This is a genomic window from Rhizobium sp. Pop5 (assembly GCF_024721175.1).
Lineage (GTDB): Bacteria > Pseudomonadota > Alphaproteobacteria > Rhizobiales > Rhizobiaceae > Rhizobium.
In genome coordinates this window covers 1,866,318-2,089,975 of record NZ_CP099399.1, presented here as the reverse complement: position 1 = coordinate 2,089,975, position 223,658 = coordinate 1,866,318, and the positions used below count along the sequence as shown (strand labels likewise).

Below are 223,658 nucleotides of genomic sequence, written 5' to 3'. Positions count from 1 at the left end.
GATAGATCCTGCGCTCTGAACTCCGCCTTGCGAGAAGTAGCATCCCGTTGCGGCTCAAGGCACCCATCGCGATCTCGGGCATGTGGTCTCCTCGCTGCGCAAATGCGTCACCGCAAGCATGTCACCAGCTTGTGACAGCTGCCGCCATCAAGGCTTTTCCGGTTCGGCCTGCGCCCGCAGCAGGTTGTCGCGCAGCCTCGTCACCGACTGCTGCACGACGGGGAAATCATCGCCGAGGCCGCTGGCGGCAATCAGCGTGCCGTCGGGATCGACCTCGAGGAGGAGATCGCGCCCGGCCGGCGTCAGGCTCACGCGGACCTGCCGTTCATCGGCGGGATCGCGATGGCGGGTGAGATAGCCTGTCGATTCCAGCTTCTTGAGGATCGGCGTCAGCGTATTGGATTCGAGGAACAGCTTTTCTCCCAGCATGCTGACCGTCTGGTTCTCCTCTTCGGAGAGGGCGACCAGCGCGATATATTGCGTGTAGGTCAGGCCAAGCTCGTCCAGGATCGGCTTATAGGCGCGGCCGAAGGCGAGATTGGCGGAATAGACCGCGAAGCAGAGGAAGTTCGAAAGCTTCCTGTCCTCCTTGCCCGCTTGCGGGGAGGCGGGCGCAGGCATGTCGGGTGATTTTGCGCTTTTAGATGCAGGCATGGCTCTATCCGTCCGGCTTGTTGATTGCCGATACATATATATCGCATCCGATTAAATCGCAAGCTTTAAGCAGCTATTTCCGCATGAAGAAAGCGCCGGTGGTCGCTGACTGCAACTTTCGACTGCGGTGGAAAAGATGACACTTTTAAAGCTAAGTTCCGACACCTTTCCGATCAAAGCTCCGCTCTATTGCGAGCTTTGGGAGAGATTATGTCGGGCATTCTTATCGCCACCTTGTTGGCAACGGTTTCAGCAAAGATTCCCGCCGGCTTTTCAACCGGCGACCTGCTTTATTCCGATTGCAGCGGCTCCCGGCGGCTGGTCGTCGGATATGTTGCCGGTTGGCTGGACAAGTGGAACCGGGACGATTATCTCGCCCGGCGCATCTTTACCGAAGCCGTTCCTGCGCCGAAGGAGATGGTCAGCTCGGCCTATTTTGCCAATTCCGTCGGTATAAACCTATGTGTGCCAGTGGGAACGACGGCGGAAACGATCGGCAATACGCTGTGCACATTCCTCGAACAGAATCCCGGCATACGCGACGCCAGCGGCGACGAACTGATGACCACCTTGATTGCCTATAAATATCGTTGCCCCGTGCCGTAAGGAGCCGCAAACTCACGCTGGAGATGGGCGGTTCCGAGATGATGTGATCGGTCAAACCGATTTTCCCGGGTTCAGCTTTCGACCTCTCAACAGTCTCTCAACACGTGAGGAAACAGATCATGATGATGAACAGACGGGCTTTTTCGGCCGCCCTCGTTGCCGGCACTGCCGCCACTCTTCTCTCCACCCGCGTCATGGCCGCGACATCAGCACCCGTTAAGGCGCGCAATATTGTGCTGGCGCACGGGCTGTTTGCCGACGGCTCCTGCTGGACCGAGGTGATCACGCGCCTGCAGGCGGCAGGGCTCAACGCGACTGCCGTGCAGAACCCGCTGACGACGCTGCCGGAGGCCGTTGCTGCCGTCACGCGCGTGCTCGACCGCCAGGACGGACCGACGGTTCTGGTCGGACATTCCTTTTCCGGAATGCTCGTCACCGAGGCCGGCATGCATTCGAATGTTTCGGCGCTCGTCTACGTCGCGGCGCGGGCGCCGGATGCGGGCGAGGATTATACGGCGCTCGCCAAGACTTATCCCACGCCGCCGGCTTCGGCCGGCATCGTCTTCGACGGCGATGAAGGGCGCCTGAGCGAGGCCGCTTTCCTCAGAGATTTCGCCGGCGACCTGCCGGAGGCCAAGGCAAAAGTGCTCTATGCCGTGCAGCAGCCGTTCCAGAAGGCGCTGCTATCAGGCAAGACCACGCAGGCCGCCTGGCGCTCCAAGCCGAGCTGGTACGCGGTTTCGACCGAGGACCGGACGATCGATCCCGATCTCGAACGTTTCATGGCCAAGCGCATGGGCGCAAAGACCATCGAAGTGAAGGCCAGCCACCTCTCGCTGATCTCGCATCCGGATGAAATCACGCAGCTGATCCTGGAGGCGGCGGGGGCTGCGGCCTGACGCACGTCTGGGGTAAGCAGCTGCAAGGCTTGCGCAATCGGGGCTTTCACGCGACAAAACCCGGATGACCATTCCCAAGATACATCCCTTCGCCTTCGACCCCACCTACGGCATGCGGCTCGAAGAGCTTCTCGCGGTCGAACCGCCGGAGGAGCCTGCGGGTTTCGATGCGTTCTGGGAGGCGCGGTATCGGAAGGCGCTTGATGTCGATCCGCAGCCGGCGCTTTCGCTCAGCAAGCTCAGCCATCCCGACTGGCACGTGCTCGACCTCGTCTATCTCTCGACTGGCGGGTTCAAGATCGGCGGCTGGCTTTTGCTGCCGCGTGAGGGGCGGGTGAAGCGAGGTCTCGTCGTCGGGCATGGGTATGGCGGGCGGGATCAGCCTGACTTCAATCTGCCGGTCGAGGAAACGGCGGTGATCTTTCCCTGCTGCCGCGGACTGTCGCTGAGCAGGCATCCGCCGATTTCCGAGAACCCGTCCTGGCATGTGCTTCACGATATCGATAAGCGGGATTCCTATATCATCGGCGGCTGCGTCGAGGATATCTGGCTCGCGGTCTCGACGCTTGCTACGCTCTATCCCTGGCTTTCCGGCCATATCGGCTATAGCGGCATCAGCTTCGGCGGCGGCGTCGGGGCGATGGCGATCGCTTATGACGAGCGCATCGATCGCGGCCATCTGGCGCTGCCGAGCTTCGGCCACCAGCCGCTGCGGCTGAAACTGCCGACCGTCGGCAGCGCGCAGTCGGTGCAGGAATATCAGGCCGACCATGGCAACGTGCTGGAGACGCTGCGCTTCTACGATGCGGCGACCGCGGCGACGCGGATCGATGTGCCGATGCTGACGGCGGTGGCGCTTTTCGACCCTTCGGTCGCGCCGCCCTGCCAGTTCGCTGTCGCAAATGCGATACGGAAATATAATGAAATCTTCATCCTGGACGCCGGTCATTTCGATTACCCTGGAAGTGCTGAGCAAGAGGCGGTTCTCCGCGACAAGATCGGACAGTTCTTCAGGGTGTCATGAACCGCGAATATCTGAGCTGGTATAGCCAGCGGTTGCATCGAGACATGGAGTTGCTGGTGTTCGGCCATGCCGGCGCCAAGGTCCTGGTCTTTCCGACGCGGGAGGGGCGCTTTTTCGAATATGAACAGCTCGGCCTGGTGGCGAGCCTCGCCGACAAGCTCTCGGCCGGCCAGATCCAGCTCTATTGCATCGAGGGCCTGGCCGCCGACAGTTTCTACGGTTTCCACCATCATCCGGCCGAGCGCATCCGCCGGCACGCGGCGCTCGAGGATTATATCCTCAACGAGGTGCTGCCGCTGATGGCGGCGAAGAACCCGCATGACTGCACCATGGTGCATGGGTGCAGCCTCGGCGCCTTCCAGGCGGCGAGCCTCTTCTTTCGCCATCCGCATCTCTTCCGCAAGCTCGTCGCCTTTTCCGGACGCTACGACCTGACGATGAAGGTGGAATCCTTTGGCGACCTGTTCGACGGCTATTACGACGACAGCGTCTATTTCCACACGCCGACGCATTTCCTGCCCGGCCTCGGCTCGGACTGGCGGCTCGACAGGCTGCGCGAGCGCGACATCGTTCTCACCATCGGCGATGCCGATCCCTTCCTCGACAACAACCGCTATCTCAGCCGGCTGCTCGGCGAGAAGAATATTCGCCATCAGCTGCATGTCTGGGACGGTCGCGCCCACCGTGCCGGCGCCTGGCGCAAGATGGCGCCGCTCTACATCTGACGCCTAAAGCATGTCGCGGAAAGGGCCGGCCGCAGCCGGGACTCTAACCCGCTCTGTCGAGTGTTCGGCCTTCTTGCACAAGGCTGATATTTATATTAGCAATGCCTTATCAGAAGACGGAAGCTCGCCGTCATCGAGCCCGACAAACAGACTGCATTCGAGCGCAAGCAACAAAAGATTTTCAGCCCGACGTGGGGGAGAGAATATGCGTCGTAGGGCAGGCGGGCTAGTCAAAGCGGCCTCGCCGCTGCTGTTGGGGTTTGCCATCATGTCCGATTGCGCGAATGCTGCGGAAGGCGGAGCGAGCTTTTACTGGCTCGGCTCTCGCAGCCCGTTGGGCGGGGCTCACACCCCGCCGGGCGTCTACTATCAGAATGATTTCTACCATTATTCGGGACACGCCGGCGCCGGCATCCACCTGGAGCTCGGTGGACAATTCGTCGCCAAAGTCGACGGAAGGCAACTCGGTTTTCCTGACAGTCGCCCTCCCGCTTTCGGCGCCTGGCAAGTGACGTGCTGGGAGGAAACCATGTCTCGTCGGTGCAACATCCAGTCAACCAGGGCGGAGAACCAATGAGCAAAACCGAAACTGCTCAAGCCAATGAAATCAGCGGCATTACCCGCCGCGACGCACTGATGGGCGGCACTGCGCTGGCTGTCACCCAGTTTTCCGCACAGGCTGGTATTCTAGGCGTTTTCGCAGGCGCCGGGGAGGCCCGCGCCCAAGGCGCGGCCCCCAACATTGTCTACATCATTTCGGACGACAGCGGGTGGAAGGACGTCGGCTACCATGGTTCCGACATCAGGACGCCAAACATCGACCGGCTGGCGGCCGAAGGCGCGCGGCTCGAGCAGTTCTACGTTCAGCCCATGTGCACCCCGAGCCGCGCAGCGTTCATGACAGGCCGCTATCCGTTCCGATATGGCCTGCAGACTGCCGTTATTCCGCAATCCGGCACTTACGGATTGGCGCTTGACGAATACCCTTTGCCACAAGTGCTGAAGGACGCTGGATATTACACCGCGATGAGCGGCAAGTGGCACCTGGGGCACTCAAAGACCGCATACTGGCCGCGCCAGCGTGGTTTCGATTCATTCTATGGCGCACTCCTCGGCGAGATCGACCATTTCACGCATAAAGCGGCAAACGGCAACCCGGATTGGTATCGAAACAACAAGGCTCTCAAAGAGGAGGGGTACGACAACATCCTTATCGGCGCAGAAGCTGTGCGCGTGATCAACAAGCACGATCAGCAGAAGCCTTTGTTCCTGTATCTGGCCTTTACGGCGCCGCACACGCCCTATCAGGCGCCCAAGGAATATCTCGACCGCAACAGCCACATCGCCGACGAGAGCCGGCGGAAATATGCAGCGATGATCTCGGTGATGGACGACGAGATCGGCAAGGTGGTCGCGGCGCTCGAAAAGCGCGGCATGCGCGATAATACGTTGATCGTCTTCCACAGTGACAATGGCGGCGTGGTCAACGCGTTTTTTGCGGGAGAAAGCGAGGTCAAGGGCAAGCTTCCCGCCGACAACGGCCCTTATCGGGAGGGGAAGGGAACAACCTATGAAGGCGGCACACGTGTTGCCGGCCTCGTAAACTGGCCGGGAAAAATCAAGCCCGGCACGATCGATGGGCCGATGCACGTCGTTGACATGTATCCGACGCTCGCGGGCCTGGTGGGCGCCACGCTCGGCAAGAACAAGCCACTGGATGGAATGGACATGTGGCCGACGCTCGCCGAAGGAAAGCCTTCACCACGAACCGAAATCGTCTACAATATCGAACCGATGACGGCAGCCGTGCGCCAGGGCGATTGGAAGCTCGTTTGGAAAGCGGTACTGCCGCAGAGCATCGAACTCTTCGACCTCTCCAAGGACGAGCGCGAGGCCACCAATCTGGCCGATCAAAATCCCGAAATGGTGAAGAAGCTGCAGGCGCGGATCACGGAACTTGCGTCTCAGATGGCTCCCCCGCTGATCATGCACGACGCCGTGAAACTGCTGTTGCACTCGCCGACTTTGCTGCCTGACGCATCCGCGATGTTCAATGTTGGAGACTGAGCCACTCGCAGGCGAGCAGTCAACAGCGCGCGGCGCTTCTGGCTTGTGAGCGTCTTCACGTGCACGTTCTTGAAAAGACCGACGCGCATGATGCGATCACTCTTGTTCGTTTGCGAAGCCTTCAGGAAGGCCTTTGAATGGCCATCGGCCAATATAAAGCCGCCGTCGCCACTGGCGCGTCCCAGAGCGAGATCTCCTCGTCGGTCAGCAAGGCGAGGGTAACGGACAATCCCTGCATGTCGAGGGACGTGACGTAGGTTCCGACAAGCGAGCGTTCGATGGGGATGCCGCTCTGCTCGATGAAGCGGCGGGCGCCGTTATAGGCGAGGTAGAGTTCGGCGGGCGGCGTGCCGCCGAGGCCGTTGACGAAGAGCAGCGCTCGCGTGCCCGGCGTCACCGCGATGTCGGCAATGATGGTTTCGCAGAGATGCCCGATGATGGCGTCGGCGGCGGCGAAGGGTTGCCTGGCATGGCCGGGCTCGCCATGAATTCCGACGCCCATTTCCATCTCGTCGGGTCCGAGCGAAAACGTCGTGCGCTCGGTCTGCGGCACCGTCACGCCATTCAGCGCCACCCCCATTGAGCGGATGCGGGTGTTCAGTCCCTCGCCAAGCTGCTTCAATTCGGCGAGGGGCATGCCGCGTTCGGCGGCGGCACCCAGGATCTTTTCGACGATCAGCGTTCCCGCGACGCCGCGCCGGCCGCGGCCTTCGCCTGTTCTCGACGTCTCGATATCGTCGCTGACGACGATCATGTCGAGGCTGTGGCGGTCACCGGCCATCTCGATCGCCATTTCGAAATTCATCAGGTCGCCGTCGTAATTCTTGACCACGAGCAGGCAGCCGGCGCCGGTATCGGCCTCTTCGATGGCGGCAATGATCTGGCTCGGCGTCGGCGAGGTGAAGATATGGCCGACGCAGGCGGCATCCAGCATGCCCTGGCCGACGAAGCCGATATGCATCGGCTCGTGTCCGGCGCCGCCGCCTGATATCAGCGCCACCTTGCCCGATGTCAGTTGGCGGCGGCGGATGCATTTGCGCTCTGCCCCGAACACCACCAAGGCCTCATGGGCGCGCACAAAGCCTTCGACGCTTTCGGCGACCATGGTTTCCGCGGTGTTCATGAACTTCTTCATCAAGCCCCTCCCAAGGCCAAAAACATTACGTTACGTCAGTCCGGTCACTCTTCACTGCTCGCTCGCCCCTGATATCGCGACGATCTTCTGCACCAGATCGGAGATCGCCTCTTCCAGGAGGCGGTTTTTCCTGTCGTCGCCGAAATCCGGCACCATCAGCGACAGGTGCCGCAATTTCTCGGAATGGCCGAGATCCGGCAGCTTGCCGGGATGGGCGGCCTGATAGGCTTCGAGGAAGCGTTCCTCCTCAGCGGCGCTGAAGTGGCAGACGCGCACGATCGTCGCGAGATGGCGCGCTGGCAGCGGCGTCGCATAGGTGGGGCTGGTGATCTGGGTGACAAAGCTGCGGTGCTTGCCGAGCGCCGTCGCCAGGCGCTGGCGCGTGCCGGACGGCCTATTGTCGATGATCTGCGCCAGAATGGACTTGTAGGCGATTATGGCGTCTTCGGTGTCTTCGCGCGCCATCCTACTCTCCGGCTGCCCTTGTGCCATCGGCGTTGAGTCCGACGATCGCCGATCTTATCGCGGGACGCCGGGCCGGCGCCACGGAAAAATGCCGGAGGCCGGCGGCAAGCAGCCCCGGGAGATAGCGGGGATCGCCGGCCATGTCGCCGCAGATGCTGACCGGCTTGCCGGCTACAAGCTTCACCGCCTGCTCGATCAGCCGCAGCACGGCGGGCGCTGCCTTGCTGGCATCGGCCTCGTTGCCGTCACGGGCGGAGGCGGCGAGATATTGCGAGAGGTCGTTGGTTCCGAAGGAGAAGAAGGCCGACGACCCAAAGGTGTCGAGCATCAATGCGGCCGACGGCACCTCCACCATCATGCCGATTGGCGGCATTCTGTGGGGCAGGGCGCGGCGGCCGAGCTTTTCGGCTTCCTCGCGGAACAACTCGCGCATCCTGTCGACTTCGTCGGGAAAGGTCACCATCGGCAGCATCACCGAGAGTTTGCCGAAGACGGCGGCGCGCAGCAGGGCGCGGGCCTGGACGCGGGCGATCTCTGGCCGGGCAAGCAGCAGCCGGATGCCGCGCAGACCCGAGGTGACGGCCGGCAGGTCTTCGAGGCCGGCAAGCGGCTTGTCGCCGCCGATATCCAGCATTCTTATGATCACCGGCCTTTCACCGGCCTGTTCCAGAACGCGACGATAGATCGCCAGCTGCCGTTCCTCATTGGCGGCATCGGCGACAGAGGTGACTGAAAATTCCGAGCGCATCAGCCCGACGCCCGCCGTTGCCGGATCGAGCGCATCGATCTCGGCGGGATCGTTGATGTTGATGGAGAGAAGGATCGGTACGCCGTCCGCCGTCAGCAGTTCGCCGCTTTCAGTCTTGATGTCGCCGGCCGGCGCGAGCGGTGGGATCAGCATGCCGCCCGCCTTGAGGATGACGGCGCCGGTGTCGCCATCGACGCCGACGGGATCGCCGTCCGCTGCCGAAAAACGGCCTGTGCCGACCACCATCGGCACAGATTTCGCCCGGGCGAGCAAAGCGACGTGGCCGGCGGCGCTGCCTGCAAACAACGCGATACCGCCGCCCTTCGACCAGTCATGGGCGAGGAAGCGGCTCGGCTCCATATCCTTGCCAACGAAGACCGAGCCGGGCGGGAAATCGGCGACCGGGGTGCCGGCGAGGGCGCCGAGCACGCGGTTCTTGATGTCGAGAATGTCGATGGCGCGCGCCCGCATCTGTTCCTCGTCGGCCGCTTCGAGTTCGCCGATATAGGCGTCGAGTGTGGCGACCCAGGCGAAGACGACATTCTCGTCGGCTTTCATGCGCGCGCCTGTTGCTTCCGCGATGCTGGGATCGCGCAGCACCTCGATCTGGAAATCGATGATATCGCGGCTTTCGGCATCGGCGCCGTCGGCGAGGCGCTCGAGTTCACCGATGGAGACATCTATCGCCTTCTCGAGCGCGCCGTAGCCGCCGGCGGTTCCGGGCGCGGAAGCAGCCTTCGGCTCCTCTGCGAGAAAGGCCGGGCCGGATGCGATGCCGGGGGATGCGCTCTTTGCTTTCAGCCTAAGCGGTTCTGCCATGTTTCTTTTCCTCATCGAAATTGCGCTCGATGAGTTCCTTGAGCGCGCGGATCGCCTCTTCGGCGAGAATGCCGTCCGCCCGTATTTTGAGGATCGAACCTTTGCGGATTCTCGCACCCATGATCTTGATGATGCTCTTGCCGTTCAGCCAGACGTCGCTGCCGTTCACGGCGACCTCGATCGAGCAGGGGAAGGACTTGGCAAGGCGCGTGAAGGTGACGGAGGGGCGGGCATGCAGCCCGACGCCGTGCTTGACTTCCACCTCCGTCTGGCAATTCAGGTGCAATGGATCGGGCTCCTGTTTTTCACTACGCAATCGGTTCGTCATCAGGGCGACAGTTCCTCTGCCGTGGCGACGACCTTGGCGAGTGACGCGCCCCCCGACGCTTCGGCGGCGGCGATGACGGCGCCTTCGACGAGCGGGGCGTTGCAGATGGACACGAGGGCCGACCGGGGAAGGCCCAGCATTTCGATCGCCATCTCGCTGTTGGTCTCGGCGCCGCCGAGATCGACGAAGACGGCGACGCCGGCATCGGACCAGGCGGCCTCGATCGCCTTCAGGATACCGCCGGCATCGGTGCCGAGCTCGCCATGGACGTTGCCGCCCGACCAGGCGAGCGGCACGCAGTCGCCGACCATCTGCCGCACCATGTCGGCGATGCCCCTTGCCACCAGTGGCGAGTGGGAGACGATTACAATGCCCACGTTTGCGGTCTTTCCATTCATGCCGGTCCTTTCATTCATTGGGGGCGGCGCTCCCCGAGATAGCGGCAGATCGCCGTGGTCAAGAGCGCGCAACTCGACGCGCCGGGATCGACATGGCCGATTGAGCGGTCGCCGAGATAGGCGGCGCGTCCGCGCATCGCCTTCATCGCGGCGGTCCTGTCGGCGGAACGTTCGGCCTTGCGGGCGACATCACCGAGCGGTGACCGCCTCGCCAGCGCCGCATGGACGGGATAGAGAACGTCGAGCAGCGTCTTGTCGCCGGCGTGCGACCGTCCGCGCCTTGCCACGGCGTCGATCGCCTGTTTCAGCACCAGGGAAAAATCGGCCTTCTCCTCGCTTTTGCGAAGCTCGCGGCCGATCTCGATCAGCAGCGTGCCGTAGAGCGGGCCGGCCGCGCCCCCGACATTCATCACCAGCGTCAGGCCGATCTTTTCCACGGCGTCGGGGAAGGGCAGGCTGGACAGGCTCTCGCCCTCGGCGCTCACCGCCTCGCAGCCGCGCCGCATATTGGTTCCGTGATCGCCATCGCCGATGGCGCGATCGAGTGCGCAGAGGTGATCAGCGTTTTCCGCGATCGTCGCGCGGCACACCTCGATCAATCCCGCCACAAGCACCGGTTCCGCCTGCACTGCCTTCCTCCCTGTCGCCCGTCTCCCGCGGGCTTTCGAACTTTACTCGGTCAGGCGAGGCTCGCCGCCACGCCGAACGCGCCGGCAACCGCAACCGCGCCGGGATCGGCGACACCCGCCAGATCCCTTTCGCCGACATAGGAGGCGCGTCCGGCTCGCGCCTTCGTCATCGTCTTCGTCGACTCCGCACCTGATGCCGCTGCTCTTGCCGCGGCAGCGATATCGCCCGACGCGAGCGCCTGCAGGGCAGGCGACAGCGCATCGACCATCGTCCGGTCGCCGACTCCTGCTCCTCCATAGAACGTCATCCTGTCGAGCCCGGCAAGAAGAGCTGCTGATATATCGGCTTTATCGGCCATCGCCTTTGCCGCAGCGGTGAAGAAGATCGACAGCAGCACGCCGCTCGATCCGCCCATGCTGGTGCCGAGGATATCGCCGAGCGAGGCAAGCGTTGCCGCCGGCCTGTCGAGCGGCAGCGTGTCGAGGCGGGCAAGCACGCTGCGGGCGCCTGCGGCCACCGTCGAGCCGGTATCGCCATCTCCGACGCGGCCGTCCAGCCGGTTGAGTTCGCTTTCCTGCGCAATCAAGTGCTCGCAGAGCGAAGTGATCAGGCGTCGGTTGCGGCTGTTCTCGCCTGGTGTGGCCGCGCCGTTCAGGCTGGCCGCCGTCCTCGGCGCAGGGATGACCCTGATCTCGTGGCGTTCGACGGCCGGCATCCACGCGTGCGGCTCGACCGCTGCCGTCAGCGCCGCTTCGCGCGCGCCATCCAGCCGGATCAGCGACAGCGAGAAGCCGTTCATGTTGAGCGCGGTCATCATCGGCGCCGGGCCGACGATCAGCCTGATGTGGCGGCCAAGCGGCGAGGACAGCACTGTCTTGGCGATGACGGTCATTTCGAGCGGCGGCACGGCGCCGAGATTGTTGATGAGGAGGGCGTGCTCTGCTCCGTCGCGCAAGGCCGGGGTCAGGCGCGTCGCCATGGTGGCGACGATATCGGCGACCGGCTGCAGCGCGATACGCTCGGCGCCGGGTTCGCCATGGATGCCGAGGCCGAGTTCGCCTTCATCGGCGCCGAGTCGATCCTCATGCGCCTGTCCGGGCACGCTGCAGGTGGAGAGCGACATGCCGAGCGAGACGATATCGCCGGCAGCAGCCGCGGCATGGGCCGCGACCGTTTTCAGGTCTTCGCCCTTTTCGGCGTGATAGCCCGCGATCTTGTGGACGAACAGCGTGCCGGCGACGCCGCGCGGCTGGTTGATGCCGGGGATGGCGATGTCGTCGGCGACGATGACCATTTCGACGTCGAAGCCCTCGGCGCGCGCCTTTTCGGCGGCGAGGCCGAAATTCAGGCGGTCGCCGGTATAGTTCTTGACGATCAGCAGGGCGCCCTTCAGGCCGGTCACGGCGCGGATCGCCGTCAGCACCGCATCGACGCTCGGCGAGGCGAAGATTTCGCCGGAGACGGCGGCCGTCAGCATTCCCTTACCGACGAAGCCGGCATGGGAGGGTTCATGGCCGGCGCCGCCGCCCGAGATGATCGCCACTCCAGACTTGTCCCAGTCCGCGCGCAGGATCACCTTGATGTCGGGAAAACTGTCGAGACGGGCGAGACGGCCGCTGCTCGTCGTCAGAAGCAGGCCGTCCAGAGCTTCGGTGACGATGGTTTCCCTGCGGTTGAAGAAGTGTTTCATCGATTGAGACCCGTCCGTTTGTTTTTCATGCCATCATCATTTTGTTTGCCGGTCACGACAGGCGCTGTCCAGCCGCATCGAAATAGAGCGGATCGCGCAGCGTCAGGCTGATCCGGTCGCCCGGCGCGATCGCCAGATATGGATCCGCGAGTGTGACGAGTTTGTGATTGCCCGCCCTGATATGCAGATGGTTCTGGTCGCCGAGATGTTCGATCCAGTCGACCTCGGCATTGGCATCCTTGCCGACGACGATATCGAGATGTTCGGTGCGCGCGCCGACTGTTTTGGTGCCGGAGGGCGGACGGCCGCCCGGCAGCAGGTCCGCCGGAAGAAGGTTGATATGCGGCTGCCCGAGACGGGCGGCGACATGCAGGTTGGCCGGATTGCCGTAGATCTCGCGCGGCGTTCCCACCTGCATCAGCCGGCCCTCGGCGACGATGCCGATACGATCGGCCATGGTCATGGCTTCCACCTGGTCGTGGGTGACGTAGAGCAGCGTTGAGCCGAGCTCCTTCTGGATGCGCTTCAGCTCCAGGCGCAGTTCGGCGCGCAGCTTGGCGTCGAGCGAGGACAGCGGTTCGTCCATCAGATAGATCGCCGGACGGCGCACCAGCGCCCGGCCGATGGCGACGCGCTGCATCTCGCCGCCGGAGAGCCTGGTCGAGCGGTTTTCCAGCTTGTGGTCGATGCGGACCATGCGCGCGACCTCGCGCACGCGCCGGTCGATCTCGTCTGCGCCCAGCTTGCGCACCGGCGCCTTCAGCGGAAAGGCGAGGTTCTCGTAAACCGTCATGTGGGGATAGAGCGAATATTGCTGGAAGACGAAGGTGACGTCGCGCCCGGCCGGCGCTTCGGCGGCGACATTGCGGCCGCCGATCTCGATGCGGCCGCTATCAGGTCTTTCGAGCCCGGCGATCAGCCTGAGCGTCGTGGTCTTGCCGGCGCCTGTCGGACCGAGCAGCACGACGAATTCGCCGTCTCGGATAAAAAGATCGAGCTCATCAAGAGCCTGGGTGTCGCCGAAGCGCTTGCTGAGATTTCTGAGGACGACATCAGCCATGCCGGATCTCCTGATAGAGCTGGGATGGCACCGCGCGGCCCGAGACGCAGTCGAAGAGCGCGAGCTTTGCCGGGTTGAATTCGAGACCGACGGTCTCACCGATCCGGAAGCTGCGGTTGGCGGGAACGCGGGCCTTGATCAGGCCGCCAGGGGTTTCCACGGCTACAACCTGGTTGGTGCCGAGATATTCGCTGCCGTAGACGGCGCCGCGAAGGGGCGAGGCGTCGCTGAAGCGGATATGCTCCGGTCTGACGCCAAGCGCCAGTTCACTTTCGGCCATGTCCTGATGGATCTCGGGAACGGCAACATTGACACCGTCGAGCAGGATGGATCTGTCGCCGCTCTTCAGGCCGGCGGTGAAGCGCATGAAGTTCATCGGCGGCGAGCCGATGAAGTCGGCGACATACATGGTGGCCGGCTTGGCATAGATCTCCTGTGGCGTGCCGAACTGCTCGATGACGCCGTGGTTCATGACGGCGATCTTATCGGCCATCGCCATCGCCTCGTGCTGGTCGTGGGTCACGTAGACGGTGGTGGCATGGATGCGATTGTGCAGTTCGCGCAGCTCATGGACCATGATCTCGCGGAATTCGGCGTCGAGCGTGCCGAGCGGCTCGTCCATCAGGAAGCATTTCGGGCGGCGGACGATGGCGCGGCCGAGCGCCACGCGCTGCCGGTCGCCGCCGGCAAGGCCCGAGACCGAGCGGTTGAGAATATGATGGATCTGCAGCAGGCGGGCGGTCTCTTCGACGCGCTGACGGATCTCGGCCTTCGGCATGCCCTGCGACAGCAGCGGGAAGCCGATGTTCTTGCGCACATTCATATGCGGGTAGAGCGCAAAGAGCTGGAAGACGAAGGCGATGTCGCGGGCGCTGGCGCGGTTGAAGGTGACGTCCTCGCCATCGAGATGGATCTTGCCGCTGCTGGGCAGCTCGAGGCCGGCGATCATGCGAAGCGTGGTGGTCTTGCCGCAGCCGGAAGGTCCGAGCAGCGCCAGGAACTCGCCGTCATGGACGGTGAAGCTCGAATCCTGAACGGCGACGAAGTTGCCGAATTCCTTGCGGAGATTTTCGATCCGGATGTCCGCCATGGTTCACTCCGGGAACTTCGAGACGATGATGAACATGACGGTGCCCAAGAGCAGGGTCACCAGCGAATAGGTGTAGAGCACCAGCAGGAAGGGCTGGAACAGCATCAGGAAGCCGAGCCCGATCAGCAGGGTGGCGATATTCTCCATCGGGCCGCGGCGCAGGAAGAATGGCCGTTTCGGGCGGGCAGGGGTGCGGGTGCGTGTTTCGATCAGGTGGCTCATTTGCGGACGGCTCCGAAGGTGATGCCGCGCAGCAGCTGCTTGCGCAATAAAATGGTGAAGACGAGGATCGGGATCAGGAAGATCGTCGTGCCGGCGGCAACAGCCGGCCAGTCCTGTCCGCCTTCGCCGATGATCGTCGGGATGAAGGGCGGCGCGGTCTGGGCCTCGCCCGATGTCAGAAGGGCGGCGAAGGCATATTCGTTCCAGGCGAAGATCAGGCAGAAGATCGCGGTGGCGGCGATGCCGGTGGTCGCCTGCGGCAGCACGACCTTGCGGAAGGCCTGGAGCCTCGTATAGCCGTCGATCATCGCCGCTTCCTCGTATTCGCGCGGGATCTCGTCGATGAAGCCCTTGAGCAGCCAGACGGCAAGCGAGACGTTGACGGCGGTATAGAGCAGGATCATGCCGAGTGCGGTGTCCGACAGGCCGAGCTCGCGATACATCAGGTAGATCGGGATGGCGACGGCGATCGGCGGCATCATGCGCGTCGACAGGATGAAGAACAGCAAATCGTCGGCGAGCGGCACCCGGAAGCGGGAAAAGCCGTAGGCGGCGAGCGTGCCGAGGAAGACCGCGAGGAAAGTGGAGCCGAAGGCGATGACAAGCGAGTTGACGAAGCGCGGCAGGAAGTTGGACGGGCCCGCGATCACCATGTTGCGCTTGCGGGTCACCTCATCACAGGTGCCGACCGGCGCTGGCAGCGAGGCGATATAATCGGGCGTCTGCCGGGTGCGCGTGGTGAAGAGATTGCAATAGCCCTCGAGCGACGGCGTGAAGACGATCTTCGGGGGATAGCTGATCGAATCCGGCGGCGATTTGATGCTGGTCAGGAAGATCCAGACGAGCGGGATGAGGGTGATCAGCGCATAGAGGACGACGATCGTGCCGGCGATGCGCTTGCTGTTGAGGCTCGGCTCGACGACCGAATGGGCAGAGTTGGCGGCGCTCATCTTTGCTTCACCTTGTTCAATGCCTTGACGTAGATGTTGGCGAGGCCGAACACCGCGACGAAGAGGACGATGGCGAAGGCCGAGGCTCGGCCGGTCGCCCAGCTTTCGAAGGCGGCGCGCTTCAGCGTAATCGAGGCGACCTCGGTGACCGAGCCCGGTCCGCCGCCGGTCAGCAGCGTCACCATGTCGAACATCTTGAAATTCTCGATGCCGCGGAAAAGCACCGCAAGCATGATAAAGGGCAGGGCCATCGGCACGGTGATCGACCAGAACTGGCGCCAGGGCGAAGCGCGGTCGACCTCGGCCGCCTCGTAGATATAGTCGGGGATCGAGCGCAGGCCGGCGAGGCAGATCAGCATCACATAGGGCGTCCACATCCAGGTATCGACGATGATGATCGCCCAGGGCGCCAGCGAGACATTGCCGAGCATCTGGACATCGGATGTCGGAATGCCCGATACCAGCGAGACGGCATAGGCGAAGAGGCCGATCTGCGGCTCGTAGAGAAAGCGCCAGAAGTTGCCGACCACGGCGGGCGACAGCATCATCGGGATCAGGATGATCGTCGTCCAGAAGGCATGGCCGCGAAACTTGCGGTCGATCAGGTAGGCGAGCGCAAAACCGATCACCGTCTGCAGCAGGATCGTCCAGAAGACGAAATGCGCGGTGGTCTGCATCGCCTGCCATATGTCAGGATCGTTGAGAACACGCTCGTAATTTCCAAACCCGACGCCCTGGACCGGCGCATTCGGCCGGTTGGCACGGTAATTGGTGAAGGAGAGATAGACCGCCCAGATGAGCGGGAAGATGTTGATCGCCAGGAGCAGAGTGATGGCAGGCGCGATGAACAGCCAGGCGATCGCCCTGTCGGAGAGGCCGCGGACGTGCCGGGCGAGCGAGGCGGGCGTTGCCCTTGCTGTCGCGTCGGCCGCTTTCTCGACGATGGAGGAATGGGAAATGGTCAAGTTTTCACCCGGTCTTTTAGGATATGAAAGATCCGGCGGCCCGGCTCGTCTGCCGATCCGGGCCGCCATCCTGGTAAGGATGGCGCGCAGAGGGATGCCGCCAATCCCCTTAGGCACTAGATTTTGCCGTCGTCCTTGAAGACGTCGCTCCAGTCCTTTACCAGACCGTCGAGCGCTTCCTTGGCGGTGCCGTTGCCGGCGACGACGTAGTTGTGGACGCGCTTCTGCATGGCTTGCAGCAGCGAGGCGTAGCTTGGCTCGGCCCAGAAGTCCTTGACGATCGCCATCGAGTCCAGGAAGGCCTGGGCATAGGGCTGGCTCTTGGTGAAATCAGGCGCGTTGACGACCGAATTCAGGCAGGAGAAACCGCCGAGTTCCCACCACTTGGCCTGCACCTCAGGCTGTGCGAACCACTTGATGTATTGCAGGGCGGCGTCGCGCTTGTCGGAATAGGAGACTACCGAGATGCCCTGACCGCCGAGCTGGGCGAAATGCGCCTTCTCCGCCGGATTGGGGAAGAAGCCGATCTTGTCGCCGCCGACCTTCTCGTCCTTGTAGAGGCCGGGCCAGGTGAAGGCGAAGTTCATCTGCATGGCGACCTGGCCGGATTTGAAGGCGTCGGCAGATTCGACCATGTAGACGTTAGAGCTGCCGGGCGGCGTGCAGCAGTCATAGAGCGACTTGTAGAATTCGAGGCCCTTGACCGCATCTGCGGAGTTGACGAAGCCTTCCATTTCGTAGGGCTTCTTGGGATTGTCGTACTGGAAGCCCCAGTCGTAGAGAACGTTGGTGACGCCCATGGTGATGCCTTCGGAGCCGCGCTCGGTATAGATCGAGGCGCCATAGACGGTCTTGCCGTCGATCTCACGCTTCTGGAAGAACTCGGCGATCTGCTTCAGTTCGTCATAGGTCTTCGGAGCTGCGAGATCGTGGCCGTATTTCGCCTTGAATTCCTTCTGGAGTTCCGGCTTCTCGAACCAGTCCTTGCGGTAAGTCCAGCCGACGACGTCGCCCATGGCGGGCAGCGCCCAATAGTTCGGCGTGTTCTTCGGCCATTCCGAGTAGCCGACAACAGTCGCCGGCACGAAGTCATCCATCTTGATGCCTTCCTTGTCGAAGAAGTCGTTCAGCTTGACGTAGTGGCCGTTCTCGGCCGAGCCGCCGATCCACTGGCTGTCGCCGATGATGAGATCGCAGAGCTTGCCGTGGGAATTCAGTTCGTTGAGGAAGCGGTCGGCATAACTCGTCCAGGGAACGAATTCGAACTTCATCTGCGTGCCAGTCTTGGCGGTGAAGTCCTTCGACAGCTCAACCAGCGCATTGGCGGGATCCCAGGCGGCCCAGCACAGCGTCAGTTCATCGGCTTTGGCGAGATTGGGCAATGCCGACGACATGACGAATGCCGCGGCCAGCCCCAAAAGGGCTTTCGATGTTTTCTGCATAAGTTCCTCCCAGAACCAGGCCGGCTCCCCACCGGCGTCGCATGTTCACCCGTTTCAGAGAATGCTCACATGAACTCCTCAATCATCATGTTTAGCAATATGTTTAGTGATAGACCATTTTATAAACATTGCAAGCGGCAATCGTTGCTGCACTGCACAGGCGCCGCGCTGGCATCGGAACGGGGAGAAGGCCGATTGGTTGGGCGATCTTCCGTACGCTCAGGAAAATTTTTTTCCTGAGCGTACCGATGCGGCGATATCGGCCCTCGCTGCGATGTGGATGGCGCGATATGGACCGTTCGCCGCTCCCGTATTTTCCCCGGAGCGGTACAAACTCGGCCTCGCTCCGGCGGGGCCTTTTTCTTTGCGCTTGCCGCCGTCGGGCGCATCGGAATATTCCCGCATAGTGCAAGATTTAGCCTTTCCGGCCTGATGCAACGGGCGTATGCAGCCTGTGCGCGGTTTCTTCCGCGCGCCTCCCGCGGCGGATCTCCGATCGGCTTCCTTCCGTATCCCCGCCGCGACACACTGAATTCCCATTGGCGGATCGATGACCACGGCAGAGACGAGCGAGCAAGGGCAGGAGGCGGCAAGCGGCCGCCAGGCGAAGATCGTGGCGTTGGTCGTCGCCGTTTCCTTCTTCATGCAGATCCTCGACGGCACGATTGTCGCCACCTCGCTGCCGCAGATGGCGGCAACCTTCGGCGTGCAGCCGGTGTCGATGAGCATCGGCATCACAGTCTACATGCTGACCATGGCGGCCTTCATTCCGCTATCGGGCTGGCTCGGCGACCGTTTTGGCGCGCGCCGCGTCTTTCTGATGTCGATCGCCGTCTTCACCGGCGCCTCGCTGTTCTGCGGTCTGTCAGGCAGCCTCACGGAATTCGTGCTGTGGCGTGCGCTGCAGGGGGCGGGCGGCGCGCTGATGACGCCCGTCGGGCGCATCATCGTGCTGAAGAACGCCCGCAAGTCCGAACTCGTCCAGGCGATCGCGCTGATCACGTGGCCGGCGCTGACGGCGCCGGTCATCGGCCCGGTGCTCGGCAGCTTCATCACCACCTATGCCAGCTGGCATTGGAACTTCCTGATCAACATCCCGATCGGCGTCATCGGCATGGGGCTGGTGCTGCGTTTCGTGCCGGAGCAGCGCGAGTCCGATCCCGGCCGGCTGGATATCCCAGGCTTCATCCTGAGTGCGGCTGGGCTGACCTTCCTGCTTGCCGCCCTGGAATTCTCGGTCAAATGGGACGGCGGGCTTCTGCCTGTCATGGCGATGCTGGCGGCGGGCGTCGTGCTCTCCTTCCTGGCAACGCGGCATTTCCTCGCCGTCGACAATCCGCTGCTCGATCTCTCCGCCTTCCGCGTCCAGACCTTCTCGATGTCGACACTCTCGGCGGGCACGGCCTGCCGGACGGCGATCAATGCGACGCCGTTCCTGCTGCCGCTGCTGTTCCAGCTCGGCTTCGGGCTGAGCTCGATTGCCGCCGGCAGCTATCTGCTCGTCTATTTCCTCGGCAATCTCGGCATGAAGACGGTGACGACGCCGCTGTTGCGCTTTTTCGGCTTTCGCACGGTGCTGGTGCTCAACGGGCTGATCGCAGCGTTTTCGATCGTCGCCTGCGGTTTCCTTGCGCCTGACACGCCGCAGCTTTTCATCCATGCGCTGCTTTTTCTCGCCGGCCTGTCACGGTCGATGGAGTTCACGGCGCTGAACACGCTCGCCTTCGCCGATATCGGCCCGGCGCAACGAAGCTCGGCCTCGACGCTGTCGAGCATGCTGCAGCAGGTGTCGATGCTGCTCGGCGTCGCGGTGGCGGCGGCGGTGCTGAATCTATCAGCCGCACTCCGGGGGGCCGACAATCCCGTTCTCGCCGATTTCCGCTGGGCCTTCGTCGTGGTCGGCGCAATCGGCATTGTCTCGTCGCTGCGCTTCCTGCAATTGCCGAAGGAGGCGGGCGCCGAAGTCTCCGGCCATGGGACGGTCCGCCGGAATTAGCGTCACCGTCTGGATCGGTCGAAGGCCGCGATGAGAGTGCGGGAAGCGCTGTTTACCTCAGGCGGCCAATGCAATACCACATTGCCGTGCGGACGACTCGGACGCTTGCCGGCGGTCGTCGCTCAGAGAGAATGCCGGGAGACGGAATGAGCAATTCTAACGTCGATGCGGACGGTCTGATCCACATCCTCTATATCGACGACGACGAAGGGCTGGCCCTGCTGATGCAGAAGAACCTCGGCCGGCGCGGCTTTTCGGTCGAGTGGGCGCGGAGCGGTGCTGCCGGCCTTGCACGGCTCGGCGAGGGCGGCATCGACGCCGTCGTGCTCGATCATCTCCTAACCGGTGAGACCGGCCTCGACATCCTGCCCTGCATCACGGCGACGCCGGACCATCCGCCTGTTATCTACGCCACCGGTTCGGACGATACCGGCATCGCGGTCGCGGCGCTCAAGGCCGGCGCCGACGACTATATGCTGAAGGGGATCTCGGCCGATTATTTCGACCTGCTCGCCGCCGCCCTCGAACAGGCGCTGGAGCGGGCGCGGTTCCGGCGTGAGACGGCCCAGGCGCAGGAGGTGATCCGCCAGCAGCGCGATCTCGCCGAAATGCTGCTTGCCGAAGTCAACCACCGCATCGCCAACAGCCTCGGCCTCGTCGGCGCGCTGATCCGCATGCAGTCCTCGATGACAAAGGACCAGGTGGCGATCGACGCGCTGCACGAAACGCAGATGCGCATCAACGCCATCGCCAGCGTGCACCGCCGCCTCTACACCAACCGGCAGGTTGGCTCGGTGCAGGTCGACGAATATCTGGACAGCCTGCTGACCGAACTTGAAGCCTCGATGCGCGACGACAAGCGGCCGCACCGCATCGTGCTCACCGCAGAGCCAGTCAATTTGGCGACCGACAAGGTGATCACGCTCGGCCTGATCGTCAGCGAACTCGTTACCAACGCCTTCAAATATGCCTATCCCGAAGCGGTGCCGGGCGAGATCCGCGTCTTTGTCGACCAGACCGACGAGGCCCTGCGCGTCATCGTCGAGGATGACGGCGCCGGTTTTGACGCATCGAGCCCTGTCAGAGGGACGGGCCTCGGCACACGTATCCTGACGGCGATGGCCGCGAGCCTGAAATCGGATTTCTCTTACGATCCCGGGCATGACGGGACGAGGGCGACGCTGGTGTTTTCGTTGCAGGAAGGGAAGTAGGTAGAGGTGGAAGGTCACGATGAAGGGTGTGCTTGCGGCCCCCTCATCCGCCTGCCGGCACCGACCGGGGTCGAGCCACGGGTCTCGACCCGTCCTTCGGACCCCCGAGGGGAGAAGAGATTCGCGGCAACGTCTCGACTCCCTCTTCTCCCCAGCGGGGAGAAGGTGCCCGTAGGGCGGATGAGGGGGCCACACGGTACACATTGTCCTATTTTTACAATATTTTAACGGCATAACATCATCAAACATGACGCTAGGGAATGGAAACATGACGACGATCCGTACGCCTCGTGAAATCTATGATTTCTGGTTCGTCCGATGCGGGCCGGAGCTGTGGTTTCAACCGCCGCCGGAACTCGACGTCGAGATTCGCGAGGGCTTTCGCGATACGCATCTGGCGCTTGCCGCAGGCGTTGGCGATGAGTGGCGGGCCGATCCCGTGTGCCGGCTGGCAGCGGTCATCGTGCTCGACCAGTTTGCCCGCAATATCTATCGCGGCACGGCGCTTGCCGTTGCGACCGATGGGCTCGCGCTTCGGGAAGCCAAGCTGGCGCTTGCGGCGGGCGCCGATCAAGCGGTCGAACACGCATGCCGGACCTTCTTCTACCTGCCGTTCGAACATGCCGAGAACCTCGGCGAGCAGGACCGTTCGGTGGCATTGTTCGCGGCGCTCGGCGACGAGGAATATCTCGATTATGCGGTCCGTCACCGTGACGTGATTGCCGCCTACGGCCGCTTTCCACACCGCAATGCCATGCTCGGACGGGAGTCGACGGCGGCGGAGCGCGACTATCTCTCCAGGCCTGGTGCCGGTTTCTGAGTGCTTCCCATGGATGTCGACCGAGAGAGTGCCGTGGTTTTGGGAGACGTGGAACAAGTGCGATGCGACGCGCTTTCGGGACTTTCCGCCTTTGTGTCGCCTTTCTTTGCTAAGAAAAGCTGGCATTCTAACCCGACGACAACCTTTCCGGAGGCGCTTTTGCGGCTGAGGTCTACCCTGCTTCGCACCATTCTTCTCGTGACGCTGGCGCTTGGCGCCGCGCATTTCGAGAGTGCCTTCGCGCAGGAGCAGCAGACGCAGGCGACAGCGCCGGCGCCGCTCGCCGAAACGCCTTCCGATCAGGCGGCGAAAGAGATCGAGAAGGCGAAGACCCAGCTCGCTTCGCTCCAGGACAGCGTCAGGGGGAATGCAGATAATGACGATGCGCTGGTCGGACTTGCGGCCAAGGCCGACGAACTCAGCCGTGCCGTCATCACCATATCGGTCAATCTGCGGCCGCGTTTCGACCAGATCAAGAACCGGTTGACCGAGATCGGCGAGCCGCCGAAGGAAGGGCAGCCGCCCGAGGCACAGATCGTCACGGACGAGCGCAATGCACTCGCCGCCGAGCGCGCGCAGATCAACGCGGTGACGGGCGATGCCGAAAACCTGTCGATCGCGGTGACGAAGCTCCTCAACGAGATCATCGAGATGCGGCGGCAGCTTTTCGCCGACACGCTTTTCAAGCGCACCGAAATCTCCGTCTCGGTGCTCGACGATGCCGCGAGCGCCTTCGTGCACGAGGCCGGCGAATTCTCGCAGGCTCTGTCGGGCTGGGCCTCTTTCGTCTGGAAGTTCAAGCGGTTCCCACTGTTTGCCGCGATCTTCCTGTCGCTCGCCTCGGCACTCATTTTGCTCTCCGGCAGCTACCGGCTGTTCGGCTCCTATCTGCGCCGGGACGAGGCGATCGAGAACCCGTCCTATATCGGCAGGCTGTCGATCGCCTTCTGGTCGACGCTGATCCGCACGCTGGCGCTTGCCGTCCTGCTCGTCACGTCGTTCTTCTTCCTCAACAGTTTTAATGTGCTGAGGCCTGATATTGCGCCCGTCATCGGTGCGCTGTTCGGGACGATCGGGCTTGTCTATTTCGTCGGCCGCTTCGTCAACGCCATCTTCGCGCCGCACGAACCGCACTGGCGGCTGGTGCGGCTTTCCAATCTCGGCGCACTCTCGATCGGCTATTGCCTGCTGGCGATGGCTATCATCAACGGGCTCGACTATTTCTTCGGCTCCATCGGTGAAGCGATGGGCTCGCCGCTGGTGCTGACGGTGGTCAGAAGCCTGATCGCCGCGCTGATCATCGGCATGATCCTGATCGTGGCCTCCTTCGGCAAGCCGATGCTGGCTAAGAACGGCGATCCCGATGCTCCGGGCCGGCATTGGCCACGCGGCATGGCGATCATCCTGCGCGTCGTCGGCGCCGGCCTGATCGTCACGGCGCTCGCGGGTTACGTCGGGCTGGCGCGCTTCGTCGCCACGCAGCTCATCATCACCGGCGCCGTCGTCGCCACGATGTATGTCGGCCTGCTTTCCGGCAAGGCGATCTCGCGGCAGGAAAGCTTCGGCGATACCTTCTTCGCGCGCTTCCTGACGCGCCGCTTCAATCTCGGGCCGGTGGCGATCGACCAGGCCGGCCTGCTCGTCGGCCTCGCCATCTATGCGGTGGCGCTCGTCGTCGGCGTGCCCCTGATCCTGCTGCTCTGGGGCTTCCATGTGCAGGACCTGCAGCTCATTGCCTACCGGCTGTTCACCGAGGTCAAGCTCGGCGGCATCAGCATCTCGCTGCTTGGCATCTGCACCGGCATCCTGCTGTTTGCCGGCGTCTACCTGCTGACGCGCTGGCTCCAGCGCTGGCTCGACAGCAATGTGATGGCGCGCAGCCATGTCGATCTCGGCGTGCGCAATTCGGTCAAGACGGGCATCGGCTATCTCGGCGTCGGCATCGCGGCGATCATCGGCGTTTCGTCGGCCGGCATCGATCTGTCCAGCCTGGCGCTCGTCGCTTCCGCGCTTTCTGTCGGCATCGGTTTCGGCCTGCAGAACATCGTCTCCAATTTCGTCTCCGGCCTGATCCTGCTCGTCGAGCGGCCGTTCAAGGTTGGCGATCATGTCGTCTCCGGCACGGCCGAAGGCATCGTCAAGCGCATCTCGGTGCGCGCTACCGAGATCGAGACTTTCCGCAAACAGTCGATCATCGTGCCGAATTCGGAGCTGATCAACGGCCTCGTCGGCAACTGGACGCACCGCAACAGGATCGGCCGCTCGGAAATCCCGGTTTCCGTCAGCTATGACGCCGATCCGCAGAAGGTGATGGATATCCTGCTCGAGCTGACCGCCAAGATTCCGCTCGTCATGCGCAATCCCGAGCCGCATGTGGAATTCCTGCGCTTCGGCCCCTATTCGCTGGATTTCGAGCTGCGCTTCTTCCTTGCCGACATGGGCGACGGTATGACGGTGCGCAACAATCTGAGGATCGAGATCCTCCGGCGCTTCAAGGCCGAGGGCATCGAGATCCCGCTGCCGCAGAGCGACCTCACCATCCATCGCGAGGCTCCGCCCGTGCTTGCCGATGCGGGCCGGGACAAGGCGCCCAGCCAGGAAAACGCGAAGGAGAAGCCCGTGGAGGAGGACGAGCGGCCGGTGCGGCAGCTGCGCAGCCGGACTGTGGAGGGCACTCTGAAGAGCTGAACGGGTCATTCAGCCATCATTCACAGGTCTATGTGCATCATTCCTGACAATCGGGATCGCTGCCGAGGGCAGCACCGATCGTTCGAGGGGAGGGCGCGCTAGCGCCGCCGCACATGATGGCAAGATTTGCCGCTGTTCTGTTTGTCCCGCTGCTTGCCGCGCCGGCGGCCAATGCGGCATCCATCACCAACACCGATCCCGCCGCCGTGGTGCTCGTCATCACCGAGAGCGGCCAGCGCGTCGAAGTCGTGGTCGATGCCGGTGCTTCGGAAAGCCTCTGCCCCTCCGGCTGCTTCATGACGACGCCCGACGGCGACCGCATCGGACTGGATGGCGGCGAGAAGATCGACATCGTCAAGGGCTCGGCGGTCGTCAAGTAGCGCCCGAGCGCCGATCAGACGATCCGCTTGCCTTCGGCGTCGAGCACCCTCTCTCCATCTTCCTTGGTGAAGGCGCCCTTGTGCGTCTCCGGCAGGATTTCCAGCACAAGTTCCGATGGCCGCGACAGGCGTGTGCCGAGCGGTGTCACGACGAACGGCCGGTTGATCAGGATCGGGTCTTTCAGCATGGCGTCAAGAAGCTGGTCGTCGGTCAGAGCGGGATTATCGAGACCGAGTTCGCCGTAGGGCGTATCCTTCTGACGAATGGCATCACGCACGTTAAGGCCGGCATCGGCGATCATCTTGATCAGGTCCGCGCGTGACGGCGGGGTCTTCAGATATTCGATGACATCAGGTTCGATGCCGGCATTGCGGATCATCGCCAGCGCGTTGCGCGACGTGCCGCATGCCGGGTTGTGGTAGATGGTGACATTCATGGTTTTGCCTCTGACGACAGGGTTGACGAAGCTCCCGACTGCAACAGCCAGGTAAAGAGGAGAAGGGCTGCGACCGCGCCCGATATTTCGGCGATCCAGAAGCCTGGAAGATCGACCGGGCGAATGCCGGAGAAGGTGTCGGTCAGCGACCGGGCCAAAGCGACGGCCGGATTGGCGAAGGAGGTCGAGGCGGTGAACCAGTAGGCAGCGGTGATATAGAGCCCGACCAGCCACGGCACAGCCTTCTGCTCGAACCTGATGCCGGCGAGAATGATGGCCACCAGGCCGAAGGTCGCAACACCCTCGGAAAACCATTGCGCGCCGCCGGTGCGCGCCTTGCCCGACAATTCGAGGATCGGCAGGGCAAACATCAGATGGGCGACGACGGTTCCGACGATGCCGCCGAAGATCTGCGCGGCGACATAGCCGGCAAGATCGCGTTTCTTCAGGGTGCGCGACATCGCAAAGACCAGCGAGACGGCCGGGTTGAAGTGGGCGCCGGAGATCGGTCCGAGAACGGTGATCAGCACCACCAGAATGGCGCCGGTCGCCAGGGTATTGGCGAGCAGGGCAAGCGCCGTATCCCCGGTCAGCGATGCCGCCATGATGCCGGAGCCGACGACGGTCGCGACCAGCATGGCGGTGCCAAGGGCCTCTGCGGCGAGACGGCGCGGCAGATCGAACGATGCCATCAGCCGGCCGCCGCCGGTTTTGCGGTCGTGCCTTCCATGGCGCCGATCTGGTGGAGGTGCTGTTCCAGCGCCAGTTTGTCGATCGACGACAGCGGCAGGCTGAGGAAGGCCATGATCCTGTTCTTCAGGAAACGGGCGGCCTGCGCGAATGCGCGGCCCCTGTCGACTTCGCTGCCGTCGACGGCGGCCGGATCCTCGACGCCCCAATGGGCGGTCATCGGATGGCCGATCCAGACCGGGCAGGCTTCGCCATGGGCGGTGTCGCAGACGGTGAAGATGAAGTCCATCTCCGGTGCATCAGGCTTGGAGAACTCGTCCCAGCTCTTCGAACGGAAGCCGGTCGCGGGATAACCGAGCGCCGTAAGCTCCTTCAGCGCCAGGGGATTGACCTCGCCTCTCGGCTGGCTGCCGGCCGAATAGGCCTTGAACCGGCCTTTGCCCTCGGTTTCCAGAATGGATTCCGCCAGGATCGAGCGGGAAGAATTGGCGGTGCAGAGAAAGAGCACATTGTAAACGCGGTCTGTAGTCATTGCAGTTCCTCCGTGGTTGCAGGTGTACAGCATGTGGCGACGGCAGCAGCCGGAGCGCAAATCTCAGGGTTTCCGCCGCAGCAATCCTCCATCAGAAAACGGATCAGGCCGCCGAGGGCCTCGTAATTGGCGGTGTAGATGATCGAGCGGGATTCCCGCTGCTGGGCAATCAGGCCGGACCGCTCGAGTTCCTTCAGGTGGAAGGAGACATTGGACGGCGAGACCTCCGCCTTTTCAGCGATGGCGCCGGCGGCCATTCCGTCCGGACCCGACACGACAAGCATGCGGATGATATGCAGGCGCGTTTCCTGCGAAAGCGCGCTGAATGCGGCGAGGGCTTGACGCTGGTCCATATTTCAATAATCCTTTAAACATTGAAATTAGGATTAGCTGATATGAACGTCATCGACAACAGCAAAATTCAAGAGAACGACATCAATCTCGGCCTGCTGCTCAGTGTGCTTGCCGGCGCCAAGGATTCTCCCCTGATTTTCTATTATGACGGCCAGCCGGTGAAGTCGGGCTATCATATCACCGAGGTCAAGGCAGGCCAATTCTCGGCGCTGGATTGCGGTGGCAATCCCGAGGCATGGACGGAGATCTTCATCCAGCTCTGGGATATCGAGGAGGGCGACCGCACGCATATGGCAGCCGGCAGGTTCTATTCCATCATCCGCAAGGTGACGGAGCATGTGCAGCTCGACGGCCCGGCCAAACTGACCTTCGAGGTCAGTGACGGCGTGCGCCCGATGCAATTATATTGTGCGGCAGCGCCGGTTCTGCGTGCCGGCGCAATACATGTTGAGCTATCGCCGAGGCCGGCAAGCTGCAAGCCGCGCGACCGCTGGCTGGCGGAGGAAGACCGGAAGGCCGCGGCTTGTTGCGGGCCGGCAGCGGCAAAGAGCGGCTGCTGCGCGTAAAGTCCATATGAGATTGTGCGGCAGATGGAGCGGTGGTTGGATCTCTCAGACCCCGGCGTCCCACCATTTCAGCACCCGCATCGCCTTGAGCGTGATCCATCGCGATGGCTTGCCCGGCCCGTCGTCGATCTCGAACCACACGCGGCCTTCCGTACTCCAGTCGAGCGGCCAACTGCCGTCTTCCAAGCGCCGGGAGCGGAGGTGGCTGATCGCTTCGCCGAGGCGGGGATCGGGCTCGGCGCCGGTCAGGATGGCGCTTGCGCGAAAATAGTCGAGCGCGCGCAGGATGTCGTAGCGCCAGCGGTTCGGGTGGAGGAAACGCAGGAATTGATGGTCGGCCGGCTCGCCGGTGCCAAGACGGCGGAAGAGGTTGCGCTCCAGCAGGAATTCTTCGCCTGTCTCGCGCGCCTGCCGTGATGCGGGCGTGCCGCCAGTTGCCTTCTCGTATTCCAGCAATCCTTCCAGGACGTTGATGGTGCTCGCGAAGGAGGAGCGGACCGAGCCGTTGATCCGCTCGCAGTTCCAGCCGCCGTCTTCGAGACGCTCGCCGATCAGCCGGTCGACGATCGCGGAGACGTCGATGCCGAAATAGGCGCCGTCGGCAACGGTGCGGCCGTTGATGCATTCCTCGATTTCGCCTTGCCAGTAGGGCTGGTCGCCTTCTTCCCAACGGGCGTTGGCGCCGATCAAGGCGACGCTGCGCCTGGCTCGCTCTGACGACGGGTCGAGCCCGAATTCCCTGAGCTGCGACAGCGAGAAGGTCGTGGCGGTCCAGGGCTGGCCCTGCTTGCGCCACTCCCGAGGGCCGAAGCCGGCGGGCAGAAAGGCGCCGCCCGCCCATTGTCCGTCCTCGTCCTGGCAGGCAAGCAGTTTTGCGCCCCAGCCCTTGGTCTCCACTTTTGCCCGCTCGGCCGTCCATTCCCGTTCCGGGGCATCGAGCAGGTCGCGCATAACCTGCCACCGGATCGCCGGGTCGGAATCGAGCAGCCATTCGATCGCCGGATCGGATTGGGTCATGGGAACCTGTCGGCGGGTCGGGTCGATGGCTCCTTATAATCGCTTCGGAGAAGGACCTCCAGCCGAATGGGGAGATCCACCAAGCTTTTGAAATGCCGGAAAGCCGTTCTCGGCATGGATCGGAGGATGCGGTACGTCGCGCCTGATTTCTTAAGCATGTTCGCAAAGAAACGGGATACGGCCCGCCGCGCCGCTTCTTCGCCTTCTATCCGGGTGCGCTGATTAATAATTATTCAAATCAATTGATGTACCAGTTTGATCCGGGGACAGATTTACATCGAAGGTTTGCTTATGGCGTTTCTAGGTATTTCAGGGATGCAATATTCCGGGGAGATGTTTGCCGGCGCGCGCATTATTGTCGCGGAAGATTCCAACGTATTCACGTCGATGATCAGCAAACGCCTCAAGGAGCTGTTCGACATTGACGTCGAGATCTGCCGCAGCTTCGAAGATCTGCAGCTTTCCTACGACAAGTCTTCCGATCCGATCACGCTGGCCATCTCGAACATCAACCTGCCCGGCGCCGAAAACGGCGAAGCGCTGGAATATCTGGTCGATCTCTCGATCCCGACCATCGTCTTCACCGGAACCTTCCATGAAGGCATGCGCGACAAGCTGATGGCCAAGGATATCGTCGATTATATCCTCAAGGACAATATCTTCGCCGTCGATCTTCTGGCGGAATCGATTTGCCGGTTCCTGACCAATCATCGCCACCACGTGCTGATCGTCGACGACAGCGCGACGGCGCGCGCGCTGCTGTCGAGCCGACTGAAGCGCTATAATTTCCGCGTCAGCACCGCCGAGAACGGCGCCAAGGCGCTGGAGATCCTGAAGGCCAACCGCGATATCGGCCTGATGATCACCGACTACAACATGCCCGATATCGACGGCTTCGAGCTGACGCGGCGCATCCGTTCCAATATCGGCTCACACGAGCTGCGCATCATCGGCGTTTCCTCCTCCTCGAACCGGCTGCTTTCGGCACGGTTCCTGAAGGCAGGCGGCAATGATTTCATGCTGCGCCCCTTCATCGACGAGGAATTCTACTGCCGCGTCAACCAGAACCTCGATACGCTCCTGCAGATCCAATCGATGCGCAAGGAGCGGGCGGTTGCCTGACGGCGGCTCCAGTATCCAGATCAAGAGAGGCCCCGACGTGACGGTCGGGGGCCGACGTCAGATTTCTGCAATTACAAGTATCGACGCCATTTGTCCCCTTCACGCGCGCAAGTGTCTCGGCTATCGTTCGCCCCGCCGGGTAAGGGGCCGATTCGAGCCCCGCTCGCGCATGGGGGAGTAGCGTCGTGGCTTTTCAAGCGGATTTTCATCGGGATGGTATCGGGCTGCGCTCTGGCGGGCTCAAGATACTTCTGGTTGAAGATTCCCGCATGTTTTCCGCTGTGCTCTGTCACCGGTTCCAGACGGAGCTTGGTCTTGCCGTCAAATCCTGTTCCTCGCTGAAGGCTCTGCGCAGGGAACTCGCCGATGATGGTCACGGCTACACCATGGCCGTCGTCGATCTCAACCTGCCGGATTCGCCCTATGGCGAGGCGCTCGACTGTACGATAGAGCACGATATTCCGGCGATCGTCTTCACCGCGACATTCGATCTCAACACGCGCAACAGGATCATGGAGCGCAATGTCATCGATTACGTGCTGAAGGACAATGAATTCGCACTCGACAATCTAGTCGCGACTGTCCGCCGCGCAATCTCCAACCGCAAGACGCGGGTGCTTGTCGTCGACGACGTGGTCTCGGCCCGCCAGGTGCTCGTCGACCTCCTGAAAGCGCAGCAATATCTCGTCGTCGAGGCAAATTCCGGGCTCGAGGCGCTTGCCGCGCTCGAAGCCTATAGCGATATCGAGCTCGTCGTCACCGACCACCATATGCCCGATATGAGCGGCTACGAGCTGACGCGGCGCATCCGTCATCGATTCGGTTCGGACAGGCTGCGCGTCATCGGCGTTTCCTCCTCCAACGACCGCATGCTGTCTGCGAGCTTTCTCAAGGCCGGCGCCAGCGATTTCGTCTATCGGCCTTTCGTCGCCGAGGAGCTGCAATGCCGCATCGCCAACAATGCCGAGACGCTGGCGCAGATGCGACAGCTCAGGGCGGCCGCGGCCTGCGATTACCTCACAGGCCTCTATAACCGCCGCTATTTCTACGACAACGGCCCGAAGCTGGTGAACGAATGCCTGCGGCTGAAGGCGCCGAGTTCGGTGGCAATTCTGGATATCGATCATTTCAAGCGGCTGAACGACACGTATGGCCACGAGATCGGCGACAAGGTGCTGAAGGCTGTCGCAAACAGGCTCTTCACCATCTTCGACGGCAGCGACAATCTTCTGTCGCGCCTCGGCGGCGAGGAGTTCGCCATCCTCTTCCCGCAGATGGATTCGGCTGCCGCCACCAAGCTTTGCGACGAGATCCGCTCGGATATTTCACGGCTGAAGGTAACGGCCGACGACGAGGAACTCGGCGTCACCATCTCGATCGGCATCGCCGAGATCGAGGGCTACGAAACCTTCGAGAACTATCTCAACGCCGCCGACCAGTTTCTCTACATGGCCAAGCACCGCGGCCGCAACCAGGTCTATTCCGACGCCAGGATGACGGAAGAAGCGGCGCAGTAGGGTGGGAATCCATCACTCGGCGTCGATCACCGCGTCTGTACTTCATCCGGCTATGTGCCCGTTCTTCAGTCCAGGTTAACGCGGTCAAGGGGATATGCCGTGAGCTCTCGATTCCCACTTCTCCCCTTGGGGAGAAGGTGCCCGTAGGGCGGATGAGGGAGCTGGCGACGCCGGGCTATCAATAACTCCATGCGGCCTTCACGGGTATCCACCTGCATGGCGGGATGGATGACGGTGGAAAGGGTATTCCATGTGGCCCCCTCATCCGCCTGCCGGCACCTTCTCCCCGAGGGGAGAAGAGAATATGCCGCACTGTCGCCGTTCCTCGACCGGTAACGAATAGCAAGTGCTCTCGCACCCAAGCCGTCTTCATGCTCGGGACAAGCCTGAGCATGAAGACGATGTTGTCTCAAGCCGCAACCGCCTGCCTTGCCGTTGCCATGGTCATCTTGCGCTCGGCGCGCTCCTGCTGCGGCGAGCGATGGTAGAGTTCGCGATAACACTTGGAGAAATGCGAGGCGGAGACGAAGCCACAGGCGACGGCGACTTCGACGACGGGCATGGAAGACTGCACCAGCAGGTGGCGGGCGCGGTCGAGGCGGATTTCCAGATAGTAGCGGGCCGGCGAGCGGCCCATCTCCTGGCGGAACAGACGCTCGATCTGGCGGCGGGAGAGGCCGGCGCCGTCGGCGATCTCGATCAGCGACAGCGGCTCGGCGAGATTGCCTTCCATCAGCTCGATGATCGACAGCACCTTGGCGTTCTGCACGCCGAGGCGGGCGCGCAACGGCAGGCGCTGGCGGTCGTGCGGGTTGCGCACGCGGTCGGTGAGATGCTGTTCGCAGATGCGGTTGACGAGGCTTTCGCCGAAATCCTCGCCGATAAGGTTCAGCATCATGTCGAGCGAGGCGGTGCCGCCGGCGCAGGTGTAGAGATTGCCGTCGACCTCATAGAGATCGGCATAGACCTCTGCCTGCGGGAAGGCTTCGGAAAAGCCCGGAAGGTTTTCCCAGTGGATGGCGCAGCGCTTGCCGTTCAGCAGACCGGCCTGGGCCAGTACATGCGCGCCCGTACAGAGGCTGCCGACGGCGACGCCGCGATTGTAGCATTCGCGCAGCCAGGCATTGACCGACTTGTTGTTGAACTCCTCGATGTCGATGCCGGAACAGACGAGCACCATGCCCGGCCGGTTTTCGCCGCCGAGATGGCGGCGCTCTTCGGCGAGGGAGGAATTCGCCTCGATGCCGATCCCGCAGGAAGAATAGACCTTTTCCCCGTCGACAGAGGCGAGCCGCCAGCTATAGGCCTGGTAGCCGAGCATGCGGTTGGCGATGCGCAAGGTGTCCACGGCCGCCGAAAAGGGCAGCATGGTGAATTGCGGTACCATAAAGAAGACCAGTGAACGCTTCTTGATCTGCATCCTGTTCATAGCGAAATCCATGCTCGAGGGACGATGACATATTCGTCGCGCGGAATGCGTCGCGCGGATATCCTGAAAGCGACACTGGCATGGATAAATGCGGCCGGGAAGAGCAAATATGCGACATTGACCGCGATTTGACTGGTCAAGCCATCGTCAAGCCGGGGGTAGGGCGGAGAACAGGCTTACAGGCAAGCTCAAAAACGGCGTGGAAGCCGACATTCCGGAGACGAAAAAGGCGGCGTGCACGAGGCAGGCGCCGCCCTCATCTCGGGAGGAATGTCGCATTCATTACATGGTCCGGTGTTTGCTGTCGTCCGTGCTCGGCCAGCCGATGTCCTTGCGGATGTCGAAGGGCATGGCTTCGATTTCGCGGGCAGTGCGCCAGCGCGTCCAGGCGAGGACGAGCTTGTGGGCATAATCTGCCAGATCGAAGCGGCCTCTGCCGGAGGTGAAGGTCTTGCCGGCACCCCGATAAGTAAGCGTGGTCATTTTCCGGTTCCTTTCATGGGTCCCAGGACATGGTGTTCGATGGGAGGTTTCGTCCATGTCCATGATGTTAATATGGGCCTGAGGAACTCATCATTCAAACGAATAGAGTTTATGGATAACATCAACAGGATTGAATGATCGCAGCGCGCTGCCCGCCGGCTTTGCAGCCAGGTGGAGTGATTTATGAACGCTGAACGATCGGCGTGGAGGGGTGACCGATGGACCGACTTGATGCGATGCGGGTATTGCTTGCCGTGGTCGACGCGGGCAGCATTTCTGCCGGCAGCCGAAAACTCAACGCGCCATTGCCCAGCGTCAGCCGCAAGGTGGCCGATCTCGAGCGCCATCTCGGCGCCAGCCTTCTCGTGCGAACCAGCAGGAACCTGCAACTGACCGATGCCGGCCGTGACTATGTCGACGCCGCAAGGAAGATCATCGCCGATCTCGATGAGGCCGAGCGGCGGGCCTCCGGAGAATACCAGACGCCCCGCGGTCTGCTGACGATCACCATGCCGCTCGAATACGGGAACCGCTACGTCCTTCCGATTGCGCTGAGCTTCTTGGAGAAGTACCCGGAGGTGTCGCTGAACCTGCTGTCGCTCGATCGGTCCGTCCATCTGGTCAGCGAGCAGGTCGATATCGCGATTCGTCTTGGGGAGCTGTCCGACAGCTCCCTTTATGCGGTGAAGGTCGGCGAATTCCGGCTCCTCACCTGCGCCAGCCCCGCTTATTTCCAACGGCACGGCATGCCGAGACATCCGAGTGATCTTCCGGGCCACGACGGCGTCGTTTTCGACAGAAGCACGTTCTTCTGGACCTTCGACATCGATGGACAACGGGTCGAAGTCCTTCCGAGGACGCGGCTGGAGGTCAACACCGCCGCGAACTGCGTTGCAGCGGCGCTGAGCGGGGCTGGAATCGCCCGGCTGTTCGATTATCAGGTCCAGGAGCACCTGGCGTCCGGGCAACTCGTTCCGGTTCTGGAAGAGTATGAAGGCGCTTCGCGTCCGATCCACATGGTCTATTCCAGGCAGGGGCCGCTCGCCCTGAAAGTGAGATCCTTCATCGATTGGGCATTGCCGCGGCTCCGGGAGAGCGGCGGCAGCGCGTTTCCGATCGGCGACAAGGCCTCGCCTTCATCTCGCTGATGCCAGGACTTCTTCGATGGTTCGTTCCGGATATTGCAGGTGCGGGTAGTGGCCCGCGCCGGCGACGACATCGAGCGTCACGTCCAGGCGCCTGGCAAGTTCGGCGCCCATTTTCTTGTCGATATAGAGGTCCTTCTCGCCCCAGACGACCTTGACCGGCGTCTTGAGCCTGCCGAGGTTGGCCTCGAAGAAATCCTGGTCGCGGGTGAAGCTGGAATAATAGTGGTAGAAGGCGTCGGCCGAGGTCAGTTCGCCGTGAGCCCAGCTCTGGTTCATGTCTTCCTGCACGTCAGCGGGAAGATCGAACTGCTCCTCCTTCGACAGGCCGCGCCTGTAGGTGTTTGCGAGGATTTCGCTGCTGGTCTGGTTCATATAGCTGCGGGTCCTCGATGCCGACGGCTCGCTCTTCAGGGCCTGCAGGCTCTCGTACATATAGTCCGGCCGGTTGAAGGGTGCGAAGTCGCCGACGACGATGTTGCTGGCGATGTCAGGCTCGTCGATGGCCGCAAGCAGTGCCGGAAGAGAGCCGATATCGGTGGCATAGATCGTCAGCTTCGAGCGGTCGATGTTCGCCTCGGCGATATAGGCTTTCAGCACCCTGGCATAGTCTGCCGGCGCATAGCCGAATTTTTCGACCGAGGGGCGCGATGACTGTCCGTAGCCCGGCCAGTCGAAGGCGTGGACGTCATAGTTGGCGGCGAGGCTCCTGGCGATATTTTTCCAGACGAACAGCGTTTCCGGAAAGCCGTGGAGGAAGAGCACGGTTCCCTTCGGGGCCTCAGCGCGAAGGACCATCCTTCTCAGGGTGACGTCCTTGTCGATCGTGACGAATCCGATGTCCCCGTCCTTGTTCTTCTGCGCCGGCGCGGCATGGCCGAGCGTCGCCGATGTGCCGAACACGGCGGTGGCCAGAAGACTTGCGATTGATCCTTTCAGCATGGGATGCTCCTTTGGTCGAGTTCTCGCGACTTGGCGTCGTTGGCTCTGAAGATCGGGCAAAGCGGTGAGGTCCGGTAGCTCGGGAAAGTAAGAGGTAGCCTCTCGGTTTCGCCACGTTTCGATGAAGCCGGCCAGGAGCTAGGTTCTCCATGCTCACGACGAGATCGCGTAACCGGTGAGCTATCTTGCGGAGAGGATGCAATCATGACCAAGCAGCAATCCATGGAAGCAATGCAGTTGTCGCGTCGATCGCTGCTGTTCGGCAGCGCTGGAGTAGCCTTGTCGGCCGTCGCTCTCCCGAATGTCGCCGTGGCGGGGGTTGTCGCATCCCCGGCGGTCGGCGCTGATCTGCGGCCCTTCGAGGCCGAGGTGCCGCAGGCGGCACTTGACGACCTTCACCGCCGCCTCGTCGCGACCCGCTGGCCGGAGGGTGAAACCGTCGCGGACAGATCGCAGGGGGTGCAGCCCGAGAAGCTGCGGGCGCTGGTCGAATACTGGCAGTCCGGCTACGATTGGCGCAAGGCCGAAGCAAAACTCAACGCCTATCCGCAATTCCTGACGGAGATCGACGGCGTCGCCATCCACTTCCTTCACATCAGGTCGAAGAACGAAGGCGCGCTGCCGCTGATCATGACCCACGGCTGGCCTGGGTCTGTCTTCGAACTGCTGAACGTCATCGGGCCGCTCACGGATCCCGTCGCGCACGGCGGCAATGCCGAGGATGCGTTTCACCTTGTCATCCCCTCGATCCCCGGATTCGGCTTCTCGGGAAAACCGAAGGAGAAGGGATGGGATCCGCAGCGCATAGCCGCGGCCTGGGACATGCTGATGAAACGTCTCGGCTATCACAGCTATGTCTCCCAGGGCGGCGATTGGGGAGCGATCATCAGCGATGCGCTGGGGCGTCAGGCGCCCGAGGGTCTGCTTGGAATTCATGTCAACAGGGTCGAACGCGCCACGACCTTTCCGCCCGAGGTGGCCAAGGCGCTGATGAGCGGGGACGCCGCTCCGCAGACGCTTTCCCCTGATGAAAAGGCAATTTTCAACGAGGCCCGCGATTTCTTAAGCAACGGCTTCGGCTATGCCGCCATCATGAGCACGCGGCCCGAGACGGTGGGATACGGTCTTGCGGATTCCCCCGTCGGCCTTGGGGCGTGGCTCTACGACAAGATCGCCGACTGGGTGTTTATGCGCGGCGATCCGGAGAGCGCCCTCGGCAGGGAAGCGATCCTCGACAACATCACGCTCTATTGGCTCACCAATACAGGTCCTTCCAGCGGGAAAATCTATTGGGAGAATGCCGCGGCGATGGCGAAGCTTTCTCCCATCAAGGTGCCTGTCGCAGTCACCATTTTCCCCGGCGAAGTCTACAGGCCTCCGAAGAAATGGCTCTCAACAGCCTATCCTGATCTCGTCTATTACAATCAGGTCGAGAAGGGCGGACACTTTGCGGCCTGGGAGGAACCGGAACTCTTCAGTCAGGAAGTAAGGGCAGCGTTCAGAGGTCTCAGAAGCTGACCGTCTCGCAGCTGCGGCTTTCTTGCGGGATTATTCCGGGCGTGGCGAAAGGCCTTGGAACCAACTTCGCTCCCCGTCGTTGCGGCCTGGTAACTGCCAGTGATGCAAAGGAGGAAACGATGATTTCCGCAGATCAGATTCGCGAACATATGGAAGTCCTGACCGCCGACGGCACCCATGTCGGGACGGTCGATCATCTCGACGGCCCCACCCGTATCAAATTGACGAAGTCCGATGCCGAGGACGGCAAGCATCACCTGATCCCGCTCGACTGGGTCGATCATGTCGACGCTCACGTTCACCTGTCGAAGAACGCGCGGGATGTCCGCAGCCAGTGGGCCACCATAAACTGACGAGCGATCGGCTGCGGCTCAGGCCGCAGCCTCCTCGCCGCAGGGAGGTCCGATGTCCAGGCAATTGAAGCCGGGCGACCATGTGAGCTGGGATACCAGCCAGGGAAAGACCGAGGGCAGGGTGGTCTGGAAGCAGACCAGCGAAACGAAAATCAAGAGGCACAAGGTGAAGGCGTCGGCGGCGGAGCCGCAATATATCGTCGAGAGCGACAAGTCGGGAAAGCGGGCGGCGCACAAGCCACATGAACTTCGGAATCTTTGAGGGCGCGTTGTTTCGATCGGAAGGAGATCGACATGCCAGCCAAGTCCAAAGCCCAGCAGAAGGCGGCAGGGGCCGCACTTTCGGCCAAGCGCGGCGAGACGCCCAAGAGCGAACTCAAGGGCGCTTCGAAGCAGATGGTCGAATCCATGAGCGAAAAGCAGCTCGAGGAATTCGCGTCGACCAAAAGAAAGGGCAAGCCCGAGCACGCCTCGAAATAGGCGCCGTTCGGTTCAGGTGTTCGTCGAATGCATGGAGAAATGTGCGATCCCGCGCGCCTCGGATACGGCGGCCAGGATCGCGCGGGCGGATGCGTCCGGATCTTTCGCCAGCCAGCGCAATTCGAATGCCGCGCCGATGCGGCCATCTTCGGTCGGCCCCACCGAAACCAGCAATGCGCTGCATTCAAGAGGTTCCAGCACATCCGACAGATCGGGAATATCGGAACTCGTTCCGTAGACGACGAGCGTCGCCTTCCGCTCGCAGCGCAGCCATGTATCCAGATTTTTCATCGGCTTCAGGACGATAAAGGCAACCACCGTCGCCACCGTGCCGGTCACGATCTGTCCGCCGCCGAAGCAGAGGCCGACGACCGTCATGAACCAGAGGGTCGCCGCCGTCGTGACGCCGGTCATCATGTCGCCGCGCCTCAGGAGCGCGCCGCCGCCGATGAAGCCGACGCCTGTGAGAACGCCGAGCGGAAAGCGCAGCACGTCCATCTGCGAGAAGAAATTGGGAGTCTTTCCGTACACAGACAAAAGGATGTTTGCCTGGATCATCGCCAGGCAGGCGGCAAGCGCCACCAGGATCGTCGTTCTGAAGCCCGCCGAGTGTCCGCCGCGCTCGCGGTCCAGGCCGATCAGGCCACCGGCAACCACCGTCAGCGCGATCCGTGCGGCGATATCCCACCAGCTCGGCTCCAGCGGCATGGCATCCGTCAGGAACGAGGGCATGTTTGGTGTCCAACTGTGTTGCCGTTCCTTCGCTGCTGGCCGGGCACTCGATCCTCCTGCGCTACGGTGCATCTGGATGGAGTAAACGCCACGTGCGGCAGGACGTTCCCGGCGGCCCTTCTGCCGGTCGTAAACGTCCGCCGATCCCGCAAGATTGGCGGTTCGTTCGCGGCCGGTGTATGTATGGCTTCAAGCGCGGGCAATCGCCCGTCCGGAATAAGCGCGTAGCGCCTGAAATGGAGTTCCAAGATTGGCTGTCGCCTTCACCAAGGAAGAGAGTTTCGAAACCGCTTCGGAAACCTTGCTGCCGGACCGGCCGGTTTCACCGCATCCGAACCTCGTCACGGAAGCCGGGTTGAAGGCCCTGGAGCTGCAGTTCCGCGAGGCGCGCGAGGCCTATGATGCGGCAAACATCATCGAAGACGTGAACGAGCGGCGCCGGCAGGCGGCCGGTCCCTTGCGCGACCTGCGCTACCTCCAGGCAAGGCTGGGCACCGCCCAGCTCATGCCGGAGCCCGCTTCAGCGGATGTCGTTGCCTTCGGCAACACGGTGACCTTCCGCCGCGACGACGGGCGCGTGCAGACCTATCGCATCGTCGGGGAGGACGAAGCCGATCCCAGGGCCGGATCGATTTCCTACGTTTCCCCGGTGGCGCGGCTGCTGATGGGCAAGGCCGTCGGCGACGTGGTGGAGACGGGCGGCCAGGAACTGGAGATTACGGCTATAGCGTAGGAGCCGATAGACGACGCTTGGCCACCGTGACGACTTCGTGTGTCAGGTCGGCCAGGCGGTCGGCGGCGAGGCGGTTTATCTGCCAGTAGAGGGGCACGTCGAGCGGCGTGTCGGGCACCAGTTCGACCAGGCGTCCGGAGGCGAGATGCTCGCGGGTCAGCTGGATCGGGTTCATTCCCCAGCACATGCCCGAAAGGCTCGCCTCGACGAAGCTCTGCGGCGACGGCAGCCAGTGGGTGGGATAATCGAGATCGCGTCCGAAGGTCCGGCGTATCCAGTCGCTCTGCAGCCTGTCCTTCTGATTGAAGGTGAGGGCGGGAGCGTTGCGGATCGCTTCTGCCGTCACGCCTTGCGGAAAATGGCATGCGACGAATTCGCGGGTTGCCGTGGCGTGGTAGCGCAGGGTGCCGAGCGCGAAGCGCCGGCATCCCCGGATCGGCTTTTCCAGGCTGGTGACGGCGGCGATCACCCGCCCGCGCTGGAGCCATTCGGCCGTATGGTCTTGGTCGTCGACGGCGACATTCAGGAGATAGGAAGAACTCCTGGCGAAATTCGCCATGGCCTCCACGAACCATGTCCCGAGGCTGTCGGCGTTGGTTGCGATCTGCAGCGTGACCCTTTGGCGCGGCTCGTCGGGATCGACGAGGGCCGGCAGTTCCCCGAGCAGTTCGGCTTCGAGCATGCCGACATTCTCGATATGGCGGCAGAGCCAGTCTCCCTTTTCGGTTGGTGTGCAGGGGCTGCCTCTGACGATGAGGACGACGCCGAGGCGCTCTTCCAGCTGCTTGACGCGCTGCGAAACGGCGGAAGGTGTCACGTTCAGGACGGTCGCGGCGCGTTCGAAGCTCCCCGTCTGGACAACGGTCGCGACGGCGCGCAGGGCTGGATAGTCGAGCATGATTAGTTTCGCTTAATTCGGGTAAGCTGGATTAATTAGTCTAATTCACGCGGCGGCGATATGGCAATCACTCCAGAAGTGAGAGGGCGTTCGCCGCAACGATGAGTTTTTCGATCTATGCCACCGGCCTGATGATGGGCCTCAGCCTGATTGTCGCGATCGGCGCGCAGAATGCCTTCATTCTTCGCCAGGGCTTGCGCAACGAACACATCTTCGCGGTCTGTCTGGCCTGCGCGCTCTCCGATGCGGCGCTGATCCTGCTCGGCGTGACCAGCCTGCAGCAGATCGCCAAGCTGCTGCCCTGGCTGGATCCGGTCATGCGCTATGGGGGAGCTGCGTTTCTGGCCTGGTATGGAGCCAAGAGCCTCTATTCCGCCTTGCGGTCATCCGCCGCCCTTTCGGTGGCGGAAACCAAAACGGCGAGCTTTCGCCAGACGCTTGCGACCTGCCTCGCGCTCACTTGGCTCAATCCGCATGTCTATCTCGATACGGTGGTCTTGCTCGGCACGATTTCGACGCGCTATCCCGGACAGCAGGCTTCCTTTGCGGCAGGGGCGGTGACAGGTTCCTTCCTGTTCTTCTTTGCCCTCGGTTATGGCGCGAAACGGCTGCGGCCGATCTTCTCGAGACCTTCATCCTGGCGCATGCTGGAAACGCTGGTGGCTTTCACCATGTGGATCATCGCGTTCAAGCTACTGGGCGGGATGTGATCAGGGCGTTTGGTAGTTCGACGAGACTGGCAGCAGGTGCCGTCTCTGCCATTTGGTAACCCGGCGATCTCAGGTGACGGCGGGGCCGCGCCTTACGCGCGGCTCGGCGATTCCACGATCCTCAGAGCCCGCTTCGGCCGAGTGAGCGTGTTCAGAAGCGGCGGTTCCATTTCATGCTGACAATCCGCTATCAGGTGCGACGGGAATCGCTTCAATTCCCGCAGCGCATGTTCATGGTTCGCGTTCCTGCGCCTCCGCGACTTGAATGCGGAAAAGGCCTGTAGGATATTCCAGGTGCTTGGGTGCGTCATATCGAGCCTCCTTTGCTGTTTCCGACTGGGAAACTATGCGGCGTGCTCGATGTTCAATCAAATGAAATGATATTGGGTTATGAATCAGGAAAATTGAATCTTCGAGAGGGAGGAAATGATTCAAGGTATCTATTTGTCATGCCTCTAATCCGGCGGAATGCCGTCCGACCTAAACGACCCGGTGAATGTGCGGCCATCCTCTGTTTTCCCCGAGCATTTTATGCTGACGGGATGGCGGCTTCGGAAATCTTCGTAAGTGCAGTAGCCGTTGGCATGCGACAGGCTTGCTGTATCCGCCCGGGGTTTGAGATTAGAGACCAATATATCGATGTTAGTCAGATACACGCTTCCGAGGGGCGTGGCATGATGAATGCCGGAAAATGCGAAGACTCTTTCATCAGTTGTGTAAAAATAGAAACCACGCCTACCACTGCGATAGGAAGTAATGGATAGGCTTTCTGCGCATGAACTTGTGAAATTCTCATCGCCCACAATCAAGGTGTCGCAACTACCTGTTAGAACAGATGTTTCGATGCCGTTGATCTCAGCAGAAGATGCGTGGGCGCAGAAGACTAAGATGAAAACGCCGACAGACGCGAACAATTTGATAATATTCATCGGAACCGCAGCTATTGGGGCGTGGAGGTAACATTGTCTTCGAGCTGCTACTAAGACAGATAACGAGTAATTAGCAACAGGTTTGCCCGCAGCTACTACCGTGATTTGAAGCCCCGGTTGACGGCTCAATGAGGTTAGTACGGATGATCGAAGCTGTGAGGCGCGTTCATTGACATTCAGCTAAACAAAATGATATCCGTTATAAATCAGAAAAATTGAAAGATGCGACGATGAGCCTTCCCTTTCGCCGTCCCATTCCTTTGCTTGACAACGATGTGCTGCGCACCTTCGTCGCCATCGCCGAGACAGGCAATTTTTCCACCGCCGCCGAAGCGGTCTTCCGCACGCCGTCGGCGGTTTCCATGCAGATCAAGAAGCTCGAGGAGCAGCTCGGCGCGACGCTGTTCTTGCGCGACGCCCGCTCGGTGACGCTGACGCGCCACGGCGAGATGCTGCTCTCCTATGCCCGCAATATCCTGGCGCTGTCGAATGAGGCGGTGTCGCGCTTCATCATGCCCGAACTGACCGGCGTCGTCCGGCTCGGCGCGCCGGAGGATATCGGCGAGCGGCTGCTGCCGAGAATCCTGAAGAGCTTTGCCGAAAGCTATCCCGGCATCATGGTCGACGTGACGATCGACATGAGCGTCGGGTTGAAGAAGCGCATGGAGGAGCAGCGGCTCGACCTGGCGCTGATCAACTGCGCGACGCGGCCGTTCCCGACCGGCGGCGAGGTGGTGTTCCGCGAGCGGCTGGTCTGGGCCGGTGCGCGATGCGGATCGGCACACCGCCGTGACCCGTTGCCGATCTCGATCTGGGAAGACGGCTGCATCTGGCGCCAGGAGGCGCTGTCGCAGCTCGAACGCAACAAGCGGCCTTATCGCGTCGCCTATCTCAGCGGACACACGATGGCGCAGCGCGCCGCCGTGCTTTCCGATCTCGCCATCGCGCCGCTGCCGCTCTCCTATGTCAGCGAGGACATGGCGATCCTCGGCCTGCAGGAAGGGCTGCCGGAGCTCGGCTCCTTCGATATCCGCCTGCTGACCGCCTCGCAGATGTCGGGACCGATCGAGACGGTGGCCGACAGCATTCGAGGCGCCTTTGCCGAGCGGGCAAAGGCGGTCGCTGCCTGAGGATGTATTTGAACCGCTGAACTTTTTGTTCCCTTGTGCGTTATGGACGCGGACGGCATGACTGTCGTTCGGGGTTGATTTCAAACAAGGATATTCGAAATGTCGACAACGGCCAAAATTGCCGCAGCCTTCATGGTTCTTCTTGCTCTTTCTTCCTGCGGCAACACGATCCGCGGCATGGGAAAGGATACGGCGAACGCCGTCAACGCCACCCAGGATGCCGGTCGCACGGTGGGCCACGCCGCTAAGAAGTGAGCGGGTGCCAGGTTTGCCGGGCTGAGCCGAATCTTCCTATCTGATGACGAGGGGGCGGACCACTCTATCGAGTGGCCGGGGGATATGCTTTTTCGAGGCCGCCGGATCGGCTGAGGCCGGTCCGGAAGGCTTGGTATGCGGGATGCTGGCTGGAGCGGGCGGTTTCCATCAGCCGGATCTGCAGCCGGTCCGGCGCCTCGGTCCCGAGCCACATTCCAAGATTTTCAAGTTTCAGCGAGTTCAGGAAGCGCGATTCGACGGCAAGATCGAGGTGGCGGCGCAGGCCGTCGAGCAGATTGTCGTCCTGGGCGACGTTCTCCATGAGCAGCATCAGATAGGACTTGTCGGCATCCGACAGCGCGGCGAGCTTTTCCGCGACGGTATCGCGGTCGGGAAAGGGAATGTTGCCAGTCATCTCGAATCGCCCGGTCGTTGATCGTTCCCGCCGTTATAAGCTCGCCTTCACCTTCTCGGCTACATCGGCCGGCACCCATTTCGTCCACAGGCTCTCGTAATTGCGCAGGAAATGCATCGCGGCATCCGCGTTGCTTTCGCGATTTTCGTCCTGCCAGGCGAGCACCTCGTTGATCGTCGCGTTGTCCCATTTGCGGGTTCTGAGATAGGTGGTGACAGGGTCGTCGCGGCTGGCAAAGGACCTGGTCATCAGCGTGAAGGCGCGCGAGACCGGGTAAGAGTTGACCTCCGGCCTGAGGCAGCCGGCAACGGCGGTGCAGCGGTCCCATTCGGCCTTGTCGTGGGCGACGCCGAAGCTCAGCCGCGTCATGTCGTATTTGCCGAGGATGGCAGTCGGCGCCCAGTAATAGCCGAGCCAGCCGACCTTGTTTTCGAAGGCGCGGGCGATCGACGCATCGAGCCCTTTCGGGCTGCCGGTATCGACCAGCTCGAAGCCGTTCCTTTCGCCTCCAAGCGCCTTGAACAGATTGGCAGTGGAAATCTGGCAGCTCCAATCGGCCGGGCAATTGTAGACAGCGCCCTTCGATGGGTCGTCTTCGGCGGGGAAGAGTTCGGGATGCTTCAGCGCATGTTCGACGGAGCGGATGTCGGGATTGGCGTCAGCGATGAATTTCGGAATCCACCATCCTTCGATGGCGCCGTCGGCAAGGATCTCGGCGCCCTGCTCCAGCCGGCCGGTTTTGACAGCCTGATCGAGCAGCGCCCTGACGGAATTGATCCAGTATTCCGAGGCAATGTCGGGGGTGCCTTTCTCGTTCATCGAGGCGAAGGTCGGAAGCGTGTCTCCGTCGACGATGGTGACCGAGCAGCCATAGCCCTTTTCCAGGATGATCTTGTCGAAGTTCGCGGCAATGCCGGCCGAGGCCCATTTCATCTCGGCGATCGAAACCTCGCCGCAGTCGTCGGCCTCGGCCGGCGCGGCTGCAGTCCAAAGAGCCGCGGCAAAGACGGCCGAAATCAGAAGCGTCTTCATCGTCATCCCCAAATTTTTCTTCTTAGGTCGGACGTGCAGCCGGGTCTCGAAATTCGTTATTCCATGCGGTTCCGGCAGTCCGTCGCAGGCCATGTTCAGCAATGGCGCATTTTCCGGAGAGCCTACCCGTTCGCCCGGAGAAATCAACCATCTTCTGCTCTTGGTTGCGTCTCTAAATTATTGAATTCGAATAATTTATGTCAGTGTGACCGATGACGCAGCCACCGGCGGAGATGCACGTTGCTCGCGATATCAGGCGGGCCTTCGGCAGAAATTTCGCGGGATATATCAAAAAATGCCGAAATTAACATTTGCGCAAGGCTTCACTAACGATCCGGTAAGAATGTGCCGTTATCAGTGGGGTCGCAGCGGGAACGACCGTTGCTTCTCCGGTTCAGGTAGTGCGTACCGGAGAAAGCGAGCTTCGCCGTGTTGAGGGCGAAGACGCCTGAGTTTTCGGCAAACCGCGCAGAGCCAAGGCCATGCGCGGTTTTCGCGTTTCCAACAGGAACTTGACCCGGTATTGACGCCCATTGTAGGCCTCGGGCCAGCGCATCGATCCGAAAATCGGAACTGATTTTCGGAAGCACGATGCTCCAGGGAAAGGCGGCCGCTCATGGCAAAAGCGATCATGCTGCAGGGAACCGGCTCGGATGTCGGCAAGACGGTGCTGGTGGCGGGCCTCTGCCGGCTGGCGGCCAATCGCGGGCTCAAGGTGCGACCGTTCAAGCCGCAGAACATGTCGAACAATGCCGCGGTCGCCGACGACGGCGGCGAGATCGGCCGGGCACAGTGGCTGCAGTCGCTGGCGGCGCGCGCGCCATCCTCGGTGCACATGAACCCGGTGCTGCTCAAGCCACAGTCGGAAAACGGCAGTCAGATCGTCGTGCAGGGCAGGGTGTTCGGCCAGGCCAAGGGGCGGGATTATCAGCGGCTGAAACCCGAATTGATCGGCGCGGTGCTCGAAAGCTTCGAAAAAGTGGCCGACGGCGCCGATCTCGTTATCGTCGAGGGCGCCGGATCGCCGGCCGAAATCAATCTGAGAGCCGGCGATATCGCCAATATGGGCTTTGCGACGCGTGCCGGCGTGCCGGTCGTGCTCGTCGGCGATATCGACCGCGGCGGCGTTATCGCTTCGCTGGTCGGCACGCATGCGATCCTCGGCGAGGAGGATCGGGCGATGATTTCGGGCTATATCATCAACAAGTTCCGCGGCGATGTTTCGCTGTTTGACGACGGCATCCGCGCCGTCGAAGGCTTCACCGGCTGGCCGTGCTTCGGGGTCGTGCCCTGGCTATCGGGTGCCGCGCGGCTGCCGGCCGAGGATTCGGTCGTGCTCGAACGGCTGGCCAGGGGCGGGGCCGGCGCGCTGAAGATCGCCGTGCCGGTGCTGCCGCGCATCGCCAATTTCGACGATCTCGATCCGTTGCGGGCCGAGCCGGATGTCGAGCTGGTCTTCGTGCGATCGGGCGAGCGGCTGCCCGCCGATGCGGGCCTCGTCGTCCTTCCCGGCTCGAAATCGACGATATCGGATCTCGCCGACTTCAGGGCGGAGGGCTGGGACCGCGATCTTCATATGCATGTCAGGCGCGGCGGCCGGGTGATCGGCATCTGCGGTGGCTACCAGATGCTCGGCCGTATGGTCCATGACCCGCTCGGCATAGAGGGCGGCACCTTGGAGACGCCGGGGCTTGGGCTTCTCGACGTCGAAACCGAGATGGCGCCTGAGAAGACCGTGCGCAACAGCCAAGCACGCTCGACTGAATACGACGCGCCGCTTATCGGCTACCAGATCCATCTCGGCATCACCCGCGGCCTTGATTGCGTCAGGCCTTCGGCGATCGTTGACGGCGCGCCCGACGGGGCGGTGTCGGCGGACGGCCGGATCATGGGCACCTACCTGCACGGTCTCTTCGGCAGCGACGCCTATCGCGCCCGGTTGCTGCAAAGCTTCGGGCTGTCGGGCGAGCAGAGGAATTACCGCGAGAGCGTCGAACAGGCGCTCGACGAGATCGCTCGGGAATTGGAACGGCACCTCGATGCGCGCTGGCTTGCGGGGTTGCTGGAGTAGGGATGGAATGCGCCGGGGGATTGCCGCCCCGTCTTGCGCCGGCTGGAAGGCTGTCCCCTACGGTATATACGGTTGATCAGAGGCGCCTAACCTTTCCTCCTCATTCCTGTGCTCGTCACAGGAATCCAGTGCGCCCAGGTCCTTGGGCGCGAGAGACACCTTGCTTGGGAAAGAATCATTCACGGCGCGGACGCGCCGTGGCTGGCAACTGTATTGTCAGGTCGTCTGAAACATCGTCTTGTCCCTGAGCAAAGCGTTTGCTGTGACGAGGATTTTGCGGGCGATGGCGATGAAGATGACCTTGAGGGGTTTACCCTTTGCCATCATCGTTTGGGCCGTCCTGGCGAAAGGCGACTTCATCCTGTAGGCGACGAGCGCGGCCATGTAGAGCGCGTCGCGCACGCGCTTTCGCCCGCCACGGATATGACGCTGGCCACGCAAGGTGCCGCTGTCGGCATTGAAGGGCGCAAGGCCGGCAAGTGCGGCCATGGCTTTCGGCGAGCGGCCACCGAGTTCCGGCATATGGGCAAGCAGTGTGAAGGCCGTCACCGGTCCGATGCCTGGTATGGAGCGAAGCCTTTTATTCCGCTCGCTCATGTCCTGATCTGCCCGCACGTGTTCATGGCAGGCTTTCTCGATGCGGGCGATCTCGTCGTCGAGCCAGGCGATATGGCTTTCGATGCTGGCATGCTGGCTTTGATCGGCATTGTGAATGCGGACGCGTTCCTGCTGGCGCATGGCCACCAGCTGATCGCGCCGGCCATGCAGGTCGGCCAGATGCCGGTGCAACGGATCGGGCGGCACGTTGACCGGCGGAGAGAGCGTTTGCCCCATATGCGCCAGCAGCCGTGCATCGATCGCATCGGTCTTGGCCAGAAGGCCGAGCGCCTTGGCAAAGTCGCGGGCTCTGGCCGGATTGACCCGGCAATAGGGCCGCTGGGCTTCTTCCAGCGCGACGCACAGCAGTCTGTCGTAACGTCCGGTCGCCTCCAGAACGACAGTGACATCGCGTCCCTCCAGGGTTGCAAGCCAGCCAGCAATGGAAACAGGCGTGTTGTCGATGCGGATATGCTTCTGCGTCTGAGCGTCGAAAAGATCCAGATGCGCCTTGGAGACGTCGCATCCGATGAAAACAGGGTGTACCATGGCAAGCCTCATCCTGTGCTACGAGGTCCGCGGCAACGGCCTCTATCAACTGTTCAGGTTGGGATATCGAAAGCGGGCGGAGGACCAAGAGCCAGCAAACGGTCTCTCACGACCAGGATTCCGACGGCTTTCCGCCCGCAACCCTTCTACCACAGTTCCAATACACAGGATTCCTGTGACAAGCACAGGAATGAAGGAGTGGGTCTTTTGAAAGAAGTGATGCTCGAAGCAGGGAACTGGTGTTTACCGACTGCGGTTGCGCACTTGTCAAATTAGTTGACTGAGTCCATTAATTGTCGAGTCAGACCCGGTTGAGAGCGATGACCATGAGCATATTGGACAGATTTTCCCTAGCGGATCAGGTGGCGCTGGTGACCGGCGGCGGTCGTGGTCTGGGCTTCGAGATGGCACGCGCCCTGGCAGAAGCCGGCGCGCATGTCGTCGTGAGCGGACGCACGGCCGCAACGCTGGAGGATGCCGTAAGGACCATTCGCGCCGCAGGCGGTACGGCCGAGGCTGCGGTGTTCGACGTCGCCGATCGCGAGGCCCAGCGTGCTGTCATGGCCGATATCGAAAGGCGTCATGGTCGCCTGGATATTTTGATCAACAATGTCGGCGTCCGCGACAGGCGGCCGCTGGCCGAATTCGACGACGATGCCATCATCGAGTTGCTGCGCACCGATCTCGCCGCCGCGATGACGCTTTCGCGCGACGCGGCCGTGCTGATGAAGCGGCGCAATTACGGCCGTCTGATTGCGGTGACCTCAATCAGCGGCCAAGTCGCAATGCCCGGTGACTGCGTCTATCCGGCGGCCAAGCAGGGGCTGACCGGCCTGATGCGGGGCATGGCGGTCGAATTCGGCCCGCATGGCATCACCAGCAACGCGATTGCGCCCGGCTGGTTCGCCACCGAGACGAACGCTGCGATGGCTGAGAACGAGGAACTGATGCCCTTCGTGCGCCAGCGCATTCCGGTTCAGCGCTGGGGACGCCCTGACGAGATCGCCGGCGCGGCGCTGTTTCTCGCAAGCCGTGCGGCCTCTTTCGTCAACGGCCACGTGCTGACCGTCGACGGCGGAATGACGGTCAGGATGTGAGCGACTGGAGGTTACGGGCGCCTGACGGGTGGGCTCAGGTCGCGGACCAACTGCTGCAGGCTGCGCTGGTCCTCTGCTCCCGTCTTGTCGTAGATGGCGGCGAGCTGGGATTTCACGGTGCCGTCGGCGACACCCTGCGCATTTGCAATCTCGGATCGCGTCATGCCTTCGGAGACATAGCCGACGACGCGCCGTTCGGCAGGCGTCAGGGCAAACAGCGCGGCGATGGCTTCGACGGCTGATTGGATCACCGTTCCAGCCGCGGCGAGGAAGATCGCCGCGGCTGCCCGGCTTTCGAAGCGTCCTTTTTCGGCGCGCCGCTGCAGAGGCAGAACGTGGGCGACGGCCGGCCGCTCGGCTGAAGCAAGGGGAACGTCGATGCCAGCGGCCGCGAGGCTGATTTCGTCGCGCGCGCCAAGCGCCACGGCGTTGGAAAGGGCGGCGCCCGCATAGGCATAGCGAGTGGCGAGCCTACCGGAAAGCGCGTGGACCACCTCCTGCTCGCGCAGCCGTGCTTCGGCGGCATCGTTGGCGAAGAGGATCGTCATGTCTTCGGCGACGATGAAGACCGCATGCTCGAGAGCGTCGATGACTTCCCGGAGGACCGCGGCTTCTGCACGCTCCATTTCGAACATGTCGTGGATCGTCACGGCACGGCGGATATGCGGGCCGAGCAGCCCGACGATGTCGAAAACGCGCCGTTCGCTCGGTTCGTATTGCACCGAAATATTGATGGTTCCGACGCGGGTGGGGCGCTTCAGCACGGCCATGTCGATCGAATTCAATACCCCGTATCTGGCATGAAAGTTCTGGTATAGCGCGCCGCTCTTCCAGACGGTTTCGCCATCGGCCCCGTAGAGGGAAAACATCCGCTCCAGCGTATCCGGCTGATCGATCTCCATTCGGTGGAGGAGGTGGAAGAACGGGACGTCCTTCGCATGCGCGACGAGAGCGCGGACCGCTTCCGCGTCGTCGCAGGCGATCTGAGCCAGCCGCGCGGAACGGGTCGTGGTGTCGAAGACGGCAAGCGTCGTGAGAAAACCGTTCACCTGCCTGTTGATCAGACGCAGAGCATTCGGCCAGGCATCCTCCCGGGCCACGCAATCATAAATAGATCCGATGATTTCCGACAGTTGCTGTTCCATGGCGGCGATCCTGCATCAGCCTGGCCGGCGCGGTCAACCGTCGCGGGCATAGGCGCCGTCATTCCCGGCATTTGTGTCAGATTTCATCCCCCATGCGGGAGATGTTTCATCGTGCGGATTTTCTACAACGCATTGCCGGCCGGATTGCATCGGTCTGGACAACCAGAAATTGGAGGACAATCTTCATGAAAGCGACAAAAGCGCCGATCGCGGCGCTTCTCATGATGGCAGCTTTTCCGGCGGTGGCGCTCGGCGGCGGCACCGGTTTGCCGGAACAGGTCCGGGAGGCCAATGCACGCTTCCGGGACGTCAACCAGGCCGCCAGGGAAGGCTATTCGCCGATCCCGTGCACCAGCGGCATAGACGGAGGCGCGATGGGCATCCACTACGTCAACGCCGACCTCATCAAGGACGAGGCCATTGATCTCTCCAAGCCGGAGGCCGTGATGTACGAGCCTGACGAACACGGCAAGATGAAGCTCGTTGCCGTCGAATACATCACGACGAAAGGTCCCGCCAATCTCGGCGGTCAGCTGTTCAGTTTCACGAACGCACCGAACCGCTACGGGCTTCCGGCCTTCTACGAGCTGCATGTCTGGGCATGGAAGGACAATCCGAAAGGACCCTTTGCCGACATGAATCCCGACGTCAGCTGCCGGCATGCGCACGGCTGACCGAGCCACTCCAGCATCAGAGAAGGATGAAACAATGCCGCAATTCGTCGTCGAACGAAATATTCCGGGTCTCGGGGACATGGACAAGGAAACCCTGCGGGAAATCTCGGCGAAATCCAACGCCGTGGTGGCCGCCCTCGGCGAACCCTATAGCTGGATCACCAGCTATGTGACCGGGGACAAGATGTACTGCATCCACGAGGCCGAAAGCGCAGAAGCGGTCTATCGGCACGCGGAAAAGGGTGGCTTTCCCGCGGACCGCGTCACCGAGGTCACGACCCTCATCGGCCCTCACTCGGCAGATCGCTAAGGAGGCGCGCAAAGGCATGCGGCGTTTTGCGATCGCGACGTGTGTCAGCGGCGGGAACCAGCCGGCGAACGGGGCGCCGGCTGGTTCCCTTCTGGCTTCGCGCGGTCAGTCGCGCCTTTTCTTGGAGGATATGATGAACGGGAATTTCCCATCCGGCGTGCTGAATCTTCGAATATGCAAAGCATTACTGCTGCCGATTTCCGTCCTGCGAGTGCTCATGATCTGGAGGCATCGCCGGTCGGCGGAAAATAGGCTTGGCGCCTTGTCGGATCACATGCTGAAGGACATTGCGGTGTCGAGAGGCCAGATCCCTTTCATTGCCTCCCAAGAGGCAGATTGGAGCCGTTTTCGCTGACGGCGCGGAAGCGGAAGCATTCTGCCATCCGTAATTTCGGCCTCGATTTCCGCATCCCCTCATTCGCCTGGGAGTAGTATCGTGACGCGAAGCAGGCTAATGAATGGCATGCGCGACATGGCTTTTTCAGCGCCTGTCCTGCGGTTCCCGGTGCCGAGCCTCGATCGTGAAAACGGCTTCTCCGGCTCTCGGCCCGATGCGGAGGTTTCAAAAATTAACGATCATATTCAGTGGATTATAGAGCAGGGAATCACCAGCGAGCATATCGGCGATCTCATTACCGGTCTGTGCGAGCGGCTGATTGCCGACGGATTTCCGATCTGGCGGGCGAGCATCAGAATGCCGTCCATCCATCCGATGTATCGCGGCGTTTCGGCCAATTTCGCGCGGGGCGCTGCAACAATTCTCGAAGCCGCCGAGCACGGGAGCGAAACGGAGCGCAGCTTCGAGAAGACACCGACATTCTATCTTTTGAGCCGCGACGAAAAAGCGGGGCGATGGAACCTCGCGAATGACGAGGGCCTCAACTATACCGAGCTCAACGAATTCGCGCAGGCCGGCGGCACCGACCACGTTATCCGCATTTTCGAATTTCCGAAGGAGGTGGCGCTGCGCGGGCTCGCTGTTTCCCTGACCAGCGACGCGCCGGGCGGATTTTCCGACGAGCAGCTTGCGGTCATCGAACAGCTTTTGCCGGCGCTGGGGCTTGCGGCTTACCGGGTGGCGGCGTCGAAGACCGCCACCGATATCCTCGCCGTCTATACCGGCGCGAAGACCAGCGCGCGCATCCTCGCCGGCGAAACCCGCAGGGGAATGGGCGGTTCCATCAATGCCGCAATCCTGCTTGCCGATCTCCGGAATTTCACCGCCTTGACCGAGGTCTATCAGCCGGAGGAGATCGTCGGCTTTCTCAACGAACATTTCGATCTGATCGACCGGCATGTCGGGGAAAATTCCGGCGAGATCCTGAAGTTCATGGGCGACAGCGTGCTGGCGATCTTCCCAACGGATGCGGACGATCCGCAACAGGCCTGCCTGGCGGCCCTCGCTTCGGCAAGGAACCTGCTGGAGGCAAACGAGGCGCTCAATCGCGAGCGGGCGGGCAATGGCGGCCCCGATATCGGCGTCGACGTCGTGCTGCATCTCGGCGAGGTTTTCTACGGCAATGTCGGCGCCCAGGGCAGGCTCGATTTCACGGTGATCGGCAGGGCGGTCAACGAGGCCTCGCGGCTTGAAAAGCTTTGCGGCACGCTCGAGCAGCCGCTCCTGATGTCGGAGAGCTTCGCGACGACCTGCGCCGTGCCCTGCCAATATCTCGGTTCGTTCGAACTGCGCGGGGTTTCGAAGCGGGCTGATGTCTTCAGGCCCGTCGACACAGCATCGTAGCGGCCGCTCAGATCTCGCCGGATACTTCGCGGCGGCGGCGGTCCAGTTCTTCGCTGTAGCGGCGCAACGTATGGCTTTCGCTGAGCTGACCGACCACCTTGCGTTCGATCAGGTTGTTGACGACGGCCAGCGCTTCGCTTTCGCTCTTATCGAAGATCGCCGCCGCCTGCCTGGCGTTCATCTGCGGCTGCAGGAAATCGTTGCGGTATCGGATGAAATCGGCAAGCACCTTGCCTTCGTCCTGGGCGTCCGTCGGGTTGGCGTAGATCTCAGGCACCAGCACGAGGCCGGCATATTTGTCGCTCTCCTCGACGAGGATGACGCGCTGGGTCGAGCCTATCGGGAAGGCCTGTTTGAACTCCTCCAGAGAGATGCCCGATCTTGCGGTCTTGACGTCTGATCGCATCAGCTTGTCCACCGTCAGATTGCGGATCCAGCCGACATCGTGGGCGCTACGGATGCTTTCGCCGCGCAGGTGGAAGCGCCAAGTGGCGAAGGAATAGCCGAAGGTCGAGCGCACAACGAGCGAAGAGGTGATGACGGCGGCGAGCACCAGCGCGGTGATCGGGAAGTCGCCGGTGATTTCGAGCGCGAGAAAGGTCATGGTCAGCGGCCCGCCGATGACGGCGACCGCAAGCGAGCTCATGCCGACCACGGCATAGATGGCGGGCGTCAGGGTCGTCGCGGCGAAATAGGGGCCGCAATAGGCAAAGAGCTTGCCGAGCAGGGCGCCCATGAACAGCGAGGCGAAGAACAGGCCGCCTCTGAAGCCCGAGCCGATCGAAATCGCTGAGGCGAGGGACTTCAAGAGAAAGAGGCCGATCAGCGCCGGGATCGCGACGTCGCGCGACAGATTGAGATGCAGCGCGCCGTGGCCGGCCGAAAGCACCTGCGGCGAGATCATCGCCAGAAGGCCGACGATAATGCCGCCGAGAGCAGGGCGGAAGGGCGGCGCGATCGAACTCTTGCGCGCCACCTCCTCGATGAAGGCGACGCCCTGCATGATAAGAATGCCGACGCCGGCGCAGAAGACGCCGAGCAGCAGCGCCGGGATATAATCGGCAGGCACGACCGAGCCGAAGCTGCCGATATCGATGGTGAAATCGCCATCGGCAAGCAGCCTTGCGACGAGTGTGGAAACGAGGGCGGAGGTGACGACCGGCGTCAGCGACACGATCGTATAGGTGCCGATGATGAGCTCGAAGGCATAGAAGGCGCCGGTCAGCGGCGCATTGAAGGCGGCGGCGATGGCGCCGGCTGCGCCGCAGCCGACAAGGATGCGCAGGTCCGAGCGGCGAAGCTGCAGCTTCAGTCCGAATTTCGAGGCGAGGCCGGCGGCAAGTTGGGTATAGCCGGCTTCCAGGCCGACGGAGGCGCCGAAACCGTTGGAGAGCAGGTTCTGCACGGCAACGATGATGCTGTCGGTCAGGGAAAGACGGCCGCCATGCAGGGCATTGGCCTCGATCGGATCGACCATCGGCTTCTTGCGCCGTTTCGCCAGCACCAGGAGCAGCAGCCCGAGCAGGACGCCGCCCATGACGGGCGCGGTCAGCAACAGCAGCTTGTCGTCGATGTCAGATGAACTCAACCTCTCGCTGTCTGCTATGCCGAATATCAGCTGGTGCAATTCGTTCGAAACGAAACTCATGCCGGTGACGGCAAGTCCCGAAGCGATGCCGACGACGGCGCCGGCCAACGACAGGCCGATTTCGCTGCGTCGCGTCAGAACGCGCAAACGGCCGGGATCGAGGAAAACACGCAGCGCGCGGAGACGGCGCCGATCCAATTTCATGAGCATGGCTAGACAACTAGGCAGGGAGAGGCCGGGTCAAGGGTGAAGGCCGGGTCCGCTTGCGATGCAATTGCGGCAAAAAGCCGGCGTGCCAGACAAATTTTTATGACATAAGCCTCTGATAAATGACGATATTTTAGGTAGAGTAAGTCGTGTCGGCGTTTGCCTGCCGGCTCGCTGGCCATTCCGGCGTGCCAAGGCCGGTTGACTTCACCCCGGAGCTTGCCTAACCATCCTTGATATAAAGGGTGGTCGCCTGACCATCCCACGATGATGGTCATCTGACCATCATCGGATATAACGGATGGTTCCGGATCGGCGTTACGCTTTCCGGATGAAAAGGGAATGTGACGAGGCGGACCCAAGCCGGGCGCTTTCATCACAGCCGACCCCGCGACTGTAGAGCGGTCAGGGTCTTGCATCCGGCATCGAGCCTTTTTCGTCGGCAGCCCGCAATGGTGCGGGCGGGCGGAGCGGAGGAGATGCCGGAAAAGCCACTGGAAATGCATGGTGATCAACCGGGGTCGGACGCCTCTATTTCTACGAATCGTCCACCTTTTCACGAGATGCAGCCGGGAAGGCGAGGCAGATCCGCTGGCACGATCAGGGGCGACCGGAAACGGTCGTCCCGGTCGCGGCCGATACCCGCGAGCCAGGAGACCTGCCATCCCGTGCCGGGCGAAAAGCCCAACCCTGGGCAAGAGGCCCGCTGCCAGCACGGAGGTTGTTTTGGCTGAACGATTGAATTCGGCGCTGCCTTTGGTGGCAGATGTGGGGCTTTCGGCCTTGTGCGTCGAGTATGCGGTACCCCCCTCTGTCCTGCCGGACATCTCCCCCACAAGGAGGGAGATGGAATCGCGGCGACGATCTCCCCAAACAACTGACGTAAGGCGATGGTCTCGCCTCTTGCCGATCTCCCCCCTTGTGGGGGAGATGTCCGGCAGGACAGAGGGGGGTGCAACACCCTCCGCTGCAGAAGGCGTCCGAGCATGAGCACCACCTTCATCCTCGGCGGCGCCCGCTCCGGTAAATCGCGTTTTGCCGAAAACATCGTCACGGCGACCGGCCTCGAGCGTCATTACATCGCCACCGGCCGGGCGTGGGACGATGAAATGCAGGCGCGCATCGACCAGCATAAGGCGGATCGCGGCCCATCCTGGACCACGCATGAGGAACCGCTGGAGCTTGCCGAGCGGCTTACGGCCATCGATGGCGAAGGCAGGGCGATTCTTGTCGACTGCCTCACACTCTGGCTCACCAATCTGATGATGGAGGGGCGCGATATCATCGCCCAGTCCGTTGCGCTCGCCGCCTGGTTGCCCCAAGCGAAGGCACGGCTCGTCATCGTTTCCAACGAAGTCGGCCTCGGCATCGTGCCCGAGAACCGCATGGCGCGGCAATTTCGCGACCATGCCGGCCGGCTGCACCAAATGATCGCGGCCAATGCCGACGACGTCTATTTTATCGCGGCAGGACTGCCGCTGAAAATGAAGGGTTAGTTCCATGCAGCAGAAAATTCCCGCAACCGTCATCACCGGCTTCCTCGGCGCCGGCAAGACGACGATGATCCGCAACCTGCTTACCAATGCCGGCGGCAAGAAGATCGCACTCATCATCAACGAATTCGGCGATCTCGGCGTCGATGGCGATGTGCTGAAGGGCTGCGGGGCGGAGAACTGCACCGAGGACGATATTATCGAGCTCACCAATGGCTGCATCTGCTGCACGGTGGCCGACGATTTCATCCCGACCATGACCAAGCTTCTGGAGCGCGACCAGCGCCCCGATCACATCGTCATCGAAACCTCGGGACTTGCGCTGCCGCAGCCGCTGGTGGCCGCCTTCAACTGGCCTGATATCCGCAGCGAAGTTACCGTCGACGGCGTTATCACCGTCGTCGACAGCGCGGCTGTTGCCGCCGGCCGTTTTGCCGACGACCACGATGCCGTCGATGCGCGCCGCGCCGAGGATGAATCGCTCGATCATGAAAGCCCGATCGAAGAACTTTTCGAGGATCAGCTGACCTGCGCCGACCTGATCGTGCTGAACAAGACCGATCTCATCGACGCCGACGGGCTCGGCCGCGTGAAGAGCGAGGTCGCCTCGCGCATTGTCCGCAAGCCCGTGATGATCGAGGCCCGGAATGGCGAGGTGCCGGCAAGCGTGCTGCTCGGCCTCGGTGTCGGCACCGAAGACGATATCGTCAACCGCAAGTCCCATCACGAGCTGGAGCATGAGGATGGCGAGCCGCATGATCACGACGAATTCGACAGTTTCGTCGTCGAACTTGGCGCGGTCGCCGATACGGTAGCATTCGTCGAGAAGCTGAAGGGCATCATCGCCGAGCATGATGTGCTGCGCCTCAAGGGCTTCATCGATGTCTCCGACAAGCCCATGCGCCTGCAGCTGCAGGCCGTGGGTGCCCGCATCGACCAGTATTTCGACCGCGCCTGGGCGCCGGGTGAAGCCCGCAGCACCCGCCTCGTCGTCATCGGCCTGCACGAGATGGATCAGGACGCGGTGCGCAAGGCGATCGAAGCGCTCGTCTGAGGATATTAAATGCATCTGCTTCTGGCCCAGCAGGGAACGATCAGTGACGGGGACGAGGCGATCGACCTCGGCCAGTCGCCGGGCGATATCCTGTTCCTGTCGGCCGCCGACACCGAGCTTGCGGCGATTGCCGCGGCTCATGCCGGTGGGATGGCGGGGTATTCGCTGAGGCTTGCGAGCCTGATGAGCCTGAAGCATCCGATGTCGGTCGATACTTACGTCGAGCGGACCGCGCGGCATGCGAAACTGATCATCGTGCGGGCGCTGGGTGGGGCAAGCTATTTCCACTATGCGCTGGAGGCGCTGCATGCGGTGGCGGCGCGCAGCGGGGCACTGATTGCGGTGCTGCCTGGGGATTCCAAGCCGGATGCCGGGCTGACGCCGTTTTCGAATGTGGCGTTGGAGGATCTGAATGCGTTGTGGGCTTACCTGATCGAGGGCGGGGATGCCAATGCGCGGGGCTTTCTGGCCTATGCGGCGGCAATGCTGTCTGGTGAGGAGAAGCCGGCGCCGGCTGCGCCGTTGATGAAGGCGGGGATCTGGTGGCCGGAGCGGGGGTTGATTGGGGTTGAAGAGTGGGAGAGGCTTGTCTCGGGCGTGCCGACGGCAGAGGTGAGATTCGAACTTACGGAACGCCCCACCGTCGCCATCGCCTTCTACCGCGCCCTCGTCCAAAGCGGCGAAACAAAACCCGTCGAAGCCCTGGTCGAAGCCCTGCAGGCGGAAGGCCTCCGCCCGCTGCCGGTCTTTGCCTACAGCCTCAAGGATCCCGTTTCCAAGGGCATCCTCGAATCCATCTTCGCCGACCTTAAACCCGATGTTGTCATCAATACGACGGGCTTTGCCGTCTCCGCACCGGGCGCCGATCGCGAGCCGACGGTGCTGGAGGCGAATGACGCGGTCGTGCTGCAGACGATCTTTTCGGCCTCGTCGCGGGAGGCATGGGCGGCCTCGTCGCAGGGGCTCTCGGCCCGCGATCTCGGCATGAATGTCGCGCTGCCGGAGGTGGATGGCCGCGTTTTGTCGCGTGCCGTCTCCTTCAAATCGGCCGCCCGTTACGATGCCGCGGTCGAGGCCAATATCGTATCCAGCGAGCCGGATGCCGGGCGCATGGCCTATGTCGCTGATCTTGCCGCCAACTGGGCGCGGCTACGGCAGCGGCCGCCGGCGGAACGGCGTGTTGCGCTTGTCTTGGCGAATTATCCGAACCGGGACGGGCGGCTCGGCAATGGCGTCGGCCTGGATACGCCGGCCGGCACGATCGAGGTGATGCGGGCGATGACGGAGGCCGGTTATCCCATTGCCGATATTCCCGCCGATGGCGATGCGCTCATGCGGCATCTGATGGCGGGGCCGACCAATTCCGGCTTCGATGGCAAGGTGGTGCGCGAGCGGCTTTCCCTGAGTCGATACAGGAGCTTCTTTGCGTCTCTTCCCAGTCAGATTCAGGATGAGGTGACGGCGCGCTGGGGCGATCCCGAGGCTGATCCCTATATGCGGGATGGCGCTTTCGCGCTGCCCTTTGCCCGCTTTGGTGGCCTGCTCGTCGGCATCCAGCCGGCGCGTGGCTATAATATCGATCCGAAGGAGAGCTATCACTCGCCGGATCTCGTGCCGCCGCACGGTTACTTCGCCTTCTATGCCTTTTTGCGCGAAGAGTTCGGCGCCGATGCCGTCATTCACATGGGCAAGCACGGCAATCTGGAATGGCTGCCGGGCAAGGCGCTGGCGCTGTCGGAAGCCTGTTATCCCGAGGCTATTCTTGGGCCGCTGCCGCATCTTTATCCTTTCATCGTCAATGATCCCGGCGAGGGTACGCAGGCCAAGCGCCGCACGGCCGCCGTCATCATCGATCATCTGACGCCGCCTTTGACGCGGGCCGAAAGCTACGGGCCGCTTAAGGACCTGGAGGCGCTGGTCGATGAATATTACGAAGCCTCGGGCGGTGATCCCAGGCGTATCCGGTTGCTGTCCCGGCAAATCCTCGAGCTTGTTACCGATATCGGGCTGGACCGTGACGCGGGGATTGCGAAAGGCGAGAGTGAAGGCGAGGCGCTGAAGAAGCTCGATGCCTATCTTTGCGATCTCAAGGAGATGCAGATCCGGGATGGGCTGCATGTGTTCGGGGTGTCGCCCGAGGGGCGGCTGCTGACGGATCTCACCGTGGCCCTGGCGCGGGTGCCGCGCGGGCTGGGTGAGGGTGGAGATGCGAGTTTGCAGCGGTCGATTGCGGGGGATGTGTTGGCTTTCCCCCTTCTCCCCAGCGGGGAGAAGATGTCCGTCAGGACAGATGAGGAGGCGAGCGACGTCAGGAGCGAGCGGCTGAGCGCAGGCGAAGCCGAGTCTGTGGCCCCCTCATCCGACCCTTCGGGCCACCTTCTCCCCGCTGGGGAGAAGGGGAGTCGCGCACTTCAGTGTCCCTTCGATCCTCTCGACTGCGACATGGCCGCCCCTTGGGCTGGCCCAAGGCCGCCAATCCTTATCGACCTCCTCGACGCCCCCTGGCGCACGAACGGCGACACCGTCGAGCGCATCGAGCTGCTCGCCGCCAAGCTCGTTTCCGGGGAATTGGAATGCCCAACCCTCTGGTCCCAAACCAAAGCCGTGTTGGATGAAATCGAGGCCCGCTTGAAACCCTCCATCCTTGCCAGCGGCCCGGCGGAGATTACCAGTCTGCTGCGCGGTCTCGATGGCCGTTTCGTGCCGCCTGGCCCCTCCGGCGCGCCGACGCGCGGGCGGCCGGACGTCTTGCCGACGGGGCGGAATTTCTATTCGGTGGACAGCCGGGCAGTGCCGACACCGGCGGCTTATGAGCTTGGGAAAAAATCCGCGGAATTGCTGATCCGCCGCTACGTGCAGGATCACGGGGAGTGGCCCGTCTCCTTCGGGTTGACGGCCTGGGGCACCTCCAACATGCGTACCGGCGGCGACGATATTGCCCAGGCTTTGGCGCTGATCGGGGTCAAGCCGGTGTGGGACATGGCTTCGCGGCGCGTCACCGGCTACGAGATCATTCCGCCCGCCATGCTGCGGCGGCCGCGGGTGGATGTGACGCTGCGCATATCCGGCTTCTTCCGCGATGCCTTCCCGGAGCAGATCGCGCTGTTCGACAAGGCGATCCGTGCCGTCGGAGCTTTGGACGAGGATGCGGCTGACAATCCGATTGCCGGGCGCATGCGCGGCGAGGCGGCGCGGCTGGCCGCAGCCGGGCTCGACGAGAAGGCCGCGGCAAAGCGGGCGGGGTATCGTATCTTCGGGTCGAAGCCCGGTGCCTATGGCGCTGGCCTGCAGGCGCTGATCGACGAGAAGGACTGGGAGCGGCGGGCCGATCTTGCCGAAGCCTATCTCGTCTGGGGCAGTTATGCCTATGGCGCGGGTGAAGAGGGGCGGGCCGAGCGCGGGGTCTTCGAGGAGCGGCTGCGCTCCATTCAGGCCGTCGTGCAGAACCAGGACAATCGCGAGCACGACCTGCTCGACAGCGATGATTACTACCAGTTCGAAGGCGGCATGGCGGCGGCGGCCGAAGAGCTTGGCGGGGTGCGGCCGGCGATCTACCACAATGATCATTCCAGGCCGGAGAAGCCTGTTATCCGCTCTCTGGAGGAAGAGATCGGGCGCGTGGTGCGCGGGCGCGTCGTCAATCCGAAATGGATCGAGGGCGTCATGCGCCATGGTTATAAGGGCGCTTTCGAGATTGCAGCGACGGTCGATTACCTCTTCGCTTTTGCTGCGACCACCGGTGCTGTCGGCAATCATCATTTCGAGGCGGTTTATCAGGCCTTCGTCGGCGATCCCAAAGTGCGCGATTTCATGGCCGAGAAGAACCCGGCGGCGCTTTCCGAGATGAAGGAGCGGCTGATGGAGGCAATCGAGCGGGGGCTCTGGACGCCGCTCAGCAACTCCGCGCAATTCGATCTCACTGATATCAACGAAAGCAAGAAAAGAGCAGGTAGCCAACCATGACCGAAGAGCCAGTCGTACCAGCCGAGAAGGACGATGCCCGTCACGCCGAGAAGATGGCGAAGAAGAAGGCCGCGCGTGACAAGATCATGGCGACCAAGACGGATGAGAAGGGCCTGATCATCGTCCATACCGGCAAGGGCAAGGGCAAGTCGTCGGCTGCTTTCGGGATGATTTTCCGCCACATCGCCCATGGCAAGCCTTCGGCTGTCGTGCAGTTCATCAAGGGCGCGATGTGGACGGGCGAGCGCGACCTGATCGAGAAGCATTTCTCCAATGTCTGCCAGTTCCACACGATGGGCGAGGGCTTTACCTGGGAGACGCAGGACCGGGCGCGGGACGTGGCGGCTGCGGGTGTCGCCTGGGAAAAGGCCAAGGAGCTGATCCGCGACGAGCGCAATTCGATGGTGCTGCTCGATGAGATCAACATTGCGCTTCGCTACGACTATCTCGATATCAACGAGGTGGTGGAATTCCTGAAGACCGAGAAGCCCTATATGACGCATGTCGTGTTGACAGGGCGCAACGCCAAGGATGAGCTGATCGAGATTGCCGATCTGGTGACCGAGATGGAACTGATCAAGCATCCCTTCCGCTCCGGAATCAAGGGGCAGCCGGGCGTGGAGTTCTAGGCCTCCAGTCCGAACCTCTCCGCCTATGTCGCCCGCGGCGAAGCGCGGCCGGCGTTCAAGCGTGCTTTCGACGCTCAGCTGGCGGTTTTCACCGCCGCATCGGCCGGCTGATTGAGATCCGTCCGAGGCTTGCGAGTGTCAGTTGAGGGCGAGGCTGCGCAGGATGGCGGCCGTTTCCGGATCGGCCGGAAAGAAGGATTCGACGGCGAGTTCCGACAGGGTGATATCCACAGGCGTGCCGAAGACGGTCGTTGTCGAGATGAGGGAGAGCAGGCCGGCTTTCGTCGACAGCGTTAGTGGAACGACGATGCCGGCATGGTCGGCATGGGTCTCGCCAGTGGATTCGGGCGCGGGGTAGGAGAGCAGCTCCTTCAACAGCTTTTCCAGCACCGGGTCGCCGGAGACCGATATCTGCTGGCGCAGCCGGTCGAGAAGATGGGCGCGCCATTCCGGGAGATTGGCGATCTGAGGGGCAAGGCCCTGCGGATGCAGGCTGAGGCGCAGCACGTTGAGGGGTGGCTCCAGCAGCGATCGATCGACAACCGCTTCGAGCAGCGGCGTGATGGCGGCGTTGGCGGCAATAAGGGTCCAGTGACGGTCGATGGCGATGGCCGGGAAGGGTTCGTGGCCTTTCAGCACCATGTCGATGGCGCGACGCGCCGGCTCAAGGGCCGGATCGTCCAGCTTGCGTTCGGCAAAGACCGGGGCGAAACCCGCCGCCAGCAGCAGCGGGTTCCGGTCGCGGAGCGGTACGTCCAGACGCTCGGCCAGATGCAGCAGCATTTCGCGGCTCGGGGTCGCGCGCCCGCTCTCGATGAAGCTCAGGTGCCGTTGGGAAATATCGGCTTCGAGCGCGAGATCCAGCTGGCTCATACGGCGGCGCTGGCGCCATTCGCGCAGGTGATCTCCGAGAGAGCGGGCGGCCGGGTTCATCAGGCGGCTTCCGGCAGCTGGTCGATGAAGCCGCGGACGGATTTCAGTCTGCCGTCTTCGAGCTCGGCGAAATCCGTGCCCTTGATCAGCGCTTCGCCGTTCTCAGGGCCGAGGCCCCAGGAGAAGCGCAGGTTGTCGCCGTAGCCATCGGCCGTGCCGATCAGATCGAAGCGGAAGCCGGGGAAGCGGCTCTGGACGGCCTCGACCAGCGAATTGATCTGCTCATGGCCTTCCCCGCGCATCAGCGGATCGACATAGGTTGCCGCTTCGGCCCAGCTCTCGGCGATGAGAGCGCGGCGGCGCGTTGCATCCGTCTCGTTCCAGATGGCGAGGTAGCGCTCGGCGGTGGTCTTTGCGTCGTTCATCGGGTCATCTCCTTTTGATCGCCCGTCAATTCCAGGCAGGGCGATCATGGGCGAAGGCGGTGCACCCTATCAATTACGCCAGAGGTAATGAAAGGCGATTGGTTAGAGTCCGATCCAGACACGCAGCGGATTTGCGGGATCGGCGAGAAGCTTTATCGCAAGGGCGACGCAGACGATGACGAGCAGCGGCTTGATGAGCTTTGCGCCGATGCGCATGGCAAGCCGTGAGCCGAGCTGGGCGCCGAGAAACTGGCAGACACCCATCAGCAGGCCGATCTTCCAGAGGATCGCGCCGAAGCTTGCAAAGACGATCAGCGCGCCGAGGTTCGAACCGAAATTCAGAAGCTTGGTATGGGCAGTGGCCTTCAGCACGCCGAATCCGGCGAGTGTGACGAAGCCCAGCATAAAGAAGGAGCCTGTGCCGGGGCCGAAAACGCCGTCGTAGAAGCCGATGGCCGGCACCAGCGTCAGGCCGAAGGCGAAGGGCGTAATGAGACGGTGTTTGTCGAGGTCGTTGAGGTTCGGCTTGACGGCAAAGAAGATCGCGATCGCGAGCAGCAGCACCGGCATGATCGCCCGCAGCACCTGTCCTGGCACGATGGTTGCGAGGGCAGCGCCGATCGCTCCGCCCATGACGGCCATCAGCGCCATCGGCAGCTGTTCTTGAAGCTGCACATGGCCCTTGCGGGCATAGGCCAGGGTTGCCGAGGCGGCGCCGAAGATCGATTGCACCTTGTTGGTGCCGAGCGTCTGCAGCGGCGGTATGCCGGCGATCAGCATGGCGGGAACGGTGATCAGGCCGCCGCCGCCGGCAATGGCATCGACGAAACCGGCAAAGAAGGCAGCCGCGCAAAGCAGCAGAAGCAGATGGAGGGCAATGTCAGGCAAGATGCTATTCCAGACAGGCTTTCAACGGTCTTGTTGCATTTCCCGCTCCAAGCTGCAATGGCTGCAAGGACACAGCGAGGGCGCATTCGACGGCTTCCATGAACGACATTTCCTTCGATAGGGCGAGATGCCATGTGCTCGGGCTAGGCTGCGAGCGCGGGACGCCGGCCGCCGAGGTGCTGGCGCTTGCGATCGAGGCGCTCGATGCGGCCGGCATCGCCGGGGCCGAGCTTGCCGCCGTTGCTTCGATCGAGAGCCGCAGGGAGGAGGCGGCAATCCTTGCCGTTGCGGCACATTTTTCCGTGCCTGCCGTCTTCTTCGATGCGCCGAGGCTGGAAGAGGAAACGCCGCGGCTCAAAAATCCCTCGGAGATCGTCTTTATCAGCGTCGGCTGCCATGGAGTGGCCGAATCGGCGGCCCTTGCCGCACTTGGCGCGGATGCGGAGCTGGTGCTCGGCAAGATCAAATCCGCGCATGCGACGGCGGCGATTGCCGGGATCGGGTTGCAGAAAACCTGACGGGCGTTATGGTGGCGGGACGTTGCGGCGCCATCCGGCATGCCGGCGATTCACATCTTGTTTAACGCGATTCCGGGCGCAAAACCGCTCACGCACTTTTGCTGGAATTGCTCTGCAGAGGATATCAATGCACAAGGTCATTTATGACACGGACCCGGGCGTCGACGATGCCATGGCGCTTCTTTTCCTGCACCGCCATCCCGAGATCGATCTGATCGGCATCACGACGGTCTTCGGTAATGCCTCGGTCGAGACGACGACGCGAAATGCGCTCTTCCTCAAGCGCGAATGGAACATTGCCGCACCTGTCGCCAAGGGCGCCAGCGTCACCATCGATCCCACGCGCGCAGAGCGGGAATGGCCGGCCGTGGTGCATGGCGACAATGGCCTCGGCAACATCGAAGTGCCCGAGACGATCGACCTGCCGCTCGATCCGCGCACGGCGCATCGCTTCATCATCGATACGGTGCGCGCCAATCCCGGCCAAGTGCGGCTCGTGGCAGTGGGGCGGATGACCAATCTGGCGCTGGCGCTGAAGGAAGACCCTGAGATCGCGACGCTGGTGAAGGACGTCGTCATCATGGGCGGCAATTTCTATGTGCCGGGCAATGTCTCGCCGGTTGCCGAAGCCAATATCCATGGCGATCCCGAGGCCGCCGACATCGTGATGACCGCGCCGTGGAAGGTCGTCGTGATCGGTCTCGACGTCACCTCGATCACGACGATGAGCCGCGGCTATCTCGGCGAGATGGCCGTCAGGGGCGACAAGGCGGTCAAGCAGCTCGATGCGCTGTCGCAGCACTACATCGATTTCTACAAGCACGCGGTCGAGGACGGCATGATGGTGCATGACAGCTGCGCCTCGGTCTATGTCGTGGCGCCCGAACTGTTCGAGACGATCACGGGCGCGGTGCGCGTCGTCTGCGGCGGCATTGCCGACGGCCAGACAGTCGTCAAGGCGGATGGCCGCCGCTTCCCGCCGGGCGACTGGGATGGGCTGCCGAGCCAGGTCGTCGCTACCGGGATCGAGTCCGAAAAAGTAGTCGAGCTGATCCGCGACACGCTGCTTCGCGGCTGAACGTGCGGCTACGGCAGGCGTGAGCTTGTTGACCGGTCTCGTTTTTTCTCAGCGTCATCCTCGGCCTTGTGCCGAGGATCTGCTCCGTATCAACCCATTGCAGATGCTCGGGACAAGCCCGAGCATGACGAAGGAGGGCTAGGCGGCTTTTTTAGCAGTCGGTGTCGTGTATGGTCATTTTGGATATATTATAATATATTCATATTGTTGCGCCGCTTTCTTGCGAGATCGAATCCACCTGTTTGCAAAGTGAGTCATCTTAATTTCAGCAACTTCAAGTGAGCCGGCGCAGGCGGCGTTGACCTTGGCGACTGCTGGGCCTAGATCAACAAAATGTTGAATAGCGCATTCTCCCATCTGCCGGCGCTGGAGCCGGGCAGCGTCTGGCTTGTTGGAGCCGGTCCGGGCGATCCGGGCCTGCTGACGCTGCTTGCCGCAAAGGGTCTCGTCGAGGCCGATGTGATCGTCCACGACGCGCTTGTTAACGAAGACTGTCTGAAGCTCGCGCACCCCGGCGCGGAAATCGAATATGCCGGAAAACGCGGCGGCAAGCCCTCGGCCAAGCAGCGCGATATTTCGCTCCGGCTGGTAGAACTGGCGCGCGCCGGCAAAAAGGTGCTGCGGCTGAAGGGCGGTGATCCCTTCGTCTTCGGCCGCGGCGGCGAAGAGGCTCTGATGCTGGTCGAGCACAATATCCCTTTCCGCATCGTGCCGGGCATCACCGCCGGCATCGGGGGGCTCGCCTATGCGGGCATTCCGGTGACGCATCGCGACATCAACCACGCCGTCACCTTCCTCACCGGCCATGATTCCTCCGGCATCGTGCCCGACAGGATCGACTGGGACGCGATCGGCCGCGGCTCGCCCGTCATCGTCATGTATATGGCGATGAAGCATATCGGCGAGATCAGCGCCAATCTCATCGCCGCCGGCCGGTCGCCATCCGAACCCGTCGCCTTCGTCTGCAATGCCGCCACCGGCCGGCAGCAGGTGCTGGAGACAACGCTCGGCGATGCCCCGGAGGCCATCGCCGCCGCCGGGATCGAGCCGCCGGCGGTGGTCGTCGTCGGCGAGGTGGTGCGGCTTAGAGCCTCGCTCGACTGGCTCGGCGCCTTGGCGGGCAGGCGCCTGCAACCCGATCCGTTCAGCCGGCCCGGCAAGGTGCTGATATGAGCGGCCTCCTGATCGCAGCTCCTTCCTCCGGTGCCGGCAAGACGACGGTGACGCTCGGGCTCTTGAGAGCGCTTCGGCGTCGCGGCGTCGCGGTCGCGCCCGGCAAGGCCGGCCCCGATTATATCGATCCGGCCTTTCATGCGGCGGCAAGCGGCACGCCCTGCCTGAATTTCGACCCCTGGGCGATGCGTCCGGAGCTGATCTCGGCGAATGGCACGCTCCACCGTTCCGGCGACCGCATTCTCGTCGTCGAGGCGATGATGGGGCTCTTCGACGGAGCGGCCGACGGCAAGGGAACGGCGGCCGATCTTGCCGCCCAGCTCGGCCTTTCCGTTGTGCTCGTGGTCGACGCGTCGCGCATGTCGCAGTCGGTCGCACCTTTGGTTGCCGGCTTTGCCGGTTTCCGCGCCGATGTGCGCGTCGCCGGCGTCATCCTCAACAAGGTCGGCAGCGACCGGCACGAGGCGATGCTGCGTCAGGCGCTGGAGGCGATCCGCATGCCCATCGTCGCTGTCATCGGCAGCGACAAAGCGCTTTCGCTGCCGGAGCGCCATCTCGGTCTCGTCCAGGCTGGCGAACATGCCACCCTTGAGAATTTCATCGATCATGCGGCGGACGCCGTCTCCGAAGAGTGCAATTTCGAATTCCTGCTACGTATCGCAAGGCAGGGGCTCAACCGGCCGTCGGCCGCCAATATCGACCGGCTGATGCCGCTCGGCGCCCGCGTCGCGGTGGCGCGCGACATCGCCTTTGCCTTTTCCTACGAACATATGCTGCTTGGCTGGCGGCGGCGCGGTGCCGCGATCTCCTTCTTCTCGCCGCTGGCCGACGAGGCGCCTGATGCCGATGCCGATGCGATCTATCTGCCAGGCGGTTATCCCGAGCTGCATGCCGGGAGGCTGGCCGAAGCCAAGACCTTCCGCGCTGGCCTTCTTGATGCAGCGGCGCGGGGTATCCGCATCTATGGGGAGTGCGGCGGCTATATGGTGCTGGGCGAGGGGCTGATCGATGCGGGGGGAAAGCGCCACGAAATGCTCGGCCTGCTGCCTGTTGTCACCAGCTATGCAGAGCGCAAGCGCCATCTCGGCTATCGCCGGGTGACGCCGCTCGACGGTGCCTTTTTCGCCCGGACGATGACGGCGCATGAATTCCACTATTCCACCGTCGTCTCAGAGGGTGAGGGGAAGCGGCTGTTTGCGACGCAAGATGCGCTCGGAACCGATCTCGGTGCCGCCGGTCTCAGGCGCGATCAGGTGGCGGGGTCCTACATGCATCTGATCGATCTTGCCGGAGTTGCCGCATGAGCGCACCGATCGCGCACGGCGGCGGCGTCACCATGGCCGCAGCTGCGTTCGGTGGCAGGCCGGAAGACTGGCTCGACCTTTCCACCGGCATCAATCCGTGCCCCGTCGCCCTGCCGGAAATCCCCGCGAGGGTCTGGCACCGGCTGCCGGACAGACATCTCATCGAGGCGGCGAGTCGGGCGGCGCGCGATTACTATGGCTGCGGCACAATTCTGCCATTGCCGGTGCCCGGCACGCAGTCCGTGATCCAGCTGCTGCCGCGTTTGATCGCGCCGGCCGGGCATGTTGCCGCGAGGGACCACGGGGTCGCCGTGACGGACAATAGAATTGCCGTGGTGTTTCCGACCTATGGGGAATATGCGCGGGCTTTCGCCTCGGCCGGTTTTGCCGTCGATGCGGTCGGCGATATCGCTACTATCGGTGAGCGGCACAGGCTTGCCGTCGTGGTCAATCCCAACAATCCGGACGGGCGGACCTGGCCGGTCGAGATGCTGATTGCCTTGCACGACAGGATGAAATCGCAAAATGGCCTGCTCGTCGTCGACGAGGCTTTCTGTGATGCCGATCCGGCGCTGAGCCTTGCTGCTCGCGCAGACGAGCTTTCGAACCTGGTGATCTTCCGCTCCTTCGGCAAGTTCTTCGGGCTTGCCGGTCTGCGGCTCGGTTTTGCGATTGCCCGAGGCGATATTCTCGAGCGTTTCGAGGAGTGGCTCGGTCCCTGGGCGGTTTCCGGCCCGGCGCTGTCGCTGGCCGATTCGCTGCTAAACCAGGACATGACCGCGATCCGCCACCGTATCAGCGAACGCAGCGCCGCCCTGCATGGAGTGCTGAGTGACGCCGATTTGCGGATATCAGGCGGAACGGCGCTCTTCACCCTTGTCGCCGATGGACGAGCCGGCGACATTTACACGCATCTCTGCCGGCATCATATTCTCGTCCGCAAGTTCGACTATGCGCCGGATTGGCTGCGTTTCGGTCTTGCTCCCGATGCAGCGGCGGACAGGCGGCTTCGCGAAGCCCTTCAGAGATTTGAGCGATGACGATCGACGAAAACCTTCTCGTGCTGCTTCTGGCGCTAACGCTCGACAGGATCGTCGGCGATCCGCAATGGCTGTGGTCGCGGCTGCCCCACCCCGTCGCCATGTTCGGCGCGGCGATCTCCTATGCCGACCAGCAGCTCAACCCGGCAAGCCTCACGCGCTCCCAGCGCAGGATGAACGGCGTCGCCGCCATCCTGATGCTGCTGCTTCTGGCGGCGGTCGCAGGCTTCGTGTTCAACCGGTTCTTCGCTCTGTTCGGTCTTGTCGGAATCCTCCTGGAAGCCGGGCTGGTGGCGATTTTCCTGGCGCAGAAAAGCCTTGCCGACCACGTTGCGGCCGTCGCCGTCGCCCTGCGCGACGAGGGGCTTGCCGGCGGCCGGGCCGCCGTTTCCCGTATCGTCGGGCGTGATCCCGAGACGCTGGACGAACCGGCCGTTTGCCGCGCGGCGATCGAAAGCCTTGCGGAGAATTTTTCCGACGGCGTCGTAGCACCAGCACTTTGGTATGCCGTCTTCGGCCTGCCGGGACTGTTCGTCTACAAGATGCTGAATACCGCCGATTCCATGATCGGCCACAGATCGGAGAAATATATCGATTTCGGCTGGGCGGCGGCCCGGCTCGACGATATCGCCAACTGGCCGGCTGCGCGGCTCTCGATCCTGCTGATCGCGGCCGGCGCCTGGATCCGGCGCGGCGCCAGCGCCTGCCGCGAGGCGATCCGCGTGGCGATGCGCGATGGCGGCCTGCATCGCTCGCCGAATTCCGGCCGGCCGGAGGCGGCAATGGCTGGTGCACTGAACGTCCAGCTCGCCGGGCCGCGCGTCTATGGCGGTGTGATCGTGGCCGAGCCGATGATCAACAATCCCGGCCGGGAGGTGGCGACCTCAGGTGACATCGAGGATGGTGTCGCGGTGTTTTATGCAAGCTGCATGGTGCTGACGGGAATGACGTTTGGGTTGTTCCTGTGCCTTCTTTAGGGTTATGCCGTGTGGCACCCCCCTCTGTCCTGCCGGACATCTCCCCCACAAGGAGGGAGATTGGCTGGGCGCGATGGTTTCCCCAACAACTACCGTATAGCTGCTGCGCTACGCAGCGAGGGAACGATGGTCCAACCTCTTGCCAATCTCCACCCTTGTGGGGGAGATGTCCGGCAGGACAGAGGGGGGTGGCCACACGGTATAAACGCCCCGGTGGACACATCACCTGCAAAGGTTTATGCGAAGCGCCTCATATCTCAGAGCAGAAAGAGAGCCATGTCAGTTCAGGTTGAATTACCGTGCCCGAAGTGCAAGAGCACCAAGATGAGGTTCGAGCGGGAAGAGATCCGGGAGACCGATATCATCACCTGTGCAGCCTGCGGGCATAATCTCGGCACGATGGCCGCGATCCGCGAGAAGATGAACAAGGCCTATCAGCGGCTCAAGCAGCCTTCGGCGGCGCGCAAGCTCCAGTAAGCCAGCCCCGCTGCGTGCGGCTTGCTTCCCGCTTTGCCTGTTAGAATTGTGATTACCATTCGGGTTAAAGCTATATAATAAGTATTGCCGTAGTCTCTCTATCGTGAGGGCGCAGTTAAAACTGTGCGCGTGCGAAGAGGGGTTATCATGAAGACGATTTTGGCGGCCGCGGCCGCAAGTTTATTGCTGCAATTTTCTCCCGCTGCCGCCGAGGCAGCAACCCTGGTTGCCAATATCAGCATCGGCAAGCAGACGATGACCGTCACCGAGAACGGTTGGGTGAAGTATCGCTGGAAGGTTTCGACCGCGCGCAACGGCTATGTCACGCCGACCGGTTCGTGGAGTGCCAAGTGGCTGTCGCGCGATCACCGCTCGCGCAAATACGACAATGCGCCGATGCCCTACGCCGTGTTCTTCAACGGCGGTTACGCCGTTCACGCCACCTACGACCTGAAGCGCCTGGGCACGCCGGCATCGCATGGTTGCGTCCGCCTGCATCCGGACAATGCTGCGGAGTTCTTCTCGCTGGCGCGGCAGGCCGGTCTTGCCAATACCCGCGTGGTCATCACGCGCTAACCCAACGGGTTATGCGCCGCGCTAGCCCCGGTATCACCGTGTGGCCGGTCATCACGCGCTAATTCTCTCCAGCTCATCCATATCGGGGATGACGATGTGCCTGGAGTTTTCGATCACGATGACGCCCCGCTTGCGCAATCTGGTCATCTGACGGCTGACGGTTTCGATCGTCAGCCCGAGGAAATCGGCGATCTCGGCGCGCGATAGCGGCAGGTCGAAGGCGGCGCTCGTTGCCGTCTGCGGCTCGGCGTGAGTGGCGATGAGATGGAGCAGGCTTGCGACCCTCTCTTCCGCCGTGCGCCGGCCGAGCGTCAGCATCCATTCGCGTGCGGCATCCAATTCCTTCAGCGCCTGGTCGTGCAGGCTGCGCTGGAGTGCCGGCGTTTCGGAGATCATGCGGTCGAGCAGGTTGCGGGGGAAGACGCAGATTTCGGCATCGGTCGCAGCCTCGGCCGACAGTGTGCTTTCACGCACGAAGGGTCTGCCGACGAAATCGGGAGCAAATTGCAGGCCGACGATCTGCTGGCGTCCGTCCGGCATCACCTTGCAGAGCTTCACCACCCCGCGCATGATGTTCGAATAAAAGGAGCTTTCCGCGCCCTGAGCGATGATTTCGGAACCGGCCTCGACCTTGCGGCGCAGCGAATGGCGGTTGAGTTCCTTCAGCTGGCTGTTCGACAAGGCGCCGCAGACGACGCCGTGCCGCGCCTGGCAGGAGCGGCAGGCGAGGGGAATGACTGCCTCGAAAACCTCACTGCTTGCGACATCCATGTCCTGGTCCCCTCAACATCCCCGGGACGTGCCCGACCGATTGCGCGACGATCGTGGATTCCGGCGCGGCTTGATGATTATCAAATAGCCGGGAGGACGATTTGATTCAGGTCAAAGTCCCGATGCCAATGTTCCTGGCACTCCGCCCTGCGGCAGCTTTCGACCGCTTGATTCGGAAGGCTCTTCTTTCTGGCGGCGGAACGCTCCTTCGGTGCCTGTGGCCGTGCCGGGCTTCCCAGAGCCCGGTTTCCATTGCTGTTTAGGCAACACCCGATCGGCAAATTGCCGCAACGCCGGGATGAAAGCATTGGCTTTTGAAATGGATTTGCCTATGAGGGGGTTTAAATCGTCATTTCATGAGGTACAGCGCGTGACCGCTACATTCGATAAAGTTGCCGACATTATTGCAGAAACCAGCGAGATCGATCGCGCCACGATCACGCCGGAGAGCCATACGATCGACGACCTCGGTATCGACAGCCTCGATTTCCTCGACATCGTCTTTGCGATCGACAAGGAATTCGGCATCAAGATCCCGCTCGAAAAGTGGACGCAGGAAGTCAACGAGGGCAAGGTTTCCACCGAAGAATATTTCGTGCTGAAGAACCTCTGCGCCAAGATCGACGAGCTCAAAGCCGCCAAGGCCTGAGCGACATATCAGTCTTTTTCGAACGCCCTGCCGCCGTGACTATGGCGGCCGGGCGGTTTCGTTCCTAACTAGTGCACGCCGCCCAAAAGTGTGCAGCGGTTTTGGGGCAACGGCAGGCACAAAAACAAAGACCTGAAGTGCGACGCGCTTCGGGCGACACCGGCGGGCGGATCTGGCCAGCCGGGCCGGAGGATCCGAATGCTGCTGGAATATTTCCAGATGATTGACCGCGTCGAAGCGGTAGACCTGAAGAAGGGCGTGCTGACGGCGCGATCCGTCGTGCCGGCCAAGAGCCCCGTTTTCGAGGGGCATTTTCCCGGCATGCCCCTCGTTCCCGGCGTGCTTCTGATCGAGACCATGGCGCAGGCCTCCGGCATGCTGGTGCTTGCCGCCACCGATTTTGCCGCCATGCCCTTCCTGATGTCGGTCGACGGCGCCAAGATGCGCACCTTCGTCGAGCCGGAAGCCGTGCTCGACATTGAGGCGGTGCTGGAGCATGACGGTTCGGGTTTCGCGGTCACCAAGGCCAAGATCACCAGCGGCGGCAAGAAGGTTTGCGATGCGCAGCTGAAACTGCGCACCATGCCCTTCAGCGAGGTTCCGCTTGGCGATATCGTGAAAAAACGCGCCGGCGAGGTCGGTCTTCTCGAAGCGATCGCGGCGCAGGGAGTGGTTGGATGAGCAAGGCTGCAAACGACGTCGTCATTTCAGGCGTGGGCATCGTCACCTGTCAGGGCGTCGGCAAGGACGCGCATATCGCGCTGCTTTCGGCCGAAAGCGCGCCGAAGGCGATCGTCGAGACCGAGAAATTCAAACCCTATCCGGTGCATCCGCTGCCTGAGATCGACTGGTCGCAGCAGATCGCCAAGCGCGGCGACCAGCGCCAGATGGAAAACTGGCAGCGCATCGGCGTCTTCGCCGCGGGTCTCGCGCTCGACGATGCCGGCTTCAAGGACAATGTCGAGGCCTGCGGCACGATGGACATGATCGTGGCGGCCGGCGGCGGCGAGCGCGACATCAATGTCGATACGCTGATCGTCGACGAAGGCCTGAAGCGCAACGACCGCGAACTGCTCTTGAACGAGAAGCTGACCACCGAGCTGAGGCCGACGCTGTTTCTGGCGCAGCTCTCCAATCTGCTGGCCGGCAACATCTCCATCGTTCACAAGGTCACCGGTTCCTCGCGCACCTTCATGGGCGAGGAAGCGTCTGGCGTTTCCGCTGTCGAGACGGCGTTCTGGCGCATCCGCTCCGGCGAATCCACGCATGCGCTTGTCGGCGGCGCCTTCGCTGCCGAACGGCCCGACATGATCCTGCTTACCGAAGCGATCGGCGCGCATACGCGCGGCGAATGGGCGCCGCTCTGGTCGCGCTCCAGCCTCGAGGGCGGCGGCATGATCACCGGTTCCGCAGGCGCCTTCCTGGTGCTGGAATCGCGCAAGCATGCGGAAGAGCGCGGCGCGCATATCTATGCGACGATCAGCGCCGTCGAAGGTGATCGCGGCAATCGCGCCGCCGGCAATTTCGAAGTGCGCATGGAGCGGCTGCTGAAACCCGCCGCCGACCTGCCGGCCGAGAGCACGGCGATCTTTTCCGGCTCGACCGGCATGCACGAGATCGCGGCCCGCGAAAAGGCGGTGCTGGAACATCAGCTTCCGGGTGCTGCCATCCGCGGCTTCGGCGGTGTTTCCGGTCACACGATCGAGGCGCAGTTCCCGCTGGGGCTGGCACTCGCAGCCCTTGCCATCGACGCCGAGGCCAAGGTTCCGCCCTTTGACGCCGCCCATGAAGCGCCGATGAAGGCAGGCACGAAAGCGGCAGTCGTAACAACCGTCGGACACCAGCGCGGCGAGGGCGTCGCCGTTCTTTCCGCAGAGGCGTGAGGAGAGAGATATGACAGCTTCCGCTTACAGAGATCATCTCGGCCGTCCGATCGTCGCCGTGACCGGCATGGGCATCATCACTTCGCTCGGCCAGGGCCTGAAGGACAACTGGGCCGCCCTTTCCTCCGGCACCTCGGGCATCCACGCGATCAACCGCTTTCCGACAGAAGGCCTGTCGACACGGATCGCCGGCACCGTCGATTTCATCGAGATTCCGGTGCCGAACGCCGTCGAGCGTTCTTATGCCTTTGCGCGCGAGACGACCATCGAGGCGCTCGCCGATGCCGGCATATCAGGTGATTTCAACGGGCCGCTGTTCCTTGCCGCGCCGCCGATCGAGCCGGAATGGAGCGCGCGCTTCGAGCTTGCCGACCGTTCGCCGGCCTCCGATCATCCGGGCGATGCCTATGAGCGTTTCCTGACCGCGCTGCGCCAGCGGCCGGATCCCGCTTTCCATGAAGCGGCCCTGTTCGGCGCGATTTCCGAGCGCCTTGCCGACCGGTTCGGCACGCGCGGTCTTCCCGTGACGCTGTCGACGGCCTGCGCCTCCGGCGCCACGGCGATCCAGCTCGGCATCGAGGCGATCCGCCAGGGCCGTACCGATCGCGCATTGACGGTTGCGACCGACGGGTCTCTCAGCGCTGAAGCGCTGATCCGCTTCTCGCTGCTCTCGGCTCTTTCCACCCAGAACGATCCGCCGACCAAGGCCTCCAAGCCGTTCAGCAAGGATCGCGACGGCTTCGTTATCGCCGAGGGTGCGGCGACGCTGGTGCTGGAATCGCTGGAATCGGCGATCGCCCGCGGCGCCAAGGTGCTCGGCATCATGAAGGGTGCGGGCGACAAGGCCGACAGCTTCCACCGTACCCGCTCATCGCCCGATGGCGGCCCGGCGATTGCCACGATCCGCGCGGCCCTTGCCGATGCCGGCATGAGCGAGGACGATATCGGCTATATCAATGCCCACGGCACGTCGACGCCTGAAAACGACAAGATGGAATATGGCTCCATGTCCGCCGTCTTCGGCGAGAAGCTGGCTCGCATTCCTGTCTCGTCCAACAAGTCGATGATCGGCCATACGTTGACGGCGGCCGGTGCAGTCGAAGCGGTGTTCTCGCTACAGACGATGCTGACCGGCACGCTGCCGCCGACGATCAACTACAACAATCCCGATCCGTCGATCGTTCTCGATGTCGTGCCGAACACGAAGCGGGAAGCCCAGGTTTCGGCCGTGCTTTCCAACTCTTTCGGCTTTGGCGGGCAGAATGCCAGCCTTGTCATGGCGCTCGAACCGGCTTAAGCGGTTCCCGACACATTCAGGATAAGAAGACCGCCTACAGCATCGGCCTGAAAATCGGCCGATTTTCGGAAAGCCTGATGCGTAGGTTTATAGAGTTAGAGCGTCCTTTGGGCGTCCGAACGGACGCACGGCGCTCTAAAGGCGAGGGATTTTGCCATGCGCGCTTTGCAACTGATCGACGACCGCAAGCTTGAGATCACCGACCTCCCGGAACCCGACGCTCCCGCCGCCGGCGAGGTGACGCTGCGCGTCAAGGCCGTGGCGCTCAACCATATCGACGTCTGGGGCTGGCGCGGCATGGCTTTCGCCAAGCGCAAGATGCCGCTCGTGATCGGCGCGGAAGCCTCCGGCGTCGTCGAGGCGATCGGGCCGGGTGTCGCCAACGTCCTGCCGGGCCAGCTGGTCTCGATCTACGGCGCGCGGACCTGCGGCCTCTGCCGCCCGTGCCGCGAAGGCCGCGACAATCTCTGCGAACATGTCTCCGGCGTACACGGCTTCCATCTGGATGGCTTTGCGCAGGAGAAGGTGAACCTGCCGGCGCGCCTGCTCGTTCCGGCCCCTCCCGGAGTGGATGCGATCGGCGCGGCACTCGCGCCCGTCACCTTCGGCACGGTCGAGCACATGCTCTTCGACAACGCCAAGCTCGAACCGGGTGAAACCATCCTCGTCCATGCCGGCGGCTCCGGCATCGGCACGGCGGCGATCCAGCTCGCCAAGAAGATCGGCTGTACCGTCATCACCACGGTCGGTTCCGACGACAAGATCGAGAAGGCCAAGGCGCTCGGTGCCGATCACGTCATCAACTACCGCACCGACCGTTTCGAGGGCGTGGTGCGCAAGCTCACCAAGAAGAAGGGCGTCGATGTCGTCTTCGAACATGTGGGCAAGGACACCTGGGCGGGCTCGATGCTCTGCATGAAGCGCGGTGGGCGTCTCGTCACCTGCGGCTCGACCTCGGGCGTTTCCACCGAGATGAACCTGATGATGCTCTTCCAGCAGCAATTGAAGCTGCTCGGCTCCTTCGGCTGCCGCATGGAGAACATGGCGGATGCGATGCAGAAGATGGGCCGCGGGCTCGTTCATCCCGTCATCGACACCGAAGTCGGCTTCGACGATATCGACCGGGCGCTGGAGCGGATGGAATCGCGCCAGATCTTCGGCAAGATCATCCTCAAGATGGATTGACCCGACGTGAAGCTCTTCATCACCCGGATCGTTCTGGCGCTCAGGAATTTCCAGCAATGGCTGGTGGCGCAGGTGATGTTCGGCTTCCTGAATTTCCTGAAGCTGTTTCCGGCCGACGGCGCGATCCGCTTCGCTGATGGGATGATGCGCCGCATCGGCCGGCGGACCCGCCGCCACCGGCTGATGCTGACCAATCTGCGCAACGCCTTTCCCGAGAAGAGCGAGGCCGAGATCGAGGCGATCGCGATCGGCAGCTGGGGAAACATGGGCCGGCTCGCCGCCGAGTACGTCTTCCTCGACCAGCTGTTTGATTTCGATCCCGAGCAAACCGAGCCGGGAAGGGTGGAGGTCTCGGGCATTCCGACCTTCATCGACCTGCGGGACAATCCGCGCCCCTTCATCGTCTTCACCGGCCATACCGCCAATTTCGAGCTTCTGCCGGTGGCGGCGGCTGCGTTCGGGATGACCGTGACCGTGCTCTTCCGGCCGCCGAACAATCCCTATATCGCCAAGAAGGTGTTCGACTTCAGAAGTGCGCGCATGGGTAAGCTGGTGCCTTCGCATGCCGGCTCCTCCTTTGCGCTCGCCCGGCAGCTGGAAGCGGGGCAGGGCGTGGGCGTTCTCGTCGATCAGAAGTTCCGCAAGGGGCTGAAGGGCACCTTCTTCGGACTTGATGTGAAGACCAATCCGCTCCTGCCGAAGCTGGTGCGTCAGTTCGATTGCGAGGTCTATCCAGCGCGCTGCATCCGCCTGCCGGGAAACCGCTACAGGCTGGAAATCGAGCCGCGGCTGGACATGCCGCGCGACGCCAAGGGCAATCTCGATCTGCCGGCCGCGGCCCAATTGCTCAACGACAAGGTGGAAAGCTGGGTTCGGGAATATCCGGAGCAGTGGCTCTGGTATCACGACCGCTGGCACATCAAGAAGACGCTTGGCTAAAGCGTGCCGCAGATCGCTGCTTGCGCTTCAGGTCCTTGTTTTTACTCATGTTATTTTCGCAGAACCGCTGCATATCTGCGCGACATGCTCTCTTACAAAAGCCAACCCTTATTTATGAGCGGTGAAAAGCGGCAGGTGCGTTCGGATTGAAACGGTGTACGCTTCATGTTACCCGTCACCACCAAGACGCGAATAAAGTCTACCGCAGGGCGCACTTTTCGAATGTGCAACGTTTCCGGTCGCAGACTCGCCTCTTGGGAAATGGGAGTTGGGAGCGTCTTGCTGGAGCTTTTTCGAGCCTTTTCCTTGCGTTGCACGCAAATAGAGGAAGCCATACGGCTGGGTGACGACCAGCGTGTCACGGCGCTCGACCGCCATGTCGAGCCGCTGGTCGAGGCTATCCTTGCCTGCCGGGCGGACAATCTGCTCGAAGTCTACATGCAACTTCAGTTTGTAAGTCATCTCATTGCCAGGGACGCCGACGACAGCGCCAGCGTGAGCGAGTATGCGGCGGTGCTTTCCTACCTGCTCGAGGGCTATTTCGGCACGCACGCGCCGGACTGGCGGCCTTCCCCGCAGGACGTGCGCATCGAGCCGCCGGCTGCCTATGTGCCGGATACCGACAACGGACAGTTTCTCAACGCGGTCATTCTCGAAAGCCTGCCGGATCGCGTGGCGGTGCTGACCAGGGATTATCGCTATCTCTATTCCAATTCGGCCAACAGCGCCCATCTCAACATGAAGCCGATCGAACTGATCGGCCGTCACGTGTCCGAATTCATCGGCGAAGAGCGGTTTACGCAGTGCGCCAAGCACAGGCTCGACGCCTGTTTTGCCGGCGAGCAGATCGACTACGTCTATGAACGGCAGACCGACGATGCCGGATCGCGGCAGGTGCGCTGCCGCATGTCGCCGCTGCGTGATGCAAGCGGCACGGTGATCGGCGCGCTGCTCATCATGGAAGACATCAGTCGCTAGCCGAAGGCCGACCTCCGCCGTCTGTAGAGCATTTTCGTTTTTCTTCGAATCACGAAGATGCTCTACCTCATTGTTTTCACGCAATCCCGAACGCAAAACCGCGGCACACTTTTGCTGGAATTGCTCTAGGCGCTCGCCCAGACCGCAAGCTCGTAACCGTCACGATCGAGGAAATGGAACCGCCGGCCGCCTGGAAAATCGGTGATCGGCCGGCAGATCGTGCCGCCGGCCTTCTCGACCGAGGTCAGCACCTCTTCCAGATCCCTGGCATAGACGACAACCAGCGGGCCGCCCGGCCGCACGGGGCCGAAATCGGTGAAGCCGCCCTTCAACCGGCCGTCGTCGAATTCGCAGTAGTTCGGGCCGTAATCGGTGAAACGCCAGCCGAAAGCCGAACCGTAAAAGGCTTTGGCGGCGGCGATGTCGGCGACGTTGAATTCGACATAATCGATGCGGCGATCGTTGTGTTCCTGTTTTTCTGATTTTTCGGCCATCTATCTCTCCATCAGGGCTTTCAGCATCGCGAGGTCTTTCTCGATATGGGCGGCGTCGGCGGAAAACTGCGCGTCGGTCATGCCGGGCAGGCGCAGCAGCGTGAACATGACCTCGCAGCCATCGCCGTTCGGCACGATGCGCAGAGCATTATAAACCCGGAGGCCGGATTCGATCGTCACCGTATGGTCGATCACGCCGAATTCATTGGTGGGCACGAAGCTCACCTTGACGGTGCCGAGCGCGCCATGGGCGATCCAGTCGGCGCCGTCGGGTTCCAAGCCGGTCGCCAGGCCGGAGGCCCACAGCGGCATGTTCTCCGGCTTGCCGGCGAAGTCGTAGACGTCGCGCCAATCGCGCTCGATGGACCGGTGGATGATTTTCGCAGGCATTGTCGGCATGGCGCGCAGGTCCTTCGTGTCTGGTTTTCCCGGAATAGCAGACCGGCCGGCGGCGTCTTGAACAAAACGGTCAGCCGGACGTTTTCCGCATGCCGAGTTGATCGAGAATGACGGCGGGTGTCAGCGTCGAGAGCTCGCCGACCTCGCGCGTCATATGGGCCTGGTCGGCAAAGCCCGCTTCGAGCGCCAGATGGGCAAGCGGCATCCTGCCCGGACTGCGGCATAGGTCGAGGAAACGCTGGAACCGGCGAATGCGTTCCAGCGTCTTGGCGCCGTAGCCGAAATGGTGGTGGCAGCGGCGGCGCAGCTGCCTTTCGCTGATACCGAGCAGGCCGGAGGCCTGCCGGCCGCTGTCAGCGGCGGCAAAGATCAGGGCTGCGTCCCGGGTGGGCGCTTCTTCATCGCCAGCGGCTTCTTCGAGCAGACGGCCGAACTGCATCGCGGCGACGGCCGGATCGGGGCAATCCTGGAGCCGCGCCTCGAATGCGGCCGTGTCTTTCCTGCCGATGTCGGCGAGGGGCACGGAAAGGCCGACCAGCGCCGAGAGCGGCGTCTTCAGCCAGGATGCCGCAGCGCCCGGCGCAAAGCGCGCGCCGATGACTGTCGTGCCCGGCCGGATGACAGGGAAGGCCGCCGTCCTGTCGGGGCCGGCGACGACCAGCCGGCCGCCGATCCAGAGGAGGTCGCAATAGCCGTCCGGGACGATCGCCACCTTTGCCGGCGGCCGGTCACGGACCGTATGCGACCAGAGGCGGCTGAAATGGCGCCGCAGCGCCTGCGGCGGAGAAAATTCGCGGTAGCAGCCGGCGCTGGCCGCGAGCATGGCCGTTTCTTTTTGTTTTCCCGATGCCAATGCGAGATCTCCCGAGGCGCAGATGATAACATGAGATAGGGCGCTGCGGGCACATTGCCTGCAAAAAATTGCCGCCGGCCGATCACGCGGCGTCCGGCAGTTGTCGGACAAGCCGCGGTCATCAAAGCTGCATTTCATCGGCTTTTGCGAACCGATTAGACCCTGGCCAGACTTGCCGTTTGACCAAGACAGTGCCACAACACCGGTCCAAATGACACATCGGAGGTTTGTCGTGGAAAAGGCAGAAATCGGACTGATCGGCCTTGCGGTCATGGGCTCCAACCTGGCGCTCAACATCGCGGAGAAAGGCAATAAAATCGCGGTCTTCAACCGCACGCCGGAGAAAACCGACGAATTCTACGAGAGTGCCGGCGATCTGAAGAAGCAGATCATTCCCTGCAAGACCATCGAGGAATTCGTCGATGCGATCCGGCCGCCGCGTCCGATCATCATCATGATCAAGGCCGGTGACGCCGTCGACCAGCAGATGGAGGCGCTGCGCCCACATCTGTCCAAGGGCGACATCATGATCGATGCCGGCAACGCCAATTTCCGCGACACCGTCGCCCGCTTCGACCGCCTGAAAAATACCGATCTGACCTTCATCGGCATGGGCGTATCGGGCGGCGAGGAAGGTGCGCGCCACGGCCCGTCGATCATGGTCGGCGGCACAGAGGAATCCTGGAAACGCGTCGAGAAGGTGCTGACCTCGATTGCGGCCCGCTACAATGACGAGCCCTGCGTCGCCTGGCTCGGCAATGACGGCGCCGGCCATTTCGTCAAGACCATCCACAACGGCATCGAATATGCCGACATGCAGATGATCGCCGAAATCTACGGCATCCTGCGCGACGGTCTCGGCAAGAGCGCCTCCGAAATCTCCGGCATCTTCGGCGAGTGGAACAAGGGTCGCCTGAACTCCTATCTGATCGAGATTTCCGAGAAGGTGCTCGCGGCCAGCGATCCGGTCTCCGGCGGGCCGATGGTCGACATGATCCTCGACAAGGCAGGCCAGAAGGGCACCGGCAAGTGGTCGGCGATCGAGGCGCAGAACATGGGCATTCCGGCAACGGCGATCGAAGCCGCGGTCGCTGCCCGCAGCCTTTCGTCGATGAAGTCGCAGCGCGAAGCCGCCGAAAAGATTTTCGGTACCCAGGCTGCATCCTTCCCGATTGCTTACGGCCCCGAACTCAACAAGGATCTGGAACTGGCGCTTTTCGCCGCCAAGATCGGCGCCTATGCGCAGGGCTTTGCGGTGATGGCGGAAGCCTCGCGCGAGTTCAACTGGTCGCTGCCGATGCCGACGATCGCCCGGATCTGGCGCGCCGGCTGCATCATCCGCTCGCAGTTCCTCGACGAGATCACCTCGGCCTTCACCAAGGCGCCTGATGCCGCCAACCTGATCGTCACGCCTGCCTTCTCCGAGATGGTCAAGGAATCGATCCCGGCACTTCGCCGCGTCGTCGCTGCCGCGATTTCCGCCGGCCTGCCGGTGCCGGCGCTGACCTCGGCGCTCACCTATTTCGACGCCTACCGCCAGGGCAGGGGAACGGCCAACCTCATCCAGGCCCAGCGCGACTTCTTCGGCGCCCATGGCTTCGACCGCCTCGACGGCAAGGATTTCCACCACGGCCCCTGGGGCAGCGGTGCGGCGACCTTCTAGGGATAGCTGGAAAGAAAGGCTCGGCCATCACGCCGGGCCTTTCGATATTAGGAACCTTTGATCGCTTCGATCGGGTTCTGGCGGAAGAGCTCCGCGACCAGCCAGCTGTCGAGATAGGCGCGCACTTCCACGATGCGGCCGGCGGAGAACCGGCAAAGCCAGCAATAGTGGTTGTCGAAGCGCATGCCGTTGTGCGCGCTCGCCATCGAACGGAGCTCGACGATCGCCCAATCGCCATCGGCAAGGATATTCTGGACAGTCAGCTGCGTGCCATCCGGCAGCACCTTGTGAAGCTTCTCGAAAGTGGCGGCCAGGAAATCTTCTTTCGAGCGGTAGCGACCGGCGAGCGGATGCGTGCCCATGACCGTCCAATCGACATCGTCGGCGACATGCGCGAAGAACTTCGCGCCGTCGCCCCTCTCAAGATGCGCAAACAGCGCCGCCACGTCCCGCTTGTCCATCGTTTTCTCCCCCTCGTTGCGACGTCCTTGCCGGACCGGCTCGTCTGCAACGGTTTCAGTATCGCATGTTTCGTGCGGCGCGTCGTGGAGCAGGGCCGTTCGCGCTTTGCATGACAAAATGCTATCGGTCCCGGCATCGCGTCTGCAGCCCATCGCGCTGAGGAGTTGATAGGAATGCATATCCGATATGAGACGCCTGATGATATCGACGCTATCGAGGATCTGACTTCGGCTGCCTTCAAGCCGATGCCGTACAGCGAGGGTACGGAAGCGGAGATCATCCGGAAGCTTCGCGCGAGCGATGATCTGACGATATCGCTGGTTGCCGAAGAGGCGGGCGAGATATTGGGGCATATCGCGTTTTCGCCGGTGACGATCGATGGCGCACATGGCGGCTGGTTCGGGCTAGGCCCGATATCGGTGAAGCCGGAGAGGCAGAGACAGGGGATCGGCAGGGCGCTGATCGCCAGGGGGCTTGAATTGCTGAAGGGGATGGGGGCGAGCGGCTGTGCGCTGATCGGCAATCCCGACGTCTATCGCAGCGCTGGCTTCAGCAGCGACGGGCAATTAACATATCACGATCTCGATACGCGGCTGGTGCAGCGGATCGCTCTTCGAGGGGCGGTGCCGAGCGGGATACTTCGGTTCGCGCCGGCGTTCGAAAACCAGTAGAAAGGCGATGACATGTTGGAAGCGGGCGAGATTGCCATCCGGACCGAGCGTCTGACGCTTCGCATGCCCGATATCGGCGACTTCGAGGCTTACGGTCGGCTGATGGCCTCGCCACGCTCTGCCGGAATGGGCGGCCCGTTCGTTCTGCGGGCGGCGTGGGGGATGTTCTGCCACGACGTGGCCCTGTGGCGGCTTTTCGGACATGGGGCGCTGATGATCGACCTAACCGAAACCGGCGAATGCGTCGGCCAGGTGGGGATCAATCACGGGCCGCTTTTTCCGGAAAAGGAGCTGGGGTGGTTCGTTTACGAGGGATATGAGGGCTGGGACTATGCGACCGAAGCGGCCTCCGCCTTGCGCGGCTGGGCCTTCGCGACACTCAAGCTGCCGTCGCTCGTCAGCTATATCGCGCCGGGCAACCCTGCCTCGATCGCCGTTGCGGAACGGCTGGGGGCGCGTCTCGATCCCGTAGCGCCTCGAACCGATCCTGCCGATATCGTCTATCGTCACCACCCTTCCTGAGACCAAGCTCGCGGCCGCAAGGCGGTTGGTGACGAACGTCTCAATCCTTACATGTTGATCGGTGAGGATAAGACGCCGCCAGAGATTGGGATGCCGGATGATGGTTACGAAGCGCGAACATTGGGACGAGGTCTACCGCACGAAAGCCGCCGACAGCGTCAGTTGGTATCAGCCGACGCCGGAGCCTTCTCTACGAGCGCTTGACGAGCTGCAACTGCCGGCGACAGCAGCGCTGGTCGATGTCGGTGGCGGGGCGTCGAGCCTTGTCGACTGCCTCATCGAACGCGGCTGGTCCGACCTCACCGTTCTCGATATTGCCGCGCCGGCATTGGATGCCGCCAAGGCGCGGCTGCGGGATGACGCGGCTCGGGTCGCATGGGTGGTAGCCGATGTCACTGTATGGAGACCGGAGCGCCATTACGATGTATGGCACGACCGCGCCGTGTTTCACTTCCTCACCGAGGCCGAACAGCGGATCGCCTATCGCCACGCCCTTGAAGCCGCCACGGCGCCGAGCAGCGTGGTGATCCTCGCCACCTTTGCACCGGACGGGCCAGAGCGGTGCAGCGGCTTGCCGGTCCGGCGTTACGACGCGGCCGCGCTCGCGGCGGAATTTGGCTCCGCCTTCGCGCTCGAACGCGAATGGCGGGAGGAGCACACGACGCCCGGCGGCGGCCGGCAGTCGTTTCAATGGTGCGTCTTTAGAAGGCGCTGAACGCTTCGTTGCTCAGGCCGCCCGGCCGGCGCGCGCCATGCCGTGCTCGACCAGCCGGTCGATGACCTCGGAATAGCTGACGCCGCTTGCCGCCATCGCCTTGGAGTACATGCTGATATCGGTGAAGCCGGGAATGGTGTTGAGCTCATTGATGACGAAGCGCATGTCCGACGTCAGGAAAAAATCGACGCGCGCCATGCCGTCGCAGCCGACGGCCCGGAAGGCTTTGGCGGCCGCCTCGCGCATGGCGGCCTCGACCTCGGCCGGCAGATCGGCCGGCACTTTCAGCGCCGCGCCGTTTTCATCGACATATTTGGCGTCGTAATTGTAGAAGCCGTGGCTTTCCGCCGGCACGATCTCGCCCGGTCGGGAAACGAAAAGCCCTCCGGCGGCATCCTCGAGCACGCTGAATTCGATCTCGCGGCCGGCGATGAACTCCTCGGCGAGCAGCGTGCGGTCGTGGCGGAAGCCCCCGGCGAGGGCTGCCGCAAATTCCTGGCTGGCATGGACCTTGGCGACGCCGACGGACGAACCCTGCCGTGCCGGCTTGATGAAGAGCGGCAGGCCGAGTTCGTCTTCGAGCGCGGCGAGCGGAGGAGCAGCCCCCTCATGGATCGTCACAGCGCGCGCCACCGGCAGGCCCGCAGCTTTCAGCAGGCGCTTGGCGATATCCTTGTCGAGGGCCGCGGCCGATCCGAGGATGCCGCAGCCGGCGAGCGGCACGCGCGCCACCTCGGCCACGCCCTGCACCGATCCGTCTTCGCCATGCGGACCGTGCAGCACTGGGAACAGGATATCGATCCTTTGAAGCTCGTGCGGCGCGCCGCGAGCTGACAACGCCAGCATTCGGCCGCGGCCGCCCGGCACGAGGCAGACTTCCGTGCCTGACGAAGGTGTCGCCAGCAGGCCGTCCTCCAAGCTGCTCAGCAGCCATTGCCCCTCGCGGGTGATGAAGATGGGAACGGCGTCATATTTTTCGGGATCGAGTGCGCTCATGACATTGGTTGCCGAAAGGATCGAAACCTCGTGCTCGGCCGAGCGGCCACCGAAGAGCACTGCGACGCGCAGCCTCCTGGGAGAAGGGATCATGCAAGCCTCCTGATGACTAGCCGTCGAATGGATCAGGCCTCGATCGAGATGCCGCGGCCCGCAAAGAAACGATCGAAGATGACAAGCGGCAGTGTCACATCAGCCTGGCTCGCCTCGTCATGGCCGGAAGGGTTGTGGAAGCGGACCGTTTCCGGTGAGGCTGATGTCACCAGCACCAGATGCCCGCCTTTCGAGGGCGGCTCGCGCTCCGGCCAGCGAATGCCCGAATTCACCGAAGCGATGAAGAAGCGGCGTTTCGATAGAAGCCCGGGAATGGCCGATGTATCGACGCCGGTCATCGTCTCGGCGCCGAGACCGAAGCGCTCGCTCACGAAGCGGACGAAGGGAGCATAGATCAGCCCCTTGATAGAGGCGTCGATGTCGTTGACGACGTAACCGCCATAGGCTGTGCAGGCGCGGGCAAGCTCTATCGTCGGGTGGATTTCGCCGCGCGCGGCAAGGATCATTTTCAGGCAGGCCATGCCGCAGACATTGACGGCCCAACGCGCATATTCCTCGATCGTCGCGGCCCCCGACCGGCGCCAGAGCGGATCGGCGAGCAGCGCCTGCGCTCCTTCGGCAAGCACCGGCAACGTCATGCCGGGCGTTTCCCATTGGCTGAAATAAGGCACGTCGCTCTCATGCATTCTGTCGATGTCCCCGGTTGTTCTCTTCATGAGATGTGGGGCAATCTTGGCTTTTTCGAGCCGATGCCGCTCGCGACATCGACGCCAACGGTGGCGTTGTTTCGTCAGTTGCCGTCCTGCTTATGATCGCGCTACCTGCCGCCGCCCTCCGGCCAGACCGGCTGGCTGATGCTCTGCAGGAGTTCCGGTTCGATGCCGTCGATGCGGGCGATGACGGCTTTGGCCATTTCGCGGCCGGCCTGGCGCACGTCTTCCTGGGCGGTGATGATCTCCGGGCGGATCCAGTTGAGGATCGGGACGGATTGCTTGGAGACCATGTCGAGATCGCGGCCGACCGCCTTGCCGGCGGCCTCGATGCCGGCATTGACGGCGATGGCCGCGCTGCCGGCCGAACAGACGATGCCGTCGGGAGCGTTCGGTGAACGCATCATCACCTCGACGACGTCGCGGATGTCGGCAAGCGGCGCGTCGGTGTTGACGCGCAGCGGCACTTCCTCGGCGCCGTAATCGTGCAGGCCGGTCTGGAAGCCGATGCGGATATGGGCGTAGTAGGTGAGCTTGCTCGGCGGCTGCAGCAGGGCGATGCGCTTGCGGCCGCGCTGGACGAGCTTTTGCACCGCCTGATGGGCGAAGGCCTCGTTGTCGAAATCGTGGAAGGGGTGCGTGAGGCCCGCATCGGTGCGCCCGTGCGTGGCAAAGGGCATGCCGCGCTCGGCCAGGAGCCGGACGCGCGGATCATCCGGCTCGATGCGCGAGATGATGACGCCGTCAGCCGAGCCGGTGTCGAGAATATACCGCACCGGCAGCATCGGGTCCTTGCTGTGGGAATGCGGGGTCACGACGATATGATAGGGGGTGCCGGACAGGACCTCCGAGATGCCGAAGACCATCTGGCTCGAGAAGCCCATGATCTCCTCGTCGATGCTGAGGACGAGGGCGATGACATTGGTCTTGCCGGTGCGCAGGCGCACGCCCGCCCTGTTCGGCTGGTAGCCAAGCTGGCGGGCGACCATGCGCACCCGCTCCTTGGTTTCCGCTCCGATGTCAGGCGCATCCTTCAGCGCGCGCGATACCGTCGTCACGCCAAGGCCGGTCATGAAGGCGATCGTCTTCAGTGTCGGGCGCTCGCGCGCCACCGCCGTCGATGTCGCCTGGCCGAAATTTCCCTTGTTTTCCATCCCTGTAGGCCGCCCTGCGCGAATTGGTCTCGCTTATAGAGGCTTTTTCAGGCGCCGTAAGCCCGCCGCCTGCCAAAATCGCGCCTCCCTGAGGAAGTCAATCTGTAACGATACAGTAGAAATGTCGAGCGTTTTTTCTTGTGTGCGTCGCAACATTGTTCGCATAGGTTGAATCGCGCCTTTTCACGCTCTTTTTCCGCAATTGCGAAATGGATAATGTAAGAGAAGAGATTTGATGTGACATTTTATCATTTAGTTTCAATTTATTGCATCGATATCGCATATGCGATAACGCGCTCGTGACGGCTGGCTCGGCGGGTGTGATCGTTCGACGGGGAACAGTTATAAGTAGCAATGTCGATCTTTAAGGAAAATTTTACCGGCGGGCAGTTGCGTGGTGAAATCGATTGATCTAAGTTTTTCCGGCAACGTTTCAGTGAGGGAGGAGAACTCATGAAAATCCGTATGATGGCGGCCATGCTTGCCGCTTCGGCAGCACTTCCGCTTGGTGCCGCCAACGCAACCGATCTCGAAGTCACGCATTGGTGGACCTCAGGCGGCGAAGCCGCAGCCGTCGCCGAGCTGGCAAAGGCATTCGACGCCACCGGCAACCACTGGGTCGACGGCGCTATCGCCGGCTCCGGCGGCACTGCCCGTCCGATCATGATCAGCCGCATCACAGGCGGCGACCCGATGGGCGCCACCCAGTTCAACCACGGCCGCCAGGCCGAGGAGCTCGTTCAGGCCGGCCTGATGCGTGACCTCACCGATGTCGCCACAGCCGAGCACTGGAAGGACATCATCCGTCCGTCGAGCCTGCTCGATTCCTGCACGATCGACGGCAAGATCTACTGCGCTCCCGTCAACATTCACTCCTGGCAGTGGCTGTGGCTTTCGAACGCCGCCTTCAAGAAGGCCGGCGTCGAGGTTCCGAAGAACTGGGACGAGTTCGTCGCAGCCGCTCCGGCCCTTGAAAAGGCAGGCATCATTCCGCTCGCCGTCGGCGGCCAGCCGTGGCAGGCGACAGGCGCCTTCGACGTGCTGATGGTTGCTGTTGCCGGCAAGGACGTCTTCAACAAGGTATTCAAGGACAAGGACGCCACGGTGGCAGCCGGCCCCGAGATCGCCAAGGTCTTCAAGGCCGCCGACGACGCCCGCAAGATGTCCAAGGGCAGCAACGTCCAGGACTGGAACCAGGCGACCAACCTCGTCATCACGGGCAAGGCCGGCGGCCAGATCATGGGTGACTGGGCGCAAGGCGAATTCCAGGTCGCCAAGCAGGTTGCCGGCAAGGATTATACCTGCCTGCCGGGCCTCGGTGTGAACGAGATCATCTCGACCGGTGGTGACGCCTTCTACTTCCCGCTGCTGAAGGATGAAGAAAAGTCCAAGGCGCAGGCCGTGCTCGCCAAAACCTTGCTCGATCCCAAGACCCAGGTTGCCTTCAACCTGAAGAAGGGCTCGCTGCCGGTTCGCGCAGACGTCGATCTCGCCGCCGCCAACGACTGCATGAAGAAGGGTCTCGACATCCTGGCGAAGGGCAACGTGATCCAGGGCACCGACCAGCTGCTTTCGGCCGACAGCCAGAAGCAGAAGGAAGACCTCTTCTCCGAATTCTTCGCCAATCCGTCGATGACGCCGGAAGACGCGCAGAAGCGTTTTGCCAAGATCATCGCTTCGGCTGACTGATCGGCAGGTTCGCCGCTCTTGCGATCCGGCTCCCCCGGAGCCGGATCCTCCCAGGCGATTTTCGACGGTTTTCCGGCACTGCCGGCTAATCCGGACGGGGATGGAAGGGAGCTATCAAGGGTCGCCGCTGCGATGTGAGGAGAAGTGTTCATGACGGGTCAAGCGCAAGCAGGCCGGCCAAACAAGTTACTGCGCAATCTGAATGCAAAGATTGCGTCCATTCCGATGATCCTGACAGCGCTGGTGATCTTTGTCGGCGGCACGTTCTGGACGGTCTTTTATTCCTTCACCAATTCCAAGCTGCTCCCGCGGCTGAGCTTTGTCGGCATCGAACAGTATGAACGCCTCTGGGCGGCACCGCGATGGGTGACGGCGATCGAGAACCTTGCCCTCTACGGCATCCTCTCGCTGATCTTCAGCCTGGTCATCGGTTTCGTGCTCGCCGCGCTAATGGACCAGAAGATCCGCTTCGAAAATACTTTCCGCACCATCTTCCTTTATCCCTTCGCGCTGTCCTTCATCGTGACGGGCCTTGTCTGGCAGTGGGTGCTGAACCCGGATTTCGGCGTACAGTCGGTGGTGCGCTCGCTCGGCTGGACGAGCTTCACCTTCAATCCGCTCTACACGCCTGAGATCGTCATCTACGGCATTCTGATCGCGGCGCTCTGGCAGGGAACGGGGCTCGTCATGTGCCTGATGCTCGCCGGCCTGCGCGGCATCGACGAGGATATCTGGAAGGCCGCGCGCGTCGACGGCATTCCGATGTGGAAGACCTATCTCCTCATCGTCATACCCATGATGCGGCCGGTCTTCATCACGACGATCGTCATCATCGCCTCCGGCATCGTCAAGGTCTACGACCTCGTGGTGGCGCAGACGTCGGGCGGTCCCGGTATCTCCTCGGAAGTGCCGGCAAAATACGTCTACGACTATATGTTCCAGGCGCAGAACCTGGGCCAGGGCTTCGCCGCATCGACCATGATGCTGGTCACGGTCGCGATCATCATCGTTCCGTGGGCCTATCTTGAATTCGGAGGAGGTCGCAAGCGTGGCTAATATCGGAACCCTCAACACCACGGCAGCCGGCATCGACGCGGTCGCGCCGAAACTCGGCGAAGGCCCGAGCGGCCCGAAGCCGCGCCCGGCGCTGTCGCCGCGCAATATCATGCTCTACGGCACGCTCGGTGTGGCGGCGCTCTATTACCTGCTGCCGCTCTACGTGATGGTCGTGACCTCGCTGAAGGGCATGCCGGAAATCCGTCTCGGCAACATCTTCTCGCCGCCGATGGAGATCACCTTCGAACCCTGGGTGAAGGCCTGGGCGGAGGCCTGCACCGGGCTCAACTGCGATGGCCTGTCGCGCGGCTTCTGGAATTCGGTACGCATTACGGTGCCGTCGGTCATCATCTCGATCGCCATCGCCTCGGTGAACGGCTATGCGCTGGCAAACTGGCGCTTCAAGGGATCCGAGCTCTTCTTCTCGATCCTCATCATCGGCGCGTTCATTCCCTATCAGGTGATGATCTATCCGATCGTCATCATCCTGCGCGAAATTGGCATTTACGGCACGCTGTCCGGCCTTGTCATCGTGCATTCGATCTTCGGCATGCCGATCCTGACGCTGCTCTTCCGCAACTACTTCGTGTCGCTGCCGGAAGAACTGTTCAAGGCGGCGCGTGTCGACGGAGCGGGATTCTGGCAGATCTTCCTGAAGATCATGATGCCGATGTCGCTGCCGATCTTCGTGGTGGCGATGATTCTGCAGGTGACCGGCATCTGGAACGACTTCCTGTTCGGCGTGGTTTTCACGCGGCCGGATACCTATCCGATGACCGTGCAGCTCAACAACATCGTCAATTCCGTTCAGGGCGTGAAGGAATACAACGTCAACATGGCAGCAACGATCCTCACCGGCCTGGTGCCGCTGATCGTCTATTTCGTCTCCGGACGGCTTTTTGTTCGCGGCATCGCCGCCGGCGCAGTGAAGGGGTGATCACATGAACATGAATTCCACTGTCTCCAATGCGAGCGTCTCGATCAAGGATCTGTCGCTGAACTTCGGTGCGGTCAGCGTGCTGAAGGATCTCAATCTCGACATCAATGACGGCGAGTTCCTGGTGCTCCTCGGATCGTCCGGCTGCGGCAAGTCGACCTTGCTCAACTGCATCGCCGGCCTGCTCGACGCGTCGGAAGGGCAGATCTTCATCAAGGGCAAGAACGTCACCTGGGAAGAGCCGAAGGACCGCGGCATCGGCATGGTCTTCCAGTCCTATGCGCTCTATCCGCAGATGACGGTCGAGAAGAACCTCTCCTTCGGCCTTCGCGTCGCCAAGGTGCCGCAGGCCGAGATCGACAAGCGCGTGGCGCGCGCGGCCGAGATCCTGCAGATCCAGCCACTCCTGAAGCGCAAGCCGGCCGAACTTTCCGGCGGCCAGCGCCAGCGCGTGGCGATCGGCCGGGCGCTGGTGCGTGACGTCGACGTCTTTCTGTTCGACGAGCCGCTGTCCAACCTCGACGCCAAGCTGCGTTCGGAACTGCGCGTCGAAATCAAGCGCCTGCACCAGTCGCTAGAGAACACGATGATCTACGTCACCCACGACCAGATCGAGGCGCTGACGCTCGCCGACCGCATTGCTATCATGAAGAGCGGCATCATCCAGCAGCTCGACGACCCGACGACGATCTACAACCGCCCGCGCAACCTCTTCGTTGCCGGCTTCATCGGTTCGCCGTCGATGAATTTCCTGCGGGGCGAACTGGTCAAATCGGGCGACGGCATCGCCTTTACCGCCAACGGCGTCAACTTCTCGCTTGCCGGCTATGACGCCACCGAGACCCTGCAGCCCGGCCGCAAGGTGGTGCTCGGCGTTCGTCCCGAACACATCAAGGTCAACGAGAATACCGGCGGCGAAGAACATGACGCCACCGTCGATATCGAGGAGCCGATGGGTGCGGACAATCTTCTGTGGCTGAAACATGCCGGCCACACGATGTCGGTGCGCGTCAACGGCGCGCGCCGCTTCAATGTCGGGGCGAAGGTGAAGCTCAGCTTCGACATGACCGTTGCCTCGGTGTTCGATGCCGAGAGCGAGCTGCGGCTCTAGAAAGTTCTGCGGGTGGGGCCGGAGATGGCGCCACCTGCTGCTGCAAGGCTATAGGTATGAATTCGGCAGAAGCTCTGCATTCCCTCATTCCTGTGCTTGTCACAGGAATCCAGCGACGGCGCGTCCGCGCCGTGAATGACTCTTTACCACAGAGGGGTCTCCCGCGCCCAGGGACCTGGGCGCACTGGATTCCTGTGACAAGCACAGGAATGAGGGAGGAGAGCTGGGGCGCCCCTGGTGAAGGGTGAGGGGAAGGAAACCTCCCTCACAAGCGACAGGGTGAGGGCAAATAGCGATCCTTCGCCCTTCCCAAGACCATAATGCTTTCAAAATCGGAAATGACATCGTGACGCAACAATCGACCCCATCCAGCATCGACCTTTCCGGTTCGTGGCAGCTTACCTCCGTCGACGGCGAAGTTCGCACAGCGATTGCGTTGCCCGGCGACGTGCATACCGCACTCCACCGCGCAGGACTGATCCCCGATCCCTATTTCGGCCGCAACGAGGAGAAGGTGCAGTGGGTCGCCGAGCGTGAATGGGCGGTCGAGCGCAGCTTCACGCTGCAGGAGATCGAGGGCGACTGGTATCTGGAGCTCGACTATCTCGACACGGTCGCCAGCGTCTACGTCAACGGCTTTCTGGCTCTCGAAGCCGATAACAGCTTCCGCCGTTACCGGCCGGATGTCTCGAGCATGCTGAAATCGGGCGATAACTCCATCCGCATCGTCTTTGCCTCGAACGTTGCCGTCGCTGCGGCGCGGCAGAAGCAGCAACCCTTCTATATCCCTTACAGCACCGGCAATTGCCCGATCCCCGACGGCAACATGCTGCGCAAGCCTCAATGCCATTTCGGCTGGGACTGGAATATCGCCATCGCGCCGTTCGGTCTCTACGGCACGATCGCGCTGAAGAAGCTCGAGACGGCGCGTATCGAACATGTCGTTACCCGCCAGGTCCATAACAATGACGGTTCGGTCGACCTGACGGTGACGGCGAGCCTGTTTTCCAAGCATGCGGGTGTCGCCCAGGTCTATTTCGATCTCGACGGGGAGCGTGTGCGCCTCGATGTCGGGGTCAAGGGCGAGACTGACGTCAACTATCTCTTCCATATCGACGAGCCGCGCCTGTGGTGGCCTTCCGGCAGCGGCGAACAGGCGCTCTATACACTTTCCGTCGAAGTGGCCGACGATGAGGTGACCAGGCAGATCGGCCTTCGCACCATCGAACTGATCACCACGCCGGATTCATCCGGCGCCCGCTTCGCCTTCAAGGTCAATGGGCGCGAGATCTTCTGCCGTGGCGCCAATTGGATCCCCGCCGACGCGCTCTATTCGCTCTCTTCGCCTGACAAGACCGAAGATCTGCTGCAATCGGCGAAAGCCGCGAACATGAACATGATCCGTGTCTGGGGCGGCGGCTTCTACGAGCAGGATTACTTCTACGATCTCTGCGACCGGCTGGGCCTGCTGGTCTGGCAGGATTTCATGTTCGCCTGCAACCTCTATCCCTCGACGGAGGATTTCCTCGACAATGTGGCGATCGAGGTCGACTACCAGGTGCGGCGGCTCTCCTCGCATCCCTCGATCGCGCTCTGGTGCGGCGACAACGAGCTTGTGGGCGCGCTGACCTGGTTCGAGGAATCGAGGAGGAACCGCGACCGCTACCTCGTCTCCTACGATCGCCTCAACCGGACGATCGAGCAGGCGGTGAAGAAGGCGCTGCCCGGCGCGCTCTGGTGGCCGTCGAGCCCGGCTTCCGGCTATCTCGATTTCGGCGATGCCTGGCATGCCGATGGCTCCGGCGACATGCACTACTGGTCGGTCTGGCACGAGAACAAGTCGTTCGACAATTACCGCTCGGTGCGCCCGCGCTTCTGCTCGGAATTCGGCTTCCAGTCCTATACCTCGCTGCCTGTCATCAGGACCTATGCCGAGGAGAAGGATATGAATATCGCTTCTCCCGTTATGGAGCTGCACCAGAAGAATGCCGGCGGCAACGAGCGCATTGCCGGCACGATGTTCCGCTATTTCCGCTTCCCCAAGGATTTCCCGAACTTCGTTTATCTCAGCCAGATCCAGCAGGGGCTCGCCATCAAGACCGCGGTCGAATACTGGCGGTCGCTCAAGCCCCACTGCATGGGCACGATCTACTGGCAGCTCAACGACACCTGGCCGGTCGCCTCCTGGTCGAGCCTCGACTACGGCGGACGCTGGAAGGCGATGCATTATCTCGTCAAGCGTTTCTTCCAGCCGGTGGCGATCGCCGCCATTCCCGCCGAAGACGGCAAGACGATCCGCTTCTCGCTTGTTAACGACACGCTTTCAGATGTCAGCATCGATCTTTCGATCTCGCTTCTGACGATGAAGGGCGAGCGGAAGCACCTGAAAGACGTGCAGGCGGTCTGCTCGCCGGATGCCGCGGTAACGGCAGCGACGATCGATGTGTCCGACATTGCCGAGGGAACGCTGCTCGCCTGGCATTTCACCGCGTCGAACGGCATGGGCGGCGAAGGACACTATGTCAACGGCACCTATAAGGCGCTGGAGCTGGAGCCGTCGGGCCTGACCGTTACCCATGAATATGTCGAGGCGAGCGGCGCCGTCGACATCAACATCACCGCTAAGGGACTTGCGCTCTTCGTGATGATCGAAAGCGAGACGGACGGAAAATATTCCGACAACGCCTTCGATCTGGCGGCCGGCGAGAGCCGCCGCATCACCTTCACTCCGGCACATCAGCTCGAACGCGGCAGGCTGCCGGAATTCCGCTTCTACGACCTGCATTCCTGCCAATCGGCGGATTGATCCTTCCAAGAAATGGGCACGAGGCCCAAGGAGAACATGATGACGAAACTCAGCTACCAGCTCTACAGCGCGCGCAATTTCCCGCCTTTGTCGGCGATCTTTGAGAAGCTCGGCAAGGCCGGTTACGGCGAAGTCGAAGGTTTCGGCGGCATCTATGCCGAACTGGATGAGGCCGGCCTGAAGAGCCTGCGCGCCGATCTCGACAAGAACGGCCTTGTCATGGCGACCGGGCATTTCAGCCCCGATTTCCTCGATGGCAGCGTCGAGAAGTCGCTGCAGATCGCCAAAGTCCTCGGCATGGATTCCATTTATGCGCCGCATCTGATGCCCGACCAGCGCCCGACGGATGCTGCCGGCTGGCTCGCCTTCGGCAAGCGCCTGCAGGAAATGAGCAAGCCCTACAAGGATGCGGGCTATGAATTCGGCTGGCACAATCACGACTTCGAATTCGTGAAGCTCGCCGACGGTTCGCTGCCGATCGAGCGCATCTTCGAAGGCGCGCCCGACATTACCTGGGAAGCGGATATCGCTTGGGTCGTTCGCGGCGGTGCCGACCCCTATGCCTGGGTCGAGAAGCTTGGGGACCGCATCAGCGCCGTGCACGTCAAGGACATTGCGCCGGCAGGCGAAGCCACGGATGAAGGCGGCTGGGCGGATGTCGGCCATGGCACGATCGGCTGGGCCAAGCTGCTTCCGGTCGTCAAGGCGAAGACCAAGGCCAAGCATTTCGTCGTCGAGCACGACAATCCGAACGATATCGACCGCAACATCACGCGCTCGATCGCTTCCATCAAGACCTACTGAGGCACATCATGACCAGGGAACTTGGCGTCGGCATCATCGGATGCGGCAACATCTCCACCACTTATTTCTCGCTCGCACCGCTCTTCAAGGGGCTGAAGGTGCTCGCCTGCGCCGATATCAACGTGCAGGCCGCAGAGGCCCGCGCCAAGGAATATGGCGTCAAGGCACAGACGATCGAGGAGCTTCTCGCCAATGACGAGATCGACGTCGTCGTCAACCTGACGATCCCGGATGCGCATTTTCCGGTATCGAAGGCGATCCTCGAGGCTGGCAAGCACGTCTATTCGGAAAAGCCGCTGGTGCTTACGCTGGAGCAGGGCGAGGAGCTTCGCCGCATCGCCAAGGCGAAGAATCTTGCCGTCGGCTGCGCGCCGGACACCTTCCTCGGCGGCGCCCACCAGCTCGCCCGCAAGTTCATCGATGACGGCGGTATCGGCCGGGTGACCTCGGGCGCCTGCTATGTGATGAGCCCCGGCATGGAAATGTGGCATCCGAACCCGGACTTCTTCTTCCTGCCGGGCGGCGGCCCGATCCTCGATCTTGGCCCCTACTACATCGCCAACCTGATCAACCTGATCGGGCCCGTGAAGCGTGTCGGCGCCATGACCTCGATGGCATCGGCGACCCGCACGATCACCAGCCAGCCGCGCCACGGCGAGATCATCCCTGTGAAGACACCGACGACGATCCAGGCGCTGCTGGAATTCGTCAGCGGCGCCACGGTGACGCTGTCGGCGAGCTGGGACGTGTGGTCGCATCGCCATGCCAACATGGAACTCTATGGCACCGACGGCTCGCTCTACGTGCCGGACCCCAACTTCTTCGGCGGTGTGGTCGAGGCGAGCGGCCGCGACAAGGACATCAAGCCGCTGGAAAACTGGGAGCATCCCTTTGGCAAGATCAACCAGGAAAACCCGAACGGTTCGCGCGCCAACTACCGCACGGCCGGCCTTGCCGACATGGTGATGTCGCTGATCGAAGGCCGCGACGCGCGCTGCTCACTCGACCGCACGCTGCACGGCGTCGACGTCATGACATCGATCCTGAAGTCGGGCGAGGAGGGGCGGTTCATCGACCTTTCGACGACCTGCACCCAGCCGGCCGCACTCGGCATCGAAGAGGCGCAGGCGCTGTTGCGGTAGAGATGAGGCGCGCCGTGGGCTTGTCGTAACGGCGCGCTTGCTCCATTGGTACCGTCATCCCAGGGGGTGACGGTACCAATGGGTATTTTATCAAGGAGAGTTTTATGAGCTGGCAACCGGCCGCAGACCGCTATTCGAAAATGAAATACAACCGCACGGGCCGGTCCGGCCTGAAGCTGCCGGCCGTCTCCCTGGGCCTTTGGCACAATTTCGGCGGTGACACGCCGCATGACCGCAAGATCGACATGTGCCGCACGGCTTTCGATCTCGGCATCACACATTTCGACCTCGCCAACAACTACGGCCCGCCTCCCGGCAGCGCCGAGACAGCCTTCGGCGAGATCCTGCGGACGGAATTTTCCGGCCTTCGCGACGAGCTGATCATCTCTTCGAAAGCCGGCTACGATATGTGGCCAGGTCCTTACGGCGAATGGGGCAGCCGCAAATATCTGATTGCCTCCTGCGACCAGAGCCTGAAGCGCATGGGCCTCGATTATGTCGACATCTTCTATTCGCACCGCTTCGATCCGGAGACGCCGCTCGAGGAAACCTGCAGCGCGCTCGACCATATCGTCCGCTCCGGCCGGGCGCTCTATGTCGGCATCTCCTCCTATAATTCGCAGCGCACCCGCGAAGCAGCCGCCATCCTTAGGGAACTCGGCACGCCCTGCTTGATCCACCAGCCGAGCTATTCGATGCTCAACCGCTGGGTCGAGGACGACAAGCTGCTCGATACGCTCGATGAAGTCGGCATGGGTTCGATCGTGTTCTCGCCGCTCGCCCAGGGCATGCTGACGACGAAATATCTCGCCGGTATTCCCGAGGACAGCCGCGCAGCGCAAAACCACTTCCTGAAGCGCGATTTCATCCGCCCCTCGATCATCGACAATATCAGGAAGCTCAATGAGATCGCCGAAAGGCGCGGCCAGACGCTGGCGCAGATGGCGATCGCCTGGGTGCTGCGCGGCGGGCGCGTGACCTCGGCGCTGATCGGCGCCAGCCGCTCCTCGCAGATTGTCGATTGCGTCAAGGCGCTGGACAATCTCGAATTCAGCCTCGAGGAACTTGCCGAAATCGACGTTTATGCGCGCGAAGCCGATATCAACCTTTGGGCCAAGTCGGCGGAGCGGGAATAGGATATTCTAGGCTCCGTCATTCCTGTGTGCTCGTGCCGGCACGACGGAAGTTACGGGAAGCCAGCCGCTGCGCGGCGAGAAGAGTCTTCCCGGCCCAGGGATCTGGGCCGGTTGGAGCGATGAGGGATGGGAAGTCTGCCATAAACTGACGTACGTACCGCAAATTCACCCTTGGAGGAGCCGCCATGATCCGCAATCCCATCCTGCCCGGGTTCAATCCCGATCCGTCGATCTGCCGCGTGGGCGACGATTGTTATGTCGCCACCTCCACCTTCGAATGGTATCCAGGCGTGCAGATCCATCATTCGCGCGATCTGGTGAACTGGACGCTGGTGCGCCGGCCGCTGGAGCGCGCCTCGCAGCTCGACATGCGCGGCAATCCCGATAGCTGCGGCATCTGGGCGCCCTGCCTTTCTCATGCCGACGGGCAGTTCTGGCTTGTTTATACCGACGTCAAACGTTTCGACGGTAATTTCAAGGATGCGCATAATTACATCGTGACTTCGCCTTCGATCGAGGGCGAATGGTCAGAGCCGGTCTATGTGAATTCCTCCGGCTTCGATCCGTCGCTGTTCCATGACGACGACGGCCGCAAATGGTTCGTCAACATGCAGTGGAACCACCGGACGGAAAGCTTCGGCGGCTCGCCGAAATCGCCGGCCTTTGATGGCATCCTGCTGCAGGAATGGGACCCGACGACAAAGGCGCTGAAAGGCCCGATCAAGAACATTTTCGCCGGCAGCCCGCTCGGCCTCGTCGAGGGACCGCATCTCTTCAAGCGCACTGGCTGGTATTATCTGACCACCGCCGAGGGTGGCACCGGCTACGACCACGCCGTCACCATGGCGCGTTCGCGCAGCATCGACGGGCCTTACGAGATGCATCCGAACATGCATCTCATCACGTCCAAGGATCATCCGGGCGCGGTGCTGCAGCGTGCAGGGCATGGGCAATATGTCGAGACGTCTGATGGTCAGTTCTATCATACCCATCTCTGCGGTCGGCCGCTGCCGCCGAAGCGGCGCTGCACGCTGGGGCGCGAGACGAGCCTGCAGAAATGCGTCTGGCGTGACGACGATTGGCTCTATCTGGAAAACGGCACCTCGGTGCCCGATGTCGAGGTGCCTGGCCTCTTTGACGCTACGCCTCTGGAAAAGCCGATGCGCACCGAATACAGCTTCGATGGGAGCAAGCTGCCGGCCGATTTCCAATGGCTGCGCACGCCCGAGCCCCAGCGTATCTTCAGCCTGACGGACCGTCCCGGCCATTTGCGGCTGATCGGGCGCGAAAGCATCGGCTCATGGTTCGAGCAGTCGCTGGTCGCGCGGCGACAGGAGCATCACAGCTTCCGCGCCGAGACCGTGGTCGAATTTTTGCCCGACACCTATCAGCAGGTCGCGGGACTGACGCATTACTGCAACCGCCACAAGTTCCACGCGGTTGCCGTGACGCTGCACGAAACGCTCGGCCGCTGCGTCACCATCCTGTCCTGCAACGGCGATTATCCCAACGGACGCTTGAGCTTCCCGGCCGAAAGCGGTGTCGCGATCCCTGCCGATGGTCGTGTCCAGCTCGCCATGGAAATCCGCGACAACGACCTGCAATTCTTCTGGCAGACGGAAGGCAAAGGGGCCTGGCAACCGATTGGCCCAGTTCTCGACGCAGGCGTGATTTCCGATGAGGGTGGGCGCGGCGAACATGGCTCCTTCACCGGCGCTTTTGCGGGCGTGTTTGCGTTCGACACATCGGGCCGGGGGAAGACGGCGGATTTCGACTGGTTCAATTATGATGAATTGTGAGGGCGGCCATCTGCCATGGATGGCGCCGTACTTCACGGCGACACAAAAAAGAAAGCCGGCGCAGGGCCGGCTAAGGCGAACGCGGCTCGACAGGGGTACTGGCCGGTTCCAAGCACTTGATGACTGACAATTACTTTCACTACATGCCGAGGCAGCGAAAATGCGGTGCAACGAGAGCACCTGAGGACGGCTCCGCAAAGGGATGGGCGGCGGGGCGGATGCCGGTGCTTGCCTCGGCTCTCTTATCGGGCATGAATATCACCGGATGATGACATCCGAACCGGCTGCCGCCTTCTTTTCACCTCGGAATGGTCGTCGCAGCGATAACAGAAGCCGGCTATCTGTCTTTATCACCAGTAAGTGACCATCTACAGGCGACGGTGTTGGCGCAGCGTGAATGCAGTGTTCACGTTCCCGAAGGATGTCAAAGTGTCTCAGACGAACTATATAGCGGGCCGTAATACTTTCAAGAATCTGCAAGAGTCAGGCATGGCCCCCATCATTTCCGTTCAGAACCTCACCAAGACCTACGCCAATGGGTTCGAGGCCCTGAAAGGCATCAACCTCACCGTCGAAAAGGGAGAGATCCTGGCGCTGCTCGGGCCGAATGGTGCGGGTAAGACGACGTTGATCTCGATTATCTGCGGCATCGCCAATCCAAGCGGCGGCCAGGTGCTGGTCGCCGGCCACGATGTCGTGAGGGATTTCCGCGCCACCCGCTCGATGATCGGGCTGGTGCCGCAGGAGCTGACCACCGACCAGTTCGAGACGGTGTTTAATACGGTGAGCTTTTCCCGCGGACTGCATGGCAAGAAGGCCAATCCCGCCCATATCGAGAAGGTGCTGCGGGCGCTCTCGCTGTGGGACAAGAAGGACAATATGCTGCGTCAGCTCTCCGGCGGCATGAAGCGGCGCGTGCTGATTGCCAAGGCTCTCTCTCACGAGCCTGACATTCTTTTCCTCGATGAGCCCACCGCCGGCGTCGACGTGACGCTGCGCAAGGACATGTGGCATGTGGTCGAGGAGCTCCGGGCCTCCGGCGTCACCATCATCCTCACAACCCATTATATCGAAGAGGCGGAGGAGATCGCCGACCGTGTCGGCGTCATCAACGGTGGCGAATTGCTGCTCGTCGAGGACAAAAAGGCGCTGATGGCCAAACTCGGCCGCAAGCAGCTCATTCTCGATCTTAACGAACCGCTCGGCCGACTGCCCGATTGTTTTGCCGGTAACGGACTGACGCTGGAAGCCGGCGGCAACCGGCTGACTTACGATTTTGACGCCGACAACGAGCAGGAAAGCATCGCGACGCTGCTGACCCGGCTCGGCGAGAACAATATTCACTTCAAGGATCTCTCGACGCGGCAGAGCTCGCTCGAAGATATCTTCGTGGCGCTGGTAGGAGCGGGCAGATGAACTTCGAAGCGGTCAAGTCGATCTATTTCTTCGAGATGGCGCGCACGCGCCGCACGCTACTGCAGAGCGTCATATCGCCCGTCATCTCGACTTCTCTCTATTTCATCGTCTTCGGCGCGGCCGTCGGCTCGCGCATCCAGGAAGTGGAGGGTGTCTCCTACGGCGCCTTCATCACGCCAGGCCTTATCATGCTGACACTGCTCGGCCAGTGTATCAGCAACGGCTCTTTCGGCATCTATTTCCCGAAATTCACCGGCACGATCTACGAGGTGCTTTCCGCGCCGGTGGCAATGACCGAAATTCTGCTCGGTTATGTCGGGGCGGCGGCGAGCAAGGGCATCATCATCGGCTTTATCATTCTGCTGACGGCCAATCTCTTCGTCGATGTCAGGATCGAGCATCCCTTCATGATGATCCTGTTCTTCCTGCTGACGGCGATCACTTTCAGCCTGTTCGGCTTCATGATCGGCATCTGGGCCGGCAATTTCGAGCAGCTGAACCTCATTCCCATGCTGGTGGTGCCACCGCTGACCTTTCTCGGCGGCAGCTTCTATTCCGTCAGCATGCTGCCGCCCTTCTGGCAGGCGGTCAGCCATTTCAACCCGGTGCTCTATCTCGTCAGCGGCTTCCGCTGGAGTTTTTACGGGATCGCCGATGTCAATCCGGCGATCAGCCTGGCGATGATCTCGCTTTTCCTGGCGATCTGCTTGGGAACGCTCGGCTGGATCTTCAAGACCGGCTACCGCCTGCGCAACTGATGCGCTTGAACGGCATCATCGGAAAGTCCGATGATGCTATCGATTTCTTCCGTTTTTCTTTCGCTTGAGCCTGCGGCATCTGCTCCCTCATTCCAATGGAGATGCAGGATGACAGCGATCAGGATCGAAAATGCGAAGGTGGTGATCGTCGGCGGCAGTTCCGGCATGGGGCTGGCGCTTGCCAGGCGTCTGCTGGAGGAGGGTGCGTCGGTAATCATCGTGGGACGAAGCAAAGACAGGCTCGCGGCGGCCTGCGGCGATCTCGCCCATCATCCCAAACTTGAGACGCGCGCTGTCGACATATCGCGGGAGGAAGACGTTGCGGCGCTGTTTCAAGACGTCGGGCCGATAGATCATATCGTCAGCACGGCTGCCGATATCGAAGGAGCCTATCAGCTTCTGCCTTCGATCGAGCTTGCGGCAGCGCAACGGGTGGTCGAGAGCAAATTGTACGGGCCGCTGCTGCTGGCAAAGCACGGCGCGGCCCATCTGCCGCCATCAGGATCGATCACCTATACCTCGGGTATCGCAGCCTACCGGCCGGCAGCACGGGGATCGGTTGTCGCGGCGGTCAATGCCGCGCTCGAAGGCCTGGTCAGAGCGCTTGCGGTCGAACTGGCGCCGATCCGTGTCAATGCCGTATCGCCGGGATGGGTGGATACGCCGATCTGGAACTTCGTCGCCGGCGACGCCAAACAGGCAACGCTCGATGCGATGGCCGAGCGCCTGCCTGCCGGCCGGGTCGGGCAGGCTGAGGACATTGCCGATGCGATCCGCTTCCTGATCGGCAACGGCTTTACCACCGGCACTATCCTGCACGTCGAAGGCGGGCATCGTCTGGTCTGATCAGCGACAGGTGTTCGGTTGCCGATTGCAGCAGGCGAGCCAGCGCCGGCGGCTGCACCCGCCGGCGCCGCCACATCATCACCAGCGAGGCTGTCGGCGGCTCGCCGGGCCACGTCAGTTCGACGATATTGCCCCGAGCCGGGGACGACTGGACCGCAAGGCGCGGAACGAGGCCGTAGCCGGCGCCCGAGGCAACGAGACGAATGATCGTTGCAATGCTGTCGGCTTCCGTCACGATGGGCGGCGCAACCAAGCCCGCTTCCGCAAAGGCGGTATCGAAAAGGTGGCGATAGACGCAGCCGGTTTCCGTTGCCACGAAAGGTATGGTGCCGAGCGCCGCGAGGCTTTCGGCCGGCCGGGCCTGCGAATCGCGGCCGGCGATCAGTACCAGCGGCTCACCGGAGATGCCGCGCATGGCGAAACGCTCGTCCTGCTGGCCGCGATCGAAGGTGAAGGCGGCATGGATCGAGCCGTTTTGCAGTTGCGCAAGCAATTCGCCGCTGCTGCCGATCTTGAGCTTCAGACCGATGTCGGGGTTGTCCCTACGAAAGAGCGAAAGCCAGGGCGCGAGCCTTTCGGAAGCGATGGTTTCGAGCGTGCCCAACGTGATAGACCGTTCGGTGCCGCCGGCGGCCGCGCGGACGGCTGCCTTGGCCTCCTCGTTCAGCGCCAGGATCTCTTCCGCATAGGCCTTCAGCGCCACACCTGCTGTTGTCAGCGCAACGCCCTGCCGGGAGCGCAGGAAGAGTTCCGCGCCAAGCTCTTCTTCCAGCGTCTGTATCTGGTCGCTGAGGCTTGACTGGGCGAGATTGACCTCGGCGGCTGCGCGCGTGAGATTTCCGTATCTGATAACCGCGAGGAATGTCTTCAATTGTCGTGGATTCATGCTGGGCTTCCGCTATGCCGGGGCGTGGCCCGACGGATAATATCAACAAAGCCGATCGGCGGGCAACGTAGAGCATCGACGGCGCTATCTTCTCATGCGTCACACGAAATGCTTCGATGAAATCCATGAGCTGTTTTCATGGAGTTCGCTATGTCGTCCGGCGAGGTTGACCTCAATCTCCTGCGCGTCATCGATGTTCTGATGCAGGAAATGAGGGTTACGCGTGCTGCGGATCATCTGGGGCGGACCCAATCCGCCGTCAGCCGCTCGCTTGCCATATTGCGCATCTTTTTCAAGGACGAATTTGGTCACGCACTGCTGACCAGGAGAGCGCCCGACAGGATGAGGAGGGTGCCGGCGGCGAGCTTGACCATGTTGAGCTCGGAAGCTTCGCCGAGGAAGAGGGCGGCGATTGCCAGCGTCACCAGCACGTTGCAGCTCCAGATCGGGGCGAGTTTTGCGACCGGCACGCCGTAGGCGAAAAGCGCGAAGCTGATGAGACCGGTGCCGACGGCAAAACAGGCGCCTGATATGGCGGCAAAGCCAAGGCCCTCGGCGGTCCAGGGAGCCGGGCGCCAGATCAGTGCGGCGATCAGGCCGGCAGCCACGCACGCGGCGCCGAAGGCGATCAGATAGACCGCCGAGCCGGTGGCCGATGTGGCGCTCTGCTTCTGGAAGATGGCGGTGACGCCCCAGAAAATGGCAGGCAGAATGCCGCCGATGACGATCGGCCAGAGTGAATTCATCGCGAAACTCCTGTCGCACCCATGGGTCAAGGCCTCCACCTTTGGCGAAAGCCGGTCGAGCATGCGGGGTGCCACCAGACTAGGAGTTTCTTTTTGCTCTTTGTGGTCTTGTTGTTGCACTGGAAGGTGCCAGATCCGAGCGCGGCCGTAAAGGCATGGGAGCGCAAACGGCAACGCGCATTGACGCGATGTGGATTCCTGTTCTAGTTGTGGTTGTCATGAAGATCGCAATGGTTCTTGTCGTGGTGATAAGGCGCATGGGCAGGATGGTGTAACCATCCGGCGATCAGCCCCATGCGCGGAAAATCGAGCTCCTGACGGGGCTTTTTTTATGCCCTGAAATTGGGCTTGGCCTCGTCGGATTTCCCACAAAATCTCGCTGAAAAGACGGGCAAGACCATGACTCGCGACAATTCCATTGAGACATCCGGCGACCGTGCGACCGAGGAAACGGCCACGGCTTCAGCCGCCGCGCCCCGGCGCGCGGTCCTCCTGCTGCTGACGGCGCTCTCCGTGTTGCCAGTCAATATCTATTTGCCTGCGCTGCCGAATATCGCAGCCGCGTTCCAGGCCGATTTTGCGCTCGTCAATCTCTCGATTGCGGGCTATGCCATCGTCAATGCCCTGACTGAGATTGTCGCGGGCGCGATGTCTGACCGATATGGGCGCCGACCGGTCGCACTCGTCGCCGTCTCGGTTTTCATCGTCGCGTCCGTCGGTTGCGCGCTGGCTCCCAATATCGGCATTTTCCTCATGTTTCGGGTGATGCAAGCCTCTATCGCGGCCTGCTTCTGCGTCGCTCTCGTTGTCATCAAGGAGACAGCGGGCGAACGCCAGGCCGCCAACAGGATCGGTTACGCCGCCATGGGATGGGCCATCGCGCCGATGCTTGGCCCGACCTTCGGCGGCGTATTGGACGAATTGTTCGGTTGGCGGGCGATCTTCGTCACTCTCGCGCTGCTTGGCGCAGCCATCCTCGCCATATCGATGCGCGAGTTGAAGGAAACGTCAGGACACGGCTCGAGACTGCGAGGCAACTATTTCGTTTCCTATGGGCAGTTGCTGAGTTCGACGCGCTTCTGGGCATATACGCTCTGCATGGCCTGCTCCATGGGCACCCTATATATCTTTCTCGGAGGGGCATCATTGGCCGTGGGCGCGTCGCTCGGCGGATCAAGCGCGAAGCTGGGTTTCTTCATGGGGATGGTCCCCGCAGGGTTCATTTTGGGCAGTTATCTCGCTGCCCGGTTCGCCGGGAGGTCGCTGAGTAAGACCCTTGTCATCGCGCGACTATCGACGTGCATGGGTTTGTTGTTGGGTCTGGTTCTCTCGATCTCGGGCGTCACGCATGTGCTGGCGTTTTTCGGGCCCTGCATGTTCATCGGCATCGGCAACGGCTTGACTTTTCCAGCCGCCAATCTGGGCGTGATGTCCGTTCGCGCCCATCTCGCGGGCACCGCCGCCGGTCTTGCTGCTGCAATGTCGATTGCCGGCGGGGCTCTCATCGCGTCGGTCACCGGGCTGTTTATCGAGAGGCCCGGTGCAGTTCTCACGTTGTTCAGCCTGCTGCTGAAATCGGCATCGCTCGCTCTGGGGGCAGCGTTGTTCGCAACGTTTGTCGATCGACGAACGGCAAGCCGGAGTCCGCAGGGAGAACCTGCGGAAAGCGGGCAGTCGGCATGAAGGTCCGACTGTTGGACAGGGTTGGATCAAGAGCCCTGCTTGCGGCAGGCGCTCTCAGTCCCGCAGGCGCAATTCGTCCGTCTGCATCTGCAGGGAGCCGAGCGTTTCCAGGAAGCTCATGCCGAGCAGGCTCTGGTCGAGCCGGCCGTCTTCGGCGACGCTGGCTGCGACATTGTTGCGGACGATCGGGCCGATCGCCACCTGGTCGAGCGTGACGGGCGCGGCGCGGCCGCGGCCATTCGCGGTCATCACCGTCATGGAATAGGTGAGGCGGGAGAGATCAATACCGATCCGCCTGGCGTCGGCTTGCGAGAGCGCCACCATGCTGGAGCCGGTATCGACGAGCATTTCGATTGTCCGGCCGTTGACGCTGACATCGGCTTCGAAATGGCCATTCAGCAGCTTGTGCAGGATGATTTCCTGGCCGCCATCGCTTGTCGTGACGACCGCGGCGCGGCCGGGAACGAGGCCGGCGAGCAGCCGGTTGCCGACGGCGAGCGCATCCTGGCGATAGAGATAGACCGTCACGAGCGCCAGGATGATGACGAACCAGATCATCAACTGGCGCATCGTTTTACCGATGTTGCGGCTTCCCCAGATGCCGGCCGACAGCATCAGCGCGATCGGCAGCAGATAGATGAATCGGCCGAATTCGTTACTCTCCAGGCCGAGAATGCGGCCGCTGTCATTGTTGATGAGCAGTGTGGCCAGACCGACGCCGATCACGACGAGGAAGACGACGAGGCGCATCATAAAGGCAGCTCCGGCCCGCCGGCAAAATTTGTCTTCGTATCGCGTGACACGGTACCTGAAAGCCTGGCGGGCAGCAGCGCCATGATCCGGCGCCGCTCGGAATCGGAATAATCCATCCAGCCGCCGATTTCCTGAATAGTCCGGCCGCATCCGGCGCAAAATCCGGAGGCTGGATCCATGGAGCAGACGTGGATGCAGGGTGTTTGCATGATGGGATATATCGGGGCTTCAAAGAGCAGTGGCAAGGGCGCAGAGGGCGGCGATCTCGCAAATCTGCTGGGTCGCGCCGAGCGTGTCGCCGGTATGGCCGGCCAGCTTGCGGCGGATGAAGACGGTGAAGGCAAGCCCAGCAATGCCGGTGGCAAGCAGGCTTGCGACGAGCGGCTGCAGGCCGAATGCCGGCCAGATCAGGAGCGCTGCAAGGAAGCAGGCCGCAACAAGCGCAAACTGCATCGCCGCCTCGTCCGGCTGGCTGACGGAAGCAGCTATACCATCGGCCTTTGCCGGCGCCAGGCGCTGCCAGTGCCAGGCGATGGCGCCGCGGCTAAGGGCTGCGACCGCCGGGACGGCAAGTGCCGCGGCAAGCGCCGAGGAATGGCGAGCGATGGCGGAAAGTGCTGCTGCGCGGATCGCGAAGGAGAGGATCAGCGCTATCGCGCCATAGGTGCCGATCCGACTGTCCTTCATGATGAGGAGGCTCTGCTCACGGCTCCTGCCGCCACCGACGCCATCAGCCGTATCGGCAAGGCCATCCTCGTGCAGGGCGCCGGTGGCGAGGACCTGGACGGAAAGCGCGATCAGCGCCGCCATGAGGGGATCGGCATGCAGGCCCAAAAGAAGGAGGAAAGCGAGGCCTGGGAAGAGGCCTATGACGATACCGGCGAAGGGAAAGGCGCGCACCAACCGGCCAACCCTGCCGTCATAGCCTTTGAACAACGATTGCGGCATGGGGATGCGGCTCAAGAAGGCGACGGCGCGGGCGGTATCGACCGCATGGTCCTTGATCTTCATTCTGCTTCGTTCCGCCGGACGCTTCGGCTTATGGTCGCGGCGGCGCTTTTGGTGTTGTTCGCCTCGTCCGGCCGCTTTAAGAGAGTTGCCACCGCAAAGAAGCTGATTTGCTCGACGCAAACAAGTGGTTTGCGTGAAAACAAGAATACCTGGATTCATAGGAAAACCGCACAGATGAGCGTTTCAGGCCTGCCGTTCGACGATTTCCGTACCCTGCTCCGCGAATTGCCGGGGCCGGATGCCCGCGCGCTGGTGGCCGCGCGCGAACGCGACGCGCAACTGACCAAGCCGCCGGGCGCGCTCGGACGGCTTGAGGAAATCGCCTTCTGGCTCGCAGCCTGGACGGGCCGCGCACCTGCGGTCAACCGGCCGCTGGTGGCGATCTTCGCCGGCAATCACGGCGTCACCAGGCAGGGCATCACGCCCTTTCCGCCCGCGGTCACGCAGCAGATGGTCGAAAATTTCGCAGCCGGCGGTGCCGCGATCAACCAGATCTGCGTTGCTTATGATCTCGGGCTGAAGGTCTTCGATCTCGCGCTCGATTATCCCACCGGCGACATCACCGAAGAGGCCGCGCTTTCCGAGCGCGATTGCGCCGCGACCATGGCCTTCGGCATGGAGGCGATCGCCGGCGGCACCGACCTGCTTTGCATCGGCGAGATGGGCATCGGCAACACGACCATCGCGGCGGCGATCAACTATGCGCTCTACGGCGGTTCGGCGCGTGACTGGGTGGGACCGGGCACCGGCTCGGAAGGCGAGATGCTGGAGCGCAAGATCGCGGCGGTGGAGAAAGCGGTGGAGCTGCACAGCGACCATCTCGACGATCCGCTCGAAATCATGCGCCGGCTCGGCGGCCGCGAGATCGCGGCAATGGCCGGCGCCATCCTTGCCGCGCGCATGGAGCGCATACCGGTATTGATCGACGGTTATGTCGCGACGGCGGCGGCGGCGATCCTCAAAGCCGCCAATCCGGCCGCACTCGACCATTGCCTGATCGGCCACGTTTCTGCGGAACCCGGCCATCTGCGCGCGATCGAGATGCTCGGCAAGACGCCGCTTCTGGCGCTCGGCATGCGGCTCGGCGAAGGCACCGGGGCGGCGCTGGCCGCGGGCATCGTCAAGGCGGCCGCCGCCTGTCATTCCGGCATGGCGACGTTTGCCCAGGCTGGAGTGGCCAACAAGCATTAGGTCAGGCGCCGCCGGTTGGGTCGCAAACCCTTCCGGTTTGTTGCCATGGGAAGAGGAGAGGGCATCTTGACGAAGCCCGCGGTGACTAGGGAAACCGGATTTCGCCATTTCATCGCCGCTGCCAGCTATTCCTGGGCGGGCTTCCTGCGTGTGCTGAAAGAGGCAGCCTTTCGGCAAGAGCTCGGTTTCTTCATCCTGTCCTTCGCGGCCCTTGTCCTGGTGGGGGCCAGTGCCGGCGAGATCGTCGGCGCGGTGCTGCTGTTTCTCGGACTGTTTTCGATGGAGGCGATGAATACCGCCGTCGAAGAGGTGATCGACCGGATATCGCCGGAGATTTCGATCGTCGGCAAACATGCCAAGGATCTCGGCTCTTTCGCGGTGACCTGCATGATCGCCGCCTGCTGCCTTTATCTCGGCTTCGTCCTCGGCAAGCATCTGTTCTTTGGAGCCGCATGATGTTGTCCGAAAACCGCTCACACTTTTCGGCATCATGCTGTCGCTCACTCAGGCAAAGCTCCTGCGCTTGCGGGTGACCGCCTGGGCTTCTTCCACGGCCGGAAGGCTCTGAAGCACGCGCCTCGCCGGCAGGATGGCAATGACCTCGGTGCCCTCGCGCAGCTTCGATTTCAGCAGAAATTGTCCGTCGTGTTTGGCAAGGATCGCCTGGACGATCGGCAGGCCGAGGCCGGTGCCCTGCTCGGCGCTCTTGATCGCGATCGAGCCCTGACCGAAGGCCGAGAGCACAACGGGAATCTCGTCCTCCGGAATGCCCGGGCCGTTGTCCTTGATGGAAATATATTGTCCGCCGCCGGCCGTCCAGCCGACCTTGACATGGATCTCCCCGCCCTGCGGTGTGAACTTGACGGCGTTGGAGAGGAGATTGAGCACCACCTGGCGCATCGACTTCTCGTCAGCCCAGATGGCCGGCAACTGCCGCTCGAATTGATCCGATATGGCAATATTCTTGGCGCGGGCGCGCAGCTGCACCATGCCGATGCAATCCTCGGTGATATCGAGAAGCGAGATCGCCTCCTCGCTCAGCTCGTATTTTCCAGCTTCGATGCGCGAGAGATCGAGGATCTCGTTGATGAGATCAAGCAAATGCTGGCCGGAGCGATGAATGTCGCCGGCATATTCCTTATAGGTCGGATTGGCGAGCGGCCCCAGCACTTCGGCCGACATGACTTCGGAGAAGCCGAGGATGGCGTTGAGCGGGGTCCTGAGCTCATGCGACATGGAGGCGAGGAATCGGGATTTGGCGAGGTTTGCCTCTTCGGCGCGGCGGCGGGCCTCGTCCGACATGGATTTCGCCACTTCCAGCTCGGCGATCAGATCGTCCTTTTCCGACTGGTAGGACAGGATCATGAGGTTCGACCTGAAGAGCCGGTCGCTGATATAGCTGAAGAAGACAACGGTGGTGGTGAAGACGGCCGTCAGGCTGATTTCGAGAAGGTCGCGCGACAGGCCGCTCTTGGCGCCGAGCGCCAGAACTGCAGGCGAGAAGGCGACGAGCACGGACGGCGTCAGCATGAAGTTCGACATCGCCGTGACGGAAAGCGCGATCAGCAGGGTCGCGCCCTTATAAAGAATGAAGCTCGACGGCTCGCAGGTGTCGCAGCCCTGCAGCGCAAAGATTGCCCAGCAGCAGCCAAGCAGGAACTGGCCGGCGAGCAGCAGGCGGCGCCATCTGCGGGCGCTTTCGGCGGTGATTTCCTGCCGGCGCGCTCGCCGGGCAAGCAGGATATTGCCGGCGTGGCAGGTAAGCGTCAGCAGCGCCCAGAAGAGCAATTGCGTGTTCTGGGTGAAGTAAACGCCGAGCGCGGTGATAATGACGACGAAGAGCGGCATGATCGTCGCGCCCTGCAGCACCGACGCCACATACATCTTAAGGACATCGCGGTCGAAGGAGGAATTGGACGTATGACCAGACTGAAGACGTTCGCGTGTCTGCCGCACAGCCTTGGAAACGGCCTTGTTGCGGTGGCTACGCGACTTGTCGACGATAATCTTGTCGGTCGATGTGCTTACGCCGGTACTCATGTGCACGTTGAAACTTCATCCCAGGGTGGATAAGAGCTTAACCGGCAATTCTTAAGAAGATGTTTGCCATCTTTGCCAAGGATTTGTTTTTTAAGGAGGCAAAAGCGTGACACGGAGCCTGCGCCTTATTCGCGACGGCGTGACCGCGTTTGTCTTCCTGGCGTTCGCCGCGCTGATTGCCGCCAAGCTCAATGATGCTGATAAAATCGAGCATGCCGGCACCTTCCACGCGGCCGATGGCGACAGCCTGACATCGGGAGGCGAACGTTTGCGTCTCGAAGGTATCGATGCGCCGGAGCTTAACCAGAGCTGCAAACGGGAAGGGAAGGCATGGGCCTGCGGGCGGGTGGCGCGCGAGGCGTTGCAAGGCATGGTGCTGGCATCGGGAACATTATGTCAGGGCAGCCGGCGCGACCGCTACGACAGGTTGCTCGTCGTCTGCCGAAGCGGGACAGGCGGCGACATCAACGCCGCCATGGTGCGCCTGGGGATGGCTATTTCCTATGGCGGATATGGCAAGGAGGAGGCCGAAGCGAGGGCTGCCAAGGCAGGCCTTTGGGCCGGGACTTTCGAACGGCCGCGTGATGTGCGTGACCATAAGCGCGAGAGTTCCGGTTTCGGGAGCGCCCTTGGCCTGCTCGGGCGGATTGTCGGATGGGAGTAGAGACGTGATCGACGAAGCCATGCTGGAGGCGCTGCGGCGGGAGATCGCCTTGTGCCGCATCTGTCGTGACGCACCGGTACGGGGCCTTGAGAACCGGTTGCCGCACGAGCCGCGGCCGGTCGCGGTGATCTCGTCGAGCGCGCGCATCCTGATCGCCGGGCAGGCGCCGGGACTTCGCGTGCATGAGAGCGGTCTCCCGTTCGACGACGCTTCCGGCGACCGGCTGCGGTCATGGCTCGGCGTTGACAGGGCGAGCTTCTACGATCGCGACCGATTCGCCATCGTGCCGATGGGCTTCTGCTTCCCCGGCTACGACGACAAGGGAGCGGATCTGCCGCCGCGTCGCGAATGCGCGCCATTCTGGCGGCAAAGGGTGATTTCGGCCATGCCGCAGATCGAACTGGTGCTGGTCATCGGCCAATATGCGCAGGCCTGGCATATGGCTCCGGAGCGGCGGGGCAACATGACGGAGACGGTGCGGGCATGGCGCGACAGTCTTCTTTCCGACCGGGTGCCGACCGTGCTGCCATTGCCGCATCCGAGCTGGCGCAATAGCGGCTGGCTGAAGCGCAATCCGTGGTTTGAGGAAGAATTGCTGCCGGTCTTGCAGGAACGGACGAAAATGCTGCTTTCCTGAAACAAAATTCTTTTCGTCGTGCGGAATCGAGTTATACAGAGAAAATAATTCGAAAGGACTGTTGTGCGCATGGACCGCCTCGACCGAAAAATACTGCGTTTGCTGCAAGAAGATCGACCCTCGCCGTGGCCGATCTCGCCAAGAAAGTCGGGCTTTCGACGACGCCTTGCTGGCGGCGTATCCAGAAGATGGAGGAAGACGGCGTCATCAAGCGTCGCGTCGCGATCCTCGATCCGGAGAAGGTCAATACCAAGGTCACCGTTTTTGTGTCGATTCGGACGGCGACGCATTCGATCGAATGGTTGCGGCGCTTTTCCGAGGTGGTCGCCGAATTCCCGGAAGTGGTCGAATTCTACCGGATGAGCGGCGATGTCGACTATCTGTTGCGAGTCGTCGTGCCTGACATCGCCGCCTACGACGCCTTCTACAAGCGGATGATCGCCAAGATCGAGATTCTGCGACGTTTCTTCCGCCTTTGCGATGGAGCAAATCAAGTATTCGACTCAGTTGCCGCTCGACTACATGATCCTTGAGAACGCCAAGTCCAACGAAGACTGAGTCTATATGTGCGGCGTCTGACCGCGCGAAAAGTGCCTTGCGATAAGTGAGCTTCGACGTGCGGTCTGCTTGCCAACGTGGAAAGAGATGGCGTCATTTGCGGCATTCCCGTGACAAGCGGGTGCCGCAAGCTGGCCACACTGAGGCCGAAACACGCAGGCTAGAGTGCAGAAAAGCCCTCAAAATTGCGAAAAAACGCTCCAATCGCGACGAAATCTGGAAAAAATATATAGCCTGATAACGGTTGTGGGCGTATGTTTGATAGTACCAGTGCGCGTTGTGTCATCATTTTGTCGCATTGGTATCGAAATCAGAACACGATGTCCTACACCGCCACCTTGAATGTGTTCATTAGCCGGCGGTAGACTTTAGGCACTTCACCAATGTGTTCGACGGGGATCGAACGGTGAAGAATTTGACAATTGGGGCGTAGGGTTTGCGGCTTGCGATGGAGGATTTCCGTCGCGGGGCCGCTTGGTGTGTCTCAAGTCACTAAATATCTGATATTGTTGTATAAAAATCACGTCGTCGGGTAAAGTTGCCCGGGGAAGCCCATCTCGCGTATATCCAGAATTGCTTGAGAGTGCCTTGTATGTGATGACAGTTTGGCGGTTCGATCGATCCGCACGCCGAGATGGCTGTTCAAACTGGGCCGGCTTCAAATCGACTACCCGATGGGAAATCAGCCCCGATCGACAAAGGAATGGATTGGTAAATGAACATCAGAATGGTTTTGCTAGCATCAGCAGCAGCATTTGCTGCATCGACGCCGGTTCTTGCAGCTGACGCTATTGTTGCTGCTGAGCCGGAACCGGTTGAATATGTTCGCGTCTGCGACGCTTACGGCACCGGCTACTTCTACATCCCGGGCACCGAAACCTGCCTCAAGATCGAAGGCTACATCCGTTTCCAGGTTAACGTTGGCGAAGACGTCGGCGGCGATTCTGACTGGGATGCAGTTACCCGCGGTCAGGTTCAGTTCACGGCCAAGAGCGATACCGAGTACGGTCCGCTGACCGGCGTCATCGTCATGCAGTTCAATGCTGACAATGCCTCCAGCCAGGAAGCCAAGCTCGACTCCGCTTATCTCGACATCGCGGGCTTCCGCGCTGGTCTGTTCTACAGCTGGTGGGACGACGGCCTCTCCGGCGAAACCGACGACATCGGTTCGGTCGAAACACTGCACAACTCCATCCGTTATCAGTACGAAACCGGCGACTTCTATGCCGGCCTCAGCGTCGACGAACTGGAAGACGGCGTTTACAAGGCTGGTGAAGGTCCGAACAACGTTGGCGTTGCCTTCGGAGTCGGTGGCAAGGCTGGCGCCTTCAGCTACCAGGTCACCGGCGGCTGGGACTTCGACAACGAAGACGGCGCAATCCGCGCTATGGGTACGGTTGACATCGGTCCCGGCACGCTCGGCCTCGCCGGCGTATACTCTTCCGGCCCGAACTCCTACTACTCTGCGGCTGAATGGGCTGTTGCTGCTGAATACGCCATCAAGGCGACTGACAAGCTGAAGATCACCCCGGCCGTTCAGTACTACGGCAACTACTTTGGTGGCGGCAAGGCTGTTCCGGATGACTTCGACGGTCTCGGCGATGCCTGGAAGGTGGGTCTGACGGTTGATTACCAGATCGTCGACAACTTCTACGCCAAGGCTTCGGTTCAGTACCTCGATCCGGATGATGGCGATGACTCCACGACGGGCTACTTCCGTCTGCAGCGTTCGTTCTAATCGACTTAATGATGCTCCCGGTCTTCGGACCGGGGGCACTTCAATCAGTTTCTGATCTGAGTGACCTCCGATCAGCTACGGGGACGTGTCCGGTCTTCCCTGCCGGACCGTCCTTGCGGCGTTTTGGCGTATAGTCTTCAACGCTCTCTGTTTGGGTAACCTCTTCACCTGAGCCGAGCTGGCACGTTGCGTATCGCACGTCGGCATCATTTCTACCTCTCAAGGCAAAGCCGTCTTTTATTTGTCAACCGGATCGGGTGAACGAAGACTCGTGCGGACGGGGCTTTCAGTCCATGTTCTGTCCGCCGTCGGCCGGCTTTCCGGCAACAGGTCGTGAAAAGAAAATACAATGCCGACAATGTGATCACAGCTCTTTTGGAGTCGGAGATACAACCCTGGTGGGGGACTGGCATTCATTTCTACTCTCGGATAGCTTGTTTTCATGGACGATCTCAACGACTACTATTATTTCGCCGCTGTCGTCTCCAGCGGCGGTTTTGCTTCCGCAAGTCGTGACCTCAAGATACCGCGTTCGAAGCTGAGCAGGCGGGTCAGCCGGCTCGAAGAAGGGCTTGGCGCAAGGCTCATAGAACGCTCGACTCGCCATTTCCGGGTCACTGAGATCGGTCAGGCTTTCTACGAGAGGTGCCAGACCATCCTTCAAGAGGCCGATCGCGCCAAGTCGATCGTCAGCGAAGCTCAATCCGACCCGCAGGGTGTCGTACGAATGGGCTGCCCGCTCGGCCTTGTCGACATCTCCGTCGGAGGGATACTCCCCGAATTCCTGGAGCGTTATCCGAAGATCAAGCTGCAGATCATCGGCTCCGACCGGCGTGCCGACCTCATCAATGAACGCATTGACCTCGAAGTGAGGGCAACCAACGAGCCGGAGACGCAGACGAGCCTGACGATGCGCAAGCTCGACCGGGCGCGGCGTATTCTTGTCGCCAGTCCGTCCCTCGTCGAGCGTGTCGGAGGCGTGAGCTGTGCGGACGATCTTGCCGATCTGCCGACGCTGGCGATGACTTCGTGGGTGTCGTTTCACACTTGGGAATTGATCGGCCCGAATGGCGCCAGACAGGTGATCCGGCATCAGCCGCGGCTCACTTGCCGAAGCATGACCGCCATTCTCGATGCGGCTCGCGCCGGCCTCGGATTCGGACTTTTGCTCGAAAGCGCCTGCGAGGCCGATCTTCAGGCCGGCAAGCTGGTGAGGGTGCTGCCGGAGTGGCAGTCGGAAGAAAGTCAGTTCTATATCGTCTTCACGACGGCCAAGGGCATGCCGCCGGCCGTGCGGGTTCTGATCGATTTCCTGGTCGAAAAATCCAGACATCATTGACGGCGGGCAAGAGGCTTCGCCCCTCATGCCTGATTGCCCGGTTTCCGGCGCCGCGGTTTATCGGGAATGCGGCAAAGCGTGATCTTCTCTAGTTCAGCCGCGCCAACAGCTTTTCGCCTGAGAGTTCCCTGACGGCATCCTTGCCGATCCAGCGGGCGGTTTTATCGGAGCTTTCCGCCAAGCGCGTCGCAAGTGTCAACGCCGGCGCATGGCAGGCTCGGCTGCGCTTGCCGATGCTGCGCAGCGCCCAGTTGACCGCCTTGCGCACGAAGTTGCGGGAATCGCGGGCGTGAGCTTCGATCAAGGGCAACCAGGCGAGGAGTTCGGTGTCCGGATCATCTTTCCTATGAACGGCGGCGCCTGATATCATGGCGAAGGCGGTGCGGCGGACGAATTCGCGTTCGTTAGCCGCGAATTCCCGTATGAGCTCATCCAGTCGGGCCTCGACGAAGAGATCGGCGGCGCAATCGACGATCTCCCAAGAGTTGAAATCATTGGCCCAATGGCGGGCTTCTTCCATCATCAGCCGCTTCGGCTCGGCGGTGTAGAGGGCGAGCAGGCGAGCTTCGCGGACATCGCTTTGCCAGAGTTCCATCGCCCTGAGGTGATCTTTCCTAACCTTCTTCGCCACCGCCCTGACATCGGGATTGGAAATACCGAGAGCGGTGTCAGTGACGATACCGAAACGCGCCATGGCGGCGACGTTCTCCTCCGAGCGCAGCGTTTGCAGATACGCGATCAGTGCGGCTGCGTCGGAGGAGGGGCCGATCATTTTTCGAGGCGGGCAAGCAGCGAGGACGTATCCCAGCGATTGCCGCCCATCGCCTGGACGTCGCCGTAGAACTGGTCGACGAGGGCGGTGACCGGCAGCTTGGCGCCATTGCGGCGGGCTTCGGTGAGCACGATGCCGAGATCCTTGCGCATCCAGTCGACCGCGAAGCCGAAATCATATTTGCCCGCATTCATGGTCTTGTGGCGGTTTTCCATCTGCCAGGAGCCAGCTGCCCCCTTGGAGATGACTTCGACGACCTTTTCGATATCGAGGCCGGCGCTTTTGCCGAAATGCAGGCCTTCGGCAAGTCCCTGGACGAGGCCGGCAATGCAGATCTGGTTGATCATTTTGGTGAGCTGACCGGAACCGGCAGGCCCCATCAGGCCGACCATGCGGGCATATGCGTCGATAACCGGCCGTGCGCGTTCGAAGACGGCTGCGTCTCCTCCGCACATGACCGTGAGAACGCCGTTTTCGGCGCCTGCCTGGCCCCCGGAAACGGGAGCGTCGATGAAATCGATACCTTTTTCTTTGGCCGCCGCATAAAGCTCACGGGCGACCTCGGCGCTGGCAGTGGTGTTGTCGATCAGCACCGAACCCGGCTTCATGCCGTGCAGGGCGCCGTTCTCACCCGATGTCACCGAGCGGAGATCCTCGTCGTTGCCGACGCAGACGAAGACGAAATCGGCGCCGGCGGCGGCTTCGGCCGGGGTGGGGGCGGATTTGCCGGAAAATTTCTCCGCCCAGGCGGCGGCCTTTTCGGCCGTTCTGTTGTAGACGGTAACATCGTGGCCGCCCTTCGTCTTCAGATGACCCGCCATGGGAAAGCCCATGACGCCGAGACCGATGAACGCGACTTTTGCCATATGTCCTATCCTTTTCTGAGTGAGATGCCTGAGGATTAACCGAAACGGCGGGGTCGGAAAAGCCGTGAAGGCAGAGTTCCTTCCGATTGCGGCATATCAGGCTGGCCGCCGCCTGGCCGAGCCCTAGATTGGCGAAAAGGCACAATGTGTCCGGGAGGTGTCATGAGCGAGATTCCCACGATCAAGCCACGGCGCAAAGGCCGCAGCGGCATGCAGGCGATGCTTATTCCGTCGCGAGGGATGGTCGCAGAGCAAATTCGGTCGGCGCCGGAAGGTGTCGTCACCGAAGCAGCCGTCATCCGCCGCCGTCTTGCTGCCCAGTATGGTGCGGATGCCTGCTGCCCGGTGACCGTGCAGCGGCATTTGCGTGTGATCGCCGAATTGTCCTTCGGGGCGCTGGAGAAGGGGGAGGCGCTCTCAGCGGTCACGCCCTATTGGCGCATGGTCGATCCGGCGAGCCTGCTTGCAAAACGTCTTGCCGGTGGTCCTGCCTTCATTCGCGAGCGGTTGGCGGCCGAAGCCGAGGGGGAAAGCGGAGCAGGGCGCCGAACGGGGAAAATTATTCCCCGAAGCGGCTTGTAATGGCAAATTGATATTGTCGATATAATCTGTAGGCTATGTCAGTATTGCTGCGATCGAGGGCCGTCGGGAAGCAGCGGCCGATCGACAGGATATTTCAGATGCTCAGGTGCAGACAGATGTCAGGCTTTCCTACCGCCGCCACCGCGATCCTCCCAAGCATTCGCGCGGCGGCGGTGTGGCGGGCGCCCTGTGTCTCGTCGCTTGCCGAGAGCCAGTTCAGCCTCGAGCGTTGATTTTCGAATTCGCAGCAAAGGACCATTTCCATGACAGCCACATCCGATCCTATCAATTTCCTCTGGTTCATTCCGACATCGGGCGACGGAACCTATCTTGGTTCCTCGGATCTCAATCGCGCGCCAGAGATCGGCTATCTCACGCAGATTGCCCAGGCCGTCGACCGGCTCGGCTATTCCGGCGTGCTGCTGCCGACAGGGGTCGCCTGCGAAGAATCCTTCGTGACGGCGGCGGCACTCGCGGCCAAGACCGAGAAGCTGCAGTTCCTCGTGGCGATCCGTCCGGGCACGGCATCGCCTGCCTATTACGCGCGTCTCGCAACGACACTCGACCGGATTTCCAACGGTCGCCTGCTGCTCAATATCGTCGTCGGCGGCAGTCCGGCGGAGCTTGCCGGCGACGGCATCCATCTCGAGCATGACGAGCGTTATGCCCATGCCAAGGAATTCTTCACCGTCTTCGAGGAACTGCTGGACAAGGGCACGGCCAGCCTCGACGGCAAATATATCAAGGCGACCAATGCGCGTCTCGGCTTTCCCTCAGTGCAGAACCCGCGCCCGCCGCTCTATTTCGGCGGTTCCTCGGATGCCGGGATCGATTTCTCGGTCGGCCGCGTCGACAAATACCTGACCTGGGGCGAGCCGCCGGCTGATGTGGCCGAGAAGATCACCAAGGTGCGCAAGGCCGCGGCAGAGCGCGGCCGCGAAGTGACGTTCGGTATCAGGCTGCACTTCATCGTGCGTGAAACCGACGAGGAGGCCTGGGAGGCGGCCGAGCGCCTGATCCGTCATCTCGATGACGAGACGATCCGCGAGGCGCAGGAGCGCTTCGTCCACGAATCCGACTCAGTCGGCCAGAAACGCATGGCTGCGCTTCACGGCGGCCGTCGCGACAAGCTCGAAGTCTCGCCGAACCTCTGGGCCGGCGTCGGCCTGGTGCGCGCCGGCGCGGGTACCGCGCTTGTGGGTTCACCGAAGACGGTGGCCGCGCGGCTGCGCGAGTATCAGGAGATCGGCATCGATACGGTGATCGGGTCCGGCTATCCGCATCTCGAAGAGGCCTATCGCGTGGCCGAGCTGCTTTTCCCCGAACTCGACATTACCCGCGAGCAGCAGCGACTTGCCTTCAACAACGAGTTCGGCCGCAAGCAGGTCTTCGCCGGCGGCAGCCATGGCGGCAATCTGAAAGTTGTCTCCGGTTCCTGAGTTCGAGCAAAAACGCAGAGTATGATATCGCCGGAAGCCGTCTGTGGCTTCCGGCGATTTTTTTGGGGTTGCCATTCAGACTGGCGATTGGCGACAACACATAGCCAATGAGGTATTCTTTATGCCCGTTTTCTTCTCGATTGTCATATCATATGGTTCGGCGCTTGACATACGTATATCTCGATGGCTATAGGTTTATTCATAGCCGCATAGGTATGGATATCAAATGTCAAACGCTCAAGACATGCTCTTCAGGACGCTTGCCGATCCGACTCGGCGGGCTCTTTTCGAGCGGCTGTGCCGCGAAGGGGAGAAGACGGTCGGGGCGTTGACGGAGCGCGCCGGGGTTTCGCAGCCTGTTGTTTCGAAGCATCTTGGGCTTCTGAAGCAGGCTGGGCTGGTGCGTGATCGTCATGAAGGGCGCCAGACCCATTACAGCGCTCAGCTCGGCGCGCTTGCGCCGCTCGTCGACTGGACAAGTGAGATGGCCGGATTCTGGCAACGCCGTTTCGACGCTCTCGAAGATTTGCTGAAGAGGATGGATCAATGAACGATACCTCGACTGAAATACGTTCCGTTGTCATCGAAAGGGAGATGCCCTTTCCCGCGGAGAAGATCTGGCGGGCGCTGACCCAGCCGCACCTGATCCAGGAGTGGCTGATGAAGAGCGATTTCAAACCTGTTGTCGACCATCGCTTCAACTTCAATGCAGATTGGGGCTCGGTCGATTGCCGGGTTCTCGAAGTGGAGCCAAACAAGACGCTTGCTTACAGCTGGGGCGCCTATGGCCTCGAAACCGTCGTCACCTGGACGCTTACGCCGACAGGCGCGGGCACGCATCTGCGCATGGAGCAGGCGGGTTTCCGGGCGGACCAGCGGCAGGCTTATGGCGGAGCCAGGAGCGGGTGGCCGCAGTTCTTCGACAAGCTGGAACAGGTGCTGGCGCGGACGGAGTGAGGGGCTCGGTCGAGCTGACAGCCCACCGCCCGGGTGCGTTTTGAGGAGGAATTCCCATTGAACTGGAACAACTGGTTTCGGCAGATCCACCGTTGGGTGTCCATCGCCTTTACCGTGGCCGTCATAGTCAATATCATCGCCATGGTGCAGGAGAAATCGACCGTATGGGTGGGGCTCTTGGCGCTGCTGCCGCTCTGCCTGCTTCTCGTGACAGGTCTCTATATGTTCGTGCTGCCCTATGTAGAGAAGCGGCGCGACGTGGAACGCGCCGGCGGATAGGAGTAAACGCTATGGCGGGCAGAACGTCGAAAGCCGCGGAGAAGGTGACGAAGAAGACTGCCTCCAGGCCGATGGCCGCGGGGCCAACCCTTCTTTCGGGAGGCAACCCGCAGATAGCCAAAGGCTACGGCGACGCTTCCGTCCAGGCCTATATTGCCGCCATGCCGGGCTGGAAGAGCGATATCGGACGCCGCCTCGATGCGCTGATCACCGGCACCGTGCCCGGCGTCTCCAAGGCGGTCAAATGGAACTCGCCCTTCTATGGCATGGAAGGGCAGGGCTGGTTCCTCGGCATCCATTGCTTCACGCATTACGTCAAGGTGGCTTTCTTCAAGGGAGCCTCGCTTAATCCTCTTCCGCCGGGCGCGTCCAAGCAGAAAGAGGTGCGCTATCTCGATATCCGCGAGGGCGACCCGATCGACGAGGCGCAGATCGCCTCCTGGGTGGAGCAGGCGAGCCGGCTGCCTGGTGAACGGATGTGAGAGAGTCGGGCCGAGTGACGGGAGAGAGATGATCATGAAGAAAGCGACGGCGAGCATGAAGAAGATCGATTCCGGCGAGGAAAAAGAGGGAGCCTCACCTTCTCAGTTGATCGATGCGCGGATCGGGGAACTCGGTGATTGGCGCGGCGAAATGCTTGCGCGGGTTCGAGCGCTCATCAAGCAGGCCGAACCCGATGTTGTCGAGGAGTGGAAATGGCGGGGGGTTCCGGTGTGGGAGCGCGCCGGCATCATCTGCACCGGCGAGACCTATAAGAGCGTGGTGAAGCTGACCTTTGCCAAGGGAGCATCGCTGGAGGATCCTTCGGGACTGTTCAATTCCAGCCTTGAAGGCAATACCCGGCGTGCCATCGACTTCCACGAGGGCGACAAGATCGACGAAGAGGCGTTGAAGGCGCTCGTTCGCGCCGCTTCGGCGCTGAACACGTCGGCGCGGGGGAAGAAATCAAGCGGCGCCTGAGACTTGCCTCGGCTCGCCTAATGGAGCGGACTCATCTCGCGCTCGAGAAACAGTTCGAGATTGTCGAGGCCGATCTTGGTGCCTTGAAGGCGGGCGCCGTTGTCGGGGTAACCGTCGAGGAAGACCACCTGCTCGGTGAAGATCATCTTGGTGCCGCCGGGGGCGGCCTTGAAGGTGACGGTGGCGAGCGAGGCGGAGATACGGGTTTGTCCGAGTTTCATCTCGTAGGCATAGACGATACGGGTATCGGGCACGATATCGATGTAATGGGCGTCATAGGCGTGCAGCAGCCCATCGGTGTCGGCGACATAGTTTCTCTCCGTGCCTCCGGGGCGGAAATCGAGCGCATATTCCAGCGGCGCCCAATCGCCATGGCAGGCGAACCATTGGCGCTTGGACTCCGGCATCGACCAGGCGCGGAAGACCCGGGCGACCGGCGCCTTCAGGCGGCGCTCGATGACGAAGGTGGTATGTTCGGCGGTTCGGGTCGTCATTCGGGAAGTGTCTCCGTTTCATCGGCGAGAAGTTGGTCCAACCTGTCGAAGGCGGCGGTCCAGCGGGCCTTTCGCTGCTCCACCCAGCGCTCGACGGCGGCAAGAGCATCCTGCTGCAGGCGATAGGTCCGCACCCGGCCGGACTTTTCCGAAAGCACGAGGCCGCTTTCCTCCAGCACCTGCAGATGTTTCATCACCGTCGGCAGGGCGACGGCGAGCGGCGCGGCCAGTTCGGTCACTGTGGCCGGGCCGCGGCCGAGCCGGTCGATCATGCCGCGACGGCTGCGGTCGGATAGCGCGTGGAACATCCGGTCGAGATCCGCCTGGCTTTCGATCATTCGGCTGCATCCCGGAAGCGGGCCGGCAGCTTCTCATGATAGGGATAGAACTTGAAATAGGGGCGGGCCTCTTCCAGAGCCCTTGCGAAGGAGGGACGCGCCACCAGCCTGTCGTAATAGGCGCGAAGCTTCGGCTGATCCGGTGAAAACGGAACCAGCGTCTCGGCATAGAAGAGGGCCGGGGCGGCGGCGCAATCAGCCATGGTGAAGGCGTCGCCCGTTATGTAAGGGCTTTCGCCCAGCTGCTTTTCGATCATGGCATAGGCGGTTGCGAGCGTCGTTCTGGAGGCTGCCGTCTCGATTTCGTCCGCCTTGCCCTCGGGGCGCAGACGATTGATGACGAGCCTCTGCACCGGCACCTGGACATAATGGTCGAAGAATCGGTCCCAGAGGCGGACCTGCAGCGCCCGGTCGATTTCCAGCGGCAGCAGGCGCGCGGGACCGGGATAATAGTGATCGAGATATTCGATAATGATCGACGTCTCGGGAATGGTACTGTCGCGCGCCTCGTCCCTGAGCAGCGGTATCTTGCCGACTGGCCAGAAGCGGAAGAGATCGGCGCGCGATGTCTCGTCGGAAAGGTCGACGAGACGGTTTTCGAAGGGGGTGCCGTTCTCGTAAAACGCGATCAGCACCTTGTGGCAGAAGGAGGCGAGCGGATGTCCATAGAGCACGAGTGACATGCGGCGACCTTTCTATCGTTACGATAAACTTTACCGATCGACTAAGTATCAGGTCGGGTGAGATCGCGCAACAAATACTTCACCGAATGGGCAAGTATCGCCATCAGCCGATATGGCGGGCGATCACCAGTTGGCCAGGGGTCGGCTGGCCCTCTTCCATGCGCACGTTGATATCCGACATCTCAACGAGTTCGAAACCGGTGGCTGTCAGGCGCTCCCTCACATAGGCGTCGGCATGGGCGAAACGCTGGTGCGGACCGACCATATAGGCGCGGCCGGCGAAACTATCCTCGGGCAGCGTTTCGGAGGAAAAGACGAACAAGCCACCCGTCGTCAGGTTCTCGGCGGCGCCAAAGAACAGCGGTTCGAGCGCGCCGAGATAGGGCAGCACGTCGGTGGCGGTGATGAGATCGAAGGCTTCCTCATCGTTGTCCTCAAGGAAATCCTCGACTTCGGCGACGAAGAGCGTCTCGTAGAGGTCTTTTTCATGGGCGATCTCGACCATCTTCTCGGAGATGTCGATGCCGGTCATATCAGCGCAGAGATCACGCAGTGCGCCGCCGGTCAGACCGGTGCCGCAGCCGAGGTCGAGCAGACGCTTGAACGGCCCGAGCTTCAACGCCTGCAGGCGCTGGCGCACCAGCATCGGCACATGATAGCCGAGTTGCTCGACGAGGACGTCCTCGAAGACCTCGGCGTGCTGGTCGAACAAAGTCTCGACATAGGCGTCGGGCGCCTTGGCCGGCGTTTCGCCCCGCCCCATCGCGGCGATGCGCACGGCAGCGCCACCGTGATCGTCGGGATCGAGCGCGAGGACCTCCTCATAGGCTGCCACCGCCGCGTCGATATCGCCTGATTTCTCCAGCGCCAGCGCGCGGTTATAGGCTTCGCCAAGGGCTTCTTCGTCGATCTTCTTTGCCATTGCCGTCTATCGTCCTTCTGTTTGAGGCATGGCTCTACGGCGGCTTTCGATATTTTGCAATGGCGTGGCGACTGGCGCAGAATGGCCGAAAAGAAGACGAAGCGAGGAACAGCTATGGACATGGAACAAGACAAGGTGTCATCGGCCCGGGAAAGCCACGGCGCGCAGGAGCTGCTGCCCGGCACACCGGCCGAGGTCACCAACACGCTCATTCATTACTACCGGGGTGAACTTGGCCGAATGACCAGCTGGCGCGATCGCATCGACCGAACGTCGAACTGGGCGATCACCGTGGTCGCAGCACTGCTGTCGGTGTCGCTGTCGACGCCGACCTCGCATCACGGCGTGCTGTTGTTCGGGATGATGCTGGTGACGCTGCTTCTGATGATCGAGGCGCGGCGCTATCGCTTCTTCGATATCTACCGCGCCCGGATCCGCCAGATCGAGCGGTGCTATTTCGCACAGATCCTGGCGCCCGACGCCAAGGCCGGCAGCGAATGGGCCGCGGTGATCGCCAACAGTCTGCGACACCCGCGCTTCCTGCTCAGCTATTCGGAAGCGATGCACCGACGGCTCAAACGCAATTACGGCTGGATGTATTTCATCCTGTTTCTTGCCTGGTGCCTGAAGATCTCGACGCCGAAACTGCAGACGGAGGGCGTGGCGGCGCTGCAGGCGCACTCATGGAGCTATGTCATCGACAACGCCGTGCTCGGGCCGCTTCCCGGGCTTGCGGTCATCGCAATCGTCGTCACCTTCTACCTCGGCATCGTTTGTTTCGCCCTGCGTCCCGATCGCGACGAAGGCGAATTCGGCCATGGCGAGGCGCATGTGTGATCAGAGCATGATGGCGAAAACTCTCACGGTTTTTCGGACGATATCAATCATCCTGCTCTAATGCAGGATGAATTCGCCCTTCAGCGCCCGCCATTCGGTTGCCGAGATCAGCTTGCGGTGGACGTAGCGCACCGAATGCAGCGGCCCGTCGAGCTTTTCCTGCCAGAACTTGAGGAAACCGCGCATCTCGGGAAAATCTGGAGCCAAGTCATAGTCCTGCCAGACGTAGCTCTGCAGGATCGCCGGGTGATCCGGCAGATGGTAGAGAATCTGGGCGGTCGTCAGGCCATAGCCCTGCAGCTGCTTTTCCATATCCTTGTGCATCGTGTTCTTCTTTTCGTTCCCACTCGCGCTTTTATTAGCGCTACGTGAAATGAAAACACATGGGTGGTTAACGCAAGTTTAACAGATGCGACACGCAGGAGATATTGTTTTTGTTTTCAATGACTTAGCAGCATGGTACGGCGAGTGCTGCTAAGCCGGCTTTCGTTTGATGCATGCCGTTATCCAAAACAGATGTACAGCTTTGGAGCGTCATGCGTCAGCGTTTCAGATGGCGGGTCAGGCGGCGCTCGATCCAGGCCCAGAGATGGCGCAGCGCCTCGACGATCGAGAGGTAGAAGATCGCCGCCCAGAGATAGGTCTGGTAGTCGAAGGTGCGGGAGAAGGCGTAGCGGGTCTCGCCCATCAGGTCGAGCACGGTGATGATGGCGACGACGGCCGAGCCCTTGATCAGAAGGATGATCTCGTTGCCGTAGGGGCGAAGGGCGACGATCAGAGCCTGCGGCAGGATGATCTTGCGGAAGGCGATCACCTGGTGGATGCCGAGGGCCGCGGCTGCCTCGCGCTGGCCATGCGGTACGCTTTCGATCGCGCCACGCAGGATTTCCGCCTGATAGGCCGCGGTATTGATCGTCATGGCGAAGATGCCGCAATACCAGGCGTCGCGGAAGAACCACCAGATGCCGACCGCCTCCAACTGCGGTCGGAACACGCCGAGGCCGTAATAGACCAGGAAGAGCTGGGCTAGCAGCGGCGTGCCGCGGAAGAAATAGATGTAGCCATAGGCGAGCCAGTTCAGCACCTTGTTTTTCGACAGGCGCGCCGTGGCAAGCGGCAGCGACAGGACGGCGCCGCAGACAACCGAAATGGCCACGAGGCTAAGCGTTATCCCCAGGCCGTGCAGGTAGCGCGGCCCGTAACGGGTGAACTTATCAGGATCCCAGCCATTGATGACGGTGAAGACCAGCAGCGCGGCGAACAATGCCCAAAATGCGACGAAGATATAGCCGGCGAGGCGGGCCGCCGTCATCGGCTTTGCCACCTCGCGTGGTGCGGGCTGCGGCGGGATCAGTGTTTCGGCGTAGCTCATCGGCGGACCTCCGAACGCTTGGCCCAGCGGTCGATATAGACGAGCAGGAAGGAGGAGAGGATGGCGAGCACCAGATAGAGACCGCAGGCGATGCCATAGAAGAAGAAGGGTTCCTTGGTGACTCGCACCGCCACACTCGTCTGACGCAGGATATCAGCGAGGCTGATGATCGAGACGTAGGAGGTGTCTTTCAGCAGCACCATCCAGAGATTCGTCAGGCCGGGCAGCGCGATGCGCACGAGCTGCGGGAGGACGACGAGGCGCAGCGTACGGCCGCGATGGAAGCCGAGCGCATCTCCCGCTTCATATTGACCCTTGGGAATGGCGCGGAACGCCGACAGCAGCACTTCCGAGCAATAGGCGGAGAAGACCACCGACAGCGCGATGACGCCGGCGAGAAAGGCATTGATCTCGATCGGCGGCCCGACATAGCCGGCAAGTTCCAGAAGAGACTGGATAAGCATCTGCATGCCATAATAGATGATGAAGAGCGTCAGAAGCTCCGGCAGCCCGCGAAAAATCGTGGTGTAGATGCCTGCTGCCAACCGCAGCGATTTCTCTTCCGACTGCTGGCCGAGCGCCACCAGGAAACCGATGACGAGGCCGATCGGCAGGGTGACGATAGCGACCGATACGGTGACCTGAAGGCCGAGTGCGATCTCGTCGCCAAAGCCGGTGTCGCCACAGGCCAGAATCGTCGACTGACCCAACCAGGTGAAGATGCCGACAGGTCCGCATAGCGGATCGAAGATGTGCACAAGTGAGCTCCAGAAGGAGCCAAGCGCGGAAAATAATCCGCCCATGCGAGAATTCCCCTCACGGCTTTTGCCGTTTTAATCTTGCCACCTTTGTCAAACAAAAATGGCGGAAGAGCAAGCCTCCCGCCATTAGCTTCATCGGCCAGATACCGAATTTCTCATTCGCCGTAAACGTCGAAGTCGAAGTACTTGTCCTGGATTTTCTTATACTCGCCGCTGGCGCGGATCGCAGCGATCGCCGTGTTGAGCTTTTCCTTCAGCGCGTCACCCTTGCGGATGGCGATACCGGCGCCGTTGCCGTTGATTTCCTTGTCGACCGGCAGGGTCGTCAGGATCTTGCAGCAGGCACCGGCGTCGGACTTGACCCATTCGGAGAGAACGACGACGTCGTCGATGACGGCATCGACACGACCGCTTGAAACGTCGAGCTTGTATTCGTCAGCCGTGGGATAGAGCTTCAGTTCCGTGTCGGCGAGGTGCTTCTCGGCGTAGTTGGCATGCGTCGTGGAGGTCTGCGCGCCGATCACCTTGCCCTTGAGGCCGGCAACGTCGGTGATCTTGGAGTCCTTCGGCACGGCGATGGCCGGAGGGGTGTTGTAGTACTTGTTGGAGAAGTCGACGAGCTTGAGACGCTCAGGGGTGATCGACATGGACGAGACGATCATGTCGAATTTCTTGGCGTTGAGCGCCGGGATGATGCCGTCCCAGTCGGTGCTGACGAAGGTGCACTCGGCCTTCATTTGGGCACAGAGCGCCTTGGTGATATCGATATCGAAGCCCTGGATCGTGCCGCTGGCGTCAACGAATTCGAAGGGCGGGTAGGTCGAATCAGTCCCGATCACATATTTCTCGCCGTCGGCCATGGCCGAGCCGGCAAAGAGAGACATCGCCGCAATCGAGGCTGCCGCGAAAATACGGGTGGAAATACGCATGAGGATCCTCTCTGTTGGTAGCCATCGCGCTTTTTTCTCTTGGGCTGACGGCTGCTGCTCAACGGTGACGGGCACCGCCTTGTGCCGATAATCAGACTTTTTCTCATAGAATTGCAATAGAAATTCCCGCGCAATTTGCGGCGCAAACAGCAGGCGAGATGAACCTCGGCAGACTGCAACATTCACGCGAGGTTAATCCCCGACTTCCTAGAACCGGAACAAATCGGCGGTTTGGCACTTAGTCATTTCGCCGTTTCGCCTCAATGCATAGCTAGGGGCGGAAGCGGGGCCTATCGGCCTTCAGGAAGCTCAAACAGGATCGAGGATACCCGATGGGCATGAAATCAAGATTGTTCGCAAGTGCGGCTTTTCCGCTGCTTTCCCTTTCGTTGGCTCTGCAGCCTGCATCGGCGATGGCGGCTGTGCGCGGCGTTGAGACGCAGGCAGCCGCCGTGCGGCAAGTCGAGCAGGGGAGCTTCGAGGTTGCCCAGGATGCGCCTCAGGACGCGCCTTCCGAAGAAGAGCTGCTGAAGAAGAAAAAGCACAAGGAGAAGCAGGAGGCCCCGGCCGAACAGGCCCCAGCCGCCGAGAAGCCGAAGGAAGCGCCTGCGGAAAAGCCGAAGGCCGAAGCACCGAAGGAGGCTCCTGCGCCTGAACCCAAGGCCGCGCCGGAGCCCAAGGCAGCACCCGAACCCAAGGCAGCACCAGAGCCACCGAAGGCCGAAGCGCCGAAAGAGGCGCCGGCGGAACAGCCCGAAAGCAAGCCCGCGCGGAAAGCCAAGCAGGAGGCCCAGCCCGAGGCAAAGCCGGAGGCCGCGCCGCAGCAGGAACAGCAGCCGTTAACGCAGGAAAAGCCGAAGAAATCCAAGAAGCCCGAAGCTCAGCAGGCCGAGCCCGAGGCGCAGCCCGCGCCCGAACAGCAGCCGGCCGCAAAGGAAGCCCAGCCGCAAACGGAGCAGGCCGCACCTGAGGCCAAGCCGGAAGGCAAGCAGCGCCCGCGCGATAAAGGCAAGGGCAAGGCCGAAACCGCCGCTCCCGAGGCGGTGACGCCGACCGAAGAGCAGGTCAAGCCCGAAGCCAAACCCGAAGTCAAACCGGAGGCAAAACCCACAGCCGAAGCGCCGGCCGAAAAGAAGCCCGCAGCCGGCGAGACCGTTGCGCCCGCAGATAAGGCGACCCAGGAGAAGGCGACCCAGGAGAAGGCGACCCAGGACAAGGCTGCTGCCCCGGAAGCCGCGCCGGTCGAAAAACCGAAGGAAGGTACAGCGGCAAAGCCTGCCGGCGAGCAGCCCGCCGGCGCACAGCCGGCCGCACCTGCCACCGATACCGCCCAGCCGCTGCCGAATGCCAGCGGCGGCCAGCAGGTGGAGCAGGCCATTCCTGCACCCGAGAAGGTTTCGCCCGAGGAGCTGCAGCGCCGCAAGAAGATCGCGGAAGATCCGGCCAAGAGCAGCGAGACCGTCGTGCTGCCGGTCCAGAACGGTGCCGCCGTGCTCGACAGCGACAAGGATGCCGATCGCAGCAAGGGCCGCGAAGGCCGCCGTGACCGCGACAAACAGCGCGCCGACAGCAAGGACTTCAAGGTGCCCACCTCCGATGCCGAGGCGCAGGCCGCCACGGCGGGCGTAGCGGCGCCCTCAGTCAAGATCGAGGCTGTGACCAGCGAGAAGGGCACGAGGCTCGACGAACGACCGCAATTCGCCCGTCCGAACGAGGTGCGCATCGACAACCGCACCGAGGACAACCGCACGATCATCCAGTACAACAATCAAATAATCGTTCGCAGCGACGACGACAGGCGGTTCCTGCGCGATGGCGAACGGCCGACCTATGAAGAGCTTTCGGGCGACCGCTACCGCGAGACGATCACGCGACCGGAGGGCTATCGCATCGTCACGATCCGCAACCGTTACGGCGACATCATCCAGCGGTCGCGCGTCGATGCCCGTGGGCGCGAGGACGTGCTCTATTATTCGCCGGAACTCTACGACGATCCGGACCGCGATTATTTCGAGGATCCGGGCGCTAACCTGCCACCGATGCGCCTGCGCGTACCGCTCGACGACTACATCATCGACACCCGCAGCGACCCGAACCGGGACTATTACGAGTTCCTGAGTGAGCCGCCCGTCGAGCCGGTGGAGCGTGTCTATTCGCTTGATGAGGTGAAGTATTCGGCCCGTATCCGCGACAAGGTGCGCCGCATCGACCTAGACACGATCACCTTTGCGACCGGCAGTGCCGATATCCCGATGACCCAGGCGCGCACGCTGCGCAAGGTCGCCGACGCGATCAGCCAGGTGCTGAAGAAAGATCCGAGCGAGACCTTCCTGATCGAGGGGCATACGGATGCGGTCGGCTCCGACCAGAGCAACCTGGTCCTTTCCGACCAACGGGCGGAATCGGTCGCCAACGTGCTCACCGACGTCTACGGGATCGCGCCGGAAAACCTGGCGACGCAGGGCTACGGCGAGCGTTACCTGAAGGTCAATACGTCAGGTCCCGAACAGGAAAACCGGCGTGTCACCATCCGCCGTGTCACCGCGCTGGTTCGGCCGGTAGCTGCCAACCGGTAATGATATGGCGCCCCTCTCCATTCGTGGGGAGGGGCAGCTGGTTTTGCTCTTCCGGGCTGAAAAGCACGGCTTGCTCTCTCTCCTCCTCAGCGGGGAGAAGAGACTCGGAGTTCTACTCGCCGACCTTCTTGGCCGCCTTTTCGATGATGTCGGCGACCTTTTCCGGTTGGGAGGCGAAGACGGCGTGGCTGGCCTTGATTTCGGTCACGTCGCTGCCGGCGCGTTTTGCCATGTCGCGCTCAAGATCCGGGTTGATGGCGCGGTCTTGGGTGGCGACGATCGACCAGCTGGGTTTGGTCCGCCATGCCGGTTCCGTGATCTTGGCGGAGAAGGCCTGCTTTGAGGCGAAGACCTGCGACCTTGCCAGGAAGTCTGCTTCGGCTTTCGGCAGATCGGCTGCGAAATCTGCCGCGAAGGCGCCGGGGTCCAGGTAGAGATATTTGCCGTCCTTCGTTTCCTTTATGTCCATGCTGCCGGTGGGCTTCGAGCTCGCGAGGCTCAACACGCTTTCGCCCTTGTCGGGCTGGAAGGCCGCGACATAGACGAGGCCCGCGACGGCGGGATCGTTGCCGGCCTGGGTGATGACCATACCGCCATAGCTGTGCCCGACGAGCAGGCTCGGCCCTTCCTGCAGGTCGAGAACGCGCTTCGTCGCGGCGACATCGTCGTCGAGAGAGGTGATGGGCTCCTGAACGATCGTGACCTCAAAGCCGCGCTTCTGAAGGATCTCTGTCACCTCACGCCATCCCGAACCGTCGGCGAGCGCGCCGTGGACGATGACGATGTTCTTGACCGGGGCAGCCTCGGCGGCAAATGCGATGGCGCTGGCGGCAAGGGCGCAGGCTGCGGTGAAAATGGGACGTCTATTCATGGTGTCACTCCTTTAGTTGCGGTTGGGGATTGGATGGATGCGTTTCGGGTTCAGCCGAACGTGAAGGCGTAGGCCTGGACGCCGGGATCGAGGAAGCGGATTTCGAAGTTGCGGGCGGTGACGGCGCCGGACTGGCGCACCAGCTGGTAGAGCCTTGTCGCGGTCACCGTGCCGTTGCCGTCGGCATCGATGTCTGAGCCGTGGTCGGCGCCCGGCGCCTTGCCGTCGACCTTCACCTGGAACCGGATCTGTTTGCCGTTGTCGCCGGGTCCGAGAACGAGATGCAGGTCGCGGGCGCTGAAGCGATAGGTGATGCCGCCGCCCGGCTGATCGAGTGTCGCCTGATCCCGGCCGACAGTCCAGCTTCCCGAGAGGCCCCATCCGTTGAGGTCCGGTTCACCGATCGAATAGTTTTGCGGGGCATCGGCCCGCAGCCCCTCTGGAGAGGCGAAATTCGCGGCCTGTTCGTAGCCGAGATAAGTCTCCCCGGAGCGGATGTTGTGCAGATCGGGACTGGCTTCCGCACCCTTGGCGTCGGGGACGACCGGCGCACTTGCCTTCATTTGGCTGCCGGCCTCGCGCAGCAGGTCCTGAATGGCCTTTTCCGTGCTGCCATAATTGCCTTCACCGAAATGATGGTAGCGGACCTGGCCCTTGGCATCGATCAGGTAGGCGGCAGGCCAGTAGCTGTTTTCGAAGGCGCGCCAGATTTTGTAATTATTGTCGATCGCAACGGGGTAGCCGATCTGGAAGTCGCCGACTGCCTTTTTGACGTTGTCGATCTTCTTCTCGAAGGCAAATTCCGGGGCGTGGACGCCGATCACGACGAGACCTTGATCCGCATATTTTTCCGCCCAGGCTTTGACATAGGGGATCGTGCGAATGCAGTTGATGCAGGAGTAGGTCCAGAAATCGACGAGGACGACCTTGCCGCGCAATTGCTCTGCGGTCAGCGGCTTCGAGTTCAGCCATTCGACAGCGCCGTCGAGCGAAGGCGCATAGCCCTCGACCGGCAGGTCGCTGCGGAACGGCTTCTTCGCATCGGCTGCGACGATCGCGGCATCGTTGCTCGCCACTTCGGAAGTGCTGCCGAGAGGCTTTGCATGCAGCCGGTCGAGCACTGCCTGCTCCACGGACGCGGTGCTGGCATAGGAGAGGCGGGAGAGCAGGCTGGTGTCGAGGCCGAGTGCAATGACGGCAACGCCCGCCAGCACGGCCGCACCGAGCACCTGGCGAATCCGGTTGCCGAGGCCGAGAGAACGCTTCATGGCGGCGAAAATCTTTCCGCCGACAAGCAGGGCGACGGCAAGAGAGGTTGCGGCGCCGGCGGCATACGCGATCAACAGAAAGGTCGTTTGCAGGTTGGCACCCTGCAGCGCAGCGCCTGTGAGAACAAGGCCGAGGATCGGCCCGGCGCAGGGCGCCCAGAGCAGGCCGGTGGCGACGCCGAGGATGAGCGCGCTTTTCACCGTCGGCGCGGTGCGCCCGCCGCCGCCGGCGTTGACCAGATTGTTTCCGAGGTCGACGATCGGCCGGGCAAGCGTGCTTGCGAAGCGCGGTGAAAGCAGGCTCACGCCGAAGAGCGCGAGCAGGACGATCGCGGCAAGCCGGCCATATTCATTGGCGCGGATGGCCCAGCTGCCGCCGACTGCGGCGAGCGTGGCGACGAGCGCGAAAGTGGCGGCCATGCCCGTCAGCATCGGCAGCGTGCTCTTGACGAAGGGCTGTCCGGCGCGGGCGAAGACGAACGGGAGGATGGGGAGGATGCACGGGCTGAGGATGGTCAGTGCGCCTCCGAGATAGGCAATGATCAGAAGTGTCATCATCGTTTCCTTTGAACCGATTGATCGGGCTCTGGACGGCGATGGGCCTGAACCAGCAACGGCGGCGATGTAGCCTGGCAGGCGTATCCCCGATGTGTCCGGTTTTGCGGGAAAGTGTACCGAAATGTTGTGACGGGAGGCGGCCGATACAAAGCGATACAAACTGCCATTCTGACGCTGGCGGCGACGAAAACGGCTGCGATCGGCGTGATGCTTTTTCGGGACGGTGTGATTGTATCAGAATGTATCCGGGCCGCCGAAAGCTACATCCGCATTCAAAAACCGACCGCGTGCGACATACGGGCGACACAAGTGGAACGTCTTTTGAGCGTCGTGATCAATTCGACTGGAGAGACCGATGTCAGAGCAAATCAACCATCACCGCCGCCGTTTCTTTGGCATGACCGCAATTGCGCTTGCGGCAGTCGAATTCGGCGTTGCCGGCACGGCCGCCGCCAACTCGGCGCCTGCCGCATCCCTGCCTGACGTGAAGGCTGGTACCAATACGTCGTTTGAAGCGCTGAAGCAGATCAAGACTGAGATGCTCGATATCGGTTATGCCGAGGCGGGGAAGGCGGATGGCCCGGTCGTGTTGCTGCTGCACGGCTGGCCCTATGACATCTATAGCTTCGTCGACGTCGCGCCGCTGCTCGCTTCGGCCGGATACAGGGTGATCGTGCCCTATCTGCGCGGCTACGGCACGACCCGGTTCCTGGATGACAAGACGCCGCGCAACGGCCAGCCTTCGGCGCTCGCTGCCGATATGATCGCCCTGCTCGACGCGCTTGATATCGAGAAGGCCGTGATTGCCGGCTACGACTGGGGCGGGCGGACAGCCAACATCATGGCGGCACTGTGGCCGGAGCGCTGTAAGGCGATGGTATCGGTCAGCGGCTACCTGATCGGCAGCCAGGAGGCCAACAAGAAGCCGCTTCCGCCGAAGGCCGAACTTGCCTGGTGGTATCAGTTCTATTTTGCCACCGAACGCGGTCGCCTGGGCTATGCGAGCAACACGCACGATTTTGCAAAGCTCATCTGGCAGACGGCCTCGCCGAAGTGGAATTTCGACGACGCGACATTCGACAGATCCGCGGCCGCCTTCGACAATCCCGATCACGTCGAGATCGTCATCCATAATTACCGCTGGCGTCTTGGCCTGGTCGACGGCGAGGCGAAGTACGACGCCTATGAGACGCAGCTTGCCGCCCTGCCGATGATTTCCGTGCCGACGATCACGATGGAAGGCGACGCGAACGGCGCGCCGCATCCCGAACCCTCCGCTTATGCCGGAAAGTTCTCCGGCAAATACGAGCATCGCACGATCGGCGGCGGCATCGGCCACAACCTGCCGCAGGAGGCGCCGCAGGCTTTCGCGCAGGCAGTCATCGACGTCGATCGCTTCTGATCGCGGGACAGGCTGTCGAGCCTCGTTGCTCGGGCCGACAGAATATGCGTAGGTCGCGTCTGACGCTTCGTCTGATGAACGAGACGAGGGCGCGGCCAGATCGTTGGGGAATAGGCAAATATGGATCATGTCGATCACATCCTGATCGTCGACGACGATCGTGAAATCCGCGAACTGGTCTCGGGCTATCTGCAGAAGAATGGCCTCAGGACCAGCGTTGCGGCAGACGGGCGCCAGATGCGCAGCTTTCTCGACGCCAATGCCGTCGACCTGATCGTGCTCGACGTGATGATGCCGGGCGACGACGGGCTGGTGCTCTGCCGCGAACTGCGCTCCGGCCGGCACAAGGCGATCCCTATCCTTATGCTGACGGCCCGCACCGACGAGATGGACAGGATCCTCGGGCTGGAGATGGGCGCCGATGACTATCTTGCCAAGCCCTTTGCCGCGCGCGAGCTTCTCGCCCGCATCAAGGCGGTGCTGCGGCGCACGCGCATGCTGCCGCCCAACCTGCAGATCAGCGAGGCGGGGCAATTGCTGACCTTCGGCGACTGGCGCCTCGATACGGTCGCCCGTCACCTCCTCGATAAAGACGGGACCGCGATTGCACTGAGCGGGGCCGAATACCGCCTGCTTCGTGTCTTCATCGACCACCCGCAGCGGGTGCTCAACCGCGACCAGCTCCTGAGCCTGACGCAAGGGCGTGACGCCGAGCTTTTCGATCGCTCGATCGATCTCCTCGTCAGTCGCCTGCGGCAGCGGCTGGGCGACGATGCGCGCGAACCGACCTACATCAAGACGGTGCGTAGCGAAGGCTATGTGTTTTCGGTTCCGGTTGAAATTTCGGAGCCGCGCCAATGAGGGCTGATATTCCTATCTTGTCGGGTCTGACGTGGCCGAGCACGCTGCGATCTCGGATTTTTCTCATTCTGCTGGTCGGCCTGGCTTTCGCCTACGGGCTCTCCTTCAGCGTGCTCTACATGGAGCGCACCATGTCGGCCAAGGCGGTGATGCTCGGGACGCTGGAGGACGATGTCGCGACCTCGATCGCTGTTCTTGATCGGCTCGCGCCGAGCCAGCGTGTTGATCTGGTGGATCGGCTGGGCCGGGGCAATTACCGCTTCGTGCTCGGGCCTGGAATGTCCGGCGTCCCCGACACATCAAGCAAGGGTGCCGAGATCCTCGGAAAGATCGAGGAGGCTGTCGGCCATCGCTTTCCAATCCGCATCGAACGGATACCCGGCGAGGTAAGCCGGTTGCAGGCGCATCTGACGTTGAGCGACGGAAGTCCGCTGACGATCGATGTCACGCCGAAAGGGGTGATGCCGATCGCCACATGGCTGCCCTATGTCTTCGCCGTGCAGATGGCCTTGCTCGTCCTCTGCACCTGGTTTGCAGTTCGCCAGGCGATCCGCCCCCTCGGCGAACTTGCCGCAGCCGCGGATGCGCTCGATCCCGACAAGGACAGTCCAGCCCTGAGCGAAGCGGGTCCCAGCGAAGTGGCGCATGCGGCGAGGGCATTCAACGCGATGCGGGAGCGGATCGCCCATTACCTTGAAGAGCGCGTTCAGATCCTGGCGGCGATCTCACACGATCTGCAGACGCCGATCACCCGCATGCGGCTGCGCGCCGATATGGCCGAGGATTCACCTGAGAGAGACAAGCTGGTGCACGATCTGGCCGAGATCCAGCGCCTCGTTCAGGACGGCATAGCCTATGCGCGCAGCGCTCACGGCAGCGGCGAAAAGGACGCCCGCATCGATCTCGCCTCGTTCATCGACAGCATAGCCTATGACTACCAGGACACCGGAAAGGCCGTCACGGTCGTCGGCCTCGTCGAAGGTGCTGCCCATACCAAGCCGCATGCACTTCGCCGCATCCTGTCGAATTTCATCGACAATGCATTGAAATTTGCCGGAGCCGCCGAGATCAGCGTCCTGCGCGGCGCGGAAGGCGATACCGTCATCACGGTCATGGATCGCGGGCCGGGAATTCCGGACGATATGCTCGAGGCTGCCATGCAGCCTTTCTTCCGGCTTGAGCAATCCCGCAACCGTGAGACCGGCGGCACAGGGCTGGGCCTTGCGATCGCCCAGCAGTTGACGGCAAAGATCGGCGGATCGCTGCGGCTCTACAATCGCGCCGGCGGCGGACTGGCGGCGGAAGTCACCCTTCGGTGATGATGTAGCCGCCGGAAGTTTCACGAACGTTTTGTACGGGAAGATGTCGCGGATGCCGGATGCTACATTCTGTGACATTTCGGCCGAATCCGGAAACATGCCCGAAATATCAGCCGGTCAAACCACACTCCGTAACCCGGCCGCGCCGCGGCCAGTCGCGGATAGCGACACAACACAAGGAGTGTTCCATGACAAAGATCGACAAGGTCCTCTACACCGGCAAGACCCATACAACAGGCGGCCGTGAAGGCGCTTCACACAGCGACGACGGGGAACTGAACATCAAGCTGTCGCCTCCCGGCAGCAGCCGCGCCGGCACCAATCCCGAACAGCTTTTCGCCGCCGGCTGGTCCGCCTGCTTTATCGGCGCGATCGGCTTTGCTGCCGCCAACCAGAAGGTCAAGCTGCCGGCTGATCTTGCCGTCGACGCCGAGGTCGATCTCGGATCGGGCAATGGCGGCTACTTCCTGCAGGCCAGGCTGAAGGTGAGCATGCCTGGGATCGCAGCGGATGTCGCGAAGGCGATTATCGAGGAGGCTTATCAGACTTGCCCATACTCGAAGGCGACGCGCGGCAATATCGATGTCGACCTGATCGTCGCCTGATTGGTCTGGCGGCTTGCAGAAGCCTGCAGGCAATTAGGATTGAAACGGCGAGGGCGAGGCCAACCGGCCTCGCCGATTGGAGGATTTGATGAGATTGATGATCATCTGCATTCTGGGGGCAGCGGTTTTTGCCGCGCCGTGCATCTATGACGTAAGCTCGAAGGAGCCTTCGCCGCTTGCGGGCCTGATGACCGCAGCCGCGGCTTCTTCTCCGGGAGAGCAGGCGCTCTTCCGATGGCAGCAGGGAGAAAGACAGTGAAGCTTTATCAGAACGAAATTTCCTCGGCGACATCGAGAGTTCGGATCGCGCTCGCCCTGAAGGGACTGACGGCGGAAGCGCTGCCGGTCACTATTCTCGGCGAAGAGGCCGAGAGCCGGCAGGCCGGATATCGCAGCGTCAACCCGCAAGGGCTGGTGCCGGCCTTGCTGACGGATAGCGGCGTGCTGATCACCCAATCGCTGGCGATCGTGGAATATCTTGATGAGGTTCAGCCGCAGCCGCCGCTGCTGCCCGATACGGCCGAAGACAGGGCGCATGCCCGCTCGATCGCGCTGGCGATTGCGGCCGAGATCCATGCGCTGCTGCCGCCGCGGATCGGCCTGCATCTCAAGACGGCCTTCCAGGCCGATGCCGATGCGATTGCCGCCTGGAGCCGTCACTGGATCGGCGAGGGCATGGCCGCCGTCGAGACGATGATCGCCGGCCGCAGGCGAGGGGCTTTTGCCATCGGTGACCGGCCCGGCATTGCCGAGATCTTCCTCTTCCCGCAGGCAATCAGCGCCCGGCGGCTGGGCTTCGATCTCGCCCGGTGGCCTAATATCGGGGAGATTGTCGGCAGGCTGGAAACCATACCGGCATTCCAGGAGAATGCGCCGGCGCCGAGGAAATGACTTGACCGTTGAAGAAGCGACCGCTGGTGACGGCGGCCGCTTCCCTTCTCAACGGTTGACCCGTGCCTGCAGATGCGCGGGGTAACGATCGCCTTCCACCTTGATCGTGGTGAGCGCGCTTTCGATGCTGGCGAGGTCGTCAGCCGTCAGTTCGACTTCGGCGGCTCGGATGTTCTCCTCAAGGCGATGCAGTTTGGTGGTGCCGGGGATCGGTACGATCCAGGGCTTCTGCGCCAGCAGCCATGCCAGCGCCACCTGAGCGGAGGTCGCCTGCTTGCGCTTGGCGATCTCAGCCAGGAGATCGACGAGCGCCTGATTGGCCTTTCGCGCCTCCTGCGAGAAGCGCGGCACGATGTTGCGGAAGTCCTTGCTGTCGAAGGTGGTCGTCTCGTTGATCGCGCCGGTGAGGAAGCCTTTGCCCAGCGGGCTGAAAGGAACGAAACCGATGCCGAGTTCTTCGAGCACCGGCAGGATGTCCTGCTCCGGCTCGCGCCACCACAGCGAATATTCGCTCTGCAGCGCTGTCACCGGCTGGACGGCATGGGCGCGGCGGATCGTCTGGACACCTGCTTCGGAGAGGCCGAAATGCCGGACCTTGCCTTCGGCGATGAGGGCTTTGACCGTGCCGGCGACATCCTCGATCGGAACGTCCGGATCGACACGGTGCTGGTAGAACAGATCGATGACATCGGTCTTCAAGCGTTTCAGCGCCTGATCGGCAACCGCGCGGATCTGTTCCGGCCGGCTGTTCATGCCGCTCTGGCCGCCATTGGCATCGAGGTCGAAGCCGAATTTGGTGGCGATCACCACTTCGTGGCGGAAGGGCGCGAGGGCCTCGCCCAGAAGCTCTTCGTTTTTGTACGGCCCATAGGCCTCGGCCGTGTCGAAGAAGGTCACGCCGCGTTCGAAGGCCTGCCGGATCAGTGCGACCGCTTCCTGAATGCCGGTCGCCGGTCCATAACCGTAGCTCAGTCCCATGCACCCGAGGCCGATGGCCGAAACCTGAAGTCCGCTCTTTCCGAGTTCACGTCTCTGCATTGCCGTTTCCTTTCCTAACCCTGGTATTCGGTGTCGGTGACATGCTCCATCCAGTCGACGACCTTGCCGTCGACGTGTTCCTGGATGGCGATATGGGTCATCGCGGTTGTCGGTGCAGCGCCGTGCCAGTGGCGTTCGCCCGGCGCGAACCGGACGACGTCGCCGGCGCGGATTTCCTCGACGGGCCCGCCTTCGTGCTGGACGCGGCCGCAACCCGACGTGACGATCAGCGTCTGACCAAGGGGATGGGTGTGCCAGGCGGTGCGGGCGCCGGGCTCGAAGGTAACGCTGGCGCCAGCCGCGCGAGCCGGATCGGTAACCTGAAAGAGAGGATCGATGCGCACGGCGCCGGTGAACCAGTCTGCCGGCCCTTTGCCGGAAGGCTGCGAGCCGCTTCGCTTGATTTCCATGGGTTTTCCTTTCCGATCTGCGGCTGGTCCGCCGCGATGGAGAGTATTTAGCCGATGCGGCCGGTGCCGATTAGATGGTATAAACGGCAAGAACCTATGAGAAGGATTCATGAATGCCGCGATCCTCCGTCAACGACCTTATCGCCTTCCTCGCCGTTGCGCGTGAGCAGAGCTTCACCAAAGCGGCGGCCAAGCTCGGCGTGTCGCAATCGGCGCTCAGCCATACGATCCGCGGGCTGGAGGAGCGGCTCGGGCTGCGGCTCCTGACGCGCACGACACGCAGCGTTTCGCCGACGGAGGCCGGTGAACGCCTGCTCGTCACCATCGGTCCGCGGATCGATGAGATCGACACCGAACTGGCCGCGCTCAGCGCATTCCGGGAAAAGCCGGCCGGCACCATCCGCATCAATGCCGGTGAGCATGCGGCGGATGCGGTTCTCTGGCCCGCTTTGGAAAACCTTCTGCCCGATTATCCCGATATTCATGTCGAGATCATCGTCGATTACGGCCTGACCGACATCGTCGCGGAGCGCTACGATGCGGGCGTGCGGCTGGGGGAGCAGGTGGCGAAAGACATGATTGCGGTGCGCATCGGCCCCGAAATGCGCATGGCGGTGGTCGCCGCGCCCGCCTATTTCGAAAGGCGGCCAAAGCCAATGTCGCCGCAGGATCTGACAGACCACAACTGCATCAACCTGCGCCTGCCGACCTATGGCGGCGTTTACGCCTGGGAGTTCGAGAAGGACGGGCGCGAGCTGAAGGTGCGCGTCGAAGGGCAGCTGACATTCAACAATATCGCGCTGCGGCTGAACGCGGCGCTGGCCGGAGCGGGGCTGGCATATATGCCGGAGGATGCCGTGCGGGCGCATCTAACCGACGGACGGCTGGTGCGTGTGCTGGAGGACTGGTGCGCGCCGTTTCCCGGCTATCACCTCTACTATCCGAGCCGCCGGCATGCCTCTCCGGCATTCGCCCTCGTCGTCGATGCGTTGCGCTATCGGGGATAGAGCCGGGATTCTCATAGGCCCGCCTGCGAGCGGGTCTCCACGCGGCCCTCTATTCCAGCGTCCCGGCAGGCTCTTTGCCGGGGGCGAGAGCATGCTGCGCAGGCGATTTGACATTCCATTACGCGCCGCTAATTCACCGTTGAAGCTGAAGGAAACGATGAATGAATACTGCGACGCCTGCCACGAAAGCTCGGACCGGTGTGTCCGGCTTGGACACAGTTCTGGCAGGAGGCCTTTCCACCGGCCATGTTTTTCTCCTGGAAGGAAATCCGGGAGCGGGCAAGACGACGATCGCGCTGCAGTTCCTGATCGAGGGCATGCGGCTCGGTGAGCGTGGGCTCTATATCACGCTGTCTGAAACCGAAGAGGAGCTCCGGGCCGGCGCCGCATCGCATGGTATGGTCCTCGACGACAATATCGAGGTGTTCGAGGTCTTGCCGCCGGAAAGCCTGCTCGACGCCGACCAGCAGCAGAGCCTGCTTTATTCGTCCGACCTTGAACTCGGTGAAACGACAAGGGAAATCTTCGCCGCTTTCGAGCGGGTCAAGCCGAGCCGGGTGGTTCTCGACAGCCTGTCGGAGATTAGGCTGCTCGCCCAAAGCTCGCTGCGCTACCGCCGGCAGATCCTGGCGCTCAAACATTATTTTGCCCGGCAAGGGGCGACAGTGCTCCTCCTCGATGACATGACCTCCGATATGCTCGACAAGACGGTGCACAGCGTCGTCCACGGGGTCATCCATCTTGACGAACTGGCGCCGAACTACGGCTCCGAACGACGACGCTTGAAGGTCGTGAAATACCGCGGACAGGCTTTCCGTGGCGGCTATCACGATTTCACCATCCGGACTGGCGGCGTTGTCGTGTTTCCGCGTCTCGTCGCTGCCGAACATAGGTCGAGTTACGTTCGCGATCAGCTTCCCAGCAATATTGCCGAGCTGGATCTGCTGCTGGGAGGCGGGCTCGAACGGGGATCCAGCACGCTGATCCTCGGCCCCGCGGGCACTGGCAAGAGTACCTTCTCTTTTCAATTCCTGATGGCGGCGATCGCGCGTGGCGAAAAGGCCGCCGCCTTCATTTTCGACGAGGAGCTCGGCTTGCTGCTCACGCGCCTGAAAGGGCTGGGCATGGATCTCGAAGCCCTGCGGGACCAAGGCCTGGTGCATATCGAGCAGCTCGATGCCGCGGAACTGTCACCCGGCGAATTCGCACACCGCGTCCGTGCTTGTGTCGATAACTCAGGCGCAAAGTCCGTGCTCATCGACAGCATCAACGGCTACCAGGCTGCCATGCCGGATGAGAGTTCGCTGACATTGCATATGCACGAACTGCTGCAATATTTGAACAGGCAAGGCGCAAACACCTTTCTCACCGTCGCCCAACATGGGCTGGTCGGCGACATGAAGGCGCCTGTGGACGTTACCTACCTCGCCGATACCGTCATCCTGCTGCGTTACTTCGAGGCCGTGGGGCGCGTGCGGCGGGCAGTCTCCGTCATCAAGAAGAGGACCGGTTATCATGAGGACACCATTCGGGAGTATCGGATCGCTGGCAACGGTCTAACGCTCGGAGCTCCCATCGTCGGTTTTCAGGGGGTGCTTCGCGGCGTGCCGGAATTCGTCGCAACGACCGCACCGCTTTTGCCAACCGACAGCGAGGACGGCGGCAATTCCTAATTCCAACAACACGAAGGCCCTGATCTATGCACCGGCCGGCCGCGACGCCCAGGTCGCGGCATCGCTGATCGACGAGGCTGGACTATCATCGACGGCGGTTGGCGATTTGAAGCTCTTCGCGTCCTCGCTCGGTGACGAAATCGCGGTCGGCGTCCTGACGGAAGAGGCTGTCCGCGGGGGTGACCTGAAACCGATTGCTGCTTGGGTTTCCGCCCAGCCAAGCTGGTCCGATCTGCCATTCATCGTGCTTACCCAGCGCGGCGGAGGCCCTGAGCGAAATCCCGCCGCGGCTAGGCTCTCCGAGGTTCTTGCCAACGTTACTTTCCTGGAGAGGCCGTTCCACGCCACCTCCTTCATCAGTATTGCCCGAACGGCATTGAACGGACGGTTGCGCCAATATGAAGCGCGGGCCCGGCTCGAGGCATTGAGCGAAGGAGAGCGCCGGTTGCAGACGGCACTCGCTGCCGGTCGTCTCGGAGCCTGGGAGCTGGAACTATCCTCGATGCTCCTGTCTACCTCGGCGACATGCAAGGCAATCTTCGGCCGAGGCGTGGATGACGATGTGACGCGCGACGAGTTGATTGCAAGCATTCACCCTGACGACCGAGACCTCGTGCTGGCGAGCCTGCGCCGGACGATCGATACCGGACGCGACTATTCGATGGAGCATAGGACGGTCTGGCCGGATGGATCACTGCATTGGACCGAGGTGCATGCGCAGCTTTACGCCGACCGATATGGTTCTGGCAGGAAACTTGTCGGGGTCTGCTCCGATACCACCGCCCGCAAGGCCGTCGAGGAAAATCTGAGGCGGCTCAATGAGAACCTCGAAGAGCGGGTGAGGGAACGGACCGGGGAGGTCAACGCCGCCCACCAGACGCTGATCGAGGAAGTCGCCCAGCGCGAGAGAGCCGAGGAGCAGCTTCGCCAATCACAGAAAATGGAAGCGATCGGCCAACTCACGGGCGGCGTCGCCCATGATTTCAACAATCTGCTGATGGTCGTTCTCGGTAATCTGGAGCTGCTCGGCAAGTATCTCGCCGGAGACGCCAAGGCAACGCGCCTGGTCGACGGCGCGGTTCAGGGTGCGCGGCGAGGGGCGGCGCTGACACAGCGGTTGCTGGCTTTCGCCAGACAGCAGGATCTGCAGGTCAAGCCGGTCGATCTGGCCGAACTGGTCTCCGGCATGAACGACCTGCTTCGGCGCTCGGTCGGATCCTCGGTCAGTATCGAGGCCATCCTGCCGGCGACGCTGCCGCCGGCTCTGGTCGATGCGAACCAGCTCGAATTGGCGCTGCTCAACCTGGTGGTCAACGCTCGCGATGCGATGCCGGACGGCGGGACGCTGTCCATATCGCTGCGCGAGGAAAAGGTTGTCGGCGACAAAGGCGATCTCGGCGAGGGAGCCTATCTCGTATTGGCCGTAACCGACAGCGGCACCGGAATGGACGCGGAGACGCTGAAAAAAGCGGTCGATCCATTTTTCTCGACCAAGGAACTTGGAAAGGGCACGGGCCTCGGCTTGTCCATGATCCACGGGCTTGCCGTTCAGCTCAATGGCGCACTTCTTCTGACAAGCGAGCCTGGAGTGGGAACCACCGCCGAATTGTGGCTTCCGGCGACCGAACAGCGCCCCGAGCACCCGGCCGAGACAGGGCTGCCCGTCCCACAGGCAGCATCCAGACTGAAGATCCTTCTGGTCGACGACGATGCCTTGATTGCCATGAGTTCGGTCGACATGCTCGAAGATCTCGGCCACCAGGTCGCGGAGGCAAATTCCGGTTTGCAGGCGCTGGAGCTGATCAGGAGCGGCCAGCATTTCGACATGATGATCACGGATTATTCGATGCCCGGCATGACCGGCGCACAGCTTGCCCAGGCTGTGCGGGCCATTCATCCGGCGCTGCCGATCGTGCTGGCGACAGGTTATGCCGATCTTCCCGCCGGCGCCGATATCGATCTTCCAAGATTGGGAAAACCCTATAATCAGGCTCAGCTTGCCAAGGAAATCACCAAGGTGATGGCGGGTGAAAGGGCTCCGATTCCCAGATCCGGCAGCGGCGCGAGCGCTTCACGGTCTCGCCTGTCCAAGTCCGACGATCGCTGCGATGAAATCGGCGATGGCGCCTGTGTCGTCTAGGTCGAAGACCGGCAGGGCCGTATCCGCCACGGCGTGATCGGCGGCGATGGCGCAGATATGGGGATCGCTCGGCGCCAGCGGTTCACGATTGGCAGCCTCCAGGCGGCGGGCCTCAATTTTCGGGATCGGCTCGCGCTTATAACCCTCGATCAGCACGAGATCACAGGGGGCGAGGCGTGCGAGGATTTCCTCGAACTCGGGTTCGGGAGCGCCGCGCAGCTCGTGCATGATGGCATAGCGGGTGCCGGAGACGATGGTGACTTCATGCGCGCCGGCCTGGCGGTGGCGGTAACTGTCAGCGCCGACCTTGTCGATGTCGAAATCATGATGGGCGTGCTTGATCGTCGAGATCCTGTAGCCGCGATTGGTGAACTCGGTCACCAACCGGACGGCGAGCCCCGTTTTGCCGGAATTCTTCCAGCCGGCGATGCCGAAGACTTTTGGTGCCGTCATGTGCGAAGGGCCTCCAGCCAGCGTTCCGCCTCGACGAGATCGTCGGGCGTGTTGATGTTGAAGAAGGGGTCGAGCAGGCTGGCGCGCGTTGGATGCAGCGGAAACGCCACTTCCGTAACGTCTTGCCGTGACAGGAAGTCACGCACCCGGCGCTTTTCGTCGGTGGCGATCCAGGCTTCGAGATCGGCGGCTAGCGTCACCGGCCAGAGACCGAAGACGGGATGGCTGCGGCCCTCGGAAGCCGCGATGGCGATCTGCGACGGGCGCTCGACCGCGGCCGCCAGCCGGACGACGAGATCGGCCGGGAAGAACGGGCAATCGACCGAGACCGTGACGACATGGGTGATCGAGGGAAGGCCGGCGGCATAGATCATTGCTGCGTGGATGCCGGCCATCGGTCCGGCCTTGCCTGTAATATGGTCAGGAACGACGGGCACGTTCTCGCTGGAGGTGTCGGCATTGACGGCAACGGACATAACCTGCGGCGAGAGCCGGTCGAGCACATGGTGGAGCAGGTTTTCGCCTCCGAGCATCACGCCGGCCTTGTCGCGGCCCATGCGTTGCGAGCGGCCGCCGGCGAGTACGACGCCTGCTATATCGGATCTGTCGAGCGAAAATTCAGCCATTGTCCTGCCTCGGCGCTTTCGTCAGACCGGCGCGCGCGGCGCCGATTCCTGCGCGATCGGCGACACGCGGCGCTTGGCCTCACGATAGAACGTATAGAGGCCGGAGGCGATGACGATTGCAGCGCCCAGAAGTGTCCAGCCGTCCGGGACTTCGGCGAAGAAGAAAAAGCCGAGCAGTGAGGAAAAAATCAGGCTCGTATAGCGGAACGGAGCGACGAAGGAGATTTCCCCGGTGCGCATGGCGAGGATGACCGACTGGTAGCCGACGAGCACCAGCACCGAGGCGAGGAGGAGATGCCCGAGCGAGGTGGCGCTGACCGGCTGCCATCCGCCGAGCAGGGGAATGAGCAGCGCGCCGAAGAAGGAGATGGAGGTCGCGGTGATGACCGTGATCATCAGCGAGGGAATTTCCGGGTCGATCGACCGGGTGGCGAGATCGCGGCCGGCCGTCGTCAGCACCGCGGCGACGCAGAGAAGGGCGGCGGCGGTGAAGCCTTCCGGGCCGGGGCGGATGATGATCATCACGCCGATGAGTCCGACGAGGATCGCCGACCAGCGCCGCCAGCCCACAGGCTCGCGGAAGAACAGCGCGGCGCCGAAGGTGACGACCAGCGGCAGCGACTGCAGGATCGCCGAGGCATTCGCGATCGGCATCATGCCGAGCGCTGTAATGTAAGTGACGGCCGACAGCATCTCGCAGATGATTCTGAGGAGAATGATCGGCTTCAGCACGATGCTCCAGGAGCGCAGCGCACCCATCTGCCGGGCGATCAGATAGACGAGCAGGCTGGTGAAGAGGCCGCGGAGAAACATGATCTCGCCGGCGTTCATGTGGGCGACCACCGATTTGGAAAGAGCGTCGCTCGCGGAAAAGCCGGCCATCGCCATGCTCATATAGATGGCGCCCTCGGTATTGCGTGACCGCTGCATGAAGAGATTCCCATTATGTGCGCCCCTTCTTAGTCGGGAAGATACATGAAGGGAATCGAATGAATGTCACACCCGGGATAAATCGATGATGCGGCGCACAATGGCGCTGACGCCACCTCAGATTGGCAAGCCGAGATCGCGGCAAATCACCGTTTTCCAAAACGAAATCCGATATTTCCGACGCGGCGGCGAAGACTTCAGACCCTCCTTCAGCCGCGGGCGGTATTGCCATCGGACATCATCGTCGACGGGTGGATCATCGTTTGCCGCGCGGGAATCGGGTGGCTGCATCGCTTGATGTCTGAGATCTGAGATGCCTCGACAACCGAGGAGAAACGAACATGACACTTCTGAACAACAAGATCGCCATCGTCACCGGCGCAAGTTCCGGCATCGGCCGCGCGGCGGCCAAGGTTTTTGCACAGCAGGGTGCAAAACTCGTGATCAACGGCCGGCGGCGGGAGGCGCTCGACGCCGTCGTCGCCGAGATCGAGGCGGAGGGCGGGCAGGCCGTCGCCATATCGGGTGATGTCCGGGACGAGGCCCTGCAGGCACAGCTGGTCGAGACGGCGGTCTCACGCTTCGGCCGGCTCGACATCGCCTTCAACAATGCCGGCGGCCTCGGCGAGATGGGGCCGGTTTCCGGCTTGTCGCTGGAGGGCTGGCGCGAGACGATCGAGACCAATCTGACGGGCGCTTTCCTTGGCGCCAAGCACCAGTCGGCGGCGATGGGAGAGGGCGGCGGATCGCTGATCTTCACCTCCACCTTCGTTGGCCATACCGCCGGCATGCCGGGTATGGGCGCCTATGCCGCCAGCAAGGCGGGATTGATCGGTCTCGTCCAGGTGCTCGCCGCCGAACTCGCTTCCCGCAACATCCGCGTCAACGCACTGCTGCCCGGCGGCACCGACACGCCTGCCAGCATCACCAACGCGCCGGATGCTACGCGGGAGCTGCTTGCCTTCGTGGAAGGGCTGCATGCGCTGAAGCGCATGGCGCAACCGGAGGAGATCGCCAATGCGGCGCTGTTCCTGGCTTCCGACTTGTCGAGCTTCGTGACGGGTACGGCGATGCTGGCGGATGGCGGGGTTTCGATCAGCAGGACGTAGGACGGACGGTTGTGTCTGTGTTGGGGGGCCGGGGTTGCGGGTCTGAGCGATTCGATCACCCCGGCTCTTCCTTCGAGGCTTCCGGCTTTGGCTTCCGCCTCGGAATAATGTTCTCTTGGAGCTGGTGTTTTGGGAGTTTGCCGCAGCGTATCCCGGTCTTTCGCTTGGGCTCAGGGCGTTCGGCGCTGCGATCGATTCACTGGATCGATCGCTCCCCGCTTCGCGGGGACCGCGCCTCACCCACCCGTAACACTCATATGCCGGGCCACGGCCGGACGATTGTGCGTGCGGTCGATGATGAAGTCGTGGCCCTTGGGTTTGCGAGTGATGGCTTCGTCGATCGCGGCGTGGAGGAGGGCGTCGTCTTCGGTGGCGCGGAGTGCTGCGCGCAGATCGGCGGCGTCGTTCTGGCCGAGGCACATGTAGAGCGTGCCGGTGCAGGTGAGGCGGACGCGGTTGCAGCTTTCGCAGAAGTTATGGGTCAGTGGCGTGATGAAGCCGAGGCGACCGCCGGTTTCCTCGACCTTGACGTAGCGCGCCGGGCCGCCGGTCTGGTAGTCGATTTCAGCAAGGGTGAACTGACGTTCGAGATCGGCACGCAGTTCGGAGAGCGGCAGGTACTGGTCGGTGCGGTCCTCATCGATCTCGCCCATCGGCATCGTTTCGATGACGGTCAGATCCATGCCGCGGCCATGGGCGAAGCGCAGGATCTCCGGCATTTCAACATCGTTGAAACCCTTGAGCGCCACAGCATTGAGCTTGATCCTGATGCCGGCCTTCTGGGCGGCGTCGATGCCTTCCATGACCTTGCCGAAATCGCCCCAGCGGGTGACCTTGCGGAATTTGTCGGGATCGAGCGTATCGAGCGAGACGTTGATGCGGCGCACACCGCAATCAAAGAGTTCCTGGGCATGGCGGGAAAGCTGCGAGCCGTTGGTCGTCAGCGTCAGCTCGTCGAGACCGGAGCCGATCCTTTCGCCGAGCCGGCGCACGAGATACATGATGTTCTTGCGCACCAAGGGTTCGCCGCCGGTCAGTCTGATTTTGCTGACGCCCTTGGCAATGAAGGCGGAACAGAGACGATCGAGCTCTTCGAGCGTCAAAAGATCCTTCTTCGGCAGGAAGGTCATATTCTCCGCCATGCAATAGGTGCAGCGGAAATCGCAGCGGTCGGTGACGGAGACGCGGAGATAGGTGACGGCCCGCCCGAAAGGGTCGACCATAGGATGCGCATCCGCAACCAGCGGCGTCGCATTGCCTAGCGTTCCAACTCTGGTGTTCACCTGTATCTCCGTACTCCAGTCTATGTGGGCATATGCTATTGTCGCGTCAAGGGAAACAGCCCGCGTGCATGCCGATTTCAGCTTGCGCTGAAAAAGATCAACGCCTACTCCTCGCATCAGAAGAGGACAAAATGATGAGCGATATCTGGCCGAGCGAACTTCGCGTTTCGAAAGACCGGCAGCGGCTGGTAGTGACCTTCAATGACGGCCGGAGCTTCGACCTGTCGGCCGAATTGCTGCGGGTCCTGTCGCCTTCGGCGGAGGTGCAGGGCCACGGGCCGGGGCAGAAGGTGACGGTACCGGGCAAACGCAACGTCGCTATCATCTCGATCACACCGACCGGCAATTATGCGGTCCGGATCGGCTTCGACGACATGCATGATACCGGCATCTACACATGGACCTATCTGCGCGAACTCGGCGAACGCGGCGCAGAGCTGTTTTCGGCCTATGAGAACGAACTGAGCGAAAAAGGCATGAACCGCGACACCGCGGAAAGGCCGCGCTGAATTCCAATTTACAGCCGTCGGGGGACATATGGCGAAAGCGAATAGAAAGAACTGGCTGCGCGGCAAGGGCAACGCCGCCGGCAGCAAGGTGACCTTCCTCGAATTATTCTTCGACCTTGTCTTCGTCTTTTCGATCTCGCAGCTCTCGCATGCGCTCGCGGCCCATTACACCCCGCTGGGGGCGGCCGAAGCGGGTTTGATGACCTTCGCCGTCTGGTGGGTGTGGATCTTTACCGCCTGGGTGACGAACTGGCTCGACCCCGACAAGATGCCGGTGCGCGGCATGCTGGTGGTGCTGATGATGCTGGGGCTGGTGCTGTCTGCTTCCATCCCCGAGGCCTTCGGCGACAAGGGGCTGCTCTTTGCCGGCGCCTATGTGGCGATGCAGGTCGGGCGCTCGCTGTTTACGACCTATGCGATGACGCGCGTCGACCGCGCCAACACGCTGAATTTCATCCGCATCACGATCTGGCTGATCGTGGCGGCCGCCTTCTGGATCGCCGGCGGGCTCCTCGAGCATGAAGCCCGTCTGATCGCCTGGGTGATCGCGCTGGTGATCGAATACATAGGACCGGCCGCGGGCTTTGCCGTGCCGGGGCTCGGCCGCTCGACGCCGAGCGACTGGGACGTTTCCGGGGCGCATATGGCCGAGCGTTGCGCGCTCTTCGTCATCATCTGCCTCGGCGAGGCGATTCTCGTTTCCGGACGCACCTTTTCCGAACTGCCGATCTCGGGCCTGACCAGCCTCGTCTTCGTCACCGGCTTTATCGGGACGGTCGCCATGTGGTGGCTCTATTTCCGCTTCGGCCACGGGCGCGCCGCCCATCGCATCGAGCATGAGGAAACACCTGGGGCCTTGGCGCGGCAGGCCTTCACCTATGGGCACATTCCGATCCTGGCCGGCATCATCGTGCATGCGGTGGCGGTGGAATTCATGTTCTCGCATCCGCATGAGACAGGCGACTTCGCCATCGCCTTGGCGGTGCTCGGCGGCTCCGGCTTGTTCCTCGCCGGCAATCTCTGGTTCAAGGGCGCGACCAGCGGGCGTATGCCGCTGTCGCATCTTGCAGGCCTCGTGCTTCTGATCCTGCTTGCCTTCGTGGCCCCCTTCATCGAGGTCTATCTGCTCGGCATTCTCGCGACGCTGGTGCTGATCATCGTCGCTGCCTGGGAATATCGCTCGCTGAGCGGTACATCGGCGGCGCCGTCGTTGCATTGATCATCAAGCGCCTCGCATCGAACCTGGTTCATGCAAGGCGCTTGAACTCCTTGTTTTATGCATGTCGTCTTCCCAAAACCGCTGCACACTTTTGGGCGACATGCATCAATCGTCGTCGCGCAGATCTTTCAGCAGCACGGTGATGATGCGCTCCATCGAGGTGGCGGTCGCCATGCATTGCTCGATCGGCTCGTCGGAGAGGGTGCGCTCGATGAGATCGGTCTGGATCACCATCGCCGACTCCGTCAGCCTGCGCCCCTCCTCGGTGAGATGGAGGCGCAGCACGCGCTTGTCGCGCTCGTCGCCGCGCCGCTCGATCAGCCCGCGTTTTTCCATCTGCGGCAGCAGCATGCTCATGTTGGAGCGGCCGACGAGAAGCTTGCGCGCCAGCTCCTGCTGCGAGATGCCCTGGAAACGGTAGAGATTGACCAGGATATCGAGATGAGGGGGCTTGATGTCGAGATCGGCAAGCGAGCGGGCCAATGATTGCTGCATGAGCTGGCAGGCGCGAGCCACCGCGATCCAGCTGCGAAAACGCGGATGATCCCAGGGCAGGGATTGATTTTTGTTCATCGTTGTACTTTATTGTTCAGTGTTGAACAGATTTCTGGATTCCCACTATGGCAAATTTCGCGCTCAAGGTCATCCGCCTCGGGTTCTCGGGCCTGCAGGCGGTTTCGCCTGATCTGGCGGGCAGGGCGGCGTTCCTGCTGTTCTGCCGCACGCCATCGCCGCGGCCGAAGGGCGAGAAGGCGAAGGGTGCGCATGCAGCGGGCGCGGCGCGGCTTGCCGACGCCGAGCGCTTCATTCTTAGGCTTGCGGGCGGGGCCAGGGCGCATGCCTACCGGCTGAACGGCGGGGCGATCGGCCGGCGAAAGCGCTACCTCGTGACCCATGGCTGGGGTTCCAGCGCCGTATACATGGCCGATCTCGTTTCAATGCTGGTGGCAACGGGTGCCGAGGTGGTGGCGCTCGATTTTCCCGGCCATGGGCGCGCGGGCGGGCGCTTCCTGCATATGGGACTTGCGGTCGAGGCGATCGCAGCGGCGGAGGAGCGGTTCGGCGCTTTCGATGCGGCGATCGGCCATTCCTTCGGCGGTGCGGCGCTGATGGTCTCAGCGGCAGGACTGCTGCCTGACGTGGCGCCCGCCACGGCTGGGCGATTGGTGCTGATCGGCGCGCCGAGCGAGATGGCCTGGCTATTTGCCGATTTCGGCCGGATGGTCGGCCTTCGCTCCACTGCCCAGGCAGCACTGGAGAATGAAGTGCAACGGGTCACCGGGCGGAGACTCAGGGATTTCGACGTCGGAGCGGCGGCGAGCGGCATCAATCGGCCTGTGCTCATCATCCATGCCGAGGACGACAAGGAGGTGTCGCCGGCTCATGCCAGGCGTTACGGCGCGGCGGGCCAGCGCGTGCGGCTGCTCTGGGCGAACGGTTTTGGGCACCGGCGCATCGTCGGTGCGGCTCCGGTGCTTGCCGCGATCGCAGGCTTTCTCGAAGGCGATCGGTGCGAGCCGGATGTCCCGGGCGAAAGCATCAAAAAAGATGCGGAGATCATTCCATTTTTTGAGCTTCCGGCGAGGCGCGCGGCATTGTAGCGTCCGGGGCGAAGATCAAGCCGCGGCGGGACGCCTCATGAAAATCATCAGCAGTATCGAAGAGCTCAATACGATCTATGGCGCCGGACTGTCGCAGGCCTCGATCGACAAGGTGACCAAGCGGTTGACGCCGCTCTATCGCGAGATGATCGAGATCTCGCCTTTCGCGGCGCTTGCGACCGTCGGGCCGGAGGGGCTCGACTGTTCGCCGCGCGGCGATCTCGGCGGCGTGGTGCGCGTCGTCGACGACGAGACGGTGCATCTGCCGGACTGGCGCGGCAACAATCGCGTCGATTCGCTCTCCAATATCGTGCGCGATCCGAGGCTTGCCCTGATGTTTCTCATCCCGGGCTCGAATACGACGATGCGCATCAACGGCCGCGGCGTCGTCTCCGATGACGAGGCGCTGCTTTCGAGCTTCGAGATGGACGGCAAACATCCCCGCACCGTCGTCGTCATCTCGATCGACGAGGTCTACTTCCAATGCGCCCGCGCCGTCATGCGGGCCGAACTTTGGAACGCCGAGCATTTCGCCGATCCGGCAAGCCTGCCGACGCCGGGTCAGCTGTTGAAGGCCGCGGTCAGTGATTTCGATCAGGAAACCTACGATCGGGAATGGCCTGGGCGGGCAGCGAAGACGATGTGGTGACCGCCGCTATCAAATTGTGACGGCTCAGTTTTTTGACAAGCTTCGCCCTACTCGACGTCATCCTCGGCCTTGTGCCGAGGATCTGCTGCACTGGTGCAGATGCTCGGGACAAGCCCGAGCATGACGAAAGAGGGGTTGTCGCCTTGTGGTGACAGCGTGCGCGCGGCGCGAGACTGCGATCAGGCCTTATAAATCAGCCAGCTCTTGGTGAAATCCTTCTGCATGCCGTCCTGGTAGAGGATGGTGCAGTTGCGCCCAGCGTTCTTGGCGCCGTAAAGCGCGATGTCGGTCTTGCTATAGAGTTCGCCGGCATCCTCGGCACTGGAGGCCATGCAGACGCCGATAGAGACGGTGACCGGGCCGTAATTCACCCGCGTTCGGGAATTCTTGAACGGGGTGGTTTCCAGCGTGCGGCGGATGCGCTCGGCGATCGCCATCACTTCCTCCGGCGTATTGCCCTCGATGATGAGCGCGAATTCCTCGCCGCCGGCGCGGGCAACGAAGACGTCCCGCCGGACATTGCTGCGGATGACGGAGGCGACAGTGGCAAGAATCTTGTCGCCGACCGGATGGCCGTAGGTGTCGTTGATCTTCTTGAAATTGTCGATGTCGGCGAGCAGCAGCGCCGTCACCGGCCGCATGCCGGGGCTGTTGAAGACGGCGGCAAGGCGATCGTCGAAGGCGCGGCGGTTGGAAAGGCGCGTCAGCGAGTCGGTATTGGCGATGCGCTTGTATTCGTCGAGTTCCTTGCGGACCTGATCCATCTCCTGCGAGCGCTGGACGACGTCTTCGACGGTGCGTTCGCCATGCGCCATGGTGTCGCCGGTCGCCTGGCTCAGGAGCTCGATGGCGTTTTCGATCAGCTCGACGCTGGCATTGCTCTTGGAGGTGATGCGCTTGTGGGTCTCGCCGAGCAGCCTCGTATAGCTTTCGAGCGAGCTTTGTTCCTGCTTCAGGATGCGTAACAGGCCGTCGAGTTCGCCCGATATGCGCGAATGGGCGTCGTCGAAAACGCGGGTGGGGCTGCTGGTGAAATATTGCGCGCCGAGCGCGTCGAGTTCGGCCTGGCTCGCCTGGCTGCCAAGAGCCGCAAGCTCGCGGGTCAGCGCAGGATTGGAGCCGATATAGGCTTCGTAGAAGAGTTCGTAATTGCGAGGTATCGGCGCAACGCCCATCGAGCGCATGGCATAGGTGATTTGACCCGCTACGTCGGGAACCTGCACCTTGGGCGCGACAGCCGTATTCATCCGGCGAACTCCTCATATATTCGAAGGCAATAATTTACTTGTTAGCTTAAATTTCTTGGGAAAAGATTAAAGCGACATATACCAAAGATTACATACGACAACTTCCTGCGGGGCCAATACTTCAATCAGGCCTATGATTTTGCACAAGAAAATGCATCTTCGGCGGAACAGTGCATGCCCGTTGAACGGGAACGGTGTTAGAAAAACTTACAGTTCTTCTCGTGATTTTATGAAAACATCTCATCATATTTCTTACGCTATCCTAGCAGTCACCCTGGTTGCCGGCAGCACCTTACTGTCTGAGCGCGCCGGCCTCTTTAACGGAGCTTTCCGCACGGAGATCCTTGCGAGGGTGGATGGCGGGGATGTTGTTTGCGCTGCGGATGTTGCGGTCCTGGCGCAGGATGCCGGCCGGTCCGATCGGGCATCGGCGCGGTAAAAGCGGGCAGAGAGAGCAGATGATGGAGGCAGCGCGTCCTCACCGCCCTTCGTCTACGCTCGCCCGTCGCACCGGCTGCCGCCACCTCACTCTAGAGAAGAATGATGTGACGGCGTCCCTTTACTGTAGCGTCGGTAATTGGAACCCTGCGAAAATACTTCGCGCCCGCCGCAATTATCCCAAATTCAATTCCTGGAAGAAATCATTGCCCTTGTCGTCGATGACGATGAAGGCGGGGAAGTCCTCGACCTCGATCTTCCAGACCGCTTCCATGCCGAGCTCGGGATATTCGAATACCTCGACCTTGCGGATGCAGTCCTGCGCGAGGCGGGCGGCAGGGCCGCCGATCGATCCGAGATAAAAGCCGCCATGCTTCTTGCACGCCTCGCGCACGGCGCGCGAGCGGTTGCCCTTCGCAAGCATCACCATGGAGCCGCCGAAGGACTGGAACTGATCGACATAACTATCCATGCGGCCGGCTGTCGTGGGGCCAAAGGAGCCGGATGCGTAACCAACCGGCGTCTTTGCCGGGCCGGCATAGTAGACCGGGTGGTTCTTCAGGTAGTCGGGCATGCCTCCGCCCTTTTCCAGCCGTTCGCGGATCTTGGCATGGGCGAGATCGCGAGCAACGATAATGGTGCCGGTCAACGACAGGCGCGTCTTGACGGGATGCCTGGAAAGTTCGGCAAGCACCTCGGCCATCGGTCGGTTGAGGTCGATATGAACGGTCGATTCCGACAGTTTCGCCTCGTCGATGTCAGGCATGTATTTGGACGGATCGGTCTCGAGCTGTTCGATGAAGATGCCGTCGCGGGTGATCTTGCCCTTGGCCTGGCGGTCGGCGGAACAGGAGACACCGAGGCCGATCGGCAACGAGGCGCCGTGGCGGGGTAGGCGGATGACGCGCACGTCATGACAGAAATACTTGCCGCCGAACTGGGCGCCGACGCCCATCTGCTGCGTCAGCTTGTGAATTTCCTTCTCCATCTCGACGTCGCGGAAGGCATGGCCGCTCTCCGAGCCCTCGGTTGGCAGCTCGTCGAGATAGCGGGTGGAGGCGAGCTTGACGGTTTTCAGGTTCATCTCGGCCGAAGTGCCGCCGATGACGATCGCCAGATGGTAAGGAGGACAGGCTGCCGTCCCCAACGTCAGGATCTTCTCCTTGAGGAAGTCGATCATACGGTCATGCGTCAAAAGCGAAGGCGTGCCCTGATAGAGAAAGGTCTTGTTGGCCGAACCGCCACCCTTGGCGACGAAGAGGAATTCGTAGGCGTCGGTGCCTTCCTCATAGATATCGATCTGGGCCGGCAGGTTGTTCCTGGTGTTCTTCTCTTCGAACATCTTGATGGGCGCGAGCTGCGAATAACGCAGGTTCTTCTTTTCATAGGCGTCCATGACGCCGCGGGCGAGCGCTGCCGTATCCCCGCCCTCGGTCCAGACCCTGCGGCCCTTCTTGCCCATGATGATCGCCGTGCCGGTATCCTGGCACATGGGCAGCACGCCGCCGGCGGCGATGTTGGCATTCTTCAGGAGATCATAAGCGACGAAGCGGTCGTTGTCCGTCGCCTCGGGGTCATCGAGGATCGATGCGAGCTGTTTCAGATGGCCGGGGCGCAGCAGGTGGTTGATGTCGGCAAAGGCGGTCTCGGCGAGCAGGCGGATGCCTTCCGGCTCGACGGTCAGGATCTCCTGGCCTTTGAACGTATCGACAGAGACGTGATCGCTGCTGATCTTGCGGTAGGGGGTGGCATCCTTGCCGAGGGGAAAGAGATCGTCAGCCATCGAATGACCTTTCTGGGTGGCGTGCGTCGCTAGATTGGAACCGATCTAAATCCGCTGCAGTGCAAAAGCAATCGGGATGCGGCGGAGTCTGGCGTGGGGGCCATGTCGTGCGGCGTTTTGCAGCCGGCGCGTCACACGCGGCAGGAGAGTGAGGAAAACAACGTAGCCGACATCCGTCGCGAAACAGACGACTTCAGGTTGCCTTCCGTTCGAGTCCGGGCCATATTCCCCGCAACGTTAACGTGCCGGGGCTTCCAATGACAAATGCAAAGCCAACTGCTGTCGACGACCTTCTCGTTTTTTTCGAACATGATTGGATCCGCGGGGATCTGCTGCGCCTCGCCAGCGATCCCGAGGGAGCGGACATGTATGCTCGCTTCGTCAATGGCGTGCGTATCGACGCCAAGCATGGGCCTGACCATGAAACGATCATAAGGGGCGAGTATGGAACCTTCAAAGTGAAGCCTGACGGTCACTTCTCGTACGAGCTCGACTACACGCTCGACGTAGTGAAGAATCTAGCGAAGCACGACCAGCTCGTCGAGAAGCTGAGCTACAAGATGTCCGATGGCTCAGGCGGCACGGATCTCGGCGTGCTGACCCTTGCGATCGACGGTGTCAACGAAGACGAAAAATACCACGAAGTCCTGGATTTCGACGATATGGGCGTCTTGTCGAGGGCGGATAATTTCTCGTTGCCCAATTACCGTGGCTTTGCGCTCGCCGTGAACGGCAGCCATGACGTGACCCTTCTGAACGGCATCGTCTACGATACCATCCCCGGCGTCGACGCCATCACCGAGGATGGTTTCAGCGATACCGTTCTAGCCCCGGGTTCGGCGCCCGTGACCTTGAAATTACTCGATGGCGGCGAATTCACCTTTCAGAGCGTTTCGATCGCCGAATTGTCGGCATCGCCGTTTCACCTGACGCTGACCGCCTTGAACGACGGGCAGATCGTCTATCAGCAGGAGCTCGAAGTCACCGGACCCAATCTCGAGGTCAATCTCGAAGACATCGAAGAAATCCGTTTCGACTTCATGGGCAATTCGGTGGTGATGGACAATTTTTCGCTATTGGTTTGAGATTTGCCGGGTGTGTTGCGGAGCTGGCGAGGCGCCTGCTCACTCTCCCTCATTCGCTTCCTCGGGTTTTACCCGCGGGATGGCACAGGAATCCAGTGCGCCCAAGTCCTTTGGCGCGAAGGACTCTTTTCTTTGAAGTATTGATTCATTCACGGCGCGGATGCGCCGTGGCTGGATTTCTGTGACAGGCACATGGGGACGAGAGGTAAGCGCCCTAGCGCCCTACCTCTAGTGCTTACTTCGGGCCGATCATCGTCTCAGGCCGCACGATCGCGTCATATTCTTCCGACGTCACCAAACCGCTGGCGAGCGCCTCCTCCTTCAGCGTCGTGCCGTTCTTATGCGCCGTTTTGGCGATCTTGGCGGCTGCGTCGTAGCCGATCTTCGGGGCGAGGGCGGTTACCAGCATCAGCGAGCGTTCGAGGCCGGCCTTGATGTTGTCCTCGCGCGCCTCGATGCCGACGACGCAATTGTCGGTGAAGGAGACAGCGGCGTCGGCGAGCAATTGCACCGACTGCAGGAAGTTGTAGGCCATCATCGGATTGTAGACGTTGAGCTCGAAATGGCCCTGGCTGTCGGCGAAGGTCAGCGCGGCGTGGTTGCCGAAGATGTGGATGCAGACCTGCGTCAGGGCTTCGCACTGGGTCGGATTGACCTTGCCGGGCATGATCGAGGAGCCGGGCTCGTTTTCCGGGAGCGCCAGCTCGCCAAGGCCCGAACGCGGGCCGGAGCCGAGCAGGCGGATGTCGTTGGCGATCTTGAAGAGCGCGGCGGCGGCCGCATTGATGGCGCCGTGGGAAAAGACCATACTGTCATGCGAGGCGAGCGCCTCGAACTTGTTCGGCGCGGTCACGAAGGGCAAGTCAGTGATGGCGGCGATCTCTTCGGCGACCTTTTCGGCGAAACCGACCGGCGCGTTAAGGCCGGTGCCGACAGCGGTGCCGCCCTGGGCGAGTTCGCAGAGGCCGGGCAGGGTCATCTCGATGCGTTTGATTGCCGAGCCGACCTGGGCGGCATAACCCGAAAATTCCTGGCCGAGGGTCAGCGGCGTTGCGTCCTGGGTATGCGTGCGGCCGATCTTGATGATATGGCTGAACTCGGTGACCTTCATGTCGAGGGCGGCATGCAGGTGCTTCAGCGAGGGCAGCAGGTGATGGGCGATCCGTTCGGCACAGGCGATGTGCATGGCCGTGGGATAGGTGTCGTTCGACGACTGGCTCATATTGACGTGGTCGTTCGGGTGAACCGGCTTCTTGGAACCCATGACGCCGCCGAGCATTTCTATTGCACGATTGGAGATTACTTCGTTGGCGTTCATGTTCGATTGCGTGCCGGAGCCGGTCTGCCAGACAACAAGCGGAAAGTGGTCGTCGAGCTTGCCGTCGATCACTTCCTGGGCGGCGTCGACGATGGCTTTGCCGAGCGCCGGATCGAGCTGGCCGAGAGACATGTTGGCTCTGGCGGCCGCCTGCTTGACGATCCCGAGCGCACGCACGATCGACAGCGGCTGCTTTTCCCAGCCGATCTTGAAATTGCCGAGCGAACGCTCGGCCTGGGCGCCCCAATATCGGTCGGCGGCGACATCGATGGGGCCGAAAGTATCGGTTTCGGTGCGGGTTGCGGTCATGAGCTTTGCCTTCCCTTTATATGCTGCTTTCCGACTTCTTCGAAGGATGAGGTCTTATAGGTCGGAAACCCCGACAAGAAAACCATATGGCGCGCTAAATATTGAGAGGTTTGGTCATGTTTTTGAGGGCCTGGCGGCGTGCTTTTTCGGCCACTTTCGAAATTTTATGCGCGGGCACGTTTTTGCCGCACTGGTCCGCCAGCGAAAATTCGGTAAAAAATTAACTAATAATTTCATAATTTTGTGTGAACTGTTGCGCGGCTCCGCGCAGGCTTTTTCCTCACATGAAATTGAGTCCGCGGACGCTAGCGGCGAAGGCCGGTTTCTGATGAATGGGCCGGACGCTCTTGAGCTTCGCGGATTTGAATTTGAGCCTTGCGCTCGTGACAAGAACAGCATGACACCGGGACTGGAAGATATATGACGTTCGTTTTGAAAAGCGCGGTATCCGCATTGGCAATTTCCTGCGGCCTGGCAGTGTTGAGTGCCGCGCCTGCGCATGCCTATACGCTGATGGATATGCTGCGCGGCGACAGGCAGCGGAGCCAGAGCACCATCTTCATGGACCAGGCGCCCGGCCGGCCGGTGCCGCGCGGCGCTGTCGGCCCAGGCGGCTCGCTCGGCGGACTCGATCCGGAAGCGGCGCTGCCGAAGGTGAGCGGACCGCGTTATTACACCTACAAGACCGAGACGCTGCAGTTCGTCGACACCAGCAAGTTTGCCGATCCCGCTGTTACCGGCGCGGTCGCCGATGTTTCGTCGAGCGGCGATGCCGGGGTGGAACCCGCGGTACAGCGCCGCTTCCTGGCGCAGGCCAAGGTTCGTGCCAATGCCGACGTCGCCAAAGCGCTCGAAGCCTATTATGGCGACAGCCGCAATCCGCTCGTCTGGATCGACGGCAGCCAGGTCAGCGAGGGCGCCAAATCGGCAATGGCAGCACTTGCCGATGCGGCCTCTGTCGGTCTTGATCCGGCCGACTACGCCCTGCAGGCGCCCAATATCGATCCGGCCAATCCAGATCCTGCCGCCCGCGACCGGGCGCTGATGCAGTTCGAACTCGATCTTTCGGCAAAGGTGCTCGCCTTCGTGCAGGACACGGTGCGTGGCCGCATCGACCCGAACAAGATTTCCGGCTATCACGACTTCCAGCGCAAGGCGGTCAATCTTGCGCCGGTGCTGAAGCTTGCCCGAATGAGCCCGGATGTCGGCGCCTACATCGCCAACCGCTCTCCCGACAGCCCGCAGTTCCTGGCGCTGAAGGCCGAACTTGCGAAGCTTCGCGCCGCCGATAGCGGCACCGAAGAGCGAATCGTCATTTCGCTCGACCGGTCGCTGAAGCCCGGTGACAGCTCGCCGGAGGTCGCCAATATCGTCAAGGCGCTCCAGAAGCACGGTTCCGAAAAGCTGAAGACCGATCATGCCGCGACGCTTGCCGCCTATGCTGGCAGCAGCGATTATTCGCCCGATATCGTCTCGCTGGTCGAGGATTTCCAGAAGGAGCGCGGCCTGAAGTCCGATGGCGTAATCGGCCAGGCGACGGTGCGCGCCATGATCGGCGGCGATAGCAATGCTTCCAAGATCGACAAGCTCGTCGTTGCCATGGAGCAGGCGCGTTGGCTGCCGGAAGATCTTGGCTCCCGCTATGTCATGATCAACCAGCCGGCCTTCATGGCCTACTACCACAATGACGGCAAGGAACAGCTGTCGATGCGCGTCGTGGTGGGCGGCAAGAACAACCAGACCTATTTCTTCGACGACGAGATCGAAACGGTGGAATTCAACCCGTTCTGGGGCGTGCCGCAGTCGATCATCATCAACGAGATGCTGCCGAAGTTGCGCTCGGACCCGAACTATCTCGATCAGCTCGGCTACGAAGTCGAGGTCAACGGCCACGCCGTCGCCTCATCCAGCGTCGATTGGTACGGCTCGACCGACAACGTCTCGGTGCGCCAGCCGCCGAGCAGCGACAATGCGCTCGGGGAATTGAAGATCCTGTTCCCGAACAGCCACGCGATCTATATGCATGACACGCCGTCGAAGAGCTTCTTCAAGCGTGACATGCGTGCGCTCAGCCACGGCTGCGTGCGCCTTTCCGAACCGCGCGCCATGGCGGCCGCCGTGCTGGGTACGACTGTCGACGATGTCGCCAAACAGATCGCCACCGGCCAGAACCATGCTGTGAAGGTGCCGCAGAAGATCCCGGTTTACGTCTCTTACTTCACCGCCTGGCCGAACAAGGACGGCGTGGTGGAATATTTCGACGACGTCTATGGCCGCGACGCCTATGTCGACAAGGCATTCGATGCGACGACCAAGGCGCGTGGGGCGCAGATCTGATATCCGGATTGATGGTTATACGAGCGGGCGGTCCTTGGGGCCGCCCGTTTTGTTTTTGGGGTGTCTGCGTGCTGCAATATGAGGATGGGACGTGCCGTGCGGCCGCGTCATCCGACCCTTCGGGAGAAGGTGCCGGCAGGCGGATGAGGGGGCCCAACTGCAGGGCATCGGAGAAGTTTCCAACCCTCAAACAGCAACCTTCGCCGCATATTCCCGCAACAACTTTTCCACCAGTTCCGGCGTCAGCTCATCGAAATGGGTGATGACGACATCCGGATCGAGGCTGGAGACCGCCACGTCGGAATAGCCGAAAGGTACGGCGATCGACGGCACGGCGGCATTCCTGGCGACGGCTATGTCGTTGATGCTGTCGCCGATCATCACGGTTCGGAGAATATCGCTGCCGGCACGGGCGACGGTGCCGGTGAGATGGCGGGCGTCGGGTTTGCGGTATTCGAAGGTGTCGCCGCCTGTTATGGCGTCGAAATAGTGGGTGAGGCCGAGCTTGTCGAGCAGACCGAGCGCCAGGCTCTCCATCTTGTTGGTGCAGACGGCAAGGCGGTAGCCTGCTGATTTCAGCCGGTCCATCGCGGCGATCAGGCCGGGATAGGGTTCAGTGTGGCCGGGCATGCCGGCGGCATAGTGAGCGACGAAGCGCTCGACCAGGGCCGGCATGGCCTCGCCTTCCAGCGGATGGCCGCGCAGCCGGCAGGCGCGCTCGATCATCACTCGCGCGCCATGGCCGACGAGATGGGTGAGGTCGTCATAACTGACCGGTTCGAGGCCGAGGACTGCGATCGTATGGTTCAGGCTCACGACCAGGTCCGCATGGGTGTCGAGAAGGGTGCCGTCGAGATCGAAGACGACGAGCGGAGCGGGGGCAGGGGTCAAGGGTTTGCCTCTTTGTGCGATGGGGAACGACTGCCTCGCCTGTGCGAACGATGGCCGTCCATGGAACGATGTCGGCGGTAGCGACTGTCGTCACCGGGAACGATGGTATCGCTTCTGAGGTAGGCGATCGCGCGGCGGAAAGCAACGGCCTTGGGATTACCGGGAAGGCCGCAGGCTTTTGTTTCGGCTTTTCATTTTCCGTGATGATTTTGACTTTCGTTTGCCTGGCGAGCCGTGTAAACAGCACATCCAACGCAATATCAGGAGCTGGCGGCGCATGGATGCCCGCGAAATGAAGATCAAGGCCGCCGAGGCCGCACTCGCCCATGTCGAAAGCGGCATGCGTCTCGGGATCGGCACCGGCAGCACGGCGGAAGAATTCGTTCGGCTGCTGGCGGAGAAAGTGGCGGGCGGCTTGAAGGTCGAGGGCGTTCCGACGTCCGAAAGGACCGCGCGGCTCTGCGTCGAGCTCGGCGTGCCGCTGAAATCGCTCGACGAACTGCCGGCGCTCGATCTGACGATCGATGGCGCCGACGAGGTGGATGCGGCGCTGCGGCTGATCAAGGGCGGCGGCGGTGCGTTGCTGCGCGAGAAGATCGTCGCGGCAGCTTCCGAGCGGATGATCGTCATTGCCGACGAGAGCAAGCTGGTCGACACGCTCGGCGCCTTCGCGCTGCCGATCGAGGTGAACCCGTTCGGTCTCGTCTCGACGCGGATCGCGATCGAAAAGGTCGCCGCACGGCTCGGCCTTTCCGGCGAACTTCATCTGCGCCAGTCCGGTGACGGAGACTTTACCACGGATGGCGGCCATCACATCATCGATGCATCTTTTGGCCGCATTCCTGATGCAGAGGCGCTTTCGAGCGAGCTGAATTCCATACCCGGCGTCGTCGAACACGGGCTCTTTATCAATATGGCGGCACTTGCGATCATTGCCGGTCCTGCGGGTGCGCGCACGCTGCAGGCAAACAGATAACAGGAGCATACACTCATGATGAACATTGCAGGTCTTGGCCGTTTCGCCGCTGCGACCATCGTTCTTTCCGGGCTTGCCTTCGGCTCCGCCGTCAAGGCGCAGGAAGTTTCCGAGGAGCAGTTGAAGGCATCTCGCGCGGCGATCGACGCGATCGGCGCCACGGCCCAGTTCGACAATATCCTGCCCGGCCTCGCCGAGCGCCTGAAGGCCGGCCTGATCCAGGATTCGCCGAACTACCAGGACATCATCTCCTCAACGGTCGACGCGCAGGCGCTGGCACTCGCACCGCGCCGCGGCGATCTGGAGAAGGAAGCAGCCCTCACCTATGCCAAGACCTTCACGGTCGACGAGCTGAAGGCAATTGCCGCCTTCTACAGTTCCGATATCGGCAAGAAGCTGCTGCGTGACGGCCCGGTTGCCTCGCGCGAGACGGCGAAGGCCGCCGACATCTGGGCGCAGGGCATTTCCCGCGACCTGGAAAAGCAGAGCAACGCTATCCTTTCCAAGGTCATCAAGGCGCCGCCGGCGGCAACCGACAGCCCTGTCGCGCCGGCTCCGGCCCCGACCGCTCAGCAGTAAGGCCTCACCATCTAAATTCACGAAAGCCCGGCATTGTCCGGGCTTTTTTGTTATGATGCCGCAAAGGTCGGCGACGGGATTCCGGATGAGGCAGAGATGTCCGATCGTTACGAGGCTGTGCAGGTGCGAATTACAGGCCAGGTCCAGGGTGTCGGTTTTCGCGTCTGGACGCGCAACGAGGCGATGCGGCTCGGGTTGAAGGGCTGGGTCCGCAACGAAGAGGACGGGTCTGTCGCCGCTTTGATCGCCGGACCCGATGGCGCGATTGCGGCAATGATCGAGCGGCTGAGGCGCGGACCGACGGGCGCCTTGGTTTCAGACGTCGAGACGGAAGCGGTCCGGCTTGAGAGGATGCCTGCGGATTTCGGCATCACCGGCTGACGGCGGCAATCCGCCCAGGATGCCATTGCGGATGCGCCGGGCGCTCAGCCCCAGTCCTTCGAGCTTTTTGCCAGTTGCCACACGCCCGTCTCATCCGGCTCCACGCGCTTGTTGCCGCGATAGAAGATCGGCAGTCCTGTTTTCTTGTCCATCGCAAAGCGGCTCGGCGTAAATTTCTCGTCCTCGTGGCCCTGGATGGCGAGATTGAGCGCTTCCTTGAACTTGCCGGCCCGGCACAGGTTGGCGAAGAGAGTTTGATCCATCTTTGGCTCCGGCATTTTTATCCCACGGATTGCCTGCCAGTCTCAATCGGCTGGGTCAACCGCAAAGGACGACCGGATAGACCTTCAATGAAGATTCGGCAAAAGAGAGCGGCGTGATGCATGAGCGGGGCTTTTGTTTTCACGACGATCGCCCCTATATCAGGGGCGTCCGTCCTTCGATTCCCTTCCGGAGCTCATCATGTCTTCCTATGATTATGACCTCTTCGTCATCGGTGGCGGTTCCGGAGGCGTGCGCGGGGCGCGCGTCGCCGCCTCGCTCGGCAAGAAGGTGGCTATCGCCGAGGAATATCGCTACGGCGGCACCTGCGTCATCCGCGGCTGCGTGCCGAAGAAGCTCTTCGTCTACGCTTCGCAGTTCCATGAGCATTTCGAGGATGCGGCGGGCTTCGGCTGGACGGTCGGCGAAAGCAGCTTCGACTGGAGGAAGCTGGTGGCGGCCAAGGATATCGAGATCGCCCGGCTGGAAGGCCTCTACAAGAAGGGGCTCGCCGGCGCCAATGCCGAGATCCTGGAAACGCGCGCGGAGCTCGTCGACGCCCATACGGTGCGGCTCGTCAAGACCGGACAGACGGTGACGGCAAAGACGATCGTGATCGCCACCGGCGGACGGCCGAACCCGCACGTCGCTCTTCCCGGTCACGAACTTTGCATTTCCTCCAACGAAGCCTTTCATCTCGAAGAGCTGCCGAGATCGATCGTCATTGCAGGCGGCGGCTATATCGCCGTCGAATTCGCCAATATCTTCCACGGCCTCGGCGTGGAGACGACGCTGATCTACCGTGGCGCCGAGATCCTGTCTCGCTTCGACGAGGACCTCAGGCGCGGGCTGCACGAGGCGATGGTCGCCAAGGGCATCCGAATCCTCTGCCATGACACGCTTCAGCATGTTTCGAAGGGAGAGGATGGGCTCATTCTGGAGACGCTGAACAACGGCACGCTGCATGCCGATGTGGTCATGCTGGCGCTCGGCCGCGATCCGAATACCGAAGGCCTTGGGCTCGATGCGGCCGGCGTCGCCGTCGACGAGCGCGGCGCGATCATCGTCGACGATTACTCCCGCACCAATGTGGAAAACATCTATGCGCTTGGCGATGTCACCAACCGGGTACAATTGACGCCGGTGGCGATCCACGAGGCGATGTGCTTCATCGAGACCGAGTACAAGAACAATCCGACCCGGCCGGACTACGAACTGATTCCGACCGCCGTCTTCTCGCAACCGGAGATCGGCACCGTCGGCCTCTCTGAAGAGGAGGCGGGCAAGCGCTACGGCGAACTCGAAGTCTACCGCGCCCAGTTCCGGCCGCTGAAAGCGACGCTTTCCGGCCGGGCCGAGCGGATGATCATGAAGCTGATCGTCGATGCGGCGAGCCGCAAGGTGGTGGGCGCCCATATCCTCGGCCATGATGCCGGCGAGATGGCGCAGCTGCTTGGCATCACGCTGAAGGCCGGCTGCACAAAGGACGATTTCGACCGGACGATGGCGCTGCACCCGACGGCAGCCGAAGAGCTCGTCACCATGTATGCGCCGAGCTACCGCGTCCGCGACGGCAAGCGCGTCTGAGTGACATTCTTCAGCTGGTGATGCGCGGCGAGCGGATGACCTTGAGGAAAAGCGCCTTCATCGCATCGGCGATACCGTCGGTCGGCGTCACCTCGAAATAGAGGCCTGGCGAGGCGCAAGCCTGCATCTTCGTCGGGATCTCGCCCTGGAAGGGCTTGATCCAGGTATTGTACCAGTTGTTCTTCGGCAGCGGCAGATAGGTGGTGTAGAGCACCGCGACCCTGATGCCCTTGTCCTTCAGCGGCTGGCAGAAAGAGGTATCGATCGGTTCCTGGCAGCGGTTGCCGGTGAGCTTCTTGGTGCAGCCCTTCGGCTTCTCGCTGTCGCCGACGCCGTCCGAGACGAAGAACAGGATCTTCTGCGGGGTCGTGGACGTGCTTCCGTCGCCGGGGGTGGTAATGATGGTTTTCATCTGCGTCAGCGCGCTGTCGAAGCTCGTCTGCTGGTCGTTGTTGTAGCCCTGATACGGAATGGTCATCAGGTCGACCGCGTCGGTATAGCTGCGTACCTTGTCGAGGTCAGTGGTCGGGTCGGAGATGGTCGTCAGCTTGGCATCCTCGGCCTTGGTGCCGAAGGTGTAGACACCCATGCGGAACTGGTTGTCGGAGACGCGCGCGGTCTTGGCTGTCTGCGTCAGCTCTTTCGTCGCCTGGCGCACGACGTCGATGCGCATGCTGACCCCAAGCTTCTTGGCGAGATTGTAGTAATTGTTGTTGTTCTGCGTTTCATGGCAGGCAAAGGCACAGCTGTCGCTGGTGTTTTTTTCCATCGTCGAGACGTCTGTCGCAGTGGCGCCGACGCCCATCGAGGGCGTGTTGTCGAGCAGGATGTAGAAGTCCATGAAGGAGGCAGTCAGGTATTCGGCTGTCGCCGTGCCCGAGATCGAGATCGAATCCTTGCCGAGAACGCGCATGAAGGTGGTGGGCACCGTGGCAGTGAAGGAAACCTGCGAGTTCAGCTTGTTTGCGACCTTGGTAACGTCGATGCCGAGATCGACGTGGACATCGGACAGCTCTCCCGAGACCTGAGACATGAAGATGCTGCGGGCATCGGCCTTGCCGAGTGAAATCGTGCCATCGCCGGTCATGCTCATCGCAGCGGCGACCGCGCCGGATTTTTCGGCGATCGAGCCGACGGCGGCAGCGTCAGCGGCAGCGTAAAGCTGCGTCCTCAGGCTCAGCGCATGGGCGAAATCCACCGCCATGCCTGCCGCGCCAAGGAGCGGCACCAAAAGCAGTGCCGTCATGATGCCGAAATTGCCCGAGCGGTCCGATATGAATCCCGGCGGAAGGCTCGCCATGGCATGTCCCCGATGTTGAAACTCTTTCCGCTTCTACATTCAAAGTCTAAAGTATGGGGAAATCGAAATGGTATATGCCGGTTTAACGACAGTGCGGCGGGTGGCGGCGCCCCGAGCGGAAGCTTCGGGCGATTGGCCTTTGCAAGCCTGATCTAAGAGTCTATAAGCCGCCGGATATCGAGATAGGGCATCCCGGTGAACGGATGTGATTGAGGTGAGTGAGATGGCAGAGAACTGGACCCCTAGCAGCTGGCGGCAAAAACCGATCCTGCAGGTTCCCGATTATCCCGATGCAGCCGCTTTGGCGGCAACGGAGGCCACGCTCGCCAGCTATCCGCCGCTCGTTTTTGCAGGTGAGGCGCGCCGCCTGAAGAAGCATCTCGCCAATGTCGCCGAAGGCAACGGCTTCCTGCTGCAGGGCGGCGACTGCGCCGAGAGCTTTGCCGAACACGGCGCCGACAATATCCGCGACTTCTTCCGCGCCTTTCTGCAGATGGCCGTCGTTCTGACTTTTGGCGCGCAATTGCCGGTCGTCAAGGTTGGCCGTATCGCCGGTCAGTTCGCCAAGCCGCGTTCGTCGAATGTCGAGAAGCAGGGCGACGTGACGCTGCCGGCCTATCGCGGCGACATCATCAACGGCATCGAGTTCACCGAGGAGTCGCGTATTCCGAACCCGGAACGCCAGGCGATGGCCTACCGCCAGTCGGCGGCGACGCTGAACCTTCTGCGCGCCTTTGCGATGGGTGGCTACGCCAACCTTGAAAACGTGCATCAGTGGATGCTCGGCTTCGTCAAGGACAGCCCGCAGGGCGAGCGCTACCGCAAGCTTGCCGACCGCATCAGCGAAACCATGGATTTCATGAAGGCGATCGGAATCACCTCGGAAAACCATCCGAGCCTGCGCGAAACCGATTTCTTCACCAGCCATGAGGCGCTGCTGCTTGGCTATGAGGAGGCGCTGACCCGCGTCGATTCCACCTCGGGCGACTGGTATGCCACATCTGGCCACATGATCTGGATCGGCGACCGCACGCGCCAGGCAGACCATGCGCATGTCGAATATTGCCGCGGCATCAAGAACCCGATCGGCCTGAAATGCGGTCCGTCGCTGCAGGCCGACGATCTGCTGCAGCTGATCGACATCCTGAATCCGGCTAACGAAGCGGGCCGCCTGACGCTGATCTGCCGCTTCGGCCACGAGAAGGTCGCCGAAAACCTGCCGCGCCTCATTCGCGCCGTCGAGCGCGAAGGCCGCAAGGTCGTCTGGTCCTGCGACCCGATGCACGGCAACACGATCACGCTCAACAACTACAAGACCCGGCCCTTCGAGCGGATCCTGTCGGAAGTCGAGAGCTTCTTCCAGATCCACCGCGCCGAGGGCACGCATCCCGGCGGCATCCATGTCGAGATGACCGGCAAGGACGTGACGGAATGTACCGGCGGCGCTCGTGCCGTCACCGCCGACGATCTGCAGGACCGCTACCACACCCATTGCGATCCGCGTCTCAACTCCGACCAGGCCCTCGAGCTCGCCTTCCTTCTTGCGGAACGCATGAAGGGTGGCCGCGACGAGAAGCGCATGGTCGCCAACGGCTGAGAGTGAACACTTAAAGCGCGTCGCGTTGAATCGGATTCATGCGACGCGCTTAAGCCCTTGTTTATGCATGTCGTTAACCGCTGCATGCTTTTGGGCAACAGGGTAGGGCTCCCTATATCGGTGATCGGATGGACGATCGCCCGGACTACCGCCCGCTTCTTGATCCTTTCGGCAAAAGTACCTACGTCCCGGGCCTCGTATCCATGAGGAAACGGAAACGCTTGTCGTCGTGCGTGTTTGGCACGGCAGAGAACACCGCGCCTAGTGGGTGATTCTGCAGTACGGCGCTCGAAATAGATGAGCAGGTGATAATGAACTACCGCCCCGATCTTGATGGACTCCGCGCCGTAGCCGTGTTGGGCGTTCTTCTGTTCCACTTTTCTATCGGACCATTCCCCGGCGGATTCACGGGCGTCGATATCTTCTTTGTCATTAGCGGTTATCTGATTACCAAGCTGATCGTCGAGGACGTGGAACGGGGGAGGTTTTCGTTCAAGCGGTTCTATGTGAGACGCATGCGCCGGCTGTTCCCGGCATTGCTCTTCACGCTGCTGTGCTCTCTCGTCGCTGCGGCGCTGATCTTCCCGCCGGAGCAGATGACACGCTTCGGCGCATCATTGGCGGCATCGGTGTTCTCTGTCTCGAACATCATGTTCTGGTCGGAGCATGGCTATTTCGATGTCAGTTCGCACCTGAAGCCTCTGCTGCATACGTGGTCCCTTGGTGTCGAGGAGCAATTCTATCTGGTCTGGCCGTTGGCGCTGGTGTGGCTTTTGCGGTTCGGACGGAAGGCTGCAATGGCTGCATTGGCTCTGGCCTTTGCCGCAAGCCTCGGCGCGAACCTGGTGCTGGAGCCGTATCAGTCGACGCTATTCTATCTGTCGCCGTTCCGGTTCTTCGAATTCGCAATAGGAGCAGGATTGGTGTTCGTGCCTGCCGCACGATCGAACGCCGCAATGGAGGGAGCGTTGCTGGCCGGCTTGGCGATGATCGCCTACGCCTATCGGTATTTCACGGAAGCCACTCTGTTTCCTTCCTATCCGGCACTGGTGCCTGCAGTCGGAGCGGCCCTGACTATCTGGGGCGGACAGGCACGGTGGTCTGGGCTGTTTCTGCGCAACAGGGCAGCGGTCTCGGTCGGATTGATCAGCTATTCGCTATACCTGGCGCATTGGCCGTTGCTGGTGTTCTGGCAATATGGACGTGGGGAGCCACTGGTTCCCAGCGAGGGCATAGCTCTTCTGATCCTGACATTTGCAATCGCCTGGGCCATGTACGTCTTCGTCGAACGGCCTTTCCGTGAAAGAAACGCCGCAGGCTATTTGATCTTGCCGCGGGTCTACATGCGCGGTGCTGTGGTCGCCGCCCTTGCTGTATCGGCGATCGGTCTCCAGGTCTTGGCATCCCACGGTTGGCTATGGCGCCTCGGCGAGCGTGGAGAGTTTATCGGAGAGTTCGTTGCCGGAGGAGATCGGAGAGTGGACGCACAATATGGGGGCAGCGGTTGCCGCACACCGTGCAGCACTTCGACAGAGAGCCGCAAGCCCGACGTCATATTCATCGGCGACTCACATTCCCGCCAGTATTATCGTGGCGCAAAGCAAGCGTTGGCCGGGCTCAAAGTGGACTTCTACGCGTTCCCCAGTTGCCAGTTCTTTTCCCTGGAATACACTCGAGACTATACCGGATATGACGATCCGGTGCTCTATGACAGCAGTTGCCGGGAAGCGCGGAAACAGGCATTCGAGGGTATTCGCAATGCCCCCGACGCCTTGATCGTGCTGGGCGAGTATTGGTATCCCGTGCAGATGCTATCGGAGGCCGGCAGGGCTCCCCGGACAGTCACGACGCCGGAAGCCTACTATCAGTTTGTGGGTGCAGAGGTATCGCGGCTTCAGAAGTCCTTCGGGAATCGTCAGATGGTTGTTCTCGGAAGCGTTCCTACATCTGGCGGCATCGGGTCTCCGCTCGGTTGCTTCGGCGATCTTTACCGGGTTGACCCGGGATGCCTGGAGCAACCAATTTCCAACCCGGCAATTTCGGAAAGAGCTGAGATCAATGACCTGCTGGCGGAAAATTTGTCGCCTGCGGTGACATTCCTAGACCCATTTGATGCGCTCTGCGCCCAAGAAGAGTGCGAGGTCATGAGCGACGGACCTCTGTATTCCGACGACACTCATTTGTCGGGGCTCGGTGCGAAAAGGGTAATGGCTGAAGTCGCCACGACGATCAAACAAAAGCTTGCTGTTCACGGGGCGAAAGCAAGCGGGCGAGTGATTCAATAGGCCTGAATGATACGCTCTCACTGGGGAGGCGCCGATTGCTTCGCGGTCTTTTGACCATCCGAGTGAATGATCGCAGCCAGACCGCACGACAGTCCGAGCCCGGCGTGATCGCCGGGCTTTTTGTTGCCGCGCACGCGCACTAGACGCTCAGATGCTCGCCTGGACGCTGTGCAGGTTGGCGTAGACGCCGCCTTGCGCCATCAGGTCGTCATGCGTGCCCTGTTCGACGATGCCGTCGCCCGTCAGGACCAGGATGCGGTCGGTATGGCGGACGGTCGACAGGCGGTGGGCGATGACCAGGGTGGTCCTGCCGCTGGCGAGGCTCAGCAGCGCCTGCTGCACTGCCCGTTCGCTTTCGTTGTCGAGCGCGCTCGTCGCCTCGTCGAAGATCAGGATCTGCGGATCTTTCAGGAAGGCGCGGGCGATGGTGATGCGCTGGCGTTGGCCGCCCGAGAGCTTGACGCCGCGCTGGCCGATATCGGTGTCATAGCCATTGGGAAGAGCCAAGATGAAGTCATGCGCATTGGCGGCGCGGGCGGCCGCTTCCAGCTCGGCATTGGTAGCGTCCGGCCTGCCGTAGCGCAGGTTTTGCGCCACGGTGCCGGCAAAGAGATAGACATCCTGCTGGACCACGCCGACATGATGCCGAAGCGAGGCGAGCGTGACGTCTCTTACATCAGTGCCGTCGATGCTGATCGACCCGGCATCGATATCGTAGAAGCGCGGGATGAGTGCGCAGAGCGTGCTCTTGCCGACCCCGGAGGGGCCGACCAACGCGACGAACTCTCCGGGAGCAATGGTGAGGGAAAGCCGCTCCAGCACCCGCGGACCGTCGGCCTCATAAGCGAAGGCGACATCGGAAAAGCGGATTTCGCCCCTTGGTGCCGGCATCGGAAGGGCCGCCGGGCCGTCGATGATATCAGGTGCGATTTCCAGGATTTCCATGGCCCTGACAAAGCCGGTGTAACCCTCCTGCCAGAGCCGCACGAAATTGGCGAGCCGCTGCACCGGGTCGACCAGCACGCCGACGCAGAGCAGGAAGGTTAGCATATCGGGAACGGTCAGGTCCGCCGTCAGGATGCGCAATGCCCCGACGATAATCACCAATATGGTGACGAGCTGGGCGAAGGTTTCGGTGCCAACCGAAAACCAGGCCTCGTTGCGGTAGCCTTCGGCGCGGCTTTGCAGGAAGCGGTGGTTCTGCTCGGCGAAACGGCCGGTTTCCAGCGCCTCGTTGGCGAAGGACTGGACGACGCGGATGCCCGCAAGGGCATCCTCCACGCGCTCGTTGACAGCGGCGATCTGCTGCTTGCTGGCTTCAAGCGCGCGGTTCATGCGCCGGTTGAAATAGAGGGCATAGGCCACGGCCACCGGGGTGAGCAGCAGGATGAGGCCGGCGAGCGGCGGGTCGATGAAGAACAGCACCAGCATGGCGCCGCCATATTTCAGCACGGCGATGGAAAGATCCTCGGGGCCGTGGTGAAAGAGTTCGCCGAGCCACAGGCTGTCATTGGTGATGCGGCTCATCAGCTGCCCGGTGCGTTGGCGGTCGTAGAAGCTGAAGGACAGCTTCTGGCAGTGCTCGAAGAGTTCCTGTCGTACCGTCGCCTCGATGCGGGCGCCCATGACGTGGCCCCGATAGTCGACGAAGAAGATCGCGCCGATCTGAATCGCCAGAACGGCCAGCATGACGCCGCCCATCACAAGGATCTGTGCGAAGGCCTGTGGTGTGTCCGATAGAGCCAGAAGGCGGCTCGTGACGATATTGGCGCAGAGCGGCAGGGCGACCGCCGTGCCGGCGACGAGGATCGCACAAAGCAGGTCGGCCAGCAGCAAAGGCAGATGCGGGCGGTAGTAGGAGAGGAACTTGCGCATCCGCGACCGGCGCCGGCCGCGGTCGGCGGCACTCGAATGGTTGCGGAAGAAGTTCAGGAAAGGGTTATGGCGTCGCGAGCTTTTCCTCGCGCGGGAGAACGGAATGTTCATGAAGCTGAATGTCCTTGTGGGCGATGTTTCCTTTCTGTTTGAACAGGGTCGCTCTCATGTCAGTCTCCCGAGGATCGGATGGATTGAGCCGTCAGTATCGCCGAGAACCGCGTTCAATTCAACGCGGTGATGGGAGGAGGGCGGCTGGTGTTGTTGTCGGGCAACAGGTTCCATGCGCAGCTAGGCCTCCCGGCACGGATGGCGCCCGGCCTATTGCACCAACACCGATTGCTGGCAGCGCACGTCGGTGACGCGGATGTCCGCCTCGCCGATCTTGATCCCAAGCAGGGTCAGGAGGTTGAAGAGCAGTTCGTCGAGCGGCTTTGCCAGACCCGTAAGCGTATCGGCGACGGCACCCTGTACCTGGGTTTTCGACAGGCCGATGCCGAGGCCGAGAACGCTGACCTGAATGTCGGTCTCCTTCATCAGCGACGCGACGGCCGAGGTCAGCGTATCCTTGGTGGAGACGTTCTTGACGGTCTTTGCCGCGATGTCGGCCGGCTGGAAGGTCAGCTTGCTCTTGCTGAGATTGGTGAGATTGACATGCGCCATGCCGGAGACGCTGAGCAGCGGCGCTTCGATCAGTGTGGCGCGGGTGACGCGCGGCGGACTGTCGAAATTGGCGAAGGCTTTGGTATCGACGTCGCCGAGAGACAGTTCCGCCACGCCGGGAACGACTTCGACACCGACGCTGGCATTCCGGACGCCGCCGCCGAGACAGGAGATGCTCGCAAGCCTGGCCTCGGCATGGGCAACCTCGAGATAGAGAGGCACGTGCAGCTTCAGCCCGGCAATGGAGTTGGCGCCGAGCAGCGATATGTCGAGCGCCAGCCGCACCTGCGCGGTGCGGACGGTCGCGCCGGTGGGGCCGATCCCGTTCGAAGCGGCACCCTTGGGCATCTCGCCGATCGCGAGCGTCAGCTTGACCGTGGCAAGGCCCGGCACCGAGCCGCCGAGATTGGCGGCGACCTGCTTCTCCTGGTTTGCCGCCAGCGCCGCAGCAGAGACGATATCCATCACGCTCGCCTCGGCTGCGAGATGGGAGCCGCTGCCGATGACGCGCTCGCCGGTCGTGCCGAGGTCGAAGAGATCCTCGAGCCTGATCTTGACCTGCGTCGTACCGAGCGCCTTCTCGATCGCTTCCAGCGCCCTGGCGGCGGCGGGTGTGAGGCCCTCCGACTTGCCGAGCGTCTTCAGGAGTTTGGGATAGGAGATGTCGGTCGCCAGCAGATCGTCGTAGGTGCCGGCGGTGAGATTGAGATCGGTCGCAAGCATGTCGAGGAAGGGGAGCAGCTTGATATCGGCGGAGACGAGCGCTTCGTAATCGACGGCTTTCAGCGAGATGTCGGTGCCGAGCAGGCTGCCGAGCAGCGCGTTCAGGACGCCGCCATTGAGGCTCGCAAGCCGCGAACCGATCGAGAAGGCGGCAAGCTTGGAAGCCGAGGCGGTGCCGACGGCTTTGAGATCGGGGGCGGTGGTGAAAGTCGCGGCGAAGGCGAGTTCGGCTTTCTGGGTGATGCCGACCTTGACGGCATCATAGGGCTGCATGCCGGCGGCAAACCGGCTGCCCAGCGGCACGGAGGAATCGGCGACATAGGTGCCCGGGGTAAAATCGGCGACAGCGTCGAACTGCTGGAGATCTGAGGTCAGCGGCAGGAAGCCTTTCTTCGTCGCATAACCTGTGCCGTTGCGAACGGCGATGTTCAGTCCGTTCTCATCGAAGTTGGTGACCAGATTTTCAGCGGCATGGTTGATATCGGCGGCGGCGACGATGGCGCCGATATCGCTCAACTGCTGCAGGCGGCGCTGCTGCAGCGTCATCATGCCGTAATCGACGCCGAGACCGAGCGAATAGAGGATGAGGGGAGCGCAGAGCGCAGCCATGATGGCGATATTGCCCGATGTATCGGCGGCCATGCGCGCCAGGCGGGTTTTGAGTGTGCGCATCTCACAGCCCTCCCATCCGGATGGTCGCGAAGCGCCGGATCATGTGGTCGGGCAGAGGGAATGTGTAGAGGTTCCAGATCGGCAGGTTGTTGGCGTCGTATTCCGCCGTCACGGTGAACTGGTTGGCATTGTCCGGGTCGGTATTGACGGTGACGTGCAGCTTGTTCCTCTCAAGCAGCGGATGGTCGATGGTCGACCGGACGACGAAATCGTCGACCAATTGCGCGCGCTCCTGGCTATTTATCCCGGCAACGGCGGTGCGCGCCGCATCGGCGGTCAGCTGCTGTACCGCATGGGCGGCGCTGAGATAGATGCCGTAGGCGATCATCGTCAGGACTGCCAAAAGGAAGAGTGGTGCGATGATGGCGAATTCTATCGCTGATGTACCGTGCCGATCTGAAAGCAAGCCCCGGAATCTATTCATTTTCCCTCGCAGACTGATGGCGCTGGAGATCGATCACTGGTTGCATCGTAAATCGTAAAGTCTTAATTTTGGATTATCTAATAAACGTATTGGGTGTGGTTGCGATCAGTGAATAAATGAGATTTACTTGATATTTTCCGCGCTATGCCAGAATTATGCAAGCTAATACAACTACTGGTAATTTTTGCCTTGATGAGGAACGTACACGTTATGAGAAAGGAGCGTTCTAATTTTCAGCCTGCCGCGGGCGTAAGGTCGGCGCTTCAAGTTTCCTGATGTTTTCATTCAGGGAATTGGATTTGACCGCGGCGGCGATCGGCGGCAACGTTCTATCTGAACGAGGAGAGTGCGGTCATGACAGAACGGCATACGGGCGGCTGCCTTTGCGGCGCGGTACGATATTCGATTTCGGCAAAGCCTGGACCTGTCGTCGGCTGCCACTGCTCGCAATGCCGCCGGCAGACGGGGTTTTACTACGCCGCCGTCAATGTGCCGCGCGCATCTCTTTCCATCGGGGGAGCCGAGGCCATCCGCTGGTATCGGTCGAGCGAAGAGGCGCAGCGCGGCTTTTGTTCCAATTGCGGTTCCGCACTGTTCTGGCAGGGCGACCAGTCTGCGGAGGTTTCGGTCATGGCGGGAACCTTCGACGAACCGAGCGGCCTTGCCTTCAGCCATCATATCTACTGCGCCGACAAAGGCGATTTCTACGAGATATCAGATGGCCTGCCGCAATATGACAGGTATCCCCCATCGTCATCCCAGCCAGGCCCATGATTGACAAGCGTCGATCGTCGAGGCTAGGTTTGTGATGCTGCGTAGGGCGCTTCGTCTCATGTCGAAAGGGCAATGCCCGCCTACACTGTATCAACAGTTGCGCCCATGCTGAATCTTGAAAACCTCAAAAAGCAGGCCAAGCAGTATTTGCGATGGCACCGCGAAGGATACTACCCTGTTGCAGCCGAGATCAGAGCTCATTTGCCGCGCTTCCGTCATCTGGATGACAGGCAGGTGCTGGCGGCGGGCTTCAAGCTCAGCGATGCGCAGGATCTGATCGCACGGCAATTGGGGTTCGAGGGATGGCAGGCGCTCAAGGCGGGAGCCGCAGCCATGACAGATCCGAAAAAACAGGCCGCATCACAGCCAGTCCTGAGTTCGATATCGGCGCAGTTGTTTGTCACCGATATCAAGGCGTCGTGCGAATTCTTCACCGGCAAGCTCGGTTTCATCGTCGATTTCGTTTATGGCGACCCGCCGTTTTACGGGCAGATCGTCCGCGACAATGCGCAACTCGCGCTAGGGCTTGTATGCGAGCCGGTATTCGTCGGCGATATCAGGCAGCGGGAACACCTGCTTTCTGCCTCCATCACCGTTAATACATCAGACGAAATCAAGCGCCTCTTCCTGGATTTCCAGGCTGCAGGGGTGCCGTTCCATCAGGCCCTCAAAAAGGAGCCGTGGGGCGCCAGAAACTTCATCGTGCTGGATCCCGATGGAAATCTCATCCTGTTTGCCGGCCCGGGCGGCTGATCGCAGGGCTACAGGCAGCCTCAGCTTTTGGCGGCAAGCGCAGTTGTGAGACGCGCAACTTCCTCTCGCAGCGCCGTCAATTCGGTCAGCACGTGCATGTCGATCTTCTGATGCAGGGAGAGCACCTCGAGCTCGGCCTTGAGATTGACCTCGTAATCCTTGGCGGCCTCGAAGCGGTCGCGCTCGGCCTGGCGGTTCTGCGACATCATGATGATCGGCGCCTGGATGGCGGCGAGCATCGACAGGATCAGGTTCAGGAAGACGAAGGGGTAAGGGTCGAAAGCGCCGGTCGCGAGAATGATGGTGTTGATCAACGTCCAGACGACGAGGAAGGCCAGGAAGGCGATGATGAAGGACCAGGAGCCGCCGACGCGGGCGATGCCGTCGGCGACGCGCTCGCCGAAGGAGGCTTCGGCGGAGAAGGCGGCGTTAACATCGGTGGAGATGATCTTGCGTTCGTGCGTTTTCGCCAGCACGCGCTTTTCGATATCGCCGAGTTCATCGGCCGGCTTGTCGAAATGGTGGTGCACGTAGTTCGAAAGAGTATTCATGGCCCTGTTTCCGCTGCTGTCGCTTTGGGCGCAGTATTCCGCTCCTTTGGCAAATTGCAATGCGTATCGAGCTCCGCGGCGCTCTGGCGCACCGTTCATAAAAATTTCGTCAGCGGCAGGTGCTGCTTTCGGAGCGAACGTGTTGCCGTAGCGGAAGCTGCGGGATAAATGAATGACATGACACAGGAAAACGCTCTCTCTGATATCTTCCGCATTGCCGTCGGGCAGCTCAATCCGACGGTTGGCGATGTCGCCGGCAACCTGGCCAAAGCACGCGAGGCGCGTGCCGATGCGGCCCGCGAGGGCGCGCATCTGCTTGTCCTGACCGAGCTTTTCATCTCCGGCTATCCGCCGGAAGACCTGGTGCTAAAGCCCGCCTTCATCCGCGCCTGCTGGAAGGCAGTGGAGAGCCTTGCGGCCGACACCGCCGATGGCGGGACGGGTCTCATCATTGGCTTTCCCCGGCAGGATGAGAACGGGCGCTATAATTCGGTCGCCGTGCTCGACGGCGGCAAGGTGATTGCGGTGCGCGACAAGGTCGATCTGCCGAATTACGGAGAGTTCGACGAGAAGCGGGTCTTCGACCAGGGCGCCATGCCGGGGCCGGTGAATTTCCGTGGCGTGCGGCTCGGCATTCCGATCTGCGAGGATATCTGGGGTGATCTCGGCGTCTGCGAGACGCTGGCCGAAAGCGGCGCGGAAATCCTGCTCTCGCCGAACGGTTCGCCCTATTATCGCGGCAAGGTCGATATCCGCCATCAGGTCGTGCTGAAGCAGGTGATCGAGACCGGCCTGCCGCTGATCTACGCCGCCCAGCTCGGCGGCCAGGACGAGCTGGTCTTCGACGGCGCGAGCTTCGCCTTCAATTCCGACAAGTCGCTCGCCTTCCAGATGAGCCAGTTCGAGACCGCGCTTGCTGTAACGACATGGAAGCGCGGTGACGCCGGCTGGCACTGCGCCGAGGGGCCAATGGCGCATATCCCTGAGGGCGAAGAGGCCGATTACCGCGCCTGCCTGCTCGGCTTTCGCGACTACGTTAACAAGAACGGCTTCAAATCGGTCGTGCTCGGCCTTTCCGGCGGCATCGACTCGGCGATCTCAGCGGCGATATCGGTCGATGCGCTGGGCGAGGAGCGGGTGCGCACCGTCATGCTGCCATACCGCTATACCTCGGAGGATTCGTTTAAGGATGCGGCCGATTGCGCCAAGGCGCTCGGCTGCCGGTATGACATCGTGCCGATCGAAGAGCCGGTGACGGGCTTCAGCAGTGCGCTTGCCGGTCTCTTCGAGGGTACGGACAGCGGCATCACCGAAGAGAACCTGCAGAGCCGGGCGCGCGGCGTCATCCTGATGGCGATCTCCAACAAATTCGGTTCGATGGTGGTGACGACGGGCAACAAGTCGGAAATGTCGGTCGGCTACGCCACGCTCTATGGCGACATGAATGGCGGCTTCAACCCGATCAAGGACCTCTACAAGATGCAGGTCTATGCGCTTTCCCGCTGGCGCAACGAAAACGTGCCGCCGGGTGCGCTCGGGCCATCCGGCGAGGTGATCCCGCAGAATATCATCGACAAGGCGCCCTCAGCCGAGTTGCGTCCGGACCAGAAGGACCAGGATTCGCTGCCGCCTTATCCCGTTCTCGACGATATCCTCGAATGTCTCGTCGAGAAGGAAATGGCGGTCGAGGAGATCGTCGCGCACGGCCATGATGTGGCGACCGTTCACCGCGTCGAGCATCTGCTATATCTTGCCGAATACAAGCGCCGGCAATCGGCGCCGGGTGTGAAGATCACCAAGAAGAACTTTGGGCGCGACCGGCGTTATCCCATCACCAACCGGTTCAGGGATCGCTGACGCGGGGATCCGTGACGCGATCGGGATCTCTGGCGCGATCGGGATCTCTGGCGCGATCGGGATCTCTGGCGCGATCGGGATCACTGACACCATCGAATTTTCGGGAGGAGGAAACATGCGCAGCTCCGTCGAGATCTACAACATTAGGACGGGCAGGGCCCGCGAAGTCTGGCAAACGGACAAGCTGGTGGAAGCGCCGAATTTCTCGCCCGACGGTTCGTACCTGCTGATGAACGGCGACGGACTGCTCTTTCGGCTGCCGCTTGATGGCGGCGAGGTGGTCCATGTCGATACCGGCTTTGCCGTCAACTGCAACAACGATCACGGCATTTCGCCTGATGGCACCAGGATCGTCATCTCCGACAAGACCGAATTCGGCAAGTCGGCGATCTATACCCTGCCGATCGAAGGCGGTACGCCGCGGCTCATCACTGAGAATCTGCCGTCCTATTGGCACGGCTGGTCGCCTGATGGCCGGCAGCTTGCCTATTGCGGTATCCGCGACGACGTCTTCGACATCTACACCATCTCCGTCGACGGCGGCGAGGAGACGCGGCTGACGCATGGCGAGGGCCGCAATGACGGGCCGGACTGGTCTACCGACGGCCAGTGGATCTATTTCAACTCCAGCCGCACCGGACTGATGCAGATCTGGCGCATCCATCCCGACGGCACGGGTCTCCAGCAGGTGACATCGGACGATCAGGGCAACTGGTTCGCCCATCCGTCGCCCAACAACGACAAGGTGCTGATCCTCTCCTACGACCCCTCTGTCTTTGACCATCCGCGCGACCTCGACGTGCGCCTGCGACTGATGGATATGGACGGCGCCAACCTGAAGACGCTGTTCGAGCTTTTCGGCGGGCAGGGCACGATCAACGTGCCCTGCTGGTCACCAGACGGTGACGAGTTTGCCTATGTGCGCTATTTCCCGATGAGTTCTTGAGAGCGACGGACCGCCATTTTTTGATGAGGTGGTGGCGCCCTCATGCCTGACGCAACCACTCTGGAATAGGCATCAGACGGATCATGGGAGAGTCCTGAAGATGCCTTCTGGTCTGGTCAAACCGGAACCATGGGGCGGCTTCTGGACCTATGAGGGCCTGCATCTTTTGGACGAGGATTGACCTGTGAATGGGCGGCGGGATATCTGCCCGCCGCGCTTGATAGTGCCGCTCAGGCCGCGACGGTGGCCGTGCGACGATCGCGGACGGCCTGGGCCAGATTCTCGAGCACGTCGACCGACATGTCCCAGCCGATGCAGCCGTCGGTGATCGACTGGCCGTAGACCAGCGGTTTCCCGGGAACGAGGTCCTGGCGCCCGGCGACGAGATTGCTCTCGATCATTATGCCCTTGATGTGGTCGTTGCCGGCATGGATCTGGCCGGCGACGTCGCGGACGACCTTCGGCTGGTTCATCGGATCCTTGCCGCTGTTGGCGTGGCTGGCATCGATCAGCATGCGCGGGTTGACACCGAGCTTGGTCGCTTCGGCCATCACGGCTTGGACGTCGGCCGCCTCGTAGTTCGGCCGCTTGCCGCCGCGGAGAATGATGTGGCAGTCCTCGTTGCCTGTCGTGGAGGCGATGGCCGCTTGGCCGTCCTTGGTCACGGCGGGGAAGTGATGCGGCTGCGAGGCGGCAAGGATCGCGTCGAGCGCCACGCGGACGCCGCCATCGGTGCCGTTCTTGAAACCGATCGGGCAGGAAAGGCCGGAGGCGAGTTGGCGATGGATCTGGCTTTCGGTCGTGCGTGCGCCGATCGCGCCCCAGCTCACGAGGTCGGCAATGTATTGCGGCGTGATCGTGTCGAGGAATTCGACGCCGGCGGGTAGGCCCATCGCATTGATGTCGAGCAGCAGGCCCCTCGCGATGCGCAAGCCTTCCTCGATGCGGTAGCTGCCGTCGAGATGCGGGTCGTTCATCAGGCCCTTCCAGCCGACCGTGGTGCGGGGCTTTTCGAAATAGACGCGCATGACGATCTCGAGATCGCCCGCGAGGCGTCGTCGCTGCTCCGCAAGCCGTGCGGCATAGTCCCGGGCGGCAACGGGATCGTGGATGGAGCAGGGGCCGATGACGACGATCAGCCGATCGTCCTCGCCCCGAAGAATTTGATGGATCGCATCGCGGTTGCTGGTCACGGTCTGACTGACGCCAGCGTTGCGGGGAATTTCGGCAATGATATCGGCAGGCTTGGTAAGCGGGGTGATCTCGAGGATACGCAGATCATCAATGGTATCGGACACGGGGTATGCTCCTGTTTGGTCATACCCGCGCGGAACAAAAAAGCCGCCAGGTAGACTAGCGGCTGTTCGGGTTGTCGTCGCGTCGAATTCAGTTACGCATGGACCCGCGTCCGCTGTGAGAAGCGGTACCAATAAAATCGCGAGGCGTAGACGGACATGATCGACATCAGGCGTATGTAGCGTCACGATCGGGTTTTGTCACGCGGAATTTGCAGCCTGGAAGCAACGGGTGGCACCGGCGGAGCCCAAAGGAGGTAGGGGCACGGATTGCGGGACTTTGCCGTCCTTCGGCGCCGTGCAATAAAGTTCAGCAAGTCAAAAAGCAGGATCATGAGATGGATCAGAGCAACGGGCCGAACGACGAGACTGGCAAGGTCCGCCTTTCGGGACAATTAATTTGTGCATCCTTGGACGAGATCGATATCGTCCAGAAATATCTTCCTGAACACATTCGCCTGACCAGGGCAGAGCCGGGTTGCCTTTCATTTGAGGTTACACAGACCGAAGATCCCATGATCTGGCGCGTTGAAAACGTTTTATTGATAGGCTTGCGTTTGAAGCACATCAAATCCGTACGAAGGCTTCGGCATGGGGAGCCGCAACCAGGGCGATCTGCCGCGCATACGAAATCTCGGCAGACTAATAGAGCTAACTGAGGTCCGCTTCGGGATGGCGATCAAAGGGACGTCAAACGTTAGAGGCGTCGGATTTGGTCCGGGCGTCGATCTCCACCGCGCCCTTTCTTGGCCGACAAAGTCTAGGAGCTGTTCTCCGCCATCGCTTCTTCGGCCTCGGCCTGGCGGCGCTTGGCTGGTTTGCGGCGACGGACGCCAGGTCGCGCGCGGCGCTCAGGACGCTGGCAGCGGCATTCAGGGAGCATCGTGCATCCGCCAACTGAAGACGGCTCGAAGACAACATCGGCCGGCTTGCCGACGCACCTGATTCCTGAAATAGATGCGCCGTCAGGTGCCCGCTGCCTCAGCGGGAGAATCGGGAATCCGGTGCAAGGCCGGAACGTGCCCAACGCTGTAAGGCCGACGCCTGCCGCTCATTATGCCACTGGCTTTTCGCCGGGAAGGCCGCGGCAGACGGATGACGCCAAGTCAGAAGACCGGCCTGGCGAGATAGACCCAACCCGCGCGGACGGCGGGCGGTTGCGTTGTTGGGGATTTGACGATGCGACCCTTAGATAAGGATGCCCTTTCGGCGGCATCCGGTTTTTCCTTGGCCGAACGCGAGGCCGTCTATCACGCGATCATGACGCGGCGTGACGTGCGCAGCCAGTTTCTGCCCGATCCTTTGCCCGACGACGTCGTGGAGCGGCTGCTGAACGCCGCGCATCACGCGCCGTCCGTCGGCTTCATGCAGCCGTGGAATTTCATTCTGGTCAGAAGCGCCGAGGTGAGGGCACGGGTGCGCGATGCCTTCGTAAAGGCGAATGAGGAGGCGACGCTGATGTTCGAGGGTGAGCGGCGGCAGACATATCGCTCGCTCAAGCTCGAGGGCATCGTCGAGGCGCCGCTCGGGATCTGCGTGACCTCAGATCCCACGCGCAGCGGCAGCGTTGTGCTGGGGCGCACGCACAATCCCCGGATGGATAGCTATTCCACGGTCTGCGCCATCCAGAATCTCTGGCTCGCGGCGCGGGCGGAAGGGATCGGGATCGGCTGGGTCAGCATTTTCCGCGAAGGCGACCTAAAGACCATTCTCGGCATACCCGAACATATCGAGGTGGTCGCCTGGCTTTGCGCCGGTTTCGTCGACCGGCTTTACGAGGAGCCGGAACTTGCGGTCAAAGGCTGGCGGCAACGGGTGCCGCTTGAAGAACTGGTGTTTTACGACGGGTGGGGACGGAGCGAGCGCTGAAGCCGTCGCAATCACTGCTGTTGCGGCTGCGGGCCGGGTGTCGCCGGATTGGCAAGATCGATCGAGCCCTGGTCGCCGGCGAGGAATTGCGGGCCGACCTGGCGGACCTTGTTCTGCGTGGGATCGTAGGGACGCTCCGGAGCGGATGGCTGCGGCGCGGCTGCTGCTGGAGCATTTTTGGCCGGCGGATCGGTGTGGATCGTGGTGATCGAACCCTGCTGCGGCGGTTCGCTCAGGGCCTGCTTGCTGCGCATCTCGTTGTAATAGGCGGTGAGATTGCAGGCACAGCTGTTCTTTTCGCCAGGCGCACGGTTCTTGTAGACGAAGGCGTTCTTCATCGCGCTGTAGGGCGTGCCCGTCGCGACCGAGATCATGTTCGAGGCTTCCGTGCTCGTCACGTCGCGATAAAAGAGCTGCGTCTCGATGCCGGGGCACATCTTGGCGCAGGTCTGGGCATCACGGCCGAAATCGACCGAGGTGGCGTTCGAACTGATCGGAAAGAAGCCGCCATCGCAGCTGCGCACGCAGATGGTGCTGACGGGCGAGAGCATCTCGGCCCGCGGCAGGCCGTAGTAACTTGGGTCAACCTGTTCACCTCCGCCGAGCGGAATGAAGGTATCGGTGCGCATCGCCTGTTCCTCGACACTCGGGGCGGGGTCGTTGGCGCTGCGCTCGGTCGGCGCATAGAAATTGTCGCTGTTGCAGCCATTTCGCTCGAGAGCGGCGGTCAGTTCGCGGCGCGCGTCGTCAGTTCCGTCGCCCTGGTTGCGCAGCTCGTCGCGGCGATCTTGGAGATAACGGATATTGTCCGTCATCCGGCCTTCGGCCTGAGCAAGTTCGGCGCAATAATCTGCATTCTCGCCGCCGATCACGACCATGCTGCCGGAGGTGCAGCCGAAATTGCGCAGATCGTTGCGGACCTTGCGCAGCTCGAGGTTCTGCTCGGCCATGGCGCTAGCATATTGGCGCGCTTCCGGCCCGCTATTGGTGGCGATCGTTCGCGGCAGGTCGGCCAGGCGGCCGCGCAGGTCGTCGCAGATGGCGCTGGACTGTGCGGCAGTGGCAGGTGCTGCCAATGCAAGAAGAAGCGCAAGAGACAGGTTTCGGCGTTTCACGGCGTCGTCCGGGAATGAGAAAGTGTCCATAGGTCAAAGGCGGCGTTCATCCGCCGTGCCTTGTCTCTTAACGTGTTTCTCTTAATAAGCGTCGATCAATTCCTACCGCATTTTCGAGATTTTATCCAGAAGATGTGGGGAGGCCTTACGTTAGGGAAGTCGAGGTAGCATTGCGCCTGAAGCAGCGACTGCAATCCGCCAATGGCAGTTCCCTTCTTCATCCGAATTGTTATTCTTGTCGCTCCCCCCTGCGGGAATTGGCTTCACTGAGGATAAAACGCGATGCGCTACATGCTCATGCTGCATGCCGACGAAGCCGCCGGGAAGGCCGTTGCACCCGAGGAGATGGCGCGCTTCATGGGCCAGATGTATGCCTATCAACAAGCGCTGGAGAAAGCAGCAGCATTCGTCTCCAGCAATGCGCTGGTCAGTTCATCCGAGGGAAGTCTCGTTCGCGTTCAAGGAAACGAGGTTAGTGTTCTGGACGGCCCCTATGCCGATGTTCGCGAACAGTTCGGCGGGTACTTTATCATCGACGTCGCCGATATGGACGAAGCCAACAAATGGGCGGCACGCTGCCCTGCCGCGACCTGGGGAACGGTTGAGGTTCGCCGCATCAGGGATTCATCGGAATATGCCGGATGACGCTTTCGGGTTCCTCCGCTGCCCGAGGTGCAGCAGAGCGGGTGGCGCGCGAGAGCTATGGCCGTCTTGTCGCTTATCTTGGCGGACGGCTGGGTGATATCGCGTCCGCCGAAGATGCGCTCGCGACGGCTTTCCTCACGGCTCTCGAGAAATGGCCTGTCGATGGCGTGCCTGACAACCCCGACGCCTGGCTGTTGACCATCGCGCGCAGACGCAAGTTCGACGACTGGCGCAAGGACAAAGTGAAGGCGAAGAGCGCCGATCATCTCGCCCTCATCACCGAGGAACTCTCGGCAGCGGCTGACATGGACGAGGACATTGCGGACAGGCGGCTTGCGCTCATGTTCGCCTGCGCACATCCTGAGATCGATGTCTCGGCGCGAACGCCGCTGATCCTCCAGACGGTGCTGGGCCTGACCGCGGCAGATATCGCCGCGCGGTTTCTCGTCTCTCCAAAGGCCATGGGGCAGAGGCTTGTAAGAGCCAAGGCGAGGATCAGGGATGAGAAAATTCCGTTCCTCGTGCCGGAAAAAGAGGAACTGTCGCACCGCTTGCCGCCGGTGCTCGCCTCCATCTATGCCGCCTATACGAGCGGGTGGATGGACATCGACGGGGTGGAGGCGCTTGGACAAGAGGCAATCTGGCTTGCCAGCGTGGTTGTCTCCCTGCTTCCGCAAGAGCCCGAGCCGAAAGGTCTTCTCGCACTGATGCTTTATACGGAGGCGAGGCGATCATCCCGCAGGGGGCCTGACGGTGCATTCGTACCGCTGGACGGCCAGGATGTCGGACTTTGGGATCACGCGCAATTGCGCCTCGCCGAAGGACTCCTCCGAGAAGCAAATGCAAACGGTCCGACTGGCCGCTACCAGATCGAGGCCGCCATCCAATCTGCCCATGTCGCGCGCCGTTTGAGCGGTATCTCAAACTGGCAGGCCGTGGTTTCCCTCTACGACATGCTGGGCAGGATTGCTCCGTCGCCCGTCGTGACGCTCAATCGGTCCGTGGCTCTCATGCGGATAGGCCAGGCAGACGCGGCTCTTGGCGATATACATGCGCTTGCCAGCGACCCGCGGATGGCCGACTACCTGCCGTACTGGACGGCCCGCGCGCAGATTTGCGCCGAGCTGGGCAGACATGTCGAGGCGGCGGAAGCTTTCACGGTCGCCATCGGATTGTGTTGGTCGGAGGCAGAACGGCGCCACCTCGAAGAACAGCGCTTAAAAGTTTTGTGTTGACCGCGAAGTTTTTTCGCGGCGCCTGTCGAAATCGAGAACTCCTGCACGACATCCGTTTGTCGAACCAAGGAGAACGACATGACCACCACTTCAATAGCAGTACAGAGCATCTTCGCTTGCGCCACCGTTTCCAACTTTGACGAGGCGCTCGTCTGGTATGAGAAGCTCATGGGACGCCCCGCAGATAGCAAACCGATACCGGGCATGGCTCAGTGGCGTAACATGGGCGGGGCCGGACTGCAGGTCTGGAAGGATGACAAACGCGCTGGCAACGGGATCATAACGATCGTGGTCCCCGTGCTCGAGGCGGAGCTCGAAAGGCTTTCGCGTCAGGGCTTGAAACTGGCCAACAAAATCGAAGGCGACTTTGGGGTCGTGGCTCAGCTGTTCGATGATGAGGGCAACCGGATCAACCTGGCTGAGCCTCCCAAGCGATTTGCGAACAACTGACTTCGCTGCCGCCGTCGCTAGACGATTAAGCCTCTGGCCCAGAGCAAAGGTTGCTTTGGGCCGAAGCAGAGATCGGTAATGACGCCAGACCACTAAGCCTGCTTGGAGTGCGCCATTTCGGCGCGCATCCAGCTTGAGTCTCCCCATGTCGAGAGCCAGATCATCAGGTCGGTGAGCGCGGCGACGACCGGCAGCAGCACGGCGTGGCCGATGCCGCGTTTAGTCTGGTTCCTCTCAGCCTCCCTGAGATGCGCTAATTCCTCTTTCTGAATCGAGGCGATAAGGCCATGAAGCTTTGGATCTCTGGTCTCGAGGAAAGCCAGTTGATCTTCCAGATGACGGTGAACCGTGCATTCAACCGCCTCGGTACAGATCCAGACCATGTTGCGCCCGCCGAGGGCCGTCAGGAATCCGAGCAGATAACCGCCGAGGCTCCAGAATGCCATGATGCGACAGGGCTTGGCGTTCCTGGATGGCATTGCTTCCCGAAACAGGCGGCAATGCTTGATCTCGTCGTCCCGCATTTCACGAAGCGCCGGTACGATCTCAGGAAACAGCCGGTGGGCCATCCAGATCTGGGCACCGTAGATGCGAATTGCGCCGAATTCGCCGGCGTGATTGACCTTGAGAATACGGCGAACGGTTACGCCATGATCGCGCTTGCCGGCATTGCTCAACGGATTGTCCATGACGCTGCCCCCTCACGGTTTCCCATCGGCAATAGGCGCTGTCGGCACTACCGTCGTCAAGAGTTGACACAAGGGAAGGGACAATTCCAATGTCCGCTTCGGACGGCCGTCGCAAATCGCACTGGTCTGGGCGGCGGGCGCAGCGAAGGCGAAAATGGCAGGTATTTCCAACGAGCTAGGCTCCCCCGCAACGACAGCCGGAATACCGGAAGCCCAACACGGTCTCCATGTCTTCGTGGACGGTTGTTATGACCCCGGTTCCGGGCACGGAGGCTGGGCCTTTGTTGCCTATCGCGATGCTGCGGAAATTGCGTCCAGCTTCGGCGGCGTGTGTGATTCCGCCAATAATTCGATGGAATTGACCGCCGTCTTGAGGGCCGTCATGTGGATCAACAGCGAAGCAACGGGCGAAGCCGCGACCATCTGGTCGGATTCCATCTATGCCGTCAAAGGCTGCAACGACAGGCGGCATATTTGGAAGAACAACGGCTGGAAGAAAAGCAGTCCGAATGGGAACGCCCGAAGCCGGACGATCGCCAATGCGGAACTCTGGAAAGCGGTCGATCTTCAACTATCCCGGAACGACCTCGTGACCATCGCCTGGTGCAAGGGCCATTCCGGCATTGCCGGCAACGAACGCGCGGACGAACTTGCGGATGGAGGACGGCTGTCGGTACGGGGTGTGTGATATCCCCGGCATATCAGCCAGTTGCAGATGCTCGGGACGAGCCCGAGCATGACGAAAAAAGCGTAGGCCTGCTTTGTCAAGCAGCCTGCAGCTCTCACGCCGGCTGCGATGCCTCGACGACGGCGAGCGCCGCCATGTTGACCACGCCGCGGGAGGTGACCGAGGGCGCGAGAATGTGGGCGGGCATGGCGGCGCCGAGCAGGATCGGGCCGACATGCAGGCCATCGGTCATCGACTTGACCACGCCGAGCGTGATGTTTGCGGCGTCGAGATTCGGGAAGACCAAGAGGTTCGCCTCGTCGTGCAGCGTCGTGTGCGGCATGACGCGCTTGCGCAGCGCTTCGGTGATGGCGCTTTCGCCGTGCATTTCGCCGTCGACTTCGAGGTCGGGGGCGGTCTCGCGCACGAGCTGCAGGGCGTTGCGCATCTTCGTGGCGCTCTCGGATCTGCGCGAACCGAAGTTTGAATGCGAAACCAGCGCGGCGCGCGGCGTGATGCCGAAGCGGCGGATTTCCTCGGCCGCAAGCACCGTCGACTCGGCGATTTCTTCGGCGGTCGGATTGAAGGTGACGTAGGTGTCGGTGAAGAAAGTGGCGCCGCGCTGCGAGATCATCAGGCTGAGCGCGGAGAAATCGCGGACGTCCTTGCGCTTGCCGATGATCTGACGGACATCGCGCAAGTGCTTCTCGTAGCGGCCTTCGAGGCCGCAGATCAGCGCGTCAGCTTCGCCGCGCCTGAGTGCCAGCGCGCCGATGACCGTCGTGTTGGTGCGCACGATGGTGCGGGCGGCTTCCGGGATGACGCCGCGCCGGCCGACGAGCGAGAAATAGAGATCGACATATTCGCGGAAGCGCGGATCGTCTTCCGGATTGATCACCTCGAAATCCTGCAGCGGGCGGATGCGCAGGCCGTAGCGCTTGAGACGCGTTTCGATGACCTGAGGACGGCCGATGATGATCGGCTCGGCGATGCCTTCCTCGATCAAAACCTGGGCGGCGCGGAGCACGCGCTCGTCTTCGCCTTCCGAGAAGATGACGCGCTTGCGCTCTGCCGTCTTTGCCGCCGTGAAGATCGGCTTCATGATGAAGCCGGAGCGGAAGACGAAGCGGTTCAGCTGGTCGAGATAGGCGTCGAAATCCTGGATCGGGCGGCGCGCCACGCCGCTCTGTTCGGCGGCCTTGGCGACAGCAGGCGCGATGCGCAGGATGAGGCGCGGATCGAAGGGCGAGGGGATCAGGTAATCGGGGCCGAAGACCGGGGTCTCGCCGGAATAGGCCCGGGCGGCTACATCGGACGGCTCCTCGCGGGCGAGCGCCGCGATGGCGCGCACGGCCGCCATCTTCATTTCCTCGTTGATCGTCTCGGCGCCGCAATCGAGCGCGCCGCGGAAAATATAGGGGAAGCAGAGGACGTTGTTGACCTGGTTGGCGAAATCCGAGCGGCCGGTGCAGATCATCGCATCGGGGCGGGCGGCGCGGGCGAGATCCGGCATGATCTCGGGCGTCGGATTGGCGAGCGCCATGATCAGCGGCTTGTCGGCCATCTGCGCCAAGAGCTCCGGCTTCAGCACGCCGGCGGCCGAGAGGCCGAGGAAGACATCGGCGCCGCCGATGTTTTCGGCGAGCGTGCGGGTGTCGCTCTTCTGGGCGTAGACGGACTTCCACTCGTCCATCAGCTCGGTGCGGCCCTCATAGACGAGGCCTTCGAGATCGTGGACCCAGATGTTTTCGCGCTTCGCCCCGAGGGTAACAAGCAGGTTGAGGCAGGCAAGGGCGGCGGCACCGGCGCCGGAGGCGACGATCTTGACGTTCTCGATCTTCTTCCCAGCGAGTTCCAGCCCGTTCAGGATCGCGGCGGCGACGATGATCGCGGTGCCGTGCTGGTCGTCGTGGAAGACCGGGATCTTCATCTTCTCGCGCAGGCGACGCTCGACCTCGAAACATTCCGGCGCCTTGATGTCTTCCAGATTGATGCCGCCGAAGGTCGGCTCCAGCGAGGAAACGGTGGAGACCATCTGGTCGACGCTCGCCGCATCGATCTCGATGTCGAAGACGTCGATGCCGGCGAATTTCTTGAAGAGCACGGCCTTGCCCTCCATGACCGGCTTGGAAGCGAGCGGTCCGATATTGCCGAGGCCGAGGACGGCGGTGCCGTTGGAAATGACGGCGACGAGATTGGCGCGCGAGGTATATTCGGCCGCCATTTCAGGGTTGTCCCTGATGGCAAGGCAGGGGGCGGCGACACCCGGCGAATAGGCGAGCGCCAGATCGCGCTGGTTGCCGAGCGGCTTGGTCGCCTGGATCTCGAGTTTGCCGGGGCGGGGGTAGCGGTGGAAAAAGAGCGCCTGCTCGTCGAGATCGCCGCTTGGCAGGTTCTTGTCCGTCTTGGATTTATCCTGGTGATCCATTGCCGCCTCCGTGCACGTCTTTTTCTGGAGTTCTCTCCATACATCAATCGGATACGGGCGACAGTATGGAAATGAGGGGTGGGAGAAGTTTTCGGTCGAACAGCAAAAACATCCCGGCCTCGCGGACGGGATGTTCATCCTATCTATCGGCGGCAAGCCTTCAGGCGGCGATGTTGACCCAGGCGGGGGCGATGGCGGTTCCGCGGCCGAGGCCGTAGCCGAGCCGGATGTTGAGCATGCCGAGCGGTTCCAGAAGTGTCGCAGCGTCAAGGCCGCCGGACTTTTCGACGGCAAATCCGGAATCGACGACCAGACGGGAAACCTTTTCCACCGCGTCTTCATCATTTCCGGCGACGAATACCGGCACTTTCGCCGTGGCGTCACGGGGCGCGTTGAAGAGTTCGGCGAAGATGGTGTTGAAGGCCTTGACGACCTTGGCGCCGGCGGCAGCCTTCTGGATTTTTTCGGCGGCGGAAGTCTCGTTGCTGAAGAGCAGGCCGGAGAAATCAGGTTTCAATGGATTGCTGATATCGACGACGATCTTGCCTGCGAGTGACGGCAAAGCGGCAATTTCAAGGGCGCTCGCATAGGGAACGGCAAGGACGACGACCTCGGCGGCGGCGATCGCCTCGGCAATGGGGGCGCTCTCGACGCCGAGGCTTTCGGCAAGGCTGCGCGCGGCCGTATCGTTGCGGCCGGCGATAACGAGATCAGTCTTGCCGGCAAGACGTGCGGCCAGACCCTTGCCCATGTTTCCGATGCCGATGATTGCTGTTTTCATTGCGTTTTCTCCTTTGATCCGAGGGGGTAACAAAGAGATACATCCGAATAATCCATTCGTTAATTGCATTGATTGCGATAATAGAACTGCATAAAAGTATCGAATGACTGATCTTTTGAACCTGCAGACCCTCATTGCCGCCGCGACATCGGGAAGCTTTGCCGGAGCGGCGAAGCGGCTTGGCATTTCGCCTGCGATGGTTGGCCGACGCATCCAGGCGCTGGAGCAGGAGTACGGAGTCAAGCTGATCGAACGCACCACGCGCACGCAGCGGCTGACCGAGATCGGGTCTCGTTTCCTCGTCAAAGCAAACAGGATCATCGACGAGCTGGAGGAGCTCAACGATATTTCCCGCCCTGATGCCGAGGCATTGTCTGGACGCCTGCGTGTCAGCGCTCCGACGACACTGGGGATCAAGCGGCTCGCGCCTGTTATGGCTGTGCTCGCGGAGCGGCATCCGGCACTTTCCGTCGAGCTGAACCTCAGTGACCGTAACGTCGATCTCGTGGCCGAGGGTTACGATCTGGCGATCAGGATCGGGGAATTGAAGCCATCTTCCCTGATTGCGCGCCGGGTCGGCAGCTATCACTTCGTCTGCTGCGCCTCTCCGGCCTATCTTCAACGATTTGCTGCGCCAGAGCGGCCTGATGATCTTCGCCTCGGCCGCTGTATCCTCAATCTCAATCTCGTTCCGCGCGACGAATGGCCATTCGAGACGGAGGACGGGGAGAGTTTCACGGTCGCGGTCCACGGCAACATGGAGATCGATAACGGTGAGGCACTTAGGACGGCAGCGCTCGCCGGCGCAGGCATCATCTACATCCCCGTCGATCTCGTTGCAGAAGACATAGCCGATGGAAGACTTGTCGAGGTTCTCTCCAACTGGCGGAAACTGGTGCTGCCGATCCACGCCGTTCATCCATCGCGTCGGTTCGTTCCGGGGCGGATCGGCGCGGTCATCGATGCTGTCGCGCGCGGACTGCGGGGTTAGATATCAGCAGGCTCTCAGCAAGGAGCCGTCCGCGAACGCCAATTTCGGACGTCAAGTCAATGGAATGACGTTCCCGTCGTTGCGGCCGCAGAGAGCTAATCCTTTTCGAAACTTGTTTGATGGCCGCAGCAAGCGCAAAATGCCGCCGCGACGGTGCGGGGCGCCGGTCGCATGGAGGAAATCATGGACAATTTGAACCTCACGACCCTGCAACGGGGTCAGACGATGGTCAATGACGCGGCCATGGATGCGTTTGCCGCCGGATTTCGTGGCAGTCTCCTGACCAACAAAGATATGGACTACGATGAGGCACGGGCGATCTGGAATGCGATGATCGATCGCCGGCCGGGCCTGATTGCGCGCTGCGCAGGGGCGGCCGATGTCGTGCGCGCGGTTCGTTTTGCGCGCGACAACAATCTGCTCGTTTCGGTGCGCGGCGGCGGGCACGGCATTGCCGGCAACGCCGTCTGCGAGGGCGGCGTCGTCATCGATCTGTCGTCGATGAAATCGGTGCGGGTGGATCTCGATACGCGCCGCGCCAGGATCGAGCCGGGCGCTACACTCGGTGACGTCGACAAAGAAACGCTGGCTTTCGGCCTGGTGCTGCCGACTGGCATCAATTCCACGACCGGCATTGCCGGCCTGACGCTCGGTGGTGGTTTCGGCTGGCTGACCCGCAAATTCGGGCTGACGCTCGACAATCTGATTTCGGTGGATGTGGTGACGGCGGACGGCGAGCTGGTCAAGGCGAGCGAGACGGAGAAACCGGACCTCTTTTGGGCGCTGCGCGGCGGCGGCGGCAACTTCGGCGTTGTCACTTCTTTCGAATTTCAGCTCAACCCGCTCCATCCCGAGGTTTTCGCCGGCCTGGTCGTGCATCCTTTCGCCGATGCGGAAAAGGTGCTCAGGGAATATCGGCAGGCGCTGGAGACCGCACCCGACGAGCTGACCTGCTGGGTGGTGATGCGCCAGGCGCCACCCCTGCCGTTCCTGCCGGCCGAATGGCACGGCAAGGAAATCGTCGTGCTCGCCATGTGCTACTGCGGAGACATGGCAGCAGGAGAAAAGGCGGCGGCGAGATTGCGTGGGATCGGAAAGCCGATCGCCGACATCGTCGGTCCGATGCCGTTTGCCGGCTGGCAGCAGGCATTTGACCCGCTTCTGACGCCGGGGGCGCGCAATTACTGGAAGAGCCAGGATTTCGCCTCACTTTCCGATGCGGCGATCGAGCTTCTGCTTTCGGCCGTTCGCAAACTGCCGGGACCCGAATGCGAGATATTCGTCGGCCATGTCGGCGGGGCCGCCGGCCGTATTCCCACAGAAGCCACCGCATTTCCGCAGCGTAGCTCGCATTTCGTCATGAACGTGCATGCGCGCTGGCGGGAGACCGGGATGGACGCAAACTGCATCGGCTGGGCGCGCGAACTCTTCGAGGCAACCAAGCCGCATGCTGTGGGAACCGCCTATATCAACTTCATGCCTGAGGACGAAACCGATCGCGTGGAAATGGCTTACGGCGCCAATTACGCCCATCTTGCCGAAATCAAGCTGCGTTACGATCCGAACAACCTGTTCCGGATGAACCAGAACGTGAAACCGACGGCGGCCGTGCGGGCTGCGTGAGGGATAGAATGGAACCCCTCCTCACAAGAGCCCCTTGTGGGGTAGGGGTCTACCCGCCGGCCTTTGGCGTGATCGTCACATCGGCGCCATAGGCATCGCGCAACTGGCCTTCCTGTCCCGGCTGCCGGTCGCCAGCTTGATGCAGCAGGATCGACGTATAGCCTTGCGAGCGCGTGCCCTCGATCAGCGTGACGTCGGCATTTCCGGGATTGTCGGAGCGCTCGAACCAATCGACGGAATGGTGCAGGAAGTTCATTTCGAGCGCCCGGTTGGTGACGCCGTGGCCGACGATCGCGACGTTGTGGTCGTTGTGTTCGGGATCGTGCATGACCGTCTGGAGGAACAGGCGCACCCGCTGCGCCACATCGGCGCGGCTTTCGCCATCCGGCGGCCGGGCGTAGAATTTCCCGCTGTTATTGCGCAGCCTCGCCCATTTTTCGAATTCCTCGGGGAATTTCTGTTTCTGCTCGGCGTGGTCGTAAATTTCGGTGAAGAGACCGAAATCCTGCTCGCGCAGCAGATAATCCTCCCTGATATCGCCGACGACGTTTTCAGGCAGGGCTTCGAGCAATGCATCCTTGCTCTGGCGCGTGCGCAGAAACGGCGAGTACCAGATGTGCAGCTTCCGAAAGCCTGAATTCGGCAATGCCCGCAAGTATGAGGCGATCACGTTGCCGGCTTCGGCCGCCTGGCGATAGCCCCATTGTGTCAGGGGCACGTTGTGGTCGCCGAATTGGCGATAGGCCCGTTCGTTGAGGTTGCCGAGGGATTCGCCGTGGCGCACGAGAAAGAGACGCATCAGCCGTCCCGCCTTGTTGGATCTGGAATCGCCGTCATCATGGACGCGCTCAATCCACAGGGCAACATTCCGGTCAGGATGGAGGCGAAGCGCCTGCTTTCCGCTTGCCCCAATCCCTTCCGCTATCAGCGACCCTGAAAGATCTTGATGAGCTTTGGCGTAAACCGGTGCGCCTTGATGTCGAGCAGATCCTGATACGTGGCGCGACCGGAGAGCGCGGCCGCAAGATATCGCTGGCAGGCGATCCTCGGAGCGTCCTTGTCCGAGACGTTTATCACGATCCCGGCGTTACGGCGCTCATTCGCATCGAAACCCTTCGAACAGTCGTTGACGAACTGATTTCTCGCTCTTGCACTGCCCTGCAGCAGCGTGACGATCGCATCATAGTCCTGCTGCGTCGGAGCACAGCCGGCAAGCAGTGCAACAGAAATCATTATCGTCGCGGTGCGGGCGCGCATCATCAAATCCCCCAGGTTATGCCTCGATCGGCAGCTGCTGTTAATTTGATTCTCGGTATGCGGGAAAGATCTTGAGTCTCGCGGCGCGAAAATAAGATAACTGGGATTCCCGGTTCTGGTATTGCGAGCTTCTCGACCGACGGGATCGGCATTTGCCATCCGGACGGAATGAGCGGGTTTGCAGGGCTTTTCCCCACCTTGTCATCTTCCTGAAACACGAGTCTGGTTTTGGAAGGCTAGATGAAAGATGGGACATGAGCAGCTGCTCGTGACAGACATGATGGAACCCAGACATTTCCGCACGCTCTTCATTTCCGATGTCCATCTCGGCTCGAAGGCCGCGAAGGCCGACTTCCTGCTGGATTTCCTGCGCTACCATGACGCCGATACGATCGTGCTTGTGGGCGATATCGTCGACGGCTGGCGCCTGAAGCGCAGCTGGTATTGGCCGCAGGTCTGCAACGACGTCGTCCAGAAGCTGCTGCGCAAGGCGCGCAAGGGCACGCGCGTCGTCTACATCCCCGGCAATCACGATGAATTCCTGCGCGATTTCCCCGGCATGCATTTCGGCGGCATCGAGGTCGTCGAGCGCATGATGCATGATGGCGCCGACGGCAAGAAATATCTGATCCTGCATGGCGACGAATTCGACGTCGTCGTCCGTAACGCCCGGCTGCTCGCCTATCTCGGCGACTGGGCCTATGACACGGCGATCCGCATCAACCTTCTGCTCGCGGCCGTCCGCCGCCGTCTCGGCATGCCCTACTGGTCGTTCTCGGCCTGGGCCAAGCTGCAGGTCAAGCATGCCGTCAATTTCATCGGCGAGTTCGAGCGCGTGGTCGCCGAAGAGGCCCGCAAGAGCGGCGCCGACGGCGTGATCTGCGGCCATATCCACCATGCCGTCATCCAGGACATGGAAGGCATCCGCTACATCAACACAGGCGACTGGGTGGAAAGCTGCACGGCTGTGGCCGAGCATGAGGACGGCACGTTCGAACTGATCACCTGGCGCGCGCTTGCCAGCGCCGTGCCGGCGCTTGCCGCCATCGAAATGCATGACGAGGGCGAACTGGCCCCTCAGGCTGCTTGATTTCGGCGCCGGCGCATCCGCGGCGGCACTCCAGGAATTTAGCCGTTACCGTGAGGTGACAGGCCCTATTTATTTTCTAAAACGTTTCAGGACGGCTATTTCTAGCAATAGTCGCTCCTCAGGTGGTGTGTTAGGACAACGCCAAGTTTCCTTCAGGTTCACCTATGATTCCCGCTCAACATACCCCGGGTGAGGGAGCGCCGCCGCGCTTCCGGCTGCTCAGCGCGCTTTCCTATTGCGCGCCGCTGCTGGTCAACGGCGTCGTCCTGCCGTTTTTCCCCGTCTGGCTCGAAACCCATAGCTTCAGTGATCATGAGATCGGCATCATCCTTGCCATACCCATGGTGGTGCGCGTGCTGGTGGCGCCCGTGGTCGCCATGATTGCCGACCGCCTCAAGGAGCGCGCGGACGTATTGCTCTGGTCGGGAGGCGTGTCTCTGCTGACGGCGATCGCGCTCTACTGGACGACCAGCTTCTGGCCCGTGACGATCGTCTTCGCGCTGCAGGGCGCCGCCTTCGCGCCTTATGTGCCCGTCGTCGAATCGATCGTCATTTCGGGCGTGCGCCGCTGGGGGCTCGATTACGGATCGATGCGCGTGTGGGGCTCGATCGCCTTCATCGTCTCGACGCTCGCCGGCGGCCAGCTGATCAGCCGGTGGGGCGGCGGGATGGTACTTGCCGTCATGGTGTTCGGCTTCAGCATGACTGTCGTCATGGCGATCTTCTGTCCGCGCATCGGGCCGACGCGGCGGCGCGGCCAACCGATCGATCTTCCCGCCGCCACCGGCAGCGGTCTGCGAGAGCCGCACTTGCTGCTGCTTTTGATCGGCGTCGCCATCCAGCAATCGAGCCATGCCGTGCTTAATGCCTTTTCCTCGATCTATTGGCACCAGCTCGGCTTTTCCGGCACTGAGGTCGGCCTCCTCTGGAGCGCAGGCGTCGCTTCGGAGGTGACGGTATTCTTCCTGTCGAAGCGGCTCAACCGGCGCTTCGACGCCTGGACGCTGATTCGCTTCGGCTGCGCCGTGAGCGTCTGCCGCTGGATCCTGTTTCCGATGAATACGGGCTTTGCCGGATTCTTCCTGCTGCAATGCTTCCACGGCTTCACCTATGCCTTCGTGCATACGGGCGTGCAGCGGCGGATCGTGGCGACGGTGCAGGAGACGAAGGAATCCTCGGCGCAAGGCGCCTATTTCTTCTATGTCGGCATGGCAATGGGCCTGATGACCATCGCGTCGGGCTATCTCTACGCCTGGCTCGGCGTTGTCAGCTATTACGTCATGGCGCTGGTTGCGCTTTCCGGTCTCGGTCTCGTCATTTCAGCTTATTACCTTCAGCCCCAGAGGATGCTTTCAGGCGGAAAAACCAGGGAAGCGGCGTAGCGCAGTCCGGGTTCGCGATCGCGGGCAAGCAGCAGCGGACCATCGAGATCGACGAAATCGGCATTCTGGGCGAGCAGGACGGCCGGCGCCATGGCGAGCGAAGTGCCGACCATGCAGCCGATCATGATGGAAAAACCGAGGCGCTCGGCCTCTGTCTTCATCGCCAGGGCCTCGGACAGGCCACCCGTCTTGTCGAGCTTGATGTTGATCGCGTCGTAGCGGTCGGCAAGGCTTGCGAGATCGCCGGCGTGATGGACGCTTTCGTCGGCGCAGACGAGGAGAGGCCGCCGGATTTCAGCAAGCAGCCCATCGCGGCCTGCCGGCAGCGGCTGCTCGACAAGGGCGACGCCCGCCTGCGCCGCGATGTCAAGGTGACGCTCCAGCACCGCCTCCGGCCAGCCCTCATTGGCGTCGAGGATGATGGCGGCATCGGGTGCGGCCGCGCGGACGGCGCGGATGCGGCTTTCATCGTCGCCGGTTCCGACCTTGACCTTGAGCAACGCACGACCGGCATGTTCGCGGGCCTGCGCGGCCATCACTTCCGGCTCGCCGAGCGAGATGGTGTAAGCGGTGGTCAGCGGCTTCAGAGCGCCGAGGCCGAGGCGGGCGGCGACGCTCCGGCCCGTCCGTTTCGCTTCGAGATCCCAGAGGGCGCAATCGACGGCGTTGCGGGCGGCACCCGGCGGCATCGCCGACAATAGGTCATCGCGCGAGATGCCGGCTTCAACAAGCGGGCGCGCGGCCTCGATCTGGGCGAAGACGCTCTCCATCGTCTCGCCGTAACGGCGGTAGGGCACGCATTCGCCACGTCCATGCGCCCCTTCCTCAGTGAGTGTGCAGGTGATGACCTCAGCTTCGGTCTTTGCCCCGCGCGAGATGGTGAAGGTCCCGGCAATGGGAAAGGAATTCATCTGGATATCGAGAATGCGCGGCATTATTGCTATCCTGCGAGCATGGAAATTGGACGTTGCTTCTGTATATTGACGCGCCGGACGATGAACGATCGTTTTCGCGATTCGGCATGTCACTGTAAGCCCTGAGAGACATAAGTATCTTGAACGCCGAGAATCGCAACGCCGCCTCGCTTGAAGTGGACGACCATGCCGATGGTTCGGGGCAGCGCGTGCGTCTTAGCGGCAACTGGCGCAGCGCTTATGTGCATTTCGTGCTGCGCGATCTCGAAAAGCTTGTGCACGAGAAGGCCGGCGATTTGACGGTCGATCTCTCTAATCTATCAGACATCGACACTGCCGGAATCTGGCTTCTGTGCCGTTTGAAGAAGGAACAGGAGGCGGCCGGGCGCACGATCCGCTTCGAAGGCACCAATCCGCATATCGACGAAATGCTCGAGATGTTTTCCGAAGAGCCGGCCAAAGCGGAGCCGGAGCAGAAGGAAAAAGTCTCGCTCGTCGCGCGCATTTTCGCGCCGATCGGCAAGATGACCTACGACGTCTGGGATAATCTTGCCGCCTCCATGTATATCCTCGGCTCGGCGGTGCGCGGCGCGCAGATGAAGCTCGGCCGCGGCAGCGGTGTTTCGCCGGCTTCGATCGTCAACCAGATCGACCGCATGGGTGTTCGCGCCGTTCCGATCATTCTGTTGATGTCGTTTCTGATCGGGGCGATCATCGCCCAGCAGGGCGCCTTCCAGCTGCGGTATTTCGGTGCGGAGGTCTTCGTCGTCGATCTCGTCGGCATCCTGCAATTGCGCGAAATCGGCGTGCTTCTGACCTCGATCATGATTGCTGGCCGTTCCGGCAGCGCGATTACCGCCGAAATCGGCTCGATGAAGATGCGCGAGGAAATTGATGCGCTGAAAGTGATGGGGCTGAACCCGATCGGCGTGCTGATCTTCCCGCGCCTGGTGGCGCTGACGATTGCACTGCCGCTTCTGACGGTGCTGGCGAATTTTGCCTCGCTTGCCGGTGCCGCTGCCGTCGCCTGGGGTTATTCCGGTATCACTTTCGCCAACTTCCTGTCGCGCCTGCACGAGGCGGTAACCTTATCGACGGTCCTGTCAGGCATGATCAAGGCGCCGTTCATGGCGCTCGTCATCGGCATCGTCGCTGCCGTGGAAGGGTTGAAGGTCGGCGGCAGCGCGGAATCGCTCGGCCAGCATGTGACGGCCTCAGTGGTGAAGGCGATTTTCGTCGTCATCCTGATGGACGGGCTTTTTGCGATGTTCTATGCAGCGATCGACTTCTAGCATGGCGGGCGGCGTGGACGAGCAACCGATCGAAAGCGAAGGACAGGGCAGGGATGTCGTGCTTTCGGCGCGCGACGTCACGGTCGCTTTCGGGTCGAAGGTTGTGCTCGACAATCTGAACCTCGACATCTATCGCGGTGAGATCCTGGGATTCGTCGGCGCTTCGGGCACCGGCAAATCGGTGCTGATGCGCACGGTACTGCGGCTTTTGCCGCGCCGCTCCGGCACGATCAAGATCCTCGGCCAGGATTTCGACGAGCTTGACGAACCGCAGCGCAACGCGCTCGACATGCGGCTCGGCGTGCTGTTCCAGCAGGGTGCGCTGTTCTCGTCGCTAACGGTGAAGGAAAACATCCAGGTGCCGATGCGCGAATATCTCGACCTGCCGCGCTCGCTGATGGACGAATTGGCGCATCTCAAGATCCGCATGGTGGGGTTGGCGGCAGACGCCGCCGACAAATACCCGTCCGAACTGTCCGGCGGCATGATCAAGCGCGCAGCCCTTGCCCGCGCGCTGGCGCTCGATCCGGAACTGGTTTTTCTCGACGAGCCGACCTCCGGTCTCGACCCCATAGGTGCGGCAGAATTCGATGAACTGATCGCCAACCTGCGCGATAGTCTGGGACTGACCGTGTATATGGTGACGCACGACCTCGACAGCCTGTTTTCGGTCTGCGACCGTATTGCCGTGCTCGGAAAGAAGCGGGTAATGGTGGAAGGTACGATCGACGATATGCTCGCCTATGACGATCCGTGGGTGCAGGCTTACTTCAAGGGCAAGCGGGCGCGGTCCATCGTGCCGCAGTACGATGGCGCACAGCACGGCGTGAGCGGGAAGTGACCGGATAAGATGGAAACCAAAGCCAATTATACAATTGTCGGTTTTTTCACACTGCTGGTGATCGCGGCCGCTTTCGGCTTCGTCTACTGGATGGCCGAATATGGCCGCGGCGGCCCCATGACGGAGCTGATCGTGCGCATTCCGGGCTCTGCCAACGGCCTCAGCGTCGGCTCGCCGGTGCGTTTCAACGGCATCCAGGTAGGCTCGGTACAGACGCTGTCGATCGACGCCGACGATCCGCAATATTCGCTGGCCTTTACCCAGGTGCGCACCGATGCGCCGATCTACCCCTCGACCAAGGCCGCCCTTGAAATCCAGGGCTTGACGGGGGCCGCCTATATCGAACTGTCCGGCGGCCGCAAGGGCGAGGAAAGCATCCTCCAACATGCTATCGACAACGGCAAACGCGCCGTCATCGTCGCCGACCAATCGAGCGTCACCAATCTTCTGGCGACCGCCGACAAGATCCTCGACCGCGCCAACGACGCGGTCGGCGATCTCCAGGGCTTCATTCAGGATCTCGCGCGGGCCGCTGACCGAGACCTTCAAGAATGCCGAGACCTTCTCGGATGCGCTTGCGAAGAATTCCGACAATATCGACTCCTTCCTGCAGAGCGTCGGCGAACTTTCCAATACGGTGAAGGCGGTCTCCGGCCGTGTTGATTCGACACTTCAGGCCGTGGAATCACTAGTGAAGGCGGTCGATGCTCAGAAGATCGACCATATCGTCTCCAATGCCGAGAAGATCACCGCCAACATCGCCGATGCCTCCGGCGATCTCAAGGGCGCTATACAGAAGTTCGACGAGACGGCCACCACCTTCAACGATTTCGGCAAGCAGGCGCAGGCGACGCTCGACCGCGTCGATACCCTCGTCGCCCAGATCGATCCGGCCAAGATCAAGGGTTCGGTCGACGATATCTCGCAAGCGACCAAGGATGCGCGCGTCGCCGTCGCTTCGATCCGCGACGTCGCCAACACGGTGTCGTCGCGCCAGAAAGATATCGACCAGACGATCCAGGACGTGTCGCAGCTCGCCAACAAGCTGAATTCGGCCTCGACGCGTATCGACGGCATTCTCATCAAGGTCGACGCGCTGCTCGGCACCGACAATACGCAATCGCTGTTTACCGAGGCGCGCGAGACGCTCGAATCGTTTAAGAAGGTCGCTGACAACCTGAATTCGCGCATCGGGCCGATCGCCGACAATCTGCAGAAGTTCTCGAACGGCGGCCTGCGCGACGTACAAACGCTCGTTAACGACATGCGCGGAACCGTGAGCAATCTGAACGATACGATCACCAACTTCGACCGCAACCCGCAACGCCTGATCTTCGGCGGGGACACGGTGAAGCAATATGACGGCCGGACGCGGCGCTAACAGGGGAAGTCAGAGGTAGCCTAATGGTCGCATCGCATCTGTTGTCGCGCCGTTCATGGATCAGGGGAACGGCGATCGCGCTGCCGCTGACGGCGCTAATCCTTTCCGGGTGCGGCACGTCGGCCAAGAACGATACCTACGACCTGTCCGCCGCCGTTGACGGTGATGGACCCGCGGCCAAATCCCGCCAGATCCTGATCGCTGGGCCGACGGCGCTGAGGGCGCTCGACAGCGAGCAGATCGTCATCCGCGTGTCCTCCTCGGAAATACAGTACCTCTCGCGGGCGCAATGGGGCGACAAGCTGCCCCGCATAGTGCAGTCCAAGCTCGTGGAAGCCTTCGAGAACTCCGGCAAGCTTGGCGGCGTAGGCATGCCGGGGCAGGGACTGGCGATCGACTATCAGGTCGTCACCGATATCCGCTCCTTCGAGATCGACGCTTCCAACGGTAACCAGGCGGTGGTCGAAATTTCTGCCAAGATCCTCAATGACCGGAACGGCTCGGTGCGCGCCCAGAAGGTGTTCCGCGCCATGGCGCCGGCCGGCGGCAGCAATGACGGCTTCGTCAAGGGTCTCGACCGCGCTTTCTCCACGGTCGTCTCCGAGATCGTCAGCTGGACGCTGCGTTCAATCTGAACTTGAATTCTGCGGCAGCCCTGTTGACATCGGGAGTTGTCGGGCCTGAAAAATGTTTGACCCGATGACATCGGGGACGCCATCGTATTCAATTTCTTCACGAATTTGTGGAACGCATCATGTTATCGCTGTCAGGAGGCATGCTGCATGGTGGTCGCACGCGTATTCGGAAAGTCGTCATCGGAAGCGATCCAGCGCGAAAATGATCGGCTGGCCGCGCTGCAGCAGCTCGACCTTCTCGACACCCCGAGAGATGAGGGCTTCGAACGGATCGTACGTCTGATAAAGCAGATCTTTTCCATCGATATCGGCATCGTGTCGCTGATCGATGCGCACCGGCAATGGTACAAGGCCTGCTCCGGCCTAGCGGCTGACGAGGTATCTCTCGAAGACACGTTCTGCCGCTGCGTTGTGGATTGCGACGAGCCTGTCATCGTGCAGGATGCAAGCAAGGATCCTCGCTTTTCAAAGCATCCTTCAGTGACGGGCGATGACCATATTCGATTTTACGCCGGCGTGCCGCTCAGAACGAAGGCCGGCCACATGATCGGAACGGTATGCGCGATCGACCGCAGGCCAAGGTCGTTCAGCAGCAAAGATCTCGCCATTCTCGAGGAGTTGGCGGGGGCTGCGATGGACCGCATCGATCTCATGCAGTCTGCCGCCACCGACGGCCTGACGGAGGCGATGACCCGCCGCGCGTTCAAACAGGAAGCTGATCAGCTGATTTCGCTTGCCCTGCGGCACCAGCATGACCTTTCCTGCATCGTTTTCGATATCGACCACTTCAAACAGGTTAACGACACGCATGGGCATGCCGCCGGCGACGAGGTTCTCAAGGCGGTCGTATCGGTCTGCAAGACGGTCCTTCGCGTCGGCGATCTGTTCGGCCGTATCGGCGGCGAGGAGTTCGCAATCGTCCTTCCGCATGTCGACCGGGAAGGTGCGACCGCGGTCGCCGAAAAACTGCGAGCCGCCATCGCCTCCCAGCCGATTTTTGGCGAACATGGCGCTCTAAAGGTTACGGCCAGCCTTGGAACGTCGGCCCTTTCGATTGTCAGCAAGGACATCGAGACTCTGCTCGCCCAGGCGGATGCTGCAATGTATCAGGCTAAGCATGGTGGACGGAATCGCTGTGTATCCTGGAGTTCCATCCACGCCGATCATGCCATCGGCGCTCGACGGCGGGTGCTCAAGGCGGGTTCGATCATGTTCAACGACCGGCGCTCGACCATCGACTGCACCGTCAAATCCATCGGTTCGGGGAGCGCGGGCCTTTCAGTCTCGAATACGACGGGCATTCCCGCGGAGTTCATTCTCGCCATCAAAGGAGAAGGATTCGAGACGAATTGCAGGGTGATCTCCCAGGATCGGCAGCATCTCGAAGTGGCTTTTTGATAGACCGGCAGCGACTACTTCGTCGGCTGCGTATCGGTCATCGTCGCTCCCGGCTGGCTGGCGGCCGTGGCGGTGGTGGCCGATGGCGACGCCAGGTAGCTGTCCAGTAAGGCTGCCATCTTGTCGTCGCGGATGCTCGCCGTCTTTTCGCCCATGACGACACCGACCACGCGGCGGCCGTCCTTGAGCGCAGACGTCACGACATTGTAACCCGATGCATCGGTATAGCCGGTCTTGATGCCGTCGACGCCGTCATAGCGATACATCAGATTGTTGTGGCCGCGCAGCTTCATGCCGCGGAACTGGAAACCGCGCATGGAGAAGAGTTTGAATTCCTCGGGATAGTCCCGCATCAGCGAAACGCCGAGGGTGGCCATATCGCGCGCCGTCGTGACCTGCTCCGGATCCGGAAGGCCCGAAGGATTCTTGAAGACCGTATCCTTCATCCCCAGCTGGTGCGCCTTGTCGGTCATCGCTTTGGCAAAAACCTCTTCGGAGCCGCCGAGTTGTTCTGCGATCGCGACAGCCGCATCATTGGCGGAGAGCACGACGATTGCTTCGACGGCCTCACGCAGCGTCACCTTGCGGCCGGCGCCGACGGCAAGCTTGAAGGGCTCCTTGCTCTCGGCATTTTCCGACATGGTGAGCTTCTGATCCCAGGTCAGGTGTCCCTCGTGCAGGGCCTGGAAGGCAAGATAGAGCGTCATCATCTTGGTCAGCGAGGCCGGATAGTTCAGCTCGTCCTGATTGGAAGCTTCGAGCACCTGGCCGGACTGCACGTCCATGACGAAGCTTGCCTGACCGGCCTGAGCCAAACTGGAAGCGCCGAGCATGAGGACGGAGGAGAGAACGCTGGCAAGGAGCTGAGAAGTCTTCCTGATCGTCAATTTTACTGCCTTTGTCTTGGATGGTCGAATCCGCCATTCGCTTGAATTTAGCGCTTCGAAAAGGTTTGTGACGAAATGAAGGACAAGGAGCAACAAAAAAGGCTCGTCCACAGGCGATTCCCTTTGTCGCACCGTGCTCGGTTTTGACAATGATGTGCACTGCACGTAGAGAATGCACCATGAGCATGAAAAGCGCGCCTTTCTTCCGTCGTGACCGCACCTGCCTGCAGGCTGCGATCGTGCGCGCTTTTGGCGGACGAGGTCTCTGCGTCCTGCCGTGATGTACGGGCGCGATCGACGTCCGGCGCGCTGCTGGACGTAAAGCCCCCTTCACCACGCCAATCAAGGTTGCCAAGGAGACAGGCACCGTGCTCAATCTTTATCATGTCAATTCGCTCGTCCATTGGGAGGAGCGCGAAATCCGGCTGCGCGATCATATGATTGCCTTCTTCTCGGAAGAGGTCCGCGGCTTTCTCAGATCCGTCAATCCGGCCTGGGATGTCAGAAGGGTCGAGGCGCCGGCGCTGATGCCACGGACGTTGGTTTCAAGCGCCTATTCCAACGCCGACATTTGGGTCCAGGAGCAGCTTTCCGCCGGCGATGCCGCACTGGTGCTGAGGCCGGAAACCACGCCGTCCACTTATGCCTATATGCAGCATATTCTCGGGAATCATTCGAGGACGCGGCTGCCGCTCTGTGTCTGGCAGGCGGGCAGATCCTACCGCCGCGAACAGGAGCAGCCGACGAAGCACATGCGTCTGAAGGAGTTCTGGCAGCTCGAATTCCAATGCGCCTTCACGGCCGACAGCGGCAACGACTATCACGCCGCCTGCCTCGAGCCGGTACGCCGAATGATCGCGTCGCTGATCCATCTGCCGACCCGGGTCGTGCCGTCGGATCGGCTGCCTGCCTACTCCGAGATGACGATGGATATCGAGGTGGACAATGGCGACAAGTGGATGGAGGTCTGCTCGATCTCGCGGCGCACCGACTTTCCGCAGCGTTACCGGTCGCAGCCCAAGAAGGGAGCGGCCGTCGATCACGATGTCCTCGTGCTCGAAATCGCCATCGGTCTGGACCGCTGCGTTTACAATTGGGGCATAGCGGCCGATCGATAGGGCGCGAGGAAACCGGGGGCGCTGGGCGGCCCCGGTTTTCTCGACGAGTCTTTTCCCTCGTCGGCGCTTATCCTACAAGGGAACGGATCGTTGAGGCGTTGGCGGAAATTCACAAATGGAGGGATGGGCCATGCTGATTATCTTCGGCGGCTTGCCGGGTAGTGGAAAAACGACCGTTGCTCGCGCGCTCGCGGGGCGGCTGGGAGGCGTACATGTCAGGGTCGACACTATCGAGCAGGCGATCAGGGCCTCAGGCGACCCATCAAGGGACGTTGGCCCCGCAGGTTATGTCGTTGCATATGGGGTTGCGGAAGACAATCTTACCCTCGGGAGACTGGTGATTGCGGATTCGGTCAATCCCTTGGAGATAACCCGCGATGCTTGGCTGGCGGTTGCGGCACGCTCAAAGGTGCGTGCGGTCGAGGTAGAGGTGATCTGTTCCGACAAGATCGAACATCGCCGCCGCGTCGAGACGCGGAAAACCGATGTCGAGGGACTCGTCAAACCAACGTGGCAGGAGGTCGCCGACCGGGTGTATGACGATTGGCGGCAGAGGCCGATCATCGTCGATACGGCTGCGAGGGATGTGCAGGAAATCGTCGATACGCTGATTGTCGAGCTGAGGATCGATCGGCCGCTTCCGGTTTGAGTTGGTTCCTTTATGAAAAAGCAATATCGGCGGCGCGACGGACAGCCACGGTTGCTTTGCCAGCGTCGAAACCGTCGAGCGTTTCATTGTGGTGGGCGATGATTTCGGAGAAGGTCAGGCTCGCGGTATCGCCTGTCATGTGGCCATCGGCAATCAGCGTCACATCATAGCCGAGCGAAACGGCGCGCCTGACCGTCGTATCGACGCAGAACTGCGACATGCAGCCGCCGATGACGAGGTGATCGACCGAGCGTTCGACGAGCCGTTCGCCAAGGTCGGTCTCGAAGAAGGAGTCGGCGCTCTTCTTGCGTACCACGACCACGACCGGCACGCCGGCCTGTCTTGCGATTTCCTGCAGTGAGGCAAGCCGAGTGAGGGTCTCGTCGAGTGCGGAATCGATACGCGGCGGGCGCTCCGGAGTGCCCTTCCCGGAGAGAATGCATTCTGCACGTCGATGATGAGAAGAGCCTTGGTCATTTCCGGTGCCGTATTGAGGTGGTTCTCGGTTCCGCCTGCTCGGCGAACGAAAGCCGCTCGCCTTGTGAGGGAGCGGCTTTCAATTCGTTAGTCCAACTCGTCGACTAGTCCGATGGTTGCAAGTAGCTCAGCTGAGCCTGCCTGCTGCGTGGGCGAGCATGGTGTAGACCTTGCCGGTGTCCGAGGTGAGGTAGGACTGCGTCACCGTCCGGTTCGGATCAGTGCGGGCGACGTCGGCGAGGAGCTTTTCGAAATCGCCGATGTAGCGATCGACGGCGGTGCGGAATTCCGGTTCGCGGTCGTATTTGCGCTTGATCTCGTCGAAGGTCTGCTGGCCCTTCAGCGTGTAGAGCCGGCGGGTGAAGACGTCGCGCTCGCCGCGCTGGTAACGCCGCCAGAGATCGACCGATGCATCGTGATCGATGGCGCGGGCGATATCGACCGAGAGCGAGTTCAGCGATTCCACGACGTGGCGCGGATTGCGGGCGTCGCTGCTGCGTGCGGCAGGCGCCGTCTCGGCTGGGCGGGCCGGGGCGCGGGCGGGCGCCTCCTCGGCGGCTTCCTCACGCGATGCGCCGCGCAGGAGATCGCTGATCCAGCCGCCGCTTTCCGGCTGGGCCGGTTCTTGGCGAGTGGGCGCAGGCTGCGGAGCGGCACGCTGGGGAGCGGCAGCCGGTGCTGACGGAGCGATGGTTCCGCGCAGGCCCGTCGCTTCGATTGGCGGGCGTGCGGGCTGCTGCTGCTGGGCTGCGGCCGGCTGGGCGGGACGCGGGCCCGGCTGGGCCTGGGCGAGCGCCCGGGCGGCCGGTTCGGAGATCTCGAGCTGCTGGCTGGTGCGGCCGACGAGCTGGGAGATATCCTGCAGCGCCTTGATCTGCTCTGCGACGGCCCGGCGCATGGCCGAGGCGCTTTCCTTGGCTTCCTCGGGAAGGTCGAAGGCGCCGCGTTTCAGTTCGGCGCGGGTGGCGTCGAGTTCGTTGCGGATATCGGCGGCGGAGCGGCGGATGTCCTCGGTGGCGCCGGAGAAACGGCCGACGGCGTCATCAATCGCTTCGCGCAGCGCTTCCCGCATGTTCTGGGCGGCGCCGTCTGAGGCGCGGCCGGCTTCGCCGAGCATGCGCTCGACTTCCGACAGCGAGGCGGTAAGACCGCCGCGAATGCGATTGGAAAGATCGCCGGAACGGCGTTCGACATTGGCGAAGGTGCCGTCGATCGTCGTATTGGCCTCGTCGCCGGCGCGGGTGATCGCCTCGCGCATCGTCTCTGCCGCTTCCTGTGCACGCTTCTCGGTTTCGGTGAGAATGCGGCCGATATCGGCGAAGGAGGATTGCACGCCCTGGCGCAGATTGCCGGTGACCTGGTTGGAGCGTTGCTCTGCCCGCTCGAACACGGTCTCGATCATGGCGCCGAGGCCCTGCATGGTCCTTTCGATCTCGGCAGAGCGCTGGACGAGGCCGACCGAAAGGGTCTGCAGCGCGCTCTCGCGCTCTTCGAGCGTCGAGGCGAGATTGGACTGGGCGGCTCCGAGCAGCTGCGAGGCCTGGGTCAGGACCTTGGAGTGCTCGTCGAAGCGGCCGATGATACCGCCGACCTGGGACAGCGTCTGGCCGGAAATGTCGGAAAGGCGATCGACCTTGCCTTCGAGAAGCCTTGTTGAGGCCGAGACCATTTCGGCGGCCTTGGTGGCGGAGTCGGCAAAGCGCGTGGTGGTCTCGCCGAGACGGCCGTCGACGCTTGTCAGCTGCTCGGCGGCGCGGTTCATCATCATCGCCATCGCCGCACTGCTTTCCGACATGCGCTCGACCAGGCCGTTGACGTTGGCGACCAGGCTGTTTTCGATGGCGCTGACGGCATTGGCGACATTTTCGGTACGGGCGGCAACGGCGCTGGCGAGTGCTTCGTTTTCAGCACGCAAACGATCTGCACTGAGGTTAGCGGCCGCTGTGATGCGGGCGGCGGCCTGCTCGCCGGCATCTGTGTAGCGGTCGATGAGCGGGCGGGCGGTCTCGTCGAGGATGCGCGTCAGTTCGACCGAGCGGCCTGATAGCATCGAGTTGAGGTCGCGGGTGCGCTCCTCAAGCGTCGAGCGGATCGAATTGCCGCGCGCTTCAAGCGCCCGGTCGATGTCGGAGAAGGTCGTATCGATCTCGCGGGCACGCTCTTCGAGATTGGCGCGGATGGCGTTGCTGCGGGCTTCGAGCGCCCTGTCGACATCGGCCATGGTGGCGGAAATTTCGCTGCCGGCGCCCGAGAGCGTCGTGCGGATGGCATTGCCGCGGGCTTCCAGCGACTGGCCGGCATCCGACAGCGCCTTGGAGATGGCATTGACCTGGGTGCCGACGATGGTTTCGGCCTCGGCGACCTTGTTAACGATGGCGTTGCCGGCTTCCGAGAAGGTCTGCGCGACGGCAGCGGCCTGGCTTGCCAGCCTGTTCTGGGCTTCCGCAACCCGGGTGACGATCTGCGAGGAGCGCTCATCCATGGTGCGGGTGAATTCGTCGCTCTTGGCGTTCAGGTCCTCGGCGAATTGCTGGCCGGTCTTGCCGAGCAGTTCGGTGGTCCTCGTCGCTTCGCCTTCCATTCCCTGGGCCGCTTCGGCAACGGCGCTGCGCAGCGTCGAGGCGAGACCGGCGGCCTTGCCTTCGATGGTGCGATTGACCGCATCGAGACCGACGGTCAAGGCGCGATCCATGGTGGAGAGGCGTTCTTCGATGCGTGCATTGCCGCGGTCGAGGGTTTCGCCGAGGTTTGCCGTGCGGCCTTCTATGGCGCCCGTCAGGTTCGTGGTGCGGCTGTCCAGCGTTTCGGCCAGATTTGCGGTACGGCTGTCGATCGCCTGGGTGAGGGTCGCGGCACTGCCTTCGAGCGTGGCCGACAGGCGCCGACTGGCGTCGTCGCTCAGCGCGCCGAGACGGGAGATGCCGTCGGAAAGCACGCCGGAGAGCTGACCGCTTGCCGCTTCGACCTTTTCGGCAACGCCGCCGACGCCGTCACGGATGCGGTTCTCGATCGCCGCGAGGCCGGATTCCACCCGCGATCCAGTTTCTTCGAAACGGCCGGTCAGGCTTTCAACCGATTGGTCGAGATGAGCGGAGAAGCTCTGGGTGGAAGCCGAGATCGCGTTTGCCGCCTCCTGGAAGCGGCCGGCGATCTGGCCGGCGCCCGCATGCATGCGGTCTTCCAACGTTTGCGCGCTGGCATCGATGGCCTGGCGGATCGCAGCCTCGCGTTCCTCAAGCGACATCTCGAGCATGCTGACGCTGGTCGCTACCGATGTGCCGATGCTGGTCGCCTGCTCGGAGAGCGTATCGCTGATCAGCGCATGGGCCTGGTTGAGCGTCAGGTCGATAGCGTTGGTGCGCTCGTCGAGCGTCGTGCGGATGCGTTCATGGGCGGAGGCAAGCCCACCCTCGATGCGTGCCGCGGCCTCGTCGGCAAGGCCTCCGAGACGCGCGTGGGCATCGGTCAGGCGGCCTTCGATGCGGCCGGTCAGGCCGCCGATGATATCCTCGAAACGTGCGCTGCCGGCGTCGAGTGCACCGGCGAGAGACGCGCTATGCTCGGAGAGTGCGTTTTCCAGCCGCTGCTGGTTGTCGGTATAGGCGTTGCGGATCGCGTCGGTCTTGTCGGCGAAGGCGCCGGCGACGCGTGTCTCAGCGTTGGCGACGGCTTCCATCATGGAATTGCTGCGGGCTTCCAGAGCGCTGTCGAAGCGGCTCTGGTTGTCGTCGAGCGAAATGGCGAGCGCCATGGTCTTTTCGTCGAGCGCATCGGTGAGGCGGTCGTGGCTTGCGGCAACGGTGCTGACGATCGCGGCGGTGCGGTGCCCCAGCGATTCCTCGAGGCGGGCCTGACCTTCGTTCAGCGAAGCGGCAAGCGCATTGGCCTTCTGGTCGAGCACGCCGTTCAGGCGTTCATGCGTGCCGGAGACGGCATTGGTGATCGCATCGGCGCCTGTCGTCAGCGTCTCCTCGAGACGGCTCTGGCTTTCGTTCAGCGAAATGGCAAGCGCCATCGCGCGATCGTCGAGCGTTTCGGACAGGCGGTCGTGAGTGGCCGAGACCGCGTTGAGGAAGGACTCCGAACGGGTCTCCAGCGTGTCCTGCAGGCGGCTGTGGCCCTCGTTCAGTGAGGCGGCGATCTCCGATGCCTTCGTGTCCAGAGTTTCCGCGAGACGGTCATGCGTGCCGGAGACGGCCTTGAGGAAGGATTCGGAGCCGGATTCGAGCGTATCTTCGATGCGCGACTGGCTCTCATTGAGCGAGATAGCAAGCGCCATCGCCTTCTCATCCAGCGTCTCGGACAGGCGCTCATGCGTGCCGGAGACAGCGTTCAGCAGAGCAGACGAACGGGTTTCCAGCGTATCCTCGATACGTGCCTGGCTCTCGCTCAGGGAAATGGCGAGGGCCATTGCTTTCTCGTCGAGCGTTTCGGCAAGGCGGTCGCGTGTGCCGGAAATGGTGTTCAGCAGCGCTTCGGCGCGGGTTCCGAGCGCATCTTCGATACGCGCATGGCGTTCGTCGAGCGACGTCGTGAGGGCAGATGCCTTGCTGTCGAGCGTTTCCGACAGGCGGTCGTGGGTGCCGGAGACGGCGTTGAGGAAGGCCGCGGAGCGGGTCTCGAGCGTATCCTCGATACGGCTCTGATTTTCATTCAAGGAGATGGCGAGCGCCATCGCCTTCTCGTCCAGCGTCTCGGAGAGACGGTCATGCGTGCCGGAGACGGCGCTGAGCAGCGCCTCGGAGCGGGATTGCAGCGTATCCTCGATGCGGGCCTGGCTCTCGTTGAGCGAAATGGCAAGCGCCATCGCCTTTTCATCAAGCGTTTCGGCAAGGCGGTCATGGGTGCCGGACACGGCGTTGATGATGGCGTCGGAGCGGGTCGTCAGCGCTTCTTCGAAGCGGCCGTGATGGGTGGTCAGCGCATCGACGAGCGCGCCGCCGCGCTCTGCCATTACGCTGTCGATGCGGCTGTGCGCCGTGCTGACCGCCTCGGTAATTTCGGCTGCGCGTGCCGCAAGGACGCTGCTCAACTCCTCGGCGCGGCCGCCGAATGCAGACGTTACCTGTTCGGTGCCGGCGGCAACGGCGCTCGTCAGATCGGTCGTGGTGGTGCGCAGCGTATCGCGGAATTCGGCCGAGCGGGCCTGAAGATTGCTCTGCAGCTCGGAGCTGCCCGCCGTAAGCGCCTGCGCGATATCCGAGGTGGCGTTTTCCAGCGCCGTGGTCAGTTCGCCGGTGCGGCTGGTGAGGGCGGTGGTGATTTCTTCCGCCCGGGCGCCGAGCGTGCTTTCCAGCACTTCATGGCTGGTGGCAAGCGCGGTCGCAAGCGTCAGCGAATGATCGGTCATCGACGAGCCGAGACGGTCGATGCCGGAGCTCAGGATGCCGTCGATCGAATCCGAGCCGCCAGTCAGCGTTTCGTTGATGCGTGCCAGGCTTTCCATCAGCTTGGTGTCGAGCGAGCCGGTGCGCTTGTCGAAGGCGCTGGTGAATTCGGCGACGCGTTCGTCGAAGGCGGTAGACAGCTGTGCGACTGTCGTCTGCAGCCGCTCTTCGAAGAAGCCGGAACGCACGTCGAGATCCATGACGGCGTCGTCGGCGGTAGACTGCAAGCTCTGGCGGAAGCTTGCGCCCTTTTCGTCAAGCGCGCTGTTGAGCTTCGACAGCACGTCGTCGAGAGTGCCGCCGATGGTGCGTTCGCCAGATGTCAGGCTCTCGTTTATCTCGCGGGTGCGGGAGATCAGGATCTCGTTGAGCTGGTGCGTGCGCTCGTTCAGCGCCGCATTCAGCTTTTCGGTGCTGCTGTCCATCGTCGAGGCGCGTGTCTCGAACTGGCTGAGCAGCCTTTCGCCATGTTCGTTGAGATTGACCGAGAGCGCTTCGAGGCGGTTGTCAAATTCGGTGGCAAGCGCAAAGCCGGATGCGTTCAGCGTCTGGAGCAGGCTGTCGGTCTTGGCGGCGAGCAGGCTGCCCATTGACTGCAGGGCGTTGTCGGACTTTTCCAGGATCGTCGCTGCGCGCGTATCGATGAGCGAGGCAAAGGCTTCGCCTGACGTGGCGAGCCGCACCGCGATTTCTTCGGTCGCGAGCGACAGCTCTTCCTTCAACTGATCGTGGACACTGCCGATCGAGGTGCGGATGCGGTCGGCATGGTTGACGATCGCTTCGCGCTCGGAGCCGAGTTCGTGGACGAGGCCGCGCACGCGCAGCTCGTTATCGGCATAGGAGCGTTCGAGCGCGTTGACCTCGGAATGGACGAGCGTTTCCAGCTCGGAGGCGCGCGCGATGGTGCGCTCGATGCCTTCGTTCATGGCCGAAACTTCGCGGCGCACGGCCTGGCCGACGGTCATGATGCGCTCGGAGGCGATGGTCTCAGGCTCGGCAAGGCGCAGTGCCACCTCCGCCATGGAGCGGGCGGCGTTGCGCATATCCTGGGCGCGAGAGATCATGATGGCGAAGGCGTAGAACATCATCACGGGAATGATGATGCCGACGAGGCCGGCGATGACGCCGGGCAGGGCGACGAGATCTGCGACCGAACGGATCTGCCAGATATGCGGCGAATAAAGCAGCGACATCAGGCCGAGGCCGGCCATGACCCAAAGTACGGAGAACAGGGTGGCGGTGCGCACCGCCGAGCGGCTGGAGGCGCCGTCGAAGGATTTCAGGATCGAAGCTGGTGTATTGCGGCTGGCATCGTTGGCCGGTGCGAAGGCCGGAGCTCTGGAGGCTTGCTCGCCCGTGGCGCTGCGGCGGTTGCGGCGCTGCGCTTCTTCCTGGGCCTGCTGGTTACGCGCATTCGATGGGTCAGACACATTAGCCTCCGGGGCCTCAGGCGCGCTGCCGCGGCGAGACGGCACGGTTTCCTTGCCGAAGTCGATCTGGAGCGCTTCGTCCAATGCCTTGAACGCTTTGTCCTCGATTGACTCATTATATTTGTTGTTCGCCATTCGTATGCCTCGTTACTGTCAGCCAGTCGGCGACGCATCCCGGACTTCCGCCTCACCCGGGAACAACTTTGCCGTTCCAGCCCTCCATCCCAACGAGGACGGATAAGCATGTCATTTCAGAGTAGATAGCCGCTTTTTCAAACGGAAGGTATCAAAACACTACCATTATCCACTCGCTCGGCAAAGGCGCGTACCATAAACCCGCCCCACCAGTATCGTAGTGACACATCTGGGCTCTTCGCACAATTAATGAAGGCTTGAGATTCATCGCGCGTTAACCTGTTGTTAACATCTTTGAATCCAGGGAGGTGCTTAAAAACCAATAATTTAGGGATGTTTAACCGATATTAACCATATAGTGAGATTTCCGCCCGCGGTGTGCCGGAATTTAACGGGATGGCCACCCTGTCGTCGCAGAACTGTTGCAAGTGCGGGTGATGAGCGACGGAGATTGGGACATGGCAGCATTGAGTATCGTATTCGAGGCGCCGGACAATGGAAAGGGACCCTGTCCCTCCAAGGCCCGGCCGATCGATCTGGTCCATCTCGCAAAACAGACGATGGGCGACAAGACTTTGGAAATCGAAGTCCTTCAGATGTTTGCGCGCCAGGCGCGCGCATGCCTTCAGGACATTGCCAGCGGAGAAACCAGCCGCGCCGGCGCGGCCGCACATCGGCTGAAGGGGGCCGCAAGCTCAGTTGGCGCGTTCCGCGTGTCGGAGACGGCGGAAGCCATCGAGGAGAACGGCACCGATGCCGGCACGATGGCAGCGCTTGGCGCCGCCGTCATCGACGCCGAGAATTTCATCCTGAAGCTCTGCCGCGGCTGAGCTGCTTCCATGTACCGTTTCACGAGGCCCGTTGTTTCATTGCGAAACCACGGGTCTTTTTGCGACGTTCGATATGACGCTTTGAAGACGGCGGGCAAAGGCCCGATCTGCGAGGCTATGACCGATTTCCCGATGTTGACTGACGCGTCGAATTATCGGAAGAAAATCCGCCGACCCACTTGAAGACCGGAATAATCCTGATGCCCAAACTTACCATCGTCGCCTTCGACGGCACGCGCTTCGACCTCGACGTCGACCAAGGCTCCACCGTGATGGAAAACGCCGTGCGCAATTCGGTGCCCGGCATCGAAGCCGAATGCGGCGGCGCCTGCGCCTGCGCGACCTGTCACGTCTATGTCGACGAGGAATGGACGGAGAAGGTCGGCCAGCCGGAAGCGATGGAAGAGGACATGCTCGACTTCGCGTTCGACGTGCGCCCGACCTCGCGGCTATCCTGCCAGATCCGCATGAAGGCCGTTTATGACGGGCTCGTGGTGCACGTGCCTGAACGACAGGCCTGACGCGCGCCGCGCTCGACGGCGATCGCCGACCAAAACCCCAATGGCACAAAAAAGACGCCTCGCGCGCTGGTGCGAGCGAGGCGAGGCGGGCGCATTACCAACGGATGAGGGAGGAACATCCGCGGCTTCGGAACGCGCCAGGAGAACCCAGCGATGAAAGTGCAGATGCCGTACCTGAACTTTCGAATGTGTTCATATTAACGCGTTCCGGTTGAGTCTGCCAGAATGAAAAATGACCATTAATTCGCTGGGGAGCACACAAGTTTCGCACAGGTTTCATTGTGCAGCTAAGCTTCTCTGCTCGCAGTCCGCTTGAAAAAGCCTTACTTTGCGCCGGTCCGACCGTTGATTCGATTTTTCAGCAACCTCAGCATACGCCTCTGAAAATTGACGGCCTCGACCCGGTCGAACTGCGCCTGCAACTGGTCGTGCTCGTCTATACCGCGAGCTGATTCGTTGGAAACGAGCTCCTGCATCGCTTCACAGCTGCGCTGCGGCGGCAGGGCGCGGATGGCGCGCTCCATGGCACGGGCCTGATTGCGGGCGATCTCGGCATGGTGCTCCTCATGGCGCTTGATATCGCTCGACAGTGCATCCCAGATCAACGACAGCTCCTTGCTCGCGCCCTTGCGGCTGCTCCAGCGCGGCAGGATGATCTGAGTGTGGACGGTAACCTTGACGTTGCCGACGCGGCAGCGCCCGGCATCCTGGATATAGGTGGCTTCGCCGCCGAAGCGGATCTTGGTCGCGCCGGGATGGCGGGCCGAGGAGCCGCTGGAGGTCGGACCACGCCGGCTGAGTTCGCGGTCCAGCTCATCCGCGGTGTTGCCGCGAATGTCGAAATAGGAATAGCTTTTCGATGCGATCACTTCGGCCGCGGCCGGGCCGCAGACGGAAAGACCAATGGAAAAGACCATGGGAAGGACCATATTACGCACTGCAAGTGGCATTCTGAACGCAACCCGTGTTGAAATCGACGGGAGCTTGGGGCATAGCCACCGCAAGCGCAATATCGGATGACGGTTTTTTCGTCATCAATGGGATAAGTCTGGTGACAGGGCTCGAAGGCATTTTATGGCGCGTCGCCCATGGCCGTGAGATCGAACTCGGCCGTCGTTCGACGATCATGGCGATCATCAATGTGACGCCGGACTCCTTTTCGGACGGCGGACGCTTCGAAACCGTCGATGCGGTCGTCGAGCATGCGCTGCGGGCGGCGAGCGAGGGTGCCGCGATTATCGACATTGGCGGCGAATCGACCCGGCCGGGCGCTGCATCGGTCAGCCCTTCCGAGGAACAGGCGCGCGTGCTGCCCGTCATCGAGGCGCTGCGTGGGCGCACCGAGGCGCTGATCTCCATCGATACCTATCGCGCAGAGACCGCGCGGCTTGCGGTCAGCGCCGGCGCCCATATCGTCAACGATGTGTTCGGGCTTCAGAAGGAGCCCGATATCGCCAATATCGCTGCGGCGACCGGGGCCGGGCTCTGCATCATGCATACCGGCCGTAACAGGGCGAAACTTCCCGATGTGATCGCCGACCAGGTGCATTTTCTCAGACAATCGCTTGCAATCGCCGCCGCCTCAGGTGTCAACAGCGACCGCATCGTACTCGATCCGGGCTTCGGCTTCGCCAAGGAGACGGCGGAGGAGAACCTGGAGCTGATGGCGCGGTTTTCGGAACTTTCCCGCTTCGGCCTGCCGCTGCTGGCCGGCACGTCGCGCAAGCGCTTCCTCGGCACGGTGACGGGGCGCGAGGCGCCGGACCGGGACGCGGCGACGGCTGCATCGAGCGCGCTGCTCAGGCTTCAGGGAGCTGCGGTTTTCCGCGTGCACAATGTCGCAATCAACAGGGATGCGCTTGATATCGCCGATGCTATGCTGAATGCGCGCCAGGAATTCGAGAGGAAGCGGCCGACATGACCACCTACACGATCACGCTGCAAAACTGCGCCTTCTTCGCGCGCCATGGCGTGCATGACGAGGAGGAATTTCTCGGCCAGCGCTTCTTTGTCGATGCCGAACTCGATGTGGTCGCGGGCGAGGCGCTGGAAAGCGATTCGATCAACGATACCGTCAATTACGGCATCGCCTTTACCGTGATCGAGGAAATCGTCACGGGCAAGCGGCGCTATCTGATCGAGGCCTTGGCGCTCGATATCGCCAAGGGCCTCTGCCAGACGTTCCCGCAGGTCCGCAGAGCCAAGATCACGGTGCGCAAGCCGAATGCGCCAGTGCCCGGCGTGCTTGATTTCGTGCAGGTGAGCGTTGAGCACTTTGCCTGAGGCCGCTTTTCAATCGGCAACCCTCGGCCTCGGCGGCAATATCGGCGATCCCGTGCAAGCGATGGCGGCTGCGCTGCAAAGGCTGGACGCGCGGAATGACTGCCGCGTCTCGGCCGTCTCGCGGCTCTATCGCACGCCGCCCTGGGGCAAGACCGATCAGTCGTTCTTCTTCAACGCCTGTGCCGCCGTCGAAACCCGGCTCGATCCGGAGGCATTGCTCGATGTCTGCCTGTCGATCGAGCGCGAGATGAAACGTGAGCGCATCGAGCGCTGGGGGCCCCGCACGCTCGATATCGACGTGCTGACCTATGGCGACGTCGTTCAGGATGCGCCGCGGCTGGAATTGCCGCATCCCCGCATGACCGATCGCGGTTTCGTGCTGATGCCGCTTGCCGATATCGCCGCCGGTCTCGTCGTCAGGGGCAGGACGGTCGGCGACTGGCTTGATGATGCCGACGTGACGGGCATCGAAATTGCGGACGAGAGTTGCGATTGGTGGCTCAGGGGTTGAAACGGAAAACGGCGGGAGACCCGCCGCTTCAGGAAAATCCAGGGGAGTCAGCGACTACTCTATGGAGCCGACGGCCATTTCGTCGACCTGGCGGGTCAATGTCAGGCCGATAACGGGAATCATCTGGCTTTCGACCTTGACCGAGACCGTGACGTTCATCGTCTTGTCGTCGCGTATGCGGGCGATCATTGCGCCATTCAGCTTGGCGCGATTGATGCCGACGACGACGGTATCCTCGGTGACGGCGCCGGAGACCACGTCGAGGCCCTTGCCGGCGGCGCCATCAAGGAACTTGCCCTTGTAGGTGGATCCGGACTGCGAGATGACCGCGGTCATCGGCTGCTTGAAGACTCCGACGCGGCAGGTGCCGTCGAGCTTGATGCCGGCGGTATCGTCGCCTGTAGGCTCACCGATCAGGTTGCAGGTGAACTTCGTACCCTTGTATTTGCCGGCGACGATTTCGCCCGGGCCTTTCCAGGAGCCGGTGACGGATTCGAAGAAGGCCTTGTCACGGGTCGCAGCGGTGGCTGCCGGAGCGACATCTGCGACGGGAGACAATGCCGCGGCGGCCAAGCCGCATACGAAGAGAAACTTGCGCGAATACATGGATTTTCCTTGGCAAACACCACTCACGAATTGGACGTAAGTTTTGCCGAATAATGGTTAATCCTTCCTTTCGATCCTGCCCGAATACGAGGCGATACGAAGCTTTCAAGCGGCGTGTATTTTAATAATGTGCCACTACAGCTTTGAATCTGCTGGAATTTCTCCTGCCTCCCGCTAGGGAAGGCGAAAACTCCGTCGTTTAAGGATTGTTGCCGCGCGGTGACATAGAGGGCGTGAGATCGCCGATGAAATCACCGATTCCCGGTCGTTTCAGGGCACGGAAGGTGAGCGGACGGCAGAGATCCATCGCCGCGATTCCGATGCGGGCGGTCATCAGGCCGTTGATGACGCCTTCGCCGAGTCGGGCCGAGAGCTTGGAGGCGAGCCCGTGGCCGAGCACCTGCTGGACGAGGCTATCGCCGACGGCGATCGAGCCGGTGACGGCAAGATGGGCCAGCACGTCGCGCAGCAGGCGGAACATGCCGAGCGTGCCGGGACGGCCGCCGTAGAGCTCGGCCATGGCGCGGATGAGGCGCACGGCCTCGTAGAGGACATAGAGCAGATCGACGACGGCGCGCGGGCTGACGGCGGTGACGATCGAGACGCGCTTGGAGGCATTGACGATAAGCGCGCGCGCCTTGCGGTCAAGGGGAGCGAGCAGTTCCCGTTCGGCAAGGGCGATCAGATGCGGGGCGTCGATGACCTCGCCCTCGGTCGCCTTCAGCGTCGCGCGGCCCTTCGACGTTTCGGCATTGGCCGACAGCAAAGCGGTGAGGCGCGAAACGACCGCACGCGCCTTTGCCGGGCGGGTTTCGAGGATCGCAGCCTCCGCTTCGGCCTTGATCGTCTGCACGGCTGCTAGCCGCATCATGCCCGCGGTCTCGCGGATGACGAGGGCAATCACGGCGAGGATGCCGACAGCGAGCACGGCGAGGGCCGCGTAGCCCAGCCAGTCGGCGCGGGTGAAGAGATCTCGGATCAGGCTGTCGGTCCAGAGACCGACGCCGAGCGACAGAAGGATGCCGAAGGCCCCGGCTGCGATCTTGCCGAAGGAGGTTTTCCGCCTGCGCGGCGTTGCGACCGGCGCGGCACTCAGATCCTTGTCGGGATTGAGGAAGGGATCGTCCTCGTCAGGGGTGATGACGATATGCTCGGAGAAGCTTTCCGGCCTGCGTCGCTGTTCTGTCTGCCGGCCGTTATCGCGCGGCTCCGTGGCCTCGTCCTCATAGGTGAAGGCGGCGGGCGGACGGCGCGGCGGACCGGATGGGGGCTTGCTCATGCGAGACGGTCTCCGAACAGGAACTGCATGGCGCGGTCGAGGCGGATATGCGGCACGGAAAGCTTGATCCCGCCGCCGGTTTCCTCGAGATGCGGCGGGCGGAACCTGACGACATTGACGTCGGGCAAGGGCTCGCCGGCCTCACCCGAGGCGATGCGGGCAAACAGGCTTTCCGGATCTTCCGGCAGGTCGCCGGGGAAGATCGCCGTTTTTCTCTGACCGTCGAAACGCTCGGTCCCGATGGTCTCACCTTCCATCGGCGTACCGACGATGACGGGCAGCTCATGACCATTGCGCTTGACGGATGCCTCGCGAGTGGCGCGCACCGAGGCGAGCGCCATTACGTCGATGCCGGCGCCGGCCATACCGATGCGGGCGATGGCGCGATCGACGAGGCGGCGGGTCAGCGCGTCGAGCCGGTCGTGGCTTTCATGGTGGAGATGATCGGCTTTTGTGGCGGCGACCAGCACGCGGTCGATTCGGCGCCCGAGCAGTGAGGAAAGCAGCGAATTGGTGCCGGGACGGAAGCAGGCGAGCACATCGGTCAGCGCGCGCTCCAGATCCTGCACGGCTTCGGGACCGCGATTCATCGCCTGCAGCGCGTCGACCAGCACGATCTGGCGATCGAGCCGGGCGAAGTGTTCGCGGAAGAAGGGTCTGACGACGATCGATTTATAAGCCTCGTAACGGCGCTCCATCATCGCCCAGAGCGAGCCGCGGCCGGCATGCCCTTCCGGCGGCAGGGCGAGCGGCGCGAAGGTCAGCGCCGGCGAACCTTCGAGATCGCCGGGCAGAAGCAGGCGGCCGGGTGGCAGGGTGGAAAGCGAGCGTTCGTCGGCCTTGCAGGCCTTTAGGTAATCGGCGAAGGCGTTGGCGAGGTCGCGGGCGACCATCTCGTCGGCGTCGGCATGGATATTGGCGGCACGCGTAAGCGCCAGCCAGCCGTGCGACAGCTCGGAGCGGATGCCGGTTTCGGCGAGCGCGATCGTCTCCTCGCTGAATGTGCGGTAGTCCTTGCCGAGGAGCGGCAGGTCGAGCAACCATTCGCCGGGATAATCGACGATATCGATCGACAGCCTGCCAGGGGAAAACAGGCGGTTCCAGCCGCTGGCGCTCTGATAATCCAGCGTGATTCGCAGCTCGGAGATGGCGCGGGTCGAATCCGGCCATATCCGATCCTTCACCAGCGACCGGATATGATCCTCGTACTGGAAGCGCGGCACGGCATCGTCCGGCTGCGGCTCCAGGCGCACGGCCGAGACGCGGCCCGACTGCACCGGCTCGAACAGCGGCAGGCGGCCGCCATGCAGCAGATTATGAACCAGCGAAGAAATGAAGACGGTCTTGCCGGAGCGGGAGAGGCCGGTGACGCCGAGCCGGATGGTCGGATTGACGAGGCCGCTCGCCCGGTCGGCGAGATTATCCAACGCGATGCGGGCGTCGTCGGCAAGGGATGTCAGGCGTGGCGGCAAGGCGCGATTCCGGTTGGTGACTGCCGGCAATATAGGAAGGACGCGACGCCCGAAAAAGAAGCGGCGCGCTTTTGCTTGAAGTGCCAGATTCAGACGACCACGAAATCGGTGAGACGCCAGGCGGAGGCGGAAGCGTCGAAATCGATGACGGCGAGGCCTGATGTCGGAAAGCCGCCGGGCAGGGCGCTGACCATGGCCTCGTGGCCGATCAGCGCTTCCAGCACCTGCTCCATAGTCGGATTGTGGCCGACCAGCATGACGGCGGCCTCATCCTGTGCATCGACGATTTCGATATAATTGTCGACCGTGGCGTTGTAGAGCGTATCGACATAACGCACGTCGAGGGTCAGGCCCATCGCCCGGTGGACCGCATCGGCGGTGTCGCGACAGCGCAGCGCCGTGGAACTGATCAGGAGATCGGGGCGGTAGCCCTTGTCGGCGGCCTTATCGGCGATGACCTCGGCATCGCCAAAGCCCTTTTCGCTGAGCGGCCGATCGAAATCGCGCTGTCCGGGTTCGGCCAAGGCGGCCTGGGCGTGACGCAGGAGATAGATGCGGTTGGGCGGAGGCAAGGGTACGGTCATGGTCAAAATCCAGGATCGAGCGGGTCTTTTCAGTATCGGTTGCAATCCGTCGCCGTCAACCGCCAGCCACGCGGCGGCTGCCCAAAACGCGACTGACAACACGGCGTTTTGAAGGCGAAGCAAAAAACGACAGCCGGAATAATGGTGAGAAAATAGACCGTTAGCCGAAAATTGTAACAGATTTAAAAATCTGTTTACCTGTCGTATTTGGCTTGAATCGCGGATAGCGCTTGGGATATACAGCCCGCCATGAGATGTTCTTCAGGAGAATCGCGTTGAGTGAGAAGATCGATCTTAGCAATTACGTTCCCTCGGAAGAGGAAGAGTTCATGAACGTAAACCAGCGTGCCTACTTCAGGGCAAAGCTGGTCGCCTGGAAAAACGATATCCTTAGAGAAGCGCGCGAAACGCTCGACCATCTGGCCGAGGAAAGCGCAAACCATCCCGATCTCGCCGACCGTGCGTCATCGGAAACAGACCGGGCGATCGAACTTCGCGCCCGCGACCGCCAGAGAAAGCTGATTTCCAAGATCGACGCCGCGTTGCAGCGCATCGAAGACGGCACCTACGGTTATTGCGAGGAAACTGGCGAACCGATCGGCCTCAAACGTCTCGACGCCCGCCCGATCGCAACGCTGTCGATCGAGGCGCAGGAACGCCACGAACGTCGCGAAAAAGTCTATCGCGACGA

The 223,658-nt window shown here is 61.9% G+C and carries 222 protein-coding genes, 6 pseudogenes and 2 riboswitches (2 of these 230 cut by a window edge); of the genes and pseudogenes, 132 read left to right on the top strand and 96 right to left on the bottom strand.

Going from position 1 to position 223,658, the window contains the following annotated elements:
• Together NE852_RS12555 and NE852_RS12550 are read right to left on the bottom strand one after the other, a co-directional pair.
• A protein-coding gene (locus NE852_RS12555; protein ID WP_008535083.1) for an NUDIX hydrolase crosses the window boundary here: on the bottom strand, positions 1-82 show its 5' end (the start). It extends 332 nt beyond the left edge of the window; the window shows 82 of its 414 coding nt (coding positions 1-82); it begins with the start codon at positions 80-82; its stop codon lies off the left edge, out of view.
• 65 nt (positions 83-147) lie between these two features.
• Positions 148-654, bottom strand: a complete 507-nt coding sequence (locus tag NE852_RS12550) for a MarR family winged helix-turn-helix transcriptional regulator (protein WP_037175069.1) — start codon at positions 652-654, stop codon at positions 148-150.
• A gap of 210 nt (positions 655-864) precedes the next feature.
• Here NE852_RS12550 and NE852_RS12545 point away from each other — a divergent pair, with 210 nt between their 5' ends.
• The 5 genes from NE852_RS12545 to NE852_RS12525 all read left to right on the top strand — a co-directional run bounded on the left by NE852_RS12545 (position 865) and on the right by NE852_RS12525 (position 5,975).
• Positions 865-1,260 (top strand): hypothetical protein, encoded by a 396-nt coding sequence (locus NE852_RS12545; protein ID WP_008535085.1) that lies wholly within the window; start codon positions 865-867, stop codon positions 1,258-1,260.
• A 119-nt stretch (positions 1,261-1,379) separates the two neighbouring features.
• Positions 1,380-2,159, top strand: coding sequence for an alpha/beta fold hydrolase (locus NE852_RS12540; RefSeq protein WP_008535087.1), 780 nt, complete (start codon positions 1,380-1,382; stop codon positions 2,157-2,159).
• 64 nt (positions 2,160-2,223) lie between these two features.
• A complete protein-coding gene (locus NE852_RS12535; protein WP_008535089.1) occupies positions 2,224-3,183 on the top strand; it encodes an acetylxylan esterase in 960 nt (319 codons plus the stop codon).
• A complete protein-coding gene (locus NE852_RS12530) occupies positions 3,180-3,908 on the top strand; it encodes an esterase family protein (protein WP_008535092.1) in 729 nt (242 codons plus the stop codon). The genes NE852_RS12535 and NE852_RS12530 overlap by 4 nt, the downstream gene beginning before the upstream one ends.
• 573 nt (positions 3,909-4,481) lie before the next feature.
• Positions 4,482-5,975 carry an arylsulfatase gene (locus NE852_RS12525; RefSeq protein WP_008535095.1) on the top strand — a complete coding sequence of 498 codons (1,494 nt, stop codon included), beginning with the start codon at positions 4,482-4,484 and terminating at the stop codon, positions 5,973-5,975.
• 11 nt (positions 5,976-5,986) lie between these two features.
• On the opposite strand, the pseudogene NE852_RS32730 reads toward NE852_RS12525, so the two are convergent.
• From NE852_RS32730 to NE852_RS12460, 14 genes and pseudogenes are all read right to left on the bottom strand, one after another.
• Positions 5,987-6,115 (bottom strand): annotated as a pseudogene (locus NE852_RS32730) (IS110 family transposase); the annotation flags it as partial.
• Positions 6,097-7,110: a dihydroxyacetone kinase subunit DhaK gene (gene dhaK, locus NE852_RS12520; protein ID WP_008535097.1), complete on the bottom strand. Its 1,014-nt coding sequence runs from the start codon at positions 7,108-7,110 to the stop codon at positions 6,097-6,099. The pseudogene NE852_RS32730 and the gene dhaK, both read right to left, overlap by 19 nt.
• 51 nt (positions 7,111-7,161) lie before the next feature.
• Complete coding sequence (locus NE852_RS12515; RefSeq protein ID WP_008535099.1) at positions 7,162-7,575, bottom strand: hypothetical protein; 414 nt, start codon at positions 7,573-7,575, stop codon at positions 7,162-7,164.
• A gap of 1 nt (position 7,576) precedes the next feature.
• Entirely contained in the window at positions 7,577-9,142 is a 1,566-nt protein-coding gene (locus NE852_RS12510; protein WP_258156578.1) for a putative PEP-binding protein, read from the bottom strand.
• The gene (locus NE852_RS12505) at positions 9,126-9,470 is read right to left on the bottom strand and encodes an HPr family phosphocarrier protein (protein ID WP_008535102.1); all 345 of its coding nucleotides are present in this window, start codon (positions 9,468-9,470) and stop codon (positions 9,126-9,128) included. Before NE852_RS12505 ends, NE852_RS12510 begins: the two co-directional genes overlap by 17 nt.
• Positions 9,470-9,868 carry a dihydroxyacetone kinase phosphoryl donor subunit DhaM gene (gene dhaM, locus NE852_RS12500; protein ID WP_037175071.1) on the bottom strand — a complete coding sequence of 133 codons (399 nt, stop codon included), beginning with the start codon at positions 9,866-9,868 and terminating at the stop codon, positions 9,470-9,472. Before dhaM ends, NE852_RS12505 begins: the two co-directional genes overlap by 1 nt.
• Positions 9,869-9,882: 14 nt before the next feature.
• On the bottom strand, positions 9,883-10,497 hold the full coding sequence (dhaL, locus tag NE852_RS12495) for a dihydroxyacetone kinase subunit DhaL (protein WP_258156577.1): 615 nt from the start codon (positions 10,495-10,497) through the stop codon (positions 9,883-9,885).
• Between the two features lie 50 nt (positions 10,498-10,547).
• A complete protein-coding gene (locus NE852_RS12490) occupies positions 10,548-12,188 on the bottom strand; it encodes a dihydroxyacetone kinase subunit DhaK (RefSeq protein WP_008535117.1) in 1,641 nt (546 codons plus the stop codon).
• A 52-nt stretch (positions 12,189-12,240) separates the two neighbouring features.
• The gene (locus tag NE852_RS12485) at positions 12,241-13,248 is read right to left on the bottom strand and encodes an ABC transporter ATP-binding protein (protein WP_008535119.1); all 1,008 of its coding nucleotides are present in this window, start codon (positions 13,246-13,248) and stop codon (positions 12,241-12,243) included.
• Entirely contained in the window at positions 13,241-14,338 is a 1,098-nt protein-coding gene (locus tag NE852_RS12480) for an ABC transporter ATP-binding protein (protein ID WP_008535121.1), read from the bottom strand. Before NE852_RS12480 ends, NE852_RS12485 begins: the two co-directional genes overlap by 8 nt.
• A 3-nt stretch (positions 14,339-14,341) precedes the next feature.
• Positions 14,342-14,560, bottom strand: coding sequence for a hypothetical protein (locus NE852_RS12475; protein ID WP_008535122.1), 219 nt, complete (start codon positions 14,558-14,560; stop codon positions 14,342-14,344).
• A complete protein-coding gene (locus tag NE852_RS12470; RefSeq protein WP_008535124.1) occupies positions 14,557-15,510 on the bottom strand; it encodes a carbohydrate ABC transporter permease in 954 nt (317 codons plus the stop codon). The genes NE852_RS12475 and NE852_RS12470 overlap by 4 nt, the downstream gene beginning before the upstream one ends.
• Positions 15,507-16,475, bottom strand: a complete 969-nt coding sequence (locus NE852_RS12465; RefSeq protein WP_258156576.1) for a carbohydrate ABC transporter permease — start codon at positions 16,473-16,475, stop codon at positions 15,507-15,509. Before NE852_RS12465 ends, NE852_RS12470 begins: the two co-directional genes overlap by 4 nt.
• Before the next feature lie 116 nt (positions 16,476-16,591).
• Positions 16,592-17,917 (bottom strand): ABC transporter substrate-binding protein, encoded by a 1,326-nt coding sequence (locus NE852_RS12460; RefSeq protein ID WP_258156575.1) that lies wholly within the window; start codon positions 17,915-17,917, stop codon positions 16,592-16,594.
• Between the two features lie 550 nt (positions 17,918-18,467).
• On the opposite strand from NE852_RS12460, the gene NE852_RS12455 reads away from it, so the two are divergent.
• From NE852_RS12455 to NE852_RS12435, 5 genes are all read left to right on the top strand, one after another.
• Complete coding sequence (locus tag NE852_RS12455) at positions 18,468-19,913, top strand: MFS transporter (RefSeq protein WP_258156574.1); 1,446 nt, start codon at positions 18,468-18,470, stop codon at positions 19,911-19,913.
• 146 nt (positions 19,914-20,059) lie between these two features.
• Positions 20,060-21,124 (top strand): histidine kinase dimerization/phosphoacceptor domain -containing protein, encoded by a 1,065-nt coding sequence (locus NE852_RS12450; RefSeq protein ID WP_008535151.1) that lies wholly within the window; start codon positions 20,060-20,062, stop codon positions 21,122-21,124.
• Positions 21,125-21,392: 268 nt separating this feature from the next.
• Positions 21,393-21,944: a DUF924 family protein gene (locus NE852_RS12445; RefSeq protein WP_258156572.1), complete on the top strand. Its 552-nt coding sequence runs from the start codon at positions 21,393-21,395 to the stop codon at positions 21,942-21,944.
• 159 nt (positions 21,945-22,103) lie between these two features.
• The gene (locus NE852_RS12440) at positions 22,104-24,632 is read left to right on the top strand and encodes a mechanosensitive ion channel family protein (RefSeq protein WP_258156571.1); all 2,529 of its coding nucleotides are present in this window, start codon (positions 22,104-22,106) and stop codon (positions 24,630-24,632) included.
• Positions 24,633-24,745: 113 nt separating this feature from the next.
• A complete protein-coding gene (locus tag NE852_RS12435) occupies positions 24,746-25,012 on the top strand; it encodes a hypothetical protein (protein WP_008535161.1) in 267 nt (88 codons plus the stop codon).
• Positions 25,013-25,026: 14 nt separating this feature from the next.
• Here NE852_RS12435 and arsC read toward each other — a convergent pair whose 3' ends face one another.
• The 4 genes from arsC to NE852_RS12415 are packed head-to-tail and all read right to left on the bottom strand — an operon-like array spanning position 25,027 to position 27,024.
• Positions 25,027-25,449 carry an arsenate reductase (glutaredoxin) gene (arsC, locus tag NE852_RS12430; RefSeq protein ID WP_008535162.1) on the bottom strand — a complete coding sequence of 141 codons (423 nt, stop codon included), beginning with the start codon at positions 25,447-25,449 and terminating at the stop codon, positions 25,027-25,029.
• Positions 25,446-26,141, bottom strand: a complete 696-nt coding sequence (locus tag NE852_RS12425; RefSeq protein WP_008535164.1) for an MIP/aquaporin family protein — start codon at positions 26,139-26,141, stop codon at positions 25,446-25,448. Before NE852_RS12425 ends, arsC begins: the two co-directional genes overlap by 4 nt.
• Entirely contained in the window at positions 26,141-26,671 is a 531-nt protein-coding gene (locus NE852_RS12420) for an arsenate reductase ArsC (RefSeq protein ID WP_008535167.1), read from the bottom strand. The genes NE852_RS12425 and NE852_RS12420 overlap by 1 nt, the downstream gene beginning before the upstream one ends.
• Complete coding sequence (locus tag NE852_RS12415) at positions 26,668-27,024, bottom strand: helix-turn-helix transcriptional regulator (protein WP_008535169.1); 357 nt, start codon at positions 27,022-27,024, stop codon at positions 26,668-26,670. Before NE852_RS12415 ends, NE852_RS12420 begins: the two co-directional genes overlap by 4 nt.
• A 42-nt stretch (positions 27,025-27,066) precedes the next feature.
• On the opposite strand from NE852_RS12415, the gene NE852_RS12410 reads away from it, so the two are divergent.
• Positions 27,067-27,591: a DUF6428 family protein gene (locus NE852_RS12410; RefSeq protein WP_008535171.1), complete on the top strand. Its 525-nt coding sequence runs from the start codon at positions 27,067-27,069 to the stop codon at positions 27,589-27,591.
• A gap of 45 nt (positions 27,592-27,636) precedes the next feature.
• Here NE852_RS12410 and NE852_RS12405 read toward each other — a convergent pair whose 3' ends face one another.
• Positions 27,637-28,608 carry a squalene cyclase gene (locus tag NE852_RS12405; RefSeq protein WP_258156565.1) on the bottom strand — a complete coding sequence of 324 codons (972 nt, stop codon included), beginning with the start codon at positions 28,606-28,608 and terminating at the stop codon, positions 27,637-27,639.
• A 291-nt stretch (positions 28,609-28,899) separates the two neighbouring features.
• Between NE852_RS12405 and NE852_RS12400 the strand changes: the two genes are divergently transcribed.
• Together NE852_RS12400 and NE852_RS12395 are read left to right on the top strand one after the other, a co-directional pair.
• Positions 28,900-29,730 (top strand): response regulator, encoded by an 831-nt coding sequence (locus NE852_RS12400; RefSeq protein ID WP_037175083.1) that lies wholly within the window; start codon positions 28,900-28,902, stop codon positions 29,728-29,730.
• A gap of 185 nt (positions 29,731-29,915) precedes the next feature.
• Positions 29,916-31,247: a diguanylate cyclase gene (locus NE852_RS12395; RefSeq protein WP_008535186.1), complete on the top strand. Its 1,332-nt coding sequence runs from the start codon at positions 29,916-29,918 to the stop codon at positions 31,245-31,247.
• Positions 31,248-31,656: 409 nt separating this feature from the next.
• On the opposite strand, the gene NE852_RS12390 is transcribed toward NE852_RS12395, so the two are convergent.
• Both NE852_RS12390 and NE852_RS12385 read right to left on the bottom strand, forming a co-directional pair.
• Complete coding sequence (locus NE852_RS12390) at positions 31,657-32,676, bottom strand: GlxA family transcriptional regulator (protein WP_037175090.1); 1,020 nt, start codon at positions 32,674-32,676, stop codon at positions 31,657-31,659.
• 282 nt (positions 32,677-32,958) lie between these two features.
• A complete protein-coding gene (locus tag NE852_RS12385) occupies positions 32,959-33,159 on the bottom strand; it encodes a hypothetical protein (protein ID WP_008535196.1) in 201 nt (66 codons plus the stop codon).
• 218 nt (positions 33,160-33,377) lie between these two features.
• On the opposite strand from NE852_RS12385, the gene NE852_RS12380 reads away from it, so the two are divergent.
• Complete coding sequence (locus tag NE852_RS12380; protein ID WP_008535199.1) at positions 33,378-34,307, top strand: LysR family transcriptional regulator; 930 nt, start codon at positions 33,378-33,380, stop codon at positions 34,305-34,307.
• Here the strand turns inward: NE852_RS12380 and NE852_RS12375 are convergent.
• Complete coding sequence (locus tag NE852_RS12375) at positions 34,296-35,246, bottom strand: alpha/beta fold hydrolase (RefSeq protein WP_008535200.1); 951 nt, start codon at positions 35,244-35,246, stop codon at positions 34,296-34,298. The genes NE852_RS12380 and NE852_RS12375 overlap by 12 nt on opposite strands.
• Positions 35,247-35,450: 204 nt before the next feature.
• Here NE852_RS12375 and NE852_RS12370 point away from each other — a divergent pair, with 204 nt between their 5' ends.
• From NE852_RS12370 to NE852_RS12355, 4 genes are all read left to right on the top strand, one after another.
• Positions 35,451-36,764, top strand: a complete 1,314-nt coding sequence (locus NE852_RS12370; RefSeq protein WP_008535201.1) for an epoxide hydrolase family protein — start codon at positions 35,451-35,453, stop codon at positions 36,762-36,764.
• A 119-nt stretch (positions 36,765-36,883) separates the two neighbouring features.
• Positions 36,884-37,117 (top strand): DUF2171 domain-containing protein, encoded by a 234-nt coding sequence (locus tag NE852_RS12365; RefSeq protein ID WP_008535202.1) that lies wholly within the window; start codon positions 36,884-36,886, stop codon positions 37,115-37,117.
• A gap of 52 nt (positions 37,118-37,169) precedes the next feature.
• Entirely contained in the window at positions 37,170-37,379 is a 210-nt protein-coding gene (locus NE852_RS12360) for a DUF2945 domain-containing protein (RefSeq protein WP_008535203.1), read from the top strand.
• A 32-nt stretch (positions 37,380-37,411) separates the two neighbouring features.
• Positions 37,412-37,597: a DUF3008 family protein gene (locus NE852_RS12355; protein ID WP_008535204.1), complete on the top strand. Its 186-nt coding sequence runs from the start codon at positions 37,412-37,414 to the stop codon at positions 37,595-37,597.
• Between the two features lie 12 nt (positions 37,598-37,609).
• Here NE852_RS12355 and NE852_RS12350 read toward each other — a convergent pair whose 3' ends face one another.
• The gene (locus NE852_RS12350; protein WP_008535205.1) at positions 37,610-38,329 is read right to left on the bottom strand and encodes an MgtC/SapB family protein; all 720 of its coding nucleotides are present in this window, start codon (positions 38,327-38,329) and stop codon (positions 37,610-37,612) included.
• Positions 38,330-38,579: 250 nt separating this feature from the next.
• On the opposite strand from NE852_RS12350, the gene greA reads away from it, so the two are divergent.
• Positions 38,580-39,062, top strand: a complete 483-nt coding sequence (gene greA / locus NE852_RS12345; RefSeq protein ID WP_008535206.1) for a transcription elongation factor GreA — start codon at positions 38,580-38,582, stop codon at positions 39,060-39,062.
• Here the strand turns inward: greA and NE852_RS12340 are convergent.
• Positions 39,052-39,960, bottom strand: a complete 909-nt coding sequence (locus NE852_RS12340) for a LysR family transcriptional regulator ArgP (RefSeq protein WP_008535208.1) — start codon at positions 39,958-39,960, stop codon at positions 39,052-39,054. The two genes, greA and NE852_RS12340, sit on opposite strands and share 11 nt — an antisense overlap.
• 101 nt (positions 39,961-40,061) lie before the next feature.
• Here NE852_RS12340 and NE852_RS12335 point away from each other — a divergent pair, with 101 nt between their 5' ends.
• Positions 40,062-40,670, top strand: a complete 609-nt coding sequence (locus tag NE852_RS12335; protein ID WP_008535209.1) for a LysE/ArgO family amino acid transporter — start codon at positions 40,062-40,064, stop codon at positions 40,668-40,670.
• A 92-nt stretch (positions 40,671-40,762) separates the two neighbouring features.
• On the opposite strand, the gene NE852_RS32625 is transcribed toward NE852_RS12335, so the two are convergent.
• A complete protein-coding gene (locus tag NE852_RS32625) occupies positions 40,763-40,981 on the bottom strand; it encodes a hypothetical protein (RefSeq protein WP_008535212.1) in 219 nt (72 codons plus the stop codon).
• 144 nt (positions 40,982-41,125) lie between these two features.
• Positions 41,126-41,599 carry a hypothetical protein gene (locus NE852_RS12330; protein WP_128623662.1) on the bottom strand — a complete coding sequence of 158 codons (474 nt, stop codon included), beginning with the start codon at positions 41,597-41,599 and terminating at the stop codon, positions 41,126-41,128.
• Positions 41,600-41,829: 230 nt separating this feature from the next.
• Here NE852_RS12330 and NE852_RS12325 point away from each other — a divergent pair, with 230 nt between their 5' ends.
• Positions 41,830-42,729, top strand: coding sequence for a LysR family transcriptional regulator (locus NE852_RS12325; RefSeq protein ID WP_037175088.1), 900 nt, complete (start codon positions 41,830-41,832; stop codon positions 42,727-42,729).
• A 99-nt stretch (positions 42,730-42,828) separates the two neighbouring features.
• Positions 42,829-42,984 (top strand): entericidin A/B family lipoprotein, encoded by a 156-nt coding sequence (locus NE852_RS12320; RefSeq protein WP_008535220.1) that lies wholly within the window; start codon positions 42,829-42,831, stop codon positions 42,982-42,984.
• Between the two features lie 64 nt (positions 42,985-43,048).
• On the opposite strand, the gene NE852_RS12315 is transcribed toward NE852_RS12320, so the two are convergent.
• Complete coding sequence (locus NE852_RS12315) at positions 43,049-43,399, bottom strand: hypothetical protein (protein WP_008535222.1); 351 nt, start codon at positions 43,397-43,399, stop codon at positions 43,049-43,051.
• Between the two features lie 33 nt (positions 43,400-43,432).
• Positions 43,433-44,437, bottom strand: coding sequence for a glycine betaine ABC transporter substrate-binding protein (locus NE852_RS12310; RefSeq protein WP_205621997.1), 1,005 nt, complete (start codon positions 44,435-44,437; stop codon positions 43,433-43,435).
• Between the two features lie 610 nt (positions 44,438-45,047).
• On the opposite strand from NE852_RS12310, the gene NE852_RS12305 reads away from it, so the two are divergent.
• Positions 45,048-46,502: a cobyric acid synthase gene (locus NE852_RS12305; RefSeq protein ID WP_008535226.1), complete on the top strand. Its 1,455-nt coding sequence runs from the start codon at positions 45,048-45,050 to the stop codon at positions 46,500-46,502.
• Positions 46,503-46,718: 216 nt separating this feature from the next.
• Here the strand turns inward: NE852_RS12305 and NE852_RS12300 are convergent, their stop codons facing one another.
• The gene (locus NE852_RS12300) at positions 46,719-47,648 is read right to left on the bottom strand and encodes an IS110 family transposase (RefSeq protein ID WP_008536825.1); all 930 of its coding nucleotides are present in this window, start codon (positions 47,646-47,648) and stop codon (positions 46,719-46,721) included.
• Positions 47,649-47,974: 326 nt separating this feature from the next.
• Between NE852_RS12300 and NE852_RS12295 the strand changes: the two genes are divergently transcribed.
• Positions 47,975-48,745, top strand: coding sequence for an SDR family oxidoreductase (locus tag NE852_RS12295; RefSeq protein WP_008535238.1), 771 nt, complete (start codon positions 47,975-47,977; stop codon positions 48,743-48,745).
• A gap of 11 nt (positions 48,746-48,756) precedes the next feature.
• On the opposite strand, the gene NE852_RS12290 is transcribed toward NE852_RS12295, so the two are convergent.
• Positions 48,757-49,890, bottom strand: coding sequence for a helix-turn-helix transcriptional regulator (locus NE852_RS12290; RefSeq protein WP_008535239.1), 1,134 nt, complete (start codon positions 49,888-49,890; stop codon positions 48,757-48,759).
• A 185-nt stretch (positions 49,891-50,075) separates the two neighbouring features.
• Between NE852_RS12290 and NE852_RS12285 the strand changes: the two genes are divergently transcribed.
• The 4 genes from NE852_RS12285 to NE852_RS12275 all read left to right on the top strand — a co-directional run bounded on the left by NE852_RS12285 (position 50,076) and on the right by NE852_RS12275 (position 52,615).
• The gene (locus NE852_RS12285) at positions 50,076-50,564 is read left to right on the top strand and encodes a hypothetical protein (protein ID WP_008535242.1); all 489 of its coding nucleotides are present in this window, start codon (positions 50,076-50,078) and stop codon (positions 50,562-50,564) included.
• A 34-nt stretch (positions 50,565-50,598) separates the two neighbouring features.
• The gene (locus NE852_RS12280) at positions 50,599-50,874 is read left to right on the top strand and encodes a DUF4242 domain-containing protein (protein ID WP_008535243.1); all 276 of its coding nucleotides are present in this window, start codon (positions 50,599-50,601) and stop codon (positions 50,872-50,874) included.
• Positions 50,875-50,890: 16 nt separating this feature from the next.
• Positions 50,891-51,229 carry a DUF1127 domain-containing protein gene (locus tag NE852_RS32725; protein WP_008535245.1) on the top strand — a complete coding sequence of 113 codons (339 nt, stop codon included), beginning with the start codon at positions 50,891-50,893 and terminating at the stop codon, positions 51,227-51,229.
• Positions 51,230-51,328: 99 nt separating this feature from the next.
• Complete coding sequence (locus tag NE852_RS12275) at positions 51,329-52,615, top strand: adenylate/guanylate cyclase domain-containing protein (protein ID WP_374992008.1); 1,287 nt, start codon at positions 51,329-51,331, stop codon at positions 52,613-52,615.
• Positions 52,616-52,622: 7 nt separating this feature from the next.
• On the opposite strand, the gene NE852_RS12270 is transcribed toward NE852_RS12275, so the two are convergent.
• On the bottom strand, positions 52,623-54,413 hold the full coding sequence (locus tag NE852_RS12270; RefSeq protein ID WP_008535247.1) for a chloride channel protein: 1,791 nt from the start codon (positions 54,411-54,413) through the stop codon (positions 52,623-52,625).
• Positions 54,414-54,415: 2 nt separating this feature from the next.
• Positions 54,416-54,688 (bottom strand): hypothetical protein, encoded by a 273-nt coding sequence (locus tag NE852_RS12265; RefSeq protein ID WP_128623663.1) that lies wholly within the window; start codon positions 54,686-54,688, stop codon positions 54,416-54,418.
• Positions 54,689-54,695: 7 nt separating this feature from the next.
• Positions 54,696-55,091: riboswitch (cobalamin riboswitch) on the top strand.
• A 305-nt stretch (positions 55,092-55,396) separates the two neighbouring features.
• Here NE852_RS12265 and cobU point away from each other — a divergent pair.
• From cobU to NE852_RS12235, 5 genes and pseudogenes are all read left to right on the top strand, one after another.
• Complete coding sequence (cobU, locus tag NE852_RS12255) at positions 55,397-55,906, top strand: bifunctional adenosylcobinamide kinase/adenosylcobinamide-phosphate guanylyltransferase (protein ID WP_008535249.1); 510 nt, start codon at positions 55,397-55,399, stop codon at positions 55,904-55,906.
• A 4-nt stretch (positions 55,907-55,910) separates the two neighbouring features.
• Positions 55,911-56,957, top strand: coding sequence for a cobalamin biosynthesis protein CobW (gene cobW / locus NE852_RS12250; RefSeq protein ID WP_008535251.1), 1,047 nt, complete (start codon positions 55,911-55,913; stop codon positions 56,955-56,957).
• 9 nt (positions 56,958-56,966) lie between these two features.
• Positions 56,967-60,920, top strand: coding sequence for a cobaltochelatase subunit CobN (gene cobN / locus NE852_RS12245; protein ID WP_008535253.1), 3,954 nt, complete (start codon positions 56,967-56,969; stop codon positions 60,918-60,920).
• A complete protein-coding gene (cobO, locus tag NE852_RS12240) occupies positions 60,917-61,549 on the top strand; it encodes a cob(I)yrinic acid a,c-diamide adenosyltransferase (RefSeq protein WP_008535254.1) in 633 nt (210 codons plus the stop codon). Before cobN ends, cobO begins: the two co-directional genes overlap by 4 nt.
• Before the next feature lie 9 nt (positions 61,550-61,558).
• A pseudogene (locus tag NE852_RS12235) lies at positions 61,559-61,660 on the top strand (glutathione S-transferase family protein); the annotation flags it as partial.
• A gap of 27 nt (positions 61,661-61,687) precedes the next feature.
• Here NE852_RS12235 and NE852_RS12230 read toward each other — a convergent pair.
• The 3 genes from NE852_RS12230 to NE852_RS12220 all read right to left on the bottom strand — a co-directional run bounded on the left by NE852_RS12230 (position 61,688) and on the right by NE852_RS12220 (position 63,735).
• Entirely contained in the window at positions 61,688-62,482 is a 795-nt protein-coding gene (locus NE852_RS12230; protein WP_008535257.1) for a helix-turn-helix domain-containing protein, read from the bottom strand.
• Complete coding sequence (locus NE852_RS12225; RefSeq protein WP_258156564.1) at positions 62,482-62,847, bottom strand: nuclear transport factor 2 family protein; 366 nt, start codon at positions 62,845-62,847, stop codon at positions 62,482-62,484. The genes NE852_RS12230 and NE852_RS12225 overlap by 1 nt, the downstream gene beginning before the upstream one ends.
• Positions 62,848-62,949: 102 nt before the next feature.
• A complete protein-coding gene (locus NE852_RS12220; RefSeq protein WP_258156563.1) occupies positions 62,950-63,735 on the bottom strand; it encodes a TSUP family transporter in 786 nt (261 codons plus the stop codon).
• 98 nt (positions 63,736-63,833) lie between these two features.
• Between NE852_RS12220 and NE852_RS12215 the strand changes: the two genes are divergently transcribed.
• From NE852_RS12215 to NE852_RS12180, 8 genes are all read left to right on the top strand, one after another.
• Positions 63,834-64,253: a cobalamin biosynthesis protein gene (locus tag NE852_RS12215; RefSeq protein WP_008535268.1), complete on the top strand. Its 420-nt coding sequence runs from the start codon at positions 63,834-63,836 to the stop codon at positions 64,251-64,253.
• Between the two features lie 127 nt (positions 64,254-64,380).
• Entirely contained in the window at positions 64,381-65,331 is a 951-nt protein-coding gene (locus NE852_RS12210) for a nucleoside hydrolase (RefSeq protein ID WP_008535270.1), read from the top strand.
• Positions 65,332-65,664: 333 nt separating this feature from the next.
• Positions 65,665-66,504: a uroporphyrinogen-III C-methyltransferase gene (gene cobA / locus NE852_RS12205; protein WP_008535272.1), complete on the top strand. Its 840-nt coding sequence runs from the start codon at positions 65,665-65,667 to the stop codon at positions 66,502-66,504.
• Complete coding sequence (locus tag NE852_RS12200; RefSeq protein WP_258156562.1) at positions 66,501-67,808, top strand: cobyrinate a,c-diamide synthase; 1,308 nt, start codon at positions 66,501-66,503, stop codon at positions 67,806-67,808. Before cobA ends, NE852_RS12200 begins: the two co-directional genes overlap by 4 nt.
• A complete protein-coding gene (gene cobD, locus NE852_RS12195) occupies positions 67,805-68,848 on the top strand; it encodes a threonine-phosphate decarboxylase CobD (protein WP_258156561.1) in 1,044 nt (347 codons plus the stop codon). The genes NE852_RS12200 and cobD overlap by 4 nt, the downstream gene beginning before the upstream one ends.
• Entirely contained in the window at positions 68,845-69,825 is a 981-nt protein-coding gene (gene cbiB, locus NE852_RS12190) for an adenosylcobinamide-phosphate synthase CbiB (RefSeq protein ID WP_258156560.1), read from the top strand. The genes cobD and cbiB overlap by 4 nt, the downstream gene beginning before the upstream one ends.
• Positions 69,826-70,101: 276 nt before the next feature.
• A complete protein-coding gene (locus NE852_RS12185; protein ID WP_037175108.1) occupies positions 70,102-70,302 on the top strand; it encodes a hypothetical protein in 201 nt (66 codons plus the stop codon).
• Between the two features lie 147 nt (positions 70,303-70,449).
• Positions 70,450-70,878 carry a L,D-transpeptidase gene (locus tag NE852_RS12180; RefSeq protein ID WP_008535294.1) on the top strand — a complete coding sequence of 143 codons (429 nt, stop codon included), beginning with the start codon at positions 70,450-70,452 and terminating at the stop codon, positions 70,876-70,878.
• 51 nt (positions 70,879-70,929) lie between these two features.
• Here NE852_RS12180 and NE852_RS12175 read toward each other — a convergent pair whose 3' ends face one another.
• A complete protein-coding gene (locus tag NE852_RS12175) occupies positions 70,930-71,649 on the bottom strand; it encodes a Crp/Fnr family transcriptional regulator (RefSeq protein ID WP_008535297.1) in 720 nt (239 codons plus the stop codon).
• 370 nt (positions 71,650-72,019) lie between these two features.
• Here NE852_RS12175 and NE852_RS12170 point away from each other — a divergent pair, with 370 nt between their 5' ends.
• From NE852_RS12170 to NE852_RS12140, 7 genes are all read left to right on the top strand, one after another.
• Positions 72,020-72,298 carry an acyl carrier protein gene (locus tag NE852_RS12170; RefSeq protein ID WP_003540486.1) on the top strand — a complete coding sequence of 93 codons (279 nt, stop codon included), beginning with the start codon at positions 72,020-72,022 and terminating at the stop codon, positions 72,296-72,298.
• Positions 72,299-72,496: 198 nt separating this feature from the next.
• Positions 72,497-72,979 (top strand): 3-hydroxyacyl-ACP dehydratase FabZ family protein, encoded by a 483-nt coding sequence (locus tag NE852_RS12165; protein WP_008535306.1) that lies wholly within the window; start codon positions 72,497-72,499, stop codon positions 72,977-72,979.
• Positions 72,976-74,181, top strand: a complete 1,206-nt coding sequence (locus NE852_RS12160) for a beta-ketoacyl-ACP synthase (RefSeq protein ID WP_008535308.1) — start codon at positions 72,976-72,978, stop codon at positions 74,179-74,181. Before NE852_RS12165 ends, NE852_RS12160 begins: the two co-directional genes overlap by 4 nt.
• A gap of 10 nt (positions 74,182-74,191) precedes the next feature.
• Positions 74,192-75,478 carry a beta-ketoacyl-ACP synthase gene (locus NE852_RS12155; protein WP_258156559.1) on the top strand — a complete coding sequence of 429 codons (1,287 nt, stop codon included), beginning with the start codon at positions 74,192-74,194 and terminating at the stop codon, positions 75,476-75,478.
• 156 nt (positions 75,479-75,634) lie between these two features.
• On the top strand, positions 75,635-76,663 hold the full coding sequence (locus NE852_RS12150; RefSeq protein WP_004669770.1) for a zinc-binding dehydrogenase: 1,029 nt from the start codon (positions 75,635-75,637) through the stop codon (positions 76,661-76,663).
• A 6-nt stretch (positions 76,664-76,669) separates the two neighbouring features.
• Positions 76,670-77,602, top strand: a complete 933-nt coding sequence (locus NE852_RS12145; protein ID WP_008535324.1) for a lipid A biosynthesis lauroyl acyltransferase — start codon at positions 76,670-76,672, stop codon at positions 77,600-77,602.
• A gap of 279 nt (positions 77,603-77,881) precedes the next feature.
• Positions 77,882-78,580 carry a PAS domain-containing protein gene (locus NE852_RS12140; RefSeq protein ID WP_008535325.1) on the top strand — a complete coding sequence of 233 codons (699 nt, stop codon included), beginning with the start codon at positions 77,882-77,884 and terminating at the stop codon, positions 78,578-78,580.
• 125 nt (positions 78,581-78,705) lie between these two features.
• Here NE852_RS12140 and NE852_RS12135 read toward each other — a convergent pair whose 3' ends face one another.
• From NE852_RS12135 to NE852_RS12125, 3 genes are all read right to left on the bottom strand, one after another.
• Entirely contained in the window at positions 78,706-79,074 is a 369-nt protein-coding gene (locus NE852_RS12135) for a VOC family protein (RefSeq protein WP_008535327.1), read from the bottom strand.
• The gene (locus NE852_RS12130; RefSeq protein ID WP_258156558.1) at positions 79,075-79,473 is read right to left on the bottom strand and encodes an SRPBCC family protein; all 399 of its coding nucleotides are present in this window, start codon (positions 79,471-79,473) and stop codon (positions 79,075-79,077) included.
• A gap of 70 nt (positions 79,474-79,543) precedes the next feature.
• The gene (locus NE852_RS12125; RefSeq protein ID WP_258156557.1) at positions 79,544-80,326 is read right to left on the bottom strand and encodes a helix-turn-helix domain-containing protein; all 783 of its coding nucleotides are present in this window, start codon (positions 80,324-80,326) and stop codon (positions 79,544-79,546) included.
• A gap of 211 nt (positions 80,327-80,537) precedes the next feature.
• Here NE852_RS12125 and gndA point away from each other — a divergent pair, with 211 nt between their 5' ends.
• Positions 80,538-81,989, top strand: a complete 1,452-nt coding sequence (gene gndA, locus NE852_RS12120) for an NADP-dependent phosphogluconate dehydrogenase (RefSeq protein WP_258156556.1) — start codon at positions 80,538-80,540, stop codon at positions 81,987-81,989.
• Between the two features lie 47 nt (positions 81,990-82,036).
• Here the strand turns inward: gndA and NE852_RS12115 are convergent, their stop codons facing one another.
• Entirely contained in the window at positions 82,037-82,450 is a 414-nt protein-coding gene (locus NE852_RS12115) for a nuclear transport factor 2 family protein (RefSeq protein WP_008535339.1), read from the bottom strand.
• A gap of 174 nt (positions 82,451-82,624) precedes the next feature.
• On the opposite strand from NE852_RS12115, the gene NE852_RS12110 reads away from it, so the two are divergent.
• The 3 genes from NE852_RS12110 (at position 82,625) to NE852_RS12100 (ending at position 84,359) form a co-directional block, all read left to right on the top strand.
• Complete coding sequence (locus tag NE852_RS12110) at positions 82,625-83,122, top strand: GNAT family N-acetyltransferase (RefSeq protein WP_008535341.1); 498 nt, start codon at positions 82,625-82,627, stop codon at positions 83,120-83,122.
• Positions 83,123-83,134: 12 nt separating this feature from the next.
• Complete coding sequence (locus tag NE852_RS12105; RefSeq protein ID WP_008535344.1) at positions 83,135-83,644, top strand: GNAT family N-acetyltransferase; 510 nt, start codon at positions 83,135-83,137, stop codon at positions 83,642-83,644.
• A gap of 97 nt (positions 83,645-83,741) precedes the next feature.
• Positions 83,742-84,359, top strand: coding sequence for a class I SAM-dependent methyltransferase (locus NE852_RS12100; protein ID WP_008535347.1), 618 nt, complete (start codon positions 83,742-83,744; stop codon positions 84,357-84,359).
• 12 nt (positions 84,360-84,371) lie between these two features.
• Here the strand turns inward: NE852_RS12100 and NE852_RS12095 are convergent, their stop codons facing one another.
• The 3 genes from NE852_RS12095 to NE852_RS12085 form a co-directional block, all read right to left on the bottom strand.
• Complete coding sequence (locus NE852_RS12095; RefSeq protein ID WP_008535349.1) at positions 84,372-85,448, bottom strand: D-alanine--D-alanine ligase family protein; 1,077 nt, start codon at positions 85,446-85,448, stop codon at positions 84,372-84,374.
• A gap of 32 nt (positions 85,449-85,480) precedes the next feature.
• Positions 85,481-86,095 carry a C39 family peptidase gene (locus NE852_RS12090; protein ID WP_037175119.1) on the bottom strand — a complete coding sequence of 205 codons (615 nt, stop codon included), beginning with the start codon at positions 86,093-86,095 and terminating at the stop codon, positions 85,481-85,483.
• 131 nt (positions 86,096-86,226) lie between these two features.
• Positions 86,227-87,273 carry a LacI family transcriptional regulator gene (locus NE852_RS12085; protein WP_258156555.1) on the bottom strand — a complete coding sequence of 349 codons (1,047 nt, stop codon included), beginning with the start codon at positions 87,271-87,273 and terminating at the stop codon, positions 86,227-86,229.
• A 453-nt stretch (positions 87,274-87,726) separates the two neighbouring features.
• Between NE852_RS12085 and NE852_RS12080 the strand changes: the two genes are divergently transcribed.
• The 12 genes from NE852_RS12080 (at position 87,727) to NE852_RS12025 (ending at position 102,773) form a co-directional block, all read left to right on the top strand.
• Entirely contained in the window at positions 87,727-88,962 is a 1,236-nt protein-coding gene (locus NE852_RS12080; protein ID WP_008535366.1) for an ABC transporter substrate-binding protein, read from the top strand.
• A 150-nt stretch (positions 88,963-89,112) separates the two neighbouring features.
• The gene (locus NE852_RS12075; protein ID WP_008535367.1) at positions 89,113-90,018 is read left to right on the top strand and encodes a carbohydrate ABC transporter permease; all 906 of its coding nucleotides are present in this window, start codon (positions 89,113-89,115) and stop codon (positions 90,016-90,018) included.
• Positions 90,011-90,955, top strand: coding sequence for a carbohydrate ABC transporter permease (locus tag NE852_RS12070; RefSeq protein WP_008535368.1), 945 nt, complete (start codon positions 90,011-90,013; stop codon positions 90,953-90,955). The genes NE852_RS12075 and NE852_RS12070 overlap by 8 nt, the downstream gene beginning before the upstream one ends.
• 4 nt (positions 90,956-90,959) lie before the next feature.
• Positions 90,960-92,066 (top strand): ABC transporter ATP-binding protein, encoded by a 1,107-nt coding sequence (locus tag NE852_RS12065; RefSeq protein WP_258156554.1) that lies wholly within the window; start codon positions 90,960-90,962, stop codon positions 92,064-92,066.
• 346 nt (positions 92,067-92,412) lie between these two features.
• Positions 92,413-94,872 (top strand): glycoside hydrolase family 2 protein, encoded by a 2,460-nt coding sequence (locus NE852_RS12060; protein ID WP_258156553.1) that lies wholly within the window; start codon positions 92,413-92,415, stop codon positions 94,870-94,872.
• Between the two features lie 39 nt (positions 94,873-94,911).
• Positions 94,912-95,676 (top strand): sugar phosphate isomerase/epimerase, encoded by a 765-nt coding sequence (locus NE852_RS12055; protein WP_008525461.1) that lies wholly within the window; start codon positions 94,912-94,914, stop codon positions 95,674-95,676.
• An 8-nt stretch (positions 95,677-95,684) separates the two neighbouring features.
• Positions 95,685-96,818 (top strand): Gfo/Idh/MocA family protein, encoded by a 1,134-nt coding sequence (locus NE852_RS12050; RefSeq protein WP_008525463.1) that lies wholly within the window; start codon positions 95,685-95,687, stop codon positions 96,816-96,818.
• A gap of 104 nt (positions 96,819-96,922) precedes the next feature.
• Positions 96,923-97,954 carry an L-glyceraldehyde 3-phosphate reductase gene (gene mgrA / locus NE852_RS12045; RefSeq protein WP_008525464.1) on the top strand — a complete coding sequence of 344 codons (1,032 nt, stop codon included), beginning with the start codon at positions 96,923-96,925 and terminating at the stop codon, positions 97,952-97,954.
• A 185-nt stretch (positions 97,955-98,139) separates the two neighbouring features.
• Positions 98,140-99,753, top strand: coding sequence for a glycoside hydrolase family 43 protein (locus NE852_RS12040; RefSeq protein ID WP_008525466.1), 1,614 nt, complete (start codon positions 98,140-98,142; stop codon positions 99,751-99,753).
• A gap of 489 nt (positions 99,754-100,242) precedes the next feature.
• Entirely contained in the window at positions 100,243-101,169 is a 927-nt protein-coding gene (locus tag NE852_RS12035) for an ABC transporter ATP-binding protein (protein WP_008525468.1), read from the top strand.
• Positions 101,166-101,927: an ABC transporter permease gene (locus NE852_RS12030; protein WP_008525470.1), complete on the top strand. Its 762-nt coding sequence runs from the start codon at positions 101,166-101,168 to the stop codon at positions 101,925-101,927. The genes NE852_RS12035 and NE852_RS12030 overlap by 4 nt, the downstream gene beginning before the upstream one ends.
• Before the next feature lie 108 nt (positions 101,928-102,035).
• On the top strand, positions 102,036-102,773 hold the full coding sequence (locus tag NE852_RS12025; protein ID WP_008525472.1) for an SDR family oxidoreductase: 738 nt from the start codon (positions 102,036-102,038) through the stop codon (positions 102,771-102,773).
• Here the strand turns inward: NE852_RS12025 and NE852_RS12020 are convergent.
• Positions 102,736-103,659: a LysR family transcriptional regulator gene (locus tag NE852_RS12020; RefSeq protein WP_008525473.1), complete on the bottom strand. Its 924-nt coding sequence runs from the start codon at positions 103,657-103,659 to the stop codon at positions 102,736-102,738. The genes NE852_RS12025 and NE852_RS12020 overlap by 38 nt on opposite strands.
• 138 nt (positions 103,660-103,797) lie before the next feature.
• On the opposite strand from NE852_RS12020, the pseudogene NE852_RS32620 reads away from it, so the two are divergent.
• A pseudogene (locus NE852_RS32620) lies at positions 103,798-103,926 on the top strand (LysR family transcriptional regulator); the annotation flags it as partial.
• A 41-nt stretch (positions 103,927-103,967) separates the two neighbouring features.
• Here the strand turns inward: NE852_RS32620 and NE852_RS12010 are convergent.
• On the bottom strand, positions 103,968-104,405 hold the full coding sequence (locus NE852_RS12010) for an EamA family transporter (RefSeq protein WP_258156552.1): 438 nt from the start codon (positions 104,403-104,405) through the stop codon (positions 103,968-103,970).
• A gap of 399 nt (positions 104,406-104,804) precedes the next feature.
• On the opposite strand from NE852_RS12010, the gene NE852_RS12005 reads away from it, so the two are divergent.
• Positions 104,805-106,088 carry an MFS transporter gene (locus tag NE852_RS12005; RefSeq protein WP_258156702.1) on the top strand — a complete coding sequence of 428 codons (1,284 nt, stop codon included), beginning with the start codon at positions 104,805-104,807 and terminating at the stop codon, positions 106,086-106,088.
• A 54-nt stretch (positions 106,089-106,142) separates the two neighbouring features.
• On the opposite strand, the gene NE852_RS12000 is transcribed toward NE852_RS12005, so the two are convergent.
• Genes NE852_RS12000 through NE852_RS11990 form a run of 3 tightly spaced genes read right to left on the bottom strand, consistent with a single transcriptional unit; the run spans position 106,143 to position 107,852 of the window.
• Positions 106,143-106,841 (bottom strand): TIGR02281 family clan AA aspartic protease, encoded by a 699-nt coding sequence (locus NE852_RS12000; RefSeq protein WP_008525488.1) that lies wholly within the window; start codon positions 106,839-106,841, stop codon positions 106,143-106,145.
• Entirely contained in the window at positions 106,838-107,050 is a 213-nt protein-coding gene (locus tag NE852_RS11995) for a DUF1289 domain-containing protein (RefSeq protein WP_037171055.1), read from the bottom strand. Before NE852_RS11995 ends, NE852_RS12000 begins: the two co-directional genes overlap by 4 nt.
• A gap of 19 nt (positions 107,051-107,069) precedes the next feature.
• On the bottom strand, positions 107,070-107,852 hold the full coding sequence (locus NE852_RS11990; protein ID WP_008525492.1) for an adenosylcobinamide-GDP ribazoletransferase: 783 nt from the start codon (positions 107,850-107,852) through the stop codon (positions 107,070-107,072).
• A 174-nt stretch (positions 107,853-108,026) separates the two neighbouring features.
• Here NE852_RS11990 and cobT point away from each other — a divergent pair, with 174 nt between their 5' ends.
• Both cobT and NE852_RS11980 read left to right on the top strand, forming a co-directional pair.
• Positions 108,027-109,043, top strand: a complete 1,017-nt coding sequence (cobT, locus tag NE852_RS11985) for a nicotinate-nucleotide--dimethylbenzimidazole phosphoribosyltransferase (RefSeq protein ID WP_008525493.1) — start codon at positions 108,027-108,029, stop codon at positions 109,041-109,043.
• 66 nt (positions 109,044-109,109) lie between these two features.
• Positions 109,110-109,499: a diacylglycerol kinase gene (locus tag NE852_RS11980; RefSeq protein ID WP_008525495.1), complete on the top strand. Its 390-nt coding sequence runs from the start codon at positions 109,110-109,112 to the stop codon at positions 109,497-109,499.
• A 48-nt stretch (positions 109,500-109,547) separates the two neighbouring features.
• Here NE852_RS11980 and NE852_RS11975 read toward each other — a convergent pair whose 3' ends face one another.
• Positions 109,548-111,083, bottom strand: a complete 1,536-nt coding sequence (locus NE852_RS11975; protein WP_258156551.1) for a HAMP domain-containing sensor histidine kinase — start codon at positions 111,081-111,083, stop codon at positions 109,548-109,550.
• 106 nt (positions 111,084-111,189) lie between these two features.
• Here NE852_RS11975 and NE852_RS11970 point away from each other — a divergent pair, with 106 nt between their 5' ends.
• From NE852_RS11970 to NE852_RS11950, 5 genes and pseudogenes are all read left to right on the top strand, one after another.
• Positions 111,190-111,747, top strand: coding sequence for a thermonuclease family protein (locus NE852_RS11970; protein WP_008525511.1), 558 nt, complete (start codon positions 111,190-111,192; stop codon positions 111,745-111,747).
• A gap of 4 nt (positions 111,748-111,751) precedes the next feature.
• A complete protein-coding gene (locus NE852_RS11965; protein WP_008525513.1) occupies positions 111,752-112,384 on the top strand; it encodes a uracil-DNA glycosylase family protein in 633 nt (210 codons plus the stop codon).
• Positions 112,385-112,453: 69 nt separating this feature from the next.
• Positions 112,454-112,942, top strand: a pseudogene (locus NE852_RS11960) (Lrp/AsnC family transcriptional regulator).
• Positions 112,943-113,657: 715 nt separating this feature from the next.
• Positions 113,658-114,680, top strand: a complete 1,023-nt coding sequence (locus NE852_RS11955) for a porin (protein ID WP_008525515.1) — start codon at positions 113,658-113,660, stop codon at positions 114,678-114,680.
• A gap of 442 nt (positions 114,681-115,122) precedes the next feature.
• A complete protein-coding gene (locus NE852_RS11950; protein WP_008525516.1) occupies positions 115,123-116,019 on the top strand; it encodes a LysR substrate-binding domain-containing protein in 897 nt (298 codons plus the stop codon).
• An 88-nt stretch (positions 116,020-116,107) separates the two neighbouring features.
• On the opposite strand, the gene NE852_RS11945 is transcribed toward NE852_RS11950, so the two are convergent.
• Positions 116,108-116,791 (bottom strand): DNA alkylation repair protein, encoded by a 684-nt coding sequence (locus tag NE852_RS11945; RefSeq protein WP_008525517.1) that lies wholly within the window; start codon positions 116,789-116,791, stop codon positions 116,108-116,110.
• Positions 116,788-117,657, bottom strand: coding sequence for an NAD(P)-dependent oxidoreductase (locus tag NE852_RS11940; RefSeq protein WP_258156550.1), 870 nt, complete (start codon positions 117,655-117,657; stop codon positions 116,788-116,790). The genes NE852_RS11945 and NE852_RS11940 overlap by 4 nt, the downstream gene beginning before the upstream one ends.
• A gap of 162 nt (positions 117,658-117,819) precedes the next feature.
• On the opposite strand from NE852_RS11940, the gene NE852_RS11935 reads away from it, so the two are divergent.
• From NE852_RS11935 to NE852_RS11905, 7 genes are all read left to right on the top strand, one after another.
• Positions 117,820-118,239: a hypothetical protein gene (locus NE852_RS11935; RefSeq protein ID WP_258156549.1), complete on the top strand. Its 420-nt coding sequence runs from the start codon at positions 117,820-117,822 to the stop codon at positions 118,237-118,239.
• Positions 118,240-118,502: 263 nt separating this feature from the next.
• Positions 118,503-119,678: an FMNH2-dependent alkanesulfonate monooxygenase gene (gene ssuD, locus NE852_RS11930; protein ID WP_258156548.1), complete on the top strand. Its 1,176-nt coding sequence runs from the start codon at positions 118,503-118,505 to the stop codon at positions 119,676-119,678.
• A 226-nt stretch (positions 119,679-119,904) separates the two neighbouring features.
• Complete coding sequence (locus NE852_RS11925; RefSeq protein WP_008525542.1) at positions 119,905-120,228, top strand: helix-turn-helix transcriptional regulator; 324 nt, start codon at positions 119,905-119,907, stop codon at positions 120,226-120,228.
• Positions 120,225-120,635 (top strand): SRPBCC domain-containing protein, encoded by a 411-nt coding sequence (locus NE852_RS11920; RefSeq protein WP_008525543.1) that lies wholly within the window; start codon positions 120,225-120,227, stop codon positions 120,633-120,635. Before NE852_RS11925 ends, NE852_RS11920 begins: the two co-directional genes overlap by 4 nt.
• Before the next feature lie 57 nt (positions 120,636-120,692).
• Positions 120,693-120,914 carry a hypothetical protein gene (locus tag NE852_RS11915; protein WP_008525544.1) on the top strand — a complete coding sequence of 74 codons (222 nt, stop codon included), beginning with the start codon at positions 120,693-120,695 and terminating at the stop codon, positions 120,912-120,914.
• An 11-nt stretch (positions 120,915-120,925) separates the two neighbouring features.
• Positions 120,926-121,396 carry a DUF1801 domain-containing protein gene (locus NE852_RS11910; RefSeq protein WP_008525545.1) on the top strand — a complete coding sequence of 157 codons (471 nt, stop codon included), beginning with the start codon at positions 120,926-120,928 and terminating at the stop codon, positions 121,394-121,396.
• 34 nt (positions 121,397-121,430) lie between these two features.
• Positions 121,431-121,874, top strand: a complete 444-nt coding sequence (locus NE852_RS11905) for a DUF1801 domain-containing protein (protein ID WP_037171069.1) — start codon at positions 121,431-121,433, stop codon at positions 121,872-121,874.
• Between the two features lie 17 nt (positions 121,875-121,891).
• On the opposite strand, the gene NE852_RS11900 is transcribed toward NE852_RS11905, so the two are convergent.
• The 4 genes from NE852_RS11900 to NE852_RS11885 form a co-directional block, all read right to left on the bottom strand.
• A complete protein-coding gene (locus NE852_RS11900; protein ID WP_008525548.1) occupies positions 121,892-122,368 on the bottom strand; it encodes an SRPBCC family protein in 477 nt (158 codons plus the stop codon).
• Complete coding sequence (locus NE852_RS11895; protein WP_008525550.1) at positions 122,365-122,706, bottom strand: helix-turn-helix transcriptional regulator; 342 nt, start codon at positions 122,704-122,706, stop codon at positions 122,365-122,367. Before NE852_RS11895 ends, NE852_RS11900 begins: the two co-directional genes overlap by 4 nt.
• Positions 122,703-123,389 (bottom strand): glutathione S-transferase family protein, encoded by a 687-nt coding sequence (locus tag NE852_RS11890; protein WP_008525552.1) that lies wholly within the window; start codon positions 123,387-123,389, stop codon positions 122,703-122,705. The genes NE852_RS11895 and NE852_RS11890 overlap by 4 nt, the downstream gene beginning before the upstream one ends.
• A gap of 103 nt (positions 123,390-123,492) precedes the next feature.
• Positions 123,493-124,311 (bottom strand): methyltransferase, encoded by an 819-nt coding sequence (locus NE852_RS11885; RefSeq protein WP_008525555.1) that lies wholly within the window; start codon positions 124,309-124,311, stop codon positions 123,493-123,495.
• 114 nt (positions 124,312-124,425) lie between these two features.
• Here NE852_RS11885 and NE852_RS11880 point away from each other — a divergent pair, with 114 nt between their 5' ends.
• Entirely contained in the window at positions 124,426-125,148 is a 723-nt protein-coding gene (locus tag NE852_RS11880) for a DUF2270 domain-containing protein (RefSeq protein ID WP_008525557.1), read from the top strand.
• 57 nt (positions 125,149-125,205) lie between these two features.
• Here the strand turns inward: NE852_RS11880 and NE852_RS11875 are convergent, their stop codons facing one another.
• From NE852_RS11875 to NE852_RS11860, 4 genes are all read right to left on the bottom strand, one after another.
• Entirely contained in the window at positions 125,206-125,472 is a 267-nt protein-coding gene (locus NE852_RS11875; protein ID WP_008525560.1) for an usg protein, read from the bottom strand.
• Positions 125,473-125,689: 217 nt separating this feature from the next.
• Positions 125,690-126,520, bottom strand: coding sequence for an ABC transporter permease (locus tag NE852_RS11870; RefSeq protein ID WP_008525562.1), 831 nt, complete (start codon positions 126,518-126,520; stop codon positions 125,690-125,692).
• Positions 126,517-127,323: an ABC transporter permease gene (locus tag NE852_RS11865; RefSeq protein WP_008525565.1), complete on the bottom strand. Its 807-nt coding sequence runs from the start codon at positions 127,321-127,323 to the stop codon at positions 126,517-126,519. Before NE852_RS11865 ends, NE852_RS11870 begins: the two co-directional genes overlap by 4 nt.
• A 113-nt stretch (positions 127,324-127,436) precedes the next feature.
• Complete coding sequence (locus NE852_RS11860; protein ID WP_008525567.1) at positions 127,437-128,210, bottom strand: transporter substrate-binding domain-containing protein; 774 nt, start codon at positions 128,208-128,210, stop codon at positions 127,437-127,439.
• Positions 128,211-128,542: 332 nt separating this feature from the next.
• Here NE852_RS11860 and NE852_RS11855 point away from each other — a divergent pair, with 332 nt between their 5' ends.
• Positions 128,543-130,786 (top strand): OmpA family protein, encoded by a 2,244-nt coding sequence (locus NE852_RS11855; RefSeq protein WP_258156547.1) that lies wholly within the window; start codon positions 128,543-128,545, stop codon positions 130,784-130,786.
• Between the two features lie 112 nt (positions 130,787-130,898).
• Here NE852_RS11855 and NE852_RS11850 read toward each other — a convergent pair whose 3' ends face one another.
• Positions 130,899-131,657 (bottom strand): alpha/beta fold hydrolase, encoded by a 759-nt coding sequence (locus tag NE852_RS11850; RefSeq protein WP_258156546.1) that lies wholly within the window; start codon positions 131,655-131,657, stop codon positions 130,899-130,901.
• 50 nt (positions 131,658-131,707) lie between these two features.
• On the bottom strand, positions 131,708-133,480 hold the full coding sequence (locus NE852_RS11845) for a cytochrome c biogenesis protein DipZ (RefSeq protein ID WP_258156701.1): 1,773 nt from the start codon (positions 133,478-133,480) through the stop codon (positions 131,708-131,710).
• Between the two features lie 358 nt (positions 133,481-133,838).
• On the opposite strand from NE852_RS11845, the gene NE852_RS11840 reads away from it, so the two are divergent.
• The 6 genes from NE852_RS11840 to maiA all read left to right on the top strand — a co-directional run bounded on the left by NE852_RS11840 (position 133,839) and on the right by maiA (position 138,561).
• Positions 133,839-134,885 (top strand): alpha/beta fold hydrolase, encoded by a 1,047-nt coding sequence (locus NE852_RS11840; RefSeq protein WP_008525591.1) that lies wholly within the window; start codon positions 133,839-133,841, stop codon positions 134,883-134,885.
• Positions 134,886-135,005: 120 nt separating this feature from the next.
• Positions 135,006-135,746, top strand: a complete 741-nt coding sequence (locus NE852_RS11835; protein WP_008525593.1) for a response regulator — start codon at positions 135,006-135,008, stop codon at positions 135,744-135,746.
• The gene (locus tag NE852_RS11830) at positions 135,743-137,065 is read left to right on the top strand and encodes an ATP-binding protein (protein ID WP_008525595.1); all 1,323 of its coding nucleotides are present in this window, start codon (positions 135,743-135,745) and stop codon (positions 137,063-137,065) included. Before NE852_RS11835 ends, NE852_RS11830 begins: the two co-directional genes overlap by 4 nt.
• 188 nt (positions 137,066-137,253) lie before the next feature.
• Complete coding sequence (locus NE852_RS11825; RefSeq protein WP_008525597.1) at positions 137,254-137,670, top strand: organic hydroperoxide resistance protein; 417 nt, start codon at positions 137,254-137,256, stop codon at positions 137,668-137,670.
• Positions 137,671-137,758: 88 nt separating this feature from the next.
• Positions 137,759-137,929 carry a hypothetical protein gene (locus NE852_RS11820; protein WP_008525598.1) on the top strand — a complete coding sequence of 57 codons (171 nt, stop codon included), beginning with the start codon at positions 137,759-137,761 and terminating at the stop codon, positions 137,927-137,929.
• Positions 137,926-138,561 carry a maleylacetoacetate isomerase gene (maiA, locus tag NE852_RS11815; protein WP_008525600.1) on the top strand — a complete coding sequence of 212 codons (636 nt, stop codon included), beginning with the start codon at positions 137,926-137,928 and terminating at the stop codon, positions 138,559-138,561. Before NE852_RS11820 ends, maiA begins: the two co-directional genes overlap by 4 nt.
• Before the next feature lie 48 nt (positions 138,562-138,609).
• Here maiA and NE852_RS11810 read toward each other — a convergent pair whose 3' ends face one another.
• The gene (locus NE852_RS11810) at positions 138,610-139,599 is read right to left on the bottom strand and encodes an aldo/keto reductase (RefSeq protein WP_008525602.1); all 990 of its coding nucleotides are present in this window, start codon (positions 139,597-139,599) and stop codon (positions 138,610-138,612) included.
• 14 nt (positions 139,600-139,613) lie between these two features.
• Positions 139,614-140,009: a cupin domain-containing protein gene (locus tag NE852_RS11805; RefSeq protein WP_008525604.1), complete on the bottom strand. Its 396-nt coding sequence runs from the start codon at positions 140,007-140,009 to the stop codon at positions 139,614-139,616.
• Between the two features lie 113 nt (positions 140,010-140,122).
• On the opposite strand from NE852_RS11805, the gene NE852_RS11800 reads away from it, so the two are divergent.
• The 3 genes from NE852_RS11800 to NE852_RS11790 all read left to right on the top strand — a co-directional run bounded on the left by NE852_RS11800 (position 140,123) and on the right by NE852_RS11790 (position 144,829).
• Positions 140,123-141,016 carry a LysR family transcriptional regulator gene (locus NE852_RS11800; RefSeq protein WP_008525605.1) on the top strand — a complete coding sequence of 298 codons (894 nt, stop codon included), beginning with the start codon at positions 140,123-140,125 and terminating at the stop codon, positions 141,014-141,016.
• Between the two features lie 161 nt (positions 141,017-141,177).
• Positions 141,178-142,689 carry an ATPase domain-containing protein gene (locus tag NE852_RS11795; protein WP_008525607.1) on the top strand — a complete coding sequence of 504 codons (1,512 nt, stop codon included), beginning with the start codon at positions 141,178-141,180 and terminating at the stop codon, positions 142,687-142,689.
• A complete protein-coding gene (locus NE852_RS11790) occupies positions 142,682-144,829 on the top strand; it encodes an ATP-binding protein (protein WP_308821740.1) in 2,148 nt (715 codons plus the stop codon). The genes NE852_RS11795 and NE852_RS11790 overlap by 8 nt, the downstream gene beginning before the upstream one ends.
• On the opposite strand, the gene mobB is transcribed toward NE852_RS11790, so the two are convergent.
• The 3 genes from mobB to NE852_RS11775 are packed head-to-tail and all read right to left on the bottom strand — an operon-like array spanning position 144,761 to position 146,838.
• On the bottom strand, positions 144,761-145,282 hold the full coding sequence (gene mobB / locus NE852_RS11785) for a molybdopterin-guanine dinucleotide biosynthesis protein B (RefSeq protein ID WP_008525614.1): 522 nt from the start codon (positions 145,280-145,282) through the stop codon (positions 144,761-144,763). The genes NE852_RS11790 and mobB overlap by 69 nt on opposite strands.
• A complete protein-coding gene (gene mobA, locus NE852_RS11780) occupies positions 145,279-145,908 on the bottom strand; it encodes a molybdenum cofactor guanylyltransferase MobA (protein WP_008525616.1) in 630 nt (209 codons plus the stop codon). The genes mobB and mobA overlap by 4 nt, the downstream gene beginning before the upstream one ends.
• A 21-nt stretch (positions 145,909-145,929) precedes the next feature.
• Entirely contained in the window at positions 145,930-146,838 is a 909-nt protein-coding gene (locus NE852_RS11775) for a DMT family transporter (protein ID WP_258156545.1), read from the bottom strand.
• A gap of 341 nt (positions 146,839-147,179) precedes the next feature.
• On the opposite strand from NE852_RS11775, the gene NE852_RS11770 reads away from it, so the two are divergent.
• Positions 147,180-147,947, top strand: a complete 768-nt coding sequence (locus NE852_RS11770) for an SDR family oxidoreductase (protein ID WP_008525633.1) — start codon at positions 147,180-147,182, stop codon at positions 147,945-147,947.
• Positions 147,948-148,183: 236 nt separating this feature from the next.
• Here NE852_RS11770 and moaA read toward each other — a convergent pair whose 3' ends face one another.
• Positions 148,184-149,230, bottom strand: a complete 1,047-nt coding sequence (gene moaA / locus NE852_RS11765) for a GTP 3',8-cyclase MoaA (protein WP_008525636.1) — start codon at positions 149,228-149,230, stop codon at positions 148,184-148,186.
• A gap of 134 nt (positions 149,231-149,364) precedes the next feature.
• On the opposite strand from moaA, the gene NE852_RS11760 reads away from it, so the two are divergent.
• On the top strand, positions 149,365-149,739 hold the full coding sequence (locus NE852_RS11760) for a gamma-butyrobetaine hydroxylase-like domain-containing protein (RefSeq protein WP_037171100.1): 375 nt from the start codon (positions 149,365-149,367) through the stop codon (positions 149,737-149,739).
• 28 nt (positions 149,740-149,767) lie between these two features.
• Entirely contained in the window at positions 149,768-150,958 is a 1,191-nt protein-coding gene (locus NE852_RS11755) for a low temperature requirement protein A (RefSeq protein WP_008525638.1), read from the top strand.
• Between the two features lie 105 nt (positions 150,959-151,063).
• Here the strand turns inward: NE852_RS11755 and NE852_RS11750 are convergent, their stop codons facing one another.
• A complete protein-coding gene (locus NE852_RS11750; RefSeq protein ID WP_008525641.1) occupies positions 151,064-151,531 on the bottom strand; it encodes a MarR family winged helix-turn-helix transcriptional regulator in 468 nt (155 codons plus the stop codon).
• Positions 151,532-151,578: 47 nt separating this feature from the next.
• On the opposite strand from NE852_RS11750, the gene NE852_RS11745 reads away from it, so the two are divergent.
• Together NE852_RS11745 and NE852_RS11740 are read left to right on the top strand one after the other, a co-directional pair.
• Positions 151,579-152,559 carry an alpha/beta hydrolase gene (locus NE852_RS11745; RefSeq protein ID WP_008525642.1) on the top strand — a complete coding sequence of 327 codons (981 nt, stop codon included), beginning with the start codon at positions 151,579-151,581 and terminating at the stop codon, positions 152,557-152,559.
• A 37-nt stretch (positions 152,560-152,596) separates the two neighbouring features.
• Positions 152,597-153,208, top strand: coding sequence for a pyridoxamine 5'-phosphate oxidase family protein (locus NE852_RS11740; RefSeq protein WP_258156544.1), 612 nt, complete (start codon positions 152,597-152,599; stop codon positions 153,206-153,208).
• Between the two features lie 179 nt (positions 153,209-153,387).
• Here NE852_RS11740 and NE852_RS11735 read toward each other — a convergent pair whose 3' ends face one another.
• Together NE852_RS11735 and NE852_RS11725 are read right to left on the bottom strand one after the other, a co-directional pair.
• The gene (locus NE852_RS11735; protein WP_258156543.1) at positions 153,388-154,455 is read right to left on the bottom strand and encodes a GGDEF domain-containing protein; all 1,068 of its coding nucleotides are present in this window, start codon (positions 154,453-154,455) and stop codon (positions 153,388-153,390) included.
• Between the two features lie 613 nt (positions 154,456-155,068).
• Positions 155,069-156,676 (bottom strand): fumarate hydratase, encoded by a 1,608-nt coding sequence (locus tag NE852_RS11725; RefSeq protein WP_008525670.1) that lies wholly within the window; start codon positions 156,674-156,676, stop codon positions 155,069-155,071.
• A gap of 257 nt (positions 156,677-156,933) precedes the next feature.
• Between NE852_RS11725 and NE852_RS11720 the strand changes: the two genes are divergently transcribed.
• Positions 156,934-157,761 (top strand): VCBS domain-containing protein, encoded by an 828-nt coding sequence (locus NE852_RS11720; RefSeq protein ID WP_008525672.1) that lies wholly within the window; start codon positions 156,934-156,936, stop codon positions 157,759-157,761.
• Positions 157,762-157,996: 235 nt separating this feature from the next.
• On the opposite strand, the gene fumC is transcribed toward NE852_RS11720, so the two are convergent.
• Positions 157,997-159,388, bottom strand: coding sequence for a class II fumarate hydratase (fumC, locus tag NE852_RS11715; protein ID WP_008525674.1), 1,392 nt, complete (start codon positions 159,386-159,388; stop codon positions 157,997-157,999).
• Here fumC and NE852_RS11710 point away from each other — a divergent pair.
• The gene (locus tag NE852_RS11710) at positions 159,387-159,812 is read left to right on the top strand and encodes a hypothetical protein (protein WP_164841421.1); all 426 of its coding nucleotides are present in this window, start codon (positions 159,387-159,389) and stop codon (positions 159,810-159,812) included. The genes fumC and NE852_RS11710 overlap by 2 nt on opposite strands.
• Positions 159,809-161,725, top strand: a complete 1,917-nt coding sequence (locus NE852_RS11705; protein WP_008525677.1) for a murein L,D-transpeptidase — start codon at positions 159,809-159,811, stop codon at positions 161,723-161,725. The genes NE852_RS11710 and NE852_RS11705 overlap by 4 nt, the downstream gene beginning before the upstream one ends.
• Positions 161,726-161,911: 186 nt before the next feature.
• Here the strand turns inward: NE852_RS11705 and NE852_RS11700 are convergent, their stop codons facing one another.
• The gene (locus NE852_RS11700) at positions 161,912-162,616 is read right to left on the bottom strand and encodes an HAD family hydrolase (protein ID WP_008525679.1); all 705 of its coding nucleotides are present in this window, start codon (positions 162,614-162,616) and stop codon (positions 161,912-161,914) included.
• 277 nt (positions 162,617-162,893) lie between these two features.
• Between NE852_RS11700 and rpiA the strand changes: the two genes are divergently transcribed.
• The 3 genes from rpiA to NE852_RS11685 all read left to right on the top strand — a co-directional run bounded on the left by rpiA (position 162,894) and on the right by NE852_RS11685 (position 164,552).
• Complete coding sequence (gene rpiA, locus NE852_RS11695) at positions 162,894-163,592, top strand: ribose-5-phosphate isomerase RpiA (protein WP_258156542.1); 699 nt, start codon at positions 162,894-162,896, stop codon at positions 163,590-163,592.
• Between the two features lie 15 nt (positions 163,593-163,607).
• Complete coding sequence (locus NE852_RS11690) at positions 163,608-164,171, top strand: DUF2059 domain-containing protein (RefSeq protein WP_258156541.1); 564 nt, start codon at positions 163,608-163,610, stop codon at positions 164,169-164,171.
• 96 nt (positions 164,172-164,267) lie between these two features.
• Entirely contained in the window at positions 164,268-164,552 is a 285-nt protein-coding gene (locus NE852_RS11685; RefSeq protein ID WP_258156540.1) for an acylphosphatase, read from the top strand.
• Between the two features lie 44 nt (positions 164,553-164,596).
• Here the strand turns inward: NE852_RS11685 and NE852_RS11680 are convergent, their stop codons facing one another.
• On the bottom strand, positions 164,597-164,815 hold the full coding sequence (locus NE852_RS11680) for a hypothetical protein (protein ID WP_037171118.1): 219 nt from the start codon (positions 164,813-164,815) through the stop codon (positions 164,597-164,599).
• Positions 164,816-165,014: 199 nt separating this feature from the next.
• On the opposite strand from NE852_RS11680, the gene gor reads away from it, so the two are divergent.
• Positions 165,015-166,400: a glutathione-disulfide reductase gene (gene gor, locus NE852_RS11675; RefSeq protein WP_258156539.1), complete on the top strand. Its 1,386-nt coding sequence runs from the start codon at positions 165,015-165,017 to the stop codon at positions 166,398-166,400.
• Positions 166,401-166,410: 10 nt separating this feature from the next.
• Here the strand turns inward: gor and NE852_RS11670 are convergent, their stop codons facing one another.
• Positions 166,411-167,700 carry a vWA domain-containing protein gene (locus NE852_RS11670; protein ID WP_008525706.1) on the bottom strand — a complete coding sequence of 430 codons (1,290 nt, stop codon included), beginning with the start codon at positions 167,698-167,700 and terminating at the stop codon, positions 166,411-166,413.
• 223 nt (positions 167,701-167,923) lie between these two features.
• On the opposite strand from NE852_RS11670, the gene NE852_RS11665 reads away from it, so the two are divergent.
• Positions 167,924-169,297 (top strand): class II 3-deoxy-7-phosphoheptulonate synthase, encoded by a 1,374-nt coding sequence (locus NE852_RS11665; protein WP_097612882.1) that lies wholly within the window; start codon positions 167,924-167,926, stop codon positions 169,295-169,297.
• Between the two features lie 311 nt (positions 169,298-169,608).
• Positions 169,609-171,582: an acyltransferase family protein gene (locus NE852_RS11660; RefSeq protein ID WP_258156538.1), complete on the top strand. Its 1,974-nt coding sequence runs from the start codon at positions 169,609-169,611 to the stop codon at positions 171,580-171,582.
• A 147-nt stretch (positions 171,583-171,729) separates the two neighbouring features.
• Here the strand turns inward: NE852_RS11660 and NE852_RS11655 are convergent, their stop codons facing one another.
• The 3 genes from NE852_RS11655 to NE852_RS11645 form a co-directional block, all read right to left on the bottom strand.
• Positions 171,730-173,568, bottom strand: coding sequence for an ABC transporter ATP-binding protein (locus NE852_RS11655; protein ID WP_258156537.1), 1,839 nt, complete (start codon positions 173,566-173,568; stop codon positions 171,730-171,732).
• A gap of 210 nt (positions 173,569-173,778) precedes the next feature.
• Positions 173,779-175,515, bottom strand: coding sequence for a pilus assembly protein TadG-related protein (locus NE852_RS11650; RefSeq protein WP_008525712.1), 1,737 nt, complete (start codon positions 175,513-175,515; stop codon positions 173,779-173,781).
• Between the two features lies 1 nt (position 175,516).
• A complete protein-coding gene (locus NE852_RS11645; RefSeq protein WP_258156536.1) occupies positions 175,517-175,939 on the bottom strand; it encodes a TadE/TadG family type IV pilus assembly protein in 423 nt (140 codons plus the stop codon).
• A 354-nt stretch (positions 175,940-176,293) separates the two neighbouring features.
• Between NE852_RS11645 and NE852_RS11640 the strand changes: the two genes are divergently transcribed.
• The gene (locus NE852_RS11640; protein ID WP_008525722.1) at positions 176,294-176,713 is read left to right on the top strand and encodes a GFA family protein; all 420 of its coding nucleotides are present in this window, start codon (positions 176,294-176,296) and stop codon (positions 176,711-176,713) included.
• A 105-nt stretch (positions 176,714-176,818) separates the two neighbouring features.
• Positions 176,819-177,466 (top strand): VOC family protein, encoded by a 648-nt coding sequence (locus NE852_RS11635; RefSeq protein ID WP_008525724.1) that lies wholly within the window; start codon positions 176,819-176,821, stop codon positions 177,464-177,466.
• Between the two features lie 20 nt (positions 177,467-177,486).
• Here the strand turns inward: NE852_RS11635 and NE852_RS11630 are convergent, their stop codons facing one another.
• Complete coding sequence (locus NE852_RS11630; RefSeq protein ID WP_008525727.1) at positions 177,487-178,017, bottom strand: DUF1003 domain-containing protein; 531 nt, start codon at positions 178,015-178,017, stop codon at positions 177,487-177,489.
• Positions 178,018-178,194: 177 nt separating this feature from the next.
• Between NE852_RS11630 and NE852_RS11625 the strand changes: the two genes are divergently transcribed.
• On the top strand, positions 178,195-179,874 hold the full coding sequence (locus NE852_RS11625) for an NAD+ synthase (RefSeq protein WP_008525729.1): 1,680 nt from the start codon (positions 178,195-178,197) through the stop codon (positions 179,872-179,874).
• A gap of 115 nt (positions 179,875-179,989) precedes the next feature.
• Complete coding sequence (locus tag NE852_RS11620) at positions 179,990-180,820, top strand: TolB family protein (protein WP_008525731.1); 831 nt, start codon at positions 179,990-179,992, stop codon at positions 180,818-180,820.
• Positions 180,821-181,050: 230 nt separating this feature from the next.
• Here the strand turns inward: NE852_RS11620 and NE852_RS11615 are convergent, their stop codons facing one another.
• On the bottom strand, positions 181,051-182,118 hold the full coding sequence (locus NE852_RS11615; RefSeq protein ID WP_008525732.1) for a 3-deoxy-7-phosphoheptulonate synthase: 1,068 nt from the start codon (positions 182,116-182,118) through the stop codon (positions 181,051-181,053).
• A 335-nt stretch (positions 182,119-182,453) separates the two neighbouring features.
• Here NE852_RS11615 and NE852_RS11610 point away from each other — a divergent pair, with 335 nt between their 5' ends.
• Both NE852_RS11610 and bluB read left to right on the top strand, forming a co-directional pair.
• The gene (locus NE852_RS11610; protein WP_008525734.1) at positions 182,454-182,774 is read left to right on the top strand and encodes a putative quinol monooxygenase; all 321 of its coding nucleotides are present in this window, start codon (positions 182,454-182,456) and stop codon (positions 182,772-182,774) included.
• A gap of 291 nt (positions 182,775-183,065) precedes the next feature.
• Positions 183,066-183,253: riboswitch (cobalamin riboswitch) on the top strand.
• A gap of 41 nt (positions 183,254-183,294) precedes the next feature.
• Positions 183,295-183,984, top strand: coding sequence for a 5,6-dimethylbenzimidazole synthase (gene bluB / locus NE852_RS11605; RefSeq protein ID WP_008525735.1), 690 nt, complete (start codon positions 183,295-183,297; stop codon positions 183,982-183,984).
• 11 nt (positions 183,985-183,995) lie between these two features.
• On the opposite strand, the gene NE852_RS11600 is transcribed toward bluB, so the two are convergent.
• A complete protein-coding gene (locus tag NE852_RS11600; RefSeq protein WP_258156535.1) occupies positions 183,996-185,099 on the bottom strand; it encodes a DUF2865 domain-containing protein in 1,104 nt (367 codons plus the stop codon).
• Positions 185,100-185,381: 282 nt separating this feature from the next.
• Here NE852_RS11600 and NE852_RS11595 point away from each other — a divergent pair, with 282 nt between their 5' ends.
• The 3 genes from NE852_RS11595 (at position 185,382) to NE852_RS11585 (ending at position 187,429) form a co-directional block, all read left to right on the top strand.
• Complete coding sequence (locus tag NE852_RS11595; protein ID WP_008525739.1) at positions 185,382-185,744, top strand: YciI family protein; 363 nt, start codon at positions 185,382-185,384, stop codon at positions 185,742-185,744.
• Positions 185,741-186,979: an RNA polymerase sigma factor gene (locus NE852_RS11590; protein WP_008525741.1), complete on the top strand. Its 1,239-nt coding sequence runs from the start codon at positions 185,741-185,743 to the stop codon at positions 186,977-186,979. The genes NE852_RS11595 and NE852_RS11590 overlap by 4 nt, the downstream gene beginning before the upstream one ends.
• 78 nt (positions 186,980-187,057) lie before the next feature.
• Positions 187,058-187,429 carry a VOC family protein gene (locus tag NE852_RS11585; RefSeq protein WP_258156534.1) on the top strand — a complete coding sequence of 124 codons (372 nt, stop codon included), beginning with the start codon at positions 187,058-187,060 and terminating at the stop codon, positions 187,427-187,429.
• A gap of 92 nt (positions 187,430-187,521) precedes the next feature.
• On the opposite strand, the gene NE852_RS11580 is transcribed toward NE852_RS11585, so the two are convergent.
• The gene (locus NE852_RS11580; RefSeq protein ID WP_008525756.1) at positions 187,522-188,118 is read right to left on the bottom strand and encodes a demethoxyubiquinone hydroxylase family protein; all 597 of its coding nucleotides are present in this window, start codon (positions 188,116-188,118) and stop codon (positions 187,522-187,524) included.
• A gap of 154 nt (positions 188,119-188,272) precedes the next feature.
• Between NE852_RS11580 and NE852_RS11575 the strand changes: the two genes are divergently transcribed.
• Positions 188,273-188,806: a ribonuclease H gene (locus NE852_RS11575; protein WP_008525758.1), complete on the top strand. Its 534-nt coding sequence runs from the start codon at positions 188,273-188,275 to the stop codon at positions 188,804-188,806.
• Positions 188,807-188,900: 94 nt separating this feature from the next.
• Here the strand turns inward: NE852_RS11575 and NE852_RS11570 are convergent, their stop codons facing one another.
• A complete protein-coding gene (locus NE852_RS11570) occupies positions 188,901-191,213 on the bottom strand; it encodes an NADP-dependent malic enzyme (RefSeq protein WP_258156533.1) in 2,313 nt (770 codons plus the stop codon).
• A 160-nt stretch (positions 191,214-191,373) separates the two neighbouring features.
• Positions 191,374-191,994 (bottom strand): NADPH-dependent F420 reductase, encoded by a 621-nt coding sequence (locus tag NE852_RS11565; RefSeq protein WP_008525783.1) that lies wholly within the window; start codon positions 191,992-191,994, stop codon positions 191,374-191,376.
• A 103-nt stretch (positions 191,995-192,097) separates the two neighbouring features.
• On the opposite strand from NE852_RS11565, the gene NE852_RS11560 reads away from it, so the two are divergent.
• Both NE852_RS11560 and NE852_RS11555 read left to right on the top strand, forming a co-directional pair.
• Positions 192,098-192,985: a LysR family transcriptional regulator gene (locus NE852_RS11560; protein ID WP_008525785.1), complete on the top strand. Its 888-nt coding sequence runs from the start codon at positions 192,098-192,100 to the stop codon at positions 192,983-192,985.
• 183 nt (positions 192,986-193,168) lie between these two features.
• Positions 193,169-194,608: an FAD-binding oxidoreductase gene (locus tag NE852_RS11555; protein ID WP_008525787.1), complete on the top strand. Its 1,440-nt coding sequence runs from the start codon at positions 193,169-193,171 to the stop codon at positions 194,606-194,608.
• 49 nt (positions 194,609-194,657) lie between these two features.
• Here the strand turns inward: NE852_RS11555 and NE852_RS11550 are convergent, their stop codons facing one another.
• Together NE852_RS11550 and NE852_RS11545 are read right to left on the bottom strand one after the other, a co-directional pair.
• Positions 194,658-195,407, bottom strand: coding sequence for a histidine phosphatase family protein (locus NE852_RS11550; protein WP_008525789.1), 750 nt, complete (start codon positions 195,405-195,407; stop codon positions 194,658-194,660).
• A 125-nt stretch (positions 195,408-195,532) separates the two neighbouring features.
• Positions 195,533-195,865 carry a hypothetical protein gene (locus NE852_RS11545; RefSeq protein ID WP_037171149.1) on the bottom strand — a complete coding sequence of 111 codons (333 nt, stop codon included), beginning with the start codon at positions 195,863-195,865 and terminating at the stop codon, positions 195,533-195,535.
• A 247-nt stretch (positions 195,866-196,112) separates the two neighbouring features.
• Here NE852_RS11545 and NE852_RS11540 point away from each other — a divergent pair, with 247 nt between their 5' ends.
• A complete protein-coding gene (locus NE852_RS11540; RefSeq protein WP_008525793.1) occupies positions 196,113-196,955 on the top strand; it encodes a UDP-2,3-diacylglucosamine diphosphatase in 843 nt (280 codons plus the stop codon).
• 164 nt (positions 196,956-197,119) lie between these two features.
• A complete protein-coding gene (locus tag NE852_RS11535; RefSeq protein WP_008525796.1) occupies positions 197,120-198,337 on the top strand; it encodes an MFS transporter in 1,218 nt (405 codons plus the stop codon).
• Here the strand turns inward: NE852_RS11535 and dgcA are convergent.
• The gene (gene dgcA / locus NE852_RS11530; protein ID WP_008525798.1) at positions 198,289-199,272 is read right to left on the bottom strand and encodes an N-acetyl-D-Glu racemase DgcA; all 984 of its coding nucleotides are present in this window, start codon (positions 199,270-199,272) and stop codon (positions 198,289-198,291) included. The two genes, NE852_RS11535 and dgcA, sit on opposite strands and share 49 nt — an antisense overlap.
• Positions 199,273-199,373: 101 nt before the next feature.
• Between dgcA and NE852_RS11525 the strand changes: the two genes are divergently transcribed.
• From NE852_RS11525 to NE852_RS11505, 5 genes and pseudogenes are all read left to right on the top strand, one after another.
• Positions 199,374-200,543: an MlaE family lipid ABC transporter permease subunit gene (locus tag NE852_RS11525; RefSeq protein WP_258156699.1), complete on the top strand. Its 1,170-nt coding sequence runs from the start codon at positions 199,374-199,376 to the stop codon at positions 200,541-200,543.
• Position 200,544: 1 nt separating this feature from the next.
• The gene (locus NE852_RS11520; RefSeq protein WP_008525819.1) at positions 200,545-201,384 is read left to right on the top strand and encodes an ABC transporter ATP-binding protein; all 840 of its coding nucleotides are present in this window, start codon (positions 200,545-200,547) and stop codon (positions 201,382-201,384) included.
• 9 nt (positions 201,385-201,393) lie between these two features.
• Positions 201,394-202,765 (top strand): annotated as a pseudogene (locus tag NE852_RS11515) (MlaD family protein).
• Positions 202,766-202,788: 23 nt separating this feature from the next.
• Complete coding sequence (locus tag NE852_RS11510; protein ID WP_008525823.1) at positions 202,789-203,400, top strand: ABC-type transport auxiliary lipoprotein family protein; 612 nt, start codon at positions 202,789-202,791, stop codon at positions 203,398-203,400.
• A 147-nt stretch (positions 203,401-203,547) separates the two neighbouring features.
• The gene (locus tag NE852_RS11505) at positions 203,548-204,798 is read left to right on the top strand and encodes a sensor domain-containing diguanylate cyclase (protein ID WP_258156532.1); all 1,251 of its coding nucleotides are present in this window, start codon (positions 203,548-203,550) and stop codon (positions 204,796-204,798) included.
• A 14-nt stretch (positions 204,799-204,812) separates the two neighbouring features.
• On the opposite strand, the gene NE852_RS11500 is transcribed toward NE852_RS11505, so the two are convergent.
• Complete coding sequence (locus NE852_RS11500; protein ID WP_052034552.1) at positions 204,813-205,631, bottom strand: D-alanyl-D-alanine carboxypeptidase family protein; 819 nt, start codon at positions 205,629-205,631, stop codon at positions 204,813-204,815.
• A gap of 422 nt (positions 205,632-206,053) precedes the next feature.
• On the opposite strand from NE852_RS11500, the gene NE852_RS11495 reads away from it, so the two are divergent.
• Complete coding sequence (locus tag NE852_RS11495) at positions 206,054-206,803, top strand: aminoacyl--tRNA ligase-related protein (protein WP_008525830.1); 750 nt, start codon at positions 206,054-206,056, stop codon at positions 206,801-206,803.
• 130 nt (positions 206,804-206,933) lie between these two features.
• Positions 206,934-207,452: an AAA family ATPase gene (locus NE852_RS11490; RefSeq protein ID WP_258156531.1), complete on the top strand. Its 519-nt coding sequence runs from the start codon at positions 206,934-206,936 to the stop codon at positions 207,450-207,452.
• Positions 207,453-207,462: 10 nt separating this feature from the next.
• Here the strand turns inward: NE852_RS11490 and NE852_RS11485 are convergent.
• Both NE852_RS11485 and NE852_RS11480 read right to left on the bottom strand, forming a co-directional pair.
• Positions 207,463-207,929 (bottom strand): annotated as a pseudogene (locus NE852_RS11485) (isochorismatase family protein).
• 127 nt (positions 207,930-208,056) lie between these two features.
• A complete protein-coding gene (locus tag NE852_RS11480) occupies positions 208,057-214,881 on the bottom strand; it encodes a hypothetical protein (RefSeq protein WP_258156530.1) in 6,825 nt (2,274 codons plus the stop codon).
• Positions 214,882-215,339: 458 nt separating this feature from the next.
• Between NE852_RS11480 and NE852_RS11475 the strand changes: the two genes are divergently transcribed.
• Positions 215,340-215,711: an Hpt domain-containing protein gene (locus tag NE852_RS11475; RefSeq protein ID WP_037171176.1), complete on the top strand. Its 372-nt coding sequence runs from the start codon at positions 215,340-215,342 to the stop codon at positions 215,709-215,711.
• Positions 215,712-215,911: 200 nt separating this feature from the next.
• A complete protein-coding gene (locus tag NE852_RS11470) occupies positions 215,912-216,232 on the top strand; it encodes a 2Fe-2S iron-sulfur cluster-binding protein (RefSeq protein WP_003540151.1) in 321 nt (106 codons plus the stop codon).
• A gap of 323 nt (positions 216,233-216,555) precedes the next feature.
• On the opposite strand, the gene NE852_RS11465 is transcribed toward NE852_RS11470, so the two are convergent.
• Positions 216,556-217,182, bottom strand: coding sequence for a DUF922 domain-containing Zn-dependent protease (locus tag NE852_RS11465; protein ID WP_258156529.1), 627 nt, complete (start codon positions 217,180-217,182; stop codon positions 216,556-216,558).
• A 101-nt stretch (positions 217,183-217,283) separates the two neighbouring features.
• On the opposite strand from NE852_RS11465, the gene folP reads away from it, so the two are divergent.
• Genes folP through folK form a run of 3 tightly spaced genes read left to right on the top strand, consistent with a single transcriptional unit; the run spans position 217,284 to position 219,026 of the window.
• A complete protein-coding gene (gene folP / locus NE852_RS11460) occupies positions 217,284-218,153 on the top strand; it encodes a dihydropteroate synthase (protein ID WP_008525872.1) in 870 nt (289 codons plus the stop codon).
• On the top strand, positions 218,150-218,515 hold the full coding sequence (gene folB, locus NE852_RS11455) for a dihydroneopterin aldolase (protein ID WP_008525873.1): 366 nt from the start codon (positions 218,150-218,152) through the stop codon (positions 218,513-218,515). The genes folP and folB overlap by 4 nt, the downstream gene beginning before the upstream one ends.
• The gene (gene folK, locus NE852_RS11450) at positions 218,508-219,026 is read left to right on the top strand and encodes a 2-amino-4-hydroxy-6-hydroxymethyldihydropteridine diphosphokinase (RefSeq protein WP_008525874.1); all 519 of its coding nucleotides are present in this window, start codon (positions 218,508-218,510) and stop codon (positions 219,024-219,026) included. The genes folB and folK overlap by 8 nt, the downstream gene beginning before the upstream one ends.
• Positions 219,027-219,080: 54 nt before the next feature.
• Here the strand turns inward: folK and NE852_RS11445 are convergent, their stop codons facing one another.
• The 4 genes from NE852_RS11445 to NE852_RS11430 form a co-directional block, all read right to left on the bottom strand.
• Entirely contained in the window at positions 219,081-219,632 is a 552-nt protein-coding gene (locus tag NE852_RS11445) for a hypothetical protein (protein WP_008525875.1), read from the bottom strand.
• A 199-nt stretch (positions 219,633-219,831) separates the two neighbouring features.
• Positions 219,832-220,911, bottom strand: coding sequence for a YcjF family protein (locus NE852_RS11440; protein ID WP_008525877.1), 1,080 nt, complete (start codon positions 220,909-220,911; stop codon positions 219,832-219,834).
• On the bottom strand, positions 220,908-222,383 hold the full coding sequence (locus tag NE852_RS11435) for a YcjX family protein (RefSeq protein ID WP_008525879.1): 1,476 nt from the start codon (positions 222,381-222,383) through the stop codon (positions 220,908-220,910). The genes NE852_RS11440 and NE852_RS11435 overlap by 4 nt, the downstream gene beginning before the upstream one ends.
• Before the next feature lie 89 nt (positions 222,384-222,472).
• On the bottom strand, positions 222,473-222,967 hold the full coding sequence (locus NE852_RS11430) for a histidine phosphatase family protein (protein WP_008525880.1): 495 nt from the start codon (positions 222,965-222,967) through the stop codon (positions 222,473-222,475).
• A gap of 275 nt (positions 222,968-223,242) precedes the next feature.
• Between NE852_RS11430 and dksA the strand changes: the two genes are divergently transcribed.
• On the top strand, positions 223,243-223,658 hold the 5' portion of the coding sequence (dksA, locus tag NE852_RS11425; RefSeq protein ID WP_008525884.1) for an RNA polymerase-binding protein DksA. 4 nt of this gene lie beyond the right edge of the window; only the first 416 of its 420 coding nucleotides appear in the window; the start codon lies at positions 223,243-223,245; its stop codon lies beyond the right edge, outside the window.

Coding starts and splice junctions, on each gene's coding strand:
- NE852_RS11655 (WP_258156537.1), bottom strand. CDS start 173,568: ATGAACATTCCGTTCTCCCGCGCGAGGAAAAGCTCGCGACGCCATAAC.
- NE852_RS11590 (WP_008525741.1), top strand. CDS start 185,741: ATGACGCTTTCGGGTTCCTCCGCTGCCCGAGGTGCAGCAGAGCGGGTG.
- NE852_RS12435 (WP_008535161.1), top strand. CDS start 24,746: ATGATGGCAAGATTTGCCGCTGTTCTGTTTGTCCCGCTGCTTGCCGCG.
- NE852_RS11990 (WP_008525492.1), bottom strand. CDS start 107,852: ATGAAGATCAAGGACCATGCGGTCGATACCGCCCGCGCCGTCGCCTTC.
- cobU (WP_008535249.1), top strand. CDS start 55,397: ATGAGCACCACCTTCATCCTCGGCGGCGCCCGCTCCGGTAAATCGCGT.
- NE852_RS12215 (WP_008535268.1), top strand. CDS start 63,834: ATGAACGACATTTCCTTCGATAGGGCGAGATGCCATGTGCTCGGGCTA.
- NE852_RS12295 (WP_008535238.1), top strand. CDS start 47,975: ATGAGCATATTGGACAGATTTTCCCTAGCGGATCAGGTGGCGCTGGTG.
- gor (WP_258156539.1), top strand. CDS start 165,015: ATGTCTTCCTATGATTATGACCTCTTCGTCATCGGTGGCGGTTCCGGA.
- NE852_RS11810 (WP_008525602.1), bottom strand. CDS start 139,599: ATGCAGAGACGTGAACTCGGAAAGAGCGGACTTCAGGTTTCGGCCATC.
- NE852_RS12290 (WP_008535239.1), bottom strand. CDS start 49,890: ATGGAACAGCAACTGTCGGAAATCATCGGATCTATTTATGATTGCGTG.
- NE852_RS11885 (WP_008525555.1), bottom strand. CDS start 124,311: ATGGCAAAGAAGATCGACGAAGAAGCCCTTGGCGAAGCCTATAACCGC.
- NE852_RS11490 (WP_258156531.1), top strand. CDS start 206,934: ATGCTGATTATCTTCGGCGGCTTGCCGGGTAGTGGAAAAACGACCGTT.
- NE852_RS11725 (WP_008525670.1), bottom strand. CDS start 156,676: ATGGCTGACGATCTCTTTCCCCTCGGCAAGGATGCCACCCCCTACCGC.
- NE852_RS12530 (WP_008535092.1), top strand. CDS start 3,180: ATGAACCGCGAATATCTGAGCTGGTATAGCCAGCGGTTGCATCGAGAC.
- NE852_RS12230 (WP_008535257.1), bottom strand. CDS start 62,482: ATGAACCCGGCCGCCCGCTCTCTCGGAGATCACCTGCGCGAATGGCGC.
- NE852_RS12300 (WP_008536825.1), bottom strand. CDS start 47,648: ATGGTACACCCTGTTTTCATCGGATGCGACGTCTCCAAGGCGCATCTG.
- NE852_RS11955 (WP_008525515.1), top strand. CDS start 113,658: ATGAACATCAGAATGGTTTTGCTAGCATCAGCAGCAGCATTTGCTGCA.
- NE852_RS11830 (WP_008525595.1), top strand. CDS start 135,743: ATGAGGGCTGATATTCCTATCTTGTCGGGTCTGACGTGGCCGAGCACG.
- NE852_RS12355 (WP_008535204.1), top strand. CDS start 37,412: ATGCCAGCCAAGTCCAAAGCCCAGCAGAAGGCGGCAGGGGCCGCACTT.
- NE852_RS11625 (WP_008525729.1), top strand. CDS start 178,195: ATGACACAGGAAAACGCTCTCTCTGATATCTTCCGCATTGCCGTCGGG.
- NE852_RS32725 (WP_008535245.1), top strand. CDS start 50,891: ATGCGGCGTTTTGCGATCGCGACGTGTGTCAGCGGCGGGAACCAGCCG.
- NE852_RS11770 (WP_008525633.1), top strand. CDS start 147,180: ATGACACTTCTGAACAACAAGATCGCCATCGTCACCGGCGCAAGTTCC.
- NE852_RS12420 (WP_008535167.1), bottom strand. CDS start 26,671: ATGACTACAGACCGCGTTTACAATGTGCTCTTTCTCTGCACCGCCAAT.
- NE852_RS11560 (WP_008525785.1), top strand. CDS start 192,098: ATGACTGATCTTTTGAACCTGCAGACCCTCATTGCCGCCGCGACATCG.
- NE852_RS11510 (WP_008525823.1), top strand. CDS start 202,789: ATGGTCGCATCGCATCTGTTGTCGCGCCGTTCATGGATCAGGGGAACG.
- NE852_RS11740 (WP_258156544.1), top strand. CDS start 152,597: ATGAAAATCATCAGCAGTATCGAAGAGCTCAATACGATCTATGGCGCC.
- NE852_RS12490 (WP_008535117.1), bottom strand. CDS start 12,188: ATGAAACACTTCTTCAACCGCAGGGAAACCATCGTCACCGAAGCTCTG.
- NE852_RS12305 (WP_008535226.1), top strand. CDS start 45,048: ATGGCAAAAGCGATCATGCTGCAGGGAACCGGCTCGGATGTCGGCAAG.
- bluB (WP_008525735.1), top strand. CDS start 183,295: ATGCGACCCTTAGATAAGGATGCCCTTTCGGCGGCATCCGGTTTTTCC.
- fumC (WP_008525674.1), bottom strand. CDS start 159,388: ATGACCGCAACCCGCACCGAAACCGATACTTTCGGCCCCATCGATGTC.
- NE852_RS11705 (WP_008525677.1), top strand. CDS start 159,809: ATGACGTTCGTTTTGAAAAGCGCGGTATCCGCATTGGCAATTTCCTGC.
- NE852_RS12330 (WP_128623662.1), bottom strand. CDS start 41,599: ATGAATATTATCAAATTGTTCGCGTCTGTCGGCGTTTTCATCTTAGTC.
- NE852_RS11610 (WP_008525734.1), top strand. CDS start 182,454: ATGGATCAGAGCAACGGGCCGAACGACGAGACTGGCAAGGTCCGCCTT.
- NE852_RS12100 (WP_008535347.1), top strand. CDS start 83,742: ATGATGGTTACGAAGCGCGAACATTGGGACGAGGTCTACCGCACGAAA.
- NE852_RS12460 (WP_258156575.1), bottom strand. CDS start 17,917: ATGCAGAAAACATCGAAAGCCCTTTTGGGGCTGGCCGCGGCATTCGTC.
- dgcA (WP_008525798.1), bottom strand. CDS start 199,272: ATGCCGCGCATTCTCGATATCCAGATGAATTCCTTTCCCATTGCCGGG.
- mobB (WP_008525614.1), bottom strand. CDS start 145,282: ATGACGGCACCAAAAGTCTTCGGCATCGCCGGCTGGAAGAATTCCGGC.
- NE852_RS12485 (WP_008535119.1), bottom strand. CDS start 13,248: ATGGCTGATGTCGTCCTCAGAAATCTCAGCAAGCGCTTCGGCGACACC.
- NE852_RS11645 (WP_258156536.1), bottom strand. CDS start 175,939: ATGAATAGATTCCGGGGCTTGCTTTCAGATCGGCACGGTACATCAGCG.
- NE852_RS11500 (WP_052034552.1), bottom strand. CDS start 205,631: ATGCTCGGCGCTTCCAGTTTGGCTCAGGCCGGTCAGGCAAGCTTCGTC.
- NE852_RS11825 (WP_008525597.1), top strand. CDS start 137,254: ATGACAAAGATCGACAAGGTCCTCTACACCGGCAAGACCCATACAACA.
- cobO (WP_008535254.1), top strand. CDS start 60,917: ATGACCGAAGAGCCAGTCGTACCAGCCGAGAAGGACGATGCCCGTCAC.
- NE852_RS12390 (WP_037175090.1), bottom strand. CDS start 32,676: ATGAACAGGATGCAGATCAAGAAGCGTTCACTGGTCTTCTTTATGGTA.
- NE852_RS12020 (WP_008525473.1), bottom strand. CDS start 103,659: ATGAATCCACGACAATTGAAGACATTCCTCGCGGTTATCAGATACGGA.
- NE852_RS11570 (WP_258156533.1), bottom strand. CDS start 191,213: ATGGATCACCAGGATAAATCCAAGACGGACAAGAACCTGCCAAGCGGC.
- NE852_RS12535 (WP_008535089.1), top strand. CDS start 2,224: ATGACCATTCCCAAGATACATCCCTTCGCCTTCGACCCCACCTACGGC.
- NE852_RS12450 (WP_008535151.1), top strand. CDS start 20,060: ATGAGCAATTCTAACGTCGATGCGGACGGTCTGATCCACATCCTCTAT.
- NE852_RS11470 (WP_003540151.1), top strand. CDS start 215,912: ATGCCCAAACTTACCATCGTCGCCTTCGACGGCACGCGCTTCGACCTC.
- NE852_RS11920 (WP_008525543.1), top strand. CDS start 120,225: ATGAACGATACCTCGACTGAAATACGTTCCGTTGTCATCGAAAGGGAG.
- NE852_RS12000 (WP_008525488.1), bottom strand. CDS start 106,841: ATGATGCGCCTCGTCGTCTTCCTCGTCGTGATCGGCGTCGGTCTGGCC.
- NE852_RS11595 (WP_008525739.1), top strand. CDS start 185,382: ATGCGCTACATGCTCATGCTGCATGCCGACGAAGCCGCCGGGAAGGCC.
- NE852_RS12405 (WP_258156565.1), bottom strand. CDS start 28,608: ATGACCCAATCCGATCCGGCGATCGAATGGCTGCTCGATTCCGACCCG.
- NE852_RS12410 (WP_008535171.1), top strand. CDS start 27,067: ATGAACGTCATCGACAACAGCAAAATTCAAGAGAACGACATCAATCTC.
- NE852_RS11670 (WP_008525706.1), bottom strand. CDS start 167,700: ATGGCGAGCCTTCCGCCGGGATTCATATCGGACCGCTCGGGCAATTTC.
- NE852_RS11870 (WP_008525562.1), bottom strand. CDS start 126,520: ATGAGCTACGCCGAAACACTGATCCCGCCGCAGCCCGCACCACGCGAG.
- NE852_RS12510 (WP_258156578.1), bottom strand. CDS start 9,142: ATGGCAGAACCGCTTAGGCTGAAAGCAAAGAGCGCATCCCCCGGCATC.
- NE852_RS11690 (WP_258156541.1), top strand. CDS start 163,608: ATGATGAACATTGCAGGTCTTGGCCGTTTCGCCGCTGCGACCATCGTT.
- NE852_RS12090 (WP_037175119.1), bottom strand. CDS start 86,095: ATGCATGAGAGCGACGTGCCTTATTTCAGCCAATGGGAAACGCCCGGC.
- NE852_RS12105 (WP_008535344.1), top strand. CDS start 83,135: ATGTTGGAAGCGGGCGAGATTGCCATCCGGACCGAGCGTCTGACGCTT.
- NE852_RS11800 (WP_008525605.1), top strand. CDS start 140,123: ATGCCGCGATCCTCCGTCAACGACCTTATCGCCTTCCTCGCCGTTGCG.
- NE852_RS11665 (WP_097612882.1), top strand. CDS start 167,924: ATGGCAGAGAACTGGACCCCTAGCAGCTGGCGGCAAAAACCGATCCTG.
- NE852_RS12425 (WP_008535164.1), bottom strand. CDS start 26,141: ATGGCATCGTTCGATCTGCCGCGCCGTCTCGCCGCAGAGGCCCTTGGC.
- NE852_RS11845 (WP_258156701.1), bottom strand. CDS start 133,480: ATGACACTTCTGATCATTGCCTATCTCGGAGGCGCACTGACCATCCTC.
- NE852_RS12150 (WP_004669770.1), top strand. CDS start 75,635: ATGCGCGCTTTGCAACTGATCGACGACCGCAAGCTTGAGATCACCGAC.
- NE852_RS11745 (WP_008525642.1), top strand. CDS start 151,579: ATGGCAAATTTCGCGCTCAAGGTCATCCGCCTCGGGTTCTCGGGCCTG.
- NE852_RS11880 (WP_008525557.1), top strand. CDS start 124,426: ATGGACATGGAACAAGACAAGGTGTCATCGGCCCGGGAAAGCCACGGC.
- NE852_RS12005 (WP_258156702.1), top strand. CDS start 104,805: ATGACTCGCGACAATTCCATTGAGACATCCGGCGACCGTGCGACCGAG.
- cobW (WP_008535251.1), top strand. CDS start 55,911: ATGCAGCAGAAAATTCCCGCAACCGTCATCACCGGCTTCCTCGGCGCC.
- NE852_RS12025 (WP_008525472.1), top strand. CDS start 102,036: ATGACAGCGATCAGGATCGAAAATGCGAAGGTGGTGATCGTCGGCGGC.
- NE852_RS12340 (WP_008535208.1), bottom strand. CDS start 39,960: ATGCTCGACTATCCAGCCCTGCGCGCCGTCGCGACCGTTGTCCAGACG.
- NE852_RS11720 (WP_008525672.1), top strand. CDS start 156,934: ATGACAAATGCAAAGCCAACTGCTGTCGACGACCTTCTCGTTTTTTTC.
- NE852_RS11795 (WP_008525607.1), top strand. CDS start 141,178: ATGAATACTGCGACGCCTGCCACGAAAGCTCGGACCGGTGTGTCCGGC.
- NE852_RS12200 (WP_258156562.1), top strand. CDS start 66,501: ATGAGCGGCCTCCTGATCGCAGCTCCTTCCTCCGGTGCCGGCAAGACG.
- NE852_RS12160 (WP_008535308.1), top strand. CDS start 72,976: ATGAGCAAGGCTGCAAACGACGTCGTCATTTCAGGCGTGGGCATCGTC.
- NE852_RS12135 (WP_008535327.1), bottom strand. CDS start 79,074: ATGGCCGAAAAATCAGAAAAACAGGAACACAACGATCGCCGCATCGAT.
- NE852_RS12110 (WP_008535341.1), top strand. CDS start 82,625: ATGCATATCCGATATGAGACGCCTGATGATATCGACGCTATCGAGGAT.
- NE852_RS11635 (WP_008525724.1), top strand. CDS start 176,819: ATGCTGAATCTTGAAAACCTCAAAAAGCAGGCCAAGCAGTATTTGCGA.
- NE852_RS11755 (WP_008525638.1), top strand. CDS start 149,768: ATGGCGAAAGCGAATAGAAAGAACTGGCTGCGCGGCAAGGGCAACGCC.
- NE852_RS12050 (WP_008525463.1), top strand. CDS start 95,685: ATGACCAGGGAACTTGGCGTCGGCATCATCGGATGCGGCAACATCTCC.
- rpiA (WP_258156542.1), top strand. CDS start 162,894: ATGGATGCCCGCGAAATGAAGATCAAGGCCGCCGAGGCCGCACTCGCC.
- mgrA (WP_008525464.1), top strand. CDS start 96,923: ATGAGCTGGCAACCGGCCGCAGACCGCTATTCGAAAATGAAATACAAC.
- NE852_RS12040 (WP_008525466.1), top strand. CDS start 98,140: ATGATCCGCAATCCCATCCTGCCCGGGTTCAATCCCGATCCGTCGATC.
- NE852_RS11520 (WP_008525819.1), top strand. CDS start 200,545: ATGGCGGGCGGCGTGGACGAGCAACCGATCGAAAGCGAAGGACAGGGC.
- NE852_RS11580 (WP_008525756.1), bottom strand. CDS start 188,118: ATGGACAATCCGTTGAGCAATGCCGGCAAGCGCGATCATGGCGTAACC.
- NE852_RS11475 (WP_037171176.1), top strand. CDS start 215,340: ATGGCAGCATTGAGTATCGTATTCGAGGCGCCGGACAATGGAAAGGGA.
- NE852_RS11660 (WP_258156538.1), top strand. CDS start 169,609: ATGAACTACCGCCCCGATCTTGATGGACTCCGCGCCGTAGCCGTGTTG.
- cobD (WP_258156561.1), top strand. CDS start 67,805: ATGAGCGCACCGATCGCGCACGGCGGCGGCGTCACCATGGCCGCAGCT.
- folB (WP_008525873.1), top strand. CDS start 218,150: ATGACCACCTACACGATCACGCTGCAAAACTGCGCCTTCTTCGCGCGC.
- cbiB (WP_258156560.1), top strand. CDS start 68,845: ATGACGATCGACGAAAACCTTCTCGTGCTGCTTCTGGCGCTAACGCTC.
- NE852_RS11640 (WP_008525722.1), top strand. CDS start 176,294: ATGACAGAACGGCATACGGGCGGCTGCCTTTGCGGCGCGGTACGATAT.
- NE852_RS12370 (WP_008535201.1), top strand. CDS start 35,451: ATGACCAAGCAGCAATCCATGGAAGCAATGCAGTTGTCGCGTCGATCG.
- NE852_RS11750 (WP_008525641.1), bottom strand. CDS start 151,531: ATGAACAAAAATCAATCCCTGCCCTGGGATCATCCGCGTTTTCGCAGC.
- NE852_RS12115 (WP_008535339.1), bottom strand. CDS start 82,450: ATGGACAAGCGGGACGTGGCGGCGCTGTTTGCGCATCTTGAGAGGGGC.
- NE852_RS12480 (WP_008535121.1), bottom strand. CDS start 14,338: ATGGCGGACATCCGGATCGAAAATCTCCGCAAGGAATTCGGCAACTTC.
- NE852_RS11905 (WP_037171069.1), top strand. CDS start 121,431: ATGAAGAAAGCGACGGCGAGCATGAAGAAGATCGATTCCGGCGAGGAA.
- NE852_RS12095 (WP_008535349.1), bottom strand. CDS start 85,448: ATGATCCCTTCTCCCAGGAGGCTGCGCGTCGCAGTGCTCTTCGGTGGC.
- NE852_RS12035 (WP_008525468.1), top strand. CDS start 100,243: ATGGCCCCCATCATTTCCGTTCAGAACCTCACCAAGACCTACGCCAAT.
- NE852_RS11940 (WP_258156550.1), bottom strand. CDS start 117,657: ATGGCAAAAGTCGCGTTCATCGGTCTCGGCGTCATGGGCTTTCCCATG.
- NE852_RS12475 (WP_008535122.1), bottom strand. CDS start 14,560: ATGAGCCACCTGATCGAAACACGCACCCGCACCCCTGCCCGCCCGAAA.
- gndA (WP_258156556.1), top strand. CDS start 80,538: ATGACACATCGGAGGTTTGTCGTGGAAAAGGCAGAAATCGGACTGATC.
- NE852_RS11430 (WP_008525880.1), bottom strand. CDS start 222,967: ATGACCGTACCCTTGCCTCCGCCCAACCGCATCTATCTCCTGCGTCAC.
- NE852_RS12415 (WP_008535169.1), bottom strand. CDS start 27,024: ATGGACCAGCGTCAAGCCCTCGCCGCATTCAGCGCGCTTTCGCAGGAA.
- NE852_RS32625 (WP_008535212.1), bottom strand. CDS start 40,981: ATGACGCACCCAAGCACCTGGAATATCCTACAGGCCTTTTCCGCATTC.
- NE852_RS12470 (WP_008535124.1), bottom strand. CDS start 15,510: ATGAGCGCCGCCAACTCTGCCCATTCGGTCGTCGAGCCGAGCCTCAAC.
- NE852_RS11860 (WP_008525567.1), bottom strand. CDS start 128,210: ATGCGTATTTCCACCCGTATTTTCGCGGCAGCCTCGATTGCGGCGATG.
- NE852_RS11575 (WP_008525758.1), top strand. CDS start 188,273: ATGGCAGGTATTTCCAACGAGCTAGGCTCCCCCGCAACGACAGCCGGA.
- NE852_RS11620 (WP_008525731.1), top strand. CDS start 179,990: ATGCGCAGCTCCGTCGAGATCTACAACATTAGGACGGGCAGGGCCCGC.
- NE852_RS11650 (WP_008525712.1), bottom strand. CDS start 175,515: ATGCGCACACTCAAAACCCGCCTGGCGCGCATGGCCGCCGATACATCG.
- NE852_RS12315 (WP_008535222.1), bottom strand. CDS start 43,399: ATGACTGGCAACATTCCCTTTCCCGACCGCGATACCGTCGCGGAAAAG.
- NE852_RS11505 (WP_258156532.1), top strand. CDS start 203,548: ATGGTGGTCGCACGCGTATTCGGAAAGTCGTCATCGGAAGCGATCCAG.
- NE852_RS11805 (WP_008525604.1), bottom strand. CDS start 140,009: ATGGAAATCAAGCGAAGCGGCTCGCAGCCTTCCGGCAAAGGGCCGGCA.
- NE852_RS11680 (WP_037171118.1), bottom strand. CDS start 164,815: ATGGATCAAACTCTCTTCGCCAACCTGTGCCGGGCCGGCAAGTTCAAG.
- NE852_RS11855 (WP_258156547.1), top strand. CDS start 128,543: ATGGGCATGAAATCAAGATTGTTCGCAAGTGCGGCTTTTCCGCTGCTT.
- NE852_RS12540 (WP_008535087.1), top strand. CDS start 1,380: ATGATGATGAACAGACGGGCTTTTTCGGCCGCCCTCGTTGCCGGCACT.
- NE852_RS12085 (WP_258156555.1), bottom strand. CDS start 87,273: ATGGAAAACAAGGGAAATTTCGGCCAGGCGACATCGACGGCGGTGGCG.
- NE852_RS11585 (WP_258156534.1), top strand. CDS start 187,058: ATGACCACCACTTCAATAGCAGTACAGAGCATCTTCGCTTGCGCCACC.
- NE852_RS12350 (WP_008535205.1), bottom strand. CDS start 38,329: ATGCCCTCGTTCCTGACGGATGCCATGCCGCTGGAGCCGAGCTGGTGG.
- NE852_RS12165 (WP_008535306.1), top strand. CDS start 72,497: ATGCTGCTGGAATATTTCCAGATGATTGACCGCGTCGAAGCGGTAGAC.
- NE852_RS11710 (WP_164841421.1), top strand. CDS start 159,387: ATGAGCTTTGCCTTCCCTTTATATGCTGCTTTCCGACTTCTTCGAAGG.
- NE852_RS11445 (WP_008525875.1), bottom strand. CDS start 219,632: ATGTATTCGCGCAAGTTTCTCTTCGTATGCGGCTTGGCCGCCGCGGCA.
- NE852_RS12285 (WP_008535242.1), top strand. CDS start 50,076: ATGAAAGCGACAAAAGCGCCGATCGCGGCGCTTCTCATGATGGCAGCT.
- NE852_RS11440 (WP_008525877.1), bottom strand. CDS start 220,911: ATGAGCAAGCCCCCATCCGGTCCGCCGCGCCGTCCGCCCGCCGCCTTC.
- cobN (WP_008535253.1), top strand. CDS start 56,967: ATGCATCTGCTTCTGGCCCAGCAGGGAACGATCAGTGACGGGGACGAG.
- NE852_RS12400 (WP_037175083.1), top strand. CDS start 28,900: ATGGCGTTTCTAGGTATTTCAGGGATGCAATATTCCGGGGAGATGTTT.
- NE852_RS12360 (WP_008535203.1), top strand. CDS start 37,170: ATGTCCAGGCAATTGAAGCCGGGCGACCATGTGAGCTGGGATACCAGC.
- NE852_RS11995 (WP_037171055.1), bottom strand. CDS start 107,050: ATGCAAACACCCTGCATCCACGTCTGCTCCATGGATCCAGCCTCCGGA.
- NE852_RS12445 (WP_258156572.1), top strand. CDS start 21,393: ATGACGACGATCCGTACGCCTCGTGAAATCTATGATTTCTGGTTCGTC.
- NE852_RS12155 (WP_258156559.1), top strand. CDS start 74,192: ATGACAGCTTCCGCTTACAGAGATCATCTCGGCCGTCCGATCGTCGCC.
- NE852_RS12365 (WP_008535202.1), top strand. CDS start 36,884: ATGATTTCCGCAGATCAGATTCGCGAACATATGGAAGTCCTGACCGCC.
- NE852_RS11910 (WP_008525545.1), top strand. CDS start 120,926: ATGGCGGGCAGAACGTCGAAAGCCGCGGAGAAGGTGACGAAGAAGACT.
- NE852_RS12335 (WP_008535209.1), top strand. CDS start 40,062: ATGAGTTTTTCGATCTATGCCACCGGCCTGATGATGGGCCTCAGCCTG.
- NE852_RS11975 (WP_258156551.1), bottom strand. CDS start 111,083: ATGAGTACCGGCGTAAGCACATCGACCGACAAGATTATCGTCGACAAG.
- NE852_RS11545 (WP_037171149.1), bottom strand. CDS start 195,865: ATGCGCGCCCGCACCGCGACGATAATGATTTCTGTTGCACTGCTTGCC.
- NE852_RS12075 (WP_008535367.1), top strand. CDS start 89,113: ATGACGGGTCAAGCGCAAGCAGGCCGGCCAAACAAGTTACTGCGCAAT.
- NE852_RS11895 (WP_008525550.1), bottom strand. CDS start 122,706: ATGATCGAAAGCCAGGCGGATCTCGACCGGATGTTCCACGCGCTATCC.
- NE852_RS11550 (WP_008525789.1), bottom strand. CDS start 195,407: ATGCGTCTCTTTCTCGTGCGCCACGGCGAATCCCTCGGCAACCTCAAC.
- NE852_RS11950 (WP_008525516.1), top strand. CDS start 115,123: ATGGACGATCTCAACGACTACTATTATTTCGCCGCTGTCGTCTCCAGC.
- NE852_RS12325 (WP_037175088.1), top strand. CDS start 41,830: ATGAGCCTTCCCTTTCGCCGTCCCATTCCTTTGCTTGACAACGATGTG.
- NE852_RS11865 (WP_008525565.1), bottom strand. CDS start 127,323: ATGGGCGGATTATTTTCCGCGCTTGGCTCCTTCTGGAGCTCACTTGTG.
- NE852_RS11540 (WP_008525793.1), top strand. CDS start 196,113: ATGGGACATGAGCAGCTGCTCGTGACAGACATGATGGAACCCAGACAT.
- NE852_RS12175 (WP_008535297.1), bottom strand. CDS start 71,649: ATGGATGTCGCAAGCAGTGAGGTTTTCGAGGCAGTCATTCCCCTCGCC.
- arsC (WP_008535162.1), bottom strand. CDS start 25,449: ATGAATGTCACCATCTACCACAACCCGGCATGCGGCACGTCGCGCAAC.
- NE852_RS12030 (WP_008525470.1), top strand. CDS start 101,166: ATGAACTTCGAAGCGGTCAAGTCGATCTATTTCTTCGAGATGGCGCGC.
- ssuD (WP_258156548.1), top strand. CDS start 118,503: ATGACAGCCACATCCGATCCTATCAATTTCCTCTGGTTCATTCCGACA.
- NE852_RS12320 (WP_008535220.1), top strand. CDS start 42,829: ATGTCGACAACGGCCAAAATTGCCGCAGCCTTCATGGTTCTTCTTGCT.
- dhaK (WP_008535097.1), bottom strand. CDS start 7,110: ATGAAGAAGTTCATGAACACCGCGGAAACCATGGTCGCCGAAAGCGTC.
- NE852_RS12225 (WP_258156564.1), bottom strand. CDS start 62,847: ATGAACGACGCAAAGACCACCGCCGAGCGCTACCTCGCCATCTGGAAC.
- NE852_RS11835 (WP_008525593.1), top strand. CDS start 135,006: ATGGATCATGTCGATCACATCCTGATCGTCGACGACGATCGTGAAATC.
- NE852_RS12380 (WP_008535199.1), top strand. CDS start 33,378: ATGGACCGACTTGATGCGATGCGGGTATTGCTTGCCGTGGTCGACGCG.
- NE852_RS12505 (WP_008535102.1), bottom strand. CDS start 9,470: ATGACGAACCGATTGCGTAGTGAAAAACAGGAGCCCGATCCATTGCAC.
- NE852_RS12375 (WP_008535200.1), bottom strand. CDS start 35,246: ATGCTGAAAGGATCAATCGCAAGTCTTCTGGCCACCGCCGTGTTCGGC.
- NE852_RS12275 (WP_374992008.1), top strand. CDS start 51,329: ATGAATGGCATGCGCGACATGGCTTTTTCAGCGCCTGTCCTGCGGTTC.
- NE852_RS11775 (WP_258156545.1), bottom strand. CDS start 146,838: ATGCAGCGGTCACGCAATACCGAGGGCGCCATCTATATGAGCATGGCG.
- NE852_RS12130 (WP_258156558.1), bottom strand. CDS start 79,473: ATGCCGACAATGCCTGCGAAAATCATCCACCGGTCCATCGAGCGCGAT.
- NE852_RS12210 (WP_008535270.1), top strand. CDS start 64,381: ATGCACAAGGTCATTTATGACACGGACCCGGGCGTCGACGATGCCATG.
- NE852_RS11630 (WP_008525727.1), bottom strand. CDS start 178,017: ATGAATACTCTTTCGAACTACGTGCACCACCATTTCGACAAGCCGGCC.
- NE852_RS12550 (WP_037175069.1), bottom strand. CDS start 654: ATGCCTGCATCTAAAAGCGCAAAATCACCCGACATGCCTGCGCCCGCC.
- NE852_RS12265 (WP_128623663.1), bottom strand. CDS start 54,688: ATGACCATCATCGTGGGATGGTCAGGCGACCACCCTTTATATCAAGGA.
- NE852_RS11945 (WP_008525517.1), bottom strand. CDS start 116,791: ATGATCGGCCCCTCCTCCGACGCAGCCGCACTGATCGCGTATCTGCAA.
- NE852_RS11760 (WP_037171100.1), top strand. CDS start 149,365: ATGAGCGATATCTGGCCGAGCGAACTTCGCGTTTCGAAAGACCGGCAG.
- NE852_RS12280 (WP_008535243.1), top strand. CDS start 50,599: ATGCCGCAATTCGTCGTCGAACGAAATATTCCGGGTCTCGGGGACATG.
- NE852_RS11465 (WP_258156529.1), bottom strand. CDS start 217,182: ATGCCACTTGCAGTGCGTAATATGGTCCTTCCCATGGTCTTTTCCATT.
- NE852_RS11900 (WP_008525548.1), bottom strand. CDS start 122,368: ATGACGACCCGAACCGCCGAACATACCACCTTCGTCATCGAGCGCCGC.
- NE852_RS11935 (WP_258156549.1), top strand. CDS start 117,820: ATGAGCGAGATTCCCACGATCAAGCCACGGCGCAAAGGCCGCAGCGGC.
- NE852_RS11875 (WP_008525560.1), bottom strand. CDS start 125,472: ATGCACAAGGATATGGAAAAGCAGCTGCAGGGCTATGGCCTGACGACC.
- NE852_RS12515 (WP_008535099.1), bottom strand. CDS start 7,575: ATGGCGCGCGAAGACACCGAAGACGCCATAATCGCCTACAAGTCCATT.
- NE852_RS11565 (WP_008525783.1), bottom strand. CDS start 191,994: ATGAAAACAGCAATCATCGGCATCGGAAACATGGGCAAGGGTCTGGCC.
- NE852_RS12055 (WP_008525461.1), top strand. CDS start 94,912: ATGACGAAACTCAGCTACCAGCTCTACAGCGCGCGCAATTTCCCGCCT.
- NE852_RS11735 (WP_258156543.1), bottom strand. CDS start 154,455: ATGAATACGGCTGTCGCGCCCAAGGTGCAGGTTCCCGACGTAGCGGGT.
- NE852_RS12385 (WP_008535196.1), bottom strand. CDS start 33,159: ATGACCACGCTTACTTATCGGGGTGCCGGCAAGACCTTCACCTCCGGC.
- cobT (WP_008525493.1), top strand. CDS start 108,027: ATGAGCGTTTCAGGCCTGCCGTTCGACGATTTCCGTACCCTGCTCCGC.
- mobA (WP_008525616.1), bottom strand. CDS start 145,908: ATGGCTGAATTTTCGCTCGACAGATCCGATATAGCAGGCGTCGTACTC.
- NE852_RS12455 (WP_258156574.1), top strand. CDS start 18,468: ATGACCACGGCAGAGACGAGCGAGCAAGGGCAGGAGGCGGCAAGCGGC.
- dhaM (WP_037175071.1), bottom strand. CDS start 9,868: ATGAATGGAAAGACCGCAAACGTGGGCATTGTAATCGTCTCCCACTCG.
- NE852_RS11685 (WP_258156540.1), top strand. CDS start 164,268: ATGTCCGATCGTTACGAGGCTGTGCAGGTGCGAATTACAGGCCAGGTC.
- NE852_RS11840 (WP_008525591.1), top strand. CDS start 133,839: ATGTCAGAGCAAATCAACCATCACCGCCGCCGTTTCTTTGGCATGACC.
- NE852_RS11850 (WP_258156546.1), bottom strand. CDS start 131,657: ATGAATAGACGTCCCATTTTCACCGCAGCCTGCGCCCTTGCCGCCAGC.
- NE852_RS12080 (WP_008535366.1), top strand. CDS start 87,727: ATGAAAATCCGTATGATGGCGGCCATGCTTGCCGCTTCGGCAGCACTT.
- NE852_RS11535 (WP_008525796.1), top strand. CDS start 197,120: ATGATTCCCGCTCAACATACCCCGGGTGAGGGAGCGCCGCCGCGCTTC.
- NE852_RS11925 (WP_008525542.1), top strand. CDS start 119,905: ATGTCAAACGCTCAAGACATGCTCTTCAGGACGCTTGCCGATCCGACT.
- NE852_RS11890 (WP_008525552.1), bottom strand. CDS start 123,389: ATGTCACTCGTGCTCTATGGACATCCGCTCGCCTCCTTCTGCCACAAG.
- NE852_RS11555 (WP_008525787.1), top strand. CDS start 193,169: ATGGACAATTTGAACCTCACGACCCTGCAACGGGGTCAGACGATGGTC.
- NE852_RS12065 (WP_258156554.1), top strand. CDS start 90,960: ATGAACATGAATTCCACTGTCTCCAATGCGAGCGTCTCGATCAAGGAT.
- NE852_RS12180 (WP_008535294.1), top strand. CDS start 70,450: ATGAAGACGATTTTGGCGGCCGCGGCCGCAAGTTTATTGCTGCAATTT.
- NE852_RS12545 (WP_008535085.1), top strand. CDS start 865: ATGTCGGGCATTCTTATCGCCACCTTGTTGGCAACGGTTTCAGCAAAG.
- NE852_RS11480 (WP_258156530.1), bottom strand. CDS start 214,881: ATGGCGAACAACAAATATAATGAGTCAATCGAGGACAAAGCGTTCAAG.
- NE852_RS12310 (WP_205621997.1), bottom strand. CDS start 44,437: ATGACGATGAAGACGCTTCTGATTTCGGCCGTCTTTGCCGCGGCTCTT.
- NE852_RS11820 (WP_008525598.1), top strand. CDS start 137,759: ATGAGATTGATGATCATCTGCATTCTGGGGGCAGCGGTTTTTGCCGCG.
- NE852_RS12270 (WP_008535247.1), bottom strand. CDS start 54,413: ATGCTCATGAAATTGGATCGGCGCCGTCTCCGCGCGCTGCGTGTTTTC.
- NE852_RS12185 (WP_037175108.1), top strand. CDS start 70,102: ATGTCAGTTCAGGTTGAATTACCGTGCCCGAAGTGCAAGAGCACCAAG.
- NE852_RS12525 (WP_008535095.1), top strand. CDS start 4,482: ATGAGCAAAACCGAAACTGCTCAAGCCAATGAAATCAGCGGCATTACC.
- NE852_RS12010 (WP_258156552.1), bottom strand. CDS start 104,405: ATGAATTCACTCTGGCCGATCGTCATCGGCGGCATTCTGCCTGCCATT.
- cobA (WP_008535272.1), top strand. CDS start 65,665: ATGTTGAATAGCGCATTCTCCCATCTGCCGGCGCTGGAGCCGGGCAGC.